The 176877-nt window shown below is 62.2% G+C and carries 174 protein-coding genes, 4 tRNA genes, 1 other RNA gene and 2 pseudogenes; 65 read left to right on the top strand and 116 right to left on the bottom strand.

Annotation, left to right across the window (positions count from 1 at the left end; genetic code table 11):
* Positions 1 to 190: transposase (locus YWU_RS0103020; RefSeq protein ID WP_027019308.1), on the bottom strand; the 190-nt coding region annotated here is incomplete at its 3' end.
* 39 nt (positions 191 to 229) lie between these two features.
* A complete protein-coding gene (locus YWU_RS14835; protein ID WP_027019307.1) occupies positions 230 to 895 on the bottom strand; it encodes an anion permease in 666 nt (221 codons plus the stop codon).
* Between the two features lie 387 nt (positions 896 to 1282).
* Between YWU_RS14835 and YWU_RS0103010 the strand changes: the two genes are divergently transcribed.
* Both YWU_RS0103010 and menE read left to right on the top strand, forming a co-directional pair.
* Complete coding sequence (locus YWU_RS0103010; protein WP_027019306.1) at positions 1283 to 1741, top strand: hypothetical protein; 459 nt, start codon at positions 1283 to 1285, stop codon at positions 1739 to 1741.
* Positions 1742 to 1891: 150 nt separating this feature from the next.
* A complete protein-coding gene (gene menE / locus YWU_RS0103005) occupies positions 1892 to 3118 on the top strand; it encodes an o-succinylbenzoate--CoA ligase (RefSeq protein ID WP_034646819.1) in 1227 nt (408 codons plus the stop codon).
* Positions 3119 to 3305: 187 nt separating this feature from the next.
* On the opposite strand, the gene YWU_RS18095 is transcribed toward menE, so the two are convergent.
* A complete protein-coding gene (locus YWU_RS18095; protein ID WP_156892690.1) occupies positions 3306 to 3509 on the bottom strand; it encodes a hypothetical protein in 204 nt (67 codons plus the stop codon).
* Positions 3510 to 4297: 788 nt separating this feature from the next.
* On the opposite strand from YWU_RS18095, the gene YWU_RS0102995 reads away from it, so the two are divergent.
* Complete coding sequence (locus YWU_RS0102995; protein ID WP_034646816.1) at positions 4298 to 5212, top strand: 1,4-dihydroxy-2-naphthoate polyprenyltransferase; 915 nt, start codon at positions 4298 to 4300, stop codon at positions 5210 to 5212.
* A 104-nt stretch (positions 5213 to 5316) separates the two neighbouring features.
* Here YWU_RS0102995 and YWU_RS17395 read toward each other — a convergent pair whose 3' ends face one another.
* The 4 genes from YWU_RS17395 to YWU_RS0102980 form a co-directional block, all read right to left on the bottom strand.
* A complete protein-coding gene (locus YWU_RS17395; protein WP_051259952.1) occupies positions 5317 to 5709 on the bottom strand; it encodes a hypothetical protein in 393 nt (130 codons plus the stop codon).
* Between the two features lie 3 nt (positions 5710 to 5712).
* Positions 5713 to 6360: an alpha/beta hydrolase gene (locus tag YWU_RS17390; protein WP_051259951.1), complete on the bottom strand. Its 648-nt coding sequence runs from the start codon at positions 6358 to 6360 to the stop codon at positions 5713 to 5715.
* Positions 6361 to 6428: 68 nt separating this feature from the next.
* Entirely contained in the window at positions 6429 to 7505 is a 1077-nt protein-coding gene (locus tag YWU_RS0102985; protein WP_051259950.1) for an alpha/beta hydrolase, read from the bottom strand.
* Between the two features lie 275 nt (positions 7506 to 7780).
* A complete protein-coding gene (locus YWU_RS0102980; RefSeq protein ID WP_156892689.1) occupies positions 7781 to 8137 on the bottom strand; it encodes a DUF4229 domain-containing protein in 357 nt (118 codons plus the stop codon).
* 42 nt (positions 8138 to 8179) lie between these two features.
* Between YWU_RS0102980 and YWU_RS0102975 the strand changes: the two genes are divergently transcribed.
* Positions 8180 to 8440, top strand: coding sequence for a hypothetical protein (locus tag YWU_RS0102975; RefSeq protein ID WP_027019301.1), 261 nt, complete (start codon positions 8180 to 8182; stop codon positions 8438 to 8440).
* A gap of 25 nt (positions 8441 to 8465) precedes the next feature.
* Here YWU_RS0102975 and rfbA read toward each other — a convergent pair whose 3' ends face one another.
* Positions 8466 to 9341 carry a glucose-1-phosphate thymidylyltransferase RfbA gene (gene rfbA / locus YWU_RS0102970; RefSeq protein ID WP_027019300.1) on the bottom strand — a complete coding sequence of 292 codons (876 nt, stop codon included), beginning with the start codon at positions 9339 to 9341 and terminating at the stop codon, positions 8466 to 8468.
* Positions 9338 to 9988 (bottom strand): dTDP-4-dehydrorhamnose 3,5-epimerase family protein, encoded by a 651-nt coding sequence (locus YWU_RS0102965; protein WP_027019299.1) that lies wholly within the window; start codon positions 9986 to 9988, stop codon positions 9338 to 9340. Before YWU_RS0102965 ends, rfbA begins: the two co-directional genes overlap by 4 nt.
* Positions 9989 to 10077: 89 nt before the next feature.
* Between YWU_RS0102965 and YWU_RS0102960 the strand changes: the two genes are divergently transcribed.
* Positions 10078 to 10641, top strand: a complete 564-nt coding sequence (locus YWU_RS0102960) for a hypothetical protein (RefSeq protein WP_027019298.1) — start codon at positions 10078 to 10080, stop codon at positions 10639 to 10641.
* A gap of 20 nt (positions 10642 to 10661) precedes the next feature.
* Here YWU_RS0102960 and rfbB read toward each other — a convergent pair whose 3' ends face one another.
* The 11 genes from rfbB to hemB form a co-directional block, all read right to left on the bottom strand.
* Positions 10662 to 11678 carry a dTDP-glucose 4,6-dehydratase gene (gene rfbB / locus YWU_RS0102955; protein WP_027019297.1) on the bottom strand — a complete coding sequence of 339 codons (1017 nt, stop codon included), beginning with the start codon at positions 11676 to 11678 and terminating at the stop codon, positions 10662 to 10664.
* Positions 11679 to 11684: 6 nt separating this feature from the next.
* Positions 11685 to 12095, bottom strand: a complete 411-nt coding sequence (locus tag YWU_RS0102950; RefSeq protein ID WP_027019296.1) for a hypothetical protein — start codon at positions 12093 to 12095, stop codon at positions 11685 to 11687.
* A 1-nt stretch (position 12096) separates the two neighbouring features.
* Positions 12097 to 13161 (bottom strand): c-type cytochrome biogenesis protein CcsB, encoded by a 1065-nt coding sequence (gene ccsB / locus YWU_RS0102945; RefSeq protein ID WP_027019295.1) that lies wholly within the window; start codon positions 13159 to 13161, stop codon positions 12097 to 12099.
* Between the two features lie 122 nt (positions 13162 to 13283).
* Positions 13284 to 14867, bottom strand: coding sequence for a cytochrome c biogenesis protein ResB (locus tag YWU_RS0102940; RefSeq protein ID WP_240484036.1), 1584 nt, complete (start codon positions 14865 to 14867; stop codon positions 13284 to 13286).
* A gap of 169 nt (positions 14868 to 15036) precedes the next feature.
* Positions 15037 to 15846 carry a cytochrome c biogenesis CcdA family protein gene (locus tag YWU_RS0102935; protein WP_027019293.1) on the bottom strand — a complete coding sequence of 270 codons (810 nt, stop codon included), beginning with the start codon at positions 15844 to 15846 and terminating at the stop codon, positions 15037 to 15039.
* Positions 15843 to 16451, bottom strand: coding sequence for a TlpA disulfide reductase family protein (locus tag YWU_RS0102930; protein WP_034646814.1), 609 nt, complete (start codon positions 16449 to 16451; stop codon positions 15843 to 15845). Before YWU_RS0102930 ends, YWU_RS0102935 begins: the two co-directional genes overlap by 4 nt.
* A gap of 37 nt (positions 16452 to 16488) precedes the next feature.
* Positions 16489 to 17106, bottom strand: a complete 618-nt coding sequence (locus YWU_RS0102925; RefSeq protein WP_027019291.1) for a histidine phosphatase family protein — start codon at positions 17104 to 17106, stop codon at positions 16489 to 16491.
* A 9-nt stretch (positions 17107 to 17115) separates the two neighbouring features.
* Positions 17116 to 18447, bottom strand: coding sequence for a glutamate-1-semialdehyde 2,1-aminomutase (gene hemL / locus YWU_RS0102920; RefSeq protein WP_051259949.1), 1332 nt, complete (start codon positions 18445 to 18447; stop codon positions 17116 to 17118).
* Between the two features lie 72 nt (positions 18448 to 18519).
* Positions 18520 to 18888 carry a hypothetical protein gene (locus YWU_RS0102915; protein ID WP_027019289.1) on the bottom strand — a complete coding sequence of 123 codons (369 nt, stop codon included), beginning with the start codon at positions 18886 to 18888 and terminating at the stop codon, positions 18520 to 18522.
* The gene (locus tag YWU_RS0102910) at positions 18885 to 19469 is read right to left on the bottom strand and encodes a hypothetical protein (RefSeq protein ID WP_027019288.1); all 585 of its coding nucleotides are present in this window, start codon (positions 19467 to 19469) and stop codon (positions 18885 to 18887) included. The genes YWU_RS0102915 and YWU_RS0102910 overlap by 4 nt, the downstream gene beginning before the upstream one ends.
* Positions 19469 to 20494, bottom strand: a complete 1026-nt coding sequence (gene hemB / locus YWU_RS0102905) for a porphobilinogen synthase (protein ID WP_027019287.1) — start codon at positions 20492 to 20494, stop codon at positions 19469 to 19471. Before hemB ends, YWU_RS0102910 begins: the two co-directional genes overlap by 1 nt.
* A gap of 268 nt (positions 20495 to 20762) precedes the next feature.
* Here hemB and YWU_RS0102900 point away from each other — a divergent pair, with 268 nt between their 5' ends.
* From YWU_RS0102900 to YWU_RS0102885, 4 genes are read left to right on the top strand one after another with little or no spacing between them, the layout of a single operon-like run.
* Positions 20763 to 21614, top strand: coding sequence for an ABC transporter permease (locus YWU_RS0102900; protein ID WP_084141625.1), 852 nt, complete (start codon positions 20763 to 20765; stop codon positions 21612 to 21614).
* A gap of 47 nt (positions 21615 to 21661) precedes the next feature.
* Positions 21662 to 22456 carry an ABC transporter ATP-binding protein gene (locus tag YWU_RS0102895; protein ID WP_034646812.1) on the top strand — a complete coding sequence of 265 codons (795 nt, stop codon included), beginning with the start codon at positions 21662 to 21664 and terminating at the stop codon, positions 22454 to 22456.
* 29 nt (positions 22457 to 22485) lie between these two features.
* A complete protein-coding gene (locus tag YWU_RS0102890) occupies positions 22486 to 23493 on the top strand; it encodes an ABC transporter substrate-binding protein (RefSeq protein ID WP_027019284.1) in 1008 nt (335 codons plus the stop codon).
* 16 nt (positions 23494 to 23509) lie between these two features.
* Positions 23510 to 24526 carry a CE1 family esterase gene (locus tag YWU_RS0102885; protein ID WP_169718871.1) on the top strand — a complete coding sequence of 339 codons (1017 nt, stop codon included), beginning with the start codon at positions 23510 to 23512 and terminating at the stop codon, positions 24524 to 24526.
* Between the two features lie 74 nt (positions 24527 to 24600).
* Here YWU_RS0102885 and YWU_RS14825 read toward each other — a convergent pair whose 3' ends face one another.
* From YWU_RS14825 to YWU_RS0102865, 4 genes are all read right to left on the bottom strand, one after another.
* Positions 24601 to 26355 (bottom strand): bifunctional uroporphyrinogen-III C-methyltransferase/uroporphyrinogen-III synthase, encoded by a 1755-nt coding sequence (locus YWU_RS14825; protein ID WP_084141619.1) that lies wholly within the window; start codon positions 26353 to 26355, stop codon positions 24601 to 24603.
* Positions 26356 to 26449: 94 nt separating this feature from the next.
* A complete protein-coding gene (gene hemC / locus YWU_RS0102875; RefSeq protein WP_034646810.1) occupies positions 26450 to 27385 on the bottom strand; it encodes a hydroxymethylbilane synthase in 936 nt (311 codons plus the stop codon).
* Positions 27378 to 28793 (bottom strand): glutamyl-tRNA reductase, encoded by a 1416-nt coding sequence (locus YWU_RS14820; protein ID WP_084141649.1) that lies wholly within the window; start codon positions 28791 to 28793, stop codon positions 27378 to 27380. Before YWU_RS14820 ends, hemC begins: the two co-directional genes overlap by 8 nt.
* A 229-nt stretch (positions 28794 to 29022) precedes the next feature.
* Positions 29023 to 29286, bottom strand: coding sequence for a glutaredoxin family protein (locus YWU_RS0102865; protein WP_027019281.1), 264 nt, complete (start codon positions 29284 to 29286; stop codon positions 29023 to 29025).
* 105 nt (positions 29287 to 29391) lie between these two features.
* Here YWU_RS0102865 and YWU_RS14815 point away from each other — a divergent pair, with 105 nt between their 5' ends.
* Positions 29392 to 30228: an HAD family hydrolase gene (locus YWU_RS14815; protein ID WP_051259948.1), complete on the top strand. Its 837-nt coding sequence runs from the start codon at positions 29392 to 29394 to the stop codon at positions 30226 to 30228.
* Here the strand turns inward: YWU_RS14815 and YWU_RS0102855 are convergent.
* From YWU_RS0102855 to YWU_RS0102830, 6 genes are all read right to left on the bottom strand, one after another.
* On the bottom strand, positions 30225 to 30611 hold the full coding sequence (locus tag YWU_RS0102855; RefSeq protein ID WP_027019280.1) for a thiol-disulfide oxidoreductase DCC family protein: 387 nt from the start codon (positions 30609 to 30611) through the stop codon (positions 30225 to 30227). The two genes, YWU_RS14815 and YWU_RS0102855, sit on opposite strands and share 4 nt — an antisense overlap.
* Positions 30612 to 30706: 95 nt before the next feature.
* Positions 30707 to 30808 carry a 30S ribosomal protein bS22 gene (locus YWU_RS17830; protein WP_003855542.1) on the bottom strand — a complete coding sequence of 34 codons (102 nt, stop codon included), beginning with the start codon at positions 30806 to 30808 and terminating at the stop codon, positions 30707 to 30709.
* 178 nt (positions 30809 to 30986) lie between these two features.
* Positions 30987 to 31178, bottom strand: coding sequence for a helix-turn-helix domain-containing protein (locus YWU_RS0102845; RefSeq protein ID WP_027019279.1), 192 nt, complete (start codon positions 31176 to 31178; stop codon positions 30987 to 30989).
* Positions 31179 to 31507: 329 nt separating this feature from the next.
* Positions 31508 to 32317 (bottom strand): pyrroline-5-carboxylate reductase, encoded by an 810-nt coding sequence (gene proC / locus YWU_RS0102840; protein ID WP_027019278.1) that lies wholly within the window; start codon positions 32315 to 32317, stop codon positions 31508 to 31510.
* 87 nt (positions 32318 to 32404) lie between these two features.
* Positions 32405 to 33841, bottom strand: coding sequence for a hypothetical protein (locus YWU_RS0102835; protein ID WP_027019277.1), 1437 nt, complete (start codon positions 33839 to 33841; stop codon positions 32405 to 32407).
* 1 nt (position 33842) lies between these two features.
* The gene (locus YWU_RS0102830) at positions 33843 to 34781 is read right to left on the bottom strand and encodes a Ppx/GppA family phosphatase (protein WP_027019276.1); all 939 of its coding nucleotides are present in this window, start codon (positions 34779 to 34781) and stop codon (positions 33843 to 33845) included.
* Between the two features lie 33 nt (positions 34782 to 34814).
* Here YWU_RS0102830 and YWU_RS0102825 point away from each other — a divergent pair, with 33 nt between their 5' ends.
* Complete coding sequence (locus tag YWU_RS0102825; protein ID WP_027019275.1) at positions 34815 to 35798, top strand: DUF3109 family protein; 984 nt, start codon at positions 34815 to 34817, stop codon at positions 35796 to 35798.
* 18 nt (positions 35799 to 35816) lie between these two features.
* On the opposite strand, the gene YWU_RS0102820 is transcribed toward YWU_RS0102825, so the two are convergent.
* The 6 genes from YWU_RS0102820 to YWU_RS0102795 form a co-directional block, all read right to left on the bottom strand.
* Entirely contained in the window at positions 35817 to 36524 is a 708-nt protein-coding gene (locus YWU_RS0102820; protein ID WP_027019274.1) for a response regulator transcription factor, read from the bottom strand.
* Complete coding sequence (locus YWU_RS14810) at positions 36524 to 37666, bottom strand: sensor histidine kinase (protein ID WP_051259947.1); 1143 nt, start codon at positions 37664 to 37666, stop codon at positions 36524 to 36526. Before YWU_RS14810 ends, YWU_RS0102820 begins: the two co-directional genes overlap by 1 nt.
* Before the next feature lie 81 nt (positions 37667 to 37747).
* A complete protein-coding gene (locus YWU_RS0102810) occupies positions 37748 to 38494 on the bottom strand; it encodes a phosphoglyceromutase (protein WP_027019273.1) in 747 nt (248 codons plus the stop codon).
* Positions 38495 to 38562: 68 nt separating this feature from the next.
* Positions 38563 to 39087 (bottom strand): type III secretion system chaperone family protein, encoded by a 525-nt coding sequence (locus YWU_RS14805; RefSeq protein WP_051259946.1) that lies wholly within the window; start codon positions 39085 to 39087, stop codon positions 38563 to 38565.
* Positions 39084 to 40331 carry a D-inositol-3-phosphate glycosyltransferase gene (gene mshA, locus YWU_RS0102800; protein WP_027019272.1) on the bottom strand — a complete coding sequence of 416 codons (1248 nt, stop codon included), beginning with the start codon at positions 40329 to 40331 and terminating at the stop codon, positions 39084 to 39086. Before mshA ends, YWU_RS14805 begins: the two co-directional genes overlap by 4 nt.
* 20 nt (positions 40332 to 40351) lie before the next feature.
* A complete protein-coding gene (locus tag YWU_RS0102795) occupies positions 40352 to 41497 on the bottom strand; it encodes a UDP-N-acetylmuramate dehydrogenase (RefSeq protein ID WP_156892691.1) in 1146 nt (381 codons plus the stop codon).
* Between the two features lie 27 nt (positions 41498 to 41524).
* On the opposite strand from YWU_RS0102795, the gene YWU_RS0102790 reads away from it, so the two are divergent.
* Together YWU_RS0102790 and YWU_RS17385 are read left to right on the top strand one after the other, a co-directional pair.
* A complete protein-coding gene (locus tag YWU_RS0102790; RefSeq protein WP_027019270.1) occupies positions 41525 to 42022 on the top strand; it encodes a DUF2505 domain-containing protein in 498 nt (165 codons plus the stop codon).
* Positions 42023 to 42148: 126 nt separating this feature from the next.
* Positions 42149 to 42955 (top strand): LmeA family phospholipid-binding protein, encoded by an 807-nt coding sequence (locus YWU_RS17385; protein ID WP_156892688.1) that lies wholly within the window; start codon positions 42149 to 42151, stop codon positions 42953 to 42955.
* A gap of 24 nt (positions 42956 to 42979) precedes the next feature.
* On the opposite strand, the gene YWU_RS14795 is transcribed toward YWU_RS17385, so the two are convergent.
* Entirely contained in the window at positions 42980 to 43687 is a 708-nt protein-coding gene (locus YWU_RS14795) for a beta/alpha barrel domain-containing protein (RefSeq protein ID WP_051259945.1), read from the bottom strand.
* Between the two features lie 36 nt (positions 43688 to 43723).
* Here YWU_RS14795 and purU point away from each other — a divergent pair, with 36 nt between their 5' ends.
* Positions 43724 to 44629, top strand: coding sequence for a formyltetrahydrofolate deformylase (gene purU, locus YWU_RS0102775; protein WP_027019268.1), 906 nt, complete (start codon positions 43724 to 43726; stop codon positions 44627 to 44629).
* 83 nt (positions 44630 to 44712) lie between these two features.
* Here the strand turns inward: purU and YWU_RS0102770 are convergent, their stop codons facing one another.
* The 10 genes from YWU_RS0102770 to YWU_RS0102725 form a co-directional block, all read right to left on the bottom strand.
* Positions 44713 to 45042, bottom strand: coding sequence for a DUF2516 family protein (locus YWU_RS0102770; protein ID WP_051259959.1), 330 nt, complete (start codon positions 45040 to 45042; stop codon positions 44713 to 44715).
* 6 nt (positions 45043 to 45048) lie between these two features.
* Entirely contained in the window at positions 45049 to 45660 is a 612-nt protein-coding gene (locus tag YWU_RS0102765) for a hypothetical protein (protein WP_027019266.1), read from the bottom strand.
* 33 nt (positions 45661 to 45693) lie between these two features.
* Positions 45694 to 47028 carry a DUF445 domain-containing protein gene (locus YWU_RS0102760; protein WP_051259958.1) on the bottom strand — a complete coding sequence of 445 codons (1335 nt, stop codon included), beginning with the start codon at positions 47026 to 47028 and terminating at the stop codon, positions 45694 to 45696.
* A gap of 175 nt (positions 47029 to 47203) precedes the next feature.
* Entirely contained in the window at positions 47204 to 47572 is a 369-nt protein-coding gene (locus YWU_RS0102755; protein ID WP_027019264.1) for a hypothetical protein, read from the bottom strand.
* Between the two features lie 42 nt (positions 47573 to 47614).
* The gene (locus tag YWU_RS0102750; RefSeq protein ID WP_027019263.1) at positions 47615 to 48364 is read right to left on the bottom strand and encodes a succinate dehydrogenase/fumarate reductase iron-sulfur subunit; all 750 of its coding nucleotides are present in this window, start codon (positions 48362 to 48364) and stop codon (positions 47615 to 47617) included.
* Complete coding sequence (locus YWU_RS0102745) at positions 48364 to 50370, bottom strand: fumarate reductase/succinate dehydrogenase flavoprotein subunit (RefSeq protein WP_027019262.1); 2007 nt, start codon at positions 50368 to 50370, stop codon at positions 48364 to 48366. The genes YWU_RS0102750 and YWU_RS0102745 overlap by 1 nt, the downstream gene beginning before the upstream one ends.
* 16 nt (positions 50371 to 50386) lie before the next feature.
* Complete coding sequence (locus tag YWU_RS0102740) at positions 50387 to 51127, bottom strand: succinate dehydrogenase cytochrome b subunit (RefSeq protein WP_027019261.1); 741 nt, start codon at positions 51125 to 51127, stop codon at positions 50387 to 50389.
* Positions 51128 to 51394: 267 nt separating this feature from the next.
* Entirely contained in the window at positions 51395 to 53773 is a 2379-nt protein-coding gene (locus tag YWU_RS14790) for a glycoside hydrolase family 65 protein (protein ID WP_084141640.1), read from the bottom strand.
* A gap of 140 nt (positions 53774 to 53913) precedes the next feature.
* Positions 53914 to 54627 carry an HAD family hydrolase gene (locus tag YWU_RS0102730; RefSeq protein ID WP_240484035.1) on the bottom strand — a complete coding sequence of 238 codons (714 nt, stop codon included), beginning with the start codon at positions 54625 to 54627 and terminating at the stop codon, positions 53914 to 53916.
* 222 nt (positions 54628 to 54849) lie between these two features.
* Entirely contained in the window at positions 54850 to 57057 is a 2208-nt protein-coding gene (locus YWU_RS0102725) for a malate synthase G (protein ID WP_027019259.1), read from the bottom strand.
* 669 nt (positions 57058 to 57726) lie between these two features.
* Between YWU_RS0102725 and aceA the strand changes: the two genes are divergently transcribed.
* Together aceA and ramB are read left to right on the top strand one after the other, a co-directional pair.
* Positions 57727 to 59019 carry an isocitrate lyase gene (aceA, locus tag YWU_RS0102720; RefSeq protein ID WP_027019258.1) on the top strand — a complete coding sequence of 431 codons (1293 nt, stop codon included), beginning with the start codon at positions 57727 to 57729 and terminating at the stop codon, positions 59017 to 59019.
* A 168-nt stretch (positions 59020 to 59187) separates the two neighbouring features.
* Positions 59188 to 60612, top strand: a complete 1425-nt coding sequence (gene ramB / locus YWU_RS0102715; RefSeq protein ID WP_027019257.1) for an acetate metabolism transcriptional regulator RamB — start codon at positions 59188 to 59190, stop codon at positions 60610 to 60612.
* Positions 60613 to 60703: 91 nt separating this feature from the next.
* On the opposite strand, the gene YWU_RS0102710 is transcribed toward ramB, so the two are convergent.
* Both YWU_RS0102710 and lpdA read right to left on the bottom strand, forming a co-directional pair.
* Entirely contained in the window at positions 60704 to 61105 is a 402-nt protein-coding gene (locus YWU_RS0102710; protein WP_034646806.1) for a hypothetical protein, read from the bottom strand.
* A gap of 205 nt (positions 61106 to 61310) precedes the next feature.
* On the bottom strand, positions 61311 to 62732 hold the full coding sequence (lpdA, locus tag YWU_RS0102705) for a dihydrolipoyl dehydrogenase (protein WP_027019255.1): 1422 nt from the start codon (positions 62730 to 62732) through the stop codon (positions 61311 to 61313).
* A 287-nt stretch (positions 62733 to 63019) separates the two neighbouring features.
* On the opposite strand from lpdA, the gene YWU_RS14785 reads away from it, so the two are divergent.
* From YWU_RS14785 to YWU_RS0102665, 8 genes are all read left to right on the top strand, one after another.
* On the top strand, positions 63020 to 64276 hold the full coding sequence (locus YWU_RS14785; protein WP_084141613.1) for an alpha/beta hydrolase: 1257 nt from the start codon (positions 63020 to 63022) through the stop codon (positions 64274 to 64276).
* A 99-nt stretch (positions 64277 to 64375) separates the two neighbouring features.
* A complete protein-coding gene (locus tag YWU_RS0102695; protein ID WP_027019254.1) occupies positions 64376 to 64588 on the top strand; it encodes a hypothetical protein in 213 nt (70 codons plus the stop codon).
* Positions 64589 to 64626: 38 nt separating this feature from the next.
* A complete protein-coding gene (locus YWU_RS0102690; RefSeq protein ID WP_027019253.1) occupies positions 64627 to 66714 on the top strand; it encodes a prolyl oligopeptidase family serine peptidase in 2088 nt (695 codons plus the stop codon).
* Positions 66715 to 66770: 56 nt separating this feature from the next.
* The gene (locus tag YWU_RS14780; protein WP_240484034.1) at positions 66771 to 68273 is read left to right on the top strand and encodes a M1 family metallopeptidase; all 1503 of its coding nucleotides are present in this window, start codon (positions 66771 to 66773) and stop codon (positions 68271 to 68273) included.
* Between the two features lie 7 nt (positions 68274 to 68280).
* Positions 68281 to 69621 carry a hypothetical protein gene (locus YWU_RS14775; protein WP_034646805.1) on the top strand — a complete coding sequence of 447 codons (1341 nt, stop codon included), beginning with the start codon at positions 68281 to 68283 and terminating at the stop codon, positions 69619 to 69621.
* Between the two features lie 17 nt (positions 69622 to 69638).
* Positions 69639 to 70490, top strand: coding sequence for a glycosyltransferase (locus YWU_RS0102675; RefSeq protein ID WP_027019252.1), 852 nt, complete (start codon positions 69639 to 69641; stop codon positions 70488 to 70490).
* Between the two features lie 60 nt (positions 70491 to 70550).
* Complete coding sequence (locus YWU_RS0102670; RefSeq protein WP_027019251.1) at positions 70551 to 71279, top strand: glycosyltransferase family 2 protein; 729 nt, start codon at positions 70551 to 70553, stop codon at positions 71277 to 71279.
* A 50-nt stretch (positions 71280 to 71329) separates the two neighbouring features.
* Complete coding sequence (locus YWU_RS0102665) at positions 71330 to 71704, top strand: DUF2304 domain-containing protein (protein ID WP_420805287.1); 375 nt, start codon at positions 71330 to 71332, stop codon at positions 71702 to 71704.
* 27 nt (positions 71705 to 71731) lie between these two features.
* Here the strand turns inward: YWU_RS0102665 and YWU_RS0102660 are convergent, their stop codons facing one another.
* Together YWU_RS0102660 and YWU_RS0102655 are read right to left on the bottom strand one after the other, a co-directional pair.
* A complete protein-coding gene (locus YWU_RS0102660; RefSeq protein WP_027019249.1) occupies positions 71732 to 72670 on the bottom strand; it encodes an NAD-dependent epimerase/dehydratase family protein in 939 nt (312 codons plus the stop codon).
* Positions 72671 to 72717: 47 nt separating this feature from the next.
* Positions 72718 to 73974, bottom strand: a complete 1257-nt coding sequence (locus tag YWU_RS0102655) for an MFS transporter (protein ID WP_027019248.1) — start codon at positions 73972 to 73974, stop codon at positions 72718 to 72720.
* A gap of 142 nt (positions 73975 to 74116) precedes the next feature.
* Here YWU_RS0102655 and YWU_RS0102650 point away from each other — a divergent pair, with 142 nt between their 5' ends.
* From YWU_RS0102650 to YWU_RS0102635, 4 genes are read left to right on the top strand one after another with little or no spacing between them, the layout of a single operon-like run.
* Complete coding sequence (locus tag YWU_RS0102650) at positions 74117 to 75046, top strand: ABC transporter substrate-binding protein (protein WP_051259943.1); 930 nt, start codon at positions 74117 to 74119, stop codon at positions 75044 to 75046.
* Positions 75036 to 76061, top strand: coding sequence for a FecCD family ABC transporter permease (locus tag YWU_RS0102645; RefSeq protein WP_027019246.1), 1026 nt, complete (start codon positions 75036 to 75038; stop codon positions 76059 to 76061). The genes YWU_RS0102650 and YWU_RS0102645 overlap by 11 nt, the downstream gene beginning before the upstream one ends.
* The gene (locus YWU_RS0102640) at positions 76058 to 76891 is read left to right on the top strand and encodes an ABC transporter ATP-binding protein (RefSeq protein WP_051259942.1); all 834 of its coding nucleotides are present in this window, start codon (positions 76058 to 76060) and stop codon (positions 76889 to 76891) included. The genes YWU_RS0102645 and YWU_RS0102640 overlap by 4 nt, the downstream gene beginning before the upstream one ends.
* 30 nt (positions 76892 to 76921) lie before the next feature.
* The gene (locus tag YWU_RS0102635; RefSeq protein WP_084141604.1) at positions 76922 to 78991 is read left to right on the top strand and encodes a heavy metal translocating P-type ATPase; all 2070 of its coding nucleotides are present in this window, start codon (positions 76922 to 76924) and stop codon (positions 78989 to 78991) included.
* Positions 78992 to 79294: 303 nt separating this feature from the next.
* Here the strand turns inward: YWU_RS0102635 and YWU_RS0102630 are convergent, their stop codons facing one another.
* The 4 genes from YWU_RS0102630 to YWU_RS0102615 form a co-directional block, all read right to left on the bottom strand.
* Positions 79295 to 80152: a GDSL-type esterase/lipase family protein gene (locus YWU_RS0102630; protein ID WP_156892686.1), complete on the bottom strand. Its 858-nt coding sequence runs from the start codon at positions 80150 to 80152 to the stop codon at positions 79295 to 79297.
* A gap of 128 nt (positions 80153 to 80280) precedes the next feature.
* A complete protein-coding gene (locus YWU_RS0102625; RefSeq protein WP_027019242.1) occupies positions 80281 to 80844 on the bottom strand; it encodes a DUF6434 domain-containing protein in 564 nt (187 codons plus the stop codon).
* Positions 80845 to 80968: 124 nt separating this feature from the next.
* A tRNA-Thr gene (locus tag YWU_RS0102620) sits at positions 80969 to 81041 on the bottom strand.
* Between the two features lie 95 nt (positions 81042 to 81136).
* Positions 81137 to 82366 carry a DNA polymerase III subunit delta' gene (locus tag YWU_RS0102615; protein WP_027019241.1) on the bottom strand — a complete coding sequence of 410 codons (1230 nt, stop codon included), beginning with the start codon at positions 82364 to 82366 and terminating at the stop codon, positions 81137 to 81139.
* A gap of 121 nt (positions 82367 to 82487) precedes the next feature.
* Here YWU_RS0102615 and YWU_RS0102610 point away from each other — a divergent pair, with 121 nt between their 5' ends.
* The gene (locus YWU_RS0102610; protein ID WP_027019240.1) at positions 82488 to 84011 is read left to right on the top strand and encodes an adenylate/guanylate cyclase domain-containing protein; all 1524 of its coding nucleotides are present in this window, start codon (positions 82488 to 82490) and stop codon (positions 84009 to 84011) included.
* A 156-nt stretch (positions 84012 to 84167) separates the two neighbouring features.
* Here YWU_RS0102610 and topA read toward each other — a convergent pair whose 3' ends face one another.
* Entirely contained in the window at positions 84168 to 87125 is a 2958-nt protein-coding gene (gene topA / locus YWU_RS0102605; RefSeq protein WP_027019239.1) for a type I DNA topoisomerase, read from the bottom strand.
* Positions 87126 to 87385: 260 nt separating this feature from the next.
* Positions 87386 to 87589 (bottom strand): cold-shock protein, encoded by a 204-nt coding sequence (locus YWU_RS0102600; protein ID WP_027019238.1) that lies wholly within the window; start codon positions 87587 to 87589, stop codon positions 87386 to 87388.
* 225 nt (positions 87590 to 87814) lie between these two features.
* Between YWU_RS0102600 and YWU_RS0102595 the strand changes: the two genes are divergently transcribed.
* The gene (locus YWU_RS0102595) at positions 87815 to 90166 is read left to right on the top strand and encodes a DEAD/DEAH box helicase (RefSeq protein ID WP_027019237.1); all 2352 of its coding nucleotides are present in this window, start codon (positions 87815 to 87817) and stop codon (positions 90164 to 90166) included.
* Here the strand turns inward: YWU_RS0102595 and YWU_RS0102590 are convergent.
* Positions 90090 to 90359, bottom strand: coding sequence for a hypothetical protein (locus tag YWU_RS0102590; RefSeq protein ID WP_027019236.1), 270 nt, complete (start codon positions 90357 to 90359; stop codon positions 90090 to 90092). The genes YWU_RS0102595 and YWU_RS0102590 overlap by 77 nt on opposite strands.
* A gap of 50 nt (positions 90360 to 90409) precedes the next feature.
* On the opposite strand from YWU_RS0102590, the gene YWU_RS0102585 reads away from it, so the two are divergent.
* Entirely contained in the window at positions 90410 to 91273 is an 864-nt protein-coding gene (locus tag YWU_RS0102585; RefSeq protein ID WP_027019235.1) for a CoA transferase, read from the top strand.
* A gap of 9 nt (positions 91274 to 91282) precedes the next feature.
* Here YWU_RS0102585 and YWU_RS0102580 read toward each other — a convergent pair whose 3' ends face one another.
* The 7 genes from YWU_RS0102580 to ssd all read right to left on the bottom strand — a co-directional run bounded on the left by YWU_RS0102580 (position 91283) and on the right by ssd (position 96176).
* A complete protein-coding gene (locus YWU_RS0102580; protein WP_051259940.1) occupies positions 91283 to 91633 on the bottom strand; it encodes an Rv3654c family TadE-like protein in 351 nt (116 codons plus the stop codon).
* A complete protein-coding gene (locus YWU_RS14770; protein WP_034646803.1) occupies positions 91630 to 92004 on the bottom strand; it encodes a TadE family type IV pilus minor pilin in 375 nt (124 codons plus the stop codon). The genes YWU_RS0102580 and YWU_RS14770 overlap by 4 nt, the downstream gene beginning before the upstream one ends.
* Positions 92001 to 92285 (bottom strand): DUF4244 domain-containing protein, encoded by a 285-nt coding sequence (locus YWU_RS18890; protein ID WP_051259939.1) that lies wholly within the window; start codon positions 92283 to 92285, stop codon positions 92001 to 92003. The genes YWU_RS14770 and YWU_RS18890 overlap by 4 nt, the downstream gene beginning before the upstream one ends.
* A 135-nt stretch (positions 92286 to 92420) precedes the next feature.
* Complete coding sequence (locus YWU_RS0102565) at positions 92421 to 93032, bottom strand: type II secretion system F family protein (RefSeq protein ID WP_027019233.1); 612 nt, start codon at positions 93030 to 93032, stop codon at positions 92421 to 92423.
* Positions 93029 to 93826, bottom strand: coding sequence for a type II secretion system F family protein (locus tag YWU_RS17375; RefSeq protein WP_051259938.1), 798 nt, complete (start codon positions 93824 to 93826; stop codon positions 93029 to 93031). Before YWU_RS17375 ends, YWU_RS0102565 begins: the two co-directional genes overlap by 4 nt.
* A complete protein-coding gene (locus YWU_RS0102555; protein WP_027019232.1) occupies positions 93823 to 95040 on the bottom strand; it encodes a TadA family conjugal transfer-associated ATPase in 1218 nt (405 codons plus the stop codon). The genes YWU_RS17375 and YWU_RS0102555 overlap by 4 nt, the downstream gene beginning before the upstream one ends.
* Complete coding sequence (ssd, locus tag YWU_RS0102550) at positions 95037 to 96176, bottom strand: septum site-determining protein Ssd (RefSeq protein ID WP_027019231.1); 1140 nt, start codon at positions 96174 to 96176, stop codon at positions 95037 to 95039. Before ssd ends, YWU_RS0102555 begins: the two co-directional genes overlap by 4 nt.
* A gap of 362 nt (positions 96177 to 96538) precedes the next feature.
* Here ssd and YWU_RS14755 point away from each other — a divergent pair, with 362 nt between their 5' ends.
* The 3 genes from YWU_RS14755 (at position 96539) to YWU_RS17370 (ending at position 99156) form a co-directional block, all read left to right on the top strand.
* On the top strand, positions 96539 to 97408 hold the full coding sequence (locus YWU_RS14755) for an HAD family hydrolase (protein WP_169718870.1): 870 nt from the start codon (positions 96539 to 96541) through the stop codon (positions 97406 to 97408).
* Between the two features lie 260 nt (positions 97409 to 97668).
* Entirely contained in the window at positions 97669 to 98172 is a 504-nt protein-coding gene (locus tag YWU_RS0102540) for a phage holin family protein (RefSeq protein ID WP_027019230.1), read from the top strand.
* A gap of 6 nt (positions 98173 to 98178) precedes the next feature.
* The gene (locus tag YWU_RS17370; RefSeq protein ID WP_084141598.1) at positions 98179 to 99156 is read left to right on the top strand and encodes an alpha/beta fold hydrolase; all 978 of its coding nucleotides are present in this window, start codon (positions 98179 to 98181) and stop codon (positions 99154 to 99156) included.
* Here the strand turns inward: YWU_RS17370 and YWU_RS0102530 are convergent.
* The 4 genes from YWU_RS0102530 to nth are packed head-to-tail and all read right to left on the bottom strand — an operon-like array spanning position 99153 to position 102661.
* A complete protein-coding gene (locus YWU_RS0102530) occupies positions 99153 to 100346 on the bottom strand; it encodes a MarP family serine protease (RefSeq protein WP_027019229.1) in 1194 nt (397 codons plus the stop codon). The genes YWU_RS17370 and YWU_RS0102530 overlap by 4 nt on opposite strands.
* 58 nt (positions 100347 to 100404) lie before the next feature.
* Positions 100405 to 101190 (bottom strand): NUDIX hydrolase, encoded by a 786-nt coding sequence (locus tag YWU_RS14745; RefSeq protein WP_240484033.1) that lies wholly within the window; start codon positions 101188 to 101190, stop codon positions 100405 to 100407.
* Complete coding sequence (locus tag YWU_RS17365) at positions 101187 to 101855, bottom strand: TlpA family protein disulfide reductase (RefSeq protein WP_051259935.1); 669 nt, start codon at positions 101853 to 101855, stop codon at positions 101187 to 101189. The genes YWU_RS14745 and YWU_RS17365 overlap by 4 nt, the downstream gene beginning before the upstream one ends.
* A complete protein-coding gene (gene nth, locus YWU_RS0102515) occupies positions 101852 to 102661 on the bottom strand; it encodes an endonuclease III (RefSeq protein WP_027019228.1) in 810 nt (269 codons plus the stop codon). Before nth ends, YWU_RS17365 begins: the two co-directional genes overlap by 4 nt.
* Positions 102662 to 102900: 239 nt before the next feature.
* Here nth and YWU_RS0102510 point away from each other — a divergent pair, with 239 nt between their 5' ends.
* Complete coding sequence (locus YWU_RS0102510; protein ID WP_027019227.1) at positions 102901 to 103584, top strand: Crp/Fnr family transcriptional regulator; 684 nt, start codon at positions 102901 to 102903, stop codon at positions 103582 to 103584.
* Between the two features lie 106 nt (positions 103585 to 103690).
* Here YWU_RS0102510 and YWU_RS0102505 read toward each other — a convergent pair whose 3' ends face one another.
* The 5 genes from YWU_RS0102505 to YWU_RS0102485 form a co-directional block, all read right to left on the bottom strand.
* Entirely contained in the window at positions 103691 to 105025 is a 1335-nt protein-coding gene (locus tag YWU_RS0102505; RefSeq protein ID WP_051259934.1) for a DUF418 domain-containing protein, read from the bottom strand.
* Between the two features lie 18 nt (positions 105026 to 105043).
* Positions 105044 to 105853: an MBL fold metallo-hydrolase gene (locus tag YWU_RS0102500; RefSeq protein ID WP_027019225.1), complete on the bottom strand. Its 810-nt coding sequence runs from the start codon at positions 105851 to 105853 to the stop codon at positions 105044 to 105046.
* A gap of 152 nt (positions 105854 to 106005) precedes the next feature.
* A complete protein-coding gene (locus tag YWU_RS0102495) occupies positions 106006 to 106467 on the bottom strand; it encodes a RidA family protein (RefSeq protein WP_027019224.1) in 462 nt (153 codons plus the stop codon).
* Positions 106468 to 106470: 3 nt separating this feature from the next.
* On the bottom strand, positions 106471 to 106635 hold the full coding sequence (locus YWU_RS18090; RefSeq protein WP_156892685.1) for a Sp36 family protein: 165 nt from the start codon (positions 106633 to 106635) through the stop codon (positions 106471 to 106473).
* Between the two features lie 28 nt (positions 106636 to 106663).
* Complete coding sequence (locus YWU_RS0102485) at positions 106664 to 107023, bottom strand: WhiB family transcriptional regulator (protein ID WP_027019223.1); 360 nt, start codon at positions 107021 to 107023, stop codon at positions 106664 to 106666.
* Positions 107024 to 107565: 542 nt separating this feature from the next.
* Between YWU_RS0102485 and YWU_RS0102480 the strand changes: the two genes are divergently transcribed.
* Complete coding sequence (locus tag YWU_RS0102480; protein WP_027019222.1) at positions 107566 to 109959, top strand: transglycosylase domain-containing protein; 2394 nt, start codon at positions 107566 to 107568, stop codon at positions 109957 to 109959.
* Positions 109960 to 110052: 93 nt separating this feature from the next.
* On the opposite strand, the gene YWU_RS0102475 is transcribed toward YWU_RS0102480, so the two are convergent.
* On the bottom strand, positions 110053 to 110511 hold the full coding sequence (locus YWU_RS0102475; protein WP_027019221.1) for a GatB/YqeY domain-containing protein: 459 nt from the start codon (positions 110509 to 110511) through the stop codon (positions 110053 to 110055).
* Between the two features lie 67 nt (positions 110512 to 110578).
* Here YWU_RS0102475 and YWU_RS0102470 point away from each other — a divergent pair, with 67 nt between their 5' ends.
* A complete protein-coding gene (locus tag YWU_RS0102470; protein WP_027019220.1) occupies positions 110579 to 111529 on the top strand; it encodes a metallophosphoesterase in 951 nt (316 codons plus the stop codon).
* A 119-nt stretch (positions 111530 to 111648) separates the two neighbouring features.
* Positions 111649 to 111722 (top strand) — tRNA-Pro (locus YWU_RS0102465).
* 123 nt (positions 111723 to 111845) lie between these two features.
* Here the strand turns inward: YWU_RS0102465 and YWU_RS0102460 are convergent.
* Complete coding sequence (locus YWU_RS0102460; protein ID WP_027019219.1) at positions 111846 to 112421, bottom strand: hypothetical protein; 576 nt, start codon at positions 112419 to 112421, stop codon at positions 111846 to 111848.
* A 74-nt stretch (positions 112422 to 112495) separates the two neighbouring features.
* Between YWU_RS0102460 and YWU_RS18085 the strand changes: the two genes are divergently transcribed.
* Positions 112496 to 112921 (top strand): hypothetical protein, encoded by a 426-nt coding sequence (locus YWU_RS18085; RefSeq protein ID WP_156892683.1) that lies wholly within the window; start codon positions 112496 to 112498, stop codon positions 112919 to 112921.
* Here YWU_RS18085 and YWU_RS0102455 read toward each other — a convergent pair.
* A complete protein-coding gene (locus tag YWU_RS0102455; RefSeq protein ID WP_027019218.1) occupies positions 112802 to 114397 on the bottom strand; it encodes a phage tail tape measure protein in 1596 nt (531 codons plus the stop codon). The genes YWU_RS18085 and YWU_RS0102455 overlap by 120 nt on opposite strands.
* 569 nt (positions 114398 to 114966) lie before the next feature.
* On the opposite strand from YWU_RS0102455, the gene YWU_RS0102450 reads away from it, so the two are divergent.
* The 5 genes from YWU_RS0102450 (at position 114967) to YWU_RS0102430 (ending at position 120751) form a co-directional block, all read left to right on the top strand.
* Positions 114967 to 115536, top strand: coding sequence for a hypothetical protein (locus tag YWU_RS0102450; protein WP_027019217.1), 570 nt, complete (start codon positions 114967 to 114969; stop codon positions 115534 to 115536).
* A 304-nt stretch (positions 115537 to 115840) separates the two neighbouring features.
* On the top strand, positions 115841 to 117496 hold the full coding sequence (locus YWU_RS14735) for an AMP-binding protein (protein WP_051259932.1): 1656 nt from the start codon (positions 115841 to 115843) through the stop codon (positions 117494 to 117496).
* Positions 117497 to 117593: 97 nt separating this feature from the next.
* The gene (locus tag YWU_RS0102440) at positions 117594 to 118634 is read left to right on the top strand and encodes a GNAT family N-acetyltransferase (RefSeq protein ID WP_027019216.1); all 1041 of its coding nucleotides are present in this window, start codon (positions 117594 to 117596) and stop codon (positions 118632 to 118634) included.
* Positions 118635 to 118637: 3 nt separating this feature from the next.
* On the top strand, positions 118638 to 120014 hold the full coding sequence (locus YWU_RS0102435) for a TIGR01777 family oxidoreductase (protein WP_027019215.1): 1377 nt from the start codon (positions 118638 to 118640) through the stop codon (positions 120012 to 120014).
* 104 nt (positions 120015 to 120118) lie between these two features.
* Positions 120119 to 120751 (top strand): fasciclin domain-containing protein, encoded by a 633-nt coding sequence (locus YWU_RS0102430; RefSeq protein WP_034646801.1) that lies wholly within the window; start codon positions 120119 to 120121, stop codon positions 120749 to 120751.
* A 197-nt stretch (positions 120752 to 120948) separates the two neighbouring features.
* Here YWU_RS0102430 and YWU_RS0102425 read toward each other — a convergent pair whose 3' ends face one another.
* A complete protein-coding gene (locus YWU_RS0102425; RefSeq protein ID WP_051259931.1) occupies positions 120949 to 122451 on the bottom strand; it encodes a catalase in 1503 nt (500 codons plus the stop codon).
* Between the two features lie 250 nt (positions 122452 to 122701).
* Between YWU_RS0102425 and YWU_RS14730 the strand changes: the two genes are divergently transcribed.
* The 3 genes from YWU_RS14730 to YWU_RS0102410 all read left to right on the top strand — a co-directional run bounded on the left by YWU_RS14730 (position 122702) and on the right by YWU_RS0102410 (position 125319).
* On the top strand, positions 122702 to 123301 hold the full coding sequence (locus tag YWU_RS14730; protein ID WP_051259930.1) for an RNA polymerase sigma factor: 600 nt from the start codon (positions 122702 to 122704) through the stop codon (positions 123299 to 123301).
* Positions 123302 to 123374: 73 nt separating this feature from the next.
* Entirely contained in the window at positions 123375 to 124484 is a 1110-nt protein-coding gene (locus YWU_RS0102415) for an endonuclease domain-containing protein (protein WP_205618278.1), read from the top strand.
* Between the two features lie 286 nt (positions 124485 to 124770).
* A complete protein-coding gene (locus YWU_RS0102410; RefSeq protein ID WP_027019211.1) occupies positions 124771 to 125319 on the top strand; it encodes a dihydrofolate reductase family protein in 549 nt (182 codons plus the stop codon).
* 69 nt (positions 125320 to 125388) lie between these two features.
* Here the strand turns inward: YWU_RS0102410 and YWU_RS0102405 are convergent, their stop codons facing one another.
* Together YWU_RS0102405 and YWU_RS0102400 are read right to left on the bottom strand one after the other, a co-directional pair.
* On the bottom strand, positions 125389 to 126420 hold the full coding sequence (locus tag YWU_RS0102405) for an aspartate-semialdehyde dehydrogenase (protein ID WP_027019210.1): 1032 nt from the start codon (positions 126418 to 126420) through the stop codon (positions 125389 to 125391).
* Between the two features lie 129 nt (positions 126421 to 126549).
* Entirely contained in the window at positions 126550 to 127815 is a 1266-nt protein-coding gene (locus YWU_RS0102400) for an aspartate kinase (RefSeq protein WP_027019209.1), read from the bottom strand.
* 207 nt (positions 127816 to 128022) lie between these two features.
* Here YWU_RS0102400 and YWU_RS14725 point away from each other — a divergent pair, with 207 nt between their 5' ends.
* Positions 128023 to 128943 (top strand): DMT family transporter, encoded by a 921-nt coding sequence (locus tag YWU_RS14725; protein WP_051259929.1) that lies wholly within the window; start codon positions 128023 to 128025, stop codon positions 128941 to 128943.
* Here YWU_RS14725 and YWU_RS0102390 read toward each other — a convergent pair.
* Complete coding sequence (locus YWU_RS0102390) at positions 128872 to 130041, bottom strand: hypothetical protein (protein ID WP_027019208.1); 1170 nt, start codon at positions 130039 to 130041, stop codon at positions 128872 to 128874. The genes YWU_RS14725 and YWU_RS0102390 overlap by 72 nt on opposite strands.
* A 287-nt stretch (positions 130042 to 130328) precedes the next feature.
* Between YWU_RS0102390 and leuA the strand changes: the two genes are divergently transcribed.
* Genes leuA through YWU_RS18745 form a run of 6 tightly spaced genes read left to right on the top strand, consistent with a single transcriptional unit; the run spans position 130329 to position 136070 of the window.
* Complete coding sequence (leuA, locus tag YWU_RS0102385; RefSeq protein ID WP_027019207.1) at positions 130329 to 132170, top strand: 2-isopropylmalate synthase; 1842 nt, start codon at positions 130329 to 130331, stop codon at positions 132168 to 132170.
* A 6-nt stretch (positions 132171 to 132176) separates the two neighbouring features.
* Entirely contained in the window at positions 132177 to 133247 is a 1071-nt protein-coding gene (locus tag YWU_RS14720) for a BRCT domain-containing protein (RefSeq protein ID WP_034646798.1), read from the top strand.
* A 55-nt stretch (positions 133248 to 133302) separates the two neighbouring features.
* The gene (locus YWU_RS0102375) at positions 133303 to 134601 is read left to right on the top strand and encodes a MurT ligase domain-containing protein (protein WP_084141595.1); all 1299 of its coding nucleotides are present in this window, start codon (positions 133303 to 133305) and stop codon (positions 134599 to 134601) included.
* 11 nt (positions 134602 to 134612) lie between these two features.
* On the top strand, positions 134613 to 135362 hold the full coding sequence (locus YWU_RS0102370; protein ID WP_027019205.1) for a type 1 glutamine amidotransferase: 750 nt from the start codon (positions 134613 to 134615) through the stop codon (positions 135360 to 135362).
* 40 nt (positions 135363 to 135402) lie between these two features.
* A complete protein-coding gene (locus tag YWU_RS18750; protein ID WP_169718869.1) occupies positions 135403 to 135810 on the top strand; it encodes a LysE/ArgO family amino acid transporter in 408 nt (135 codons plus the stop codon).
* Positions 135765 to 136070 (top strand): LysE/ArgO family amino acid transporter, encoded by a 306-nt coding sequence (locus tag YWU_RS18745; RefSeq protein WP_169718868.1) that lies wholly within the window; start codon positions 135765 to 135767, stop codon positions 136068 to 136070. Before YWU_RS18750 ends, YWU_RS18745 begins: the two co-directional genes overlap by 46 nt.
* Before the next feature lie 43 nt (positions 136071 to 136113).
* Here the strand turns inward: YWU_RS18745 and YWU_RS17350 are convergent, their stop codons facing one another.
* From YWU_RS17350 to ffs, 10 genes are all read right to left on the bottom strand, one after another.
* Positions 136114 to 136629, bottom strand: a complete 516-nt coding sequence (locus tag YWU_RS17350) for a GyrI-like domain-containing protein (RefSeq protein ID WP_051259925.1) — start codon at positions 136627 to 136629, stop codon at positions 136114 to 136116.
* Positions 136630 to 136772: 143 nt separating this feature from the next.
* Positions 136773 to 137420, bottom strand: a complete 648-nt coding sequence (gene recR / locus YWU_RS0102355; RefSeq protein WP_027019204.1) for a recombination mediator RecR — start codon at positions 137418 to 137420, stop codon at positions 136773 to 136775.
* 7 nt (positions 137421 to 137427) lie between these two features.
* Positions 137428 to 137772: a YbaB/EbfC family nucleoid-associated protein gene (locus tag YWU_RS0102350; RefSeq protein WP_027019203.1), complete on the bottom strand. Its 345-nt coding sequence runs from the start codon at positions 137770 to 137772 to the stop codon at positions 137428 to 137430.
* Positions 137773 to 137850: 78 nt separating this feature from the next.
* On the bottom strand, positions 137851 to 140652 hold the full coding sequence (locus YWU_RS0102345) for a DNA polymerase III subunit gamma and tau (protein ID WP_027019202.1): 2802 nt from the start codon (positions 140650 to 140652) through the stop codon (positions 137851 to 137853).
* Between the two features lie 9 nt (positions 140653 to 140661).
* Positions 140662 to 141465, bottom strand: coding sequence for a suppressor of fused domain protein (locus YWU_RS0102340; protein ID WP_027019201.1), 804 nt, complete (start codon positions 141463 to 141465; stop codon positions 140662 to 140664).
* 56 nt (positions 141466 to 141521) lie between these two features.
* Complete coding sequence (locus tag YWU_RS14705; protein ID WP_034646795.1) at positions 141522 to 141842, bottom strand: transcriptional regulator; 321 nt, start codon at positions 141840 to 141842, stop codon at positions 141522 to 141524.
* On the bottom strand, positions 141839 to 142273 hold the full coding sequence (locus YWU_RS14700; protein WP_051259923.1) for a hypothetical protein: 435 nt from the start codon (positions 142271 to 142273) through the stop codon (positions 141839 to 141841). Before YWU_RS14700 ends, YWU_RS14705 begins: the two co-directional genes overlap by 4 nt.
* 97 nt (positions 142274 to 142370) lie before the next feature.
* Positions 142371 to 143642 (bottom strand): aspartate aminotransferase type Ic, encoded by a 1272-nt coding sequence (locus YWU_RS0102325; RefSeq protein WP_027019200.1) that lies wholly within the window; start codon positions 143640 to 143642, stop codon positions 142371 to 142373.
* A gap of 95 nt (positions 143643 to 143737) precedes the next feature.
* Positions 143738 to 144331: a dihydrofolate reductase family protein gene (locus YWU_RS14695; protein ID WP_051259922.1), complete on the bottom strand. Its 594-nt coding sequence runs from the start codon at positions 144329 to 144331 to the stop codon at positions 143738 to 143740.
* 222 nt (positions 144332 to 144553) lie between these two features.
* An RNA gene (gene ffs, locus YWU_RS17825) (signal recognition particle sRNA small type) lies at positions 144554 to 144652 on the bottom strand.
* Positions 144653 to 144754: 102 nt separating this feature from the next.
* Between ffs and YWU_RS0102315 the strand changes: the two genes are divergently transcribed.
* The 3 genes and pseudogenes from YWU_RS0102315 (at position 144755) to YWU_RS0102305 (ending at position 146461) form a co-directional block, all read left to right on the top strand.
* The gene (locus YWU_RS0102315; RefSeq protein WP_027019199.1) at positions 144755 to 145183 is read left to right on the top strand and encodes a helix-turn-helix transcriptional regulator; all 429 of its coding nucleotides are present in this window, start codon (positions 144755 to 144757) and stop codon (positions 145181 to 145183) included.
* Positions 145184 to 145276: 93 nt separating this feature from the next.
* Positions 145277 to 145686 (top strand): annotated as a pseudogene (locus YWU_RS17820) (VOC family protein).
* 115 nt (positions 145687 to 145801) lie between these two features.
* A complete protein-coding gene (locus tag YWU_RS0102305) occupies positions 145802 to 146461 on the top strand; it encodes a DedA family protein (RefSeq protein ID WP_027019197.1) in 660 nt (219 codons plus the stop codon).
* On the opposite strand, the gene YWU_RS0102300 is transcribed toward YWU_RS0102305, so the two are convergent.
* On the bottom strand, positions 146451 to 147080 hold the full coding sequence (locus YWU_RS0102300) for a histidine phosphatase family protein (RefSeq protein ID WP_027019196.1): 630 nt from the start codon (positions 147078 to 147080) through the stop codon (positions 146451 to 146453). The genes YWU_RS0102305 and YWU_RS0102300 overlap by 11 nt on opposite strands.
* Positions 147081 to 147126: 46 nt before the next feature.
* Entirely contained in the window at positions 147127 to 148713 is a 1587-nt protein-coding gene (locus YWU_RS14690) for an MFS transporter (protein WP_084141583.1), read from the bottom strand.
* 170 nt (positions 148714 to 148883) lie between these two features.
* Between YWU_RS14690 and YWU_RS0102290 the strand changes: the two genes are divergently transcribed.
* A complete protein-coding gene (locus YWU_RS0102290) occupies positions 148884 to 149495 on the top strand; it encodes a TetR/AcrR family transcriptional regulator (RefSeq protein WP_084141580.1) in 612 nt (203 codons plus the stop codon).
* Here YWU_RS0102290 and YWU_RS0102285 read toward each other — a convergent pair.
* Together YWU_RS0102285 and YWU_RS0102280 are read right to left on the bottom strand one after the other, a co-directional pair.
* On the bottom strand, positions 149485 to 150573 hold the full coding sequence (locus tag YWU_RS0102285; protein WP_051259920.1) for an FAD-dependent monooxygenase: 1089 nt from the start codon (positions 150571 to 150573) through the stop codon (positions 149485 to 149487). The genes YWU_RS0102290 and YWU_RS0102285 overlap by 11 nt on opposite strands.
* An 11-nt stretch (positions 150574 to 150584) precedes the next feature.
* Positions 150585 to 151148, bottom strand: a complete 564-nt coding sequence (locus tag YWU_RS0102280; RefSeq protein WP_027019193.1) for a TetR/AcrR family transcriptional regulator — start codon at positions 151146 to 151148, stop codon at positions 150585 to 150587.
* 83 nt (positions 151149 to 151231) lie between these two features.
* Here YWU_RS0102280 and YWU_RS14685 point away from each other — a divergent pair, with 83 nt between their 5' ends.
* Entirely contained in the window at positions 151232 to 153097 is a 1866-nt protein-coding gene (locus tag YWU_RS14685; protein WP_084141575.1) for an ABC transporter ATP-binding protein, read from the top strand.
* A 33-nt stretch (positions 153098 to 153130) separates the two neighbouring features.
* Here YWU_RS14685 and YWU_RS0102270 read toward each other — a convergent pair whose 3' ends face one another.
* The 11 genes from YWU_RS0102270 to gluQRS form a co-directional block, all read right to left on the bottom strand.
* Positions 153131 to 153343, bottom strand: coding sequence for a polysaccharide deacetylase family protein (locus tag YWU_RS0102270; RefSeq protein WP_027019192.1), 213 nt, complete (start codon positions 153341 to 153343; stop codon positions 153131 to 153133).
* Between the two features lie 522 nt (positions 153344 to 153865).
* A tRNA-Ser gene (locus YWU_RS0102265) sits at positions 153866 to 153950 on the bottom strand.
* A gap of 65 nt (positions 153951 to 154015) precedes the next feature.
* Positions 154016 to 154459, bottom strand: coding sequence for a metal-sensitive transcriptional regulator (locus tag YWU_RS18740; RefSeq protein WP_084141572.1), 444 nt, complete (start codon positions 154457 to 154459; stop codon positions 154016 to 154018).
* Complete coding sequence (locus YWU_RS14680) at positions 154456 to 156819, bottom strand: heavy metal translocating P-type ATPase (RefSeq protein WP_156892681.1); 2364 nt, start codon at positions 156817 to 156819, stop codon at positions 154456 to 154458. Before YWU_RS14680 ends, YWU_RS18740 begins: the two co-directional genes overlap by 4 nt.
* A 27-nt stretch (positions 156820 to 156846) precedes the next feature.
* Positions 156847 to 157089 carry a heavy-metal-associated domain-containing protein gene (locus tag YWU_RS0102250; protein ID WP_240484032.1) on the bottom strand — a complete coding sequence of 81 codons (243 nt, stop codon included), beginning with the start codon at positions 157087 to 157089 and terminating at the stop codon, positions 156847 to 156849.
* Positions 157090 to 157170: 81 nt separating this feature from the next.
* Positions 157171 to 158733 carry an AMP nucleosidase gene (locus YWU_RS0102245; protein WP_027019189.1) on the bottom strand — a complete coding sequence of 521 codons (1563 nt, stop codon included), beginning with the start codon at positions 158731 to 158733 and terminating at the stop codon, positions 157171 to 157173.
* Positions 158730 to 159215, bottom strand: a complete 486-nt coding sequence (locus YWU_RS0102240; protein WP_034646788.1) for a flavodoxin family protein — start codon at positions 159213 to 159215, stop codon at positions 158730 to 158732. The genes YWU_RS0102245 and YWU_RS0102240 overlap by 4 nt, the downstream gene beginning before the upstream one ends.
* Before the next feature lie 112 nt (positions 159216 to 159327).
* Complete coding sequence (locus tag YWU_RS0102235; protein WP_205618277.1) at positions 159328 to 160029, bottom strand: hypothetical protein; 702 nt, start codon at positions 160027 to 160029, stop codon at positions 159328 to 159330.
* A 151-nt stretch (positions 160030 to 160180) separates the two neighbouring features.
* Positions 160181 to 161656, bottom strand: coding sequence for a hypothetical protein (locus tag YWU_RS0102230; protein ID WP_027019186.1), 1476 nt, complete (start codon positions 161654 to 161656; stop codon positions 160181 to 160183).
* A 173-nt stretch (positions 161657 to 161829) separates the two neighbouring features.
* Positions 161830 to 162534, bottom strand: a complete 705-nt coding sequence (locus YWU_RS0102225) for a hypothetical protein (protein WP_027019185.1) — start codon at positions 162532 to 162534, stop codon at positions 161830 to 161832.
* Between the two features lie 107 nt (positions 162535 to 162641).
* Positions 162642 to 163517, bottom strand: coding sequence for a tRNA glutamyl-Q(34) synthetase GluQRS (gene gluQRS / locus YWU_RS0102220; protein WP_027019184.1), 876 nt, complete (start codon positions 163515 to 163517; stop codon positions 162642 to 162644).
* Between the two features lie 76 nt (positions 163518 to 163593).
* On the opposite strand from gluQRS, the gene YWU_RS0102215 reads away from it, so the two are divergent.
* Positions 163594 to 164163, top strand: a complete 570-nt coding sequence (locus YWU_RS0102215) for an NADPH-dependent FMN reductase (protein WP_034646785.1) — start codon at positions 163594 to 163596, stop codon at positions 164161 to 164163.
* 59 nt (positions 164164 to 164222) lie between these two features.
* Complete coding sequence (locus YWU_RS14675) at positions 164223 to 165038, top strand: queuosine precursor transporter (protein WP_034646782.1); 816 nt, start codon at positions 164223 to 164225, stop codon at positions 165036 to 165038.
* 20 nt (positions 165039 to 165058) lie between these two features.
* On the opposite strand, the gene YWU_RS18080 is transcribed toward YWU_RS14675, so the two are convergent.
* The 4 genes from YWU_RS18080 to YWU_RS0102195 all read right to left on the bottom strand — a co-directional run bounded on the left by YWU_RS18080 (position 165059) and on the right by YWU_RS0102195 (position 170294).
* A complete protein-coding gene (locus YWU_RS18080; RefSeq protein WP_156892679.1) occupies positions 165059 to 165370 on the bottom strand; it encodes a hypothetical protein in 312 nt (103 codons plus the stop codon).
* Positions 165371 to 165528: 158 nt separating this feature from the next.
* Complete coding sequence (locus YWU_RS0102205; protein ID WP_027019182.1) at positions 165529 to 166845, bottom strand: tRNA guanosine(34) transglycosylase Tgt; 1317 nt, start codon at positions 166843 to 166845, stop codon at positions 165529 to 165531.
* Positions 166842 to 169325: an MMPL family transporter gene (locus YWU_RS14670; RefSeq protein ID WP_051259919.1), complete on the bottom strand. Its 2484-nt coding sequence runs from the start codon at positions 169323 to 169325 to the stop codon at positions 166842 to 166844. The genes YWU_RS0102205 and YWU_RS14670 overlap by 4 nt, the downstream gene beginning before the upstream one ends.
* Positions 169326 to 169418: 93 nt before the next feature.
* The gene (locus tag YWU_RS0102195) at positions 169419 to 170294 is read right to left on the bottom strand and encodes a LysR family transcriptional regulator (RefSeq protein WP_027019181.1); all 876 of its coding nucleotides are present in this window, start codon (positions 170292 to 170294) and stop codon (positions 169419 to 169421) included.
* 94 nt (positions 170295 to 170388) lie between these two features.
* Here YWU_RS0102195 and YWU_RS0102190 point away from each other — a divergent pair, with 94 nt between their 5' ends.
* Entirely contained in the window at positions 170389 to 171633 is a 1245-nt protein-coding gene (locus tag YWU_RS0102190) for an MFS transporter (RefSeq protein ID WP_051259918.1), read from the top strand.
* Here YWU_RS0102190 and YWU_RS14665 read toward each other — a convergent pair.
* From YWU_RS14665 to YWU_RS0102170, 4 genes are all read right to left on the bottom strand, one after another.
* Positions 171627 to 172355, bottom strand: coding sequence for a multicopper oxidase domain-containing protein (locus YWU_RS14665; protein WP_084141566.1), 729 nt, complete (start codon positions 172353 to 172355; stop codon positions 171627 to 171629). The two genes, YWU_RS0102190 and YWU_RS14665, sit on opposite strands and share 7 nt — an antisense overlap.
* A gap of 180 nt (positions 172356 to 172535) precedes the next feature.
* Positions 172536 to 172626 (bottom strand) — tRNA-Ser (locus YWU_RS0102180).
* Between the two features lie 71 nt (positions 172627 to 172697).
* Entirely contained in the window at positions 172698 to 173192 is a 495-nt protein-coding gene (locus YWU_RS0102175) for a nucleoside deaminase (protein ID WP_051259916.1), read from the bottom strand.
* A 3-nt stretch (positions 173193 to 173195) separates the two neighbouring features.
* Complete coding sequence (locus YWU_RS0102170; RefSeq protein ID WP_027019178.1) at positions 173196 to 173738, bottom strand: tRNA adenosine deaminase-associated protein; 543 nt, start codon at positions 173736 to 173738, stop codon at positions 173196 to 173198.
* Between the two features lie 38 nt (positions 173739 to 173776).
* On the opposite strand from YWU_RS0102170, the gene YWU_RS0102165 reads away from it, so the two are divergent.
* Together YWU_RS0102165 and YWU_RS18315 are read left to right on the top strand one after the other, a co-directional pair.
* On the top strand, positions 173777 to 174808 hold the full coding sequence (locus YWU_RS0102165) for a prephenate dehydrogenase (RefSeq protein ID WP_027019177.1): 1032 nt from the start codon (positions 173777 to 173779) through the stop codon (positions 174806 to 174808).
* A gap of 186 nt (positions 174809 to 174994) precedes the next feature.
* Positions 174995 to 175156, top strand: coding sequence for an Abi family protein (locus tag YWU_RS18315; RefSeq protein ID WP_169718867.1), 162 nt, complete (start codon positions 174995 to 174997; stop codon positions 175154 to 175156).
* A gap of 259 nt (positions 175157 to 175415) precedes the next feature.
* On the opposite strand, the gene YWU_RS0102150 is transcribed toward YWU_RS18315, so the two are convergent.
* A complete protein-coding gene (locus YWU_RS0102150) occupies positions 175416 to 176054 on the bottom strand; it encodes a cadmium resistance transporter (RefSeq protein WP_205618276.1) in 639 nt (212 codons plus the stop codon).
* Positions 176012 to 176371 (bottom strand): Cd(II)/Pb(II)-sensing metalloregulatory transcriptional regulator CmtR, encoded by a 360-nt coding sequence (gene cmtR, locus YWU_RS0102145; RefSeq protein WP_027019174.1) that lies wholly within the window; start codon positions 176369 to 176371, stop codon positions 176012 to 176014. The genes YWU_RS0102150 and cmtR overlap by 43 nt, the downstream gene beginning before the upstream one ends.
* Positions 176372 to 176534: 163 nt before the next feature.
* On the opposite strand from cmtR, the pseudogene YWU_RS0102140 reads away from it, so the two are divergent.
* Positions 176535 to 176877: pseudogene (locus tag YWU_RS0102140) on the top strand (transposase); the annotation flags it as partial.

Genomic DNA, 176877 nt, shown 5'->3' with positions numbered 1-176877 from the left:
CAACCCCCTCGGCTCGGGTCTGCCCTGGCCGGTCACCGTCCTCCACCGCGGCGCGCTGCAACCATTTCTGCAGGGTCATCGGGTGAACGCCGAAATCTTTCGCAATCTGCTCGATCGTCACACCTGGTTCACGACTCCTCGCAACACGCACAACGTCGTCACGGAACTCTCGGGGATAGGGCTTCGGCACAATGACATCCTTCCAGCCCACCCTCCCGGGCAAGCCAACTCAGATGTCACCTACACGTGCAGCAGACCCGGCCACGGACTTCATCACCGGCGCCATGATTCCACCGCCTCGGGCGGTTGCGGACGGGATGGCGGGAGCCATCACCAGGTCAGCCAGGCTTAGCCCATAGCCAACACCGAGCATGCGGCCGCCGACTTTCGAGACAAAGAACAACGCGATCCGTCGACCAAAGCCGGTTTTCACAAATGCTCGCGAAAGCAAGAACGCCATTACAATCAACCAGATCGTGGCATTGCCAAAGCCCATCAGCGCATAAGGTGCGGTGGGGTCATCGGAGCTCCAGGCAAGTGGGACCAAGCCAGTCAGCACTGTCGCGATCATGCCGATCATGGTGACGGCACCCATCGGCATCGGAGCAAGGATGATGCAGACGATCGTCGCGGCGAAGACACCGAACATCCGCCACGCCTGGTCGGTCAGCGCCTCCGGGTGAGGGATAAACCAGAACGCCAAGGCGATAAGGACCGGAATGCCGAACCCGATCGCCAGTTTCTTCCAGTAAGCACCATCCGGGGCACCGACGCTCTCCGGCCCTCCGTCAGTTGGAGGTGCCGGTGGGGCGGGAGAGGTCGAGGTTCCGTCGGTCGTCTCTGCGACGGACTGTGGTGCCGGGGAGTGCCCGGAGTTCTGGGACGAAGAGGCCACGGTGTTTCTCCTTGCGCTGGTCTCATTGACTGAGGATCATGCGCGGGCCTGTTTCTCACGGCAGAACCGCGCTGAACAGAACCGGTACTCAACTCCGGCCAGCTACCTCACCCATGAGCGTCTTCCAGCCAACGCCGTTGCGCCAGGGTCGGGGTCGATTCCGTCTGAGGACAAGCTTAAACCCTTCACGCCTTAAGGACGAGCGTATTAACTGTGTTGGCCAGCACAGACTGCGGTGATGTTTCCCACGCCCATCGCACGCCATGGCGATTTCAGAAAAGCGGTGAACCCCTTTGTCGGACCTGTCAATACTCTTCACAATTCAAACATTGTTCTGCGCACCCCTCCGCAGTCCTCCAGGTTGCGCCCGTTTAGGAATCAGGTCCCGTGAAGAAACTCATTTCCATCCGCGCTGTCATATCTATGCTGCCTTTGATCTCTAGCTGCAGCACACTATCTAGCTCCCTCAACGGCACCAGGCAGGATTTCCCAAGGTCAGGACTACAGAACTACGAAACTCCCGCCGCGATCCTCACTGACCTAGAGACCGGTGGGATGACCTGTGAGAATTTCGAGCAGAAAACCGGCAGCCGCCACGCCGCTTCAAGCGCTGACTGCGATTTGCTCCTCGAAGATGACACGACCAAACAGATCATTCTCATGACCTTCAGCTCCGAGACCAATAAAGAGGACCAAGCCGATGTTTATCGCTGGCTGGGCGAGGCGATCGATTCATACGGATTCGTTGAAGGTGGCAACTGGATGATCAACTGCGGTGAACGAAACATATGCACTGGACTTCAGGAGATCTTGGGCGGACGCCAGGAAACGAAACCCTACGTCTAGTGGACTAGGTTTTCTCCGACCGCACCCAGTGCAATCGTCAAATGCTAAGTCCGCCAACAATGTTGTCAGCGACAAGGACCGATTCCCTGTGCGGTTCGGACGCCATTAGCGAGCCAAAGAAACTCTAGGGCCCAGGTACGATGGGCCTCCATGACGCATCGCCTGCAGGCCGCCGACCAGTCACCGCTTGAGCCACTCCTCATGCCACGCGGCAATGACGCGTTCGGGGTACTGCCCCGCCTGCAGAAAGCCCTAGCCGGCGGCGCTCCAATACTCCCTATCCCAGCCGATGACCAGGTCAGAGCGCAGCTCCTGTGCAGCTCCCAACGCGCCGGCGAGCCAATCGACTCTGACATCGCACTTGTCGCCTGCACCTCCGGCTCGACCGGTGAGCCGAAGGGCGCAATGCTGAGCGTGGAGAATCTCGCGGCGTCCGCTGACGCCACTCATGCCCGGCTAGGCGGACCCGGGCAGTGGCTTTTGGCCACGCCCGCGGACCACATCGCCGGAATCCAGGTCCTTGCCCGTTCTCTTCGCGCCGGATTCGAGCCGGTGATCCTCGATATCGAGAATGGCTTTGACCCGTCCCTTCTTCCCCAGTCCGTCGGAACCATGACCGGACCTCGCCGGTACCTCTCTCTGGTTCCGCTGCAGCTGGGCAAGGCATTGTCCGATCCGGACGCCACTGCCGCCCTCGCCGAACTCGATGCTGTCCTTGTGGGAGGCCAGGCCACAAATCCCGAACTTCTCCACGCGACCCGGGCAGCCGGAATCACTGTGGTCACTACTTATGGCTCCTCAGAGACGTGCGGCGGCGTCATCTATGACGGCACTCCTCTCGACGGCGTGGACGTTCACATCGAGCAGGGGCGCGTGATCATTGCTGGCCCTATGGTCTCTCGCGGGTATCGGATCGTGGACTCGGATGATCTCCGTGACGGGGTTTTCCGTACCTCTGACGCAGGCGAGATCACTGCGGAGGGGCAGGTTCGCATTCTTGGGCGAATGGATGACGTGATCATCTCAGGCGGTCTCAAGTTCCTGCCGGGCCCCATTGAGGACGCGATCTCCGGAATGCCTGAAGTCGAGTCCGTTGTTGTGGTGCCTCTTCCAGATCTGAGACTCGGACAATCAATTGCGGCTCTCATCACGCTTCCCGACGCCCCCTTCCCCACACCCCCCCTTCCCCACACCGGACCCATTTCTGCACCGTTGGAGCTTGTAGAGGCGATCCACCAGAGGGTGAGTTCATCACTAGAAACCTTCGCTGCACCACGCACGGTTGTGGTGACCGGGGCACTACCCACGCTGGCCAGTGGAAAGGTCGATCGACAGGCGGCAATCAGGGCTATCTCGGCCGCAACTACCCCCGCCTAACAGTCGAAAATAACAGGACAATTGATCATTCCTGATAGTCAGCTGGCAAAAATAAAGCGCATGCAGCAAGTGCAATTAATTGCATTAATTTCTGCGGGTTAATAGCACATAAAAAAGGGCCCCTGTCGCACTAAGTGCGACGGGACCCTCTTTCGCAACTTTAAAAGTTGCTGTCACGAGGCCCTATTTACAGGGAGCCCTCGGTGATGGTGGTGATAGCGGTCTGGAAGAACTCGAAGATGAGGGCGAGCATAATATGCTCCTTGCGTCGATGTGAAGAACGGATCTTCCGTTCCCAGAAAGAAGAATGGCATGACGAATCATCACATCGCAAGCTGAAGCGCCAATTTTTTTCCGGCATATTCGATACCGAAACATCGCTGCTGCTCATCGTCCATAACTATGCATTCATAACACTTCTAGATGCATACGTGTGTTAGCGATTCAGCTTCGTTAACCGATCAAGAAACCCCGATCTGCCGCCCCCGCTCAACGGTCGGAGATCCTGACATGTCAACGATCGTTTGGATTTTACTTAATCGACACCCCACCCCCGGCCACTTCGCCCCGATGAAGGCTGGAGACCTTCACTGAGGGATGATTCCGGGCTTGGAGGCGCAAACAGGGCGGCCGGCCGGAAGGCAGGCCGACCCTGGATCCGAAAAGAGGCGCGATGTCACATCAACATCGCGCCCTTTCGGAACAAAGGCCCCAACTGGAGCCAGTGACCTCTACTAGGCCGGACCACCGAGGGAACCACCGGTGATGACAGTGATGAGGGTGTTGAAGAAGTTGAAAATTCCAGTGAGCATATTGACTCCTAATAATTTGCGCCGAGAGGCCGTGTTGCCTGCTCATGAGCGACATTAACAAGATCCCTTTCCCGCCTAAACTTTTATATTCGAACGGATTACCCCTCCCCAAGTTCGCTCACCGAACATGAAATTGCCAAGAAAACGGCGTTAGCCCTATATGCACACGATATAGCGAGTTTGGGTGACACCGTTAACCCGACAATCCGTCACTACCCCTGTCGCAGACCGGATTTCGTTCACCCGAAACGGGGTCAGCCAACCAGCTTGGAAAAATGTCTAGTAATAGAGACACCTGTAGCACCGGGCACGCAAAGTGACCGACCCTGGCTCGTTCAGCCAGCGGCTGATGCGGAACAATGGAGCAATGACCGCCGCCCGCGATAACAACAACCCACAGCCTCAGAAGCAGACAGCCACTCTGTCGGACTGGTTCCAGGCCGCCCGACCACATACCTGGGCTAATGCCTTCGCTCCGGTTATCGCCGGCGTCGGCGCAGCCGCCTGGTCCATTGGCGGGGCCAACTGGTGGAAGGCGATTCTCGCGGCAGTAGTCGCCTGGGCGTTGATCGTTGGCGTGAACTTCGCCAATGACTACTCCGACGGCATTCGTGGCACTGACGACGACCGAACCGGCCCCATGCGCATCACAGCCTCGGGCCTCGTGGCTCCTCAGACGGTGAAGAAGGCAGCGTTTGGAGCCTTCGGTGTTGCAGGCATCGCGGGAGTGGCGTTGTCACTCACCTCGGCCTGGTGGCTGATTCTCGTCGGTCTGGTGTGCATCATCGGCGCTTGGTTCTATACCGGCGGCAAAAACCCTTATGGATACCGAGGCCTTGGTGAAGTTGCGGTCTTCATCTTCTTCGGCCTGGTGGCCGTTCTAGGCACCGAGTTCACCCAGACGGGCCGCATCTCCTGGGTCGGTGTCGTCATGGCAGTGGCGGTCGGCGCCATCTCCTCATCGGTGAACCTGGCGAACAACCTCCGCGATATCCCGACCGACCGTGAAGCCGGCAAAATCACCCTGGCTGTCCGCCTTGGCGATTCTGGCACCCGACGCCTATGGTTCCTCCTCGCCTTCACTCCCATCGCCGCATCTGTGGTTCTGGCCGTGTGGGCCGATGTTCTTGCGATCCTCGGTGTCGCTGCTCTGCCGTTCCTCGTCACCGCGGCCCGTCCGATCGCTGCCAAGGCCCAGGGGGTCGCTCTTATCCCGGTCCTGGGCATGGCAGGCCGCGCCATGCTGCTCTGGTCGGTCCTCACCACAGTCGCGCTCTTCTAAGCAGTCACTGCCCCTAGCGACTTCCCGGACGTACGAAAGGAGCGCCTCGAGAAATCGAGGCGCTCCTTTGTCGTAGTACTCCTCAGCAGCGCTGAGGCTCTGCGTTAGTACGGTTCGTTCGCGAACATCCGCTGCCAGGAGTCGTGCAGATCTTCCTGCCAGTGATCCCACGCATGAGTACCGGAATCGCGCAGGTTCCACACCATGTCTGCGTCGGCACCGTTCTGTTCCATCTTCGTCTTCAGCGCGAGGCCACAGCCATAGGTAGCCATCTCGATGAACGAGCCGGCGGTACGCCGCGGCATAACGTCCTCAGAGCCCTGAATCGTGTACTCGGCGGGCTCGTCGAACTCATCCCAGACACCGTTGCCGGTAGAGACGTAGGTCGGGGTTCCCACGAGCTTGTCGGAGTTCACCAATGCGTCGTTGTAGACCCAGGTATCCCCGCCGCGCGGTCCCCACATCTGCTCAGCATCGAGCTCACCGCGGTCGAGCACTCGTTACACATAAAACTGGCCAAAGGGATCCGACGTCTGTGCGCAACCGGAATAGGAAGCCACGGCGTCGTAAAGCCCGGGGTGGTGCTGCGCGTACACCAGGGAGGTCGTGCCGGACATACTCATGCCGACTAGTCCGCGCTTCTGACCGGTAGAGCCGATTGCGGCCTCCAACGAACCCGGCAATTCCTGGGTCAGGAACGTTTCCCAGTACTGGGTGCCGAGGCGAGTGTCCTGGTCGACCCAGTCGGTGTAGTACGAGACAACGCCGTCATAAGGAATGACCACGTTGACGTTCTTGTCCCGGAAGAAGTCCTGAATGTCCGTCTGGAACAGCCAATGTGCGTCACCAGTGCCACCGCTGGCGCCGTTGAGGGTGCACAGCGTCGGACGCGGCTCGAACTTGTCCTGGCCCTCGGGGTACAGCCACACAAACGGCACGTCCCGCTGCATCGACGGGAAGTAGGCCCAGAAGACCTGTCCGTTGTCCCCGATCAGATCCATCCAGCCGAGGTGCTCCTTGCCGGTGCCATCCAGATCGATGACAGCGTCGCCGTAAGTTCCGGTCGACACCCCTGCGTTCGGGTCTGCCACGGCGGTGGCGACGGGAGCGAGCGACGCGACCAGCGCGGACGGACACAGACGCGACAATACGGCGCGTGAGGAGGCTATTCACAATGTGTCCTGTGTGTAGTTATGCAGTGCTGCGGTGATCGGGCTTAGTAGAGCTCGTGAGAGAACATACGGTTCCAGGAATCGTGGAGATCTTCCTGCCAGTGATCCCATTCGTGGGTGCCGGTCTGACGAAGGTTCCACACAGCGCGGTCATCCGAACCGGTGCGGATCATTTCCGACTTCAGCGCCACGCTGCAACCAAACACAGCCATCTCAATGACAGAGCCGGTGGTGCGACGCGGGAACACATCCATGTAGCCGTCGAGGGTGTACTCAGCCGGTTCATCGAACTCGTCCCAGATGCCGCTGCCGTTAGAAACGTACGTCGCGGTTCCCTTGAGCTTGTCAGCGTTCACGAGCGCATCGTTGTACCGCCAGAGGTCGCCATCGCGCGGGCCCCACATCTGGGTACCGGTGGCCTCACCGCGGTTGACCACCAGTTCCACGAAGGTCTGACCGAACGGGTCAGAGGTCTGCGCACAGCCGGAGTACGAAGCGACGGCCTCGTACATCTCCGGGTTGTGCTGAGCGTAGAGCAGCGAGCTGGTGCCGGACATGCTCATTCCGATCAGACCACGCTTGTGCTGGTCCGATCCGATGGCGGCCTCCAACGGCCCCGGCAGCTCCTTCGTCAGGAAGGTCTCCCAGTACTGAGTACCCAGCGGAGTGTCCTGGTCAACCCAGTCGGTGTAATACGAGACGAACCCATCAAACGGAATGACGATGTTGACGTCTTTGTCCTTGAAGAACTCCTGGATGTCCGTCTTCGCAAGCCAGTTGGCATCGCTCTGGCCGCCACCGGCGCCGTTCAGCGTGTACAGGATCGGACGCGGAGCAAACTTGTCCTTGCCCTCCGGGTGCAGCCAGACCAGCGGGATGTCACGGTCCATCGACGGCGAATAGGACCAGATAATGGTCGCGTTCTCCCCCAGAAGGTTCATCCATTCCAGGTACTCGTGGTCCCCTTCGTTGCCGGGCTCAACAATCTCGATCTCGGCCGGCGCGACCGACGAAGCAGTGGACGCGTACGCGGGATTCGCTCCTGCCGACACCGGAGCCAGCGTCATGGTGAGCGCAGCGGCCGCAGCGACGGCGATACCTCGACGGAACTTCAACTTCATCGGGCGGGACCTCCCAGTCACCTGTGAATGGGGTGGTCCCGCTCTGCATTTTCTTAGTTTTCGCCAACAGATCAGCGATGCGCCAAAAATGACGCTCCACTTCCCGCATGAGTCCCGCGCACCGCCGTTCATTGGTCAGCACACAGGTCCTACACAGTTTTCTCAGGACAATATCGCCAAGAATACAGAACGAGCATTCCCCTGGCGAGACAAGGGACCTGAGCGAGTCAGCACCCGGGGTAACCCGGTTAGCTCAGGCCCCTCAAATCCGCCGGTCACTCGCGTCCGGTGAGCTCCTCGCGCATGTACTCCTTATGCGCAGCTCGATCCACAGACCAGTCCGTCACGCCCTCATTTGCCCGCGCACGAAGGCCGGGGAAGACAAATACCGCAGCCGGCATCGCGATCAGCAGCGCCAGCACACCGAGCACCGGCAGCACGACCTGCGCCCCGATAACCCAGGCGAATCCCATCAGCAACAAGGTGATCACTACGAAGAGTGCGACGCGCGCCAGCGCGTAGATCCACACGTCCTTCATGCCGCGCTTCTCCGGGGCGTCGGCAGTGGAGGCTGCCCCTGAGGAGGTCTCCACCTGCGCGCCCTGATCCTGATCATCCGTTGAGGTACTCACGGCCCGTATTCTACGTATGATGGATCAGACAAGGAGGTTCCGGTGGGCCGTTTAATTTTGATCATTCTCATCATCGTCGCGGTGGTGCTGCTGTGGAAGGCTTTCGGGCCAGGTTCTCGCAGGCAGACGACTAGCGCGCAGAAGCAACAGGCCCCGCGAGAAGTCGTGGGACCTGACGATGATCCGGATTTCCTGTGGAAGTTGCAGAAGCAGCAGCACGACGAACGTAAGCGTCGGGAGCAGCAGGAAAAACAAGCAAAGAAGGACCGCAACGATGAGGACGGCGCTGAAGGCGCTGCCTAAACACTCTTGGCGGGGCAAGTACGTCTTAGACGTACTTGCCCCGCTTTAGTAGCTGCAGCAAGTATTCCCCATATCCGGAGCCACGCTGGGACTCTGCCATGGCTGCAAGTTCGCCATCGTCGACGTAGCCCATGCGCCATGCGATTTCCTCAGGGCAACCGATCTTGAGTCCCTGGCGCTGCTCGATGGTGCGCACGAAGTCCCCAGCAGCCATGAGCGTATCGACGGTTCCAGTGTCCAACCACGCCGTTCCGCGCGGCAGCACATCAACACTGAGACGCCCCTGCTCGAGGTACGTGCGGTTGACGTCGGTGATCTCTAGCTCGCCACGTGCGGACGGCTCGAGTCCTTTAGCGATCTCCACGACGTCTGGACCGTAGAAGTACAGTCCAGGCACCGCGAAGTTGGAGCGAGGCTCCTGCGGCTTCTCCTGAATCGCGGTGGCTTTGCCATCCGCGTCAAAGTCGACGACACCGTATGCAGTGGGGTCTGCAACCCAGTAAGCAAAGATGCCACCGCCATCGATGTCCTGGAAGCGCCGCAGCTGGGTACCCAGGCCCGCACCATAAAAGATGTTGTCTCCAAGAACCAGAGCGACAGAGTCTCCGTCGATGTGGTCCTCACCGATGATGAACGCCTCTGCCAGGCCCCGAGGTTCGGACTGAGTCGCGTAGGTCAGGTTCACCCCGAAGCGGGATCCATCACCGAGTAGACGACGGAACTGATCCTCGTCATACGGCGTGGTGATAACCAATATGTCCGTGACTCCCGCCAACATGAGTGTCGACAACGGGTAATAGATCATCGGCTTGTCGTACACCGGGACGAGCTGCTTGCTCACGCCCAGTGTGATCGGCCGGAGCCTCGAACCGGTTCCACCGGCGAGGATGATGCCTTTCACAGGCCCGCGTCTTCCTCATTGGACATTGCCCACAAGTCCTTCATCTCTCGCTCGAGAGACTGACACTCGCTCCACTCTGGAAGTCGGTGTTCCACCTCAGAGAGGCCCGGTGCGTCCGCGTCACGATCAGAGGTGACCTCAGAGACCTCACCAAGAATCGCCGCGACGTCAATGCCGAGCGCCTCATCATGAATGTTCAGCGTGTGCTCAATGCCGGGGTCATATCCAGTCGAGGTGAAGTACGTGACAACCGAGCCATCGACGTGCGAGATAAACGCATGCCCCACTCCCACCGGCAGGTAGACAATCTTCCGGGTCTCGGCATTAAGTTCCACCACAATGTGCTGCAAGTACGTGTCGGAGCCACGACGCAGATCAATGATGACGTCACTAACTGCACCAGCCGCACACGTGACCATCTTGGCCTGGCCCGGAGGAACGTCTGCAAAGTGAATACCGCGGACGACACCGGCGGCAGAGACGCTCATGTTCGCCTGCTCCGGGATGAATGGGTACCCCACTGCCTCAGCGAAACCATCGGCCTTGAACCACTCATGAAATGAACCCCGGGAATCCTCGTGGATGACGGGTTCGAAGACGTGGACACCGTCGATGGACGTGGGTAGATATTCTCCGCGTTCAGTCATGGATACAACCGTAGCTTCTCTCTCCAAACGATTCCGCTGCTCTCCCCCGGACATGAAAGAACCCGCCGACCATGTGGTCGACGGGATCAATGCAAGCTCAAGACCTACTACTCGGTCGGGTCCTCGTCGCCGAGGTCTCCACCCAGGCTGCCACCGAAGTCGAAGTCGAAGTCGCCGAGGCTTCCACCCAACGAGGGGCCCTCAGGCTTGACGTCGGTACCCTCGGTGTCATTATCGCCGCCGAGGCTTTCTTCGCCCAGGCTGCCGTCGCCGAGGCTTCCGTCGTCGAAGAGGCCCTCCAGGGCGTCCTTGATCGATCCTGCAATGTCCGGGAAGCCCTCAAAGGCGTCAAAAGACTTATGTGTCTCCTAAAAGTGGTGTGGTTCAGACGATTTGAGGGCCCGCGTCAGGCTCTCACCGGGACCACAGTACAACCGTTAATGCGTTTATCAATCACACACGATGAATGGGGTAGCCCGATTAACAGCGTTCGCCTTAAAGTCGCAGATAGGGACATTGAACAGTCAACAGTGTTCGCCAAAGAAATTACCCCCGTAGATCGTCGACACTTGGCGACAGGGGCGAAAACAGTTGCGCCAAAGCAGATGTCATACCCCGCTCGACACCGTTCGCGGGACACCAAAAACCTCTAATGCCGAAGGCACTGCCTAGCTCAGAGTTCGCGCTCAGACTCCGCGTACTTGGCCTCTGCAGCCGCGAGCGCATCTCGCCACAGCGACTGATTGTCCCGGTACCACTGGACGGTCTGCGCCAGGCCTTCAGCAAAGTCGGGGTGCGCCGGCCTCCAGCCGAGTTCGAGGACCGAGGTGGGGTCGATCGCGTAGCGCAGATCGTGGCCTGGGCGGTCGGTGACCCTGGTGAAGTCGTCGCGGTCTCGGCCGAAAGCCTCCACTACGTCGCCGACAACTTCGAGGTTCGAGCGTTCCCCATCCGCCCCGATCAGGTAGGTTCCGCCGATCTGCCCACGATCGATCACTGCCCATACCGCGTCATTGTGATCATCCACGTGGATCCAGTCTCGGACGTTCTTGCCGTCGCCATAGAGACGAGGGCGCACCCCATCGATAAGACCGCAGACCTGACGCGGGATGAACTTCTCCGGATGCTGGCGCGGTCCGTAGTTGTTCGAGCAGTTCGAGATAGTCGCACGAAGCCCATGGGAACGAACCCAGGCGCGAACGAAATGATCCGCAGATGCCTTCGAGGCGGAATACGGGCTCGAAGGCCGGTATGGAGTCTCCGGGGTAAACCGGGCTGGGTCATCGAGCTCTAGGTCCCCGAACACCTCGTCCGTGGAGATGTGGTGGAACCGGACGTCATGCTCCGTACAGGCCTGAATGAGGGTGACGGTCCCGTCGACGTTGGTGCGGACGAAGGGGTGAGCGTCGATAAGCGAGTTGTCGTTGTGGGACTCGGCGGCGAAGTGCACGACGACGTCGTGCAGCGGCACGAGTTCATTAACAAGCGCGGCATCACAGATGTCGCCGCGCACGACCTCACACACATACCCGCTATCCGGGTCGGTGGGGTCGGTGCGCAAGAACGCGGGATTAGCCGCGTACGTGAATGCGTCCAGAACGGTCACGCTGGTGTCCGGCCGAGTGGCCAGGGTGCGCAGCACGAAGTTGGATCCGATGAATCCGGCACCGCCGGTGACCAAGACACGCATGGTGCGCTACTTCGCCTCGCGACGGGTGCTGACTCCGATTGCCTCATCGGAGTCGTCGGGGTCATCCAGGTCCGTGTCCTCCGCGGACTCCACGCGCCAATAAGCCAGTGCGTGCAGCAGAAGCACCGCGAAACCACCGAAGAACAGCACGACCGAGACGACGTCCCAGAACTTGCCGAGGTACAGACCCCAGTCGAGGATCGTCACGATGCCACCGAGAACCAGCAGCACTGCCGCGATCCAGCGCCACATCTTGTTTGCCAGTCCAGCGATCCAGTTCTCCGGGAACAGTGCAGCCAAGGCAACGATGACACCAAGGGCGATCGTCGGCTCACCGAGGCCACCGGGAGCCATCAGTGTGAAAGCGACTCCAGTGACGAGGAAAAACGCCGCGAGTCCGAGAATTCCGCGTCCCATGTCAGTTCAGCCCTGCGTAGGAGTGCAGTCCGGAGACCACGATGTTGATGAAGAACAAGTTGAAGATGTTCGTCGCAAACGCCACGATGTTGATCCACGCTGCCATCTGGTTCTTCCAACCGGAGGTTGCACGTGCGTGCAGGTAACCGGCGTAGAGGATCCAGGTGACGAACGAGACCGTCTCCTTCGGGTCCCAGCCCCAGAAGCGACCCCAGGCAGCTTCGGCCCAAATGGCGCCGAGGACAATGCCGAGGGTGAACAGCGGGAACGCCCAAATCGCGGTGCGGTAAGCAACCGTGTCGAGCTTCTTGGCGGAGGGCAACGGCTTGGCGATCGCGCCCATGATGCCCTTCTCCTTGCCCATCGGCTGACCCATGCGGATCAGGTACAGCAGGGAGGCGAAGCCGGAGATCAGGAAGATCGAGGCACCGATAACCACCGTGGAGACATGGATCGGGAACCAGAAGGACTGCAGCGCCGGGACCACCGGAGCGGACTCGGAATACAGTGCAGTGCCGCCATAGAACATCAGGATCAGCACACCGGTGAGGATAAACGGCCAGAAGACGCGGTACTCACGGTTGCGCAGGACCACTGCGGCGACTGCCAAGGCGATGGCACAGAAGATCGAAATGTACTCGTACATGTTGCCCCACGGGAAGCGTCCCGCAGACAGACCACGCAGGAACACCGAAGCGATGTGCACGGCGATGCCGACGTAGAGGATCATTTCGCCCCAGGTGCCGAAGGTGTCGGCACGCTTTTCGCGCTTCTCGACGTCCTCCTGCGTTACCGGCGCATCTTCGCCCCGACGTCGCCGGTTCTTTCCGTTGTCCTTGCCATCGGCATCAACGTCTGAGGTTGATTCACCGGGCGCGGCATCGGCGGAATCGGCTCCGACCGAGACAAGTGCCTTCTGCTGGGCTCCGAGTTCTTCCTTCGCGTCCACAGCCGACTTCTGGCGGATGTAATAGGCGATGAAGAAGAGTAGTGCGATCACGTAGATCACGAACGCTGTCCGGAAGGACAAGTCCGAGAAATATGCGAGCGTGCTGTTGACCGGCATTCCGAACCTCCACGCGGGGTTTGGTCTAGCTGTTGTTTATTTCTGCAGACCCACGGTAGTCGGGCCACGGCCTTTTCCCAATTATTGGGTTAGGTCAGGCTACTACCGGGGTGTGTGAACCCTTAGTTCTCGTCGTCTTCGGGTTCGGGGCGGCCGAGGACTTCACGGACGAACGTGTCGAACTCGTCTCCCCAACCGGCGCGGTCGGTGCGCGCCAGGCCACCGAACTCAACGCGGGTCGTGCCATCACCGTTGTCCCAAGAGCGGACCCACAGGCGACGTCGCTTCACTGCCAGGGAGATCACTAGGCCGCCCATCATTGCGATCGTCGAGACCAGCACCCAGTTCTGGGTTGGGTCATGGGAAACCTGGAAGTTCGCGAACTCCTTGGCACCGAGGAATTCCACAGTGGTGCCGTCATCCAGCTCCACGCTTTCACCCTCGCTGAGGTTGACGCGTTCCTGCTTCTCCAGTTCACCGGAGTGGGTCAGGACCGGGTCGAGGCTCCAGATGCTCTGGCTCGTGCCGGAGTCCAGGCCTGCGTCACCGCGGTAGATGTCGATAGCGACAGCGGGGTCATTCATCGCTGGGTAGGACGACTGCAGCAGTTCACCGTTGTCTCCGCTCCACTCCGCCGTCGGAGCAAACAGGCCCTCAAGAGCGATCTGATTCTGACGACGCTCAAAGAGATCCGGGTACATACCCGCCGGCGGGTCGAAGCGCATTGCTCCCGAGGACAGGAAGAATGTCACGTCATCCGGGCGGAACTGCATCACCTGAGTGCGAGACTCACCGTTCGGCCAGGTCACTCGCATGACCGGGGAGAAACCATGACCCTGCAGGTAGACGCGGTCACCGGAGATACGCAGCGGTTCGTTGACTCGAACCTCCTGGACCTCCCACTCCTCGACCGGCTTACGGATGTCCTCGCCCTCGGCGAAACGCACGGTGGAGTTGAACATCTCGGCCTGTCCATTCGGCAGGTAATCGCCGATAAAAGTCTCCGGCAGGAAGCAGTAGACGTTCATCAGGTCGCCGGAACCGTCAAAGAGGTTGCCGTGCCGGAAGGAGTCGAAGTTCGCCACAGCGGTGTTGCAGAAAGGCTGCGACGTTGCCTGCTCCACGGCCGGATCATCGATCTCGGTACCGGTAGCGGTCGTAATAATGACCTGGCCCTCATAATAGACTAGGCGTCCCAGCGCGACAGTCAGCAGTAGGAACACCAGACCAAGGTGGAACACCAGGTTTCCAAATTCACGCAGGTAGCCGCGCTCTGCGGCGACGGAGTGCGCCCCGCCACGGTCATCCGCCGGGGTTGAATCCGTGCGGTGCCAGCGCTTCAGCCGGGAGTTCACGTCCTCGAGGACGTCATCGAGAGGCTTCTCGACGGTCCCCTCATCAAACATCGGCAGACGACTGAGATTCTTCGGAGCACGGGCCGGCGGGGTCCGCATCGCCTTCCAGTGGTCCACCGTTCGCGGCAAGATACATCCGATCAGGGATATAAAGAGCAGCGCGTAAATGGCAGTGAACCAGACGGAAGAGAAGACGTCGAAAAGCTGGAGCTGGTCGAAGATCTCAGCGGTACGTCCATTGTTCTCGATGTACTCGATGACATTGGACTCATTGAGGGAACGCTGCGGCAGCAGTGCACCTGGAACCGCGGCGAACGCCAGCAGGAACAGCAGGATCAGTGCCGTGCGCATGCTCGTCAACCACCGCCACGCAGACCGAATCGGCCGCATGATCTTGTGCCAGACCGATCCCGCACTGGAGCCTTGTCTGGTACCTGCGCTGGACATGGTGTGGAACCCCTTTCCGACGGGAACCCGGTGGTTTTACCGCCGGTGCAACGCTACCCGCGGAAACCTCTGACTAGATAAACAGAATGGTGTCGCTGATGAAGCGTGCCTGGACCCAAGAGATGAAGATGTCCCACAGGCCGGTGACGAGTGCCAGTCCGACCAGCACCATCATGATGCCGCCGGCGAACTGGATCTGACGCGAATGCTTCCGCAGCCAGTCCACGCTTCGCATGGCCGAAACCGAGCCGAGCGCCACCAGAATGAACGGAAGACCAAGACCGAGGCAGTACGCCACGATCATGACTACTCCCCTGGCTGCGGTGATGCCGTCGGTACCAGCGGCGATCGACATGATGCCGATCAACGTCGGCCCGAGACACGGCGTCCAGCCCAGAGCAAACACACCACCGAGCACCGGAGCGCCCACCCAGGTAGCCAGTTTCTTCGGAGCCATCCTGGTATCGCGCTGCAAGAACGGGACAAAGCCCATAAAGGCGATACCCATGAGGATCATGATCACGCCGCCGCCGACGGTCAGCACCTGCTGATTCAGCCGCAAGACAGAAATCATCCCGAAAATCGAGGCCGACCCCAACACGAAAATGATGGTGAAGCCCAACACGAAGAGGAGTGCGGCGCCGCCAGCGCGTGCGCGCGCTGAACGTCGGGAAGCATGTGTTTCTTCGCCGTTCTCCGGGTCAGCCCCGGAGATTCCAGACAGGTACGACACGTATCCGGGAACCAGTGGGATGACACACGGGCTGGCGAACGAGACCAAGCCCGCTGCCAACGCCGCCATCAAACCGATCAGGAACGGGCCGGTGGCTGCTGCATCAGAGAAGGCAGTGCCAACTCCTTGCGCCAGAACCAGTGAATTCACTGCTCCTCCGAAGCGACCTGCTCAACCAGGTCCCACAACTCGGGTTCGGTGGTCTCACGGAGAATCACCACGGCCGGGCGGTGCTGCCGGTCGAGGATGATCGTGGTCGGGATGACCGATGCCGGAACGCCGCCAAGAGCGGAGGCGTTCATGAACGGCGGGTCATAAATCGACGGGTAGGTCACCCCGTTGTCGTTCTTAAAGTCCTGGGGCGCGCTCATCACGTTGTCACGGACATTGATGCCGAGCATCGTGCCGTAGCCCGCCTCTTCCATCTTCTCGTGCACCGCCTGCAGATCATCAGTCTCACTGCGGCAGGGAGCACACCACTGACCCCAGGCGTTGAGGACAACCATCTCGCCCTCGAAGTCAGCCAGGCTGACGTCATCGTCGGGGTTCATCAAGTCCGGGCCGTAGACGTCCGCGATGGGCGCACGGTCCTCCGGTGCGTATTCGATGACGGTCTGCCCACCAGGGGACACGAACTCGAACTGGCCGCCGATGGCTACCGCATCATGACCCTGAATCGAGTCATCTCCACAGGCAACCAAGGCGCCCGTAGCGAAGGTGACGGCAGCCGCGGCCGCAGCCAGGCGCTTCAACATACTTCTCCTCACAGAAAACTCCCGCGATCCGAACTCATCAGAGCCCGCGCGCCGGCTCGGCATAGCGAACATCGATGAGGTTTTGACCCTGGAAGACCAAGGACGTCACCGACGCCAGATCGCACTGACGCTGCGCCGGGTTATGCGCAAGCGGAAGACCACGGGCACGACGCGCAGCGGCGACAACACACAGCTGGTGCGTGACAATCACAGCCTCCCGACCCTCGGCCTGCTCGCGTGCCTCGTGGATGGCGTCGAACATGCGATCCGCGATCTCCTCGTACGGCTCTCCCCAGCTAGGCACCGACGGACGACGCAGTCGCGGCCAGTAACGAGGGTTCCACAAAGCAGAGTCGATGCCCTTAATGTGCAGACCTTCGAAAGAGTTTCCAGCCTCGATGACCTCTTCACGAGTATCGATCTTCACACCAGAGATGTCCGCGATCGGCATGGCCGTCTGCTGAGTGCGCAGCATCGGAGACACGTACAGCGCTGCGATGTCGTGGCCGGCGAAGGATGCGGCGGTCGCAGCGGCCTGGGCCATGCCGCGATCGGACAGGCGGTAGCCGGGCAGGCGACCATAGAGAATCTTCTCCGGGTTATAGACCTCACCGTGGCGGACGAGGTGAACCACGGTGTTCGGCGAGGTACTCATTGTCGTTTTTTAGCCTTCCCGGGAAGCGGATGCGGCGGCCTTGGCCGCGTGGCCTGCCGCGTTCTCGATGATCTCGAAGTCGGAATCGGTCATGGCAGAAGAGACGAACCAGGTCTCGTACACCGACGGCGGTGCGGAGACACCGTGGTCCAGCATGGAGTGGAAGAACGCGGGGTAACGCCATACGTCCGCGGCCTGCATCTGCTCGAAGTTATGGCCCTCGCCCTCGGCGAAGCGGATCGACAGGAAGGTCTCGGCGCGCTGCATGTGATGAGCGACGCCCTCACGGGTCAGTGCCTCCGAGAGGATCCCCGAGACACGGTCCGCGTTGGAGCGAACTGCGGCGTAGACAAGCTCGTCAGCAGAGCGCAGGCTCGCCAGGCCCGCAGCCATGGCGACGGGGTTTCCGGACAGGGTGCCTGCCTGGTAGACGGGACCGGTGGGTGCCAGGTGCTGCATGATGTCGGCGCGGCCACCGAAGGCTGCTGCCGGCAGTCCTCCGGAGACAACCTTGCCGAAGGTGGTCAGGTCGCCAACGACGCCATCAACGCCGTACCAACCCATGCGGGAGGTACGGAAGCCGGTCATAACCTCATCGAGGATGAGCAGTGCCCCGTCCTCGTGAGCGATGTCCTTAAGTGCCTGGTTGTAGCCCTCAGCGGGGCGAACGGTGCCCATGTTGCCCGGTGCTGCCTCGGTGATAATGCAGGCGATCTCGCCCTTGTTCTCAGCGAAGACTGCGCGGACTGCGTCGAGGTCGCCATAGGGCACAACGATCGTGTCAGCCGCCGACGCCCCGGTTACACCGGGCGAATCCGGCAAACCGAAGGTGGCAACGCCGGAGCCGGCAGAGGCCAGCAACGCGTCGACGTGTCCGTGGTAGCAACCAGCGAACTTCAGAACCTTGCTACGTCCGGTGAAGCCGCGGGCCAGGCGCACTGCGGACATGGTGGCCTCGGTGCCGGAGTTGACCATACGAACCTCATCGACCGAGGTCCGCGAGATGATCTCTTCTGCCAGTTCCACCTCTGCGATGCAGGGGGCACCGAAGGACAGGCCACGGGTCGCTGCCTCTCGAACGGCTTCGACGACTGCAGGATGGGCGTGGCCCATCAACATTGGGCCCCAAGAACACACCAGGTCGACGTACTCATTGCCGTCAACGTCCGTGAGCCGGGAGCCACGGGCGGACTCAATGAACCTGGGAGTGCCGCCGACGGAGCCGAAGGCCCGGACTGGGGAGTTAACCCCTCCCGGGATCACCTTCCGGGCGTGGTTGAACCACTTCTCCGAGTTGTCGGTCGGCTGCCGGAGGCTGTCTGAGGTAGTCACGGCCCCCATCGTAGGGAACGGCTACCTACCGGAGCCAACCGTGCTCGCGTCACTACACCAACTGGCCGGCCGCGGAGCAGGTCAGATGTGCCTTATCTGCTTGGGTCGAAACGCCGAGAACATCATCACTGTGCCAATCACAAGGATGACAATCGGCACCGCAGCCCACGGCTGCACCGCACGGGAAACCATGCCAAAGGTACTGATCACGGCGGTGAGCCCGACCATCACCAGAATTGCCCGGCGTGCCCCGAGCGACACTCGAGCCGACTGGATCAGGATGGCAATCACCAGCGCTGAGATCACCGCAGCGCCACCGACGACGCGGATGTCTCGAATCACCGCCGACGGCATGCCTGCGGGCAGATCCGTGGTCAGCAACAGCAACGCGAACACGAGGCTCACGATCGATCCGGCCCACAGGACCCACCACCAGCTCGGCTTTTTCACTGTCGGTTACTCTGCTCTTCCTGCTTTTTCTTTCCGGGACCGCCTGCCGGCCCGAACCATTGGATGCTGTCGCGTCCAGAGGTCAAAATCATTCCCGCAATCGCGGCACAGGCCGCCGCGATGGACAGTCCACCGTAGGTCAGCTGCAACCAGGAGGGCGAGGACTGGTACACCGGGGACGTTGTGCCGAAGAACAGCAAGATCGCTCCGATGGCCAGGTAGATCGAACCTGCAACGAGAATCAGTCTGGCCCACGAACGCCCGGCGCGCATCCGGAACGTCAGCCACACGAACAGTCCCAGGATCAGCCAGGTGATAACCAGTGCCACCACCGACGCCGCCATAGCGACCCCTTCGAGCTGGGCGCCGGTGAGCTCGGCGTACGTATCGGCGAAGGAGCCACCACCATCGGCCTGGTTCATCACCGCGCCAGGGTCACGGAGGTTCATCACCAACATTGCGACTGCTGCGAGCGCCTGTATTCCCCATGCCACGAGCCATGCCTGCCAGGCTCCGATGATGCTCTCTGGGGGGCCTGCGGGGGCATCCGTCGGCTCGGTCGGTTGTGTCGACTCCGCCATCAGCCGTCGGCCCGCAGTCGGCGGGCGATGTTCACCGCGTCGTAGGTGAGGACCTGGTCGGCCCCTGCCCGGCGGATGGAGATGACTGCCTCGAGCATTGCAGCATCGCGGTCGATCCAGCCCCGCTCTCCAGCAGCGCAGATCATCGCGTACTCACCGGAGACCTGATACGCCGCCACCGGCACCGGGGAGGAATCGGCCACCTCACGCAGCACGTCGAGGAATGCCATCGCGGGTTTAACCATGACGATGTCGGCACCTTCTGCGACATCGAGTTCGACCTCAAGCAGGGATTCGCGACGGTTCGCCACGTCCTGCTGGTACGTCCGGCGATCGCCCTGAAGGCTGCTTCCCACGGCTTCGCGGAACGGTCCGTAGAACGCGGAGGCGTACTTCGCGGAGTACGCCATGATCGCCACGTCCTGGTGTCCAGCGTCGTCCAGAGCCTCGCGGATTGCCTCAATCTGGCCATCCATCATCCCGGACGGGCTGATGATATGAGCACCGGCTTCGGCCTGGGCGACAGCCATCTTGCGGTAAAACTCCAGTGTGTCGTCATTGTCGACGCGGACACCGCCGTGGCCGTCCTCCCGCAGCACACCGCAGTGGCCGTGGTCAGTGAACTCGTCCAGGCAGGTGTCGGCCATGACCAGCACGTCATCGCCGAACTCATCGCGCAGTCGGCGCAGTGCCTTGTTCAGAATGCCTCCCGGGTTCCAGGCTTCAGAGCCCTCGGCATCCTTGTTCTCCTCCAGCGGAACGCCGAAAAGATCGACGCACGGGATTCCGACCGAGATCGCCTCTGCCACCGCGTCGACAAGCGAATCCTCGGTGTGCTGGACCACGCCAGGCAGCGACGTGATCGGCTTCGGCTCGGCCAGTCCCTCTGCGACGAACATCGGCAGGACAAGGTGGCGCGGTTCCAAAGAGGTTTCCGCGACCATCCTGCGCATCACCGGGCTTGTCCTCAGTCGACGCGGGCGCCGGTTCAGGCGCTGCCCGTGGTTAGTGGACGGTGTAGACAACGTGGCTCATCCTCGGTGTGATCGACGGCAGGTGGATACTTCGCAATCATATGCCCCGGGCTGGTCGAGCCCCGGCGGACCCGGCGATCCTGTCACTCCCGGCCACGTCCCTGGGACTGATGACCCCGTTCGATGAGCGCATTTCATGTTTTCGCAGGTCAGATTTTCTTGTTGTCACCGAATGGGGTGACACACCCACGCCAACCCTTCGATTCAACATGATTCAAAAGCTCGCACCATAGACCGCTTGGTCTATTTACTGTCCGTCATGACCACAGCGACCCCCGCGACAATCACGCCTGCTGCCTCCACACCGACCACTGCCCCCGCCACCTCCAGCACGTCACCTCCCCCACCCAGATCCCGGCGCAGCCGCATCCCGGTCCGCGCCTTATTGCCCATCGCGTTCTTGCTCATCTGGCAGGTCGGCAGCCTGCTCGGGCTTATCCCCGAACGCATCCTCCCGGCGCCGACCACGATTCTCGCCGCCGGATGGGAAGTGCTCTCCAACGGCACGCTTCTAGACGCGCTCGCCGTTTCGGCCCAGCGTGTCATTATCGGTTTCCTCATTGGTGCAGTCATTGGCATCGGTCTCGGAGTCCTGACCGGTGTCTCAAAGGCCTTCGACAACATCGTCGATCCCCTACTCCAGGCGGTCCGCGCACTTCCCCACCTTGGCCTAGTGCCGCTCTTCATCATCTGGTTCGGCATCGTCGAACTACCGAAATTCCTGCTCATCGCACTTGGCGTGTTGTTCCCGCTGTACCTCAACACCACCTCCGGTTTCCGCCAGACCGATCCGAAACTCCTCGAGAGCGCCCGCGTCCTTGGCTTCAGTTTCGTCCAGCGTCTGCGCACCGTGGTCCTTCCCGCCGCAGCACCCGCGCTGTTCGTCGGTCTGCGCCAAGCATCAGCAGCAGCATGGCTCACGTTGATCGTTGCGGAGCAGGTCAACGCCCGTGAAGGCATCGGCTTCATGATCAACAACGCTCGCGATTTCTACCGCACCGACATCGTCATCTTCGGCTTGATCATTTACGCCACCCTCGGTTTGCTCACCGACGCTCTCATCCGGCGCTGGGAGCGCCACGTCTTCCGCTACCGCGCTGGCGCGCATTAAAAGCTTTGCTTCCCGACGTCTCCCTCTCCCCACCCCAAGGACCCACCATGACCCGCACATTATCTGCCCCAAACGCCCCGAGCACATCCACTTCAGGCACCGAGAAAAACACTCCCACCACGACTGGAAAGCCCGTTGTCAGTGTCCATAACCTGCACAAGTCATTTGGCCCGAAGGAGGTTCTCTCCGGCATTGACCTTCAGATCGCCCGGGGTGAAATCGTCGCGCTCATTGGACGCTCCGGCTCCGGCAAGTCCACCATCTTGAAGGTCCTCGCAGGACTGTCGGATAGCCATTCTGGAGAAGTGGACGTCGTAGGCGATCCCTCAGTCGCTTTCCAGGAGCCCCGGCTGTTTCCGTGGCGCACCGTCGTCGACAATGTCGCGTTTGGACTCAACCGAGAGAAGATCCCCTTCGATCACGCACGTGGGCGGGCATCTGCCCTTTTGCGCGAGGTGCATTTGCCGGATTCCGATGGCGCCTGGCCGCTCACTCTCAGCGATGGTCAGGCCCAGCGTGTCTCCCTCGCGAGGGCGCTGATCAGCGATCCTGACCTGTTGCTTCTCGACGAACCTTTCGGCGCCCTCGACGCCCTCACTCGCCTAACTGCCCAACAGCTTCTCTTGGACACCGTCAGCGATCGCAATATCGGCGTGCTGCTCGTCACCCATGACGTGCAAGAGGCGGTGGCCCTGGCCGATCGCGTCATCCTCTTGGATCAGGGCCGCATCACCCATCGCATCGACATCGATCTTCCCCAACCCCGTGACCGCAGGGACCCGCGTTTTGCCGGACACACCGCTGAACTGCTGGACCTTCTCGGCGTCACCGCTCCTGCCTGATCCCCTCTACGAACCGAAAGAACACAACAATGAAGAACTCACTGCTCTCCCCCACCAGGCTCGCTGCCCTCAGCGGAATTGCCGCGCTCACCTTCGGTCTAGCGGCGTGCTCTACCTCCGCTGCGACTCCGGTGGATACCTCCGAGGTCGACCTGTCGCAGGTGACCCTCCGGGTGGGTGATCAGGTGTCGGGGACCGAATCGATCCTGAAGTCCGCCGGTGAGTTGGAGGATATTCCCTACGAGATTGAGTGGTCCACCTTTACTTCCGGTCCACCTCAGATTGAGGCACTCAACGCCGATCAGATCGACTACGCCATCACCGGCAATACGCCGCCGATCCTTGGCCATGAGACCGCGACGGCAGTCATCCAGGCATTCGACAGCCCACAGGAGAACGTCAGCGACGCCATCCTCGTCGGCCCAGACTCCGACATCACCGAGGTGGCCGATCTGAAGGGTCGGAGCATCGGCGTTGCCCGCGGCTCCAGCGCCCACGGCCACCTCATCCTCCAGTTGGAGAAGGCAGGCATCTCGCTTGACGACGTCGAGGTCAACTACCTCCAACCAACCGACACCAAAAACGCCTTCGAATCCGGCCAGCTAGACGCCTGGGTTGTGTGGGATCCCTACACCGGACTTGCCGAACTCGATGGAGCCGAACCACTGGTCACCGGCGAAGGCGTCACCAATGGATATGGCTTCGCGGTCGCCAGCGACAAAGCACTGGAGGACCCGGAGCGTGCCGCCGCGATTGAGGATCTGTCGGAGCGCGTCGCCAAGGCCTACCGGTGGGCATACGACAACCCTGAGGAGTGGGCAGAGGTGTTCTCCTCAACCACCGGACTCGCACCGGAGGCCGCGAAACTCAATGCCCGCGGCAACCGTCTGGCCATCCCGTTGAACCAGGACGTCTTCGACTCGCAGAATGAGCTCATCCGAGCTTTCGTTGCCGCTGCTGTCCTGCCGTCAGAGTTCAACTTCGAGGACCAGACCTCCGACCAGTTCAACACCACCCTGGAGCCTTACTTCGACTAACGGCACACTGGAGAGCATGCGTATGCACCGTCTCCAGTCACTGCCCGGAACCGCCGTCGCCATCATCGTCGGCGGTTCACTTGTGTTGACGGCCTGTTCCGCCGACACCGACGGTGACTCGGACGGCGGTGTTCCGACCGCTCAACAGGAGGAGCAGGAATCCATGTCCCCGGGAAGCTACACCTCACACTCCACAACCTTCGACGGCATCGATAGGAGTTGGAACGTTTTCGTTCCCCAGGTCGGCTATGGCGAAGCCGACCATGAGCCGATGCCGGTAGTTCTTGTCATTCACGGCACCGGCGACACCGGCAATGGGATCCGCGGCGGTATTGGGATGGATCTGGAAGAGGTCGCCGAGCGTGAAGGCTTCGTCATCGCTTATGTCGACGGTTACCGCAACAACTGGAACGAATGCCGCATCGAAGGTGACTGGCCAGCCAAGGAGGAGAACGTCGATGATGTTGGCCTGATGCGTGAGATCGTCGCCGGCATCCACAGCGACCTGGGACCTGAGACCGTCGACCCCGAGACCACCTACGCCATCGGTTTCTCCAGCGGCGGCAATATGGCCCAGCGACTCGCGCTGGAGGCACCTGATCTGGTCAGCAGATTCGCCTCAGTCAATGCGAATGTCCCAGTCGAGGACAACAACGCCTGCACCGACTCTGGCGAGCCAGTTCCTGCGATGTTCATCCAAGGCCGCGAAGACCCCATCGTCCCCTTCGATGGCGGCGAGGTCATCGCTGGCAGTGGCTTGTTCGCAGAGACCCGCGGTCACGTGATGTCTGCCTATGACGGTGCCGAATGGTTCGCCGAACGCAATGGCGCAGAGGCAGAAGAACCCGCTTCGGTGCGCGACGGTGACGCCGAGATCACCACTTGGGACGGCGACGCCCCCGTCACCCTTATCGCCGTCGACCACAGCGGTCACTCATTCCCGACGTCTACCGGAAGCTGGGGCAACGACAACGGCGCTAGGTACGACGCCCCCGGCGCCATCCTGGGCTTCTTCTCCAGCCTCCGCCACTAACCGCAGCCTTCAACCTCAAAAAGAAAAACAACCCCTCGGCAACAATGCCGAGGGGTTGTTGGGACTCTGCTGGATTACTCCGAATCGTCAGAGTCAGCGGCTGCGTCCGCAAACGACGCCGGTGCTGCAGGCGCAGCAGGGCCGGCGGCTGCGGCGGTCGTAGTCATCGAGGAGCTACGACGGCGGCGCTTCTTGCGTGGCGGCGGCAACTGACCGGCTGCACGCAGCGAGGCGACATGATCACCAAGTGCATCGACGAGGTCAGTGATGCCTGCGCGTTCAGGCTGCACGTCAACACGAAGTCCGTACTCCCGCGCGGTCGCAGCAGCCATCGGCCCAATGCACGCGATGATCGTGCGCGTGTGCGGCTTGCCGGCTATGCCCACCAGGTTCTTCACGGTGGAAGAGGAGGTGAAGCAGACGGCGTCAAAGCCACCGGACTTGATCATCTCGCGGACCTCAGCGCTCGGCGGTGCGGCGCGAACGGTGCGGTACGCGGTGACGTCGTCGACCTCCCAGCCGAGGTCCTCCAGGCCTTCAACCAGCAGGTCCGCACCGATGTCGGCACGCGGCAGCAGCACCTTGTTGACCGGATCCAGGTCGTCGATGAATTCCGGGAATACCTCGACGATGCCGGCGGCGTTCTGGCGGTGCTCGTCGGGAAGCAGTTCTGGTTCGATGCCGTGGGCACGGACCGCCTCGGCGGTCTTCAGACCCACGGCGGCGATGCGCACGCCAGCGAAGGAGCGGGCATCGAGGCCGAACTCAGTGAACTTTTCCCACACCGAAGTCACAGCGTTGACCGAGGTGAAGATAACCCACTGGTAGCGGCCGTCCACCAGGCCCTTGATGGCACGTTCCATCTGCGCGGGGCTGCGCGGCGGCTCGATGGAGATAGTGGGCACCTCCACCGGGATCGCACCGTGCGATGCGAGGCGTGCGCTCATCGGACCAGCCTGGCCCTTGGCGCGCGGAACGAGCACGTTCCAGCCATACAGGGCGCGGTTCTCCCACCAGGAGTACTTCGAGCGCTTATCGACGCCCTTACCCAGCGTCACCACCAACGGACCCGAGAGGTCACCATCGAGCTGGGACAGCGTGCCCAGCGTGACGTCGTAGGTGCGCTGCAGTCGGGTGGTGCCATTTACCGTCACCGACACCGGCAGGCTGTCCGCTAAACCGCGGGAAGACAGTTCCTTAACGATTGCGTCCAGGTCGTCCTCAACGGCCTGCAGCACCAGCGGCTGCGGGGCCGACGCGAGCTGATCCCAGTCCACGTCGACCCGGCCCAGGTCGGTCTCCGTGTAGGTCGAACCCAAGGCGATGCCCGCGAAAGCCGGGACCGTCGAGGGAACCGACATACCCGGAACGATCTGGAATTCGACGGTGGTTCGGGCGACGGCGTTGATCTCTGCGAGGACGCGGTCGTCGTTAAGCGGGTTTCCGGCAACGAGGCGGACCACGTCATGGCCCTTACGGGCCTCAGCGGCCAGCTCCCGGCTCATTTCGGTCGGGTCGGCTTCCGGAGCGCGCAGATCTGCGGCCGTCGGAGCAGCCGGGCGCGGCGGCTTACGGCGAGCACCGGAGTTCTTTGCCTCCTCGCAGATGCGCTGGTACTCCTCCTCCGACTCACGAAGCTTCTCCTCCGGCACGGGGAGGTCGGCGGCGACCAGGTCGCGGACGCCCTCCAGTACCCCGGCGTCGATGTACGCGACGGTGGTGGAGGCGAGGACCTCGCGGGCGCGCAACGTCAGCAGGTCCGGGTTACCTGGACCGGCGCCGACGAACAGGATGCGGCCGACGGAGGGCGAGGTGCGGGAGTTGCTCATTATCTGGTGGTGGCCTTCTTCTCGCTGAGTGTCTGGGACGTGGGTGAGTTGCTGGCTGAAACTCTGGGGTTAGCGAAAGTCTGAGTGAGTCGTGTCAGCGGAAGTCATCCGCCATCAGGTCCAGTGCGTCCGCGTCGACCAGCCTGTGGGCGACGAGGCGACCGAGATCCCGCGGCTTATCCGCCGGACCCTGTGCACTGCGGACGATGTTGGCGGAGCCGTCGATGGCGAAGACTCCGGCAGTCAGTGTCATCTCACCGTCATCGTCAATCTCCGAATACGCAGCTACAGGCGCGGTGCAGCCGGCCTGCAGGACCTCGAGGATCATGCGCTCGGCGATCGCGCGATAGCGCGACTGCGCATCGTCGATGCGGCGCAGCATCAGTGCAATCTCGTTGTCGTCCGAACGGTGCTCCACCGCCAGCGCACCCTGAGCGGGAGCCGGCAGCAGTTCCTCTACGGAGAGAGTCTGCATCTCGTGGGTGAGCTTGTCGGTGCGATCGAGACCGGCCCGAGCAAGAATCACCGCGTCCAGGTCGTTCCCGACGCGGGCCATGCGGGTATCGATGTTGCCTCGTAGCGGGCGGATTTCCAGGTCCGGGCGCTCAGCGCGGAGCTGGGAGACACGGCGGGGTGCAGAGGTACCGACCTTTGCGCCCTCCGGGAGCTCCGACAGCGTCGCTCCGCCTCGGGCGATGAGAACCTCACGCGGGTCGACGCGCTTCGGCACAGCGCCGATGGTCAGGTCCGGCTCCGGTGCGGTGGGCAGGTCCTTGTAGGAGTGCACGGCGATGTCACACTCGTCGGCACGCAGTGCGTGACGCAAAGCCTGGGTGAACACTCCGACGCCGATTTTCTCCACCGGATCATGACGGTTGGCGTCACCTTCGGTACGAATGATGACCAGTTCGGCCGGGTATCCGAATCGGATCAGCGCGTCCCGAATGTGTCCGGCCTGGGTGCGGGCAAGTACTGACCCTCGTGTTCCGATCCGGATGATGCCGTCTCGGTCTCCACGCTGATCAGTCATTATGTCCTCCTAGAACGGTTCGCACTATTGCGTCATGGCTACCAAGTCCGTCAGCAACCATGATGTCGGCCGGGATTCCGGTATCAGTACCGATGCCCTCTGGAAGGTCCAGCGGCAGGTCAAACAGTTCCTTCAGGGCCTCGGCGTAGGAGGCTCCTCCGGGCTGACCCGACAGGCGTTTCACCTGAACGGTCGGCACATGCAGAAGTTTGTCCACGACTCGCTTGACGGTCCGGGACACCTCGTCCCGCTCCCGGTCAGTCAGACCAGGGGTCTTGGTCTCCAGTCGCTCCATCTCTGCGCGGACGACATCACCGGCACGCTCACGCAGTGCCTTGATCGTCGGTGCGACATCGATGGCTCGCTGAGCGGCCAGGTAGGAGCCGAGCTCCTCATGAACGATCGCGCGGGCTGCAGCCTCTTCGTCCATGCCGACGGCGTGGCGGGAGGATTCCTGCAGGTGCTCAATGTTGAACAGGCTGGCACCGGGGACCAGCTCGACGCCTTCGGCGATATCGCGCGGCATCGACAGATCCACCAACGCCAGCGGGCGGCCATCACGGCGAGCCATGGATGCCTGGACGGTGTCCAGGTCCACGACCGGGGAGACCGAACCGGTGGCAGACACGAGAATGTCCACGTCATCGATCATGTCGGCGAAGTCCTCCAGCGCGATGGCGCTGGCTGGAACCCCTGCCTCCAGTGAGTGGTTGACCAGGTTCTCAGCCCGGTCGAGGGTCCGGTTCGCAACGGTGAGATGAGAAATACCCAGCCGGCCCATGTGGGTCGCAGCCAGTGAACTCATCGCACCGGCGCCAAGGATCAGCGCCTTGCGGCCATTCAGCACGTACGGGTCGTCAGCCTGGAAAGAGCCAACGAGGTAGGCAACAGCGGAATCCACCGCAACGGACACCATCGACGCACCAGCGTCATCGATGCCGGTCTCGGTGTGAACGCGCTTGCCGGTTTGCAGGGCCTTGCTCGCCAGCTCGTGGATCGTCCGGCCTGCGGTACCAACTTCGGTGGCCTCCGCATAGGCCGTACGGATCTGTCCGAGGATCTGCTGCTCGCCAATCACCATGGAGTCCAGGCCAGAGGCCACCGACAACATGTGCTCGGCAGAGCCTTCGGCGTAGCGAACGTAGAGGTGCGGGCTGAGCTCGTCGACCTCGATGCCCGTGCGGTCGGAGATCTCTCGCATCACCACGGAGAGGCCTGCGTGGAAACCACGACAGGCGACGTAGTACTCGACCCTGTTACAGGTAGACACCACAAGCGCCTCGGTCACCGCATCGTCGGCAACGAGGCGTGCAAGGGTCTCCGGTCGTTCGGTCTCCCCGACGGTCACCTTTTCAAGCAATGGCACCGGGGCTGATCGATGCGACATTCCGACAAGCAGTATGCTCACGGCGAAATCACCGCTATTCGTCTCCTCCTGCACCCGAACCGCACTTATCCGGGGATTCTCCTGGCTGCCGTCCGGACTACCCGGTGCGGATGGGTGTTCCGCTGTGATCTACGATCAAATCCAGGAGTTGTGCGCCCTTAGCAGCCGGGCCAGTCCCGTCCACGGTAGACGGGACCCGGGTGAATCCACAAACGGGCCACCCGCAGTTGATTTTCAGGTTGACCTTAGTTTACTGAAACACTGCGCCGGCGTCGATGAGCGCTGCACGAAGCTGTTCTTCATCTATTTCCCAGCACGCAACTTCCTCGTCATCCACGAGAATCACTGGTACTCGGTCGCCGAATTCCACTGCGTCACCCCCGTCACCGGCGTCGACGTCGACGGCGTCAACCTGTGCGTCGCAGCCCGCGACGATCGCGCGCACCTCCGCGAGGACCCGTTCGCATGATCCGCAGGTCGCTCTGGTCATCACGGTCACCGTCACATTCGCCATGGGGGCACTGTAACTGCACAAGGATGTGCTTCCCGACGTCCACCTCCACTTCCCCATCCCCCACACAAATCGCGAATCGCACCCCGGGTGCATAGGATCACTCGCGTGCAGACTTCCGACGGGATCCCCAGCGACAACGGTTCAGCCGCATTCTTCGACATCGACAACACGCTGATCAAGGGTGCGTCGATTGTCATTCTCGGAATCGGCTTGGCCCGTCGCGGATTCTTTCGCCCCTCGGCGGTCGCGATGATGGCGTGGAAGCAATTGAAGTTCCGCATCAGCGGCACCGAGAACGCCGCCGACGTTGCACAGGGACGCCGGATGGCTCTCTCTTTCATCCGCGGACAGAAGATGTCCGATCTGGAGGCGCTGGCCGAGGAGATCTACGACGACTCAATCGGTGACCGTATATATGAGGCCACCCACGAGATGGCCCAACTTCACCTGGAGGCCGGTCAAGAGGTGTGGTTAGTCTCTGCCACCCCGATCCAGCTGGCTCAGGTGATCGCTCGTCGCAATGGCTTTACCGGCGCTCTGGGCACTGTTGCAGAGGTCGGACCCGATGGATTGCTCACTGGCGAACTGGTCGGTGAGATCCTCCACGGACCGGGCAAGCGCACGGCTGTGGAGAAACTGGCAGAAGAGCGAGGCCTGGATCTGGCGAGGTGCACCGCCTACTCCGACTCGGTGAATGACATCCCGATGCTCACTCTCACCGGCACCTCCGTCGCCATCAACCCGGACCGGAAACTTCGGGACGAGGCGCAATCACGAGGCTGGGCAATCCGCGACTACCGGATGATGCGCAGGGCGCTGCGGCGCAGCCGCAGCGCCGCCCAGGCCGGGCGCTCCCCCATTGCCCTGGGCCTTGTTGGAGCCGCCCTGGGAACCGCACTGTCTGTCGCTGTGGCACGCACGCTGTTCTCCCATCAGGACTAGTCCTGATCGACCGAGCACTCCCCAGGATGTTCCTCACACCACGGCGTGCGCCCAGGCAGGCGATGTCGATTGTCCGCGATCACGCGATAGACGCGTTCTTGGAGCCACCTCATCCCTGGCAGCCGATAGATACGGAGGAAGATCCGTCTGCCCAGTGTCGCGTCTAAAACGCCGTTGATGGCGGCGGCGCCGGAGAAGACCTGGCCGTCGTAAAGCAACCACACAGCGTCCTGCACCTGCTCGAGGCTGAGCCCGAATTCCTCGATGACCCCGGGGCGCTGATACGGGTACAGGCTAACTCGCTGGTGCCGATCCAGCCGCTGGGTCAGATACACCGCGCGGGCACAGAAGCCACAGCGACCGTCGAAGATGAGATCAACCATGCCGCCACCGTACGTGCCCTGACAATGGAAAACGCGCCTTCCACCATTGCTGGTGAAAGGCGCGCCTCAAGAAATCCAGGTCGAACCTGAGCGACCTACTTGCCGAGCTTCCGTCGCTGAACGCGGGTGCGGCGAAGCATCTTGCGGTGCTTCTTCTTGGACATACGCTTGCGGCGCTTCTTGATGACAGAACCCATGGGTTCGACCTCATTTCCTTCGTAGTTGAATCGTGGGCCGGCGTTCGACTGCGGACTCCAAAAGGCCCGTCGGCTGCTAGGCCGGGCGCGCGCCAGGGGCCCGGCACACGCGGATTTCTCCAATCATAGCGGTGCCACCGGGTAGCCGGTCAAACAGGCTCTCCGATTGGACCGCTAATTAACCAGCGCGGTAGGAGGAGGAGTCGAGGTACTCGTTCACAGCTGACTCATGAACACGGAAGGAACGGCCAACGCGGACCGCCGGCAGCTCCTCGGAGTGCACCAGGCGGTAGACCGTCATCTTCGAAACGCGCATGATCTCTGCGACCTCGGCGACCGTAAGAAAAATTCCGTTTTCGTTGTTCGACATATCTAATCCCTTCAGGCACACACGCGCTGCAGGCTTCCCCTCCTGCAGAGTGTGTGACACGCGCGTGCTCTGCCACACATCATATCGTTACCCCTGAGGGAATTGCGATATTGAGGTGAAAGAAGTAACTGGTGTGACTGGTGTGAATAGCAACGTACCTGGTGACGGTGTTACCTCCCGTGAATATTGGGGGCACCCATCCGGCCCCTCAACGTTCACTCGGGAGACATCTACACCTGCCAGATGACAGAACCCGGGCACGAATGCCAGGGTTGTTCTCTCACCCACCTACCGAGTGCTCACGGCGGCAGGCCGCTGCGGATGGTCTCTTACTTGCCCAGTTCCACAGAGCGATCGTGCGTTGCCTGCAGGCCACGGTAGACAGCGGTACGGATGCCAGCCTCTTCCAGAGCGCGGGTACCGGCTGCGGTGGTGCCGCCCGGGGAGGACACGTTGACGCGCAGCTGCGTGGGGTCTGCACCTTCCTGCATCAGCATCTCGGCTGCGCCGGCCATCGTGGCGGAGGCGAGGCGCTGAGCCTGATCGCGCGGCAGGCCCAGGAACACACCTGCGTCAGACATCGCCTCGATGTACTGGAAGAAGTATGCCGGGCCGGAGCCGGACATAGCGGTCACAGCGTCGAGCTGCGACTCCTTCACGCGCTCGACGATGCCAACCTTCTCCAGCAGGGACGCCACGAGATCCATGTCGTCCTCAGACGCGAAACGGCCCGGGGCAATGGCGCTGACGCCACGGCCAACGAGCATCGGGGTGTTCGGCATGACGCGGATGACCGGAGTGCCGCCCGGCACGTGCTCATCGATGGCGTCGATGGTGATTCCGGCAGCCATGGACACCACCACCGGCTCACCCTCGTGTGCTTCCAGCGACGGGGTGATCTCGTCCAGGACAGTCGCGACGACATCCGGCTTCACACAGATCACAACAACGTCTGCACCCTGCGCTGCGTCGGCCGGGTTGTCGCCGGGAGTGATGCCCAGTTCTTCCGCCAGCTTCTCGACCTGGGGCCGGTAGGTGTCCGCCACGGAAATGTCCGCTGCAGGGTTGCCACTTTCGATGAGGCCCGAAATCAGGGCCGTTCCAATCTTTCCTCCACCAATTACAGCTATTTTTGTCATGATCGCCAGTGTGCCAAAAGCGCCCCTCCTTTGAAAGGAGGGGCTCCAGACTGGGGCTATCGCGGCCATCTGAGGGCCGCTGCATTGCTACACCAATTGGATGAGGAACGGCCCGAATGTCAGGGCCAGTCCCACTACTCCGGCAAGGATCGGAGTCAATCGGTCGGTTTCTCGTCGCAGTTTGCTCGCGACCAGCACAAACACACCGGTAACAACGAGGCCAATCAGGACCATTGCGACCGTCGGCAGACCCGACCACAGCATCGCGAACAACATAAAGAGGAAGACACCGGCGATCACGCCGACGAAGACCTGCAGAATCAGCAACGGAACGCTGAGAGTGTTGTCCTCCTCGGTGTCGGCGTACGCAGCCTGGTCCCGATCACGGGCTGCACGCTCATAGCGGTGCTCCGGCTCGGACTCGTCCAGAAGCGCGTCATCGGGAGCCTCGACGTACTCCTCAACAATCTCCTCGACCTCAACGTATTCCGGCTCATTGTCGTAGGCGGGAGCCACGTCGTCGTCGATAGCCTCGACGGTCTCGACAACCTCGATCTCCTCGTCAACAGGAGCCTCAGCGGTCTCGTCGACAAGCGGGATGACGGAGGTCTGCTCGCGATCAAACTCGGCCGGGGCGGTCGGCTCCGGATCCGGTGTCTCTTCAACCTCCACCTCGGGTGCGGCGACAGTCGCCGGGTCGAATCCGAAGACCGGAACCGGGGCGATCTCATCTACTGCGGAGAAGCCGTCGAGCATCTCACGGGCCGTCGGGCCCGGATCTGCAACCTCGCTTGTGACGGTCTCAGAGTCGAGGAATGCGGTGAAGGTGTAAGTCACCTCATCATCGGAATAGCTGCCAGAGGACACCACCGGGTTTACCGGCACTGCCTGGGGGACACCTGCGGCGAAGCCTTCAGGCTGCTTCGGCAGCGCTGCACGGGCGGCGCCAGCTTGTTCTTCCTCTGCTTCACGGGCCTCTGCCTCGGCGCGGGCGGCTGCGTCAGCCTCTTCGGCTGCGCGAGCCTCAGCTTCGGCCTTAGCGGCCGCTTCTGCCTCTGCTTCGCGTGCTGCCTGCGCTTCAGCTTCTGCCTGTGCCAGTGCTGCGGCCTCGGCCTCTTCAGCTGCTCGTGCCTCAGCCTCGGCCTTCGCCACGGCCGCTGCTTCGGCTTCCTGAGCGGCAAGTGCCTCTGCCTCAGCCTGAGCAACTGCCTCGGCTTCTGCGGCGGCACGCTTCTGAGCTTCGGCTTCCGCTAGCGCCTCGGCCTGGGCTACCGCTGCAGCGTCATCAGATACTGCCTCGGTGGCCGGCGTCTCCTGCTCGTCGACCTCACTGTCGTCAGCGGCGTGAGCGCCACGACGTGGACCGTCTGCTTCGATACGGGAAAAGCCGTCGGTCAGGTCAGCGACCGAAATACCGCCTTCATCGAGGCTGCGCCGCCGGCGTCGACGTGTCTTATCCGCCGCGGGAACTTCCCGGCCCGCACGGGCCATTAGCTCCGCGACGGTGAGCTTTTCCTCACTCATCTCATGCCTTCCCGTAGAGGTCGCCGTCAAGGCGCCGGAGAATGATTCCTTCTCGCAACGCCCAGGGACAAATCTCAACCTGTTCGAGTCCCAATGCTCGCATACTAGCCTCTGCGACCAAGGCACCTGCGACGATTTGGTGCGAGCGGTCCGAACTGACACCTTCCAATTCCGCACGATCAGCTGCGGTCATGCGCGAAATGAAGGCGATAAGCTGTCGCAGACCAGGTGCCGTCAGAGTACGGCGAACGCGCGGGCCAGCCGAGCTCGGAGCCGCACCGGTCAGGCGAGCCAGCGTCCGGAACGTCTTCGAGGTAGCAACCGCAACATCGGGCTCGCCGAGCTTGCGTAGCTCCCTCGCCGGATCCACCAGTTCCGCATCGATGTAATCGCGAAGCATGGAGATCTTCTTGCGCGACGGCGGATCTGCATCGAACCACTCATGGGTCAAACGACCAGCACCAAGCAGCACTGAGTACGCCAGGTCCGGGTCTTCATCGGTCCCGGAGGTCAGCTCCAGAGAGCCACCGCCGATGTCCAGGTTCGCGATTCGGCCGGCGGACCAGCCATACCAGCGGCGCACCGCAAGGAACGTCAGACGTGCCTCATCCTCACCGGAGAGAATCTCCAGGCGGACACCGGTTTCCTTCTCGACATGGTCGAGGACGGCGTCACTGTTTCCGGCATCACGAACGGCAGAAGTGGCGAAGGAGATCATCTCCTCGCACTTCATCTTCTGGCTCAGGAACGAAGCCTCTCCGACATAGTCGGTGAGCTTGTCGATGCCCTTCTGACTGAGGTCGCCCTGATCATCCAGGTACTCCACCAGTTTCATCGTCGACTTTGAATCGCTCATCGGGATTGGAGCGCCACCCTTTCGGGCGTCGACCATCACGAGGTGAACGGTATTACTGCCGACATCCAATACACCTAAACGCACGGGTCCACACTAGACGGTCTACGGTGACTCTGTGTGAATCAGCCCCACCGCACTTCAGCCTCTCCTTGGCGTGGGAAACAGCCCTCCCCCGCCGAGGTTGCCGAGGATTACCCACGCGAATGGTTCGAATTCGTCGATCCCGATGATTCCGAACACCTCATCTCTGTTGACCTGACCTGGCTCCTTTCGGATTACCGGTGTGCGTTTGGCACCGACGCCTGCAAAGGAATCGATCCGGAACGCGTCGATGCCGGCTGCTGTATCCACGGAGCTTTCCTCACGGATGAGGAGGACCGGGACAGAGTTGTAGACGTCGTAAAGCAGATGGAAGAGGCGCCACGGGTGCCGCAAAAGAACCAGAAGCTTCCCGACGGCTCCTCTGATCCCGGCGGCTGGTGGCAAAACCGACCGGCCGATACCGGTAAGTGGTACGAGGCGATTGACGCCGACACGCTCGATGAACCGTTGGAGCCATGGCTGGAATGGGACGAGCTAGAAAACGACGACGGCGAGATGGAGCCCGCGCTGCGCACGAAGGTCGTTGATGGGGCTTGCATCTTCGCCAACCGCGCTGGTTGGCCGGGTGGGCGTGGCTGCGCCATTCACCAGTTCGCTGAGGGCAATGGCCTCAACCATGTCGATGTGAAACCGGACGTGTGCTGGCAGGTGCCGCTGCGTCGGCTCGAAGAGTGGGAAGAGAGGCCCGACGGCCAGGAGATCCTGCACACCCGCATCACCGAATACGATCGGCGCGCCTGGGGCGGTGGAGAAGAATTCGAATGGTGGTGCTCTGGAGCACCTGGCACTCACGCCGGTGGCGAGTCACTGTGGAAGACCTCAAAAAACGAACTGCGGGCGCTAATTGGCGACGCTGCTTATGCGGTCGTTGCTCAGCACTGCCGCGAGCGAGAGGCCGCTGGCGCCCGGCAGGCATTCGGCCCGTCCGGATATCCGCTGCTGTCGATTCACCCGGCGACACGGGCAGCACGCGAAGGGCTCGAGCCGGACGAGGTCTAGCGAGCCCTTCGCGGTGCGTTAGGACTCGTATTTGTAGCCGAGCCCGCGCACGGTAAGTAGGTGAACTGGGCGCTTCGGGTCGTCCTCTATCTTCGAGCGCAGGCGCTTGATGTGCACGTCGAGGGTCTTGGTGTCCCCAACGTAGTCCGAGCCCCACACCCGATCAATTAACTGACCCCGGGTGAGCACACGGCCTGCATTGCGGAGCAGGTACTCCAGCAGATCAAACTCCTTCAGCGGCATCTGAATGGATGTGCCACTGACGGTGACGATGTGTCGCTCCACGTCCATAACCACGCGGCCACCGTCCAGCACATCCTCCGCGTCTGCCAGTTCCACGTCGATGTCCTGCTCAGCGGCACCCCGGCGCAATACCGCCCGGATCCTGGCGATCAGTTCACGGGAGCTGTAGGGCTTGGTCACGTAGTCGTCGGCGCCAATTTCCAGCCCAACGACCTTGTCGATCTCGCTGTCGCGGGCGGTCACCATGATCACCGGCACTGCGGACTTCTGGCGGATTGACTTGCACACCTCGGTGCCACTCATTCCCGGCAGCATCAAATCCAGTAGGACGATGTCCGGGGCTTCGTTGTCGAATGCCACGAGAGCAGAAGGGCCATCCTCAGCGATCTCGACGGTGAAGCCTTCTTTCTCCAAGAGGAAAGCGAGCGGCTCAGCCAGAGCGACTTCATCCTCCACCACAAGAATCCTGGTTCGCGATGACATTAGTTACGTTCTCCTTCAATGGAATCGGGCACAGGCAGTTCGATGGTGAACGTGGATCCAGTACCCGGCCGGCTCCAGACGTTCAGTGCGCCACCGTGATTGGCGACAATGTGTTTGACGATAGCGAGGCCAAGGCCTGTTCCACCGGTAGTGCGAGAGCGAGCCTTGTCGACACGGAAGAACCGTTCAAAGATCCGTTCCTGGTCCGCCGGGGAAATGCCGATCCCCCGGTCGGTAACGCGCAGGGCGACTGTGTCGCCGTCCACCTGTTCACAACTGATGGACACCGGAGTCTGCTCCGGAGAGTAGTTCACCGCATTGGAGACCAGATTCGTCAGGGCAGTGACAAGCAAGGGCTTGTCTCCGCAGATAACTAGGTCCTCGGGGCAATCGACATTCACTTCGATGCCCGTGGACATCACCTGCTGACGGGTGCGGTTGATCGCCTCCTGGATGATGACCTGCACCGGAATCGGTTCCATGTCCGGCGGGGCTTCTGCACCTTGGAGCTTGGACAGTGCAATGAGCTCGGTGATCATCGTCGACAACCGCTGCGTCTCACGTGTGATGCTCGCGCCGAATCGCTCCACGTCCTCCGGGTTGTCCCGGGACTGCACCATGGCTTCGACCAGCAGACTGAGTGCGCCAACTGGGGTCTTCAGTTCATGGGAAACGTTGGCCACGAAGTCACGACGGGCGTGCTCCATGCGCACCAGTTCCGACTCGTCCACGGCATAGACCGCGACGAACCGGGAGTCGTGAACACTCAGAGGAGTGACGTGGCAGTGCACGTGTGTGTCCGGGCCACCTGCCCTACGGGAGGGCAGCTTGAGGTTGACCTCTTGAATCTCCCGGTGTTCAAAGACTCGCTCGGCCGCCGCCCACACCTTCGGCGCAATCGTCCGCTCGTGCACGAGACCCAGTTGGTGTGCCTGCGGGTTCGAGAGAATCACGTCGCTGGAAATGTCGACGATGATCACACCGGTAGGTGCCCTTTGCACTGCCAGGTGCATGACCTGGCTGATTGTGGTGACCTTGGAGTTCTTCCGGTCACGCTGCTTTGCCTGTCGCCGCATGAGCACCGCCGACAAGGCGATTCCGAGGGCGACACCGAGTAGGGCCGCCACTAGCGCGTTAATCACAACACCACATTAATGCCAATACCCGGTATCCGCCGAGTGAACGGGGATACCGGGTATTGGATTCAGGATGAGCAGAAGTTACTACTTGCCGCCCTGGTTCGCGACAGCCGCGGCGCCTGCCTCTGCAGCAGCCGGGTCGAGGTAGCGACCGCCCGGGTTGACCACGGTGCCCTTGGAGTCGAACTCGTAGACCAGCGGGATGCCGGTGGGGATGTTCAGACCGGCGATGTCCTCATCAGAGATGCCGTCGAGGTGCTTGACCAGCGCACGCAGGGAGTTGCCGTGGGCGGCGACCATCACGGTCTGACCGCTCTGCAGACGCGGGAGGATCTCATCCTCGTAGTACGGGATGAATCGCTTCACGACGTCCAGGAGGCATTCGGTCTGCGGCACACTCGGCAGATCCGCGTAGCGCGGGTCATTCGCCTGCGAGTACTCCGAGTCCTCCTCCAGCGGCGGCGGCGGGGTGTCGTAGGAGCGGCGCCATGCCATGAACTGGTCTTCACCGTACTTCTCCTTGGTCTCGGCCTTGTTCAGGCCCTGCAGAGCGCCGTAGTGGCGCTCGTTGAGACGCCAGTCGCGGATCACGGGGATCCAGCCGAGATCAGCGACGTCCAGGGAGATGTTCGCGGTGGTGATCGCGCGACGCAGCAGCGAGGTGTAGAGAATCTCCGGCTTCAGGTCAGCCTCCACCAGGAGTTCACCTGCCCGGTGTGCTTCAGCGCGGCCCTGCTCGGTGAGGTGGACGTCAACCCAGCCGGTGAACTGGTTAGATGCGTTCCACTCGCTCTGGCCGTGTCGGACAAGAATGAGGTTTCCGTTGGTCATGCGTTCAATTCTGCCTCAAAACGCCCGTGCCCGGTGACATCCGGGCCAGACTCCCCCGGATCGGTGGACTATTTTTCTGCGTCGGCGGAGCCGGTGTCCTTCTTCTCCGCGAGATGCCGGAACTGCTGCAAATTCGCCACAGATTCACCCCGGTCGGTGCGCCATGCCCATTCCTTACGGATCGAGGTGGAGAAGCCCAATTCCAAGATCGAGTTGAAGTCTCCGTCAGCGGATTCGAGTAGCTGTCCCAGCAATCGGTCCAGGTCTGCGTCATCGAGCTTCGCCGGCAACTGGCCGACCAAATAAATATCTCCGCGCAGGTCGACGGTGTAGGCAATGCCAAACATGCGGCGATTGCGCTGCAGCAACCACTCGTGGACACCGGGGACGTTCTCCTCGGGCGAACGGGCGACAAACGCTTCGACCCGCAAGGAGTCGGCGCTCGGCACTAGCAACACGGTCGTCTTCAGCTTCTTAGTTCCGGGCAACTCGACAACGACGGCATCCTTGAACACCTGGTGCTCGACCTCGAGGCCCTCCAGCTGGGCGCTGAGCGACTCCAACCGGGACTGTGCATGATCTGCTTCGGTCATTTCTCACCCTCCATGTCCATCATGGCCCGATCGTAAACCCCAAGGAGCTTCCCGACGGTCGCTTCCCATGAGAAATCCCTCGCATGCACCGGCGCAGCCTCACCCATGGCAATTCGCCGTGGGTCGTCTTCGAGCAGTGCCTCCAGGGCGGTGGCCCAGTCCTCGGCACCGTGGCCGTCGACAAGCAATCCTGTCTCGTTGTTCTTCACTGCAACCGGCAGTCCGCCGACGTTCGCGGCGACCACCGGAGTGCCGGAGGCCTGTGCCTCCATGGCAACCAGCCCGAAGGACTCGTTGTAACTGGGCACCGCCACCACATCTGCTGCTTGGTAGAGGCACACCAGGTCCTCTGGCGGGCGCGGACGCAGGAACCGAACGTAATCCATGACCCCGAGTTCCCGGGCCAAATCATGGAACTCGTCCGGCCGCTGGGTGCCGCTTCCGGAGGGTCCACCGCAAATGAGCACTCGGATGCCGCTGGTGGGGTTCCTGCGGAGGATTTCCGCGGTCGCGCGCAGCAGGACCTGGGGTCCCTTGAGTTTCTGCAGCCGACCGACGAAGAGCACAACCTGGGAGTACATCGGGATGCCCTGCTCGCGGCGGCACCGCTCAGTCGCGCGGTCGGAGCCTGGGCTATAGAGTTCCACGTCCACGCCCGGCGCGACGACGTCGATTCGTGCCGGGTCGGCGTCGTGATGCCAGATGAGGTTGTCGCGCTCCTCCGGAGTGTTCACCACCATGCGGTCGGCGTGGTCGGCGATCTGCTGCTCACAGATGCGTCGAGACTCCGGCTCCTCTGAATCGCCATCGGCGAGGAACCGGTTCTTCACTGCGGCAAGGGTGTGCGCGGTGTGTACCAAGGGCTTGTGCCACAGGTCCCGCAGCAGCCAGCCGACCTGGCCGGAGAGCCAGTAATGCGAATGAATGAGGTCGTAGGAGGCGCCAGTGTCCTCACAGAAGCGCAGGATGCCACCGACAAAGGCAACCAGCTGGGTCGGCAGCTCGCCCTTGGACAGCCCTTCAAAGGGGCCGGCGACGATATTGACCACTCGCAGGTTCCGTTCGACTTCGATGACCTGATTGTGACTGGCAGAGGTAGCCCGGGTGAACACGTCGACCGCGACTCCCTGTCGGGCCAATTCGATGGCCGTGCGCAGAACATAGACATTCATCCCGCCGGCATCACCGGTTCCCGGCTGCTCCAGCGGAGAGGTGTGCATCGATAGGAATGCGACGGACTCCACCGCCCCGGTGCCGCCGGTAGTCACAGTTCCACTCCGACCCACACCGGTTCGGGGACCAAGTCCACGCCAAAGGCCTCTCGCACGCCGTCGCGCACGTCCCGGGCCAGCGCCACCAGATCTGCGGTGCCCGCGCTTCCGCGGTTGGTCAGAGCGAGAGTGTGCTTGGTGGACAGGCGCGCCGGGGCGTCGTCATCGGGATATCCCTTGGGGAATCCGGCTCGCTCAATGAGCCAGGCGGCAGAGAGCTTCACCATGTCGTCTGCACCTGGGTAAGCGGGCATAGTTGCCACTTCGTCGGCGCCGCAGCGCTGCTCCACGGCAGCACGGACGGACTCCAGGTCGGCGGAGTCGATGACTGGGTTGGTGAAGAATGATCCGGCCGACCAGGTGTCATGATCCTCAGGATCAAGCACCATGCCCTTGCCGCGGCGCAGCTGCAGCACTGCATCACGGACGTCGGCAACGGGTCGGCGTGCCTCACCGGAGCGCCCCTCTTCTTCGCTGACTCCGAGAGTCCGGGCGAGCTCACCAAAGCGCAACGGTGCCGACATGCCATCGACAGTCAGTCGGAATCGCACCGCCAGCACCACTGCCCGGGAGGTGAACTTCAGGTTGGAGTACCGGTAACCCAGGTCGAGCGATTCCGGGGAGACCCATTCGTCGGTGCCGGTGGCCCGGTCGTACAGACGCACCTCCTCGAGCGTCTGGGAGACCTCTGCGCCATAAGCACCGACATTCTGTACCGGAGTCGCGCCGACGGACCCCGGGATGCCAGAGAGACACTCCAGTCCGCCGAAACCTGCGTCGACGCTCATCTGCACCACGTCGTCCCACTCGGCTCCGGCTTCGGCCTCAACAATCGCGGCGAAAGACTCGATTCCCTGTCCCTGCGTCGACAGCGACACCTCGTCGGCGTCAATGACGACCGCGACGAGGTCTCCGGGCTCATCAGAGACGACAAGGTTGGACCCGCCGCCCACTACCAAGAGCGGCACGTCGGCCTCGTCGAGAATGCGGATCGTTTGAACCACCGCGTCCGGGGACTCGCAGCGTACGACGGCTGCGGGGGTACCCCCCAAGCGCAACGTTGTTAACGCGGAGAACGGCACGTCGTCGAAACACTTAGTTCCGGAAACCGTTCTAATTTCGTCAAGCGCTGATGTCATCACGATTCCCACGTTAGTATCGCCCGCATGGCAACCAACACTGAGATCGTCAGCAATCTGTCCTTCGAGCCGGCAAAGGCTCACGCAGCACTCACCTCCAATGAGTTCTGGACCCTCGTCGTCACCGAAGGTGCCGGCAAGGGCGAGGTCCTCTCCTTCGAGGCAGAAGGCGACAACACCGTCATCAAGGTGCAGCAGTCCTTGGACACCGACGCACTCCCGGATGCGGTCAAGAGCTTCGTCAAGGATGGCCTGACCGTCGTCCGCACCATCACCTGGGGCCCGCTGACCGGTGACTCCGCTACCGGTACCATCGCCGCAGAGGTCAACGGCTTCCCGGTCGCCTTCAACGGCACCCAGACCCTCGCCGCTGAAGGCGACGCTTCGACCCTGACCACCAGCGCAGACATCACCGTTAACGTCCCGATGATGGGCGCAATGCTGGAACCGAAGGTCGCCGACGCAGTCAAGGGCATCTTCGACCGCGAGGCCGACGCACTCAACGAATACCTGGCCAAGCAGTAGTACCTGCTGACCCGTAACTTCTCCGGTCGCTAGCCCTTACCGGGCCGGCGGGCGGTTTTTTCCCACCTACCGTTTTTTGATCACTTGCTCCCCACCGGACGCATCCTCGCCCCTATGCTGGGGCCGGTGAAGACAAAACCTGTAACTATAGTCATCGGAGTCATCGTCGCGTTGATCCTCGCCCTAGTGGTGGGTGAGATCGCCGTCCGCATGTCGGCATCGAAGATGGTGACGGACGAGTTCCAGGCAATGTCTGAGGCTGACGGGGTCAACACCGAAGAAACCCTCGACGTTTCCTTCGGTGCCTCGCCGTTGCTCCTCGCACTGGTGACGAACAACGTCGGCACCGTTAACGTGGAGGCTCCCAACACCCTGGAGATCACCGACCCGGCTGCCGATAACGGTCAGACCGAGGTCCGTGGCACCCCGTCAGCGCAGATCCACGCCAGCAATGTGGATGTCTCCGATCGCAATAACCCGATCGCTGAGAGCGTCACGGTCACCTCACAGCTGCCCTCAGATCTGATTCTCGCCGAGGCGAACCTGGCATCGCGTACCGGCGCCGGAAACGACTCGATCCTGGAGCAGCTGGCTTCCAGCGCTACCCGGATGACATCCATTCAGCCGGACCCGGAGCGCGGCGTCCTGATGGTGGAGTTCTCCGGAGGAGTCGTCACCGCTGAGATCACTCCGGTCGTGCGCAATGGCACCGTCGAGGTTGATGTCCAGGGCGGCAGCATCGCAGGATTCGCTGCGGACGAGGCCGTGCGCACCATGGCTCAGCTCGCAATCACCGGACCGATCGGCGATCTGGACGTGGAAGGCCTGGAGATCAGTGACGTTCGCGTCACCGAGAACGGCATCGACGTGGATCTGGAAGGCACCAACCTCTCCGCCGAAGCCCTCACCGGGATTCAGTTCATGACCCGATAAGGACAACGACGCGAACCGACCGCCCTAGCGGTGGTTCACCTGCACTACATGAGCCCCGGCCCCGAGCAGATCCTGCACGGTGGCCGGGTTTTCTGCTTCGCGAACTACCGCGATAACTCCGGTTCCGGCACGCACCGCGCCGGCGACCAACTCCACCTCTCGCGCACCGCCATCGCCCAGCACATGGAAGCCGGAGGCAGTCGCCACAGCCTCCACTCCTGCGGTCGAAGTGGCCTGGATGATGGATGAGAGGGTGGGGGCGTCGATAAGCCCTGACGCATGTAGCCCTGTCTCCACCACGGCGGTCAACTGGACCGGCGCGGATACGGCCTCCCGAAGGGCGGCGACCTCCATGAGGACCCCAGACGCATCGCCGGTGGCAATGAGAGAGGGGTCAACGACCACCGCGATGTCCTGCGCCCCAGAATCCGCTGCGAGCCGCGCCTCAGCGGCCTTCACCAACACATGGGAACGCCCGGCTGGGAAACCTGCAACGGTGCCAATCCGCGGTGCGCGACCATCCGGGGAGACCTCCCGCATCTGCTCCAGCAACGCCACCACCGACGCCACCGCAGCTGGGTGCACCCGCACTCCAGCAACACCCTCAACGGCCAATTCCAGTGCCCGCTCTGCGACCTGCGCGGTCGGCATTTCCGGGTCCAGCAGGGCCACATCGAGGCGATTGCGGGGCAGTGAACTAATGGCGTCGGGCAAGCCGGTGTCGGGGTTCATGTCGACAACACTAACGGCGGGGCTAAACTCCTGGGAATGAGCAATTCCCCGTTGGCACAGCCGGCGCTCGCCACGCAAGAGCGCCAGTACATCCTGACCCTCGGTTGCCCGGACTCCACCGGCATCGTCGCGAAGATCTCCGGCTTCCTTTCCGACATCGGCGCTTGGATCACCGAGGCGCACTACTTCTCCGACCCCGAGTCCGGTTGGTTCTATACCCGCCAGGCCGTGCGTGCCGATGAGCTCGACATGACCCTGGAAGAGGTCACCGCGGCGTTCAGTCAGGTTGTGGAGCAGTTCGGCGAGCAAGCCCGGTGGCGTGTCACCGACAGCGGCGCCCCGAACAAGGCCGTCATCCTCGTGTCTAAGGAGGGCCACTGCCTGCAGGACCTGCTCGGCCGGGTCGACCAGAACGACTACCCGATGGAAGTCGCTGCCGTCATCGGTAACCACCGCGACCTGGAGCCGCTGGCTCGCGCGCACGGTATCCCGTTCCACCACGTGCCCTTCCCGAAGGACGCGATTGGCAAGCGCCGCGCGTTCGACGAGGTCGCAGAGCTGGTCAACGTGCACAACCCGGACGCGATCGTCCTGGCGCGCTTCATGCAGATCCTTCCGCCGGACCTGTGCGAGATGTGGACCGGCCGGGCCATCAACATCCACCACAGCTTCCTGCCGTCGTTCATGGGTGCCCGTCCGTACCACCAGGCGTACCAGCGCGGTGTGAAGCTAATCGGTGCCACCTGTCATTACGCCACGCAGGATCTTGATGACGGACCGATCATCGAGCAGGACGTCATCCGCGTTTCCCATAAGGACCTCCCGCGCGACATGCAGCGTGAAGGCCGTGACGCCGAGAAGCAGGTTCTCGCCCGCGGACTACGCTGGCATCTGGAGGACCGCGTCCAGGTCCACGGCAACCGCACCGTGGTCTTCGAGTAGCACCCCCCGCACAGCGAACGCCCCGTCCACCGAATCACGGTGGGCGGGGCGTCCTTAATTCTCAGGCGCAGTCGACCTCGGAACTAACCCTGGGCGTTGGCCAGCAAGTCTTTGATCTGCGGACGAACGTCCATCCAGTACATACCGGTAATCACCATTCCGGCGATGATCGGAATGCCCAGGAATGCCCAGCCAATCCACGGCATCAGCAAGAACGCTGCGGAGCCGAACATCATCGCAGTCCAGATACCGCGGGATTTACGGTCGGCGGCGTCAAAAGCATCAGCTCGGGTAGTCAGGACCATCACGGCCCCGATCAGCGCGAAAATGCCGACGAGCATCGGCACACCCAGCTGGAAGATCACCTGAATCCACATCGCGATCTGGTTCAGGACCGAGCCTGAGGTGCTCATCATCATTTACTTACCGCTTTCACTATCAGGCCGATCATCGTCATCTAGTTCTTCTTCCTCAACAACGATATCGTCCACGGGCAGGTCGTCCGGGTAGGGTTCCCGATTCCGCAGTCCGTCGAAGAAATTCTCCGCTGCGCCGCTAGCCTCACGCAGGACGTCGTTGACAAGGCCGCCGGACATTCCGCCGAATGCGGCGGATCCAAAACGGCCGGTACCAAAGCGAGCAGGGTCGAACTTCTTCAGCAGTTCGCTGATCTCATCGCGCGGCTCATCGGCTACCGGGTCGGCGTCGGCACCCTCACGGGCCTGTCGGTCCTCGCGCACTGCCCGAGCACCACGGTCCCTGGCCTCACGCCACGGGTGCTCGCCGTCCTCGAGTTTCTGCGCCAGATCGATGCCGAGGCCGATCAAAACGTGCAGGGCTGACACTGCGGGATCATTCGAACGTGCTTTACGACGTCCCCTTCCGGACCTTTCACCCCGCGGCAACTCGCCGCGGGTACGGTCCGCATCGCCACTAGCGCCACGGTCGTCGCGGCCACCGTTGGTGGCACGATTCAGCCAGTACGAGTGGTAGTCAGAGAAATCGTCCGATTCGGAATGTGAGTCTGTCATTGTTGCGCTCCTCGCGTTCCTGTCGAAAAAAGTCTACCCGCCGAACAATACGTTCGAGACGGTGTAAATGGTCAGGCCGGCCAGTGAACCGACCACCGTTCCGTTCACACGGATGAACTGAAGGTCCTTACCGACCATCAGCTCGATCCTCTCGGAGGCCTCGTCAGCATCCCATCGTTCGATGGTCTCCGAAATGATGGAGGTCACCTCGCCGGAGTAGTTTTCTGCGAAGAATCGCACACCACCCTCGATGCGGTGTTCCACCGTCTGCCGAAGTTCCTGATCCTCGCGCAGTCGACGTCCGTATTCAAGTACGGAGGTGACGATTCTGCGTCGGATCAGGGACTCCGGATCACGAGCCTGCTCGATGATTCCTGCAGAGGTCGCCTCCCAGATCTTTCTGGGCGCTTCCACAATCGGGCGGGATCCAAGGATGTCCTGCTTGATCTCTTCGACCTTTTCCATGGTCGTCGGGTCGGTCTGCAGGTCCGATGCCAGTTTGTCCAGACCTGCACGCAGGGCAATGCGCGCCTCGTGATCAGGGTCGGACTTTACTTCCCAGGCCCAGTCGACCAGCTCGCGGTGAACGCGCTCGCCGACGATGTCCTTGACGAAGCGCGGCGCCCAGTTTGGGGACCTGTCTCCCACCATTCGATCGATCAGGTCCTCGCTGGTGACTACCTTTCGGTAGAGCCACTCGGCCAGCTCCTGAACGATCGGTTCGGTTTTGCCGTCTGCGATCAGCTGCTGGAGCAATCGTCCAGCCGGTGGGCCCCATTCCGGTGCGGCAAGTCGGTCGATGATGCTCGCACGGATGAGAGTCTCGGCATCTTCCGTGTCGATCGCCTCCACAGCATTGCCGAGGAATTTCCCGACTTCTGCAGAGACTCGCTCGGCATTGCCGGGCTCGGCCGTCCACTCGCCAATCCGCTCGGGGATCCCTGCCTGGCGGACCTTATCCACGATCAGTGCCGGGTTGAGGAAGTTGGTGCCAACGAACTCGGACAGCGCCTCACCCACCTGATCCTTCTTGCGGCGGATGATCGCAGTGTGCGGGATAGGAATACCCATTGGGTGCCGGAACAGCGCCGTCACGGCGAACCAGTCCGCCAAAGCGCCGACCATGCCGGCCTCACTGGCAGCGCGGACATAGCCAATCCACGCCGCAGGCTGCTCCCCTACGGAGGTCGCCTCCGTCTCGAGCCAACGGCAACCGAAGTAGATGACGGTCGCGATGACCAGGAGGCTGGTGGCGAACGCCTTATGTCGCCTGAGTTCACGGCGCTTCTGGGCTTCAGTTTCCGGGGACGGGCCGGGAACCGGCAGCTGATCCGCTTCCCTGGTGACCACAACAGCTTCTTCAGACATAACCGCCATTATCCACGCCGGACGCGGAGAGCCTGAATTCCAGCCGGAGATGTACTCTTCCAGCTCCTCCCCCAAGCAAGAAGACGACCCCTGGTTCCATGATGGAACCAGGGGTCGTTCTGCGAAGTAGGGCGGTCACACCTTTTAGTGGGGCCAGCCCGTACGCCAGGTCGAACTAGTGGCGTACGCCGTACTTGCGCTTGTACTCGCGGTAGTTCTTGCGGCCAAGGCGGATGCAGGCGTAACCGACGGCGATGAAGACCGCTGCGATCAGCAGACCAGCCCACATCAGCGCCGAAGCGTTGGTGTTTGCACCGTCTGCAGCGGCGCTGAGGGCTGTGCGGGACTGATCGCCACTGCGCACAACTGCCAGACCGAAAATGAAGGTGCCGAGGCCGACGACCGACGACAGGAAAAAGCCCATGCCGATCCAGGTGAGGCTGCGGTTCAGCGAGGAGTACTCCGCATTGAGGCTCTGCGGAACATACCCGTCGACGAAGTGCTCCTCACCCGGGTACCAACGCTCTTCGAGCTTGGGGTTCATTAACTTAGTCCTTCCTTCACACCAACTCAGATAAACCTGAGTTTAGTTGTTCTTACCGCGGAAAGCTGCACGGGCACGCTCTTTGTTAATCGCGGCAACCGCAGTCAGGGGGATACCTGCCGGGCAGACGTCAGCGCACTCACCGAAGAGCGAGCACGGACCGAAGTTGGTCTCGGCCTCGTCGACCATGCTGGTGGCACGGCGGCCACGCTCTTCCTTGCCCAGGGGCAGCAGGGAGAGGTGAACCAGCTTGGCGCCGGTGAACAGGTGCGATGCACCATTCGGGCATGCTGCGACGCAGGCGCCACAACCGATGCAGGCTGCGTGGTCCAGTGCGAGCTCAGCGGTCTGGTGGTTGACGTGCAGGGTGTCGGCGTCCGGTGCAGTACCGGCCGGCACGGACACGAAGCCGCCCTTTTCCATGACGCGATCCAGTGCGGAACGGTCGACGACCATGTCGCGGATGACCGGGTACGCAGCCGAACGCATCGGCTCGATCTTCAGCGTGTCACCGTCGTTGAATAGGTGCAGACGCTGCTGGCAGGCCGGGGTGTTCTTTCCCGGGCCGTGCGGACGTCCGTTGACGTTCAGTCCACAGGTACCGCAGATGCCCTCACGGCAGTCGGATGCGAACGCGAAGGGCTCCTTGCGGGCCTCCACGTACTTTGCGTTGACGTGGTCGAGGAGTTCCAGGATGGACATCTCCGCGACGGCGTCGTCGATAGTGACGCTCTCGAAGTGGCCCTCGCTGTTCGGGCCAGCCTGACGCCAGATCTCAAGTTGCAGTTTCATTACTTGTAGTTCCTTGTCTGGAGCGGGACGTCCTCGAACGCCAGAGGCTCCGCGTGGCGGATGAACTCATGAGAGGTTCGGGTCCAGACCGGGTTACGGTCAGCCGGCTCCCAAGCGGAAACGAAGCACCACTCAGCGTCGTTGCGCTCAGCCTCTCCGTCCGCGTCCACGTGGTCTTCGCGGTAGTGAGCACCGCAGGACTCGTCACGGTCGATCGCGTCGACACACATGAGCTCGCCCAGGTCCAGGTAGTCAGCGACTCGGTTAGCGTACTCGAGCTGCTGGTTCATCTCGTCGGCGTTGCCGGGGATGAACAGGTCCTTCCAGAACTCCTCACGGATCTTGCGGATGTTCGCCAGACCATCCTTGAGATCCGCCACGTTCCGGGCGACGCCACAGACGCGGTACAGCTCATCGCCGAGCTGGCGGTGGAAGTACTCGGCGCCGTGGGTGCCGTCGATGGACATGAGCTTCTCGATGCGCTCCTTGGAGCGGGTGATTGCCTCGGTCGCCTCGGGGGCGTCCTCCGGCAGTCGCGCGGATCCAAGCAGCGGTCCCAGGTAGTTCGGGACGGTGAACGGGAGGGTGAACCAACCGTCGACGGATGCCGAGAGCAGCGAGTTCGCGCCCAGGCGGTTCGCGCCGTGGTAGGTCCAAGAGCACTCACCACCGACGAACAGACCCGGGATGGAGGTCATCTGATCGAAGTCCGACCACAGGCCACCCATGGTGAAGTGGCAGGTAGGAGCGATACGCATCGGGACCTCATACGGGTCCTCACCGATCGCCTCTTCGTACATCTGGATGAGGTTGGAGTAGCGCTCCTTGATGGTGTCCTTGCCCAGACGCTCGATGGCGTCGCGCAGGTCCAGGTACACCGAGTTGTCCAGCGGGCCAACGCCGTAGCCGGCGTTGATCTGCTGAGCGTTGGCGCGGGAGGCCACGTCGCGCGGGACGAGGTTACCGAAGGCCGGGTAACGGCGCTCCAGGAAGTAGTCGCGCTCATCCTCAGGGATATCGTTGGCGGCGCGGGTCTCATCGGTCTTCTTCGGGGTCCAGATGCGAGCGTCGTTACGAAGCGACTCCGACATCAGGATCGTCTTGGACTGCCAGAGCGCGTTGACCGGAAGACCGGTCGGGTGGAACTGGATGAACGAGGGGGAGGCGAAGTATGCGCCCTGCTCGTATGCACGCATGATGGCCGAAGCGTTGGAGTTCTTGGCCAGCGTGGACATGTGGTACACGTTGCCGTATCCACCGGTGGCCAGCACCACTGCGTGAGCGGTGTGAGCCGTCAGTTCACCGTTGATGAGGTTACGCATGACGGCACCCTGGCAACGACCATCGGCGACGATGACGTCGACGAGCTCATTGTGGGTGAACATCTCAACGTTGCCAAGGCCGACCTGACGCTGCAGGGCCGAGGCGGTCGACAGCTGCAGCTGCTGGCCGGTCTGTCCACGGGTGTAGTAGGTGCGGGACACCTGCACGCCACCGAAGGAACGGGTGGCCAAAACTCCGCCGTACTCACGAGCGAATGGAGCGCCGATGGCGTTCATGTGGTCGATGACGCGAGCGGACTCAAGGCCCAGGCGCCAGCAGTCGTTCTCGCGGCAACGGTAGTCGCCACCCTTAACGGTGTCCTTGACCAGGCGGTACGCGCTGTCGTTGTCCACGCGCTTGCCGCGGGCGGAGTTCACGCCACCCTGGGCAGCGATGGAGTGCGCACGGCGCGGTGCATCGTGGTACGTGAAGCACTTCACGTCGTAGCCGAGCTCGCCAAGAGCGGCCGCAGCGGCGCCACCGGACAGGCCGGTGCCGACGACGAGGATGCGGAACTTGGTGCGGTTCAGCGGAGAGACCAGGTTGAAGTGGTCCTTCTGGTAACCCCAGTGGTCACGCATCGGGGCCTTGTCACCGGGGCTGTTGTCGCCGATGACCTTGCCGATCTTGACCTCCGGCAGCGAAGAGACCGGAGACTTGAATGCGGTGGTGGTTTCAGTCATTGAATTCCCCTTTGCCCTACGAGACCAGACCGGTCATGACAGCGACCGGAATAGCGATGTTGCCGACCACGACGACCAGCGGGATCAGACCGGACAGGAACAAGATGAACTTGCGCCAGCGGTGACCAGTCACGCCGAGGTCGCTCGATGCGGTCCACAGTCCGTGGGACAGGTGCAGCAGCAGAGCCAGCTGAGCGATGACGTACCAGATCGCCACTGCCGGACGCTGGAACGAGGAAATGAGGTTCTGGTATGCCTCACCGTGGACGAAATCCGACGGAGCGACGACAACGCCCATGGTCAGGTCCATGATGTGGAAAATGATGAAGGCCAGCAGCACAACACCGGTGACGAGCATCGTCCGCGCGGTGAAGGTGTTCCAGCCGGACACCATGCCCTGGCGGCGGAACTTGCCACGGGACTGACGGGACCGAGCCTGCAGCGCGAAAGCACCGTAGACGTGCAGAACCACAGCCACCAGCAGGACGATTCGGAACGCCCAGAGAAGACTCTCGTTGGGCGCGATCGGGTAACCCATGGTGCGCAGGAAGTGCGCGTAGGTGTCGAAGCTCTCAGCCCCCGAGAACACCTTCAGGTTTCCGAGCATGTGGACGATAACGAACAAACCGAAGATGATGCCGGTCACGGCCATCGTCATCTTCAGTGCCCACGACGGCACCTTGGGCTTCTCCCGAAGTGGTTTCGTGGTGATTTTGCCGTGGGCCAATGCCTCACGGTCTGAACTAGTAACAGTCATGGCACCTCCAGTGTCATGTTCACCTTAATTTCCCTGAGCGCATGAACACCATTTACCCCCCATAGGGGGGCGCTTTTCACAGCTTTGACGTGAAATTGAAGGGTTCTTCTTATCTTAGGCCAGCCTCACCTGCACTGATGTTGTATATAGAAAGGCTCCCCTCCCACCCCCGAGGGAGAAAGCTGAAAAAATCCCGCTGGAGCGGGATTTTTACAGGCGAAGCCTTGACTTCAGACTTTTAGCCTGAATCAGTGACTGTGATCCCAGTCACTCTGTGTCGGGGAGCACGATCGTAATCGGCTCCGAATCGACCACAACTTCGCGGCCAGCGACGGTGATCGGACCGATCGGCAACTCTCCATCTTCGCGGACTACTTCGACCGTCCGTCCACGCACGGTCACCTTCAATCGGCTGCCCTTCACGGTCACCCGATAGGTCAGCGCCTCCCATTCCTCCGGCAGGTGCGGGTTGATCGAGTAGTGCCCGCCGTAATCCCGGAATCCACCGAAACCGTAGACCAGCGACTGCCAGACACCACCGGCGGACGCCACGTGGACTCCATCGGCGGTATTGCCATGCAGATCGGCCAGGTCCACGAACAGTCCGCGCATGAAGAAGTCCAGGGCCTGCTCGGTGTAGCCGAGCTCTGCGGCCATGATCGACTGCACTACGGCGGACAAGGAGGAGTCGCCGGTGGTTAGCGGATCGTAGTAGTCGTAGTCCGCCTTCTTCTCTTCCATCGTGAAGCGCTGCCCCTGCAGGAACAGTGCCAGTACCACGTCGGCCTGCTTGATGATCTGGTGCCGGTAGATGGTTAGCGGATGGTAGTGCAGCAGAAGAGGCCGCTTAGGTCCGAGCTCTGGGTCGTCCAGGTTCCAGCGCTTGCGCAGCAGGAACTGGTCGTCCTGCGGGTGGATGCCGTTTGTTTCATCGAACGGAACGTACATCCGGTCCGCGGCCTCATCCCATTCGAGGATCTCTGCGTCCTCAAGGTGGTGCCGGTTGGCAAACTCGCGGTATGCCTCGGGGCGAGTCTCCTGCATTTGCTTCACGACGTTCGCCGCTGCCCGCAGATTAAATTCCGCCATCACGTTCGTGTACAGGTTGTTGTTCACGACGGTGTTGTACTCGTCTGGACCTGTTACTGAGTGAATCTGGAATTCCGTGCGATCGGGGTTGAAGAAGCCCAGGGACATCCAGAATCGTGCGGTCGCGATGAGCAGGTCAATGCCCTCACGCAGCAAGAAGTCCTCATCTCCGGAGGCATAGGCGTACTTCATCAGCGAGAAAACGATGTCCGCATCAATGTGGTACTGCGCGGTTCCTGCCGCGTAGTACGCGGAGGACTCCAGTCCATTAATGGTGCGCCATGGGAAGAGGGCGCCGTCGTGAGAGAGCTCGTCCGCACGCTGGTACGCCGCTTCGAGCATTCCGTAGCGGAAACGCAAGGCGTTCCTAGCCAACGGCGGGTTGGTGTAGGTCAGGAACGGCATCACGTAGATTTCCGTATCCCAGAAGTAATGGCCGCCGTAACCGGTACCGGTCATGCCCTTGGCAGGCACTCCCTGGATCTCTGCGCGGGCAGAGGCCTGGATCAGCTGGAAGATGTTCCACCGCACGGCCTGCTGAATTTCTGGCTGACCGTGCACCTCTACATCCGAACGCTCCCAGAAACGCTCGAGCCATTCATTCTGATTCTCCTCCAGCGAGCGCAGTCCCACTCGCATGGCCCGGTTCAACGTGCGGTTACAACGGAACGCCAGCTCGCGGCCAGCAACGTGACGCGAGGAGTGGTACGAGACGTACTTCTCCAGCCTCAGCACCGTGCCTGCCGGTGCGTTGACGTGGTAGATCACCGAGGCCGAATCTTCCTCGGTGAGCTGGTTGGAGTCGATCCGCAGCTGCTCGCCTTCAGGTCCATTAACGCTGAGCTCATGATCCATCGAGCAGGCGACGGTCATCTTTGAGTGTGAACAGCGAAATGCCAGGGTCGAACGACCGATCTCGTCTTCCGCTTGGAAGGTCGGGATCAGCACCCGCTCATCCAGTGCCTCGGCGCGGCGCGGATCGAGTTCGTCGCCCTGCGCGGCAGCCTTGTCGTGGTACTCATCGCCGCCGTCTTGGCGGTTGAGGATCTGTGAGGAAACGACGATCGCGGCGTCGGAGTCCAACAGCTCAACTTCCAACGACATCACGGCTAGGTGCTTCTCCTGCATCGACACCATCCGCGAAGCGCTCACCCGCACCCTCTTGCCGCCAGGCGTACGCCAAATAAACCGACGCCGCAGCACGCCCTCACGGAAGTCGAGGCAACGTTCGAAATCTTCGATCTCGGCCACCGAAAGCCGCAGCGGCTCATCATCGATGTATAGGCGCATTGGCTTTGCATCAGGGGCGTTGACGATCGTCTGACCCTCGCGCGCCAGGCCGAACGCATCTTCTGCGTGTCGGATCTGCCATGTCTCGTGCAGCCCATTAATGAAGGTTCCATGCTCGGCGGAGTCGCGGCCTTCTGGTGGGTTCGCGCGCAGGCCGATGTAGCCGTTAGACAGGTTGAACAGCGTCTCGGACACACCGATCGGCATGCCCTGCGGACTGGTCTCGACTAGGCGCCACTCATCTACTGGCGTGACGTCCCTATTCATGAGGGCTGAATAGTCCAGCCCCACATGGTGAACGTCCGCTCGGCCAGCCGGGAAGTCACGGCGCGCTCTGCGGCGCTGCTCTGATGTCTCTGGGTGGCGGTCGCCCTTTACTCTCGTCGTCGCCTGATCAGCATTGTCACTCACGGAAGTAGCTCCTCAAGATCGTCGACCACAACATCTGCGCCAGCCGCGGCCAGCGCATCGGCACCGGCGCCTCGGTTGACGCCGATCACCAAACCGAATTTACCGGCTGCACCGGAGGCGACTCCGCTCAGTGCGTCTTCAACAACGGCAACCTCGGCCGGCTCGAACCCGAGTTCGCGTGCTGCATGCAGGTAGGTATCTGGCGCAGGCTTGCCGGGAAGCCCCAGGTCCGAAGCAAGATTTCCATCGACGACTAACTCAAAACGATCCGCCAACCCTGCTGCGGCAAGCACCGGTCCGGCATTCTTCGAGGAGCTGACCACGGCTACTTCCGGCGGATTGTCCAGGCCTGACAGGTAGTCAAGGAATCGGACCGACCCGTCATAGGGTGCGACTCCTTCGGCGACGCGCTTGAGGAAGTCCCTATTCTTCCGAGCGCCGAGGCCGTGGACTGAGTCGGTTTCGGGGGTGTCGTCGACCTGACCGTCGGGAAGCGAAATGTTTTTCGCCTTCAACACCGCCCGGATCCCCTCGTCCCTGCGGCGACCATCTAAGTACGCGAAGTAATCAGCGTCCGTGTATTCCTCCGCTCCCCGTTCGGTGAGGAATGCGCGGAACATGTCGCCCCAGGCCTCCTCGTGAATCAACGCCGTCGGCGTCAACACCCCGTCCAGGTCGAACAAGACCGCGCGGCATTCGGTGATCTCCACGTCCACTCCTCATCATCATGCGTCTTCCGCACGTCACCTCCGGTGGCCCCGTACGATTCCCCGTCAACGATAACGGGATTCCTGCGCACCTTCCGGTCTAAACCGGCCTGTAACCCGCAAGAAATGCGAAACGCCGCCGCACCCATAGTGGGTACGGCGGCGTCTTTAGAACATGCTTCCCGACGTCAACCTAGTCAACACCGTTCAGCCCTCAACCCGGAATTAACCCTGGTCGATACCTTCGCGCTTCTTGAACTCCAGGCGGGAGCGGTGCAGGATCGGCTCGGTGTAGCCGGAGGGCTGCTTCGCACCTTCCAGGATGAGCTCCTTGGCAGCCTGGAAACCGATCGACTTGTCGAAGTCGGTGGCCATCGGCAGGTACTCAGCGTCGCCCTCGTTCTGGCGGTCAACGATTTCGGCCATGCGGTGCAGCGAATCGATGATCTGCTCCTCGGTCACCACGCCCTGGACGAGCCAGTTGGCGAGGGTCTGGGAGGAGATGCGCAGGGTAGCGCGGTCTTCCATCAGGTCGACATCGTTGATATCCGGAACCTTGGAGCAACCAACGCCCTGCTCGACCCAGCGGATGACGTATCCGAGGATGCTCTGGCAGTTGTTGTCGAGCTCGTTCTGACGCTCTTCCTCAGACCAGTCCGCACCCGGGTCACCGGCGGCAGCAGCTGCAACCGGGATGGTCAGCAGGTCAGCCTTGGTCTCACGACGGCCATCGGTGATGAGCTTGTCCTGGACCTCGTAGACGTCAACCTCGTGGTAGTGAGTCGCGTGCAGAACGCCACCGGTCGGGGACGGAACCCATGCGGTGGAGGCGCCCTGCTTCGGCTGACCGATCTTCTGCTCGAGCAGCTCTGCCATCAGCTCGGTCATGGCCCACATGCCCTTACCGATCTGAGCCTTACCCTGCAGACCGTGTGCCAGGCCGGCGTCGACGTTGTTGTCCTCGTAGGCCAGCATCCACTTGGCGGTCTTCTGCTCTGCCTTGCGGAACATCGGGCCTGCGTAGAGGGAGGTGTGGATCTCGTCGCCGGTGCGGTCCATGAAGCCGGTGTTGATGAAGACCACGCGCTCGGAGACGGACTTGATGGCAGCGTCGAGGTTCACCGAGGTGCGGCGCTCCTCGTCCATGAGGCCGACCTTCATGGTGTTGCGCTCCAGGCCAAGGAGATCCTCAACAGCAGCGAAGACCTCGTTGGTGAAGGCTGCCTCGTCCGGACCGTGCTGCTTCGGCTTCACGATGTAGATGGAGCCGGTGCGGGAGTTACGGCGTGCGTTCTCCGGGTTCAGGCCCGGGATTGCGCAGATCGGGGTGATGACGGCATCCATCAGGCCCTCGAAGATTTCCTCGCCATTGCGGTCGAGGATCGCCGGGTTCTGCATCAGGTGGCCGACGTTACGGATCAGGTTCATCGAGCGGCCGTGCAGGACCTGCTCGTTGCCCTCAAGGTCCGTGTAGGTGCGGTCATCGTTGATCTCGCGGGTCAGGGTCTTGCCCTTGCGCTCGAACTCGATGTGCAGGTCACCCTGGTTCAGGCCGAGCCAGTTGGTGTAGCCCAGAACCTTGTCAGCTGCATCGACAGCTGCGACGGAGTCTTCCAGGTCCATGATGTTGGTGACTGCAGCCTCCAGCACGATGTCCTTCACGCCGGCCTTGTCGGTCTTGCCGACCGGGGACTCAGCGTCGAGAAGCAGCTCGATGTGCAGACCGTTGTGCTTGAAGTAAATGGAGTCCGGGTTCTCCAGGGAACCGGTGTAACCAACGAGGGTCTCCGGCTCGCGCAGGCCAACCTGGTTGCCGTCGATGGTGGCGACAAAACGGCCGTCGACAATTGCATACTCGGTGGCGTCCGCGTGGGAGCCCTCCAGCAGCGGCAGTGCGCGGTCGAGGAAGCCACGACCCCAAGCGATGACCTTGTCACCACGGACCTTGTTGTAGCCCGGGGTGTCCTTCTCGGCGCCGCCGTCTTCGGAAATAGCGTTGGTGCCATACAGTGCGTCGTACAGCGAACCCCAACGAGCGTTAGCGGCGTTGATCGCGAAACGGGCGTTAAGAACCGGCACAACCAGCTGCGGACCAGCGGTAGCGGCGATCTCGACGTCCACGTTCTCAGTGGTCACCTGGTAGTCGCCCGGATCCTCGGCGAGGTAGCCGATCTCCTTGAGGAAGGACACGTACTTGTCCTGGTCCTGCTCACCCGGGTTTGCGCGGTACCAATCATCAAGCTGCGCCTGCAGCTCATCACGACGGGCCAAGAGTTCCTTGTTACGCGGGGTGTGCTTCTCGACGATGTCGCCGAAACCCTGCCAGAAGGCGTCCTTGTCCTCGATGCCCGCCGCAGGAAGAGCGGTGTCGTTGACGAAGTCGTACAGAACCTTGGCAACCTGCAGGCCGCCAGCCGTGATGCGCTCAGTCATAGTTCTCCTTAACTCAGGGGGTGTGCGTGCGAGGCGTGTTTAACCGCATTTTCGGACACACAAACGATGCGCGTGCCCCCTCGCGATGCTCCCACCATAAGTGATCGCGATCTCGATGTGCAGGAAAATGCAATCCCTGCCACCGTTTCCGCCGATTACACCGAGCGATCCTGCAGGTATCGAAATGTTCAGGTCGTTCCTTAACTGACCGATGCCCCCGCCCTCACCCCCGATACAGAATGGATCCACTGCAAGCGCATTCCGGTTAGAACACGGTGTTACCCATCGGAAGAACTTGGGCATTTTTCGCCACGGACAGAACGAAACACACAGGTCTTCGGCACATTTGGTCCCGACCTGGCAATTTACCTCAGAACAATGTTGCCACGATAGAGTTAGCTAACTTCACAAAATGGCAATCCTCACATACAGGAATTTACATGATGTGATCCTTGACTCAGGGCTATGTCCTCAATCATCATGTGAAGCAGAGCACGCGGACAGACCACTCAATACTGCGCGGCGATGCTTGTGAAGCCTCGGCTGAACGAGCGAACTTCGGCGCAGTGGTGGACCGTGTCCTCACAGGCTTTCGCACACTGCAGACCCTTCGGGGCGCAACGGCGATGCCTCTCACCGGAATTCGGAACGTAAGGAAGTGACACCGATATGTCGAACGTCGGCAAGGCCCGTACCGCAGCGGAAATCCAGAAGGACTGGGATGAGAACCCGCGCTGGAAGGGCATCACCCGTAACTACACCGCCGAGCAGGTCGAGAAGCTCCAGGGCACCGTCGTCGAGGATCACACCCTCGCCCGCCGTGGTGCTGAGATCCTGTTCGAGGGCGTCACCCAGGAGGGCGACGGCTACATCAACGCTCTCGGCGCCCTGACCGGTAACCAGGCTGTCCAGCAGGTCCGCGCTGGCCTGAAGGCTGTTTACCTCTCCGGTTGGCAGGTCGCAGGTGACGCCAACCTCTCCGGCAACACCTACCCGGACCAGTCGCTGTACCCGGCGAACTCCGTCCCGAACGTGGTCCGTCGTATCAACAACGCACTGCTGCGTGCTGACGAGATCTCCCACGTCGATGGCGATGACTCCATCGACAACTGGCTCGTCCCGATCGTCGCTGACGGTGAGGCCGGCTTCGGTGGCGCACTGAACGTCTACGAGCTGCAGAAGGCCATGATCCAGGCCGGCGCCGCTGGTACCCACTGGGAAGACCAGCTCGCTTCGGAGAAGAAGTGCGGCCACCTCGGTGGAAAGGTCCTCATCCCGACCCAGCAGCACATCCGCACCCTGAGCTCCGCTCGCCTGGCTGCTGACGTTGCTAACACCCCGACCGTCGTCATCGCTCGTACCGATGCCGAGGCCGCTACCCTGATCACCTCCGACGTGGACGAGCGTGACCGCAAGTTCATCACCGGTGAGCGCACCTCTGAGGGCTACTACCACGTGCAGAACGGCCTTGAGCCCTGCATCGAGCGTGCGAAGTCCTACGCTCCGTACTCCGACCTCATCTGGATGGAGACCGGCACCCCGGACCTGGCCCTGGCCAAGAAGTTCGCCGAGGGTGTCCGCGAGGAGTTCCCGGACCAGCTGCTGTCCTACAACTGCTCCCCGTCCTTCAACTGGTCGGCACACCTCGAGGCAGACGAGATCGCCAAGTTCCAGAACGAGCTCGGAGCCATGGGCTTCAAGTTCCAGTTCATCACCCTGGCTGGCTTCCACTCCCTCAACTACGGCATGTTCGATCTGGCTCACGGCTACGCACGCGAGCAGATGACCGCATTCGTCGACCTGCAGAACCGCGAGTTCAAGGCAGCCGAGGAGCGTGGCTTCACCGCCGTCAAGCACCAGCGCGAGGTCGGCGCCGGCTACTTCGACAGCATCGCCACCACCGTCGACCCGAACTCCTCCACCACCGCCCTCAAGGGCTCCACCGAGGAGGGCCAGTTCTAATCAGATTCCTCTGATTGGAACGGCCGGAAGTTCACTTCCGATTCGGTTCGCCAAGACCCCGTCTCATGCATCTAGGTGCAGGAGGCGGGGTCTTGTCAGCTCCGCACCCATACCGGGCACGCTTCGCAGTTTTCACTTCCGATCTGTGCAGTCGGTTAATCTCGGTGCATGGCGAAAACCTACGTGGGTTCCCGGCTCCGACAGCTCCGCCGAGAACGCGACATGAGCCAGGCCGCGCTCGCCCAAGCGCTCGGCCTGTCCGCGAGCTACGTGAACCAGATCGAGCATGACGTCCGCCCGCTTACAGTCCCGGTTCTACTGAAGATCACAGACACGTTCGGCGTTGATGCGACGTTTTTCTCTCGTGACGATGACTCGCGCCTGTTGGCAGAAGTCCAGGACGTGGTCCTCGATAAGGAAGTCTGCCCGGAACCGGTGGATCTGCAGGAGATCTCGGACATGGTCCGTAATCATCCGGGCCTGGCCAGAGCAATGGTTGATTCCCACCGCAGGTATCGCAACGTCACCGACAAGTTGTCACTGGCTACCGACCACCGCAACTTCGAAGGTGAGCCCACCGCCGCAGCCGCCGCACGCGCGCTGACCATGCCGCACGAGGAGGTCCGTGACTTCTTCTACGCTCGGCAGAACTACATCGACTCGGTGGATGTGGCCGCAGAGAACCTGGCGGTGGAACTTGGACTGACCAACCCGAACATCGTCGCTGAGGAGGTCCTCGCCGACCGGCTCTCCATCCGATACGGGGTGACGATTCGGTACCGCTCCGACATGGGATCGACGCAGCACCAGTTCGACCCCAATTCCGGAACTCTGGATCTGGCAAGGTACCTCACCTCTGGGCAGAAGGCTTTCCGCATGGCCCAAGAGTTGGCGTACTTCGAGTGCGGCGAACTGATCCGCGACGAGGCCAAAGACAGTGTGTTGACCTCAGAAGAAGCCCGCCGCCTGGCAATTCGTGGTGTCGCCACGTACTACGCCGCGGCCTTGATGCTGCCTTATGAGTCCTTCCATGACACCGCAGAATCCCTGCGATACGACATCGAATTGCTCTCCCAGCAATACGGGATGGGCTACGAGACGATCTGCCACCGCCTCTCCACGATGCAGCGGCCGAGCCTGCGCGGCATCCCCTTCACGTTTGTCCGCGTGGACCGCGCGGGAAACATGTCCAAACGCCAGTCCGCCACCGGATTCCACTTCACCAACTCTGGCGGCACCTGCCCGTTGTGGAGTGTCTACGAGACTTTCTCCTACCCCGGCAAAGTCATGCGCCAATTCGCACAGATGCCAGACGGACGCCCGTATCTCTGGATCGCCCGCACTGTGGAGCATCACACCAGCCGGTTCGGAAGCCCCGGAAAACTCTTCGCAATCGGCCTTGGTTGCGAAGCCCGCCACGCCCAACGCACGGTGTACGCCGAAGGCCTAGACCTCAGCGACAACAATGCCGCTACCCCGATCGGTGCCGGCTGCCGAGTGTGCTCACGCGATGACTGTCCTCAGCGAGCATTCCCGCCGCTGAACCGCAGCATCGACGTGGACATGCACCGCTCGTCCGTCGAGCCGTACTAGGAATCGATCGCGCACAGACCGGCGCGAATATGACTTCTCCCCGTTCCGAGGGCTCGGAACGGGGAGAAGGGGACGTCGGGAAGCGGAGTTCTTACTTCTTCGCTGCCAGAAGTGCCAGGCCGGTACCGAGGAGCCAGGTGTCCTTCAGCATCGGCAGGCCCTGATCGGTCGGACGGACCGAACCGTTCTCGGTCAGACCCGGGGTACGCAGGTACATCGCGGTGAAGCCTGCACCGAATGCGGTCAGCGCAGCGCCGGCAACCTTGTTCGGGACCAGCGGGGTAAGCAGTGCTGCGGCAGTGGCAACCTCAGAGCCGGCGAGAACGCGGCCGAAGGTCTTGGCCGGGATCTTCTTCACGAACGGAAGGGCGGTGCCGGCGAAGTCCTGCAGGCCCTTGGCGCCTTCTTCATCGATGCTGAGCTTTCCGATGCCGGAGTTAAGGAAGACCAGTCCCGGGAAGACGCGTGCGGGGTACAGGGAGAAGTTAGCCATGATGATCCTTTCGGGATTTGTGTGGGGGCTCGTCCATATTTTGTTGACAGATCAACGTTTACGCCCCGAGCATCCTGAACGCAACCCCTTATCAATGAAAATATGCAGAAAGTGGGTCATCCCACAAGGGACGACCCACTCTCAGCGTTACAGCGCGGCGATGCGACTCAGTCGCGCTGCACGATCATTACACCGCTACCTGCAATTACAGGTTGATCATGTGTCCGCCGATGCCCTCGGCGGCTTCCTTCATAGCCTCAGACATGGTCGGGTGCGTGTGCACGGCGCGACCGATTTCAGCGGCAGTGAGCTCGTACTTCTGGGCCAGGACCAGCTGCGGGGTGAGCTCGGAGACGTTGGCACCAACCAGGTGACCGCCGAGCAGTTCGCCGTGCTCGGCGTCCGCGATGATCTTCGAGAAACCGGCGGTCTCCGCCAGGCCCATCGCCTTGCCGTTCGCAGAGAACGGGAAGGACGCGACCTTGATCTCGCGGCCATTCTCCTCGGCCCACTCCTTGGCCTGCGCCTCGGTGAGACCGAAGGAGGCCACCTGCGGGTTACAGAACGTTGCACGGGGCATCATTCGGTAGTCCTGGTCAAGGATCGGCTCGGTCTCAGCGCCGGCCATGTGCTCAGCGGCGATAACGCCCTGAGCCTCGGCGACGTGAGCGAGCTGCAGCTTCATGGTGACGTCACCGATGGAGTAGATGCCATCAACGTTGGTGCGCATGTACTCGTCAATGACGATCTCGCCGCGCTTGCCTAGCTCCACGCCGGCCTTGTCCAGGCCGATGTTTTCGGTGCGCGGGGCGAAGCCGATGGAGACCATGACGCGGTCGACGGTGAGAGTCTGCTCCTTGCCGCCGTTCTTTGCCTCGATCTTGACCACGACAGAATCGCCCTTGTCGTCGATCTCGGTGGTCGCGTGACCGGTCAGGAGCTTCACACCAAGCTTCTTGTACTCCTTGGCGATGACCTTGGAGACTTCCTCATCCTCGTTCGGGAGGACGCGGTCGAGGTACTCAACGATGGTGACGTCCACGCCGTAGTTGGCCAGGACGTAGGCAAACTCCATGCCGATGGCGCCAGCGCCAACGATGACGATGGACTCCGGCAGGTCGTCACTGAGGATCTGCTCCTCGTAAGAGACGATGTTGCCGCCGATCTCGACGCCCGGCAGGGAGCGCACGACGGAGCCGGTTGCGACGATGCAGTTATCGAACGAGAGCTCCTTGCCCTTGTCCTTGCCGTCGGTGACCTTGATGGAGGTCGGGCCGGTGAAGGCACCCCAGCCGTCGATCTCGTCGATCTTGTTCTTCTTCATGAGGAAGTGAACGCCCTTGACGATGCCCGCGGACACCTTCCGGGAGCGCGCGTGCGCCGCACCGAAGTCAAAGGAGACATCTCCGGAGATGCCGAAGGTCTTCGCTTCATGGTTGAAGATGTGCGCGACCTCCGCATTCTTCAGCAGAGACTTCGACGGGATACAACCGACGTTGAGGCAGACACCTCCCCAGTACTGCTTTTCAACCACGGCCACCTTCAGGCCGAGCTGGGATGCGCGGATGGCGGCGACGTAACCGCCGGGTCCGGCGCCGAGGACAACGAGATCATAATGTTCAGCCACGGGGCCAAGGATAACCGGAACATGAGGGTCACGTCACCTAAGGGTTTTCGGCGAAAGGATTTTTGCTTCCCGACGCTCTCCTCGTCCCATCCCCCACATCCCTTCACGCCTGCCTGACTGTGCGGCAGTGACCGCAGGCGATTCGCGGCAAGCCCCGCGGACACAATGTTTCTGATGTTACGTATGTGACTATTGAGTTGAATCCCGTACCATTAGTCACATTGACCACAGCACGTCTGCGGGAACGGCACTTACTGTCCCGCACCTCACACAGGGAGATTTCACCCATGCGCAGCCCTAATATCCAGCGAACCCGGAGGGCGGCAGTGGCCGCGACCGCAGTGGCGTTGGCCATGTCGCTGGGTACGACCGCGGCTTATGCAGCCCCGATTGAGACCGAGGACGCCCCGGTGCCGGTGTCCCTCGACGCTCTCGAGGATGATTTCAAGGCTGAGCTCAAGGACGATAAAGTCGCCGAGGCTGACGAGACGAGCGAGGAGACGATCGAACCTTCGACGATCTTCCGCGGCGATGCACTGGCCGAATCTGGTCTGCCCGAGCGCCCCTGGATGAGTCTGCTGGAGGGCCACGACAACACCGAGGTCATATGGGCCACCGCCCCGACCATGGAGAAGGCTGTCCCGCTGGCCCGCATCTGGCCCGAGGGTGAGGACCCGGACGCGCCTCGTCCAACGCTGTACATCCTCAACGGCGCCGATGGCGGCGAAGGCACTGCCTCCTGGCTGTACCAGACGGACATCGTGGACTACTTCAGCGACAAGGACGTAAACGTCGTCATCGTCCAGGCCGGCGCGTTCTCCTATTACACCGACTGGGAGAGCGAGGAGACGGACTTCGAGAAGCAGTACTGGGAGACCTTCCTGACCCGCGAGCTCCCCGAGGCCCTGGAGGCTGAGATCGGTGGCAACGGCAAGCGCGGCATCGTCGGCATGAGCATGTCCGCATCCTCCGTGCTGGTCTACGCCGAGCAGCACCCGGAGCTTTACGACGGAGTGGCATCCTTCTCCGGCTGCCCGCAGACCTCCGACCGCTTCGGCTCCGCCTTCGTCCAGTTGGTTCTGGACCGCGCCGGTGTCGATGCCACCGACATGTGGGGCGAGCCCGGCTCTGACGCCTGGGTCCGCAATGACGCCCTGGTCAACGCCGACCTCCTCGGCGGCACCCCGCTGTTCATCTCTACGGGCAATGGTCTGTGGGGCGAGTGGGACCGAGCTCCGGAGCCGACCCTCGAGTCGGAAATCAACATGATGCCGCAGCGCACCACCGGATCGGTTATCGAAGCTGTCACCGCGGCCTGCACCCTGAATCTGCAGTCCGAGCTCGGCGACCTGGGCGTCACCGAGGACATCGACTTCGACTTCCGCAACACCGGAACTCACTCCTGGGGCTACTGGCAGGATGACCTGCACTCCTCATGGGACAACCTGTTCTCTGACGTGCTGTTCGATGGCGACGACAACGCCAACGATCAGAACGAAGACGAAGCCACCGACGATGAGGTCGAGGTAAACGACGAAGTCTAGGCACTTCCATCCCCCGTCCATCCCGCACATCAGCGGGGTGGGCGTTAGTCGTTGTTAGCCTCGAGGTGACAACGTCTACTGCCCGATCAAGGAGTTTCCATGAAGAGGCTTGACTGGAACTGGTTACCGATCCTCGCACTTGGTATCGGCTTCGGGCTGTTTGTCGGTCTGCGAAATGACGACTGGTGGGGGTTCGCGTTCATCTTCGGCGTCTGTGCTGCAGGCGCTGCATTCGTCTTCTGGTTCCGTAACCGCGAGTCCTTCCAAAACCGGCCGGACTATTACCGCAACCGCAACCGCAAACGCAGATAGCGGACGGCAGCCGAAGTCCGGAAGTACGTTAGGGAGTCATGACTGTTTTCCTCTCCACTGACCGCGTCCCGTCCTGGCTCGATGACATCGAAGGTGAGCAAGCCCTTGAGTGGGCGAAGGCCTGGTCCGACGGCACCTCTGGGAGGATCCCAGGGCCCGGCAAGGAATCGGGAAATCGCACTGCCCTGGAGCAGCAGATCCTCTCTGCCCTCGACGCCGACGACCGCATCCCCTTCCCCGCCCGGCGCGGCGAGCACTTGTACAACTTCTGGGTTGACTCCGAGCATCCCCGCGGACTGTGGCGTCGGACGACGCTGGATTCTTATCTTGACGGCAGCCCCGGCAGCGACGGCGGTGCCACCGAATGGGAGACCGTCCTGGACTTGGACGCCCTGGCCGAGCAGGAGGACGAGAACTGGGTGTGGAAGGGCTCCCACGTCCTGCGTCCGAACTACGATCGCGCGCTGCTGCGCCTGTCCCGTGGTGGCGCGGACGCTGTCGTCATCCGTGAATTCGATCTGGTGAATCTGCGTTTCCTCGACGATTGCGAGGACGGCACCGAGGCCCCCTTCACTGTGTCTGAAGCCAAGACCGACGTGTCCTGGGCTGGCCCTGATCTGCTGTACATCGGCACTGATCTCGGCGAGGGCACGCTGACCGACTCCGGATACCCGCGCCAGGTCCGCAAGTGGCGTCGCGGCGAGCCCCTGGAACGCGCCGAGATTGTCTACGAAGGTGCATCCACTGATGTCGCCGTTGGTGCAGGATTCGACCTGACCGAGGGTTTTAAGCGCCTCTTCGTTGAGCGCGCCATCGACTTTTACAACTCCGAGAGTTTCGTCGAAGTCGACGGCGACCTGCGCAAGATCGACGTGCCGGATGACTGTGAGGTCTCCGTTCACCGCGAGCACCTGATCATCCTCCCGCGCACAGACTTCGGGGCGATCCCCTCTGGCGCCCTCGCCGTGGCGGATCTGAAGGGCTGGCTCGACGGCGACCGGGAGAGCACCATTCTCTTCTCACCTGACGAGCACACCTCGCTCAAGTCCTTCGCGTGGACGGAAAACTACCTGGTACTGACGTTGCTTCACGACGTCGCCACCGTCCTCAAAACCTTCACCATCACCGGCAGCCCGGCAGAGTGGGAGCCAGGAATCGTCGAGGGGCTTCCAGAACAAGCCACCGTCCAGGTCGCTGGTACCTCCCCCACCCGCGACGACGAGATCTGGCTACTGGCCTCCTCCACATTGCAGCCATCGACGCTGCTGCGCGGTGTCCTCGGCGAGATCCGACCAGAAGTCGTCCGCTCCGCTCCCGAGCGTTTCAACGCCGCGGGCATGTCCACCATCCAACACTGGGCCACTTCCGCAGACGGGACCAAGATTCCATACCGGGTCTCCGGGTACCTGGATGGAGAAAAGCGCCCCACCCTGGTGAACGCCTATGGCGGATTCGAGGTCTCCCTGTTGCCGGGATACTCGGCAGTCTCCGGAATCGCATGGCTCAGCCAGGGCGGGCTCGCCGTCCAAGCGAATCTGCGCGGCGGCGGCGAGTTCGGTCCGCAGTGGCATTCCCAGGCGGTAAAGCTCGACCGAGAGAAGGTCTTCGAGGATCACCGTGCGGTGCTGCAGGACCTGGTTGAGCGTGGCTACACCGACGCAGAAACACTCGCGGTGCGTGGCGGTTCCAATGGAGGCCTCCTCACCGCGGTCTGTCTGACCTCTTATCCAGAATTGGTTGGGGCGGTCGTCTCCCAGGTTCCGCTGGCGGACATGATGCGGTACCACCGGCTGTCGGCAGGAGCGTCGTGGATGGCTGAATACGGCGACCCGGATGATCCGGCCGAGCGTGAGGTCATTAAGCGATACTCCCCTGTCCAGCGTGTCGCCGCGGCCACCGATCGGACCTATCCGCCGGTGCTAGTTACCACCTCTACCCGGGATGATCGCGTTCATCCGGCGCACGCTCGCTCACTGGCGTGGTTGCTCAAGGAAGCCGGCCAACCGGTCGACTACTGGGAGAACATCGAAGGCGGTCACGGTGGAGCTGCCGACAATAAGCAGGCTGCCTTCGCCGAGGCTCTGATCTACAGCTGGATCACGGAGAAGATCAGTACAGGTCGCTGAGGCAGCCGCTCGGGCACAAGCGGGTCGTTCTGCGCTTTTGGCGTTAAGGTGTGGGAGTGCACGCAGCCAACAACTACACCGAAATCCCCTTCAACCTGGGATTCCGTGTTGACCACTACCACCTTGACCTCGACTACCGCGTGGGTCCGAACCGCCTAAAGGCGACGGCGACGCTGAAGATCGAGGCCAACGCCCACATCGACCGCATGACGCTGGACTTCGCGGACGTGTTGGGCGTTGACGCCGTCGATGCCGATACCGAGATCCGTGGCACCGATCTGGATGTGAAACGATGGCGTCAGTCCGGCCGCAAATTGCGGATCTACTTCGACCGGGAGATCCAGCCGGAAGAGACCTTCACGCTGACCGTGAAGTACTCCGGCACACCGGGACCCGTTGGCTCTCGGTGGGGCGAGCTGGGCTGGGAGGAGTTGGAAAACGGCTCCCTCGTCGCCTCGCAGCCGATCGGTGCTGCGTCGTGGTTCCCGTGTGATGACGACCCTGAGACCAAGGCTCGATACACCATCACCATGGTCACGGATGCTCCGTACGCCGTGGTGGCAACTGGTGTGCCGAAGGCACCGGAGAAGGTCGGCGGTTCCCGTAAGCGCTGGACCTTCGAGTCCGAAGAACCTGTCGCTACGTACCTCGTCACCATCCAGGTCGGCGAGTTCGTAGAGATCCCCATCGAATGCGACTCAGTGCCGGTGACGGTGTGGGCGCCGAAGGAACTGGCCACTCGCATCCGCCATGACTTCCGCGACCAGGGCCACATGCTCGACCAGTACGCCGAGATGTTCGGCCCGTACCCGTTCCCAGATTATCGCGTGGTCGTCGTCGAAGACACCCTGGAGATCCCTCTGGAAGCCCAGGGCATGTCGATCTTCGGCTCGAATCACGCCACCGGCGAGGATTCCTGGACTCGACTGATCGCGCACGAGTTGTCCCACCAGTGGTTCGGTAACTCCGTGGGTATCACTCAGTGGCGCGACATCTGGCTCAATGAGGGTTTTGCCTGCTACGCCGAGTGGCTGTGGGCGGAGCGCTCTGGGCGCCGTCCCGCTTCCGAGTTCGCCCGTCATCACTATGACAACTTGCTGCGCAAGCCCCAGGACCTCCTCATCTCTGATCCGGGCCCGAAGGACATGTTCGACGACCGCCTGTACAAGCGCGGCGCCCTCACCGTCCACGCGCTGCGACTGCTGCTTGGCGACGATCTCTTCTTCGAACTCATCCAACGCTGGACCACCCGCAATCGCCATAGTGTGGTCGACACCGTCGATTTCCGCGCCCAGGCCAATCGCCTCTGCCGCGAAAATGGCATCACCACCAGCCACCTGGACACCTTGTTCGAGGTGTGGCTGTATCGCTCGGCGCTGCCGGCGTTCCCGGTGAATCCGTCGGCGCCTGGTGTTGATCCGCATGAAGCCATTGGCGGCGCGGCGAAGGCTCCCGCCTCCAAGTTGGGCGCCGCGATCACCAGGCTCGGCAGCCGCATCAGCGACGCCGCTGAGGAGCGCGCCGACGAAGCCGTGGCCTCCGACAACGAACTGTGGTGACCGCTGCGTGAGATGGCTGACCCTGGCGACGATCATCGCCGCCGCCGCAAGTTTCGGCATTCTATTCCTGTCGGCGAACACCCTCACTATCTCCGTGAACGAGCAGTTCACGGCCTATTGGGGCCTGTTCTTCGCCTTCACCGGTGTGCTGGGCGGTCTGATGCAGGAAACGACTCGGACCGTCGGGTCGGCGGACAAGGCCCGGCGCGCTGGGGCTCTTAACGATTCGCTTCCCGACGCCTCCCTACCCCACTCCACTCCCACCCTCACTGAGGACCAGGGCCCGATGGCCCGTCCGATCGTCATCGCTGCCGGTGTTGGACTGGTGACATTCGCGTTCTTCGCGATCAGCGGGCCGTTCTGGATGCGGTTCATCGTGCAGGACAACCTCGCGTGGGCGGTGCTGCTCATGGCGGCGGGCCTTGGTCTGTACGCGGTGCAGGCGGCGGTCTCAGGGCTTCTGTCCGGCGCGGGGCTATGGAAGCAGTACGCAATGCTGATCATGCTGGACGTGCTCTGCCGACTGGTCTTGGCTGGCGTGGCGTTCAGTCTCGGCTGGGGTTTGTTGTCATTCCTCGTCATCACTGCGCTCGGCACAGTGAGTTGGTTGATCATCCTCGCCTTCAGTCCGGCCTCGCGTCAGGCTTTGACCCAGCGGGCAGATGTCCCCACTCGTCGGTTCATTCCGTTGATGGTGACGGCGATGGGAGCATCGGGAGCCTCAGCGTTGTTGGTCACCGGTTTCCCTACCCTCGTGGTCCTGGCTAGCCGCTACGGAGCCGGTTCCTCCGGTGGCGCGGACCTTGAGAATGCCACTGCTGGAGCGGTCGCTGTCACCGCTGCCGGTATTTCCTACGCCGTGCTGCTGACCCGTGCGCCGCTGCTGATGCCGCTGGAGAAGTTCCAGAACGCCATCATCGTGTACTTCGTGAAAGACGACCGGCACCCGCTGGTGACTCTGGCCAAGCCGCTCGGGGCACTGGCCGCATTCGGCCTGATTGGTTCTGCTGCTGCATGGTTGATCGGACCCTGGATCCTGCAGATCCTGCCAGGCGGGTACATGATCCCAGGCGCCGGACTGTTCGCGCTGACTCTGGGTGCGACGACCACGGCCATCCTTATGGTCACCGGTTCGGTCATGCTCGCGACCAACCATCACCGCACCTATCTCGGCGGCTGGGTCCTAGCGACTGTCACAGCCACCGGCATCCTGTTCCTGCCCGCTCCGCTGTTGTGGGCCACTTCCGCCGCGCTGATCATCGGACCAGGCCTTGGCATCGCCCTGCATCTGTGGCGACTGTCCACCTCCAGGCGAACCACCTCCACCGTCGACCTCTCCGATAGATAGAGCCGTACGCTATCCCCATGACTTCGCACGACACCGTCTCCTTCCTCATGACCGTCTACCACGGGGAGAAACCGGGGCCGCTCGATGACGCGCTCTCCAGCACCTGGGAGCAAACCCGGCCCGCAGACGAAGTCGTATTGGTCGTCGATGGACCTGTCGGCGATGAACTCAACGCCGTCATTGACCGCCACGCGGCAGCGCACCCAGAGGACTTCCGTGTCATCCGCAATCCTCTGAACCAAGGCAGCGGCCCTGCCAGTAACACCGGCATCGAGAACGTGCGCACTGACTGGGTCGCCCGCTTAGACTCCGACGACATCGCCCGACCAGACCGGCTCGCAGCACAGCTCGCCTACGCAGACCGCCACGGCCTCGATGTAGTGGGCACCGCCCTGCTGGAATTCGATGCCGAACAGGTCGCCGCCGGTGCAACTCCCGAGGAGGCCTCCCTGGGCATCCGCGCTCTCCCGGAAAAGCACCGCGCGATCCGCCGTTACGCCAAGATCAACGCTCCGGTGAACCATCCATCAGTCCTCGTACGCACGGAGAAGATCCGCGACGTCGGTGGCTACCGACACCTGCCCTTCATGGAGGACTACGACCTATGGGCACGGCTGCTCGCCAAGGGGATTCGCTTCGGCAACATGCCAGAGGCACTGACCCTCTTCCGGGCCGGTGACTCCATGTTGGCCCGGAGGAAGGGCACCGATATGTGGCGCTCGGAGTTGATGATGCAGAGGGTGTTAGTGCAGGAAGGGATCGTCGGGAAGCCCAGGTCTTATGCCAACCTGTTGCTCCGCAGCGCCTTTCGGGCGCTGCCCACCAACCTCCTACGCAAGACCTACGCACTAATCTTCCGACGCAACTAACCCGGCCAGAACACGGGTGTAACACCGATACCCAACTCTCGGACTATATGATCAGGGACCATGACTGCGGAATCAGAGGGAGAGTCGGCGCAACCTACCGACTACTCCGACACATGGCTCATCGTGCCGTGCTTCAACGAAGGCACAGTGATCCGGGAAGTGCTGGAGCACGCCCGGCAGACCTTCCCTAACATCGTCGCGGTCAATGACGGCTCGCGGGATAACTCCGCCATTGAGATCCACGCCGCCGGGGCGCACCTGGTTAATCACCCAGTGAACCTCGGACAGGGCGCTGCACTGCAGACCGGTGTCGAATACGCCCGCTCGCAGCCGGGCGCAGAGGTCTTCGTCACCTTTGACGCGGACGGTCAGCACCAGGTCAAGGACGTCCTCGCGATGATTGCGCGGTTGCGCGCAGAGCCGGTGGATATTGTCGTCGGGACGCGGTTCGGGCGCCCTCGCGGAGAGAATGACCAGGTTCCCCTGATCAAACGCGTGGTGCTGAAGACCGTGGTGTTCCTGTCACCGAAGACCCGCAGGCTCGGATTGTCGGATGCTCACAATGGCCTGCGCGTGTTCAATCGCACCGTCGCCGAGGGTTTGAGCCTTCGGATGAACGGCATGAGTCACGCCAGCGAATTCGTCGACGTGATGGACCACAAGAAGTGGCGTGTCACCGAGGAGCCTGTCGACATCCTCTACACCGAATACTCCATGTCCAAGGGTCAGTCACTCATCAACGGCGTGAATATTCTCGCCGACGGACTGCTGAGCAAGAGGTTGCCGTGATCGTTTCCACCATCATTCAGATCGTCCTGCTGCTGGCCATTCTTGGCCTGATGTTTTTCTTCGTCACCAACCGGCGCAAGGCGCGAGCGAAGGCCGGCGTGAAGATCGGCTTCTTGCTCTTCGTCATCGGCTGCGTGTGGGCGGTGATTCGCCCGGATGATCTCACCGTTGTGGCGAACTGGCTCGGCGTCGACCGCGGCACGGACCTGCTGCTGTACCTGGTGACGCTAGCATTCCTGTTCGTCACAGTCAGCACCTACATCCGCTTCCGCGAGCAGGAACTGCGCTATGCCCGCCTGGCTCGCGCTGTGGCGCTGAGCAATGCGGTGCCGCCGGAGGCAGAGTTGCCCGTCGATGTCATCGCCGACACGACGCTTGACGACGCCCCCGCCACCCACGACGCCGACGCCGCCAGTCGCGACTAAACCCCACGGTATGTGGCGGGAGACTAACTACTCCCGGAAGTAGTCGACAGTGCGGCGTACGCCCTCACGGATGTCGACCTTCGGTGTCCACTCCAGAAATTCCTCAGCACGAGAGGAGTCAAGGGCGGAGCGGGGAACGTCGCCAAGCCGCGCCGGAGCGAACTCCGGGTTGTCCTCGGCGCCGGCGGCCTCAGCCACCAGGGTGTGCAGCTCCCGGTCGGAGGTCTCCACTCCGGTGCCGATATTGAAGCGCATACCGCCCCCGACGTCCCCTGAGGCACGAATGAACGCCTCGACGACATCCCCGACGTACACATAGTCACGGGTGTTTCCACCATCGCCGAAGACCCTGGTGGGCTTTCCGTTTAGAAGCGCCTGGGAGAAGATCGCGACGACTCCAGCCTCACCGTGCGGGTCCTGCCTAGGGCCGTACACATTCGCCGGTGCGATGTGGGAGCAGTCCAGGTCGTAGAGCTGCCGGAACGTGTTGAGGTAGGTCTCGCCGGCGAACTTGGAGGCCGCATAGGGGCTCATCGGGTTCACCGGGACAGCCTCAGAGACCGGCAGATCGGTGGGCATACCGTAGATCGAACCGCCTGAGGAGGTGTGCACAATCTTGTGAATTCCGCGCTGCCGGGCGGCGTCGGCCAGCCGAATGGTGGAGATGATGTTGATTTCGGCGTCAGTCACCGGGTCAGTCACTGATTCGCGGACATCGATCTGAGCGGCGAGGTGGAAGACCACCTCTGTCTCCTCGCGATCGAAGAGCTCTAGCCAATCAACATCGCGAATGTCCGCTTCAATGATCTGCAGGTTATCGCCGTAGTCCGCCTGAGCGGACTCCAAGTTAGAGAGCGAGCCGCGCGAGAGGTTATCGACAACGACCACCGAATGGCCGCTCGACAACAACCTGTCGACGAGGTGCGAACCGATGAAGCCTGCGCCGCCTGTGACAAGAGTTTTCATAACGACACCATACGGCCGTCAGAGGTGCAGCCGCGGAAACCGCTGGTCTAGTTGCTATCTGACTTCGGCAGGAACTTCCGAGAGTTCACCGCGACGACCGCCGTCATGGCTGCTGCGATGACGGCACCGGCTCCAAGCATCACCGGGTAGGTCATCCATTCCCAGTGTTTGGAGAGCTCGGTGAGGATCGCCGGGAATGCGAAACCGATGTAGGTGAGGCAGTAGAAGATGCCCGTGAGGCCGGCTAGGTCGCGGGGGCCGGCGATGCGCTGAACCTCGTTGAGGCCAGCGAACATGCACAGGCCGTATCCGGCGCCGAGGACGATAGCTGCGATGGCAGCGAATGCCACCGTCGGGTGTGCGGACATGAATGCGGCAAGGACCATGCCGACGATCACGATGCCCATCGCCACCAGCGGGCCCCGAGCAGAGGTCTCCGAGGCAATCCGCGGACCGAACTGCTGGATCGCGAATCCGGCCATCAGCGCAACGAAGGTAATGATCGCGGAGAAGAACACCGGCGACCCGACACGGTCCTGCATCAGGTTCGGGACGATCGCGTAGGCAACACCGGCTGCACCGAACACCCACGGGGCACACATGGCGGCGACGAAGAGGAACCGCGGATTCTTCATCGACGGGGTGTACATCGAAGACAGCAGGGACTTCCGCTCGTATGCTGCGCCTACCGGGGACTGGCGAGTCTCCGGGACGGGGATCATCGCGAAGATCGTGGGAATCGCCAGCAGGATGTGCAGCAGGTACGGCAACTGACCAGGCAGTGGCGCGAACTGAGCCAAGGTGCCGGCGACCAGGGCGCCCACACCAAAGCCCAGGGTCAGAGACATCGACTGGCGCTTCGCACCAGAGGTCGGCTTCGAGTTGGGGTCGAACCGGTCGCTGGACAGTTCCTTCACCCAGGAGCCACCAACGGCCATGGCAATACCGACTGCCACACCTGCGAGCATGCGTCCAACCAGCAGCAGCGGACCGGTGGATTCACCGGCGGCGATAAGCAAGGAGCCGAGGATCGAGAACAACGGCGCCGTCATCATCACCGGTTTACGGCCGATCCGGTCCGACAGCGGCCCGGAGATCAACAGCGCCGGCGCGATACCGAGGGCGTACACAAACAGCAGCATGTCGACGAAGACCAGGTCGAGCTGGCCTTCCAACCGGTACATCACCATCAGCGGGGTGAACTGGTTGCCGCCCCAGGCGACCGCGAAGACGGCGAATGCGACGAGGAGCCACAGCGGCACTCCCGACGAACCCGCAGTCCGGGTCTTCTTCTGCTTAGTCATGCGGAACAGGTTACGACTGTTAGCGTCCAGGAGCTGCGCTGGGCCTCCTGAAACTCACTGGGCCGCAGAGCGAACACGACCGACCTGAGCCTGGAACACTGAAGTACCATCGTCAAAGATCACTTTCCGATGGAGGTTTACCGTGACATCACTGTTCCGCCCGGCACTTGCCGTGCTCACGTCCGCTGCCGCCGCGCTGGCGCTGACCGCCTGCGCATCCGATGGCGACAACAATGCCAATGCAGAGGCGAACAACGCCGGCAACTCCTCGGGCGACACGTCGGTCGAGCGCATCGTGTCGCTCTCCCCCACTGCCACTGAGACTCTCTTCGCCATCGGCGCGGGTGAGAATGTGGTGGCGGCGGATGAGTATTCGTACAACCCGTCGGATGCCCCGACCGTCGAGGGCTTGAGCGGTTTCTCCCCGAATGTCGAGGCCATCCTGGAGTATGACCCGGATCTAGTGATTCTTGGTACCCAGGATGATCAGGTCATCGATGGGCTGGAAAGCGTCGGCGCCACCGTCCTGGTTCAGGACGCTGCCCAGAGCATCGACGATGCTTACGCCCAAGTCGAAGAACTCGGCGAAGCCACCGGTCATCTCCGTGAGGCGAATGAGACCGCTGCTGCCATGCAGGAAGGCATCGAGGAAGCCGTCGCCTCCGTGCCGGATGAGGTGCTGGAGTCGTCCCTGACGTACTTCCATGAGCTCGACGAGGAACTGTTCACCATCACCGATGACACTTTCATCGGCCAGGTGTACAGCCTCTTTAATCTGTCCTCCATCGCCACCGGTGACACCGGCTACCCGCAGCTGACCCCGGAGGCCGTCATCGAGGCGGACCCGGACATCATCTTCTTGGCTGGCGGCGACTTCGGTGTCTCCCCGGATGAGGTCATTGAGCGTCCCGGCTGGGCCTCGGTCACGGCAGTTGAGGATGGCACCATCTACGTGCTTGACGACGACCTCGCCTCCCGCTGGGGCCCCTCCCTTCCGGAGTTCGTTCAGTCTGTCGCGGACGCCCTGATCGAGCTGTCCGAGAACGCCCCCGAGCTCGTCGGTGCGAACTAAAACTGCCCTCAGCCTCACCGCGTCAGTGTTCGCGCTGGTCGCGGTGGGGTTGTTGTCTATTCACGTCGGGGCTATGAGCATTCCAGCCTCGGACGTGGTCCGGGAGATCTTCGGCGCGGGCGTCCTCACCGATCGCCAGCATGACGTGCTCATGCAGATCCGCCTTCCCCGCATTGTCATCGCGGCGATCGTCGGCGCGATGCTGGCTATCGCAGGCGCCGCGTACCAGGCGGTCTTCCGAAATCCCCTGGCTGATCCCTATCTGCTGGGAGTCTCCTCCGGCGCGGGCCTAGCCGTAACTGTGGTCGTTGTTGCCACCGCTGCCGGCACCATGGCTCCCACCGGACTCGGGGCAACACCGATGATCGCCGCGGGTTTCATTGGTGGTGTGCTCGCGGTGGCGGTGACGTACCTGGTCAGTGGCAGCGTTGGGATCGGCCGCTCCCCATCGGTGGTCATCCTCGCTGGTGTCGCCGTCGCAGCCTTCGCCAATGCCGCGCAGACGTTCATCCAGCAGCGCCATATCGACACCATCCCCCGCGTGTACTCGTGGATGCTTGGCTCTCTCAATGGCGCGTCGTGGTCGATGGTGCTGCTCGCGGCAATCCCAGTCGCGCTCTGTGTCATCGCACTGCTGGGCTCAGCGCGGGTCCTCGACGTGATGTCGATCGGCGATCTGGAGGCCCGCACCCTCGGCATCCATCCGGGTCTGATCCGAATCGGAATCGTCCTCGCGGCCACTCTGGGCACCGCGGCGGTGGTGTCGGTGTCGGGTCTGATCGGCTTCGTCGGCATTATCGTCCCGCATGCGCTGCGCCTAGTCTTCGGCCCTGGTCACCGTCTGCTCATGCCGCTGACCGTGCTGTGGGGTGCCACCTTCCTCATCGCGGCAGACACCATCGGCCGCACCCTCCTAGCCCCGGCAGAACTTCCCGTCGGCGTGGTGACCGCCGCCGCTGGCGCGCCGTTCTTCCTCTTCATCCTCCACCGTTTCGCCAGGAGGAGGACACCATGAAGAACACCAACCCGCTTCCCGACGCCTCCGGCCTCACCCTCTCCTCCCTCCACATCCGCCACCAGGGCGCATCTTCCGACACCGTTTGCGACGTCTCCTTGAAACTCCCGGCAGGAGGGTGGCTGACCCTGGTCGGGCCCAATGGCTGCGGCAAGTCGACCCTTCTGCACGCCATCGCCGGGATTCTCCCGGTGCGTTCAGGCACGGTGCTCGCCGCCGGGATCGCGCCACCTGCATGGGGTGCGGCCGCGCTGTCACTCGGCGCCAGGTCCCGCCGCAAGGCATACGCCCGGACCGTGGCGCTCATGGCGCAGACTCCCGTGATCCCTGAGGGGGTAACCGTCAGCGATTATGTCGAACTCGGGCGGCATCCCCGGACGGGGGTGTGGGGTCGGGAGGATGGGGACGTCGTAAAGCAATGTCTTTTCGATGTTGGCGCGCTGCACTTCGGCGACCGCCGGCTGACGGAGCTGTCTGGCGGTGAGCGTCAGCGCGTGACGCTAGCGAGAGCATTGGCGCAGGAACCAGAGGTGCTGCTGCTGGATGAGCCAACCTCCGCGCTGGATATCGGACGCGCTCAAGAGGTGCTCGAACTGGTCGATGACCTGCGGTCCCGGCGAGGTCTAACCGTTGTTGCAGCGATGCATGATCTGACTCTTGGTGGGCAGTTCGGTGATCAGGTGGCGATGATGGCAAGTGGAGAGATCGTGTCCGCCGGAAATCCTGCGGAGGTTCTCACTGCCGATCGCATCGCTGAGATTTACGACGCCACCGTCGACGTAGAAATCCGCCGCGGCACTCCCGTAATCACGCCAGTCCGACACCGTTGACAATACCCCTATAGGGTATACGGTGAAGGTATGGACGCTGCACACACGCACTCACACACGCACTCACACACCAGTGGCAGCCACGACAGCCACCACCACGATCACGATCACGATCACAACGAACACCACGACCATTCCGGCCACGTCGAGCAATTCCGCCGACTGTTCTGGTGGAACCTCCTTCTGGCGGTTCCCGTTATCGCCTTCAATTCAATGTTCGCGATGCTCATCGGCTACGACCTCCCCGCCTCTGGTTGGACCACATGGATCTCACCGATCCTCGGCACCGTCATGTTCCTCTGGGGCGGCAGGCCATTCCTGACCGGCGGTTGGCAAGAAATCAAGGACCGCTCACCCGGCATGATGCTGCTCATCGCCATGGCGATCACGGTGGCGTTCGGCGCTTCCTGGGGAGCTTCACTGGGACTGCTCGCGCATGACCTGGACTTCTGGTGGGAGCTCGCGCTGCTGGTCGTCATCATGTTGCTTGGGCATTGGATCGAGATGCGCTCCATCGCGCAGACCACAAATGCCCTGGGTTCCCTCGCCGCACTGCTCCCGGACGAGGCCGACGTCATCCGCAACGACACCGTCACCACCATCCCCGCCGCAGACATTGTTGCCGGCGACATCACACTGATCCGCCCGGGCGGATCCGTACCTGCCGACGGCGTGGTGGTCGACGGCTCCGCCAGCATGGACGAGTCGATGATCACCGGCGAATCCCGACCGGTCCGCCGAGAGGCCGGTGACGTGGTTACTGCCGGCACCGTTGCCGTCGACTCTGGCCTGCGCGTAGAGGTCACCGCCATCGGCGAGGACACCACCCTGGCGGGGATCCAGAAGCTCGTCGCAGATGCGCAATCGTCCTCGTCGAGGGCGCAGAGGTTGGCGGATAGGGCGTCGGGATGGCTGTTTTGGTTTGCCCTCGCCGCCGCCGCGATCACCGCTGTGACCTGGTCTGTCCTGGGAATGCCGGAGTCGGCTGTGGTCCGGACAATCACCGTTCTGGTCATCGCCTGCCCGCACGCGCTTGGCCTAGCAATCCCGCTGGTGGTGTCGATTGCTACTGAGCGCGCGGCCCGTGGCGGAGTCCTCATCACTGATCGACTTGCCCTAGAGACCATGCGCAAGGTCGACGTAGTCCTCTTCGACAAGACTGGCACCCTGACCAAGGGTGAGCCGACCGTCACCGCCATTGACGCCGCCGACGGCTACAGCGACGACGACGTACTTGCCCTCGCCGCAGCAGCAGAAGCCGACAGCGAACATCCGCTCGCCATTGCTGTCACCCGTAGCGCAGAGTCCCGTGACCTGGACGTTCCGCGCGCGAGTAACTTCACCTCCTCACCCGCCGTCGGGGTAAAAGCCACCACCGATAACGGCATCCGAGTCGAGGTCGGCGGCCCCTACCTCTTGGAGGAGCACGGCTTGGACGCCCGCGACATCGCTGCAGAATGGAGCCAGCAAGGCGCGATCATCCTGCACGTGCTTTCCGACGGCCACGTCATCGGCGCCCTCCGCCTTTCCGACGAGATCCGACCCGAGTCCCGCACAGCCGTCGACGCCCTTCACCGCGAAGGCGTTGAGGTCATGATGATCACCGGTGATGCGGAAGCAGTCGCAAACGCCGTCGGCGAGGAACTCGGTATCGACCGGGTTTACTCCGGCGTCCGGCCCGAAGACAAGGCCGCGAAGGTCCGCACGCTGCAGGACGAGGGCCGGACTGTGGCGATGGTCGGCGACGGTGTCAACGACGCCCCTGCCCTCACTCAGGCCGATGCTGGAATCGCCATCGGCGCAGGTACTGACGTCGCGATTGGCTCCGCAGGCGTAGTTCTCGCCTCCTCGGATCCACGGTCAGTGGTCTCGGTCCGGCACCTTTCCCAGGCAACCTACCGCAAAATGCAGCAGAACCTATGGTGGGCTGCTGGCTACAACATCGCGGCTGTCCCACTGGCCGCGGGTGTACTCGCACCGATTGGGTTCATCCTGCCAATGAGTGTCGGTGCGGTCCTGATGTCACTGTCGACTGTCGTCGTCGCCCTCAATGCGCAGACACTGCGCCGGTTGGACCTTTCTCCGGAAAGCGTTGACTGACCGCCTCTCCCTGCTGGCGCAGACTAATCGCACACCAGGGAAGACCTCTGCGATGGCATCCACGCCAGCAACAGACGGCGTCGGCGTCGGCGTCGGAAGCAGAATCCGGGTCGGCCACCCTGCGAGCGTTGCCCGATCACCCTATGAACGTCGCATCCCGAGCTGCAAACTGCAACGACCACAGGGTGTTTGTTTCACGTTGACAGGGCGTCCCTCGGCCCGTGGAATCCGCCCCCCTCCCCTACAACACAAAACTCCCGGCCACCACCGATGAGGTGATAACCAGGAGTTTGTATGCAGAGCCTAGAAGGTTGCGCCAACGTTCTCTGCGACGACGCGGGAGCCTTCAGCAGTCGGGTGCAGCTGCATGTTCCAGTCGGTCTCATTATCGATGATTCCGGTGACGTAGCGCTGCTCCGCCGGAGCACAGGTGCTGTGTCCGCGGGTCATGTTGTAGTTGTCGACGAAGACCAGGTCGTGCTTGTCAGCAGCCCAGCCCATCTGCTCGGCCATCCAGTCCTGGTACTGCACGCCCAGGTTGCCCGGGACCTCGAAGCCGACCGGCGCGTTGCCGTCGAGCTGGATCAGGCACAGGCGGTTCTGGTCGAGGACCTCCGGGTAGCCGGCGAGGGTAATCTGCACGTCCGGAGCGACACGGCGTGCCTCAGCAACAAACGCATCCATGTTGTCCATGAACTGCGCGTTAACGTTTTCCTTGGTCGGCGGAGTCATCGTGTCCAGCGCACCGAAACCACCGAAGTCATTGCCACCGATCATCGCGACGATGTGCTTGGTGCCCGGGCCGACCTTGCCGTCTGCAATAGCGGTCTGCAGCTTCTGGACGGCACCGGTGGAGGTACCGGCGGTGCAGGAGTAGTCCGCGACGGACAGACCCTGCTGCTCACCGAGCTGACGCGGCCAGTTGTTCATTGCCTGAGCACAACCGTCGGTGGTCTCAACCGGGACGGTTCCCTCGAGCTCCGGAATCGGAAGGCCGCTGTTGTTTAGAGCGTTCAGCACGGTGTCCGGGTTGGCGGTGAAGGAATCTCCGAAGGTCACCAGCTCTGCCGACGGCTCCGCAGATGCGACGGAGGTTCCGATAGTGACGGCAAGGGCAATGGCGGCTGTCGCACCAGCGGTGCGCTTCAGGATCTTCTGCATGATCACCGACCCTAACAGATTACATTTGGGTCACGAAGCTACTCCGGAACGACTGGTGCACCCGCATCAACAAGCGTCGATTCGAACGACTCGCACGCCACCTCCCGAGCCCTCCTTGCCGCGCACATCTATATGCGAACTCTTTCATCAACTGGGGCGTTGCGGTACTCATTCCACGCGTCGAGGAGTTCCTGGTGAGTGCTTACCTTATGTTCTTCTCGCCAGGCCCGAGTAAACCGGTTGAATTCGAACTGCGGACCGATCTCTCTTGGACCTGCTGCGCGGGTATCTCGATAGTGGCTAAGCGCGTCCTGCAGCGTTTGCGTCCCATCGGTGTGCGCGAAGAAATCACGCATCTGCGCGTCGAAATGAAAGCCGTCTCCAACCTTGACCGAAAACCAGGCTCGAACGATCTGGCTACACCTCTGACCGGCAGGGGTCACGGTGTCTGGTGTCAGCGGTGCCGAAAGTTGCGCAGACGTCGATCGTCGGGCTGGCTCTGGCTCCTGAAACGGCTCCCCGTCCAGAGTCGCGGCAATTCGCCGGGTCAGAACGTCCTTACTCCCCGTGGCCCGGACGCCGATCTGGCGGGCGAACGCGGCTAGCTCTCCTTTGAGCCAGTACCAGCGCTTGAGTTCATCCCCGGTCAACGCTGGCGAAAGCTCCGGGCGCCGCGCATCAGCTGCTTTCATCCGCCAGATTCTACTTAACCAGGGGCTTGATTTTGCGTTCCAATCTCCCCTGACAGGTATTACCTCTCGCCATGAGCATGACGAAACCCCAGGCCAACAGCGCATTGACCTGGGGTTTTGCTTGAGCCGCCTGCGAGAATCGAACTCGCGACCTTTTCATTACGAGTGAAGCGCTCTACCGACTGAGCTAAGGCGGCGTTCCCACGAATGACCGTGGAATCCGGCTAAATGTTACCCCACAGGTTCACTGGTCCAAAACTGCGGGTCACCACCGGTTCGGTGGGCCGGGAACCTACCTGGCTCCGACGCCGCAAGCGACCTGCAGTGAGCCGACCAGCCCGCTGACCACCGCAACCGGCTGGGCATTTCCGTAGAGCAATCCACGTGCCTCGTTGACAGCGTCGACGCACTTGAGCAGTTGCTCGGCCGGGACTCGACGGGCCAGTTCAGCTGCGGTACGGGACCTGTCCGGGTGAATAGGTGCGGACTCCGCCTGCATGGAGGCAAGCATCGCATCCCGGTAAAGGCCTGCCATGTCCGTCAAAGCGAGATCGAGCTGGTCCTGCGCGACGCGCTTGCGCCGACGCTTCTGATTCTCTTCCAACGTTTTGACCTGACCCGAGGCTCCACGGGTTGCGGCCTGGACGCCCTTTCCTCGCCCTCCGACGCCCAGTGACTCCTCTAACTTGGCGAGTTCTGCCTCTTCCTTCTGCTTCAACTGTGCCTCAGCCGTGTCCTTCGCGCCGACGGCTAAGTCTCGTGCTTCCAAATAGGCGCGCTCGGGAGCGAATACAGACTCCACTAGATTGAGCGCCTGGTTCCGCCAGTCTCTGGTCACTTCACTAGATGCCAGACCACGAGCCCGCCCGACATGACCGTTGGAGACGGTCGCAGCCCACCGAACCTGTTCATCAGTCAGGTCGGGTTTTTCCGCACGAAGGATCTTGACGACGTCATCGACCTCCGGAGTTGGGATGTAGATATGACGGCACCGCGAGCGAAGGGTGACGGAGAAATCCTTCGCGTCGATCGTCGGCACGCAGAAGATGATGATCGTCTGCGCCGGCGGCTCCTCCACGGTCTTCAAGATCGCGTTGGATGATTCGGGGTTCAGCCGGTCGGCATCCTCGATGATGAGGACCCGCCACCATGGTTCTGCGGTTGGGCGTCGGTAAGCCCAAGGAATTACCTCGTCCCTAATGCGACCGACGGGGAAGATCGTGCCTTCGGTTCTCGCGACCATGAGGTCACCGTGGGTACCGGCCATGGCGGTTCGGCAGCCTTCGCATTCACCGCATCCGGGCCTGTCGGGACTCGTGCACAGAAGCGCGGCAGCGAATGCTCCGGCCGACGTTGTTCGGCCTGATCCTGGAGGCCCACTGAACACCCATGCATGAGTCAGCGCGGAACCTGTGGATTCGCTTCCGGCTGTGCGGGAACGGGCCTCAAGGACGGCGTCGTAAAGCTGCTGACGGACCCCGCCCGACTCTGGGATCCGCTGGAAAACGCTCGCCTCATCCATGCGTCCACGATAGCGCCGCGCCCCCGTCTGAGGGCCCCAGGGGAGACATCCGGGCGAACGCGGCCGCCACCCGGTGGGCAACTGGAGGTTGAGCAACCTAAATACAGTTAGAGTATTCATCATGCGCAGAATCGGTAGATACCTCAGGTGGTTGCTGACCACCTCATGGCCGGCATACGCCGCGGGGGTCTTCCTGGCGAACCTTGCCGGAGCCGTCGGGCTCGCCGGGCTTCTGTTTCTGCTACCGACCCAGGAACTCACCGGCACGGAGAACATCAGCACCCCGACGATCATCATGCTGGTCACCTACCTGGTACTAGCGATGATTTCAGGAATGGTGCTGACTTACCAGGTATTCAAGCCTGTGCTGACCTGGCAGAGAGACCACAACCGGGAAGATCCTGCGAAGGTCCGTCGGCTGATCGTGCGGATCCCCATCTATCAGTCTGCAATCGGGCTGTTTATCTGGGGAATTGGCGTCCTCCTGTTCAGCATCACAGCAGCGCTACACGACAGGCGCTTCGGCCTGGTCATCGCGATCACAGCAACCTTGATCGGGCTAACTGTCGCGTTGATGACCTACTTCATCGCCGAGCGACTGATCCGTCCGATCGCGGTCGAAGCCCTCAACCGTGAGGCCCCTGAGGCATCCCTGGAGCCCCCGATCTCTCAGCGTCTGTCGCTGACATGGCTGCTCACCTCTGGTGTTCCGGCGATCGGAATCCTGCTGGTGCTGCTCGCGCAGGAGATGGGGTACTTCACCGGCGACGCTGTCGATGTCATTCCTGCGATTTTGGGTCTGACGGCGCTGTCGTTGGTGTCTGGGCTCGTCGGAACGCAGCTGATGGCGATGAGCATCGTCGATCCGGTCCGGGACCTGACCTCCGCCATCAACCGCGTGCGCCGCGGAAACACCGACATCGCTGTGCCGATCTACGACGGCTCCGAGATGGGTGTCCTCCAGGTCGGCTTCAACGAAATGCTGCGTGGACTTCGCGAGCGTCAGCGCGTCCGTGAACTCTTCGGCCGGTACGTCGGCGACGAGGTCGCCCGCAACGCCCTTGCAGTCAATCCGGTGCTCGGTGGCGAGGAACGCCAGGTGGCTGTTCTGTTCGTCGATGTCATTGGCTCGACCCGGTACGCAGTGGACAACCCGCCAGAGATCGTCGTCCGTGAACTGAACAAGTTCTTCGAGCATGTTGTGGACTGTGTGCACCGGAACAAGGGCATCATCAACAAGTTCCAGGGCGACGCGGCACTTGCCGTGTTCGGAGCGCCCCTCCCCCTCGACGACACCGCCGGGCATGCGTTGGCTGCCGCCCGTGAACTCCGTGCGGCGTTGCGCGATCTGGAACTGGACGCCGGAATCGGAGTCTCCGCCGGCCGCGTTGTAGCCGGACACATCGGCGCTCATGATCGATTCGAGTACACCGTGATCGGTGACGCGGTGAACCAGGCAGCGCGTCTGACTGACCTGGCTAAGGACACCCCGGGTGCAGTGCTGGCAACGGCTGCGACGGTCCGGCAGGCCAACGAAGATGAGCAGCGTCGCTGGACTTCTCTGAAGTCCGTCGAGCTCCGTGGCCGTACCCATATGACTCAGCTCGCGCGCCCGATCCGACCGACGCTGGCAGAGCGCAGCTAGCAACCGAGGGCCGGCTCCCCTCCGACATATATGGGGATATCTGACTTAATCCAATATGCGAGCCTTCCGAGGATGAGAAAACCGCCCCGGAGGCCAGATCGAATGATCAGGTTCCGGGGCGTTCTGGCGCTCACTGTGTGAGCGGCCTGCACGTGGTTACGACTTTTTTGCAGCCTTCTTCGTCGTTTTCTTAGCCGACTTGCGAGTGGTCTTCTTCGCGGCCTTCTTGGTCGACTTTTTCGCCGCCTTCTTGGCTGCCTTCTTAGTCGCTCCACCGCCGGCACCGGACGTGCCGTCCTTGGCGCGACGCTCGGAAAGGAGTTCGCAGGCGCGGGCGTCGGTAAGCGTCTCTGGGGTGTCACCACGACGCAGCGAGGCGTTGGTGACACCGTCAGTTACGTAGGGCCCGAAGCGGCCGTCCTTGACGGTCATCGGCTTTCCGGAGACGTCATTGTCACCGAGCTGCTTCAGCGGCGGACGTGCGGCCTGGCGGCCTCGGCGCTTGGGCTCCGAGTAAATCCGACGAGCCTCATCCAGGGAAATGGTGAAGATCTGGTCTTCGTTCTCCAGGGAGCGGGAGTCGTCGCCCTTCTTCAAGTACGGGCCATAACGGCCGTTCTGAGCGGTAATGACCTCGTTGTCGGAAGGGTCAACGCCGACCTCACGCGGCAAAGACAGCAGCTTGAGAGCTTGCTCGAGAGTGACCTCAGAAGGCTCCATCGCTTCGAAGAGCGAGGCCGTCTGGGGCTTCAGAGTCTCTTCAATGATCTCTGCGGTGCGCTTCTCGCGCTGCTTCTCCGCGGTCTTGGTCTCCCAGTTCTTAGCGCGCTTGCCCTCCTCAGCACGCTGCTTATCTTCCGCAGCGCGTTCCTCGGCAATGATCTCCACGGCCTTGTCCTCGACCTTGGACTTCTCTTCATCGGTAACCTGCTCGGTCACGTACGGACCGTAACGGCCGTCCTTGGCCACGACCATGCGGCCGTTGTCCGGGTTCACACCCAGCTCGCGGCCGCCCTGCGGCATAGCCAGAAGCTTCTCGGCGGTCTCCAGATCGAGCTGATCCGGGGTCATGGAATCAGGCAGGTTGGCGCGCTGCAACTCATCGGCGCCATTCTCGCCGGCACCCGGGATGACTCGCTCCAGGTACGGGCCATAGCGGCCAACGCGAACGATGATGGGGTTGCCATCGGAGTCATCGAGCACGTGCAGGGAGTTCACCCGGCGGGCGTCGATGGCCTCGAGGTTGACATCGATGATGTTCTTCAGGCCACCATGAGCCGCGATCGCGTCGGCTGCGCCGTCGCCGTGCTCCTCAGTGTCACCAAAGTAGAACGCGTTCAGCCACTCGGTGCGGTCTTCCTGACCGGTAGCAATTTCATCGAGCTGATCTTCCAGATCCGAAGTGAAGTCGTAGTTCACCAGGTCACCGAAGTTCTGCTCCAGCAGCCCGACGACAGCGAATGCTACCCACGACGGAACCAGTGCGTTGCCACGCGAGTAGACGTACCCGCGGTCCTGAATGGTCTTGATGATCGAGGCGTACGTCGACGGACGGCCGATGCCGAGCTCTTCCATCTTCCGAACCAGCGACGCTTCGTTGTAGCGCGCCGGCGGGTTGGTGGAGTGGCCCTCGGCCTTCGTCTCCTGCTCGGTGAGGCGGTCGCCTTCCTTCAGACGCGGCAGACGACGCTCAGCGTTGTCAGCCACAGCCTTACCGGACTCCTCCGACACCTCCACGTAGGCTTTGAGGAAGCCAGGGAAAGTAATGGTGCGACCGGTTGCGGTGAACTCTAGGTCGTTGCCTGCAGTCTCGCCGCCGACGGTGACCTTCATCGAGGTTCCGCGGGCGTCTGCCATCTGGGAGGCGACAGTGCGCTGCCAGATGAGTTCGTAGAGCTTGAACTCCTCTGCATCGAGGGTCTTGGCGAGAGAACCCGGGGTGGCGAAGGTTTCGCCGGCCGGACGGATGGCCTCGTGAGCCTCCTGGGAGTTCTTCACCTTGCGCTGGTACTGACGGGGCCCGTCAGCTACGTATTCGGAGCCGTAGAGCTCCGCTGCCTGAGCGCGGGCAGCAGCGATACCGGAAGCCGACAAAGTCGTCGAATCGGTACGCATGTAGGTGATGTGACCGTTTTCGTACAGTCGCTGCGCCACGCGCATGGTGCGCTCAGAGGTGAAGTGCAGCTTGCGGCCGCCCTCCTGCTGAAGCGTCGACGTCATGAACGGCGGATACGGCTTACGGGTGTACGGCTTCTCCTCGACGGATACAACGTCCATCTGGGCGCCGTCCATCATCTCCGCGAAGGTGCGCGCGGAGGACTCGTCGAGGACGATGACGTCGTCAGGCTTTTTTGCCTGTCCACGGTCATTGAAGTCACGGCCCTGTGCGACACGAATGCCATTGACAGTGGAGATCTTCGCCTCGAACGTCCGCGGCTGGTTCGGGTCAGTGACCGTCGAACCGGTGTCGAATGTGGCGGTCAAATCCCAGTAATCAGCGGAGACGAACGCCATGCGCTCGCGCTCGCGCTCAACGATGACGCGGGTTGCCACGGACTGGACACGACCGGCAGAGAGCCGCGGCATGACCTTCTTCCACAGCACCGGAGAGACCTCGTAGCCGTAGAGGCGGTCGAGGATGCGGCGGGCTTCCTGGGCGTCGACAAGCTTCTCGTTGAGCTCACGGGTATTAGCCGCGGCTTCGAGGATGGCGGGCTTGGTGATCTCGTGGAACACCATGCGGCGCACCGGAACCTTGGGCTTGAGAACCTCAAGCAGGTGCCAGGCGATCGCTTCACCCTCACGGTCGGGGTCAGTTGCCAGATAGAGCTCGTCGACCTCAGCAAGGTAGCGCTTGAGCTCCGAGACCTTCTTCTTCTTGTCTGAGCTGACCACGTACAGCGGCTGGAAGCCATGATCGACATCGACGCCGAGTCGAGCCCACGGCTCCTTCTTATACTTCGCCGGCACGTCAGCGGCGCCACGTGGCAGATCACGAATGTGGCCGACAGAGGCCTCGACGATGTAGTTGTCCCCCAGGTACGGAGCAATCTTCCGTGCCTTGGTCGCGGACTCGACGATGACGAGCCGCTTGATGTCGCTGTTGTTTGCCACCTGTGTTCTGCCCTGCAACTTTCGCGGTCGTGGCCGGTTACGGATAAACCCGGGTTGCGCAAGCGCAATACCCGGGCCTTTTCTCCAGCTAAGCCGGAGACCTTCGCGCCCGTCTTCAATCTCCCTGAGAAGATAATGAAACCAGGTTGTAAAGGTTTACCGTACACATCCGCTCAGAGCGGGCATGTTGTGTGGGGGAATCAGATTCCCCCGGGGTCCTGCCTGAGGCACCGGGCAACCGGCGCCGACAGGGGTGAGAACTACAGCGGCTGAACGTTCAGAGCCTGCAGGCCCTTCTGGCCCTCGCCGATCTCGAAATCGACTGCCTGGTTCTCTTCGAGGGTCTTGAAACCATTACCCTGAATCTCGCTGTAGTGGACGAAGACGTCATTACCGCCGTCGGCCGGGGCGATGAAGCCGAAACCCTTTTCGGCGTTAAACCACTTAACGGTGCCCTGTGCCATGAAACCTTGCTCCTAAAAAAACAGAAAAAACTAAGCTGATGCGGCGAGCCGGACGGCGAGCCACCAGTACAGTTTGGCACGCGCTCGCCAGAAGTGTGAGATGTAGTTTTTTATGGCACCTCGATAGGCTCCGAGATGGCGGCCAACGCGCCTCCGGACGGACTCGATTTCAAGTGAGATACCTGCAGAGATTCGCACCGAACACGGGGAGGGGGAAAGCGGCCGATGACGAGTTTCGGACGCGAACTCCTAAATCCAATTCTGCGACCTGAGGACCATCCCAAACTGACCCACGTGGCCGACCTTCCGGCCCGCCCGGGAACACCGGTGTCGTGGCCCAACTGGGTACCGGAACCATTGCGGGAAACATTGGCTGACCGGGGAGTGGAGAACCTCTGGTCACACCAAGCAGAGACGGCAAACCTCGCCCATTCGGGTAGTCATGTGGTCGTTGCCACCGGGACCGCTTCCGGCAAATCTTTGGGCTACACATTGCCGGTTCTCACGGCCTTGGCGCAGGAGCCAAATGCCACCGCGATGTACCTATCTCCGACAAAAGCATTGGGTGCAGATCAGCTCTCCACAGCCCGATCCCTTGCCCTAAAATCTGCCCCGGCCGCGGGGGTAGCTTCCTACGATGGAGATACCCCCGCTGAACTTCGACGAGCCATCAGAGATGGTGTTCGTTGGGTCTTTACGAACCCAGACATGGTCCACGCGGGCATCCTTCCGCGACACCAGTGGTGGACTCGGCTGCTGCGGAACCTGCGTTATCTCGTCATCGACGAGTGCCACGCGTACCGCGGAGTCTTCGGCGCCCATATCTCGCTGGTCATCCGCCGACTATTGCGCATCGCCCGCCGGTACGGCGCGAACCCGACCGTCATCCTCGCTTCCGCGACAACGGCTGATCCTGCAGGTCACGCCTCCACTCTCATTGGCGAACCTGTCCAGGCCATCACTGAGGACGGCGCTCCGGTTGGCGAGCGCACTATCGCCCTATGGGAGCCGGGCATGCTTCCGGAGCTGGTCGGAGAAAATGGTGCGCCGGTGCGGAGGCCGGCGACGTCGGAAAGCGCGGACATTATGGCCAGGCTCCTTGCAGAAGGAGCCCGCACGCTAACTTTCGCCAGATCCCGCCGCGGTTCAGAGACCATCGCCATGAATGTGCGAGAGCGCCTCGAGCTCGATGGGCGCCCTGACCTGGCCGGACGGGTGGAGAGTTACCGTGCCGGATACCTCGCGGAGGATCGTCGGGAGATTGAGCGGCGCCTGGACGAGGGTGAACTGCTCGGCGTCGCTGCGACGAACGCGTTGGAGCTGGGCATCGATATCGGCGGGCTAGATGCGGTGGTCGAGGCAGGCTTCCCTGGCACGGTCGCCAGTTTTTGGCAGCAGGCTGGGCGCGCCGGGCGCCGTGGGCAGGGCTCGCTGGTCATGCTCGTCGCCCGCGACGACCCGATGGACACCTATCTCGTGCACCACCCAGACGCCTTGCTGGGCCGCCCGGTGGAGAAGTCCGTCTTCGACCCCACCAATCCATACGTTCTGCGCGGTCATTTGTACTGCGCGGCAGTAGAAAAGCCGCTTCTCGACGCCGAGATCGACGCCTGGCACGCCCACCCCGTTGCATCAGCCATGTTGACCGAGGGTTGGCTCCGCCGGAAAGACGGCCGCTGGTTCCCCACTGATCGCCCAGATCTGGAGGACGGACCGCAGATCTCCGAGGCGCACTCCCGAGTGCATCTGCGAGGCAGTGGAGATGGTGACGTCGCGATTGTCGACGGCTCAGATGGTCGCCTGCTTGGCACCATCGATGGCTCTCGCGCTCGCACCCAGGTCCATGACGGAGCGGTGTACCTGCACCGCGGCGAGTCCTACGTCGTGGACCAGTTGGATTTGGAGAATTCTCTCGCGGTGGTTCACCCGGAGCGTCCGGACTGGTCAACCTCCGCCAGGGTCGACACGGATATTCGGGTGTTGTCCACGGTGTCCTCGCACAAGGTGCGCCGGGGCGTCTACGCAGCGTTGGTCGAGGTCGAAGTGGAGCACCGCGTCTCCTCTTATATGCGACGGATGTCCTCCGGCGAGATCTTGGACATCATTCCGTTGGATTATCCGCCTGAGCGGCTGGTCACCAGATCCGTCGCGTACACCGTCACTGACGCGGTGCTTCGCGAATGGGGCGTGGAAGCCGATGAGGTCCCCGGCGCCCTCCACGCAGCCGAGCACGCAGCGATCGGCATGCTCCCGCTGGTGGCGACCTGCGACCGGTGGGACATCGGCGGCGTCTCTACCGCGATGCACCTCAATACTGGGCTGCCCACCGTCTTTGTCTATGACGGTCACGAGGGCGGCGCCGGTTTCGCCGACCGCGGCTACGAGGCCTTGCCTCAGTGGATCCGAGCAACCCGCGACGCGGTCACATCCTGCTCCTGCGACTCCGGCTGCCCCTCCTGCATCCAGTCCCCCAAGTGCGGAAACGGCAATGAACCGCTGTCTAAGCCTGGTGCGGTGAAGATTCTTTCAGGTCTGACAGAAGCTCTCGACGGCCTCTTTTCACCAGAATCACGTTAAGCACCACCGCCAGCACGATTGCGAACACCCAGAACCCAATCGTGTTCAGCAGCGCGTCGCTGCGCAGGCCGATCACCACACCGATGACTAGTCCCATCACGAGGATCACCAGTGCCTTTGGCTGAAAAATCGACACTCGATTCTTCGCGATCTTCATCAGGTACTCGTCATCCCTTTTCTCGTGTTCAGTCATGTTCTCCAGCTTCGCCGCATGCGGTGGCGATACGCAATATCGTGTAAAACATGACGATTTCACAAACACTTTCCGGTGTCACCGTGGTCAATCTGGCTATCAATGTGCCCGGTCCATGCGCTGCTGCACGTCTTCGCGAGATGGGCGCCGAGGTCATCAAGGTTGAGCCGCCCAACGGTGACTCCCTGAACCTCATTGCGCCGCAGTGGTACTCCGAACTGGCTGAAGGAACGGCGGTGGAGACCGTCGATCTGAAGAGCGCCGAGGGTCTGGATCGCATCAATGAACTGCTGGATACAGCGGATGTTTTTATTACGTCGCACCGTCGGGCGACGCTCAAAAAGCTCGGGCTTTACGACGCCCACCTCAACCATCCCCGCCTCTGCCACATCGAAATCGTCGGCGACACCGAGAACCCAGATGTCCCCGGCCATGACCTGACATACCAGGCTGCAGCCGGAATTCTGGAGCCGCCGCACAACCCGAAGATCCTCGCCGGCGATATCACCGGATCCGAGCAGGCAGTCAGTGCGGCGCTCGCGCTTTTGCTGCGTCGAGTGAGCACCGGTGAAGGCGGTCGTACGACAATCGGTCTTCGCCAGGGTGCGGAGGAATCGGCCGGCCCGCTGGTGCATGGACTGACTGCGCCGGGGGGATTCCTCGGTGGAGCTGTTCCCGGATATGGCCTCTATCAGGCCGCCGACGGCTGGGTCGCCGTTGCCGCACTCGAGCCGCACTTCGCCGCAGGTCTTGCCGCTGCCGCCGGCAGTGGTGAGGGCGACATCGACGTGACCAGCAGCAGAGCGCCGCTAGAGAAGTTCTTCTCGGACAAGTCCGTGGCAGAGCTCGCTGACTGGGCCGCCGAGCACCAGTTGCCAATCACCCCGGTGCGGTCTGCTCCGCGAGCGCACTGACTCATCGAATCAGTCGATCGGCCCGGCGCGACTGGTTCCCTCCTTTCCCCGCACTATGACGGTGACGGTGATGTCTTCCTGGTCTCTGGTGCACTGCTGTAATTCGGCTCCGTTGTCCGCGGCTAGGTCCCGGGCGATTTCACATGCTCCGCTGCCGCCGCCTGTGTCCTGCAGCACAATGGCACCGGCAAGAGCAGCGGAGTCGGCAGCAGACTGAGCGCGTTTGCGGTCGACCAGAGCTGCCCCAGCCGTCGAGACGGTGATTGTCATGGCGCACAGTGCCGCCACGAGCATCGCCGAGGTGACGGTCGTGGAGCCCTGCTCGGACCTCAGGACCCTGCCGATTCCTGTAATTCTCACCTGCCTGCCATGCCGATCTCCTCCGCCCCAGCGCTCGGTTCGACCAGCGCGACGGCGTCGGCCCGGACGGTGAGCAGCGGAAGCGCGATGGTGACCTCCGCGAGGATCTTGTCATCCACGGTGACCACCTCTATCCCCGCCCGGCTGGAAAGAACCCCGGAAAATTCTTGTGCCGCAGCGGAATCTCCCCGGGCTTCAGCGCGAGCGACCTGACCGGCAATGTCGGTGGCCGTGAGGTGCACGGTCACCACACCGACGATCCCCGCAGAAAGAATCAGGACAGAGACCAACGCCGCGAGCCCAAAGGCTGTCTCGACGGTCGCCTGCCCCGAGTCATCCCGCAGGAGTGCGCGCAGTGTCCGTGGCGTCATTGGGTGTTGAGTGCCCGTTGGACGATTCCGGTCAGCGCGCTGGTGATGTCACCGCCGGTCACGACGGTGTATAGCAGCGCCCCGAATGCTGCCGCGGCGACGGTACCGATGGCGTATTCGACGGTGCTCATTCCGGAGTCGTCGCGAAGTACCCGGCCAAGTCGTGCAGACAGCGCACCGGTGCCGTGCCGGTAGCGAGTCCCCGCCGAGGCGGTGAGATTGGACTGGTCAGAGTGGTCGGAGTGGTCGACCTGGTTAAGAGTCTGGGTGGTGTCGGACATGGTGGTGCTCCTTCTTCGTGTGTTTTTCGGTGGGTGGGACGCGCGGTCCTCCTCGGCGGCTGTCTGTGCATCTCGGGGGATCAGCCGCATCGGGGGGGGGGGCAGGAGGACCGCGCGCCCACCAGTCCAGAGCGGTCATGACATGCCTCCGAACATCGGCCCGGCCAACCCGACGATCACCGGCACCAGCCCCAAGAACACAAACGCGGGGAGGAAACACAGTCCCAATGGAGCGGAGATCAACACTCCTGCTCGTTGGGCGGTGGCCTCGGCGTCATCGGCTACTGCTGCCCGGGATCTCTCGGCGAGGTCTGCGAAACCACGAGCCATCGGCGCTCCCGACGTCCCCGACCTCCGAGCCAACGCAGCAGCCTCAGCAAACTGAGGTGAGTCCGCCATGGGCCGCCAAGGATCCGGTGCCCACAGTTCCAAGCGGGCAGCGCTGGCCAAGAGAGGTACTGCTGGCTCGCCGTCGACGACGTCCGCCACCGCTGCCAGTGCCGTTGCCGGTGGCAGTCCGGCGCGCAAACACCCAGAGAGCAGATCCAATACCCATGCGGTGTCGAGAGATGCTCGGACGGGGCCTGCGGAGGAGATGGTTCGGAGGATTCGGGTAGTGGTCTGGTGGAGGTAGGAGGGAGGTTGAGGGAGGCGTCGGGAAGCAGGTCGTGTCATTCCTGCGCGCTCGGCGTCAACGGGCGCGGGGAACCACAAAAGAGCGGCGAGAAGGAGCAGCGCGAGAGTCATGAAATGCCCTCCGCTTTCGCGAGAATCTGCTGTGACCACAGCACCCCAGCGCAGGCCAGGCCCGTGCCGACCAACAGCACCCAGCCGCCAAGACCTCCGCTAAACAGGAAGTTCACTGGAGCAGCTCCAAGCGCTTGGCCCATTCCAATGCCGAGCAATGGCAACGCCGCGAGGATCATCATCGTGGCGCGCGGCCCGGCCAGCGACGCGCTAACGCTGGATCGATGCGCATGCCGGCCGACGGCGTCCTCCCGGAGCCCGTCGGCCAGATCAGACAGCGGCACCCCGTAGTGTTCGGACAGCCGCCACGCCGCGGAGAGCCCCTGGAAGGCGCGCGTTACTGACCGAGGTGCGTCGATGATCGCGTCGGTACGACCGGTACCGAGCTTGACTCGGGTGGCCCAGGCGACGGCGGAGGTGCGGAAGTTGCCGGTGGTGTCACGGGCGGCGGTGTCCAGTGCGTCGATGGGAGCTGCTCCACTGGAGAGCTCACCACAGAGCGCCTCCGCGAGCCTCGCGATTCCAGCGCCACCGGCTGCCTCTGCCAGCCGATTTCGACGGCGCCGCAGTGTGGACAGTCCCGTGCGGACCACAAGTACTGCCGCCAACGCCGCATGCGCACCGAGGACAAACATGCAGGCCAATGCTGGTGCGAGCCACCAGATGGCCCCAAAAGCGGACCGAATTCCGGAGCGATCAGGGCTCGAGCGAGGCAGACGTGCAGAAGGCTCGGGCCCTGTCCACAGAAGCACGGTCAGCGCGGAGCAGCCTGCGGCAAGGGCAAGTGCACTCATGAGGTGGGCCCCATCCGTCGTACCAACATCTGATCCAGCATTTGTCGACCGCTGGTGGTGTCCGTGTCCGAGTTCGACCAGGCAGGCACGATCGCAGCGGTGGATTTATCCAGTACACCAATCGATGCGAGGCAGCGGGTTGGCCCTGCGTTGCTGTGCACCCGCTCCACCCCAAGCACCACCTGGACAGCAGGGCCCAACTGGGCTCGAAGTTCCTCGCGATCGAGCCCACCGAGCGAGCCGAGTGCCTCCATCCGCGCCGGGACATCCTCGACGCAGTTCGCGTGCACCGTGCCCGCACCGCCGTCATGTCCGGTGTTGAGCGCCGCCAGCAAATCGACGACCTCCGCGCCACGGATCTCCCCCACCACCACGCGGTCCGGCCGCATTCGCAGAGTCTGACGCACCAGATCCCGCTGAGTGATCTCCCCGGCACCCTCAACATTGGCAGTGCGGGTCGACAGGGTCACCACATGCGGATGCGCTGGCGCCAATTCCGGGGTGTCCTCTATACACACGATCCGCTCCCCCGGATCGACCTCACCGAGCAGCGCCGACAGCAGTGTTGTCTTACCGGAACCGGTACCGCCAGCAACCAGGAACGACAACCGAGACGCAATAATCTGCCGCAGCAGAACCGCCGCGGCAGGCGGGATGAAACCTGCATCAATGAGATCGTCGAGGCCCCATCGCGCCGGGCGCAGCACTCGGATACTGATCTGCACGTGGTGAGTCGCCGGTGGAGACAACATCGCATGCACTCGCAGCGACGTGCCCGACCGCGCTCCCCCACCACCAGCACCAACTCCCGCCGGATCAGGCACGAAGGCATCGACATACGGCTGAGCGTCATCGAGCCTACGACCACAGACAGAAGCCAGCCGCACCGCCAGACGACGGACATCGGTGTTATCGGCAAAGGTGACGGTGGTTTTCTCTAGTCCGGTACCCCGATCAATCCACACTGCATCCGGCGCTGTCACCAGCACATCTGTCACGCCGGGAAGTCGCAGCAGCGGATCGAGCGGGCCAGCGCCAGTGAGTTCCTCACGCAACAACCGCATCATGCGCAGCAGTTCGCGATCGCCGATGACACCGACTTCTTCGCGGACCGCGTGAGCGATCTCTGCGGCGGATACGCCAGCCTCCGCGTCCGCCAATCGTCCGCGGACCCGGTCCAGCAGATCCCGCGGATCCGTATCGATGTCCGTCATCGCCAGCCACCGTCCGATGCCAGCCCTGCGACACCATCGAGAATCGGCGACACCGCATCCACCAATCGCCTCAGGTTCCGCCCGCCGAGCCCCGTCGACTCGATTTCCCGCTCCAACCTCCGGATAAAAGGAACAGAAGCAATCACCTCGGTGCCCGTGGCGTATTCCGCATCGTCTGCAGTGACACCGCTTCCCGACGTCCCCGTCAACACCACCACTGGCTCCACCCCACCGGTACGCAGCCGGTGTGCCTGGTCAGATGCTGCAGCGATGCCGCGAACCGTCGTCGGGACGACCAGTGCCACGAGGTCTGTCCGCGGTGGAAGTAGGTCACCGCTCGTGCCGGATCGAGGCAAGTCGATGACGACCGATCCACCGGAGCCGACCACCGCGTCGGTGACTGAGCGGACAGCAGTCGGTTCAACGACCCATTCTTGCGTCGCCCGTGACCTGGGCCCGGTGATGACACGGAGTGAATCCGCTGGCCCTCCGGACACATACGGCAAGGCGGTGCGCAAAGCCTCGGCATCGATCGAGCCGCCGCGGGCCCCGGTACGAATATCCGGCCATCGCAGTCCCTGGACATGTTCGATGCCGAGAAGCAGGTCGGCTCCTCCAGAGAGTTCATCAGCGTCGATCAGCATTGCCCCGCCGCCCGGTTGCCGCTGGGCCATCGCGGCTGCGCAGGCGGCAGCCACGACGCTGGTCCCGGCGCCACCGACCGCTCCGATGCAGGCGATAACCGTGCCACCTCCGCCAGTACCTGGACTGCCGGGCCTTCCGGGCCGGCCAATCCATTCCACCAAGTCAGCACCTTCAGAGGGCAAAGCGAATGCGCCTTCGGCACCGATCTCAAGGGCCGTGCGCAAATCTGGCTCCTCGCCATCCTCGTGGATGACAAAGAGTCCTTCCCTGCGCGCCGCTGCTGCTCCGGAGTCGCGGAGGAGGAGGTGGGCGGTGGGGACGTCGAGAAGCACTGCTGTTGCTCGACGCCACACCTGACTGCCCGCGTCAGGAGTGGTGACCTGCACGGGCTCGTGCCCGCTGGCGGCGACCACCGCCACCGCTTCCTGTGTCAGGTCTTGCCCAGCCACCGCGACGATGATGCCGGCTCCTGAGGTTCCGTGGATTCCCATGACCCGGATATTCCACCGGCATCCAATGCGGCGGCTCAGGGCCAGCGCGGGATCGGCGGGGATCTGTGGACAATTCCCGTCCAGTGGAAAAGCGGAACCGACCCCAGACATAGTGACGCCCCGCGCGGGGGGGGGATTGCGCGGGGCGTCTACCCGGCCTCGGGGGGGTGTGCCGGGGGCGGCCACGCACTTAATGGGGGCCTGCCGAGGCCAAGTATTCCACAACTCGCGAAACATTCAAATAGGAACGGGAAAATCGCTGTCACCAGTATGTATATCCCCTCCGGAAGCCTCATCCGGGGATCTGGCGACCTGCGGTTTCATCTTCGACCCCAGATACAAAGCCGACTATGCTGGCGAAGGTGAATGATCAGCCGTCCGACGCACCGGGAGATGGCGGTGCCCTGAGCCAATTCGCTCCGTCCGCACCCGTCACTGGAGGGCGCCGAATTGCGGCTTTCTTCGACTTGGACAAGACGATCATCGCCAAAAGCTCCGCGTACGCCTTCGGACGGCAATTTGTGAAGTCCGGGCTACTCAGCAGGTCCGGAGTTCTTCAGATGGCGCTGGGGCAGATGTTGTACATCTCCGGCGGACACGACCACGAGCAAATGGCCGCGGCGCGCGACCAACTCGCCTCGATGGTCACCGGGTGGAAAGCCTCCACAGTCCGCCAGATCGCGGAAGAATCCCTACATTCGGTCATCTCCCCGTACGTCTACTCCGAGGCGATCGACCTGATCCACCACCACCAGCGGTTGGGGCATGACGTGATCATCGTGTCCGCCTCTGCCACTGAGGTCGTCGAGCCGATCGCGGAAACGCTCGAGGTCGACGAAGTTGTGGCGACCCGGCTGGAGGTGGTCGACGGCCGCTACACCGGCGAGGTCCCATTCTTCTGCCGTGGTGCGAACAAGGGCATTGAGCTGTCGCGGCTGTCGAAGGAGCGGAACTACGATCTGGCGCGCTCGTGGGCGTACTCGGACTCTGGGACCGATGTACCGATGCTCGAGGTCGTTGGGCACCCAGTGGCGGTGAACCCGGACAAGTACCTGCGCCGGATCGCCGAGGAGCGCGGATGGCCCATCCGCGACTTCCGCAATCCGGAGCCGCTGTACCGCGATCGCCAGAGGGCGATGTGGATCTTCGGCGCCTCTGCGGTGGGCACAGCCTCCGCGCTCGTGGGCGTGGGCTCGCTGCTGAAGGCTCTGCGAAAGCTGCGCCCAGAATAGGTGCCCGGAAAAACGCCCGGCGAGAACCTACAGCGCCGGTACGCGACGTTAAATACGACATCGCTTCAGGGACCTAATCTCCGGCGCCACAGACGGGAGTGTGGAAATATGGCCCCCGCGAATCCAGCAACCCCCGGTCAACGATATTTTTTCAGAGATTTAGGGTAGTTTCGCCGCATTAACGTTCTCGCACATCGCCCGACCGGGTATTGTCGCTGAGAGTTACATAAATTTTCGCCCGACACTGCAGGAGGACGCACGTGAGTAGCGAAGGCAACAAAGGCCTCTACACCGACGGAACCGAGCCCGCTCCCCGCGTGGACGGTATCCCGTTGACCGAGGTTGACACCCATGTCCGCGGCACCGCGAGCATCGGAACCCTCGTCCAGGATGCGACGCAGCAGCTCTCGTCCCTCGTCCGTAGCGAGATCGAGCTGGCTAAGGCCGAGATCGCCGGCGAGGCGAAGAAGGGTGCCATCGGCGGCGGACTGTTCGCGGTTGCGGGCGTCGTGGCGCTGTACTCGTCGTTCTTCTTCTTCTTCTTTGTCGCTGCTCTGCTGGCAGTGTGGCTGCCGTGGTGGGCTGCGTTCCTGATCGTGTTCGTCGCGATGCTTCTGGTCGCCGGCGCCGCAGCGTTCGTCGGCTACAAGAAGGTCACGAAGATCAAGGCCCCTGAGAAGACCATCGAATCTGTGCAGGAGCTCAAGACGGTGGTGCCGTCCACCGGTAAGCCCACTGACTCCGGTCAGGGCCTCTACACCTAGCCAACGGTGTCGCAGTCTAATTCTGAGCAGGTCTCTCCACCTCGGGTGGAGGACCTGCTCATTGACGGTCCGTGGAAGCATCAGACGGTGCATTCGCGCGGACAGCGCTTCCATTACGCGCAGTGTGGTCGAGATGCGGACCCCTTGGTCCTCCTCATCCACGGCGCGTCTGGAGGTTGGTTCGATTGGCGCCACGTCATGGAACCGCTGGCGGACTCGGGCTACCGGGTCGTAGCGGTCTCTTTGCGCGGTTGGTGCACCTCGGATCGCACTCCCACTGGCTACCGCACGGATATTGCCGCTGAGGATATGAGCGGCGTGATCCGGGCACTCGGCCATGAGCGCGCCTTCGTCATTGGGCATGACCTCGGAGGGTTCGTTGCGTGGACAATGGCCGCTCAGGAGCCGCGTCTGGTGCGCGGAGCCGTCTCCGTCGGGACGCCGAACCCGTTGATCTGGCTGAATCGCCAGATGATTAACAGTCCGCTGCAACGCCGGCTGACGGTTCTCGCGCTACAACTCAGCCGCACCTGGGGCCCGGGCGCCGGATCCCCGGAAGCCTGGGCAGACACCATGCTGGAATTCGCCGGCCCCGATTACCGTGCCAGTGCTGATTTCCAGGTCACCCATGACTTCCACGTGACGTCCCTGGCCGCAGGAGCTCTCCACCCGGCGTCGCAGCACACTCAGTGGCTCGCGCGCCCGTGGGCGCCGGGCCGGTCTCGGTGGCGGGTGTCCCTCCGGGAGGCAGTCAACGTCTCTCGCTCTATCGGTGGGATCCCGCCGGTGCTCCTCATTAACGGAGCCGAGGATCGCCTCTCCCAGCCCTCCTTGGTGCAGGCAGAGCAGGAAACAATGCTTAACGACGCTTTCCTCGACAAGCGCATCCTCCCTCCCCACATTCTCGGGGGTGCGGGGCATTTCCCCCATCTAGAGATGCCCAGCGCCTTCATCGAGGCCGCCGGGGCCATGCTCGATCTCTAGAGCACGCAGTTACCGGTGCTGACCGTCGCGTCCATGTCTCGGGCGAGGTCGAGGTGCTCCAGCGCCTCTTGCGCAGTGAGCGCATAACCGGTCTCCTCCACGCCGACACCGGCGCCGAAGACCAGTCCTGCCACCTGGCCGTCATTGGTCATGAGGGGTCCTCCGGAGTTGCCCTGGCGGACGTCGGAACGCAGCACGTAGGCCTCACGGGTAATGCGTCCGGCGGAGTAGATGTCCGGGCCGCGAATGTTGAGGCGGTCGTCGACACGCGCGGGAGTCGGGGTGTACGGGCCGGACTCGGGGAAGCCAATGACGACGGCGTTGTCCCCGACATTCAGCGGCTCCGGAGCCCACTGCAACTCCGGCAGCGGCAGATCCCACGTACGCAGGATTGCTACGTCTTCCTCCGGGTCGAAGTAGACCACCTGCGAGTCGAAGGTTCCGTTTATTCCCTCTAGTCGGACCGTCTCGACTCCAGCGACGACGTGCGCGTTGGTCATCACCAGATCAGGTCCCACGACGAATCCAGAGCCCTGCATCATGCGATTGCACTGAGGCGCCTCGCCCATCACTCGGACGATGGACTGACGGGCATTGTCGACCATCTCCGGGTTGACCAAGTTCGGATCGGCTGGGGCCGGGTCACGCTCAGTAGGAGTCTCGAAGGCGGTGACCGGCGGACGCATGCCATTGGCATCGAGTTCGCGCATGAGCTTCGCAGGGATCTCGGTGAGCTTCGAGGGCGCCACCGAGTCGACGAAGGCCAGCACGCGTGAGTTTCGGATCGAGGAGGACACTTCGCCGTCGACCATGCTCGCGATCGGAAGCAGCAGGACCCACGCGACCAACAGCGTGATGATTGCCTGCAGAACCGAGCCAACAGCGGAGTCAGTTTTCTCCAGGATGGAGGAAGCTCGGATGGCGTTGCGCACGGACTGACCGGCAATGCCACCGACGACACGCCCCACGATCAGCAGGAACAGCACCGTGGCCAGTCCGGCGTAGACCTTCCCTGCTTCGCTATCGACGAAATCCATGGTCCATGGAGCGATCGCGAAACCGACGACACCGCCGGCGACCAGACCCAAAATGGACAGCACCGAGACAATGCCACCCTGTCGCCAACCCATACCCATGGCGATCAGAACCACCAGGATAAGAATGATGTCGAGGATCATCGAGCCTGTCATGTTGGTGAGTCTCCTCGTGTGGCTGGTGCGGATGAGCGGGAGGTGGGCTCTCCCTGGTTTACCTCAGTGTGCCGGACCCGCCGAAATTGAAGCTCTCGTTGTTCGCTGATTTGGCGAGCGTGTCGAACAGGTCGTGGACCGGCTCCTGTTCCCAGGGCACCGACCAACCTGCAGCATCCAGCAGATGGGAGAGTACTCCGGCGGTGAAACCCCACACGACAAAATCGCCGACGCGGAAGGCTGGTCCGCTCCAGTCCCCGAATCCTACGGTGAAGCGGGACTCTGGAGAGATCAGTTCACTGACCGGCACGGTGAGCACCGCATCAGTCTCGTTCTCATCGACGACGCGCAGTTCATGCGGGTCATGCCAGTACGCCAAGACCGGATGGACTTCGAAGCCAGTGCGGTCGATACCGATCGAATCGATGACTCGCAGCGGGGTCGCCGACACCGGGTTCAGTCCGGTCTCTTCCCAGGCCTCTCGCAAGGCGGTGTGCACGGCGTCGCGGTCGGTGGCGTCGACCTTTCCACCAGGAAAGGCCATTTGACCGGCGTGGCTGCGCAGGTTCGGGGACCGGTGCGTAAGGACGATGCGGGCGTCTTCTGGGCGCTCAGTCGCGGTGGGGTCACCTTCAACCAGAACCAGAACTGCCGATTCACGGGGCTTGTCTACCGCCGCCATTGACTTCGTGGATGCGGCTCTGCGCAGCGCTGCCAGCCCCGGATCTTCATGCTCAGCGAGAACTGGTCCCAGCCATGGCGGAACCGTGGTGATGCCCTTCTCCGGGGTCCAGAGCTCAGGGAGCTCCGTTAGGCCCAATGACCTCATCATCTGGTCCGTCATGCCAGTGCCTCCGCGACCGCCTGGTCGATCTCCTCGATGCTGGTGAAGTACGTCGGAAGAATAGACCGGGCGTTGCCCTCTGCGTCGAAGATCACGGTAATCGGTACGACCTTGGGCAGTCCGAGGACGGGCCCGACTACATCATCGGTGTCCTGGTACGAGCGCAGCGGCACTCCGACGTCATCGAGGAAAGCCGCTCCACGACCGGGCGAGGTGGACTGCTGAACGCCGACCAACTGGATGTCTGGGTTCGCCTCGCTCCACTGCTGCAGCATCGGCATTTCCTCGCGGCACGGTGCGCAGTTCCAGGCCCAGAAGTTCACCACGGCCGGCTGTCCGGCCAGGGCTGCCCCGAGGTCAATCTCGCCCTGCTGGTCCGCGCCCAAGCATGGCAACATCACGCCTGCCAGCGGCGCGCCCTCAGCGAGGGACTCGCCCGAGCCCTCCCCTGGCACCGGACATTCCGGCCGGTCGAGGACGTTCTCTACTGGCATGTCCTCTACGTCGTCGTCGTATGCCACGGCTGACTCTCCACCGGAGAACGCCATCGCGAACATGAGCCCAAGGATCACCACAACCGCGACCGCCGCCAAAGACAGCCAGATCCAGCCGGCCTTGTCAGCGCGACGTGCCGACACATCGGTCTCATTCCGGTCGTGGGTCACTGTTCCTCCTCGGTGGGGACGTCGTTAAGCCCCGCCATTTCCAACAAATGTTCGCGGTCAGCTGAGTTGATCAGCTTCATCGCAGCTTCCGGGTCGGTTGGCCCTGCTTCGCCATAGGACGGGCAATCTGCAGCCAAGAAACACGCACCACACGCTGCCCGGCGCGAATGACACACCCGACGCCCATGAAAAATGATCCGGTGCGAGAACCAGGTCCACTCCGGTTTTTCGATCACATCCATCATGAACTTCTCGACCTTCACCGCATCAGTCTCTTCGGTGAATCCCAGCCGACGCACCAGCCGACCGAAATGCGTGTCGACGGTCAGCCCCGGCACATCGAAGGCATTACCGAGAACCACATTGGCCGTTTTCCGTCCAACCCCAGGCAGCGACACCAGGTCCGCCTGGTTGCCCGGCACCTCGCCACCGAACCGGTCAGTGACCCCCTGAGCAAACCCGAGGAGGTTAGCGGCCTTCGCACGATAGAACCCGGTCGGCCGGATAACCTCCTCCAGTTCCACCACGTCCGCGCCAGCCAATGTCGGCGCGTCTGGCCACCGCCGAAACATTTCGGGCGTAACGGTATTGACCCGAGCATCGGTGCACTGTGCCGAGAGAATCGTGGCGACTGCCAGTTCATAGGCATCGCGGAAGTCCAGCTCGCAGTGCGCGTCTGGGTAGGCCTCAGCCAGGGTGCGGTTGACCCTGCGTGCTCTGCGCACCATTCCCAGATGTGTCTCGGTCCCCTTCGCCGCCGGGTGGCTGCCTGGGGTGCGGCGGCGTCGGGACGCAGTTGATGACATGGTCACATGATAGCTACCGCTCCCATATACCCCGGACTGCACCGCATGCCGGGCGAATTCCTTGTGGCAATGGTCACGCGAGCTCCCGTGAAACTGTAGGATTGGTCACGTCACAGTTAACAGGTTTCACCACCAGCCCCTCCTGTCTCCGCTTGGGCCTCACCAAGCAGACATTTCGCGGGGTTACGGCAAACCGGTTCGTCGCAGATTTGATGGTGCGATGGGAAGGAAATACACAAGTGAGCGATGTGCACGAGATTCTGTCGCGGGCCGGCGTCTTTCAGGGCGTTGACCCCGAAGCAGTGAACGGCCTGCTCAACGAGCTTGAGACGGTCCGTTTCCCCCGCAGTACCACCATTTTCAATGAGGGCGAGCCCGGAGACCGGCTCTACATCATCATCGAAGGCAAGGTGAAGCTCGCCCGTCATTCTCCCGACGGCCGCGAGAATCTCCTCACCATCATGGGTCCCTCGGACATGTTCGGAGAGCTGTCGATCTTCGACCCGGGCCCGCGCACGTCCTCGGCGGTCTGTGTCACTGAGACGACCACCGCCACGATGACTCAGCAGCAGCTCGATGGTTGGATCGACACCTACCCGGGCATTTCCGCGCAGCTGCTGCGGATGCTGGCTCGTCGCCTGCGTCGTACGAATAACTCGCTGGCGGACCTTATCTTCACGGACGTTCCCGGTCGTGTCGCCAAGGCGCTGCTCTCCCTGGCCAACCGTTTCGGTCAGAACGAGGGTGGCAGCCTCCGGGTGACGCACGACCTCACGCAGGAGGAGATCGCCCAGCTGGTTGGCGCTTCCCGCGAGACGGTCAACAAGGCTCTCGCCGAGTTCGCGCACCGCGGGTGGATTCGCATCGAGGGCAAGTCCGTCCTCATCACGGACGCAGAGCGTCTGGCTAAGCGCGCGCGCTAAGAGGGACCCGTTCGGGGATTCGCTTCCCGACGTCCCCCTCCCCACTCCCCCGGGCCCTACCCGGGGGAGTCGGCAATTCTATGGGTCGGTAGCGGCTCTGCCAGACCTACAGCGCCCGAGAGTCCGCCGCTCCGTACGTCATTCTGCGGTGCAGTTTTTCTGCAGGTCCGGGCTTGCCTGCCACTTCCAAGCCATAGGCGAAGAAGACTGTGACCAGCCAGATGAGGGCCGACCAACCAGCGATCGCTGCAACGGAGGCCCCGTCGAACACGTCGAAGCCCCAGCCGGAGACCAGCACGATAAAGAGGACCGACTGCATGAGGTAGCCGGACATTGAGCGCTGACCCAGTGCCTTCAGTGCTTCCAGCGGCATGGGCATTGTCGGGGCGTCGACACCGGCGTCGGCGGTTGCCTTTTGCTTCTGCTGCAGCCCACGCAGAGCCAAGGCGATCGCGGCAATGATGCCCGGTCCGGCCAGGTTGCCGGCGATCTGAGTGAGGGTTGCCCAGATCTCGGTGTTGAGCACTCCGGCGGATTCCAGTCCTGCAGGAACACCGGTGAGCACCGCGGCAGACAGCCCAACGACCGCGACGATCCGCAGCAGCTTCAGGTGGTTTTCTGCATCGGTCAGAATGCCGCGACGAGCCACGACGATACCGACCAAGACCAACGAGAACAGCTGCGGAGCACCGAAGATCACCGCAATTGGAGTCGAAACCAGGATGACGAGTCCGGTGAGAATCTGCGCCAGATACGTTCCCTGGAGGGCTTCTGCACCGAACATGGACAGCAGAATGTTCTCACCTTCTGCGAATCCTTCGGCTCCGGGTGCTCCAGCAGCAGCGTCGACGGCGAACTCTCCGGACACGGCCATGAGAGCGAACGAGCCCAGTTGGAAAAGGACGTAAATAGAGAACAGCAGGCCCGCGAACCACAGCAGGGTTTTATCGCGCCACGGCACCATGAATGCCGCGACCAGTCCATAGATCGCGTACATCAAGAGGATGTCTCCGAAGAAGAGGAACACCATGTGCAGGGCACCAAAGAGGACCAGCGCCCAGTAGCGCCGGAACATCAACTTCCTGGCTGACTTCCAGGGTGTGCCGCGTTTCCATTCGCGCACGGCCAGCATTCCGATGCCGAAGCCGAAGAGCAATGCGAACATCGGTAGACCACGGGAGTTGCCAAAGATCCCCAGGATGACATCGACGACCGTGTCCGTGGTGGACACCGGTGGTGTGGGCAGCAGATCGCTGCCGAATGCCAGCCAGGCGGTGGTGCCGTTGGCAAGTGCGATACCGAGGAGCATCAGCCCGCGGGCGACGTCTGGGGAGAGGGTTCGCTCTTTAGACCTAGTGTGACCCGTGACGACGGGAGCGCGGTGCGCAGCAGGCCCATCCGGTTCGTCGTCTGGGACGGATGGGGGCGGCCGGTCTGCCACGGGTCCTCCTGGTGTCGGTTACTCCTGGTCCTGCAGATACCTCAGGGTAACGCGGGTGGATTGCTCGGCGGCGTGGCGCAGCACCGGGTCCACATCGGTGTAGATCTCGTCGACCAACTGGTTGACCGTGGCACCCGAACCGAGCTTCTCGCGGGCTTCGCGGACCTGCTCCAGGCGCTGTTCGCGCCGGTCAATGTACTTGCGGGCGATCGCCGAGGTGTCCGGCAGTTCCGCGCCATGGCCGGGGAGCATCTGGATCCCGGCACCGCGCTCTTCGAGCATTCGCAGGGTCTGCAGGTACTTACCCAGGTCGCCGTCGGTCTCGGAGATGGTGGTGGTGTGGCGTCCGGCGGTGGTGTCGCCGGTCAAGATTCCCACGACATCCTCGCCCTCACCCGGGTGAATGAAGAAACAGACGCTGTCGGCGGTGTGGCCGGGGGTGTGCACAACCTCGACCCGCGGCGTGACGCCGTCGATGTGAATGCGGTCACCGTCGTAAAGCACTTCCCCGCCACCGGAGCAGTAGGCGGGTTCGAAAGCACGAACCGGTGCTCCGGTGATCTGGCGGAAGCGAGCCGCGCCATCGGCGTGGTCTGCGTGGCGGTGAGTCAGGAGGATCAGCGCAACCTCGCCGGCCTCACGGTGCAGGACATTGAGGTGTCCTTCGTCTTCTGGACCAGGGTCAACGACGATGCTCCGAGCATCGCCGTCGGCGCGGATGATGTAGGAGTTAGTCCCCTCCAAGGCACCGTAACTGGGATTGCTGCACAGGACGACGCCCACAGATTCATTCACCGGGCGCAACTGGTTGTAAGCGGGATGCTCCATGCCGCACATCTTACGTTGTGACGGCAGGACTGAACGACACGGAAGGGCGTGACGCAACGTGACTTTCGCGACGCTCTCCTCAGATACACGTCAGCGGGTCAGATCTGAGCCTGACCCGCGTCCGTATACATTTGCGCTGAGCGCGCAGGGGGTTAAGCCTCGACCTGGACCGTGATTTCGATTTCGACCGGTGCGTTCAGCGGAAGTTCCGCGACACCGACGGCTGCACGGGCGTGGGCGCCGGCGTCACCGAAAACCTCTCCGAGCAGTTCAGAAGCCCCATTGACGACACCTGGCTGACCGCTGAAGCCAGCGGCGGAAGCGACGAAGCCGCCGACCTTGACGACCTGGACGACGTTGTCGATGCCAACCAGGGCGTCGACCGCAGCCAGGGCATTGAGGGTGGCAGTGCGAGCCAGGTCTTTCGCGGTGTCCGCGTCAACCTCAGCGCCAACATGGCCAAGTGCCGGCAATTCACCGTTGACGAACGGGAGCTGACCGGAGGTGTAGACGAGGTTGCCTACCTTGATCGCCGGAACGTAGGCGGCGACAGGAGCTGCGACCTCGGGCAGTTCGATGCCCAGTTCAGCAAGCTTTTCGGAGTACTTGCCCATGATCTAGGCCTCCTCGAGCTGGCGCTTGAGGTAAGCGACGTGCTGCTCACCCGTCGGGCCCGGCAGGACAGAAACGAGCTCCCACCCGTCGATGCCCCAGCTATCCAGAATCTGCTTCGTCACGTGCGTGAGCAACGGGACAGTTGCGTACTCCCACTTGTTAGTCATAAAACAAATATAACGACTGAGCCTGATGTCATGCAGAGTGGGCGTCGCGCTGACGCGTGTGCTGCTCGGCGTAGTAGTCCGCCCAGCTGGTGACTTCGGGGTGCTCGCGCAGCAGTGCGCGGCGCTGACGCTCGGTCATGCCGCCCCACACGCCGAACTCCACCTCATTGTCGAGAGCGTCTGCGCGGCACTGCAGTGCGACCGGGCAGTGGCGGCAAATGACTGCTGCCTGACGCTGAGCTGCGCCGCGGACGAAGAGCTCGTCCGGGTCGATGTCGCGGCACTTTGCGTGGGTGATCCACTCGCCTCGGTCGCGGAAGCTCTCGGGGCCGAGCTCCGGGGCCAGATCTGTGTCTACAGCGGTGCGGGGAGGCAACGTTGCGGTCATGATTCTTTCCTCCTGTGCGGCCAAATCCGCTCTAACTAAGCGTTTTGGAGTTTCAAGTATCCGACGGGATCCTCACTTCTTGATAGTTGTAAGTCTAATCACACATTTTCAGTATATGTCTACTAGGTCACATTCTGGGGGTAAAGGCATACGCCGGGCCCCATGCACTACACCGGAGAGAGCGGACCTCATAGAGCGCCTCAGCGAGCGGATACTCTCTACGGGAAAAAAGGCTAACACTGGAGAACTGCCGTTACTCTGGTGCGCCCCGCCCATTTCGCGCGGCCCACTAACCCACCCCCGACCCACCCGCCATCTGGACAAGTGTAAAAAAATCACCTGTTCAGAACCCGCGGAAATGGGGGTAGCACACCGCTGGCTACCGAGTGCTGAAAACACGGAATTCCCGTTTTGAGGCTCACAGCACCCACCCCGTGTGACCACTCTGCTGCGAAAGCGCTTAGATCGAGTCGCAGACGAGGAATCTGAGGAAATTTTCCCGATAAATGGGATACCGCGGCTGGCCAAGTAGGGTAGGCCCTGTGAATCAGGGTTCTTTGGTACTGCGGCTTCTCGTCGCGACGGTTCTCTCCGGTGTCATTCTGGCCGCCGCGGTCTTCCCCGCAGCCGGCCTCGCCGGACAATCACTCCTGCGCACTGCAAGTGGTTTGGAGGGGTCCGCACAGGGGCTCATCAACGGAGACGCACCGGAAGTCACCACCATCACCGATGTGCACGGTGAACCATTGGCGCACCTCTATGAACAGCAGCGTTTCATCGTCGAGTCGAATCAGATCTCCGACAATATGAAGGGTGCCATCGTTTCTATTGAGGACCGGCGCTTCTGGGAGCACGGTGGCGTGGATTGGCGAGGCACGCTTCGTGCGGCCGTCGCGAACTTCACCTCTGGCTCGGTCCAGCAGGGTGCCTCGACGATCGAGCAGCAGCTGATCAAGAACCACGAATACCTCGTTGCCGCAGAAACAGACGCCGAGCGCCAGCGCGCTGTCGCCACTGACTACGGACGCAAGATTCGTGAGATCCAGATCGCGCACCAGCTTGAAGACCTCATGGATAAGAATGAGATCCTCGCCGGTTACCTGAACCTGGTGCCCTTCGGAAACGGTGCCTTCGGCATCGAAGCTGCGGCACAGACCTACTACGGCGTCCACGCCTCTGAACTGAACATCACGCAGTCCGCGATGCTCGCTGGCCTGGTCCAGCAGACCACTGGCCTGGATCCGTACACGAACCCGGACGGCGCCCTGGACCGACGGAACACGGTGCTCCAGGCGATGGCAGACAACGGCGCCATCACCGAATCGGAGTTGCGCTCGTCGACAAATGAGCCGCTCGGTGTTCTTCCTGAGCCCAATCGAATGCCACACGGTTGCATCGCTGCCGGGGACTCCGGCTACTTCTGTGACTTCGTCATCGACTGGCTTGAAGAGCAGGGCATGAGTTACGAGCAGCTCAGCCGCGGTGGCTACACCGTCCATACAACTCTCGATCCGGAGGTGCAGGCGAACGCCCAGCGCGCAGTCCGTGAGACCACCGCAGAGAATGCCGGTGGCGTTGCTCAGGTCATGGATATCATCCAGCCGGGCGAGGATTCCCGCCGCGTGCTGGCCATGGTGTCCTCCCGCCCGTACGGCCTGGACACTGAGAGCAGTCAGACGGTGCAGCCCCAGCCGTGGGCAACGGTCGGCAATGGCGCCGGATCTATTTTCAAGATCTTCGCCGCTGCCTCAGCCATCGAGCACGGCATGGGCATCGACGCTGAACTCAGTGTGCCGCGCCGCTATGAGGCCACCGGCCTTGGTGACGGTGGCGCCGAGAATTGCCCCAGCGGTCTGTACTGCGTGGAGAACACCGGCACCTTCGATTCGTCGATGACTCTGACTGAGACTCTCGCTGAATCCCCAAATACCTCGTTCGTCATGCTCGCCGAGCAGGTCGGCATCAACGAGGTCGTGGACATGTCTGTGCGCCTGGGCATGCGGTCTTACCTCGACGAGGGCAGCTTTGACGGCGAGTCCTCGGTCGCTGACTATGTCAAGAACCACAACCTCGGCTCTTACGTCCTTGGACCGACACCGGTCAGCGCTCTGGAGTTGGCGAACGTTGGCGCGACGCTGTCCTCCCAGGGCCGCTGGTGCGCGCCGAACCCGGTGGACCGAGTTACTGACCGCAATGGCAATGACGTGCACATCAACGTCCCTCCGTGCGAGGACGCCGTAGAGCCGAGCGTCGCCAACGCAATGGCCCACGCCCTGGCTTTGGACACCGTCGACGGCACCGCCGAAGATGCAGCCCGCTCCGCTGGCTGGGAGGGGGAGATGGCCGGCAAGACCGGCACCACCGAGTCGAACCAGTCCGCCGCGTTCCTCGGGTTCACCGGTGGCTTGTCCGCAGCGTCCTACATCTACAACGACGGCACCACCACCTCCGAGCTGTGCACCTCCCCGGTGCGCCAGTGCGGCAGCGGCAATCTCTTCGGCGGCCGTGAGCCGGCTAGGTCCTGGTTCTCTGCGGTGATGCCGGTGCTGGACAACTTCGGTGGTCCGGGGCTGAACCCGATGGATGATGCTTACCGCAGCAGCACCGCTGAGATCCCTGATGTCGTCGGTAAGCGCGAGACGGAGGCCACTCGACTTCTTGAAGAGGCTGGTTTCCGGGTCAACACTGCATCCGCTGCAGGTACCGGTCGCCCGCGTGGGGAGGTCTCCGGCATCCGCAACCAGGAGGCAGTCCTGGAAGGCGGCATCGTGACGCTGGAGGTCTCCGATGGATCCCGCCCGGCACCGGAGCCCCGCCCTGAGCGTGAGAGCAACCGCGGTGGCGGAGGCGGTACCGGTGGAGGAGGCGGCGGAGGCGGCATCCAGTTGCCGCCGTCGATCGACATCCCGGGCATCGGCACCATTCCGCTGCGCTAAAAGATCAACCCCCGCTTCCCGACGCAAAGAGCCGCCACACACCGTGGCGGCTCTCTTTCGGTCTAAGGCCGAGACGTCAGGAGGCTGTTTTGATTAGCCCTGCAGGCGGGACTTCACAGCGGCAGACAGGCGCTTGCCGTCGACCGACGCGCCAGCGCGCTCCTTAGCTGCGGACATGATCTGACCCATGGCCTTCATGGAGGGCTCGTCGCCGCAGATCTCGGAAACAGCGGTGTCGACGAGGGAGTTGAGCTCTTCGTCGTTGAGCTGACGCGGCTGGTACTCAGCGAATACTGCTGCTTCCTGCTCTTCCTTCTCAGCCAGCTCGTCGCGTCCGGCCTCGCGGTAGACCTCAGCGGACTCGCGACGCTTCTTGATTTCGCGCTCGATAACGCGCTGGATCTCCGCGTCGTCGAGCTCGTGCTTCTGGCCGGAGACCTCTTCGGTCTGGATGGCGGCCTTGAGCATGCGCAGAGCGCTGGTGCGCTCCTTGGTGCGGGCCTTCATGGATGCCGTCATATCGGCGGTAATCTGGGACTTCAGTTCACTCATGTCACCAGGTTACAACCTGCGCGCGGGCCTACCTGTGCAAACAATGTGCTGTACTACCGTGGAGCGCATGAGCGACACCCAGAAGTCCCCGTCAGTTCTCCGTCAGGCGGCCACTATCTTCGGTGGCACCATGGCGCTCGGTGCAGCAACAGGCGCCTTGACCTTTGCTTATGCGAACAAGATCGAGCTGACGCACTTCAAGCTCCACCGCGTGAGCCTGAACGCTCCTGCCCGCAGCGGTGAGACTTCGCCGTCCCCCACGAAACCCCTGCGCATTCTGCATATCTCGGATCTGCACATGACTCCGGATCAGGAAAAGAAGCAGCGGTGGGTCGCGGATTTGGCCAGGCTGAAGCCGGATCTGGTGGTTAATACCGGTGACAACCTCGGCTCGGAGCAGGCGGTTCCGGCAGTGCTGAGGGCGGTCGACCCGCTGCTGGACGTCCCGGGCATCTTCGTCTTCGGCACCAATGACTACTTCGGCCCTAGCCCGTCCAACCCCATGAAGTACCTGACGAAAAAGAAGCGAGTCCCCTCAGCGGTGAAACTCCCCTGGGAGGGCATGCGTGCGGCATTCATTGAGCGTGGTTGGGAAGATGCGACGCACCGTCGTTTCGACCTGACCGTCGGCGACGGCTGGAAAGTCGCCGTGGCAGGTGTCGACGACCCCCACCACAACTACAACCGCCACGACCTCATCGCTGGCGCTGCAGACCCCAGCGCGGACTTCTCCATCGGACTGTCCCATTCCCCGGAGCCGGAGGTGCTGGACCTATTCGCGGAGGACGGCTACGACCTCGTCATGTCTGGCCACACCCATGGCGGCCAAGTGTGCCTGCCCGGCGGTCGTGCGATCGTGACCAACTGCGGCATCGACCGGTCCCGAGCACGGGGATTATCCCGCTGGACCGAGCGCACCAGCCTGCACGTGACCAACGGACTGGGTACCTCCCCCTATGCGCCGGTGCGTCTGTTCTGCGCCCCGAGCGCCACCCTCATCGAAGTTCACCCGGGGTAAGGGTGGGACCACGGGGTGTTTACCGGGGTTCACCACTTGTTTTGTGTTTTCCCGGCCACATCGCCTAACCTAGACAACGTTGCCGAGACAGGCTGAGCGCAAGCGAGGCAAGTCGAGACCGGGGTATGGCGCAGCTTGGTAGCGCGCTTCGTTCGGGACGAAGAGGCCGTGGGTTCAAATCCCGCTACCCCGACAACAGAGAGAGACCATCACCACACGGTGATGGTCTTCTTTCATGTCTGGGACTAGTTCCGCCTCATTCATCAGAGCTGAAAAGGCCCGGCCGAGGTGGCCGGGCCAATCAGAGTGGGCGGGTCTAGATCACCCAGTCATCACCCAGTACTTCGTCACGAATCTTCTCCGCGCGGTAGAAGTACAGCACGCTGAGGTACAGCACTCCAAGGAAGAGCACCAGCGCGGTGACCACGGTGCCGACCAGCAGCCAAGCGACCAGAGCCAGCACGATGAAGACGACGAAGGACAGCACCAGCAGGGCGTCCCGGAACAGCCCGGAAATCACCGACACCGACGGCGCCAGCAGATCCCGCCCCTGAATCCCCAGCAATACCGCCAGGCCGATCACAAGGAGCAGCAGGTACAGGGAGACAAAGGCCCACAGGTCGTAGATGCGGGAAAGGAGGATGTCGTAGGTCGTCATGAAAGTCGGATCCAGCAGATCCTTGAAGACCGACTCGGCCATGATGAGCGCGGTAATCGCTCCAACAGGGATGAAGACGTCCCGGCATCGTGCGAAGACGGCACCCATCTCCTGGCGACCACGCTCAGGAACGAAAACGGCACCCTTCCACAGCAGCGGCACCGCGATGGCGATGCCCGCCACGAGTGCGAAGTGCAGGGCAAGCAGCACTAGCTGAATCGACACATAGTCCATATCTGTGCAGGATACGGCAGACCCCTACCCACCGGCGTCGGGGTCCGGGTTTAGTCACGACTATCGTCGGGTCCATGTTTGGTGTCGTTCTTGTCATTCTCACGGTCCTGTCGATGTTCGCGGCATGGATCCTGGCGAAGCAGGCCCGTGAAGACCGAGCAGAGCAGGCGCTGCGCGCCGCCGATGAGAACAGCGATGAGACGGACACTCCCCCACGCCGGTCGATCCGAGCTTCCGAAGGTTTCACTTGGGGAGCGGCGATCGTCGCGATCTTCGCGTGGGTCGGTCTGGCTAGGTTCGGCTATCTGGCGATGTTCCCGCTCGGCTCGTCAATGTACGGGATGGAAAATCAGACGATGTCGTGGAACGCCCGAGCTCAGCTAATGGGATTCCCGGGGATCGGAGTCGCCTCCGGAGCGTTCGTCGTGCTCCTGGTTCTCGCCATCGGCGGAACCGTCCTCGCCATCCGGCGTTTCCGCGTTCGCAGCCACACTCACTAATTGCTCGTCTTCTTCCTCGTGTTCTTGCTCTTGTTCTTCCTCTTGAGCAAGTTCCGCCTTGAGCTCTGAGCGTCGACCTACCCAGATCGAGGCGATCCCCAGCGCACCCAACAGAGCGGTCAGGGTGATGGTGGTGGTGAAGGGGATGAGGGAGGCGTCGTTAAGCAAAGAAGAAATCCCTGCAGACGGGTACGTCAAGGGCATCAATGCGGAGACGATCGCAGGGATCTCCGCGAGGGAAGTGCGCAGGAAGACGCCGAGATAGATGACCTGGATCAGCATCGCCGTACCGATCGCGATGATTCCCCACCTGCGGTCGAGCACCTTGAACAGGACGCCTGCGACAGCGGCGGACGCGATAGCCGCCACGGCGACAAACAGCACCGCGAGCAGCCCTGTCGCCACCGTGAACCCCGGGGTGACCACCAACAGCGTGACAGTGCCGACCGCAATCACCGCACCAAGCGCTCGGGCAGTCTGATTCACCGGCAGGAGCCACAACAACGCGGCTGCACCCATCATGAAGAAGAGCAAGACCACTACGGTGCGCTGAGCTGCCTCGGTGGCATCCACGGTCCCGGCGGCTGCGGCGAACTCCGCATCAGAGACATCCCCGAGGGCAGAGCGGGCCGTGGCGATCTCCTCATTGCCAGAAGTGGCCATTCCTTCCAGACGGTCAATGCCGCCCTGGAGCTCGTCCATCGCCTCAAGAAGGACCTCGGATCCCTCGGTCGCGTCGTTCAGCCCATTTGTCAGAGCGGTTCCTGATTCGGCAGCAATCTCCTGAGCTCCGCTCGACGCATTCTGAAGGTCAGCCGCCAGATCCTCGAAATTGATCAATCCCAGCTGCCGCTGCAGCGAGTCCAAGTCCCCGATGGCAGCCTGTGCGTCCGGGCTATTGGAGGCCTGCAGCGACTCACGGGACCGATCAATCGCTCCATTGATCTGACCGGTGGCCGCAGCCAGCAGAGGCAGGCCACCGGAGGCATCATCGAGACCTGTCGATAGTTCCTGAGTTGCCTCGACCAGTTGGCGAGCTCCTTCTTGGAGTTCAACGAGACCGTCTGCAAGCTCTCCGGTACCTGTCCTGATCTCCCCGACGCCTTCTGAGCCCTGTTCCAATCCACTAACCAGTAGGCCCGACTGCGCTGCCGCTTCCTGTAACGCCGTCTGCGCCTGTCCATGAGGACTAGACCCAGCCGCTGCCCCATCGCTCTGTTCCACCGAAGAGCCCGCAGGCCCACCCCACAGGTTCACGGTGCCGGATCCAACCAGGACCGCCCCGACGATAAGAGGCACCACCATCAGCGCAGCGAGGATCCCAGGCACCAGCGGACGACGCTCCGAGCGGAGATTGCTGTTCTCGGGCTCCTCCGCCAGCACTCCGTCCTGCTCGGGGACATCCGTCGCCGCGATCTCCTCTGTAAGGAGGTCCTCAGGCTCAGATGACTGCCGGTCAGATGATGTGGGCTCCATGGGCCCAAATATAGTGAACTTCTGTTACTGGTGTGACTGATGTGACAAAAGAGGCCAGCGGCTATTCGCGGAGCTCTCAAAACGGGCGAAAAATCGCCAAAACGCGGACGTACCAGCGCTGCGCTTTTGCCGCTAGGAAAGTAGGCCTAATCTGCAAACATGTGGCGAACCTCAAAACTCGACGTAATCGGCATGAAAATCCTTAGATAGGTACAGAATTTCTGGCGGCCGCGGAATTACGACTGGAACAAAGAACTGTTAACATAACCGTTACCGATACCCCCATACGTGGGTATAACTATTTTGATCTAAGAAACCACTATTAACCACACTAAGGGTACCCTGAGCAGGGGGTTTACATCCCGGATTCACGCCCTGTTCGCCTAACGGACATGTGTCGTGCGCCACACTCTTCGTTCGCTATTGCCGTCTTCCCAGGCGACTCTTAAAGTTTGGCTCATCGCTTATGGAAAAGATTCGTTACACCCCGGATATCCCGGTTGTCCCAAGTCTTTTGCCTCTGCAACTCCTCCACACAACAACCGCCACACAGTCGCGAAGGACTACACATGGACAACTACATCGCTCTCATCGAGGCCCTCTCCGGTTTCGCTCCGGACACCATCACCGTCGAGGTCCTGCCGGGCTTCGAGTCGATCACCGGTGGCGGCGACGCCAACCTCCTCACCAGCGGTGAGGACCTGGGCCTGGTCAACGTTGACGGAAACCTTGGACTCGCCAACGCAGGCGAAGACCAAGTTGTCGGCCTCTTCGCAGCCGGCGACAACCAGGCTAACGGTGTCGGCGGTCCGGTTGTCGGTGGCGACCACGCTTCCGACGAAGCTGTCCAGAACACCGGAGAAGGCAACATTGCCAACGCTCCGCTGTCCCAGGCCAACAGCGGCGACACCGCTCAGCTCGGCGGCCAGACCGGCGACGGAGCCGCACAGCTGGGAGGCCAGACCGTTGGTGATGGCGACCTGAACAACCCCCTCGGCCAGACCCTGCGCGAAGGCCTCATTGGCCAGGGCGGCATCCTGGGCAACACCGGTGAGGGCACCGGCGGACTGCTGAACACCGGCCAGGACAACGGCGGCCTGCTTGGTGGCGGCCTCGGTGGACTGAACCTCGGCCTGTAATTGGCCTGAGCCCCACGGCTTCAGAGTCCACAATCGCTCCACCCGAGCGGTTCTCGACTCAGCGACAACCCCACACGAACACCTCGTGTGGGGTTTTCCCTATGTATAGGTATTCGGTTGCGGGGGGATGCGTGAAGCAGTAGCTTGCCTCTTTGCCCATTTAGGATGGCATTCCCAGATTTTGTGGCTTAAACTATTCGACATCCTTGGCCAGAGCGTTTCACAGCTATAGTGCGAACGTCAGCTTATTTTTTCACAGCTTTAGGCGCACCCGCCCAGAGCGGATCCAGACGAGAGGCTTGCAGTGTTCGAAAGCAAGATTCGAGATTTCAAGGCAACGCTGCGAGGCATCGGTGTCGTACATAACGTCGATGTCTTCGACGGCGCGGAGAAGGGCTCGGTCGCAAAGACCGTCAAGGCCGTCGCCAAGTACGGCATGAGCCTGTCTGGCCTGATCGAGGGCGCAGCCGCACGTACCCCGAACGCCGCAGCCCTCATCGATGATGACGGTGAACTGACTTACACCCAGCTGCGTAACCAGGCTCGCCTGACCGCAGAGGCGCTGGCCAGCCACGGCATTGATCAGAACAGCCGCGTGGGCATCATGGCCCGCAACGGCCGTGGCTTCATTGTGCCGCTGGCATCCAAGGGATACCTCGGATACACTGCCTTCCTTCTGAACGTCGGCGCCTCCGGACAGCAGCTCAGGGCGATCATCGACGAGCACCAGCTCGACGCGATCATCTTCGATTCCGAGTTCGACGAGCGCCTGCCGGAGGATCTCTCCGAGCTCGGTGTCATCACCATCCACGGCCACGTCGCCGAGGGTGCACGCGCTGACGTTGACTTCCAGTCGTTGCAGGACCTGTGGGCGAACCCGGGCCCGAAGAACGCGGAGATCCCCAAGCGCCCAAAGCAGGGTGGCGTCATCATGATGTCCTCCGGCACCACCGGTATCCCGAAGGCCGTGCACCACTCTGAGCCGGTCAACCCGCTCGGCGTCCTGGCGCCAGCCGTCGATGTGCTCGAAGGTGCTCGCCCGGGTGCTCGGATCCAGCTCACCGCCAGCTGCTTCCACCTGCTCGGCTGGGGCGTTACTGTCCTCGGCCTCGGCTTCGGTACGACTCTGATCACCCAGCGAATCTTCGACCCGGAGAACGTGCTGCGCCAGGTCGACCAGTACAAGTGCACCGGCATGGTGTCCTCGGCTGTCTTCCTTAAGGACGTGCTCGCTGTCGATGATGGATCGTTCGACACCTCGTCGCTGCAGTTCATCATGAATGCCGGCAACGCAATGAGCGAAGAGCTTGTTCGTGGCTTGCAGAAGAACTACGGCAACATCCTGGCCAGCGCGTATGGCTCCACCGAAGGTCTCCTCGTTGCCGTCGCTAGCCCCCAGGATCTGGTCGAGGACCCGAATACCGCCGGCTACCCGGTGTGGGCAGGCCGCATGGCAATCCTCGATGAGAAGACCGGCGAAGAGGTCGCAGACGGAACTGTCGGCGTCCTGCACGCCCATAACTCCATGTCCATGAAGGGCTACCTCGGCGATCGCCACGAGCCGACCTACCGCGATGGACTGCTGGACTTTGGTGACCACGCTGTCATCGATCCGGTCTCCAAGCGCGTGCGCATCCTCGGCCGCAACAACGACATGATCATTGTCGGCGGCGAGAACATCTGGCCCGCCTCCGTCTCCGACATCATCGACACCATGGATGGCGTTCTGGAGTCCTACTGCGTCGGCATCGACGACCCGGACACGTTCCAGAAGGTCAAGGCCTACGTCGTGCTCAAGGACGGCATCGAGATCGATCCCGACCAGATCCGCGACTGGGTCGCCGAGAACTTCATGCTCCCGGCAGTTCCCAAGGAGGTCGTCTTCTACCCGGAGCGACTGCCGCGCAACGTCATCGGCAAAGTCGTTAAGCGCGACCTGAAGGACGTCCCGGCCTCCTAAAGCCCCAGCCAAAGGCCGGCTTCGGTCGGCACTGAAGGCACCAGAGCGTCCCGCAGGTTTCTGCGGGGTGCTCTTTTGTGTTGTTACGCTCGGGAAGATGAACTTCCTCGAGACGCTGAAAGGCTTCGTTACCTCCGACTCCGCCAAGGAGCCAGAGCACTCCCACACCACCGGCGATTCGCCGGGCGAGGGCTACACCTGTGTTCCACTTCGATCTGATCTCGTACCCGCTTGGTCAGGCCTGACGGGGAGGGTGGCGGAAGTTGAGGAGAGCGTCGAGAAGCGATACGAAGAGACGCTCGCAGAGAGCCTCGACACCCCTACCCTCGACCTAGAGAAGGACACCTGGGCGGTCTTCGCCGGCGATGATTTGGTCGCGGTGGGGCTGATCAGCGTGGAGGAGACACCCGATCCGGATGGCCTCAGCCACCTTGACCTGCAGTTCCTCATCGACCCCGCGCACTATGACCCGATTGGTCCGTGGCTGCTGCCGACGATGGAAAAGCGCGTCATCGAACTGGCCGATGAGCGCGGAATCACCGGGCCGCGCTGCCTACAGACCTTTGGTGTGGGAGTGAACTCCCCGCAGGCGGCGCTGCTGGCTCGCCATGGCTACGGTCAGGTCCGACTGTTCGACAAGATGAAGCTGTCTCTGGATGCCTTGCCGGACGACTTCCAGCCGCGGCCGCGAACCGATGCCATCGTCGTGCGGAAGGTGCAGGAATCCGACCAGGAAGCAGCGCGTGAGGCGCACATCGACGCTTTCCGCGACCACTGGGGAGAAGCCCCGCCGACTGCTGAGATCTGGGATGAGGACTGGCACTCCATCAGCGCGAGCCCGGAATACTCCGTTGTGGCAGTCGACCCAGATGGCCGGGTGCTCGCCTATTGCTTGGCGCTGCAGACCGTGCCCCGCGAGGTGTACTTGGCGCTGGTCGGTGTGCGCCGGGAAGGCCGTCGTCGTGGCCTGGCACCCGCGGTTCTCACCACCGCCATCCGCGCCGCGGCCGACAGCGGCGACATCGACTCCATCACCCTCCACGTGGACACCACCAGCCCCACCGGCGCCGACGGGCTCTACCGCAAGCTCGGCTTCGACCACGGCGTGGTTACCTCAGTCATGCGAAAGGACGCATAGACAATGCGCCTGGTCAACGAAGAATCCATTCCCTACGACCAGGCACGCGTTTGGGCCTGGTACGAAAGTCCCGGCGCCATTCGGCGCCTCATGCCCGGGTTGTTGCCCATGCGGCCAACCTCAGAAGCAACCGCGCTTCCCGACGGTCACACTTCCCTCACCCTCCCCCTCGGAATATCCCTCTCTGCTCGGCATCAACCGGCGGATTTCATTGAGGGCCGCCAGTTCGCGGACAGTTTCTCTGACCAACCGCTGCAGGGACTGCTGAAGTTCACGCACGTCCACGAGATCCTGCCGAACGGTGACAACACACTGATCCGTGACACCGTGAGCTCCCGGTTCCCGATCCCAACCATGCGGCAGACACTGCACTACCGCAATGCCGTGACTGCTGGTGATCTCGCGGCGGCTGACCGATTGGCCGGGTACGTGGGTGTCGAGGACGCAGACGCGGTCCCTCGGAAAACCATCGCCATCAGCGGTTCCACCGGGTTGATCGGAACGCAATTGACGGCGCTTTTGTCGATGTTCGGACACCGGGTGATCCGGCTAGTCCGAGACATCGAGGCCGTGGGCACCCATGACGATGACTGCGCCACCGAGTCCAGGTTCTGGGAACCGGCAGATCCAGACGGTGCCCTCCTGCAAGACGTGGACACCCTCATCCACCTGGCTGGCGCCTCCATCATGGGTCGGTTCACCGACTCGCATCTTGCGAAAATCCGATCAACTCGCGTTTGCCCGACAAAGAAGCTGGCCAAATTGGCGTCTATGTCCGGAGTCTCGACGATCGTCTGCGCCTCCGCCGTCGGTTACTACGGTGCCGACCGTGGCGATGAAGTGCTGCCAGAGTCCGCCTCTACCGGGGAGGGTCCGTTGGCGGACATCGTCTCTGATTGGGAGGAGGCGTTGGAACCTGCTCGGGAGGCAGGTGTGCGAGTAGTGAATGTACGCACCGGTCTGGTTCTAGCTGGGGGCGGTGGACTGTTGCCGGTGCTAGCAGCGCCGATCGCTGGTTTCCTCGGCGGGCCCATTGGCAAGGAAACCAGGTGGTTCCCGTGGATCGCACTGGACGACATGCTGGACATCTACCACCGCGCCGCCCTCGATCCGGCTCTGAGCGGTCCGGTCAATGCGGTCTCCCCCGGGCTTGTCGACGACAAGGAATTCACCGACATTCTCGGCTCCGTCCTGCGCCGACCAACTGCCATCACAGTGCCCTCGTTCGCCCCGAGTGTGATTCTCGGACGAGAGGGCAACAAGGAATTGGCGCTTTCGAACCAGCGAGTAATTCCAGAGGCACTAGAAAGTGCCAACCACGCGTTCAGATTTACCAGCGCTGAGCAGGCAATCAGGCATGAACTTCTCCGTAGGAATTAATTTCCTATTGACTAATTTATCCATATGTGTAATATAAAGTGCGTCGCACCTCATACACATACAGCCCCATGGCAGGGTGTGGCCCAACACTGAAAGGTCTGATCATGAAAATTCAGCGCACCCTCGTAGCTGCCGTCGGCGCCGCGTCACTCGCTTTTGCACTGGCCGCATGCTCCGATGACAACGAGACCATGGACAACAACACTGAGGGCACCACTGCCACCCAGACCTCCGAGATGGACTCTGCCGACACCACGACAGAGACGGAGACTGACGGCGAAGAGGCCAGCGGCAACACCATCGTCGATGCCGCAATGGGCAATCCGGACTTCTCTACCCTGGTTGAGGCGCTCCAGGCAGCCGACCTCGTCGAAACCCTGCAGAATGACGGCCCATACACCGTCTTCGCACCGACCAACGAGGCCTTCGCCGCACTGCCGGAAGGCACTCTCGACGAGCTCCTCGCGGACCCCTCCGGCGACCTCACCGAAATCCTGACCTACCACGTCATCCCCGGTGAAGTGATGGCAGCGGACGTGATGGAGATGGACGGCGAGACCGTCGAAACCCTCCAGGGCGAAATGCTCACCATCCAGATCGATGGCGACGCAGTCTGGCTCATGGATGCCGATGGCAACACTGTCCAGGTCACCGACCCGGACATGACCGCTTCCAACGGTGTCATTCACGCTATTGACGGTGTCCTCATGCCGATGCCGGCCGACGGCGACATGTAAGAACAGGCCCCTGTCCAACAACACCACATAAACCTGGCCGGACGAACCCTAGTCAACCAGTCCGGCCCAGGACAGTACCGTCAGATGCTCCGACGGCCACTGGGTCAGCAACACCCCTCCACGGATATCCGTGGAGGGGTGTTGTGTTTGTGCGGTGCCCCTCGCGGAGCGAGGGGAACGTCGGGAAGCTCTATCTTTTAGGCCTTGTTCTCCTGGAACCGCTTCTTGACCTCAGAGCCGAGCCACTCATCCACGTTGGTCCAGTAGATGTAGCACTTCTCCTCGACCTCCGGGCTCACGCCGTCCATCGCGCGGGCGATGTTGCCGGCGAGACGATCCCGAGCCTCATCATCGAGGACTTCACGGACGAGAGTTCCGGCCTGGCCGAAATCATCATCCTCAGAGTGATGGATGTACGCGCCGCGGAACGGCTCCTCACCCTTGGCAGCCCACAGGCCGAGATCGCCACCGTCCAGAGATTCCTGCGAACCGCGACCGGCAATGTTGGAGCCGTGGACCGGCAGGCTCGGATCCGCGAAACGGTACGCAGCCGCGCCATCCTGCGAGAACGTATTGACCTGCTTGATCGGGCTGTTCACCGGGAGGTGCTCAGCATTGGCGCCAACGCGGTGACGGTGTGCGTCCGCGTACGAGAAGGCGCGAGCCAGCAGCATCTTATCCGGCGAGAAACCAATACCAGGGACCAAGTTCGACGGCGCGAACGCAGCCTGCTCGATCTGCGCGAAGAAGTTCCGCGGGTTCTCATTCAAGGTGAAGTGACCAACCGGGATGAGCGGGTAGTCCTTCTGGGACCAGACCTTGGTGATGTCGAACGGGTTGAAGCGGTAATCCTCCGCCTCGTCGAACGGCATGATCTGAACCTTGACGTCCCAGGTCGGGTAGTCGCCGCGCTCAATGGCCTCGAAGAGGTCCTGGCGGGAGTGGTCGGTGTTCTGACCGACGAGCTCCTCAGCCTCTGCATCAGTAAGGAACTCCCAGCCCTGGCGGGTCTTGAAGTGGTACTGCACCCAGAAGCGCTCACCCTCAGCGTTAATCCACTGGTAGGTGTGCGAGCTGAAGCCGTCCATGTTGCGCCACGTCTTCGGGATACCGCGGTCACCCATCAGGTAAGTGACCTGGTGTGCGGACTCCGGGGACTCAGTCCAGAAGTCCCACTGCATGTTGGCATCACGCAGGCCGGTGTCCGGCAGACGCTTCTGAGAGTGGATGAAGTCCGGGAACTTGATGCCATCGCGGATGAAGAACACCGGAGTGTTGTTTCCGACCAGGTCGTAGTTGCCCTCTTCGGTGTAGAACTTCAGCGAGAAACCACGCACATCGCGCCAACCATCAGGGGAACCCTGCTCGCCGGCGACGGTCGAGAAACGCGCAAGCATCGGAGTCTTGGTGCCCGGCTGGAAAAGTCCAGCCTTGGTGTACTTGGAGACATCCTCAGTGATGGTGAGTTCACCGAATGCTCCGCCACCCTTGGCGTGCACAACTCGCTCCGGGATGCGCTCGCGGTTGAAGTGCGCAAGCTTTTCCGTCAGATGCATGTCATGGAGGTTGATTCCACCCTGCGGGCCGGTGGTCACTGAGTGCTGCTCGGACGGTACCGGTGCGCCATTGAGGCGGGTGGTGTCACCGTTGGAAGTGCCTGTATCCAGACCCTTGTTCGCGATGTCCTTGGAGGAAGTCATGGGTTTCTTCCCTTTCTAGGTAGCTGGCGAGTGGTGCAAATGGGATGGGTCGCCGAAAGCTCGGCGGCGTCTCTCGATCCGGAAATGACCCTAAAAACGACGGGTTGAGCCGGGGCGGGCTGACAGTTAACACGGTACCCCTCCTATCAATAACCGTCAATAGAGCGTGGCTTTCTATTGATTCAATGACGATCGGGATCGCCTATCGAACGAAAGTGGGAGCTCCACCTGGACTGCTACCCTGATCTGCATGACCACCGGCAGGGACGACGACCGCGTCACCGAGCTGGCGCTCCGCGCTGGCCGCGGTGACAAGGCTGCCCTGACCGAGTTCATCCGCCTGACGCAAATGGACGTCTGGCGACTACTGGCACACCTGGCCAACCCCGACGTCGCAGATGATCTGACCCAGGAGACCTACCTCCGCGTGATGGGTTCACTGCCCCGGTTTGCTGCCCGTTCCTCCGCTCGCACGTGGCTACTATCGCTGGCGCGGCGCGCCTGGGTCGACTCGGTCCGCCACGACATGGCCAGGCCCCGGCGTTCCGACGTCGACATCGACGACGCCACCCAAGACTCCGACACCGGCTCCTCATGGGCCGAACTCGTTGACGTGCGACTCATGCTCGAGCAACTCGACGATGACCGCCGCGAGGCCCTGATCCTCACCCAGGTACTCGGCTACTCCTATGCGGAGGCGGCAGAGATCTCTGGTTGCCGGCTCGGAACAATCCGCTCGCGGGTGGCCCGCGCCCGAAAAGACCTGGTTGCTGCGACCTCTGGTGGCGCTGGCGAGAGCAACGGCGCAGCCAAGACCCATCCGGGCCGCGGAGCCGAAGAAGCCGGATAGGTTATCCACAATCGAACGGCATTTCATCCGCCGTTCAGCAGGAGTTCTTCGCCTACCGATAGCTCTGTGAGGTGTGAACACACCACAGAGATCCGATAATCGCCCTGAACGCCTGAGTCGGACGCAGGTGCCGGTGTGGGAAGGGGACGTCGGGAAGCATCAGTTGGGAATTCGCGTGGCATTCCCCTACGACGCCGCGACTCGGAAACAACTGAAACAAGACACCGCAGAGCGCCGCCTCGTCGAGCTCTGGACCGGTTGCTACTTCGACTTCATAGAATGGTTCGAGTACCACAACCGCGATAAATACTGGCTGACCTGCATCGCCGTCGCACTGAAATATCGAGGGCGATTCCTGTGCGAAGATGCCGCGATCGCGACCCACCGCCTGCCGCAACCGCGAATACCCGCAAAGATCGTGGTGGGATCGACCAGGTGTAAGAAGAACTCGACACCTGGAGAGACCTGGCTTGGGGCGCTCGTTCACTGTCGATACCGCCAGGTTCCGGAGGAGCACATCGTGATGGCATCGGGCGTCGCCGTGACATCCGTGGCATGGACCGCGGCCGCGATCATCTCCCGCCTGCGTACCGACGACGACTTCGCCTTCTACTACGGACTCATGGTCGTCGAAGCAGCCATGTCCCGGGGAATTACGAAAGACGCAATCCAGGAATGCGCCATGAAGAAAGACGGAAAACGCCGAGGCCCCCTAGTCACCAAGGTTCTGGACAACTCCACCTACGGATCAGAAAGTCCTGCCGAGTCCTATATGAGAGGCCTACTCATCTCAGCCGGCTTCCCACGATTCATCCAACAGGCGAACATCTTCAACGACAAGGGCGAGTGGGCTGGTCGGGTCGACTTCCTCTTCCCCGAGTACGGGCTGATTATCGAGGTCGACGGGGAGATCAAGTATCGCGGTGAGGATGTGGATACGCAGTATGTGCTGCGGAAAGAGCGTCGGCGGGAAAATGGGTTAGCGAACCTCGGGTACAGAGTCATCAGGATCCGCTGGGCAGAGATGGAATCCCGGGAGGCCCTCGAGATCATCGCCGCTGCACTGCGGGCCCATCCAAAGGGTGCGCTGACGCCTAGGGGTTTCGCCGAGCAGGCGCCGGGGATCTGGGTGGACAATCGGACGCGCATTAAGTGGCTGACGGAACGGCGTAAGAAGGAGTGAGCGCGCTGCGGAGATGGTACCGGACGTGGTTCCGGGGATAGTGCCGGGCATGGCGGATTCACTCTGCCCCCCTTTCGTTTTCGGCCGGCGACACAGAACCCCCTTTTGATACTGGGCCTGATTTATTGAAACCCGCCTACCAGTGCATTTGCGAAGGGGCCTGATTCAAAAAGGGGTTTCCGTGTTCTAGGGCGAAAATGGAAAGGGGGTGGGTTCAGAGTTACGGGAGTGAATAGGTGGCGGGGACTTCCGAGGGGGATGTCGAGGAGCGTGGAAGACTGTGCCCATGACCGTCATCTACGCCACTGCGACCACTGCCAACGGATTCCTGGCGACGCCGGACAACTCCCTCGACTGGCTCTTCGCCATCGAGGGCGAGACGCCCGAAACCAAACCCCTCATGGAAGCGACGACCGCGCTGGTGATGGGATCGACCACCTTCGAGTGGCTGCTCTCGCAGGAAGACCTGCTGAACAACGCAGACCTGTGGGCTGAATACTTCGGTGAGCGCACAACCTTCGTCTTCACCAGCCGGGAGCTGACAGCACCGTCAGGCGCGGACGTGCGGTTCGTCTCCGGGGATGTGGCAGAGGCATTCCCGAGCATCCGCACTGCCGCAGGTGACGGGACAATCTGGGTCCAAGGAGGCGGAGATCTCGCCGGCCAATTCCTCGACGCCGGCCTTCTGGACGAGATTGTTCTGCATGTGGCGCCAGTGTTCCTCGCCGCAGGTCAGCCGCTACTGCCCCGCAATGTCTTCACCGATGATGTGGAACTGGTCTCTGCAGAGAAGATCGGTCAGTTCGTCGAAGTCAAGTACCAGGTCAAGCGCTGACACACGTCCGCCCCAGTTCCCACTGTGGGAACCGGGGCGGATCGGCAGTCGGCTAACCGACGCCGAAGTCTAGACCAGCAGCTCGGCGATCTGGACCGTGTTCAGGGCCGCGCCCTTGCGCAGGTTGTCGCCGGAGACGACAAACACCAAGCCACGGTTACCGGGGACGGACTGGTCCTGGCGGATGCGACCCACCAGGGAGTCGTCACCACCGGTGGCGGCGAGGGGGGTGGGGACGTCGACGAGGGCGACGCCGGGGGCGTCGGAAAGCAGCTCGGTGGCCTTCTCCGGGGTGATGTCCTCGGCGAACTCGGCGTGGACGACCAAGGTGTGGCCGGAGAACACCGGCACGCGAACGCAGGTGCCGGCAACAGCCAGGTCCGGCAGCCCCAGGATGCGACGAGACTCGTTGCGGAGCTTCTGCTCCTCGTCGGTCTCGTTCAGGCCGTCATCGACAATCGCCCCTGCCAGCGGCAGTGCGTTGAAGGCGATCGGTGCGACGTACGGGCCGAAGTCCTCGACCTGCAGCTTCGAGCCATCAGTGGCCAGTTCCTCGGCGATGTCGAGATTTGCTGCGGCCTGCTCCGACAGAGCCTTCACGCCAGCAAGACCCGATCCGGACACTGCCTGGTAGGACGCGACACGCAGACGCTCCAGACCAGCGGCATCTGCCAGCGGCTTGAGAACCGGCATCGCAGCCATCGTGGTGCAGTTCGGGTTCGCAATGATGCCCTTGACCGCGTTGTCCTTATCGGCCGGGTTGACCTCGGAAACGATCAGCGGGACCTCGGGGTCCTTGCGCCATGCGGAGGAGTTGTCCACGACAGTCGCGCCAGCGGCCGCGAAACGCGGAGCCTGCTCGCGGGACATGGTGCCGCCTGCGGAGAACAGAGCAATGTCGATGCCCTTCAGGTCCTCGTCAGAGGTGGCGGAAGTGTCCTCCACGACGATGTCCTCACCACGGAACGGCAGGGTCGTGCCGGCCGAGCGAGACGAGGCGAAGAAACGAACCTTATCCGCCGGGAAGTTCCGCTTCTCGAGGATGTCACGCATCACGCGACCAACCTGGCCGGTGGCGCCGACGACGGCGATAGTGGTCATGGAAAACTCCTCTTCCCGGATTCTCGGGGGTTGCTCCGGTGCTAACCCGGAGGGTATTCGTTCAAAAACCGCAGATCAAGGGCGCACGCCACAGTGGCTGCGCCCAGGACCTGCACGAAACCGGATCAGTTACCGGCCGGTACCTGCGTAGACGACTGCCTCTTCGTCGCCACCGAGCTGGAATGCCTTGTGCAGTGCGGCGACTGCCTTATCCAGGTCAGTGTCGCGCAGCAGGACGGAGATGCGGATCTCGGAGGTGGAAATGAGCTCGATGTTCACTCCGGCCTCAGACAGTGCCTCGCAGAAGGTGGCGGTGACGCCCGGGTGGGACTTCATGCCGGCGCCGACGAGGGAGACCTTTCCAATCAGGTCGTCATACGTGATGTCCTGCCAGTCCTCCTTCTCCTTCAGCTTGGTCAGGAGCTCGACGGCACGCGGGCCATCTTCCTTCGGGCAGGTGAAGGTGATGTCGGTGCGGTTGTCCGACAGCTTCGACACGTTCTGGACGACCATGTCGATGTTGATCTCGGCGTCGGCAAGCGCACGGAAGAGCTTGCCGGCATAGCCGGGCTCATCAGCGAGGCCGAGAACGGTGATCTTTGCCTCGGAGCGGTCATGCGCGACTCCGGTGAGAACTGCTTCTTCCACGGGGATATCCTCCACTGATCCATCGACAAGGGTGCCGGGGTTGGTGCTGTACGACGAGCGAACACGCAGGGGAACGTTGAATGCGCGTGCGTACTCAACACAGCGCAGCTGCAGGATCTTGGCGCCGACGGCGGCCATCTCCAGCATCTCCTCGAAGGAGATCGTGTCCAGGCGCTGGGCGTCCGGGACGATGCGGGGGTCGGCGGTGTAAATGCCGTCGACGTCCGAGTAGATCTCGCACACGTCCGCCTCCAGGGCGGCAGCCAGAGCCACGGCGGTGGTGTCCGAGCCACCGCGGCCGAGGGTCGTGATGTCCTTGGTCTCGCGGTTCACGCCCTGGAAGCCAGCGACGAGGCAAATGTGGCCTTCGTCGAGAGCTTCGCGAACGCGACCCGGGGTGACCTCCACGATGCGCGCGTTGCCGTGGCGCTCGGTGGTGATCACGCCGGCCTGGGAACCGGTGAAGGACTGCGCAGACGCGCCGAACGATTCGATCGCCATCGCAACCAGCGAGTTAGAGATGCGCTCACCGGAGGTCAGCAGCATGTCCATCTCACGGGCCGGCGGGACCGGGTTGACCTGATTGGCCAGGTCGAGCAGTTCGTCGGTGGTATCGCCCATCGCGGAGCAGACCACGACCACGTCGTGCCCCTGCTTCTTCGTGTCGACGATTCGCTCTGCGACTCGCCGGATTCGTTCCGCATTCTCCAGGGACGAACCGCCGTACTTCTGTACGACCAATGCCATGCTCCGGGCTCCTCGCTTCTCGGAAACTTTTGTCAGTCAAGTGGCACAGGCCACCTCTGATTTCGCGTCAAGGATACCTTAGTTAAGGCTCGGGTCGCCGACCGCCCGCACGCAAGTTCCCGCTGACTGCAGCATGGCCGTCGCAGCCGGGACACCCAGTTGGCGAACCTGCCCGGCGAAGCGCACGTGCGTGGATAGAATTGGACCGTGTCCACGCAACTCATCGCGGTCCTTTTGGGCCTGCTGTCCGCCATGGCTATCGCCTGGGGAACCGTCGTTAGGCATCAGCTGGGCACCGTCGTGGCAGAGGGGCGAGGGACTGTCGCTGGGGTCGCCGCGGCGATTCGGCGCCCGAAGTGGTGGGCCGGCAGTGCGCTGGCGGTATCCGGCTATGGCCTGCAATTGGCAGCGCTCGGATTCGGTTCTGTGCTTCTGGTGCAGCCGTTGCTCGTGTTGAGCTTGCCGTTCTCTCTCTTCCTCGGGGCGAGGTTGTATAACCAGCGCCTGCCCATGGCGACTGTCGTGTGGTCGCTGCTGTTGTCGATGTCCGTGGCCGTGCTGGTGGTGTTTGGTAATCCGTTGCCGGGCCAGGATTCTCCGCCGTTCATTGTGTGGGCGCCCACGATGTTCGCGGGCGTGGCGATCTTCCTCGGCCTCTACGTCAGCGCTTCCACGTGGCTGCGCAATCACAAGGCGTTTCTGCTCGGAGTCGCGACCGGAGTGGTCTTTGGCTACCTCGCGATGTTCAGCAAGGCGCTGGTGGACGGCTTCATGGATCGCGGGTTGCTGTCGATTTTTGTGTCCTGGGAACTGTGGGGCTTGCTCGGCCTCATGGTCCTTGGCGTGACAACTCAGCAAGCAGCGTTCAACGCCGGCATGCTCGACAAGTCACTTCCCCCGATGACCAGTGCCGAGCCGGTCACCGCGTTCATCCTTGGTTACTTGGTCCTCGGCGAGCGCTTCCAGGTCGAGGGCCTGCTCGGCTGGATTGTCATTCTCGCGGCCACCGTTCTGATGGTCGCAGCCACCGTGCGCCTGCCCGTCGCGGATCGCCCCTCAGATCGCCCATTCGAACGCGGTCAGCATGTACCACCCGACCCAATTCCCCAGGACGATCCAACCCACTAGCTTCCCGACGCCCACTCCCCTCGGCACCCACCCCACAACCGGCGATGTAGCGGACCTTTTGTGTGATTCTTCCCTGATCATCAAACAGAAGACGATCAGTACCAGCGCGGATGCAAGAAGGAGCCTGGGCCGGGAGTGCATGAGTCCGTCGGAAAGCAATATCTGTGCAGCGACCACCCAGGAGAACAGCAGGACTGGCCAGGCATTGCCCCATAGTCGGAGCATCACCGGAAGCGACGCCAGCACCAGCGGCACCACTACCGCGATGACGATGAATGCTGAGATGGTGTAGCCGGTTTCTCGGGACGTGGTGAGTGTTTCGATGAGGAAGCGGACGGTGGCCAGGCCACCATCGACACCTGTATTCCACCCTCTGGACTGAGCCCCGAACCAACCGCCGACTTCTCGCAGGTGCGAGGAGGCCCACATCAGGTAGCCCACCCAACCCGCCGGTGAGACCGCCACCGCCAGCCATGCTTTCCAGTTCCTGCGGTCATGAACCAGCACCACCATGGCGAAGGTGAGAAATAGGGCAATCGCCGTCGGCCGGGTTAGACCAGCGATGAACACGAGCACACCGGCGCCCAACCATCGCTTGCGGATCATCAAAACCAGCGCCCAGGCAGCCAGTGCCAGGAACGGGCCGTCGGTGTACGGCATGAGAAAGACGATCGACATCGGCGCAGTGGTCACCAGGATGGACGCCGCGATCCGACCCCGCGGCCCGGCACCGGCAATGCGAGCCAGTTCCACCACCGCGAATGCCAAGGCCAGTCCGGAACCTGCCGCAATCACCGACCCGATGACGGCAGGATCGACCCCTGGGATCTGCGATAACGCACCAATCAGAAAGGGAAATGCCGGGAAGAAGGCCAGGGACTGCCAGTGGCCGGGTTCTTCCTCGATCTCACCGAGTCCGAAGTACCCCTGCTGGGCAATGTCGACCATCCACCGGGCGTCCCAGGCGAACAACCGTGCTCCCAGATCCGATCCATTGGCGGTGGCGAAGACGGACAAACCGGCTAATGCGACCAGCCGAAGCAGCAGGTAAACCCCCGCGACCGCTGCATATTCGCGCCTGCGGTCGGGTGCTCTCATCGGACTGTCCTTGGTGGTGGAACTGTGCATGGCTAGGTGGCGGGGAAGGGTCGACATGGAAAGTTCTCTCCATATATAGACGTAAATCACAAACGGGGGTGCCGACCAATAGTGCGGTCAGGTCGTTTTGAAGCCCCCCGGCTAACGGCTGTAGGCTACGTCACATGCGTACTGCTCTCCTGCTTCCGTGCCGCGGCGGGGCCAGTTAAGACCGGCTCCCCGTCGCGGGGTTTTTCGGCGCCGGTCACATGCACCACATTGACTACCAAGGAAGCTAAGACCACATCATGACCCCTTCAGACGCATTCATTTCCGCACCTGCCCGGGTAAGCAAGCCCGAAGGTGACATCCCCGCAGGACAGGCCGCCTGGAACAAGCAGCGCAACACCTCCATGGCTACCAAGCGCTACCAGCCGTACGACATTGAGGTTCAGGACTTCACGCTGCCGGACCGCACCTGGCCGGACAAGCGTTTCACCGTTGCCCCGCAGTGGTGTGCCGTGGACCTGCGTGATGGCAACCAGGCCCTGATCGATCCGATGAGCCCCGAGCGCAAGCGCCGCATGTTCGAGCTGCTGGTGCAGATGGGTTACAAGGAGATCGAGGTCGGTTTCCCGTCCGCATCGCAGACGGACTTCGACTTCGTTCGCGAGATCATCGAGGGTGGTCTGATCCCCGATGACGTCACCATTCAGGTTCTGGTCCAGGCCCGTGAGCACCTGATCCGCCGCACGTTCGAGGCCTGTGAGGGTGCGAAGAACGTGATCGTGCACTTCTACAACTCCACCTCGATCCTGCAGCGAGATGTGGTGTTCCGTAAGGACCGCGAAGGCATCAAGAAGATCGCCACTGATGCCGCAGAGCTGATCAAGGAGATCGCTCAGGACTACACCGGCACCAACTGGCGCTGGGAGTACTCCCCGGAGTCCTACACCGGCACCGAGGTTGAGTACGCCAAGGAGGTTTGCGACGCCGTCACCGCCGTGATGGAGCCGACCCCGGAAAACCCGATGATCCTCAACCTGCCGTCGACGGTCGAGATGATCACTCCGAACGTCTACGCGGACTCCATCGAGTGGATGCACCGCAACCTGGAGCGCCGCGACTCCATCATTCTGTCGCTGCACCCGCACAACGACCGTGGCACCGGTGTCGCCACCGCTGAGCTGGGATTCCTCGCTGGCGCCGACCGCATCGAAGGCTGCCTGTTCGGCAATGGTGAGCGCACCGGCAACGTCTGCCTGGTCACCCTGGGCCTGAACCTGTTCACGCAGGGCATCGACCCGCAGATCGACTTCTCTGACATCGACCTGATCCGTCGCACGGTGGAGTACTGCAACCAGCTGCGTGTCCCGGAGCGCCACCCCTACGGCGGCGACCTGGTGTACACCGCGTTCTCCGGCTCCCACCAGGACGCAGTCAACAAGGGCCTGGATGCCATCGCCAGCAAGGTCCAGGACGGCGCCAAGAGCGGCGACCTGACCGACGCGCAGCTGCGCAACCAGGTCTGGGAGGTCCCCTACCTGCCAATCGATCCGAAGGACGTCGGCCGTTCCTACGAGGCTGTCATCCGCGTGAACTCGCAGTCCGGCAAGGGCGGTGTCGCGTACATGATGAAGACCGACCACGGCCTGGACCTGCCGCGCACGATGCAGGTGGACTTCTCCAACGTGGTTCAGTCGGTCACCGACAGCGAGGGTGGCGAGGTCAACTCCAAGGCAATGTGGGACATCTTCGCCCAGGAGTACCTGGACCGCACCGCCCCGATCGAGGTCATCGCACTGACCGTGGACTCCCCGCAGAGCGAATCTGAGGAGACGAAGGTCAAGGCAAACCTGGTCTACCACGGTGAGAACATCACCATCGTTGGTGTTGGCAACGGCCCGCTGGCCGCTCTGGCTAACGCGCTGAAGGAACTGAACATCAGCATCGAGGTCGCCGAGTACGTGCAGCACGCCCGTACCGCAGGTGATGATGCCGAAGCAGCCGCTTACATCCTGGCCGAGGCCAACGGCCGTACCGTCTGGGGCTGCGGAATCGCCGGCTCCATCACGTACGCGTCGCTGAAGGCGGTTGTCTCTGCAGCGAACCGCGCCCTGGCCGCAGATCTGTCCCCGGCGGAGGCGTAACCGTCCGTGACTGATTCCACGGACAACCGGTCGACTCCGGTTGAGGATGAGGTGGGTGTGGAGTTGGAGACGTCGGGAAGCGAATTCCCGTACGTCGCCGCCGTGGTGCGTGCTTCGGGTATCCATCCGAAGTCATCGCGGATGGTCTCGCTCGGATTGCGAACCTTCGACGCCGATGGCACTACCGGGCAGACCTGGCACTCCACATTCACCATTGGTGAGGACCCAGGTCCGGTGCACCTGCACGGGCTGACCCCGGAGGACCTGAACGGGTCGCCGCGGTACGGCACGAAGCTCAATGAGGTCTCTGCGATCCTGGAGGGTCGGACCGTCATCACGCATGACAGCCCGATGACCTGGGGTTTCATTATCGAAGAAGCCAAGCGTGCGCGTCGGTGGGCCAACCGTGCTAACCGCAATCGTCGCGGTCACTCCGGCTCGCGCATCCGCGTGGGTCGGGTGCCAGCGCCGGAAACTGTGGTCGATACGTTGGCCACTGCTCGGCGTCAGCGGCAGATCCTCGACGATCGCCGGCTGTTTGCCGTCGCCTCGCTGTACGACGTTTCCGCACCCTCACCCATCGCCAGCATCGACAACGCGGATCTGCGCGAGTCGGATCGGACTCTTGAGGCAACAAACGTGCTCAAGGACCTGTTCCTCGCACAGAGCGCTGCCGATGAAGCCACGGTGATGAGTTGGACCAATGAGGACCTGCGTGCTGACTCCCTGGGACTGCAGCGATCCTCGGTACGCGTCGACGCGATCGAGGCTCCCCACCCGGAGAAAAACCCCGGCAAGTACAAGCCAGGTAAGTCACTGGCGACCGGCATGGTGTTCTGCGTCGCGCCGGAGCTGGAGTTCAGCCCCGACGAGATCATCGCCGCAGGTGTCGCAGCGGGGCTGACGTACACCGAATCGGTGACTCGCGACGCGTCGATCCTGGTGTGCAACCGACCGGTGGACGTGCCGGTGGAGGCACTGACTGGCAAGGCCATGCACGCAGAGCGCAAAGGCATTCCCCTGGTGAGCGATTCCGCATTCCTGCGGTTGACCGAGGATCTGCGGAACAAGGCCTAACCCCTCCGGTCGCCGCTGCATGGCGGGGACCGGGCCGTTGTCTACAATTCTCTGCATGAACGCGCGCAGCAGAACCGAGGACAATCCCGGGATGAGTCCCAAGACCCGTTTCGCGGCGACGGCCGCCCGGGCGGCGACCTGGGCGTCGCGCGCAACGGGCAAGGGCTCCGGCGGAATGATCGGTGGACTGATCGCGCAGAAGCTCGACCCGCGCATCCTCGCGGGCCTGGGCGGCGGCCGACCGGCAGCGATCATCACCGGCACCAACGGCAAGTCTACGACCACCCGGCTGATGGCTGCGGCGATGCGGACGACCGGAACCGTCGCGACCAATGATGGTGGCGACAACATGGACGCCGGTGTCATCTCCGCGCTGCTGGCCAATAAGAAGGCCCAGTCGCTCGTCCTGGAGGTCGACGAACTGCACGTGGCGCACATCGCCGCGGACCTGAAGCCGGAGACCCTCGTCCTGCTGAATCTCTCGCGCGACCAGCTCGACCGCGTCGGTGAGATCAACTCCATCGAGCGCGCCCTGCGCAAGGCGGTCGATGAGAACCCGCAGGCGACAATCATCGCTAACTGTGACGATCCGTTGATCACCGCGGCTGCCTGGGACGCGAAGAAGATCGTGTGGGTCTCCGCCGGTGGCTCCTGGTTCAACGATGCCTCCACCTGCCCGCGCACCGGAGGCGCCATCATCCACTCCGACGGTGACTGGTTCTCCAGCGAGAAGCTTCCCGAAGGCACCGAATTCCGCCGCCCCTCTCCCGACTGGGCTGTCTCTGATGAGGGACTGCTGTGCCCGGACGGACAGATTCGCACCCTCAACCTGACGCTGCCGGGCCGGGCTAACCGCGGCAACGCCGCGCAGGCAATCGCCGCCGCGGTCACCATGGGCGCGGATCTGGATACCGCGCTGACTGCTGTGTCCACGGTGGATTCGGTGGCGGGACGGTACTCGACTGTTCGCGTCGGGAAGCATGAAGTTCGGATGCTGCTGGCCAAGAACCCGGCTGGCTGGCAAGAAGCCCTGTCGATGCTCGACCGCAGCGCCGAGGGCGTGGTCATCGCCGTCAATGGCCATGTCGCCGATGGTGAGGACCTTTCCTGGCTGTGGGACGTGCAGTTTGAGGACTTCGGCGACACCGTCGTCCACGCCGCCGGTGAGCGCGGCACCGACCTGGCGGTGCGTCTGCTGTACGCGGACATCGAGCACGAGTTGACCAAGGACTCGCTGAAGGCCATCGCGGCCTGCCCACCGGGCCGGGTCGAGGTGCTCGCAAACTACACCGCGTTCCGTGACCTGAAGCGTGCCATCGAGAAGGGCGCGACGTCGGTCGCGCAGAACAACTAGGAGAGCCACCAATGACTGACAAGCTCACGATCGGACTGGTTCTCCCGGACGTCCTCGGCACCTATGGCGATGACGGCAATGCCCTCGTCCTGCGTCAGCGAGCCCGAATGCGCGGCATGGAAGCGGAGATCCGCCCCCTGCGCCTGGGCGACGCGATTCCGGACGACCTGGATGCGTACACCATCGGCGGCGGCGAAGATGTCGCGCAGATCCTCGCGGTCAAGCACCTCAGCAAGGACGGTGGCCTGGCCCGCGCGGCTGCCGCTTCACGCCCGATTTTGGCGATCTGCGCCGGGCTGCAGGTCCTTGGTGAGTCCTTCACCGCTGGCGGCGGCACCGTCGACGGCCTCGGCCTGATCGACGTGACCACCAGCCCCCAGAAGGCCCGCACGATCGGTGAGGTGGCCTCCGCCCCGCTTATCGACGGCCTCACCGACACCCTCACCGGCTTCGAGAACCACCTCGGCGCAACGGTCCTGGGCCCCGACGCCTCTCCCCTGGGTCGGGTCACCGGCGGCTCCGGCAACTTGGGCGACGACTCTGAACCTTCTGACCGCGTCGAAGGCGCCGTCCAAGGCAGCGTCATCTGCACCTACATGCACGGCCCCGCCCTTGCCCGGAATCCACAGCTGGCGGACCTCATCCTCGCCCGCGCCACCGGCGTCGCCATCAAGGATCTGCAGCCGCTGGAACTGCCGGAAATCGACCGTCTGCGCAGCGAGCGAATCAACTCCAAGCCGCGCCCAAAGTCGGAGCGATAGTCCCCGCGACCTGTATGTCCGCCCTTTGTACACTTCCTGGGTGGAAATCATCGCATCCGCCGCGATCCCGGGCTTCTTCACCGCACTAGCCCTGATCGCGGCCATTGGCGCGCAGAACGCCTTCATCATTCGTCAGGGCGTCGCGCGCCGCTACGTCACCGTTGTGGCGGCCTTCTGCATCATCTCTGACATCATCCTCATCACCGCCGGAGTCGCCGGCGCCGGAGCCCTCATTAACCGGCATCCGCGAGTCCTGGTCGCGCTGACGCTCTTCGGCATTGCGTTCATGAGCTGGTACGCCTACCGGTCAATCCGGGCGGCGATTGACCATTGGAAGGTGGCCCGCCGCCTCTACCGCGCTGGCGGCGACGGCTCAGCCGACCTCATGGCCTCCTCTGCCCCGTGGAGAAGACCCTCGGCGCTGTCATTGGCGGTATCGCCGCGGTGACCTGGTTGAACCCACATGCCTACCTGGACACGGTGGTACTCATCGGCTCCATCGCAGCGTCCTACGGCGACCTGAAATGGTGGTTCACGCTCGGGGCCATTGCTGCGTCCATCGTGTGGTTCGTGACTCTGGCAGCCGGCGCCCGCGGGATGTCCAAGTGGCTCGATCGACCGAAGTCGTGGGTCGTCATCGAGCTGCTAACCGCAGCAATCATGATTGTCATCGCCATTGAACTGGCTTTCGGCCTGATCAGCGGATAATCACTGATCTGTCCACCAGCGGTAAGAACTACCGCCCGTCGAACTAGCCCTCGTACGGCTCCTCGAACCAAGGATCGATCTCGAGGTAGAGCTTGGTGACCATGCTCTCCGGATCGACCTCCGGGCCTGGCTCGGTGAGGTAGACCTCCCAGATCATTTCACCGGGACGGTCACCATTCTGCTGGACTGCGGAGGCAAGCTTCGACCATGCGTCGGTCAGACCGGCGTACGTGCCGTGGTGCTCCAGGGTCGCCGCACGCATCGTCTCGAAGCGGTTGACGGTCACTCCCTCATGTCCACTGGCAGCAAGAGCACCCTCCACGGCCCGGGCACCGTCCTCACTGACGGGGAAACCCGCCAGTAGGTCAACGGTGTCACCGGGGGTGCCGTAGTACACCGTCATCGGTTCTCCCACCGGCTCCGCACCTGCACCGTGGATGGCGCCGATGGTCTCCCCATAGACACGGTCGAAGAACGCCGTGACTTCGTCCTCACGCATGGCAGCGCGTGATCCGACGATGAACTGCGGGGGAACCTCAATAATTTCGTGGGAGGGCATAGGGCGATTGTAGGTCGGTTCCGCCAAAAAATCACTCATTCGAAAAACGTTTTTGACCAGCGGTTTAGATGGCCATGAAGGTCGTAAAACAATAACTTTCTTGTATGCTCTACGACACATCAACAATCCGCCAAGGCGGTCACTTACATCTGTAAGCGCCCAGACAATGCCCGCGACAAAGTCAGCTCATCAACGAACTCCAAATCGCCACCCAAAGGCATTCCCGAGGCCAACCTCGTTACTGCCAAGTCCGGGAAATCCTTCAGCATCCGGCTCAAATACGTTGCCGTCGCCTCGCCCTCAGTATTGGGGTCAGTGGCAATAATGACCTCGGTGACGTCCGGTGAGGTCTGATTGACGGTTGGGTCGTCGATGGTCGGGACGTCGGGAAGCACGCCACCGATGCGCTGCAACAACGTACGGATGTTCAGTTCATTGGGCCCGATTCCTCCAAGCGGGTCCAATGCACCACCCAGGACGTGATAGCGACCGCGGAATTCACCGGTGCGCTCAATCACCTGAATGTCACGGGCTTCCTCAACGACACAGATCAGCCCCGCATCGCGCTTGCCATCGGCGCAGTACCGGCAGATCTCCTCCGCCGAAATATTGCCGCAGATACGGCAGAACTGAACGCCCTCGCGCACTGCGCTGAGAGCGTTCTGCAGACGAGTGATGTCCTCCGGCTCCACCTTCAGCAGGTGAAAGGCGATGCGCTGGGCAGACTTAGGTCCAACCCCAGGCAATCGGGACAGCTCATCGATCAGGTCTTGTAAGGGTCCTTCAAACACGTCAGTTCTAAAGTCCCAGGCCCGGCATGCCGCCGTCCATGCCACCGAAGCCCTGCGACAGCGGGCCCATCTTCTCTTCTGCCAGTTCAGAGACCTTGCGGGAAGCTTCTGCCAGGGCTCCAACGACGAGGTCCTGCAGGGTTTCCACGTCCTCCGGGTCGACAACCTTCGGGTCGATCTCGATGTCGTGTACCTGACCGGAACCGGCCATCGTGACCTTCACCAGTCCACCGGGTGCTTCGCCGACGACGGTGGAGTTCACGATCTCCTGCTGCGCTGCCTCGAGCTGCTCCTGCATCTGCTGTGCCTGAGCGAGGAGTGCTCCCATGTCGGGCATATCGGGCTGGCTCATGGTGTGTCCCTTCGATAGTGGATACTCCGGTCACGCCCGGCGTGGGGCGTGCGCGGTTACGCCGTGCATTCTACAGCGCTACAGCGGCTTCGCTCCGAGCTCCTTCTCGAGCAGTTCCATCACCACGGTCTTCAGGTCACGGGTGTCGCGCTGTCCGGGCGCGCCGGCCGACTGGAGGTACTCCTCTTCCTCGGCTGACATGGTGCTGACAGGTGCTGCGGCGGGGGCGGGCCCGGGGGCGGGGGCGGTGTTCTCAAACCCGCTTCCCGACGCTCCCCTCTCCACATCCCCACCCCGCACATTCGGAGCAGGATCTTCTGGTGGCGGCGCACCCTCGTCGTAGGGCTCCGGCGGAGGCGGCGGTGGCTCGTGATCCAAGGAATCGTCGTAGGGCTCTGGCGGCGGCGGAATGTCGTCGTCGGCTCGGCGCGAACGCGGCCCACCGGACTCGGACTGCAGCCTGCGCTTGACCTCATCGATCGCGGGAGTGCCACCGGTGGTGGAGTTCTGAGTCGGTCGAGTCGTCGGAGCCGGAGCCTGTGCAGCCGGCTGGGCCTGCTTCGCTTCCTTTGCCTTGCGGCGGCGCTCTAGGACCTTCTTGTACTCGGGGATGTTCTCCTCAGGCCCAGCAGCCGGTGGCGGAGCTGTCTTCTCAGACGGCTCTCTCGCGCCCTCCTGGGGGTCATTGCCAGCGTTGTCGGTGCCAGTGCCCGGTGCGTTCGACTGCCGCTGACGTGCACCGGAGCTCTGCTGCACTCCAACAACACACGTGACCTTCACCGTGATTCCGTGGACCTTTTCCACGGCCGTGCTCAGCTCCTCGGAGTATTCCGGGGTGTTCAGGCGATTGGCCAGAGCGCCCGTGCGGTGACCGATGGTGAGGGTGTCGCCGTCCAGTTCCAGCGGCACCGCAGCGCCAGCGAGAACGCGAACCGGGGTGGCGGTCTCTGGCAGCGCGGCCATGACATCCGCCCAGCTCTCACGCAGCCTCCCGACGTCCACCTGCCCCAACTCCTCAACAACCTCAGGAGCGGATTCAGCAGCTACATCGGGTATTTCTTCAGACGCTGCCTCGGGTACAGGCTCGGGAGCCGGCTCAGGCGTGGGCGCAGATACGGGCTCAGCTACCGGCTCTGGAGTGGGCTCCGGTTCGGCTTCGGGTTCCTCGGGAAGCCCCTCCGCTCTGCGGGTGGCGGCTTCCTTTTCCATCGCTTCGCGCTCACGCTCACGACGTTCCTGCTGACGCGCATATTCCTGCATCCGTCGAGAAGCCTCACGGGCTTCGCGAGCCTTTCGAGCAGTGCGCTCTTCGTCGGTCTCCTCCGCCTCCGGCTCGGCAGAGCCTTCGGCCGGAGCAGCAGGTTCGGGAGCCTGCTCGACCACGGGTTCAGGTTCTGGGGCAGCCTCTGGTTGCGGGGCGGGCTCTGGAGTGGGCTCAGCGACAGCGGCAGGCTGCGGCTCCGGCTGGGTCTCAGGTCGTGGCTCAGGCTGAGCCTCAGGCTGGGCCTGGGGCCGGGTAGCCTGCGGCTTTTCCTCAGCTGCGGTGCCACCGCGCAATTTCTGCAGTGCGGCGAGAGCGCGCTCTGCGCCCGCGCCCTTCGCACCGCCAGGTGCCGATCCGAAGGACGGCGAGGACTGCGTGGCCTGGGCGTCGGGAGCAGGAGCAGGTGCCGATGGGGCGCTGGAACCCTGCGCCGACGCGGCCGGGATTCCACGCTCGAGTGCTTCAAGTCGCTGAGCCAGTGCCTCGACGCTGTTCTCAGCGCCAGGCAAAAGCAGTCGTGCACAGAGAACTTCCAGCAGCAGTCGCGGCGAGGTAGCCCCAGCCATCGACTTCAGTCCCTCGTGCAGGACCTCTGCGTACCGGGTCAAGGCGGCAGGGGGCATCGCGAGTGCCTCCTGGCGGAAGATTTCGGTGCGGCTCTCATCAGAGACATCCACAAGCCCTCGCTCAATGCCATCCGGGACTGCCTGCAGCATGATCAGATCGCGCATGCGGTCCAGGAGGTCCTCGGCGAAGGTGCGCGGGTCATGCCCGGTGCGCACCATGCGGTCGACACACTCAAAAAGCTCAGCGCGGTCGCCACCGGCGATGGCGGTGACGGCGTCGTCGATAAGCGTGGCATCTGTGACACCGAGGATTCCTGCGGCCTCCGCGTAGGTGACCCCATCTTTTCCAGAACCGGCGATGAGCTGATCCAGGACAGAGAGCGAGTCACGAGGGGAGCCACCACCGGTGCGCACGACCAGCGGATACACCGCGTCGGCGACCTCCACGTGCTCTTCCCCGACGATCTTCTGCAGCAGCTGCTTCATCGTCTGCGGGGTGAGCAAACGGAACGGGTAGTGGTGGGTGCGGGAGCGGATCGTCGGGAGCATCTTCTCGGGCTCAGTGGTCGCGAAGATGAAGATGAGGTGCTCCGGCGGCTCCTCCACGACCTTGAGCAGGGCGTTGAAACCCTGCGTCGAGATCATGTGCGCCTCATCGATGATGAAGATGCGGTACTTGGCGTTGGCCGGATTAAACGCGGCTTGTTCGCGCAGGTCACGCATGTCATCGACACCGTTATGGGAGGCGGCGTCCAGTTCCATCACGTCGAGTGATCCCGCACCGCCTGGCGCGAGGGCGACACAGGAGTCGCACTTTCCACAGGGCTCCGAGGTCGGGCCCTCAACACAGTTCAGGCTCCGTGCCAGGATTCGCGCAGACGACGTCTTACCGCAGCCCCGCGGACCTGAAAACAGGTACGCGTGATTGATGCGGTTCGGTTCACCGTCGGCTCCCCGTGAATTGAGAGCCGCGGACAGCGGCGTGGTGACATGCTCCTGCCCCACGACCTCCGCGAACGTTGCCGGACGATACTTCCTGTACAGAGCCACGGAGCCAGCCTACCGCCGAGAGCGGTTCACGACAGAGGCGCGCCCCAGGTCCTGGACGTCCGCTCCGGCGTCGGAGAGAGCCTTCATCAGATCCATAACCCCGTGCTCCTGCGCGAACTCCAGCTCCTCATCGGTGATGGTGATCAGCTGAATGAGGGTGGTGACACGGCCGTTGGTGGGAGTCGGAACATCCTCGTGCAGTCCATGGTCATTGTCATGGACGTGGAGGTCATCCTGTGCCTCGGTGACCATGGGGGTTCCCTGGGGCCACACGTAGGGCACGATCAGCAGTCCATGAGGAGTGGTCATGTCGACAGAAACCCGCTCCCCTTCCTGCTCCATGTCATCAACTGTGTAGGTGACAACTTCCGGCAGCAGTGTGCCCGGCACGGGGTGAATCATGCCTCCGGATTCGGTGATCACGGTGGCAGCAGTGGCGACGATGTCGGCGATCGGGAAAAGCTCGTAGCCTGCGAAGAACAACTCGGCACGGACGTCCTGGCCTGAGTCGGACCGCAGCGTCGCATCGAAGCGGCTTAAATCCAGGGTGCAGCAGACTGTTTGACCGTCTGGCCCCATGTCATCGCCGTGCTCATTGGCCTCAGCAGCAGCGGCAGCTTCAAAGTCAGCGAGCTTGGCTGGCTCGTCCTGTGCGGACGGTGCGGGCTGTCGGAAGACCGCGATGGAAAATGGTTCGCCTAGTTCAGGTTTCGCCCTGCGGCCGCTACTGGGAAGAGATGCCTGGAGTTCCCACACATCCATCTTCCCGGGGAACAGCTGGTCGATCCAGTATTCGGTCTCCTGGTAGTTCACCGCTCCGACAATAGTCGGAAAAGGCGTTAGCCAAAGTCATTCCGCGGAACCGGTGGTCACTCCGCCCGAAGCCGTTCCTCCGAGGCGAGTTCGGCCGTTTCGACGATCGCCTTCAGGGCTTTCACATGCCCCTGGTAGGCGCGCTTGCCATCCCTGGTGAGCATGAGCCAGATCCGTCGCGAATCTTCCTCGGACCGGCTCTGGCGCACGTAGCCGGCCTCCACCAGCGCGGCGATCTGTTTACTCAGCGCGGAAGGGCTGAGTTCGATCGAGTCTCTGACCACTCCCATTTCCACGTACTCGGCGGCGTTGAGCATCGCGCAGATCCGCAGGCGATTGGTGGGGTGGATGACCGGGTCCAGGCCACCCACCGTCATGGCGACACGCTCCGCATGTGCGCGATGCTGCCGAGACTGAAGCTCACGACCGCGACGAATGCGCAGCTGAGGAACACCCAGCCCGGAGGCCCGAAGGATGCCAACAACAGGGACGCTATGACGGCAAAAGCGGCAACTGTCAGTCCATTACGAAAGCCCTGGCTGGTGGGTATCGCGGTCGGGGTGCCCATGCGATATCCGACGGTCATGTTCACCAGAATCAAGACAAGAGAAATCGCCAGCAGCACGGTACTGCGGTTGCCACCCTGCAGAACTGGGGTCAGCGCGATACCTCCGAGCAGCAGCGCATTAAGCGGATACAACCAGATCGGCCAGGGACGATCCCGGACCGCGTCGGCGGCGTCTTCGGCGGCACGCAGATCACGCAATGCTGCGTCCCGGATGCCATCGGAGTCGTTATTAGTTGCCATACTGGAAACTATACCGAGATAGTTTCCATAGTGGCAACAAAAAACCGACGACCCGGGTGGCTGGTCGTCGGCTGGGAACGTCGTAAAGCGAGGGTTTTTATCCCTCGAACTTCTCCGCCGCTGCGAGCAGGACGCAAGTGGCGACACCGTCCATGGCGGCCTCCAGCTCCTCGATCGGCGGCAGAGACGGAGCCAGACGAATATTGCGGTTGTCCGGGTCATTCTTCAGCGGGAAGGAAGAACCCGAACCAGTCAGCGCAATGCCGGCGTCCTTAGCGAGTTCGATCACGCGACGGGCGGTGCCATCGACAACATCGAGGGAGATGAAGTAGCCACCCTCCGGGCGGGTCCAGGTCGCCACGCCGTACTCCCCGAGGCGCTTGTCCAGGATCTCCAGCACGCGCTCGAACTTCGGAGCGAGAGACTTAGCGTGACGCTGCATCTGCTCGTAGACGCCATGGACGTCACCAAAGAAGTGGGCGTGTGCCAGCTGGTTGACCTTGTTCGGGCCGATACCGCGGATGCTGGCGTGGCTGACATAGTCGGCGATGTTCGCATCCGAGGAGTAGAAGAATGCGACGCCGGCGCCGGCCATCGTGATCTTCGAGGTGGAGGCGAAACCCCACACGCGGTTCGGGTTGCCAGCGGCCTCACAGAACTCCACGACGTTGTAGTTCACCGGGAACTCATCCGTCAGAGTGTGGACGGCGTAGGCGTTGTCCCAAATCAGGCGGAAATCAGGAGCGGCGGTCTCCATGGTGGCCAGGCGGCGCACAGTCTCTTCGGAGTAGGTGATGCCGGTCGGGTTGGAGAAGATCGGCACATTCCACATGCCCTTGATGGAGGAGTCTTCAGCGACGAGCTTTTCCACCACGTCCATGTCCGGGCCGTTCTCGTCCATCGGCACCGGGATCATCTCAATGCCAAAGTGCTCGGTGATGGAGAAGTGACGGTCGTAGCCTGGGACAGGGCACAACCACTTGAGGGAATCCTCCTGGTTCCAGGGGCGCTCAGAGTCCTCGGTACCGAACTGCATCGCCCAGCTGATCAAGTCGAACTGCATGTTCAGGCTGGAGGCATCGCCTGCGATGACCTTGCCCACCGGCAGACCGAGCAACTCGGCCCAGATCTCGCGGATGTCGGTGATGCCCTTGAGGTTTCCGTAGTTACGGGTGTCCTCACCGGAGGAGGTCTTGAACTCCGGCGCAGGCAGGCCGAGGAGCGCGTTGGCGAAGTCGAGCTGTTCCGACGACGGCTTACCACGGGTGAGGTCGAGGGCGAGACCCCTAGACTTCAGGTCCTCGTACTCCGCGGCGAAACGGTCCTTGAGCTGCGTGAGCTCTTGGGCATCGTAGGCATCCAGCTTCATCTGGTTCTCGACTTCCTTCGAGGTTGTACGGCCGTGGTACGGCTCCTGGCGGTCGATTTCCCACAGTAGTTGAGTGCGACCTAATCCTGCGACCACTAGGCCACTGCGGACAGCCGCCGTCTATCGCCGGGATACCCGGCAACGTTGTACTTGAGCTGAACTGTTCCATTGCCGAATCGTTGCTCGTGGGTCAGTTCCAACTCGATGCGCTGTTGCGGCAGCATCGGTTGACCGGCACCGAGCGCAACGGGACACACCAGCATGTGGATCTCATCGACCAGCCCGTGCTTGAGCGCCTCTGCTGCCAGCGTCGGACCGTCAACGGTGATCTTCAGGTCAGTCTCTCGCTTTAGCTCCCTGACTACCTGCGGATCGAACCGGCCAAGGACCTTCGTCCGTCCGGTATCCACGCTCACCAGCGTCGAGGAGTAGACGATCTTGTCGCGCTCGCGCCAGAGATTGGCGAACTCACGCGACCTCGGGGACTGGTTGGCGATCTCAGGGTCGGTCTCCCAGACAGCCATCATCTCGTACATACGGCGCCCGTAGAGCAGCGTCCCCACCTCGGCGAAGTCCGCGTTGACACTGTTCAACGCCTCTTCGCTCGGTTGTGCCCATTCAAAATCGCCGTGCACGTCCGCGACATAACCGTCCACCGACGTGATCATCGAGTACACCAGTGCGCCCATCTGATTGCCTCTTCTCCACCGCTGCTCCACCGCTCCCCTGCCGCGGCTCTGACCACCGATCAAACCAGCGGATCGCTATGGTCGCCACAACCTGGAACCAGGGTTCGTCTGGGCATGGGACCATCGATCGACGGTCGAATATCACGTGTGATCAGGGGATTCGGTATTCATGGGCGGGCCAGGAAGGCCTGCTGCACCAGGGCGCTGAATCAGCGCTACCGAAAAATAAGGGGGACCCCCGCACCCGACAGAGCTCGCTGACCCTTGCTGCATTCCTGCCCTGGGGGAGTTCACAAGATAATCGCCACGGGGGACCCGATGTGAGCGTACCGCGGAGGTAGAGAAGAAACAAAAAGAGTTGCTTCCCGACGTCCCTTTCCACACCTCCCCACCCCACTGAGGAGATTCTGCGAGAATCATCCCGTGCCCACCGATAACCCCCGCGACCACCACCTCCGCGAGATTGTGCGGCTTCGGAAGGTCCGTGATCGCATCGACCGGGAGTTCACTGAGGCACTGACCGTTGATGAGCTCGCTGCGGGAGCACATAAGTCAGCCGGTCACCTCAGCCGGGAGTTCAAAAAGACGTACGGCGAATCCCCGAACTCCTATTTAATGACGAGGCGGATTGAGCGTGCCATGACTCTGCTGCGCCGCGGTGACCTCAGCGTCACCGATATCTGCTTCGAGGTCGGATTCAATTCGCTCGGTACGTTCAGCACCAGGTTCTCCGAGTTGGTCGGGGTCTCCCCCAGCGTCTACCGGCGAGATCATTCGGCCGACGCCGCTGGAATCCCACCCTGCCTGGCCAAACGCATCACCAGGCCGATTCGGAAGCATCCACCGGTCTAGGCATCGCGGCTGCTCGCGGTGCCCTCACAGCACCGGCTCTAAGTGGTCAGGAATCAAGAAGTGGAACTGGCACGGCCGACTTAATCTTTCGGCATGGACATCTCAATCACATATGCCTTCCTTCCGCATACCGATGGCGAAGCCGCTCTCTCCTTCTACCGGGACCTGCTTGGCTTCGAGCTCCGCAAGGACGTCGGCTATGAAGACATGCGCTGGCTCACCGTCGGACCTGCAGGTCAGCCGGAAACCTCGACGGGCTGCACCCGCCGGCCATCGAGCCGGAGATCTCTGACTCCGAGCGCGAGGCGATCCTCAGCCTCGTCGAGAAGGCCGTCTACACCGGTGTGACACTCTCGACCGATGACCTCGACGGGCTGTTTGCACGCCTTGACGAGGCCGATGCAGACATCATTCAGTTCCCCACCGACCAGGACTACGGAGTTCGTGACGGCGCAGTCCGCGATCCCTCCGGAAACCTCATCCGCATCAACCAGAAGGTCTGACCACCAGCCTCGCAATACTAAAATCGACCAATCCTGAGGAATTCGCCGGAAATCCACACCTTCCACACTGGATTTCCTCACGCCATTGCCACCCCAGACCCCGTACATTCCTTGCATGACAAACGGAACGGATGGCCTGAGCGCCGTCTCCCAGTGGGCGGTCAACCTCATGGAGGCGCTCGGCGCACTCGGTGCAGGTCTGGCAGTTGCACTGGAGAACCTCTTCCCACCGCTGCCGAGCGAGCTGATTTTGCCGCTCGCAGGCTTCACCGCGAGCCAGGGCTCTTTCACGCTGCCGCAGGTGCTGGCGTGGACCACCACTGGATCGGTGCTTGGTGCGCTGGTTCTCTACGGTCTTGGAGCGTGGTTAGGCGCTGATCGCATCCGCAAACTCGTCGGAGCTGTGCCACTGATGAACGTCTCCGACGCTGACAAAACCATCGAATGGTTCAACCGACACGGCGCAAAGTCCGTGTTCTTCGGCCGGATGATTCCGGTCTTCCGAAGTTTCATTTCCATCCCGGCTGGTGTCACCCGCATGCCACTGCCAAAATTCATCCTGCTGACCACCGCAGGCAGCTTCATCTGGAACGCAGTGTTCGTCTACCTGGGATTCATCCTCGGCGAGAACTGGTCGCTGGTTGAGCAGTACGCCGGATTCTTCCAGTACCTCGTGATCGGTTCGGTCGTCATCGCCGTGTCGGTGTTCGTCACCCGCCGCGTTCGCAGCATTCGCAGCGCGCGCAGCGCTGCCTCCGCATCCATCACGGAATAACTCCGAGGGAGAGGAGGGTGCGGTTGTGGAAGGGGTTGGCGTCGGAAAGCGTAGTAATGCTTCCTTGCGCTAACCTCCACCCCACATACCCACACCCCTCAACTGGAATCCGCTGCCACGCTGCGATAACCCAGTTGGCGGTACCGCCATGGGTGACGATGATCCGGTGGGAGGCTGCGGTCTCCTCGATCTGAGCCACCGCCCGATAGGTCCGCTGGACCCACTGGAGTTTGGTCTCGGCGCCAGGAATGCCCTCATCGTGGTCCATGCGCTCATCCGGCGTCGCGGGATACGCCGGCGGGAACACAAAGCGCTCATCGAGCCACGCCTGGGGCTTACCCTCCGCGGCGCCGTATGACTTCTCCCGCAGATCAGCATTGACCTCCGGTTCAATCCCGAAGACCTGGGCGATTGCATCTGCCGTCTGAGAAGTGCGCCGCAGGTCAGAAGTAACCAATTGCGGCGTCACATCAGCGGGAATGACCTCACGAAGGTGGCGAGCAATCTGCTCAGCCTGCCGATGACCGCGCTCGGTCAGTTCCGAGTCATACCAACCACCGACGAGGTTTTCGACGTGATGTGTCGCTTCCGGGTGCGTGATGACGTAGACCGTTTCCATCGGCCAGAGATTACCTGCGAGCCGATGGCACGAACGGCCAGAAAAGCTAGTCCTTACCGATGACCTTCCACGCCACGACGATGGAGATTCCCATCAGCACGGCGCCGATACCGGCGGTCCAGACGATGCCAGAAGCAAAGGCTTCTTCAGCGGAGTGCATCAACTGCTGTGCGACGGAGGAATCTGCGCCGAACTGTGCGGCGACATCGGCTGCACCACCGAGGGTTTCGGTGGCCGCGGCGCGATCGCCGGCGTTGGCAACAGCGTCCGGGACCTCGATGCGGCTGCGGTAGAAACCGGTCAGGATTCCGCCGAGAACTGCGGTACCGAGTACGGCACCGACCTCGTAGCCCGTCTCAGAAACAGCCGATGCCGCACCGGCGCGCTCCGGAGGAGCCGAGGAGATGATCAGGTCATTCGAGACGGTCTCAGCAGAGCCGACGCCGATGGCCAGCAGCAACCAGGCCGCGAGCATTGGGATCAGCAGGCCAGCGGAGTTCGCCGCGACCACGTAGCCGATTGCCGATGCGGACAGACCGAACATGATGACCGTGACCGGAGCGAACCGGTTCAGCGCCGGGACCGCCAGCAGGCCGGAAGCCATGAGCAGGACCGCACCCGGTAGCAGGAGCAGACCGGCGAACATCGGAGCCATGTTGTGGACGACCAGCAGTTCCTGCGTGATGAAGAACAACAAACCAACCATGGACAGCACCGACATGACGTTGACCATCACGGCGCCGGAGAAACGACCGTTGGAGAACAGCGTCAGGTCCAGCATCGGGTTCTCCAGCGCCTTCTGGCGACGGATGAACAGGGTCAGACCAACTACGCCGACTACGGCAGTCAGCACGATCTTGCTGAGGTCAGAGCCTGCAGCAATGGACTTCACCGCGTAGGTCAGGCCGCCCATGCCGGCGAGGATCATGAGGATCGACGGCAGGTCGATGCGTCCGGCGTTGGGGTTCTTGGACTCCGGAAGCAGGATCGGGCCGAGGACCAGCAGCGGGATCAGCATCGGGACAGCGATGAGGAAGACCGAGCCCCACCAGAAGTGCTCCAGCAAGAAGCCGCCGACGATCGGGCCGAGGGCGCCACCGGCACCGAACATGGCAGCCCAGATGGCGATGGCGAGGCGACGTTCCTTGGCATCGTCAAACATCGAGCGGATCAGAGACATGGTCGACGGCATCAGCATTGCACCGAAGATCGCCATGCCGGCGCGGGCGCCGATGAGCGATTCAGCGTTCGGAGCGAAGGCACCGAAGACTGAGGCAGCGGTGAAGCCGAGGCCACCCATGAGCAGGAAAAGACGACGGCCGAAGCGGTCGGCCATGACGCCCATGGGAACCAGTAGTGCGGCGAGGATCAGTGCGTAGACGTCGATCATCCACAGCTGCTGAACACCAGTTGGGTGCAGGTCAGCGGCGATCGAAGGCAGCGCGAAGCTGAGGACCGTGTTGTCGACGGACACCAGTAGCACCGGCAGCATGAGGACCGCCAGCGCCGCCCAGCGCCGGTTCGCCGGATCGGACGGTGTGGCGCCACCGGTGAGGGCTCGCCCGGTCGACGCATCAGACGACGGGTTCGTCGGGTTCACCGAGTTCGCCGAGTCGATATCTGCGCGGGACATGTTTCTCCTTAGATCGGGCGTCTCACGACGCCTGTAACGCACTTGGGCCGGCACCGTTGTCCGGTGCCGGTCTCTGATTTCTGGGTTTTCGCCTGGTCACGCTCATTTTGTGGATAGCGTGACGCGAACAGAAAGTCACTGTACCGACTGGACGGTTTAGTGTCTAGCACGTGAGCGAGATCGCGTGGCCTACAGTGATGGGCATGTCCGATGCCCGACGCAGAATCCTCGACTCCTACGCCCAGATCCTCCGGGAAAGCGGCGCTCCAGCCACAACCCTGGAGGCTGTCGCGGAACATGCAGAGGTCTCCAAGGGCGGTCTGCTCTACCACTTCGGATCGAAGGCGAAACTGGCAGAAGGCCTCATTGACCTGCTACGAGAGCTTGTCACCACCGATCTGGAACTGATGGCAGCTGACCGCTCTGGGCCGGTCGATTACTTGCTGCGCACCTCGGACGGGTCTCACTCGGCATTTTCCTTGATCTACGAGGCGGCCTTCACGCTTGCTCTCGCGGGCAATGACACCGCCCGCGATTACCTCCCGGAGGCGCACCTTGCCTGGGAACGCGGCCTGGAAGAGGCCGGCGTCGATCCCATCACCGCACGGGTGGTCATGCTGCTCAGCGACGGCCTGTCGATGCGAGCGAGCATTGGCCAGACCTTCTCCGCGGCCGATCATGAGGCCGGCGCGCCATCGCTTGAAGGCCGCGGCAACATGGACGACATTATGGAACTGGTCCGCACCCGCCTACTGGATGAGCCGCACGACCCTACTGCGTAAATGACCTGCTGAAATCCATGCCTGCGCTGACCCGCCGGCGCATGTCCGTCAGCCGCAGTTTCTCGTAATCCGCCAGCGCTTGCTCATATCCAGGCGCTGTCGCGATCATCCGGGAGAGCACTTCCGCATCGGCGACAGCCTCGGAAAACCCAGCGCCAGTCATGGGCGTCTGCACGTGCGCAGCATCGCCGATAATCGCAACGTTCCCATTGACGACCCGCTCCGGCAGATACTCGGCGATCGGTGTGGCCAGCACGTCGCGCCGCCGAAAGGCCTCCGCCACCGGCTCCGTCCACTGCCCCGGCCAATGCTTCCCGACGACCTCATCCATCTCCCCATACACCCACGCCGGAACATCATCCGGACGTGGAGTACGCAGCACCTTCCCGTCTGCCGAGACCGCACCGATCTCCTCAAACAGCCCTCGACGCACCGGATCCCACAGACCCCACCCAAATTTCCGAGTGGCACCGTCCGGGTCGATCTGCGGATAGACCGCGAGCATGTACGGCCCGGAGTCATAGAAATCTGATCCGTGAGCGAAGGCATCCTTCGCATTCGGGGGAATGTCGGATTGACCGAGCCAGCAGGTGTAGCCGGCGAAGGTGGCGTCGGGAAGCGAATCGTTAACGTATCGTCGCACCACGCTGCGGTATCCGTCCGCGCCGATGACCGCGGGCACAGTCCACGTGCGGTCCGCAGCGCGGACCCATCCTTGGCCGACTGCGTCGACCTCAACGCCATCAACGAGCGTGACCAGCGGCTCCGCCTCACAGGCCCGATGCAGGGCCGAGTACACGCGCCACCAGGAATGCGGCAGCAGCGGCTGGTTCATCGCAGCCTCGCCGAGCTCGGTGCGGACGATCGACATCGCCTGCGGCGACAGAGTCCGAGCAACTCCGGCGAGGGAAACGAGAATCGCGACTCCCCGCTGGCTGCGGCCACGGGATTTCTCTAGGACGGTCGAGGAGATTCCCTTTGCCGCCAAGCCCAGTGCCATGGAGAGCCCACCGAGGGAGCCGCCGACGATGGCAGGGCCGGCGAGGTCCATCTCAACGGAATCATTGCGCGTGGACATAGCGAACGAACCTACACCGACGCGAGTTTCATCAGCGTACGAATTCCCTGCTCACGGGCCTCGAATCCCGAAAGCCCTGAGTCCGGGGAGATAAACACTGCGGCATAGAGAACCGACCATAGGACGTTGTACAGCCACTCCGGTCGCAGGTCTGTGTCGATGGTGCCGTCACCCTGACCACGGGCGATGGCGCCAATGATCTTGCCGTCCTCGTTCTCGGTGGGGCCGTGGAACTCTTCAATGCCCTCCCAGACCTCCGGTCGACTCATCCACCATTTCAGCACGTCAAGGCTGTCCATGAGTCCAAGGCACAGACGCCGGAACGCCTCCAGGCCAGTACCGCTGTCCAGGTCAGCACCGCTGATCGTCCGCTGCCAGTGCGCAGCGGCGAAAGCGTTGAGCTCCCGGATGAGACTCCCCCGATCCGGGAAGTACCGATGCAAGGTACTGCGGGAGACTCCAGCCGCATCCGCGACGTCCGTCATCGGCGCTTCGGGCCTGATCGACAGGAGGGCGATGGACGCCGTGATGATCGATTCGCGGGTGCGCATCGCGGTGGGGCTGAGGTCTGACATGTCTTCATCGTAACTAACAACCATGCGCGTAGTTATCAGACACTTGTTGACATTTTTGGGACACTCATGTCCTAATTAACAACATGCAAGACTCACGTGAATCCTCACCGTCCACCACCCCGGACACTCCCACCACTGCAGAAACCCCCGACGGCACCGCCACCACCGCAGAGCGCTACGCCGTCCTCTGGTCCTTCGCCCGCCCCTACCTGCCGGTGCTGATCACCGCACTGTTCCTGTCGCTGCTGGTCTCCGCGATGGGGCTTGCCAGCCCGATGGTGACTAAGTGGGTCCTGGACACCCTCGCTGAGGGTGGCTCCCTGCGAAATCCCATCGTGCTACTGGTGATTCTGCTGGTCATTGGCTCGACGGTGGGATTCATTCAGTGGATCATGCTCGGTCGCCTCGCCGAAGACATCGTCCGAGATGCCCGATCCCGGATGATCCTGCGCTACCTCGGCGCCCGCGTGTTCGCGCTGCTCAAACGCAGTCCCGGCGAACTGGTCACGCGCGTGAACTCCGATACGGTCCTGCTGAACCAGGCCGCATCGACGGCGGTCATCGGTCTGATCAACAACACGATCATGTTCTTCGGTTCGCTGATCCTCATGGCGTTTTTGAATCTGACGCTGCTGGGTGTGACTCTGGCCGTCGTGGTGCTGGTATTCGTGGCTTTTACCGTGCTGATGCCCCGCATCGCGAAGGCAGAGGAACGCGCCCAGGCCTCGCTGGCAGGTCTCGGATCCGAACTTGAGGGAACCGTTCGCGCGATCAAGACGGTGAAGTCCTCCAGCGCTGAGCGTCGCCGCTATGGATCGCTGATGACCCACGTCAATCGTTCCCGCGAGCACTCGCTGCAGTCGGTGCGAACCACCGCGATCGCCTGGACCATCGCTGGAACCGCCATGGAACTGTCGGTGATCCTCGTCCTGGCTATCGGCGCTTGGCAGATCACCACCGGGGCGATCACTGTGTCCACCCTGGTCGCGTTCCTGCTGTACGTGTGGGGTCTGACCGGCCCGCTCATGGAGGTCACCCAGAACCTGACCACCCTGCAGTCCGGCCTCGCTGCCGCTGGTCGCATCCAGCAAGTCGAAGACATCCCCGTCGAATCCGAGGCGATGGACATCCGCGTCGCACCGGCCCATGCTGTTGATCTGGATGCCGCAGAGAAATCGCTTTCCGACGCCCTCATCCACTCCCCTTCCCCCTCCACCGGGGCTCCTGCCCTGAGTTTCCGCAATGTCACCGCTGGTTACTCGGAATCGGAGGCACCTGCAGTCGCCGGGATTTCCCTCGACATTCCCGCGCGCGGGCACGTGGCGATGGTCGGCACCTCTGGCGCGGGCAAAACCACGGTCATGTCCCTTGCGATGCGATTCCTGGACCCCACCGATGGTGAGATCAGCCTCTTCGGCCGGCCCTTCAGTGAGCTCAGCCCCGCCGAGTCGCGATCCGCCTTTGCCTACGTGGAGCAAGAGACACCGGTCATACCCGGGACCATCCGCGAGAACCTCCTATTCACCAACCCGAAGGCCTCCGATGCTGACCTGAACGCCATCATCGAACGCCTCGGGTTAGCAGAGAAGTTCGCCTCCCTGGAAAAAGGCCTCGACACTCCCCTGACCGAGACAAACGTCTCCGGCGGACAACGCCAGCGCATCGCCCTGGCCCGTGCCTTGCTGGCACACCCGCAGATCCTGCTGCTCGATGAGGCAACTGCGCAGGTCGATGGCGTCACCGAATCAACAGTCCAGGAAGTGATCGCGGAGGAAGCCGCTCAACGAGCAGTAGTCACCATCGCGCACCGGCTCTCCACAGTCATCGACGCCGAAGAGATCATCGTCATGGACGCCGGTTCCATCATCGCCCGCGGCACCCATGAAGAGCTGCTTGTCGCCGAGCCCCGGTACCGCGATCTGGTGGCGGCGTTGCGGATTGTGACGTGAGGTAGGCGTCGGGAAGCAAGTTTCTAAGCGCACTTAGTGCGCAAACTCGCCTGGAGTGGTGAAGCCGTAGCCGGCCTCGTGGATGCGGCCGATGATGATCGGCAGCGCTGCGACGGTCTGGCTGCGGTCGCCGCCGCCGTCGTGCAGCAGGATGATGCTCTGCGGTCCGAGCGGAACGATGACGTTGTCGACGATGCCGCCGACGCCCGGGAGCGCCCAGTCCCTGCTGTCGACATCCCAGCTCATTCCGCGCAGCCTCTTCTCCGCCAGCGCGTGGGGGACCTCACCGCCGAAAATGCCCCCAGGAGCGCGATACCACGTGAGGTAGTCGACGCCGATCTCACGGTGAATGACCTCATTGGTGTGGTCGATCTCCGCGGATTTCTACTCAGGAATTCACACCGTTCCGCGCCGGCCTTAGGGATAAGGCCGGGAATCAGGACGACGGTCAGGGCGGAAACGCCACGTGCTTGTCATCCCGCCCCGATGGAAAGGTCTTAACTTTTTCCTAAGATAAACGAAAATCGTCGCGCTCACGGAATTATGAATGCCATGCCACCGGGTGAAATCGCAGTTCACCGGCTTTTCCGGGGAATCCCTCCGACTCAGCGCACGTCACAGGTGTTAGCTGGTCAGAATTGAGCATTTCGGCAAAGTGCCAGGGTGATCCCCGGCATCCCGCTTTCGGGGGCACCCGCAAAAACCCTGCACACAGAGTCAGTGGACATAAAAGAAGTCCCCCGGCCACTAGGACCGGGGGACACTCTGCGGAGGATAGGGGATTTGAACCCCTGAGGGATTGCTCCCAACTCGCGTTCCAGGCGAGCGCCATAGGCCGCTAGGCGAATCCTCCGCGCACTAGATTACCCACGAGGAGACCATTGACCAAAATGGCTGTTCACAGGCCCGCAATGCGGACTATTTCACCAATCTTGCGATTGCCTGGGAGGCTTCTTCAAGCTTGAGATCGAGCTCATCGGGGCCGGAGTCCGCCGCACCGAGGACACAGTGGTGCAGATGGTCATCCAGCAGACCCAGCGACAGCGATCGCAGCGCGGACTGCACGGCGGTCACCTGAGTGAGGATGTCGATGCAGTACTTCTCCTCATCGACCATCTTGTGCAGGCCGCGCACCTGACCTTCGATCCGGCGCAAGCGGGTCAGATACCGCTTCTTGTCAGAAAGGTAACCGTGCTCTGAGCAACCACACGCAACTCCGGCGTCCGCTGCATCTGCACCGTCACTGGCACCCTCGCTATGTGCGCCACAGCAGCCACCTGAGTCCGGGCTTGTTGCGGTGAGGGTGAGGTCGGTGGGGAGCTGGGCGTCGGGAAGCTGGGGGTTGGGGTTCTTGTCGTTCATCGAGTCGTCTCCTTGACCATCGATCGGAAGCCCCGCAGACGGAGGCTATTTGTCACCACGAATGCGGAGGACAGTGCCATTGCGGCACCGGCGACCATCGGGTTAAGCAGGCCGGCGGCGGCCAGCGGGATTGCGGCGACGTTGTAGGCAAAGGCCCAGAATAGGTTGCCCTTGATTGTCGCGAGGGTGCGCCGGGCGAGTCGGACTGCATCGGCCGCAGCTCTCAAATCACCTTGCACGAGTGTGATGTCAGAGGCTGCAATGGCGGCGTCGGTACCGGTACCCATCGCCATGCCGAGGTCAGCCTGGGCCAGGGCGGCGGCATCATTGACACCATCGCCAACCATGGCGACCGAGCGCCCATCTGCCTGGAGGCGCTCGACCTCAGCGACTTTGTCTTCCGGCAGCACTTCCGCGATCACGCGGTTGATACCAACTTCGGCTGCGACGGCCTCCGCGACCGCGCGGTTGTCACCGGTCAACAGCACCGGCTCCAGACCAAGTTCGCGGAACATGCGCACGGCCTCGGCGGAGGAGTCTTTGATCTCGTCAGCCACGACAAGCACACCGCGGATCTCACCGCTCCAGGCGACCGTCACTGCGGTGCGCCCCTTGTGTTCGGCTGCAGACTTCGCCTCTGCGAGGCTCTGCGGCAGGTGGTTGCTCTCCCCCGGCTTCCCGACGGACACCTCCACACCATCCACCTCCGCCATCACACCGTGACCTGCGACATTGCGGAAATTCACTGGCGCCGGCAGATCGCCGAGACGTTCCTGCGCGGCGGCCGCGATGGCACGGGCGATGGGGTGCTCAGAACCGGATTCAACGGCGCCTGCGCGCAGGAGGGCTTCGTCTTCATCGACTCCGTCAGCGACGTGGAACTCTGCCAGCGACATCTCACCGCGGGTGACGGTGCCGGTCTTGTCCAGCACGACGGTGTCGACTTTGCGGGTGGACTCCAGGACCTCTGGGCCCTTGAGCATGATGCCGAACTGGGCGCCGCGGCCGGTGCCGACCAACAAGGCGGTCGGTGTGGCCAGGCCGAGAGCACATGGGCAGGCGATGATGAGCACGGCGACGGCTGCGGTAAATGCATCGGCGGCGCCATGTCCGGTCAGGAACCATCCAATGAGGGTTCCGATCGCAATAAGAATGACGATCGGAACAAACACACCAGAGATCCGGTCTGCCAGACGCTGGATGTCGGCCTTGCCGGACTGGGCGTCTTCGACCATCTTGGCCATCTGAGAGAGCTGGGTGTCAGAGCCGATGGCGGTGGCCTCAATGACTAGGCGCCCGGACTCGTTGACTGTGGCTCCGGTGACGCGGCTTCCGTCAGTGACCTCGACCGGGACGGATTCGCCGGTGAGCATCGACTCGTCAACGGCACTTTTACCTTCGGTCACGGTGCCGTCGGTGGCAATTTTCTCGCCCGGGCGGACCACAAACAGATCGCCGACGCGCAGGTCCTTGACTGGGATGCGGTCTTCGCGCGCGGTGCCATCTGCGGATTCGCGCAGGACAGCGACGTCCTTCGCACCCATATCGAGCAGCGAACGGATCGCATCGCCAGCGCGATATTTGGCGCGCTTTTCGAAATACCGGCCGGCGAGCACGAAGAACGTGACAGCTGCGGCGACCTCAAGATAAATGTTGGTGGTTCCTGGGTGATGGGAAGTCAGCGAGAACTGATGTGTGAGTCCCGGTTCGCCACCGCCGCCGAGAAACAGAGCGTAGAGCGACCAGATGAACGCTGAGATCGTTCCGATGCTGATCAGCGTGTCCATCGTGGCGGCGCCGTGCTTGAGGTTCTCCCACGCAGCCTTGTGGAAGGGCCAGCCGGCCCAGACCACAACCGGCGCGGTGAGTGACAGACACAGCCACTGCCAGTAATCGAACTGGAACACGGGGAACATCGAGATGATGATGACCGGCACGGACAACCAACCGGCGCCGATGACGCGATTGCGCAGCGCGGTCATCTCCTGCCGCTGGCGGAAGGACATGCCTGAGTCGGATCCGGACCCTTCGCCGTCGTCGCTAGCCTGTCCGGGCTCACCAGATGCGCCGGTATCACCGTCCGCGGGCTCGTCTGCTGGCAGGTACGCCTGGTAACCGGCGGCTTCGACGGTCTCTACGAACGTGGCCGGATCAGCACCTTCTGGTGCTGAGACGTGAGCCTTCTCCGTGGCGTAGTTAACCGTCGCAGTGACCCCATCGAGCTTGTTGAGTTTCCGCTCGATCCGATTGGCGCAGGACGCACAGGTCATGCCGCCGATCTCCAGGTCCAGTTCCACCAGACCCTCAGGTGCAGAGACCGGGGCCCCGGGTGCGGGATCGGCGCCGGTGGAAGTTGTCATCTCTCTCATCCCCTTCCGCTGGGCGCGCTACTGCGCTGCCGGGGTTGCGTCGTACCCGGCTTCCTTTACCGCATCGATGACAGCTTTCTCGTCGATCGGCGCGGCAGAGGTGATCTCTGCGGAGTTGCGGGTGCGGTTGACCTTCACGGACTCGACGCCGGCGATCTCTTCGATCTCCTCGCGTACCGATGCCTCGCAGTGGCCGCAGGTCATGCCGGTGACGGTGTAAGTAGCGATGACGGACATGGTGTCTCCTTTGATCGTCGGCATACCCCTAGTGGGTATCTCTACCGTCGACGATATACCCCCTCCCCCTATCATTCAAGGGAGGGGGCGGGAGCTTCATCACTATCAGCGGAAGGCGACTTCACCTACTGGGCGTCGCAACTTCCTAGAATGCAATCCGCTCGGAGAAGCAGACATCGCCTCACAGGCACGCACGGCCGTCATCAGGTGCTCGACCTTCGAGGCCTGGTAGAACCGCTGCGCATCACCGGGCAGTTTCGGACGGTTGTGCAGCGGCTTGTCAGAGACCGACAACAACACCCCGTACGGCACGCGGAACCGATAACCATTGGTGGCGATGGTTGCAGACTCCATTTCCACGGCAATGGCGGTGGATTTTTGCAGCTCGCGGTAGATCTCCGACTGGGGCTGCCATTCCCAGTTTCGGTCCGCTGTGGAGTGGACGGTGCCAGTGCGGAAGCGTCGCCGCAGTGCCTCTCCTTCCAGGCCTGAGACGTCCGCAAATGCCTCCTCCAGGGCTCGCTGCACCTCAGCGATCGGAGGGATCGGCTTAGCCAGGGGAACCATGCGGTCCAGGACCCCATCAGAGCGGTCATACCCATTGCCCAGGATCATGTCGCCGATCTCCATCCGGCCGTCCAGTCCAGCACAGTGGCCGACCATGATCCAGCAATGCGGACGGATCACCGCGAGACAATCCGTGATCGTCTTCGCATTGGAAGCGCCCACCCCGATATCGATGATCGTAACGCCAAGGCCGCCCTCCCGGACCAGGTGGTACGCGGGCATCTGACAGGCCGAGGCATCCGCCCGGACCTCGCGATCTGTCGGGACAACCCCGACTGGGTAAATGTTGTTGCCCGGCGCGACAAGGAACTCATACGGCTGCTCCCCCAGGTCTGGTTCAGCGAATAGGTCGCGCACCGACTCCCCGCCCTTGGCTGCCACAGCAGGATCCACATCTGGGTCATCGGAGCGGCCGAGCTGATGGGCGTATTCCAGGAACACATCCGTGTGCAGCTGGTAGTTGGTGAACAGAACGAACTTCTGGATATAGCTCGCCGAGGATCCGGTGTAGTGCTCCAGCCTTTCCAACGCCAGATCCACCCGAGGTGCGGAGAACAGGCTCAACGGCTTCACCGAGAGGGAGAGGAAGTCAGCCTCACCGTCGGCGACGGCATCGTCGATAAGCGCTGAATCCACCGGATCAAACGCCTGCTCAACCATGCCCAACTGCACCGGGGTCAGCTCGCTGGTGTCGACATCGTTGTAACCAGGCACCAACAGAATCGGGATCGGACAGTCAGAGACTCGAATCTCCACCTCGCCGCCATGGTTGGCGAGGATGTTCCAGATCTGCTCTTCCAGGTAAGGCCGGTACAGCGCGGGGCGTGCGACGGTGGTGCCGTATTCGCCCGGGCGGTCAAGGAATCCGTGGGACAGCGACGGGTCGACTTCTCCCAGAGCCCCTAACGTGTAGCGGATCTCTGGGTAGCACCGGCGCACATGCTCGGGAATCCCTCCCCCAGCTGCCACGCGATCGCATGCCTCGCGATAGGAGGTGAGGAGGTCACTGACGGCGGCGTCGTACAGCGATACAAGTTCGTCCACCGCCCGAACCGGATCATCGAAAAACGCGGAGCCTTCCGCCGACATCCCTGAGGTCACTGCGTTACCCCCATATTCCCTTCCAATGCATGAGCCGCCATCGTCCCACCGAGTTCCACGAGCTGCTCGTTGAGCGCGTCATCCGGCTCCCCCGTGAAACACACCGGCTGCGCCGAAAGGTCCCAGCCGAAACCGTTGGTGATCGACTCCATGGCGTTCTCTGCGCCAGTGGTGTCATAGCCGCCACGGATCCAGTAACTAAATGGCAGCCCTTTGCGGACCTCCTGGCAGTCATTAAACGTCGTGTCGAAGAAGTGCTTCAGCGCGCCAGAGATATAGCCAAAGTTGGCGCTGGTGCCAAGCAATATTGCGTCGGCACCAAGTAGGTCATCGGTGGTCGCTGCCAACGCGGGCACGACCTTCACCGTCACACCGTCGAGCTCAGGATGGTTCGCTCCCTCGAGAACGGTCTGCAGCACTCCCTGCAGCAGCGTCGTCGGCGAATGGTGGACCACGAGCAAACGTCCCTGTGCCTTTTTCATGCACCCAGGCTAGTCAGTGGCCGAGAAATATGTGGTTAACAAAGGTGAGTCGGGTGTGATTCAGTGCATCCCGTGTGACTTCTGAGGCCAAAGTTCCACCCCAGTCCGGCCATCACTGATCCAGCTGCACCTCGCGGAACCCCTCCTCCGGGTTCAGCACCGAGACTTGCCCCTCTGGGCTGCCTTCCTCGCCCCAATGAACCAGATTCATGCCGTCGAAGTAGAGCACGCCCAAAGGATCCGAGTCTGACTCATCATCCACGCCAAGGTCGACCGATTGGCCCGGCTGCAATTGAACTGATGGCTGCACCCATCCCTGTCCGGCATCTGAGTCATTGCCGGTTCCGCGGTTATCGCCCGCGAAATAGACGGTGTTGACCTCGTCGACATCATCCTCGTCATCCGAGACAGCCCAGATTGGCCGCGCCGCGGTGACCATGCCACCAGGAACGCGCCACCGCGCCTCGACGCCGGCGCCGATATCGACCACGAGGGACACCCAGTCAACACCGTCCGGAATCTCAAGATCCGCGCCGGCATCGGCCTTTTGCACTATCTCCAGCAGGTCGCCATCAGAGAGTCCCCCCACCGGCTCGGTGGATGGCCCAGGCTCCCATCCAGAAACCGGGGTGTCACGCGCCTCCGTGTCGCCAGTGTTTTCTTCCGAGTCACCGCTGTCTTCGACGGACTCCCCGGAACGCCCATCGTCGGCGCACGCGGTAGCTAGACCCATGGCAGCCACAGTCAGAACCGCCGCGACGCTCCGCTTCACCGACACTGCACCTGAACCAGACATACCCACACCCCTGATCATCATCTGAGAATATGATTATCGAGTCGATACTATCGGGAAAAACACTGTTGTAAAGGGGCATCGCAAAAGCGCCCGAAATGCTTCCCGACGTCCACCTCCACACACCACACCCCCACATCCCGAGATCCGGGATATGGGGGAGGATGTCGGATTACTTCAGGTCAGCGATCACGGCACTGCCGGGGTTGCCGCTGGTGGAGAGCTTTCCACCCTTCACTGAGTAGGTGACGGTTCCCGAGGAGTACTGGACCTTCACAGTGTCAGCGTCGACTCGCTGGACTCCGGAGATCTTCGCCAGCTGGTTCTGACGCGACACGAGCTCGCCGTCGATCATGAACACGATTACTGAGCCCTTCCGGTCACCGGTGTAACTGGTGGTGCCGGACGGAACTGCTTCAGAGTCGTCAGCAATTGCCCAGGACAGGCCAGGGCATTCCAGGTTGGTGCTGACCTTGCCGAACTTGACCTTCCAGGTCGCCGCCTTGCTCGAGGACGCCAGCGGAGCGACCTCTACGTCCACCGCAGCCGGAGCCTCATTCGTCTGGGGTTGAGCCGGAGGCTGAGTCTCGATCGGTTCTGTGGTCGTCACCGCGGGCGGCGTGGTTGTGGTTGATGTCGTCGGTGCTCGGGTCGTGGTCGTCGATGTCGTTGAGGTGGACGTCGACGATGAGGTGGAGGACGAGGTCGACGACGACGCGCTAGAGGAGATGCTGCTCGTCTCCGAGTCATTGGCTCCCTTCGGCGGGTTCAGGTCCCGGGTCTTGCCGCTGGCCAACCAGCTAGGCACCGAACCTGAAGCCGAGCACTTCTTGTCCTTGTCCCGGTCCTTGTCCTTCGAGGTCGTCTCTTCTTCGCGAGCGCTCTGCTGGGTGCTGTTGCGCTGACCGGTAGTGCCAGGCGCAGCATTGATGGTCGTTCGGTGGGCGTTGTAGACGTTCCGGTTGTAGACCTTCGTCGGACGTGGGACTCGCAGACCACACATGTAGTAGCGCTGGACGTTTGAGCCAACCACCCGGATCCGCACGTCACGGACACCGGTTCCGTAGTAGCCTCGCGGGCTCGCCGCATTGACTGCGTAGCCGTCACCTGCGACGTTGGCCGCCTCTGGCTCATCGAGTTCCTGGGCGCCAGCCTTAAGATCGGCAAGCGAGTAGGTAACGACCGTGCTGTCCGACCCATCCCCCATCTCGTACCGGACCCGAATCTCCTCACTAGAGACCCTCTCCACACCACCGATGCGCATCACGTCGTACTGCTGCTCGATGGGGATACCGTCGATGAAAAGCGCCAGCACCGAGCCTGGCTCTGCCGTCCCGACGTCCCCACCATCCGACACCGGCACCGCATCATGCGCGATCGCGTACCCCAGTCCCGGGCACTGCAAATCAACGACGACATTGCTGAAGTTGTAGGTGACAGACTCGCCTTCGGCCGCACCGCCAGAAATCATCTCCGCGGAATTGCCGTTATTCAGCCAGTCGATGCCGGAATCTTGCATCGTGCAGGTCTCGTTCACTGCCACCGGCTCAATCTTGCGATCCCCGATGAACCACACAACGGCGGCAATCACCAGAATCGCTACGACTTCCACGGCAATCAACGCCATCAACCACGGTCTCTTGGTCATCCCATTCTCCCTCGTCTGGGCCGACCGTTGTCGCGGCAGCCGACTCACCTTCACCGACCAGAATTCGACGGCTTTGAAAGCTAAATATTAGGTGAGTAAAACAATCAAAAACATCGTTGAACTGCACAAAAACGGGTGAAAGCGGCGAAGATGCGGGTGAAATTCGCCCTCATTCAAAACCGGAACTCCCGGAATCCACTGACGGGTGACAGCGCCGTCACCGTTGTTTCTGGGGTTCCCTGTCCAGTGACATGAAAGATCGTCGTCCCGTCATGGAAGAGATAGCCGTTGTGCCGTCCGGCATCCTCACGGCTCATCCCGAGATCTAGGAGCGTATTCGTCGACAGCCCGTGCTGCTGCCTGGTGAATGGAAATTCGTCGAAATAGAGAAACTCATAGGGAGCGGATTCTCCCCAGGAGACTCCCTCACCTTTGTCCAGGACGTAGGGATCCTCATCCAAGAGTCCAGCATCACCCCAGGAACCGCGGCCTTCCAACGGTCCGCCGAAATAGACGTTGTTGGCGTTGTCCCCATCCGGTGGCCCCTCGACCGGCCAGATCCGTCCGTCCGCCACAACCGACGGCGTCCTACTGAACCAACGCAGCCGCGACCCATCATCGGTGACCATCTGGATCTCTTCTTTACCTGCGGGAAGTAATTCGGCGTTCTGTTGGAGACCGGCGATACGGGCCAGGTCGGCGTCGGAAAGCTCATCGTTCAGAGAGGCTGCGGGATCCGCAGGCTCTTCGACAAAGTCATCGGCGGCAAGCACATCAGAGGGGCCTTGCTGACCAACCCACACAGCGGTCGCGCCGACCACCAGAATGCAGACCGCCATGATGGCAATCAGGATCGTGAGTGCTGTCCGAACCTTCATCGCCGAGCACCGTCACCACACCGATTGCTGTGAACCATGGGAACAATCGTAAAGGGAACATCCCACAAACCCGCCGATAAAAGCGCAGGACAGCGGGTGAATCTAGCTCAGGAGAATACGACTGGTTCTCTCGGCACGGACGCCACAGTGAAGACCTCAGGGAGCTTGTCAATCTCGAGCCCCGGGAAGCCGAGCGACGCCATAATCCATTTTCGCGCGGATTCAGCCGTGACATCCCGTAGGGTGACATCCCCATCCCGCTTGGCCAACCGACGGCCTTCGGAGTTCACCACCAACGGCACATGGAAATACGTCGGAGCAGACTCACCCAGCAGATGCGCCAGATACGCCTGGCGAGGAGCCGACAACAGCAGATCGTCTCCCCGGACCACCTCCGTCACGCCTTGATCCGCATCATCGGCGACGACAGCCAGGTTGTAAGCCCAATCCCCGTCCGCCCTCTTGAGAACAAAATCGTCGACAGTGCCGGTGGTGGGGCCGTGGATGAGGTCGTCGGAAAGCCAATGCTTTTCTTCAGCGGCAAGCCGAAGCGCCGGCGCCATCCCCTTGGCAGCGCGCTCGGCGCGCTTGGACTCACGAACCTCAGCAGAAAGATGCCTGCACGTACCCGGGTAAGCGCCAGGGGCAAGATCGGACCCATGAGGTGCCGAAGCGGCATCTTGGATCTCGCGGCGGCTGCAGAAACATTCGAACGTCGGGAGCTTCTCCAATGCGCCGAAATATACTCCATCGCGCTCAGATTGACGCACCGGAGTTCCATCCCACTCCACGCCAACCGCCGCCAAATCGGCCAATTGCTGAGCCTCAAACTCCCGCTTCGACCGCTGCCGATCAATGTCCTCGATGCGCACGATAAACCCACCATCAGTGGACCTCGCTCGCGCCCACGCGATCACCGCGGTGCGAAGATTTCCCAGGTGAAGGTGGCCCGTGGGGCTCGGTGCATATCGTCCGACGCTCATGGAGCCGAATGTTACTACCATGCAAACTCATGGTCGCGAATCGGATTAACAGTGTTTCTGGCGGTAAATTGGAGCCATGAAACACTACATCGTCCTCATCGGTTCCCTCCGCCACAACTCGACCAACCGCCAGCTCGCCGAGGCGTTTATCGACACTCTCCCGGAAGATGCCTCCGCCGAAATCTTCGAACAACTCCGCGACGTGCCGTTCTACGACGAAGACCTCGACGTGCCCGGCAAGGAGCCACGCGCGGCATCCGATCTGAGATCTGCCGTGAAAAAGTCCGACGGCGTGGTCATCGTGACCCCCGAGCACAACCACACCGCCCCGGCCGTCATCACCAACGCCATCGACTGGTGCTCCCGCCCCATGAGCACCGGCGTGCTGAGCGGCAAGCCCGTCCTAGTCCTCGGCACTACCCCAGGGCCGCGCGCCATTTCCGGTGCGATCGAGGTTCTCCGCGAATCGCTAGACACCGTCGGCGCCGCGCAGGTCCCCACCGACTACACCTGGGGTGACGCGTACACCATCTTTGATGGGCTGCACCCGAAGGACGTGGACGAAGTAGTCGGAGTCCTCTACAAGGCACAGTCCGAACTGGCCCGCCAGGTCTCCAACCCGTACTCCAGGCTCCGCGTGGGATAACCCATCAACCGAACTCACTGAGTTCACCGGGGCGTGCGTGGTCGGTATCATTCCCGCTCATGACCACTAATTCCCCGGGGCATCCCCTGCCTGAGCCTGGGCCGGACGCTGCGCAGGCCGACACCCTGCCCACGTCCACGACTTCCCAGAACAACCCGCTTGACGACGCCTCATCCGACACCTCGCCCGTCGACAATGGGACCCGCCACATCCGGATCCAGAAGTCTTTCTACCCCGCGCTGCTGGCGATCTTCGTCGCACTGCTGATCGTCTCGAACATCAACGCCACAAAGGGCGTCGAGATATTTGGCCTCGTCACCGACGGTGCCTTCTTCCTCTTCCCGCTGAGTTACGTCATCGGCGATATTCTTTCCGAGTGCTACGGCTTCCGCGCTACGCGACGCGCCGTGTTCATCGGATTCATGATCCTCGCAGCCGCCATGATCTGTTTCTGGATTGGCATTCAACTGCCGCCGGCAGGCTTCTACGAGAACCAGGAAGCATTCAGCACGGTCCTCGGGACAGTGCCACAACTAGTACTAGCCGGACTCACTGCGTACCTGGTGGGACAATTGCTCAACGCATGGGTCCTCGTCGCCATCAAGCGCCGTACCGGTGAAAAATCCCTGTGGGCACGCCTTCTCGGATCCACTGTGGTCGGCGAATTCGCAGACACACTGATCTTCTGCTCAATTGCAGCCACCGCAATTGGAATCTCCACCTGGGCTGACTTCATCAACTTCGTGATTGTCGGTTTCATTTGGAAGGTCGGCGTGGAAGTCGCCCTTCTTCCGGTGACCTACCGAGTCATCGCTTGGGTGAAAAAGCGCGAGGGATACTGGGCTGCCGAATATGCTGCCAACGGCGGCCGCTAACGCCACTCGATAGTCACCGGTTATTGCCGCGATGCATCTCCGGTGATCTCACAGACAAAGCTACCTTCATCGGTCGCTATGTAATGTCCGGGTGCTCCATTTTGGTCAGTACACGGTTGTCCACCGGGATCATCATCGCGAATCACCCCCTCATTGTGATGGGGCTGCTCAATATCCGAGTGAGTAGCCCCTTCTTCCTCATGCTCGACAGAAGTAGCAGTTGAGGTGACGGTTTCCGTGGTTTCTTCCGAGGGCGATGCATCATCGCCACAGGCGGCGACAACAAATGGTAGCGCGAATACGACAGGGAGAATTTTGCTTCGATTCCGCATGAATCGGGTCCTTCCAAATTTCTAGAGAATGTTGAGATTTGGCGGCGCCCTTAGGTTACCTACGGGTAATCTGAAATTCGATGCCGCTATTCGGCTCAGTGTCACCATTACTCCCACTTTTACGGTGCCACACAGTTAATGAGCACCGAAAAAATTCTCTAAGTAAGGTTCTTTCCATTCGGACCTGCGTAGTAGCGCGTCATGAAGTCGTCACGGAACTCGGCGAACCGACCATCGTGGATCGACTGACGGATGTCATCGACTAGCGTGATCATGAAGTGCAGGTTGTGAATCGTACAAAGCGTTCCTGCCAAGTATTCCTTCGCCTTCAGCAGATGGTGAATGTACGCACGGGAGTAATTGAGCGAGGTGTACGAGGCAGTTTCCTCGTCGATCGGACGGAAGTCGCGCTTGAAGCGAGCATTCGTCAGCGTCATGCGGCCATCGCGGGTGTAGACGCCACCGCGACGGGCCAGCCTCGTCGGGGAAACACAATCAAAGGTGTCGGCGCCGGCGGCGACTGCGGCGAAGACGTCGTCAGGCTCGGAAATGCCGAGGAGGTGCCGGGGGCGGTCGTCGGGAAGCTCGTCTGTGCACCACCCGACAATCGTGCCCAGGTTCTCTTTCTCCAGGGCGCCACCGATGCCGTACCCAGCAAAGCCGCGGTGGCCGTTGGCTTCGAATTCGTCGGAAAGCGAAACGAGGCCCCGCGTCGCTTTACGACGCAAATCTTCATACTGCGCACCCTGCACAACCCCGAAGAGCTGCTGTTCAGGCCGGATTCCGTCGACAGGCATCGAACCGGAACCATAAGGCGCATGCAGGCCGGACTGGTTGCGCTCGGTCGACAAGCGGTTGTGTTCCTCCAGGCAGCGGCGGGCCCAACGGTGGGTGCGGTCGACCGATCCCTCCTGGTAGATGCGGGTGTTCATCAGCGTAGTCAGCTCGTCAAAGGCGAAGATGATGTCTGCGCCGAGCTGGTGCTGAATGCCCATGGATACTTCAGGGGTGAAGCGGTGAGACGAGCCGTCGATGTGAGAGCGGAAGGTCACGCCGTCTTCGTCGACGAATGCGTTGCGCTGCTTGCCCGGTGCGACGACATCGTCGTTCTGCAGGCCCTTCACGTCCATCGCGAGGGTCTTGCGGAAACCAACGCCGAGGCTCATCACCTGGAATCCACCGGAGTCGGTGAAGGTCGGGCCGTGCCAGTTCTCGAACTTGGTCAGGCCGCCATCGCCCTCGACGATGTCTTGGCCCGGCTGCAAGTACAGGTGGTACGCGTTGGACAGGATGGCCTGTGCCCCGGTGCCCCGAATCTGCTCTGGCGTCAGCGTTTTCACGGTCGCCTTAGTCGCGACTGGGATGAACGCGGGGGTCTGGATCTCGCCATGCGGGGTCTGGAGGACACCTGCACGTCCGGCTCCCCCTTCGAGATCCGCGGTCGGTTCGAAGCGGGAGGTGGAGTTTCCTGTCATTTACGGTGCCTTCCGGAGTTTTCAGTTGTCGGCCCGTCAATTGTGCCAGCGTCGGCGTCGGAGACCGAACCGGCGTTGACCTTCGCCAGAAGCTCCTGGCGGTGCTCCTCGATGCCCTCTCCTTCGACATCTACCTTCGGCAGGATCTTGTCCAGCCACTTCGGCAGCCACCACACGGACCTGCCCAGCAGGAACATCGCTGCGGGGATGAAGGTCATGCGGATGAAGAAGGCGTCGAAGAGAATCGCTGCGCCGAGGGCGAAGCCGAAAATCTTGATGAATGGCAGCGGCTGGCCGATGAATGCCACGAAGACGGTGATCATGATGATCGCCGCAGCGGTGACGACGCGGGCACCCAGGGAGAAGCCCTCGATGATCGATTCGTCGACTGCTGTGTACTTCGATCCTGGCTTGGCCTTGCCCTTGGAATGTGTGTAGTACTCGCGCATTCGAGAGACCAGGAACACTTGGTAATCCATGGCCAGACCGAACGTGACACCGATGAGGAAGATCGGCATGAACGAGATCAGCGGTCCTGGGGTCGGCACGATGCCCCACAGTCCCTCCTGCCAGAACAGGATCGTCAGGCCGAAGGCAGCGCCGACGGACAGGAGGAATCCGATGCCGGCAGTCAGCGGGACCACCAGAGAGCGGAACACCAGAAGGAGCAGGACGATCGCCAAGCCGACGACGACGGTCAGGTAGATCGGCATCGCTTCAGAGAGCTGATCGGTGACGTCCAGTTCGATCGGGACCAGTCCGGTCACGCCGGTCACCAGGCCGGTGGATGCCTCAATCTGAGACTGCTGGGTGCGCACGGCATCGATGAGCTGCGTCGTCGACCCGTCCAAAGCACCTGCCTTCGGCGTGAGGATCATCTGCGCGGCGGTGCCGGCCTCGTTCAGTCCGATGATCTGGATGTGCTCGACATCGACGTTGTTCTTGACCTGGTCCAGCAGGTAGCTAAAGGACGCGGTACGAGCGGCTTCTTCTCGTGAGAGGTCCGGGTCCATGGCTTGGATTGCGTCGGCAAGCGGTGCCAGGGCGGGAGCGTCAGGGTTGACGTCATCTGCAACGGCAACCACGATCATCGGCGCGTTGCGGCCTTCACCGAAGCCTTCTGCGATCAGCTCAGTCGCCTGGCGTTGGGTGGAGTCGTACTCGGCGGTGGCATCAGAGGGGATCGCCAGTTTCATTCCGGTGATCGGCAGCGACAGCGCACCGAGGGCGAGAATAACCACGACCAGGCAGGTACCCGGGGCCTTGTGCACCAGCTCGACCCACCTGCGGCCCATGGTCTTGCCGTTGCGAAGCGGGCGCGGGCGGCCCTTGATCGGGTTGCCGGCGACACCGGGAACGGCTCCCTTGAACAGCCGGTCCCCGAACACACCGAACAGTGCCGGCACCAGCGTCAGGGAAATCACCACTGCCATACCGACGGTGATAGCTGCGGAAATACCCATCATCGACAGGAACGGAATTCCGGCAAGCACCAGAGCTGCCAAGGCGATGAGCACGGTTAGCCCAGCAAACACCACCGCAGAGCCGGCGGTGGCCACAGCCAGTCCCGCCGCATCTGGTTTGTCGATACCATCGCGCAGGTCCGCTCGATAGCGGGCCATGATGAACAGCGCGTAGTCGATACCGACAGCCAGGCCGATCATCACAGCCAGAATCGGGGTGACGGAGTTGAGCTCAGAAAACGCCGTCATGAACACGATGCCGAGGGCACCAATTCCCACGCCAAGCAGCGCAGACAGCAGCGGCAGCCCAGCAGACACCAGCGAGCCGAACGTGATCACCAGGACCACGAAAGCTACGAAGATTCCGATGATCTCAGAGAGGGCGCCGATCTCTACTGGGTCCATGAAACCCGGGCCGTTGGCCTCAACTTCAAGGCCGGCTTCGCGTCCAATGTCCATCGCGTCGAAGACCGCTTGCCGGTCATCGGGAGCAATTTCGGTCTGGACGACCGCGTCGAATGAGAACATCGCGGTGCCGTATCGGCCGTCGTCGGACAACACTCGCAGGGCGTGTGCGTCCTGTTCAGCGACTTCCGGTGACATTCCGGAGGAGGTGCCGGCTTCGATGATCGCGTCGCGCATGATGGGGGCGAACGTGACGGGGTTCTGCAACTGTTCGTCGTTGCCCATTCCGTCGACGTTGTCCCGCACGTAGGAGACCACGTCTTCCACGGCCTCGGTGTATTCGGGCTCTTCGAGGGTTCGTCCCTCTGGTGCGGCGAATACAAGGTTGACGGTCATGTCCGTCATCGGGTCGACTGCCCCGTCGAAGTTCTCCAGCATGAGGTCGGAGGCCTCGGTGGAGGGGGCATCTTCGATGACGAACTGGTCGGTGAATCCCTTCTGGAATGCTCCGGCCAACCCGCCGATGATCGCGAGTAGCAGCACCCACGCCACGATCACGGTCTTTTTATGCAGGTACGACCATCTACCCAGTCTGAACAGAACCTTCGCCATGCCCGCCACCCTTTCCATTACAACAGTCAACATCGTACGGAACTCGAGGTGAAGTTAGAACAATTAGACCCAATGCGCTTCCCGACGCCCACCTCACCTCCCACTTCCCCACTCTCCGACGAATCGCGCAAAACGGGCTACCGCCGGTGGCATCCCTCTGTTTGCAGAAACAATCATCCCTGCCGTCCGGGTAACCGGTGCCGCGAGCGGGATCTGAGCGACAGACGTTGACGGTGGAGTCTCGACGGGCATGATGGCCGCGCCAGCGCCGGTGGCGACCAGCGCCCGCAACGTGGACATCTCGGTAACCTCCATCGCGATGTGAGGGCTAACGCCGAGATCCCGGAAGAGTCGATCGGCGATCTGGCGGAGTCCGTATTCGGGTCGGAACATGACGAACCCGAGACCATGAAGGTCCTCGGCAGTCACCTGTGACCGCCCGGCCAACGGATGCCCAGGTGGAACAGTGAGGGCAAGCGGTTGACGGACAAGTTCGGTCCAGATGACATCGCCAGTCTCGGGCCGGGGACTGAGGAACCCGATGTCGGGACCGCCATCACGCACTGATTCCAGGACATGGTCCGCCGGTCCGCCGTCGAGGATGAAGCGCACACTCGGCGCGATCGAGCGGTAATCCTCGATGAGCGATGGCACGAGCCATGAACCAAATGACGTCACGTAGGACAGCGAGACCACCTCTTCCTCCGGATCTTGCAGTGCCGCGAGCCGAGCCTTCGCGTCCTGAAGTTCAGAGACGATCCTTGCTGCATGGGGAACGAGGACCTCACCTCGTGCGTTGAGGCTCAGCCGTCGTCCATTGCGGTCGAACAGCAGGTGTCCGAGATCCTTCTCTAAGCGTGCCAAGGACCGGGACAGTGCCGGCTGAGAGATACCCAGGTGATCGGATGCGTGGGTCATGTTCGGTACGCGGGACAGTTCCAGGAAGTTCTTCAAGTCATCCAGTTGCACGGGTTCAATTATTCCCTGTTATGCACTTTTTGCATTACATCCTCCCGCAGAACGTATTTACGTCAGGACAGCCAGGCTTTTACAGTTAATCCTCATGAGCAACGCGAACACTGTGGGCACCACCGGGTCCGGTGCATCCTGGCCCGGTTGGGAGAAGGGCTCTTCGGAGTACCGCAGGATCCTGATTGCGCTGCTCGGAGCGGGTATTGCGACGTTCGCCCAACTCTATTCGCCGCAGGGCGTGCTTCCGCTGGTCGCTGCGGACATGAATGTCGATGCCTCCAGTGCGAGTCTCGCGATCTCCGCGGCAACCGCTGGCTTGGCCCTGTCGGTCTTGCCCTGGTCACTAGTCGCCGATCGCATCGGGCGAATTAGGTCGATGCGGATCGCTTTGGTGCTGGCCGTCGGGATTGGACTCCTCGTGCCGTGGGTGCCGTGGTTCGAAGCATTCATAGCACTGCGTGTCCTAGAGGGAATTGCCCTCGGCGGCATTCCTGGAGTTGCAGTGGCCTACCTCAGTGAAGAGGTCTCAAAGAAGGCAGCCGCCATTGCTGCCGGCACGTACGTCTCCGGCACGACGATCGGCGGGCTTCTCGGACGCATCGTCGCCGCCCCCATCGCCGACGCCTTCGACTGGCGCATCGGCACCTTTGCCGTGGCCGTCCTGGCGGCTGTGGCAGCAGTGGTCTTTTTTGTAGTGACGCCGGAACCACAGGGGTTCGTCGTAAAGCGGGTCTCACCGAGCTCAGTGTTCCGGGCGACCGCTGCGCACATGAAGAATCCCCGGATGCTCATGATCTACGGGCAGGCATTCCTGCTCATGGGCGGTTTTGTGACGATGTACAACTACCTCACCTTCCGCCTAGAGACACCGCCATTCCTGCTTCCGGTTGGCCTGGCGAGCCTGCTGTTCCTGGCTTACCTTGCCGGCACCGTCACCTCTCGCATCGCGGGCGGACAAGTCATGCGGTTCGGGCGGAAGCCAGTGCTGTTGGTGTCCATCGCAGTGATGATCGCGGGCGTCCTCATGACGCTGGCCTATTCCTTGCCCTTCATCATTCTCGGTCTGGTCATCCTCACCGGCGGATTCTTCGGGGCGCATTCGGTCGCCTCAGGATGGGCGGGAGCTCGCGCTGAGGAGAACCGCTCGCAGTCCACGTCCCTCTATAACTTCTGGTACTACGCAGGCTCCAGCGTTTTCGGCTATCTCGGGGGATTCGCATTCGTCGCATTCGGCTGGGCCGGCGTGGTCGGCATGGTCACTGCGATGGCAGTTATCGCCGCGATCTGGGCAATGCTCGATCCCGGCGACGCCCACACCTCCAGCGACCGTCAGTGATGCCCACGCCCGTGGGGCCCACCAACCGGCGGTAACCGTTCGGGCACCTCGTCGCCAGGATCGATGACCACGAACTGGCCCATCATCCCTTCGTCCTCATGCAGCAGCATGTGGCAGTGGTACATATAAGCGTGGTGAGGGTCAGCGAAGTCCTCAAAACGCATCAGCAGCCGATAATCGCGGTTCGGTTCCAAGTAGACCGTGTCTTTCCGGCCTGCCATTTCCGGCAGTGGCGCTTCCTCGTCGATGCTCAGGACTAGAAACTGCACGTCATGGATATGGAAACTATGCGGCACCGGCTCCTGGCTCCGAATTTCCCAGATCTCAGTGTCACCGACGTGCACAACCTCGTCGATACGCTGCATGTCCATGCGTTCGCCGTTGATCTCCCTGCCGGCAAGCATGAATGACCGGGTCCGGGACACCTCTGATTCGTGTAGTTCATCCTCTTCCGCATGAACCGATCTCGGCCACGTCGCTTCTGGGGATGGCGTCAGCACCTCAGCCCCACGTAATTCCAGGACGTCAAACGAATCACCGCCACCCATAACTCCAGGTACGGCAACTCCTCCCAGATCCACTTCCTCAGAACGCAGACGTACCGTCTGGCCGGGACGAAGTTCCACTAGGGTCTCTGCGCGCTCTCCCGGTGCGAGCCGAAGTGGACTCTGCGGCTGCACTGGTTGTTCCAGCAATCCACCGTCCCCAGCGATAACCGTCATGGGAGCGTCTGAGACATTTTTAAATAGTCCAACGAGTTATTGCAGCATTCCGCGCGAGGGTCGCCAATTCCAGCCAGAGTCGACCAATATTCAATAATTGCGGATAAATACGCCGGCCACCCCACCCCAGGTTCGGACATGAAGAATCCCCCTTCCCGAGATATCAGGAAGGGGGATCAATGGCGGTGGCGGAGGGATTTGAACCCTCGGTTGGGGATTACCCAACACTCGCTTTCGAGGCGAGCACCTTCGGCCGCTCGGACACGCCACCGTCAAGAAACATTACCGATGCCCCCGAAGACGGCCAAATTGCCAGGTCACGGCGAAAATGACCCCATGAAATCAGACGGTCCCGGACTCCTGTCGCTTCGCGCGGAAAAAGCTCGGCAGCAGGTTTGCGCACTCCTCCGCCAGCACCCCGCCGGTGACCTGAGGCGTCCAAGGATGTGCAGGCTCACGAACCACGTCAGCGATCGACCCGCACGCCCCGGTCTTCGGCGACCACGCTCCGAACACAATGCGGCCGACCCGAGCCATCACGGCGGTCCCTGCGCACATCACGCACGGCTCCAGGGTCACGACCAGCGTGCAATCCTCCAGCCGCCACCCATCCCCGTGTGCCGCCGCAGCTTCACGTATCGCAATGACCTCTGCGTGTGCCAGTGGATCAGAATCCGCTTCCCGACGATTAACGCCACTCCCCAACACCCCACCATCAGGACCGACCACCAGTGCACCGACCGGAACATCCCCGTCTGGGGTCCCTGCAGCGACGGCAATGGCCTGGCGCATCAGATCTTCGTCACGAAGCTCCCGAGAGGGACGCGGCAGGGCCATCCGTCAGTCTTCGTAATCGTCGTCGTCACCGTCGCCATCGACAGCGTCGGAAAGCTCGTCCTCAAACCCCAGTGCCTCGGCGATCGACTGCAGCTGCTCGGAGGCCCACAGGTCTGCATCTTCACAGACAACGGCCAGGACCTCCTCGGACAATCCGACGTCAGCGAGAATCGCCAGATCCCCCTCAGGCCATCCGGCAGTGTCGTCCAAGTCCTCATCGGCGATATCCGGGACATCAATATCCAGCTCATCGAAGACATCTGCGGCGATATCGTCGGTGACGGCGGCGGTGGCGTCGGAAAGCAATACCTTCACCGACCCGGGAACGGGTCGGACGATAATGAAGTAGTCATCATCGATGTTCAGCAGACCGAACGAGGCGCTCTCTGCCCGCAGGCCGCGCATTGCAGTGACGGCCTCCCCCACGGAATCGAGGGCGGAATCGTCCAGTTCGGACACCTTCCAGCCCTCATCAGTGCGGACGACGGCCACTGCGTAGGAAAGGTCGCCGTCGGCGGAATCCCGCCCCTGATCATTGGTGCTCATAGCCACCAACGCTAGTCGGATTATGTGATGATTGACAGATGGAACCCACCAACGTCTGCATCCTGGGGATGGGCCTCATCGGGGGATCACTTATGCGTGATCTGGCCGCCGACGGGGCCCCGGTTTTCGGCTGGAATAGGTCCGCCGTGACCGTCGATGCTGCCCAAGCAGAGGGCTTCGATGTCAGTGGCGATCTGCCCACGACGCTGCGTCGGGCCAATGAGTCCCAGGCACTCATCGTCATCGCCACTCCACTGTTCACCGTCGGCGACATCCTCGATGCCATCGCCGAGCACGCCCCAGACTGCGGCATCACCGACGTAGTCAGCGTGAAGACCGCCGTGCAAGAGGAGGTGAACGCACGTGGCCTGCAGGACAGTTTCGTCGGCTCGCACCCGATGGCCGGCCTAGCCGACGCCGGGTGGTCCGCCACCCTCACTGGGCTGTTTACGGGCGCGGCATGGGTGGTCACCTACGACACCGCGGAGGCGGCGCTGCGCGACGGTACAGAGCCATCCGAGCACTGGTTGACGGTATTCCGGCAGGTCGTCGAACTCGCATTGTCGGTGGGCTCCGAGGTTGTCCCAGCGCGGTCCTATGACCACGACCGGTCCGTCGCACGAGTCTCCCACGTGCCGCACGTGCTGGCCCGGGCACTATCCCTGGTCGGCGAATCCGGTGGACCGCTGGCCTTTTCTTTGGCGGCGGGCTCCTACCGTGATTCCACCCGGGTGGCAGGCTCTCCTCCAGACCTGGTCCGAGCGATGTGCGAGGGCAACACCGGCCCCGTTGTCGAAGCCCTAGACGAGCTCCTGGCCCATCTGGTCCTGGCCCGCGACGAGTTGGTTGAGCACGGGACCGTCGAGACGCTAGCTATTTCCGGCACCGAGGCCCGGCTTCATTTCGAAGAACTTGCCGGCCGGACCTCACATGGCGGCTCCGAGTCGAATCGCCCCGTGGTGGCGGTAGACCTGCATGCTCCTGCCGGAGAGTTGATCACCGAACTCCAGCGCGCGGAGAGCGAAGGTGCACGAATCGTACAGCTGGATTCAGGCACGTCAATCCGCTAAAGTCAGCATCAACAAGACCCGCCAAGGCTAGGCTCATCGCAGACGATGGTTCCTCAAATAGGCGGGTTTCTTTTGTCTAAATTGCCGTTCACTAAGCCTCCTCTCGAACTCAACGATCAAGTAAACAGACTGCAGGATCGCGGTTTGCAAGGCGACACGGCAGCCATCAGGTCAGCCCTTCTCCGCATGAGTTATTACCGCTTCTCTGGATACTTGTGGTGGTTCTACGAAACGCACCAGTGGGAAAAGATCCGAGTCGGCACCACAGTTGACGATGTACTTGAGCTGTACGAGTTCGATAACAAACTCCGACTGCACGTCATGAGTCTTGCGCACTCCGAAACGTGAAGAGCCGGTTTACCTTGGGGAAACTCATTTTAGTGGGCATGCAGCACCTGATGGAACTTGGTGTGAAGAAGAGGCAAGCTATATTTTCCGCGTAGAGTCGCCCCCTCCATCCAAGAAAAGCGGCAAGAAACGAAAGAAGAAGCGTGGAGGCTGTGACTTGCAGCTTCGTTTGGCGGTTTTTCCGCGGCTTCGAATGGCGGTTCAGTCGACGCCGATGGCAACACCTGGATAGGCCACCCGGGCGCTCGGGATGGGCTTATTAGAGGCCGAAGGCGCCGCCGCTGACGAGGATGAAGATGCCCAGGCCGATCAGGACGATCGGGAACAGCACGTGCTCCCAGCGCTCAAGGACTTCTGCGATGGGCGGGCGGGTGGCCACAAACTTTGCCAGCAGGACCAGGCCTGCCACCAGGACGAGGAAAACGATGCAGTAGATGATGACGGCGGCAGTGTCCACGTTGAGGAAGACCGGGACGTAGACGCCGATATTGTCGCCACCGTTGGCAAACGTCACACCGGCGACGGTCAGCACACCCACCTTTTTCCCGGCGATCTCCGCATTATCATCGTCGTCATCATCGCTTCGCCAGGCCTGCCAGGCCGCCCATAGTCCCAGGGCCAGGGGAATTAGTCCGAAGTACGGGATCGCCTCAGCAGGTAGGAATGCTCCTGCCCCCAGCGTGACCAGGACTGCGGCCGCGAGGATGCCCATGAAGCCGAGGTACTGACCAGCCAGAATCCGAAGCGTGGTCCCTTTTTGCCCCGCCCCGCGGGCAAAAAACAGCGAGAGCACGATGATGTCGTCGATATTGGTGGCGATAAACAGACCAATCGCCGACAGTAGACCGGTTACCACTACGCACTCTCCTGTCCAGTGACACACCCAGGTACGGCGCATCCGGCGTCGATGCATTCGGCGTTGTCATCGACGGCCAGGGTGATATCCAGCAACGCGTTCAACGCCTGCGCCAGATGAGCATCAACGATCTCGTAGCGGGTCTGTCGCCCCTGCGGTTCGGTGACAACAATTCCGCAGTCCCTCAGGCAGGCGAGATGGTTCGACACGTTCGAGCGCGTCAGTTCCAGATCCTGGGCGAGAGCGGCCGGGTAGGCCGGCCCCTCCAGCAGCGCCAGGAGAATGCGGGAACGAGTCGGATCCGCCATGGCCCGACCCAACCGGTTCATCACGTCTAGACGAGAAGCAATAGTCAGCATGTGCTGAACTATACAGCTGTTGCTGAACTAACTTCGACATGGGGTGGCGTCGTTGCCAGAGGTCGTCTGCACTTTCAGGCTGAGGCCTTCACTGCGCAGGAAGGAAGCGGCTGCCTAGTTGGCGGTGTTCCCGACGTGATTTAAAGGTGAGGGCTATTGCCGGGTCGTGCATCTGGCAGCGGACAAACTGACCAAGACCCGGCAGCGGATCCAGCAGGCCACGTGTGGGCATCGCGGCAGGTCCGGGGATCCGTTGTACGGGATCCGGCGGATCATGCTGACCCGGATGGAACTGCTGACCGAGAAACAACTCACCAAGCTGAACACTGTGTTGGCGGTAGAAGACCACGCCGCGGTGGACGTGACTCACCACATCTATCAGGACATCATCGCCGCGTACGGGCATCCGAACAAGAAGATCGGGAAACGTTGGATGTACAAGGTGCTGTGTCGGATCCGCACCGGCCTACCAACAGGGGTCCAAGAGCTGGGGCAGTTGGGTAGAA

The organism is Corynebacterium sputi DSM 45148 (genome assembly GCF_000427865.1).
Lineage (GTDB): Bacteria > Actinomycetota > Actinomycetes > Mycobacteriales > Mycobacteriaceae > Corynebacterium > Corynebacterium sputi.
This window is presented reverse-complemented; position numbering and strand designations above follow the sequence as displayed.

Bases quoted from the DNA above. Each gene is read 5' to 3' on its own strand.
- YWU_RS0102450 (WP_027019217.1), top strand. From the start codon at position 114,967: ATGGACAACTACATCGCTCTCATCGAGGCCCTCTCCGGTTTCGCTCCG.
- YWU_RS0102165 (WP_027019177.1), top strand. From the start codon at position 173,777: ATGGAACCCACCAACGTCTGCATCCTGGGGATGGGCCTCATCGGGGGA.
- YWU_RS17350 (WP_051259925.1), bottom strand. From the start codon at position 136,629: ATGCCCTCCCACGAAATTATTGAGGTTCCCCCGCAGTTCATCGTCGGA.
- YWU_RS14675 (WP_034646782.1), top strand. From the start codon at position 164,223: ATGACCACTAATTCCCCGGGGCATCCCCTGCCTGAGCCTGGGCCGGAC.
- YWU_RS0102435 (WP_027019215.1), top strand. From the start codon at position 118,638: ATGCGCCTGGTCAACGAAGAATCCATTCCCTACGACCAGGCACGCGTT.
- YWU_RS0102740 (WP_027019261.1), bottom strand. From the start codon at position 51,127: ATGACTGTTACTAGTTCAGACCGTGAGGCATTGGCCCACGGCAAAATC.
- ccsB (WP_027019295.1), bottom strand. From the start codon at position 13,161: ATGCCGGTCAACAGCACGCTCGCATATTTCTCGGACTTGTCCTTCCGG.
- YWU_RS0102555 (WP_027019232.1), bottom strand. From the start codon at position 95,040: ATGACGGACATCGATACGGATCCGCGGGATCTGCTGGACCGGGTCCGC.
- YWU_RS0102270 (WP_027019192.1), bottom strand. From the start codon at position 153,343: ATGAGCTGGGATGTCGACAGCAGGGACTGGGCGCTCCCGGGCGTCGGC.
- YWU_RS0102865 (WP_027019281.1), bottom strand. From the start codon at position 29,286: ATGGCGAATGTGACGGTGACCGTGATGACCAGAGCGACCTGCGGATCA.
- YWU_RS14695 (WP_051259922.1), bottom strand. From the start codon at position 144,331: ATGGGCGCACTGGTGTACTCGATGATCACGTCGGTGGACGGTTATGTC.
- proC (WP_027019278.1), bottom strand. From the start codon at position 32,317: ATGACAAAAATAGCTGTAATTGGTGGAGGAAAGATTGGAACGGCCCTG.
- YWU_RS0102750 (WP_027019263.1), bottom strand. From the start codon at position 48,364: ATGAAACTGCAACTTGAGATCTGGCGTCAGGCTGGCCCGAACAGCGAG.
- YWU_RS14670 (WP_051259919.1), bottom strand. From the start codon at position 169,325: ATGGCGAAGGTTCTGTTCAGACTGGGTAGATGGTCGTACCTGCATAAA.
- YWU_RS0102585 (WP_027019235.1), top strand. From the start codon at position 90,410: ATGACGATTTCACAAACACTTTCCGGTGTCACCGTGGTCAATCTGGCT.
- YWU_RS0102885 (WP_169718871.1), top strand. From the start codon at position 23,510: ATGCGTATGCACCGTCTCCAGTCACTGCCCGGAACCGCCGTCGCCATC.
- YWU_RS0102670 (WP_027019251.1), top strand. From the start codon at position 70,551: ATGACTGCGGAATCAGAGGGAGAGTCGGCGCAACCTACCGACTACTCC.
- YWU_RS0102695 (WP_027019254.1), top strand. From the start codon at position 64,376: ATGAAGAGGCTTGACTGGAACTGGTTACCGATCCTCGCACTTGGTATC.
- YWU_RS14795 (WP_051259945.1), bottom strand. From the start codon at position 43,687: ATGAACCCCGACACCGGCTTGCCCGACGCCATTAGTTCACTGCCCCGC.
- YWU_RS18090 (WP_156892685.1), bottom strand. From the start codon at position 106,635: ATGACTAACAAGTGGGAGTACGCAACTGTCCCGTTGCTCACGCACGTG.
- YWU_RS0102710 (WP_034646806.1), bottom strand. From the start codon at position 61,105: ATGGCTAACTTCTCCCTGTACCCCGCACGCGTCTTCCCGGGACTGGTC.
- YWU_RS0102795 (WP_156892691.1), bottom strand. From the start codon at position 41,497: ATGACATCAGCGCTTGACGAAATTAGAACGGTTTCCGGAACTAAGTGT.
- YWU_RS0102240 (WP_034646788.1), bottom strand. From the start codon at position 159,215: ATGAAAAAGGCACAGGGACGTTTGCTCGTGGTCCACCATTCGCCGACG.
- YWU_RS0102430 (WP_034646801.1), top strand. From the start codon at position 120,119: ATGAAAATTCAGCGCACCCTCGTAGCTGCCGTCGGCGCCGCGTCACTC.
- YWU_RS0102565 (WP_027019233.1), bottom strand. From the start codon at position 93,032: ATGACTCTCGCGCTGCTCCTTCTCGCCGCTCTTTTGTGGTTCCCCGCG.
- YWU_RS0102615 (WP_027019241.1), bottom strand. From the start codon at position 82,366: ATGGATGAGGCGAGCGTTTTCCAGCGGATCCCAGAGTCGGGCGGGGTC.
- YWU_RS0102530 (WP_027019229.1), bottom strand. From the start codon at position 100,346: ATGACAGGCTCGATGATCCTCGACATCATTCTTATCCTGGTGGTTCTG.
- YWU_RS14665 (WP_084141566.1), bottom strand. From the start codon at position 172,355: ATGACGGTTATCGCTGGGGACGGTGGATTGCTGGAACAACCAGTGCAG.
- YWU_RS0102440 (WP_027019216.1), top strand. From the start codon at position 117,594: ATGAACTTCCTCGAGACGCTGAAAGGCTTCGTTACCTCCGACTCCGCC.
- YWU_RS14825 (WP_084141619.1), bottom strand. From the start codon at position 26,355: ATGAGCAACTCCCGCACCTCGCCCTCCGTCGGCCGCATCCTGTTCGTC.
- YWU_RS0102910 (WP_027019288.1), bottom strand. From the start codon at position 19,469: ATGGCGGAGTCGACACAACCGACCGAGCCGACGGATGCCCCCGCAGGC.
- YWU_RS0102790 (WP_027019270.1), top strand. From the start codon at position 41,525: ATGGCAACCAACACTGAGATCGTCAGCAATCTGTCCTTCGAGCCGGCA.
- YWU_RS0102190 (WP_051259918.1), top strand. From the start codon at position 170,389: ATGAGCAACGCGAACACTGTGGGCACCACCGGGTCCGGTGCATCCTGG.
- aceA (WP_027019258.1), top strand. From the start codon at position 57,727: ATGTCGAACGTCGGCAAGGCCCGTACCGCAGCGGAAATCCAGAAGGAC.
- YWU_RS0102400 (WP_027019209.1), bottom strand. From the start codon at position 127,815: ATGGCATTGGTCGTACAGAAGTACGGCGGTTCGTCCCTGGAGAATGCG.
- YWU_RS0102175 (WP_051259916.1), bottom strand. From the start codon at position 173,192: ATGGCCCTGCCGCGTCCCTCTCGGGAGCTTCGTGACGAAGATCTGATG.
- YWU_RS0102495 (WP_027019224.1), bottom strand. From the start codon at position 106,467: ATGGGCAAGTACTCCGAAAAGCTTGCTGAACTGGGCATCGAACTGCCC.
- YWU_RS14680 (WP_156892681.1), bottom strand. From the start codon at position 156,819: ATGACAACTTCCACCGGCGCCGATCCCGCACCCGGGGCCCCGGTCTCT.
- YWU_RS0102665 (WP_420805287.1), top strand. From the start codon at position 71,330: ATGTTTTTCTTCGTCACCAACCGGCGCAAGGCGCGAGCGAAGGCCGGC.
- YWU_RS18085 (WP_156892683.1), top strand. From the start codon at position 112,496: ATGTTTGGTGTCGTTCTTGTCATTCTCACGGTCCTGTCGATGTTCGCG.
- YWU_RS18315 (WP_169718867.1), top strand. From the start codon at position 174,995: ATGAGTTATTACCGCTTCTCTGGATACTTGTGGTGGTTCTACGAAACG.
- ssd (WP_027019231.1), bottom strand. From the start codon at position 96,176: ATGGGAATCCACGGAACCTCAGGAGCCGGCATCATCGTCGCGGTGGCT.
- YWU_RS0102225 (WP_027019185.1), bottom strand. From the start codon at position 162,534: ATGAAGGTTCGGACAGCACTCACGATCCTGATTGCCATCATGGCGGTC.
- YWU_RS0102835 (WP_027019277.1), bottom strand. From the start codon at position 33,841: ATGAGTGAGGAAAAGCTCACCGTCGCGGAGCTAATGGCCCGTGCGGGC.
- YWU_RS0102630 (WP_156892686.1), bottom strand. From the start codon at position 80,152: ATGCAGAAGATCCTGAAGCGCACCGCTGGTGCGACAGCCGCCATTGCC.
- YWU_RS0102150 (WP_205618276.1), bottom strand. From the start codon at position 176,054: ATGCGCCGTACCTGGGTGTGTCACTGGACAGGAGAGTGCGTAGTGGTA.
- YWU_RS0102230 (WP_027019186.1), bottom strand. From the start codon at position 161,656: ATGACCAAGAGACCGTGGTTGATGGCGTTGATTGCCGTGGAAGTCGTA.
- YWU_RS14770 (WP_034646803.1), bottom strand. From the start codon at position 92,004: ATGACGCCACGGACACTGCGCGCACTCCTGCGGGATGACTCGGGGCAG.
- YWU_RS14730 (WP_051259930.1), top strand. From the start codon at position 122,702: ATGACCACCGGCAGGGACGACGACCGCGTCACCGAGCTGGCGCTCCGC.
- YWU_RS0102405 (WP_027019210.1), bottom strand. From the start codon at position 126,420: ATGACCACTATCGCCGTCGTCGGCGCCACCGGCCAGGTTGGTCGCGTG.
- YWU_RS0102745 (WP_027019262.1), bottom strand. From the start codon at position 50,370: ATGACTGAAACCACCACCGCATTCAAGTCTCCGGTCTCTTCGCTGCCG.
- YWU_RS14805 (WP_051259946.1), bottom strand. From the start codon at position 39,087: ATGACCGAAGCAGATCATGCACAGTCCCGGTTGGAGTCGCTCAGCGCC.
- YWU_RS0102215 (WP_034646785.1), top strand. From the start codon at position 163,594: ATGAAACACTACATCGTCCTCATCGGTTCCCTCCGCCACAACTCGACC.
- YWU_RS0102765 (WP_027019266.1), bottom strand. From the start codon at position 45,660: ATGACAGACTCACATTCCGAATCGGACGATTTCTCTGACTACCACTCG.
- menE (WP_034646819.1), top strand. From the start codon at position 1,892: ATGACGCATCGCCTGCAGGCCGCCGACCAGTCACCGCTTGAGCCACTC.
- YWU_RS0102635 (WP_084141604.1), top strand. From the start codon at position 76,922: ATGGACGCTGCACACACGCACTCACACACGCACTCACACACCAGTGGC.
- YWU_RS17830 (WP_003855542.1), bottom strand. From the start codon at position 30,808: ATGGGTTCTGTCATCAAGAAGCGCCGCAAGCGTATGTCCAAGAAGAAG.
- rfbB (WP_027019297.1), bottom strand. From the start codon at position 11,678: ATGCGTGTCTTGGTCACCGGCGGTGCCGGATTCATCGGATCCAACTTC.
- YWU_RS14685 (WP_084141575.1), top strand. From the start codon at position 151,232: ATGCAAGACTCACGTGAATCCTCACCGTCCACCACCCCGGACACTCCC.
- YWU_RS14745 (WP_240484033.1), bottom strand. From the start codon at position 101,190: ATGACGGACCAGATGATGAGGTCATTGGGCCTAACGGAGCTCCCTGAG.
- YWU_RS18740 (WP_084141572.1), bottom strand. From the start codon at position 154,459: ATGAACGACAAGAACCCCAACCCCCAGCTTCCCGACGCCCAGCTCCCC.
- YWU_RS0102690 (WP_027019253.1), top strand. From the start codon at position 64,627: ATGACTGTTTTCCTCTCCACTGACCGCGTCCCGTCCTGGCTCGATGAC.
- YWU_RS0102770 (WP_051259959.1), bottom strand. From the start codon at position 45,042: ATGAGCACCTCAGGCTCGGTCCTGAACCAGATCGCGATGTGGATTCAG.
- YWU_RS14785 (WP_084141613.1), top strand. From the start codon at position 63,020: ATGCGCAGCCCTAATATCCAGCGAACCCGGAGGGCGGCAGTGGCCGCG.
- YWU_RS0102425 (WP_051259931.1), bottom strand. From the start codon at position 122,451: ATGACTTCCTCCAAGGACATCGCGAACAAGGGTCTGGATACAGGCACT.
- YWU_RS0102170 (WP_027019178.1), bottom strand. From the start codon at position 173,738: ATGAGCACCAATGATCAGGGGCGGGATTCCGCCGACGGCGACCTTTCC.
- YWU_RS0102855 (WP_027019280.1), bottom strand. From the start codon at position 30,611: ATGGTTGATCTCATCTTCGACGGTCGCTGTGGCTTCTGTGCCCGCGCG.
- YWU_RS0102640 (WP_051259942.1), top strand. From the start codon at position 76,058: ATGAAGAACACCAACCCGCTTCCCGACGCCTCCGGCCTCACCCTCTCC.
- YWU_RS0102410 (WP_027019211.1), top strand. From the start codon at position 124,771: ATGACCGTCATCTACGCCACTGCGACCACTGCCAACGGATTCCTGGCG.
- YWU_RS0102930 (WP_034646814.1), bottom strand. From the start codon at position 16,451: ATGTTGAAGCGCCTGGCTGCGGCCGCGGCTGCCGTCACCTTCGCTACG.
- YWU_RS0102965 (WP_027019299.1), bottom strand. From the start codon at position 9,988: ATGACTGAACGCGGAGAATATCTACCCACGTCCATCGACGGTGTCCAC.
- YWU_RS0102250 (WP_240484032.1), bottom strand. From the start codon at position 157,089: ATGCCGACGATCAAAGGAGACACCATGTCCGTCATCGCTACTTACACC.
- YWU_RS0102300 (WP_027019196.1), bottom strand. From the start codon at position 147,080: ATGGAAACGGTCTACGTCATCACGCACCCGGAAGCGACACATCACGTC.
- YWU_RS0102900 (WP_084141625.1), top strand. From the start codon at position 20,763: ATGACCACAGCGACCCCCGCGACAATCACGCCTGCTGCCTCCACACCG.
- YWU_RS0102590 (WP_027019236.1), bottom strand. From the start codon at position 90,359: ATGACTGAACACGAGAAAAGGGATGACGAGTACCTGATGAAGATCGCG.
- YWU_RS0102940 (WP_240484036.1), bottom strand. From the start codon at position 14,867: ATGCGCACGGCACTGATCCTGCTGTTCCTGCTGGCGTTCGCCGCGGTT.
- YWU_RS0102370 (WP_027019205.1), top strand. From the start codon at position 134,613: ATGACTGACAAGCTCACGATCGGACTGGTTCTCCCGGACGTCCTCGGC.
- YWU_RS0102925 (WP_027019291.1), bottom strand. From the start codon at position 17,106: ATGAGTACCTCGCCGAACACCGTGGTTCACCTCGTCCGCCACGGTGAG.
- YWU_RS0102305 (WP_027019197.1), top strand. From the start codon at position 145,802: ATGACAAACGGAACGGATGGCCTGAGCGCCGTCTCCCAGTGGGCGGTC.
- YWU_RS0102890 (WP_027019284.1), top strand. From the start codon at position 22,486: ATGAAGAACTCACTGCTCTCCCCCACCAGGCTCGCTGCCCTCAGCGGA.
- YWU_RS18890 (WP_051259939.1), bottom strand. From the start codon at position 92,285: ATGTCCGACACCACCCAGACTCTTAACCAGGTCGACCACTCCGACCAC.
- YWU_RS0102235 (WP_205618277.1), bottom strand. From the start codon at position 160,029: ATGATCAGGGGTGTGGGTATGTCTGGTTCAGGTGCAGTGTCGGTGAAG.
- YWU_RS0102760 (WP_051259958.1), bottom strand. From the start codon at position 47,028: ATGTCTGAAGAAGCTGTTGTGGTCACCAGGGAAGCGGATCAGCTGCCG.
- YWU_RS18080 (WP_156892679.1), bottom strand. From the start codon at position 165,370: ATGCGGAATCGAAGCAAAATTCTCCCTGTCGTATTCGCGCTACCATTT.
- YWU_RS0102950 (WP_027019296.1), bottom strand. From the start codon at position 12,095: ATGGGACGCGGAATTCTCGGACTCGCGGCGTTTTTCCTCGTCACTGGA.
- ramB (WP_027019257.1), top strand. From the start codon at position 59,188: ATGGCGAAAACCTACGTGGGTTCCCGGCTCCGACAGCTCCGCCGAGAA.
- YWU_RS0102755 (WP_027019264.1), bottom strand. From the start codon at position 47,572: ATGAACCCCAAGCTCGAAGAGCGTTGGTACCCGGGTGAGGAGCACTTC.
- YWU_RS0102500 (WP_027019225.1), bottom strand. From the start codon at position 105,853: ATGGAGCATCCCGCTTACAACCAGTTGCGCCCGGTGAATGAATCTGTG.
- YWU_RS0102625 (WP_027019242.1), bottom strand. From the start codon at position 80,844: ATGAAAGCAGCTGATGCGCGGCGCCCGGAGCTTTCGCCAGCGTTGACC.
- YWU_RS0102280 (WP_027019193.1), bottom strand. From the start codon at position 151,148: ATGTCAGACCTCAGCCCCACCGCGATGCGCACCCGCGAATCGATCATC.
- hemL (WP_051259949.1), bottom strand. From the start codon at position 18,447: ATGGGGGCCGTGACTACCTCAGACAGCCTCCGGCAGCCGACCGACAAC.
- YWU_RS0102655 (WP_027019248.1), bottom strand. From the start codon at position 73,974: ATGACTAAGCAGAAGAAGACCCGGACTGCGGGTTCGTCGGGAGTGCCG.
- YWU_RS0102675 (WP_027019252.1), top strand. From the start codon at position 69,639: ATGACTTCGCACGACACCGTCTCCTTCCTCATGACCGTCTACCACGGG.
- YWU_RS14700 (WP_051259923.1), bottom strand. From the start codon at position 142,273: ATGGCAACTAATAACGACTCCGATGGCATCCGGGACGCAGCATTGCGT.
- YWU_RS17375 (WP_051259938.1), bottom strand. From the start codon at position 93,826: ATGAGTGCACTTGCCCTTGCCGCAGGCTGCTCCGCGCTGACCGTGCTT.
- YWU_RS0102375 (WP_084141595.1), top strand. From the start codon at position 133,303: ATGAACGCGCGCAGCAGAACCGAGGACAATCCCGGGATGAGTCCCAAG.
- YWU_RS0102460 (WP_027019219.1), bottom strand. From the start codon at position 112,421: ATGGACTATGTGTCGATTCAGCTAGTGCTGCTTGCCCTGCACTTCGCA.
- YWU_RS0102960 (WP_027019298.1), top strand. From the start codon at position 10,078: ATGCAAGCTCAAGACCTACTACTCGGTCGGGTCCTCGTCGCCGAGGTC.
- cmtR (WP_027019174.1), bottom strand. From the start codon at position 176,371: ATGCTGACTATTGCTTCTCGTCTAGACGTGATGAACCGGTTGGGTCGG.
- YWU_RS18095 (WP_156892690.1), bottom strand. From the start codon at position 3,509: ATGAGCAGCAGCGATGTTTCGGTATCGAATATGCCGGAAAAAAATTGG.
- YWU_RS0102895 (WP_034646812.1), top strand. From the start codon at position 21,662: ATGACCCGCACATTATCTGCCCCAAACGCCCCGAGCACATCCACTTCA.
- YWU_RS0102350 (WP_027019203.1), bottom strand. From the start codon at position 137,772: ATGAGCCAGCCCGATATGCCCGACATGGGAGCACTCCTCGCTCAGGCA.
- YWU_RS14705 (WP_034646795.1), bottom strand. From the start codon at position 141,842: ATGACGGTGGGTGGCCTGGACCCGGTCATCCACCCCACCAATCGCCTG.
- YWU_RS0102455 (WP_027019218.1), bottom strand. From the start codon at position 114,397: ATGGAGCCCACATCATCTGACCGGCAGTCATCTGAGCCTGAGGACCTC.
- YWU_RS0102660 (WP_027019249.1), bottom strand. From the start codon at position 72,670: ATGAAAACTCTTGTCACAGGCGGCGCAGGCTTCATCGGTTCGCACCTC.
- YWU_RS0102810 (WP_027019273.1), bottom strand. From the start codon at position 38,494: ATGACCAACGGAAACCTCATTCTTGTCCGACACGGCCAGAGCGAGTGG.
- YWU_RS0102820 (WP_027019274.1), bottom strand. From the start codon at position 36,524: ATGTCATCGCGAACCAGGATTCTTGTGGTGGAGGATGAAGTCGCTCTG.
- YWU_RS0102610 (WP_027019240.1), top strand. From the start codon at position 82,488: ATGCGCAGAATCGGTAGATACCTCAGGTGGTTGCTGACCACCTCATGG.
- YWU_RS0102845 (WP_027019279.1), bottom strand. From the start codon at position 31,178: ATGTCGAACAACGAAAACGGAATTTTTCTTACGGTCGCCGAGGTCGCA.
- YWU_RS14790 (WP_084141640.1), bottom strand. From the start codon at position 53,773: ATGAATAGGGACGTCACGCCAGTAGATGAGTGGCGCCTAGTCGAGACC.
- gluQRS (WP_027019184.1), bottom strand. From the start codon at position 163,517: ATGAGCGTCGGACGATATGCACCGAGCCCCACGGGCCACCTTCACCTG.
- YWU_RS0102595 (WP_027019237.1), top strand. From the start codon at position 87,815: ATGACGAGTTTCGGACGCGAACTCCTAAATCCAATTCTGCGACCTGAG.
- YWU_RS0102725 (WP_027019259.1), bottom strand. From the start codon at position 57,057: ATGACTGAGCGCATCACGGCTGGCGGCCTGCAGGTTGCCAAGGTTCTG.
- YWU_RS0102390 (WP_027019208.1), bottom strand. From the start codon at position 130,041: ATGAGAGCACCCGACCGCAGGCGCGAATATGCAGCGGTCGCGGGGGTT.
- hemC (WP_034646810.1), bottom strand. From the start codon at position 27,385: ATGACTGATCAGCGTGGAGACCGAGACGGCATCATCCGGATCGGAACA.
- YWU_RS0102470 (WP_027019220.1), top strand. From the start codon at position 110,579: ATGAGCGACACCCAGAAGTCCCCGTCAGTTCTCCGTCAGGCGGCCACT.
- leuA (WP_027019207.1), top strand. From the start codon at position 130,329: ATGACCCCTTCAGACGCATTCATTTCCGCACCTGCCCGGGTAAGCAAG.
- YWU_RS0102485 (WP_027019223.1), bottom strand. From the start codon at position 107,023: ATGACCGCAACGTTGCCTCCCCGCACCGCTGTAGACACAGATCTGGCC.
- purU (WP_027019268.1), top strand. From the start codon at position 43,724: ATGAGCAATTCCCCGTTGGCACAGCCGGCGCTCGCCACGCAAGAGCGC.
- YWU_RS0102205 (WP_027019182.1), bottom strand. From the start codon at position 166,845: ATGACAGGAAACTCCACCTCCCGCTTCGAACCGACCGCGGATCTCGAA.
- YWU_RS0102985 (WP_051259950.1), bottom strand. From the start codon at position 7,505: ATGAAGTTGAAGTTCCGTCGAGGTATCGCCGTCGCTGCGGCCGCTGCG.
- nth (WP_027019228.1), bottom strand. From the start codon at position 102,661: ATGTCATCAACTGCGTCCCGACGCCGCCGCACCCCAGGCAGCCACCCG.
- YWU_RS0102475 (WP_027019221.1), bottom strand. From the start codon at position 110,511: ATGAGTGAACTGAAGTCCCAGATTACCGCCGATATGACGGCATCCATG.
- YWU_RS0102600 (WP_027019238.1), bottom strand. From the start codon at position 87,589: ATGGCACAGGGCACCGTTAAGTGGTTTAACGCCGAAAAGGGTTTCGGC.
- YWU_RS0102325 (WP_027019200.1), bottom strand. From the start codon at position 143,642: ATGAAGCTGGATGCCTACGATGCCCAAGAGCTCACGCAGCTCAAGGAC.
- YWU_RS0102995 (WP_034646816.1), top strand. From the start codon at position 4,298: ATGACCGCCGCCCGCGATAACAACAACCCACAGCCTCAGAAGCAGACA.
- YWU_RS0102285 (WP_051259920.1), bottom strand. From the start codon at position 150,573: ATGTCCACGCGCAATGATTCCGTTGAGATGGACCTCGCCGGCCCTGCC.
- YWU_RS14690 (WP_084141583.1), bottom strand. From the start codon at position 148,713: ATGTCCCGCGCAGATATCGACTCGGCGAACTCGGTGAACCCGACGAAC.